A 228,438-nucleotide genomic window follows, 5' to 3' on the forward strand; every position below is an offset into this window, starting at 1 on the left:
TCCCCGACGGCCAGGGGAACGACGTCCAGGACATGGGCAACCTGCTGCTGCACTACGTGACACCGATCATGGCCTTCGCCGACTGGCTGCTCTTCGACCGCGCCCTGCGCCCGGGATGGAGCAGGCCGCTCGTGTGGCTCGCCTACCCGGCCGCCTACCTCGTCTTCGCGCTGACCCGCGGCGCCCTGCTCGCCCCGGGCACCGAGCGGCGCTACCCGTACCCCTTCCTCGACGTGGACCGGCTCGGCTACGACGGCGTCGCGCTCCAGGCGGTCCTCCTCACGGCCGGCTTCGCCGTCCTGGGCTACCTCCTCGTCGCCCTGCACCGCCTGGTCTCCCGTACGGCGACGCCCCGGCCCGCCGAGGAGAGCCGGGCCCTGCCGTGACACCGCCGACCGGCCGTCTCAGATCCCTACGACACGCAGGCGCTTCCGGCTTATGGCCGTGATGGCGTCGACGTCGGAGGTCAGCACGGTCGCCGGTCCGGGCTCAGCGGAAGCGGCGCAGGCGGAGGCTGTTGCTGACCACGAAGACCGAGGAGAACGCCATCGCGGCGCCGGCGATCATCGGGGTGAGCAGGCCGAGCGCGGCCAGCGGCAGGGCGGCCACGTTGTAGGCGAAGGCCCAGAACAGGTTGCCCTTGATGGTGGACAGCGTCCGGCGCGACAGCCGGATCGCGTCGGCGGCCACCCGCAGGTCGCCGCGGACCAGCGTCAGGTCGGAGGCCTCGATCGCCACGTCGGTGCCGGTGCCCATCGCCATGCCCAGGTCGGCCTGGGCCAGCGCCGCGGCGTCGTTGACGCCGTCGCCGACCATGGCGACCGTACGGCCCTCGGCCTGGAGCCGCTTGACCACGTCCACCTTGTCGGCGGGCAGCACGTCGGCGATCACCTCGTCGATGCCGACCTCGGCGGCGACCCGGCGGGCCGCCACCTCGTGGTCGCCGGTGAGCAGGACCGGGCGCAGGCCCAGCCCGCGCAGGGCGGCGACCGCCTCGGCCGAGGTGGGCTTGACCGCGTCGGCGACGGTGAGCACCGCGCGGGCCCGCCCGTCCCAGCCGACCGCGACCGCGGTCTCGCCCCGGCCCTGCGCCTCCTCCAGCGCCCGCTCCAGGTCGGCGGGCAGGTGCTGGGACCACTCGGCCAGCAGCTGCGGGCGGCCGACGAGCACGGCGTGGCCGTCCACGACGCCCTGCACGCCCAGACCCTCGACGTTGGCGAAGTCCTCGACCGCCGCGGTGGACTCCGCGGCACGGGCGACCGCCTGGGCGATCGGGTGCTCGGAGGCGGCCTCCAGGGCCCCGGCCAGCCGCAGGACCTCCTCGCGGCTCTCCCCCTCCGCGGTGAGGACGCCGGAGAGGGTCATCTTCCCGGTGGTCACGGTGCCGGTCTTGTCCAGCACGACGGTGTCGATGCGCCGGGTCGACTCCAGCACCTCGGGGCCCTTGATCAGGATGCCGAGCTGGGCCCCCCGGCCGGTGCCGACCATCAGCGCGGTCGGCGTGGCCAGGCCCAGCGCGCAGGGGCAGGCGATGATGAGCACCGCGACCGCGGCGGTGAAGGCGGCGGCCGTACCGGAACCGGTGCCGAGCCAGAAGCCCAGGGTGGCCAGCGACAGGGCGATCACGACCGGCACGAACACCCCGGAGATCCGGTCGGCCAGCCGCTGCACCTGCGCCTTGCCGTTCTGCGCCTCTTCCACCAGCCGCGCCATCCGGGCGAGCTGGGTCTCGGCCCCGACCCGGGTGGCCCGGACCACGAGCCGCCCGCCGGCGTTCACGGTCGCGCCGACCACGGCATCGCCGGGGCGGACCTCCACCGGCACCGGCTCGCCGGTCAGCATCGAGGCGTCCACCGCCGAGGAGCCCTCCTCGACCACGCCATCGGTGGCGATCTTCTCACCGGGCCGCACCAGGAAGAGGTCGCCGACCGCCAGCCGCTCGGCCGGGACGCGTTCGCCGGAGGCGAGCGTGACCTCCTTGGCGCCCATCTCCAGCAGCGCGTGGAGCGCGGCGCCCGCCCGCCGCTTGGCGCGGGCCTCGAAGTAGCGTCCGGCCAGGATGAAGGCGATCACCCCGGCGGCGGCCTCGAAGTAGACGTTGCCCGACCCGTCGCCCCGGGTCAGGGTGAACTCGAAGCCGTGCCGCATGCCGGGCATCCCCGCCGTGCCGAAGAACAGGGCCCAGAGCGACCAGCCGAAGGCGGCGAGCGTGCCGAGCGAGACGAGGGTGTCCATGGTCGCCGCGCCGTGGCGCAGGTTGGTCCAGGCCGCCCGGTGGAACGGCCAGCCGCCGTAGAGCACGACGGGTCCGGCCAGCGCCAGCGAGAGCCACTGCCAGTTGTCGAACTGCAGCGCCGGGACCATCGCCATCGCGACGACCGGGACGGAGAGCGCGGCCGAGGTCACCAGCCGCTGACGGAGCGGCGCGAGCTCGTCGCGCTCCCCCTCCCGCGCCTCCTCCCGTACGGCGGGCAGCTCGGCGGTGTAGCCGGCCTTCTCCACCTCGGCGACCAGGTCCGCGGGGCTGACGCTCCCGGGGTAGACGACCTTCGCCTTCTCGGTGGCGTAGTTGACGGTGGCGCTCACGCCGTCCAGCTTGTTGAGCTTGCGCTCGATCCGGTTCGCGCAGGAGGCGCACGTCATACCGCCGATGGCGAGCTCGATCTCGCCGCCGCCGGCGGGCGGCCTGGTGGTGGTCGTGGACATGGCCTCTCCTCGTGCTCGTCGATCCATCGTGCGCGGCCCGGAGCCGCAGGCGGTAATCGGGGTGTCCGCCGTTCCTCCCACTCCGGAGAACGTCCGACCCCCCGGGGGTATTTCGCGGTCAGTGGCCGTGTCCGTCGGCGCCGTGCGACGCCTCGGGCGACGGGGTCGCATCCCGGGTCTCGCCCTTGTCCTCGGCCTTGTCCTCGGATCCGTCACCGGACCGGTCGCCGGCGCCGTCTCCGGTCACCGCGGGCGCGCCCGCGGTGACCGCGGTGAACTCCGCGGTCCGGACCTTCCCGGCGTGCCGGAAGTCCAGGAAGAGGCGGTAGGCCCCCACGCTGGGCACCTCGGCGTGGAAGGTGATGCCGGGCCCGGCGGCGGTCTTCCCGTCACCGGGCTCGCCACCGGGGTGGACGTGCAGGTAGGCCAGGTCGCCGTCGCGCAGCGCGACGAGGTGGCCGTAGGCGCCGAGGTAGGGCTCCAGGTCGGTGACCGGCTCGCCGTCCCTGCTCACCGAGAGCGTCAGCGCGCTCGACCGGCCGGGGACCAGGTCGCCGGCCAGGGTGACCGTGTAACCGTCCACGGTCGCGGTGCGCTCGGGCGCACCGAGGGGGGCGGGCCGGTGGTCGCCGGGGGCCGACAGGTCCATGCCGAGCGTCATGCCCTCCGCGCCCGCGGGGGCGAAGTCGGCGAACGCGCGGTACTCCCCGGGCTCGGGGAGGGTCAGCGGGACCGACCAGGTGCCGTCGGCCCCCCGGACCGGGTGGAGGTGCTGGAAGCGGGTCAGGTCCCGGCGGACCACGATGAAGTGCAGTTCCTTCTCGTGCTCCACGGCGAACCGGGTCACCGGGCGCCCGTCGGGGCCGACGACCGAGAAGCGGAAGTCCGTCTTCTCCCCCGGCTCCACCACGTCCGTCCTCGGCACCAGCGTGTATCCGCCCGCCGACACCTGGAGCCCGCCGGGCAGCACGGCCGGCCCGGTGGATCCGGCGGCCTCGCCCGACGTCCCCGGCCCGGCGTGCGCGTCGCCCGCGTGGCCCGCGCCACCGGGGGTTCCGGCCGCCACGCGCCCGGTCTCCCCGACCGGCCCGGCGAGCCTTCCGGCGCCGAACGCGCCGCCGAAGACGACGGCCAGCCCGAGCACGTACGCCCCCACCTTGGTCGCGCCGTTCATCTCTCCTCCTCCCCATATACCCCTATAGGGTATCTAGGCGCCTCAGCATGCCACAGCGGATCACGAGGAGCAACCCCGGGGGGGTATGAACGGCATCGAGACGTCAGTGAACGAACGGCGTCAGCAGACCGGGGACCGACTCCTCGGCGAAGGCCAGGCCCTCCGCGACGGAGACGTCCCTGACCTTGTACGACCCCGAGCCCGCCGCCGTCGTCGCCGCCAGGGTGACCAGGCCCGACCGGCGCTGGAAGGGCGACCGGCTGACCGTCCAGCCGATGATCGCGGTACGGCGCAGCGCCACGGTCCTGCGCCGGGCGGTGCCGTACCGCGTGACGAGGTAGGGCCCGTGCAGGCCGTGGCCCAGGTTCCGGTAGGCGTCCAGGGCCAGGAGCAGCGCGGCCGGAAGCAGGGCGGGACCGGCCAGCCACAGGAGGCCGGGGACCCAACTCAGCCAGACGGCGAGGCCGCCCAGGACCGCGGAGACGACCGCCGACGGCCAGAGCGCCCGGACGATCCTGCGGCGGAGCGCGGCACGGGGATGCGCGGCCAGCGGAGCCAGGGTAGGCGACGCCTCCGCGGACGGCCCGACGGACGGCCCCGCGGACGGCCCGACGGACGGCCCCGCGGACGGCCCGACGGACGGCCCCGCGGACGGCCCGACGGCGAGCACGGCCGCGGCGACCCGGTGCGCCTCGGCGCGCGGGGCGGGCGGCAGCAGGACGACCGACTCGTCCTCCTTGAGACCGGTGGCCACGGCCTTCAGCCTGGCCCCGCCGCCCCAGCGCAGCGGCAGCGGCTCGGCCAGCTCGACCCCGTACAGCCGGCGCTCCTCCAGCGCCATGGACCGCGTGGTCAGCAGGCCGCGCCGTACCGAGAACGCGCGGTCGGGCTCGCGGGTCAGGCGGAAGTCCCACCACGACTCCACGTACAGCAGCAGGGCGCCCGCCAGACCGATGGAGAGCACGATCCCGACCGCGACGGCCGCGACCACGACCGGGTCGGCCGCGGTGACGCGGCTCCAGAGGTCGCCGAGGAAGCCGACCTCGGCCGGGTCGATCCCGACGATGTCCAGCACCCGGAAGAACACCCCGAACGGGGCCAGACCGATCAGCAGCGACCAGCTGCTCAGCAGGGCGTAGCCGATCCAGGCGGGACGCAGTTCCGCGACGACCGCGTCCGCCGGAGCCGTACGGCCCAGCAGCTCCACCCGGAGCAGCCGGGCGCCGGCGCGGGAGACCCCGTCGAGGACGAGGCCCTTCTCGTCGTCGGTCCGGCCCGTGCCGATGACGACCGTGGCCAGACCGAAGAACCGCTGGAGCGGGTCGGCGGTGAGGTCGACGCTGCGCACCCGGTCGCGCGCGATCGAGCGGCGCCGCCGGAAGACGAGCCCGGAGCGGAGCTCCACCCGCTCGGCGGTGACCCGGTACCGGGTGGTCGCGTAGCGGACGAGGCCGGCCACCGCGATCACGGCGAAGACCACGAGGATCACACCGAGCGTGACGGCCGCCTGGAGGCCGAGCCCGTCACGGGCGAACGGCAGCGTCACCGCGACGGGCACCGCCGGCCCGAGCGACCGGGTCATGGTGAACCGGAGCAGCCGCGGGTCGAGCCGCGACCACCGCGCCCCGGCCCCGTCGTCCCCCGCGGCGGCGTTCCCGGCGTTCCCGGCGTCTTCGGCGTTCCCTGCGCCGACGACGGTCCCGGAGCCTCCGGCGCTTACGGTGCTTTCGGCCGCCCCGGCGCTTACGGTGCTTTCGGCCGCCCCGGCGCTTACGGCGCTTTCGGCCGCCCCGGCGCTTACGGCGCTTTCGGCCGCCCCGGCGCTTACGGCGCTTTCGGCCGCCCCGGCGCTTACGGCGCCGGCGGTGATCCCGGTGTCTCCGTCGTACTCGTCCCGTCTCATGCGGCGTCCTCCGGAACGGCCTGGGCGCGGGCGGTGAGACGCTCGACGAGGTCGGCGGCGAGAGCCCGGTCGATCCCGTTGATCCTGACGGCTCCGGCGGCCGAGGCGGTGGTCACGGTCACCCCGGCCAGGCCGAAGATCTGCTGGATCGGACCCCTGAGCGTGTCCACGGTCTGGATCCGGGACATCGGAGCGACCCGCCACTTGTGCCAGATCCACCCGGAGGCGGTGTAGACGGCGTCGTCCGTGACCTCCCAGCGGTGCACGCGATAGCGCACCCGGGGCATCACCAGCGTGTAGACCAGGCCGGGCACGGCGATGACCAGGGCCGGGAGCAGGAGCCAGAACCGGGCCGGCGGGATCAGCAGGCCGAGCAGGACCAGGACCAGCACGGGCGGGGCGACCAGCACCAGCGCCTGGCCCGTCCACCAACCGACGGCACGGGTGTCCACCGGGTTGCGCGGAGGCCGGAGACCGGACGGCCGCTCCACGCCCGCGGGCGGGCCCGGCGGGGAGCCGGGCGGGACGGGGAGCCGGGAACCGGGCTCGGGCGGGGAGCCGAGCGGGACGGGGAGCCGGGAACCGGGCTCGGGCGGGGAGTCGGGCGGGGAGGGAAGCCGGGGGCCGGGCTCGGGGGACATCATCGTTCCTTCCGGGTCGCGACGTCGAAGGTCGTGACGAGTTCGCGCGCGTAGGCGTCGAAGTCGAGATCGGGATGGGCCGCCAACTGGATGAACACGCCGTCGACCGCCTGCTTGACCGTGACGGCCATCACCCGGGGGGAGAACTCGCGGAACTCGCCCGCGAGCTGCCCGAACCGCAGGATCTCCTCGACGGAGGACACCTCCGGCTCGTTGGCGGTCAGGTCGAGCCTCGGCCTGCCGTCGGCGTGCCGGAAGGCCGACCAGATGTCCGACAGGGCGATCATGTGGGCCCGATGGGTCCGGTAGAACTCGACGGTCGACTCGATGTAGGCGGCGAGCATGGCCGCGGCGGTGGTCTGGGCCTCGACCCGCGGGCGCGTGAAGGCGTCGCCCAGGGCGAACGCCTCGTCGACCACCTGCTGGATCAGCTCGTCCTTGCCCTTGAAGTGGTAGGAGATCACCCCCTTGCTGATCCCGGCCCGCCTGGCGATCAGCGCCAGCGACGCCTGCGCGTAGCCCACTTCGGCGATCACCTCGATCGCGCAGGCGACGATCTGCGCCCGCCGGGCCGTCTCGATGAAGGATCGCCCCTCTTGGCCGACCGGATCATTTTTTGACCGCATGGCCAGAAAATAACACATACGGCCAGACGCCTGCCCCTCGGGAACCCGGTTCCGGTCCGGGCGCCGAGCCGCCCGGGCGCCGAGCCGCCCGGGTGCCGAGCCGCTCAGGGGACGGAACCCCGCCGACCGGCGAGCCGCCACGAGGAGCCTGCGACGTATGACCCGAGGGAACCCGCGGCGTACGACCCGGGGGAACCCGCGGCGTACGACCCGGGGAGGCGGCCCTCGCCGCCGGGTCAGCCCGGCGGCCTCCTGACCCGCTCGGAGGCCGGATCGTAGAGCGGCTCGGCGACCACGGTGGCGTCCACCCAGGTCCCGGTGACCCCCACCTGGACCCGCTCCCCCGGGGCCGGGCGGTCGGGCAGGTAGGCGTAGGCGATCGAGCGGTCCACCCGGTGGCCGTATCCGCCGCTCGTCACCCGGGAGGCCGGCTCGCCGCCGACCCGGACCGGCTCCCCGCCCAGGCAGACCTGCCGCGGGTCGTCGAGGACCAGGCAGCGCAGCCGCCGCGCGGGTTCGGCGTCCCGCGACAGGGCCGCGCGGCCGAGGAAGTCCTTGTCCCACGCGACCGCGAAGCCCAGTCCCGCCTCCAGTGGGGTGGTCTCCGGGGTGATGTCCAGACCCCAGACCCGGTAGCCCTTCTCCAGGCGCATCGAGTCGATCGCCCGGTACCCGCCCGGGCGCAGGCCGTACGGCGCACCGGCCCGCAGGAGCGCGTCCCAGAGCGTCAGGCCGTACTCCGACGGGCAGTACAGCTCCCAGCCGAACTCGCCGACGAACGTGACCCGCTGGGCCAGCACCGGCACGCTCCCCACGCTGATCTCCCGGGCCCGCAGGTGGCCGAAGGCCAGGTCGTCGGGGGAGAGCGCGCCGAGGACGGCCGGCGCGCGCGGGCCCCACAGGCAGTAGCAGGCGTAGGCGGAGGTGACGTCGCGCACGTCCAGGCCGTGCCCGCGCAGCCAGGCGGCGTCGCGCACGCCGAAGGCGGTCCCGGTGACCAGCCGGAAGCGGTCGGCGGCCAGGCGGGTGACGGTCAGGTCGGCCTCGATGCCGCCGCGGGCGTTGAGCACCTGGGTGTAGACGACCGAACCGACGGGCCGGTCCAGTTCCCCGGCGCAGGCCCGCTGGAGCCGTTCCAGCGCGTCGGGGCCGGAGACCTCCAGCTTGGCGAACGAGGTCTGGTCGAACAGTCCGGCCGCGTCCCGCGTGGCCAGGCACTCGGCGCGTACGGCCGGCGACCAGATCCGCCCGGCCCACCCCTCCGGCCGGACCCCCCTCCCCCGCGCCCCGCGGGCCTCCCCGGCACCGCCCGCGACCGCGCCCTCCGCACCCGCGCCGCCCGGCCCGGCACCACCCGCACCGTCCCGCCCCGCGCCGCCCGGCCCGGCACCACCCGCACCGCGCAGCTCCGCGCCGTCCTCCGGCGGAGCGTCCCCGGTGTTCGACTCGAACCAGTCGACCCGCTCCCAGCCCGCCTTCTCGCCGAACGCGGCGCCCAGCTCCGCGTGCCGCATCCAGGCGGGGGAACGGCGCAGCGGCCGGGCGGCGGTGCGGTCCTCTCCCGGGTAGACGATGTCGTAGTACGTCGCGTAGGCGTCCAGGGCCCTGGCCCGCGCCCAGGCGGCCGACCGGGCGTGGCCGCCGAAGCGGCGCAGGTCCATGCCGAACAGGTCGTACTCGGGCGTGCCGTCCGTGATCCACTCGGCCATGACCTTGCCCACGCCGCCCGCCGCGGCCAGCCCGTGCACGCAGAACCCGGCCGCCGCCCACAGGCCGCGCACCGGGGTCGGGCCGAGCAGGAACTCGCCGTCCGGGGTGAACGCCTCGGGGCCGTGCACGACCCTCACGATCTCCGTACGGCCCAGCGCCGGGACCCGCCGGACCGCCGACTCCCACGACTCCCGGAATCCCGGCAGGTCGGCGGGGAACAGCGTCCGGGGCTCCGCCAGGGGCGCGGGCGTGTCCCAGACCCCGGGGCTGCGGCTGTACCCCCCGACGAGGATCCCCCCGCCCTCCTGGCGGAAGTACACGATGTTGTCCGGGTCCCGGACCGTGGGAACCGCGGAGGGGACCCCGAACGGCGCGGTGACGACGTACTGGTGCTTGATCGGCACGACCGGGATGTCCACCCCGGCCAGCCGTCCCAGCCGCCCGCCGGCCGCCCCCGCGGCGATGACGACCGTCCCGGTCCGGACGGACCACTCCTCGGACTCGGTCCTGAACCCCGTCCCGGACCCGGACCCGGACCCGGGAGCCGCCCCCGCGCCCGTCGCCGTGCCCGTGCCGAGCTCCCCGCCCGCCCCCGCGCCCGTGCCCGGCCGCACGGTCCGGGACAGCCGCACCCCGGTGACCTCGCCGTCCTCGATGTCGAACCCGGTCACCTCCACCCCGGTGAGGATCCGCGCACCCAGTTTCTCCGCCCCGGCGGCCAGCGCCCGGGCCAGCAGCGCCGGGTCGAGCCAGCCGTCACCCGGCAGCCAGAGCGCGGCCCGCACGTCGGCCGTCTCCAGCAGCGGCAGCCGCTCCCCGGCCTCCGCCCCGGAGAGCACCGCGACGTCCAGCCCGTAGGTCTCCGCCGCCCCGGCCAGGCGCAGCGACTCCTCCACCCGCTCCGGCGTGGTCGCCAGCCGCAGTCCGCCCACCCCGCGCCAGCCGGGGTCCAGCCCGGTGAGCTCGGCCAGCTCGGGATAGAGGCCGGCCGAATACATGATCATCTTCGTCTGGGCGACGGTGGAGCGGAGCTGCCCCACGAACCCGGCCGAGTGCCAGGTGGTCCCCTCGGTGAGCCCGTGCCGCTCGACCAGGAGCACCTCGGTCCAGCCGAGCCTCGCCAGGTGGTAGGCCACGCTGCAACCGGCCACGCCGCCGCCGATCACGACGGCCCTCGCGGAGTCGGGGTGTCCCACGTCCGGCCCCCTCTGTAACGACTCGTCCACGGAATCGGATCAATGGTCTGAAGGTAGGCCAAAGGAGTGCGGCATGCCAGACGCTCTCACGCACGTCCGCGAGTGGGCGGGGCAACCCGTCACCGAGACGCCCCTGCCGGGCGGTCTCAGCCACCGGATCGCCCGCGTGGACGCCGCCGACGGGCGGCGCTGGCTGCTGCGGGTCCTCGACCCCCGCGTCTCCGCCGCGGGCCTCGGCATCCCGCTCGACGACGAGATCGCCAACACCCTCCGGGCCGCCGAGGCCGGGGTCGGCCCGCGGGTCCTGCACCGCATGCCCGGCGCCCTGCTGCTGGAGTACCTCGACGGCGTCACGCTGGACGCCCCGGCCGTGCGGGCCCTGCCCGGCCCGATCGCCGCCGCCTGCCGCCGCCTGCACGCCGGGCCCCCGTTCGTCGGCGGTTTCTCGGTCTTCCGCAAGCTGGAGGAGTTCCTCGCCCTGTGCCGCAGGCACGGCCTGCGCACGCCCGGCGGCTACGAGGACGTGCTCCCGGCCGTCGCCGAGATCGAGCGCGCGCTCGCCGTACGCCCGCTGCCGGCCGTGCCCTGCCACAACGACCTGCTCCCGGCGAACCTCATCCGCTGCGGCGAGCAGGTGCGGATCGTCGACTACCAGCTCTCCGGGAACGGCGACCCGGCCTTCGAACTGGGCGACATCGCCGCCGAGGCGGAGTACGACCCGGACCTCACCCGCCGGCTGGCCCGGGAGTACTTCGGCGAGGACAGCCCGCGGCTCGCCGCCCGGGTCCGGCTCAACCTGATCATGTCGAACGTCACCTGGACCCTCTGGTTCTCCGTGCACCGCGGGCTGCTGCGCGAGCAGGCCGCCGCCGCCGGTTTCGACTACGGGGCCGAGGCGGCGGTGAAGTTCGCGCGGGCCGTACGGGACCTCGGCGATCCGGGGTTCGGACGGCTGATCGACGACGTCCGGGGCGCGCGCCCCGGATCCCCCCACCCCCCGCACGACGCAAGGAGGCTTGCATGACCGAGCCGGCCCCGGTGGACGAGGACGCGAGGCGACTCGCCGAACTCGGCTACAAGCAGGAGCTCTCCCGGACCTGGAGCGGCTTCTCCAACTTCGCCATCTCCTTCTCGATCATCTCCATCCTCGCCGGCTGCTTCACCACCTTCGGCCAGGCCTGGAACAACGGCGGCCCGGTCGCCATCTCCTGGGGCTGGCCGCTGATCTCGGTCTTCATCCTGATCATCGGCCTGTGCATGTCCGAGCTGGTCTCGGCCTACCCGACCGCCGGCGGCATCTACTGGTGGGCCGCGAAGATGGGCCGGCCGGTGCACGGCTGGTTCACCGGGTGGTTCAACCTCATCGGCCTGATCGCGGTCACCGCCTCGGTCGACTACGGCTGCGCGACGTTCATGAACATCACGGTCAACCGGTTCGCGCCGGGGTTCGAGGTCTCGCTCGGCAACACCTTCCTCCTGTTCGCGGCCGTCCTGGTGCTGCACGCGCTGATCAACGTCTACAGCCACCGGCTGATCTCGGTGCTGCAGAACGTCTCGGTGTGGTGGCACGTGTTCGGCGCCGCCGCCGTCGTGCTGATCCTGGTCTTCGGGCCGGACTCGCACCAGTCGATGGCGTTCGTCTTCACCGAGACGATCAACAACTCCGGCTTCTCCGACACCTCCTACTGGTTCTACGTGCTCCCGCTCGGCTTCCTGCTGACCCAGTACACGATCACCGGCTTCGACGCGTGCGCGCACGTGTCGGAGGAGACCCAGGGCGCGGCCACGGCCGCCGCCCGGGGCCTGTGGCAGTCGATCTTCTACTCGGCGATCGGCGGCTGGATCGTGCTGCTGGCCTTCCTGTTCGCGGCCACCGACGTGCCGGCGGTCAACGCGGCGGGCGGCTTCGTGGGGGCGATCTTCGACTCGGCGCTCCCCGGCAACCTGGCCACCGCGGTCTTCGCGATCTCCACCGTCGGCCAGTTCTTCTGCGGCATGAGCTGCGTGACCTCGATGTCCCGGATGACCTACGCGTTCTCCCGGGACGGCGCGATCCCCGGCTGGCGGCTCTGGTCGAGGGTCGACGCCAACCGGACGCCGGTCAACGCGATCGTCTTCGGCTGCGTACTGGCCCTGCTCCTGACCCTGCCCGCGCTCTACGAGGCGCCGAACGGCCTGCCGCTCGCGTTCTACGCGGTCGTCTCGGTCGCGGTCATCGGGCTCTACCTGGCGTTCCTGATCCCGATCTGGCTCCGGCTGCGGATGGGCGACCGGTTCGAGCCGGGCCCGTGGACGCTGGGGCGCAGGTACAAGGCGCTGTGCTGGATCGCGATCGTCGAGATCGCGGTCGTCTCGGTCTACTTCGTCATGCCGCTGGTCCCGCAGGCGGTGCCGTTCAGCGCGGACTTCACCTGGACCGCGGTGAACTACGCGCCCATCGTGGTGGGCGTCATGGTCCTGTGCGTGGGCCTGTGGTGGGCGCTGTCGGCCCGGCACTGGTTCACCGGGCCGCGCCGTACGGTCGACGACGTCACCACCGACGAGCCCGAGCCCGTCGCCTGATCCGGCCGGGGCGCTCCGGGCCCGCCGGGTCCCTCCCCCGGCCCGCCGGACCCGGAGCGCCCGGGCCCCCCGCCGTGCTCCCACCGGACCCCCGTCGCGCCTCGAAGGCCCACGGAAGGCCCGCCGGAGGTCAGCGCGCCTCGAAGGCCGCCGCCACCTCGGTGCGCACGCCGTCCATCGCGGTCGCCACGCCCTCGTTGGCCAGCGAGGTCATCTCCACCTCGGGCATGCCGCAGGGCACCGCCCAGTTCCACGGGGTCAGGTCGCCGTCGACGTTGAGGGCGAACCCGTGGCTGGTGACGCCCCGGCTCTGGCGCATGCCGATCGAGACGATCTTCCGCCCGGTCGTGCGCGTCCAGACCCCGGTGAGCAGTTCGGAGCCGGGCGGGGTGTCCCGCCGCTCCGCCGGGACCCCCAGGGCCTCCAGCGCGCGGACGAGCCGGAGCTCGACCTCGCGCACGTAGTCGACGATCCCCTCGCCCTCGCCGAGCTTGACGACGAGGTAGCCGACCAGCTGGCCGGGGCCGTGGTAGGTGAGCTGGCCGCCGCGCCCCGTGCTCACCACGGGGATGCCCCGGGACGGGTCGGGCAGGTGCTGCTCCGGCGTGCGCCTGCCGATGGTGTAGACGGGATGGTGGCTGAGCAGCCAGAGCGTGTCCGGCCGCTCGTCGCGCTGCCGTTCGCCGACCAGCTCGGCCATCCGGTCCATGGCCTTCTCGTAGTCGACCAGGTCGTCCTGGATCAGTGACAGGGGGCGTTGCCTCATGCCCCGAGTCTATTTACCGCCCGTAGACGGTCTCCGGCGCCTTCGGCATGAAAATCCACAGGGCCACGTAGGCGATCCAGAGCGGCCCCGGGATGAGCGAGAGCAGCAGCCAGAGCACCCGGACGAGCGTGGGCGGCAGGCCGAGGCTGTCCGCGATCCCACCGCAGACGCCAGCGATGATCTTGTGGTTCCTCGAACGGTGCATGGTGTCTCTCCCCGGTTCGTCGGTCTTCATCTCTCAGAACGAGCGACGGAGAGACCCCCGTTCCCCGGACATCCCTGAGAAAACCCTGACAGGGTCGAGCACCGGACACCCAACCCGGAAAGAGACATGACACCCAAGCCCCATATCAACCGAATTCTGTAACTATTCGCGCAACTCCGCGTCAGCTCCTCTAGGCGTTGGCGATTGATCACGGTACGTTCCGCTCTAGTACGGAGTGGGACCCCCCACGCACACTCCCGAGGAGCGTTATGCGCCTGACATTCCGACGCGGGACGGCCCGAGGACTCACGGTGGCCACCCTGGCCACGGCCCTCGCCCTTCCCCTCGCCCTCACCACCCCGGCGAGCGCGTCCGCGGTCGACGTCCCCGACGTCCTCGCCACCGCCCTGACCTACCAGGTCAAGGGCAAGAACGTGCACAAGCACCTGGAGAGGTTCCAGGAGATCGCCACCGCCAACGGCGGCAACCGCGCCGCGGGCACCCCCGGCTACGACGCCTCCCTCGCCTACGTGCAGGACAAGCTGCGCCGCGCCGGATACAGGACCTCGACCACCGACGTCGAGTTCCCGGTCAAGTGGGAGGAGTTCTCCCCCTCGGTCCTGCAGCAGACCGCGCCCGAGGCCACGACCTACGCCAACGGCACCGACTTCGTGACCGTGCACTCCTCCGCCGGCGGGGACGTCACCGCGGAGATCCAGGTGGTCGACGCGGTCATCCCGACCCCGCCGACCCCCAACACCTCCACCGCCGGCTGCGAGGACGCCGACTTCGCGGGCTTCGTGCCCGGCCGGATCGCGCTGATCCAGCGCGGCACCTGCCCGTTCGTCGACAAGGCCACCAACGCCAAGGAGGCGGGCGCGGCCGGTGTGATCTTCTTCAACGAGGGCCAGCCGGGCCGCACCGACCCGCTGGAGTTCGACATCGTCGAGTGGCGCTTCGGCTTCCCGATCGTGATGGCGAGCACCGCCGTCGGCCTCGACCTGGCCGACAGCCCCGGCACCACCGTGCGCCTGAAGGTCGACGCCGCCACCACGGTCGGCACGACCAAGAACCTCATCGCCGACTCGCGGTGGGGCAAGCGGGGCGAGATCGTGATGGTCGGCGCCCACCTGGACGGAGTGCCCGAGGGCGCCGGCATCAACGACAACGGCTCCGGCAGCGCCGCCATCCTGGAGACCGCGCTGAAGCTGGCCAAGGTGCCCACCAAGCACCGGCTCCGCTTCGCCTTCTGGGGCGCCGAGGAGCTCGGCCTGCTCGGCTCCGAGCAGTACGTCGCGGGCCTGTCGGCGGCGGAGAAGGACAAGATCCGGCTCTACCTGAACTTCGACATGGTCGCCTCCCCGAACGACGTCACCTTCCTCTACGACGGCGACGACTCCGACGCCGAGGGCGCGGGCGCGGGCCCGGCGGGCTCCGCCGAGATCGAGAAGCTCTTCGAGAAGTACTACGCCAAGCGCGGTCTGGGCTTCGAGGGCACCGACTTCGACGGCCGCTCCGACTACGGCCCGTTCATCGCCAACGGCATCCCCTCCGGCGGCGTCTTCACCGGCGCCGAGGGCGTCAAGACCGAGGAGCAGGCGGCGAAGTTCGGCGGCACCGCCGGCGCGCCGTACGACCCCTGCTACCACGCGGCCTGCGACGGCATCACCAACATCAACGCCGCCGCGCTGGAGCGCAACTCCAAGGCCGTCGCCTACGCGACCGCCTTCTACGCCTACGACCTGTCCACCATCCCCGACCGGGACGCCGCCGCGTCGGCGAAGTCCGCCGCCGCCCCCGCCGCGCACGCGCACGCGCACGGCAAGGACGGCAAGCACGTCGAGCCCGCCAAGTGACCCTCCCGGGGCGGTCCGCGGCCGGGCCGCGCACCGCCCCGGGCGACCGGCCGGGGCCGCGCACCGCCCCGGATGACCCGCCGGGGCCGCGCACCGCCCCGGATGACCGGCCGGGACGGTTCACGGGCCTGGCCGGGGCAGGGCGTCCGCGCCCCGCCGCGCGCACCACCATGCTGTACGGCGCGCACCCCCACCCCGGGGTGCGCGCCGCTCGGGGACCCCTTCCACCTCCGACCCGAGGAGCACGATGCGCACCCTGCGAACCATCGGCCGGGCCATCGGGATGGCGGCGATCCTGGCCGTCCCGCCGGCACTCACCCCCCTGGCCTCCACCGCGTCGGCGGCGGCCCCGCCCGACATCCCCCTCGCGGCCGTGAAGGCCCACCTGTCCCAGCTCCAGTCCATCGCGACCGCCAACGGCGGCAACCGCGCCCACGGCCGCCCCGGCTACCGGGCCTCGGCCGACTACGTCAAGGGCCTGCTGGACGCCGCCGGGTTCACCACCACCCTGCAGCCGTTCACCTACAGCGGCGCGACCGGCTACAACGTCATCGCCGACTGGCCGGGCGGCGACCCGAACGACGTCCTCATGGTCGGCGCGCACCTCGACAGCGTGACCTCCGGCCCCGGCATCAACGACAACGGCTCCGGCAGCGCCGCCATCCTGGAGACCGCCCTGGAGGTCGCCCGCCAGGGTCTCACCCCGGCCAAGCACCTGCGCTTCGCCTGGTGGGGCGCCGAGGAGCTGGGCCTGCGCGGCTCGCAGTACTACGTGAACAACCTCCCGGCCACCGAGCGCGCGAAGATCAAGGGCTACCTGAACTTCGACATGGTCGGCTCGCCCAACGCCGGTTACTTCGTCTACGACGGCGACAACTCCGACGGCACCGGCTCGGGCCCCGGCCCGGCGGGCTCCGCCCAGCTGGAGCGGACGCTCCAGGACTACTTCACCTCGATCGGCGTGCCGACCCGGGGCACCGACTTCGACGGCCGCTCCGACTACGGCCCGTTCATCGCCGTCGGCATCCCCGCCGGAGGCACGTTCACCGGCGCCGAGGGCGTCAAGACCAGCGCCCAGGCCTCCCTGTGGGGCGGTACGGCGGGCCGCGCCTTCGACCCCTGCTACCACCGGTCCTGCGACACGCTCACCAACATCGACGACACCGCGCTGGACCGCAACGCCGACGCGATCGCCCACGCCGTGTGGACGATCGCCACGGCCGTCCCGCCGCAGGCCGTCTGGCAGGACACCTTCGAGACGGCGACCGGCTGGACCGTGAACCCGTCCGGCACCGACACCGCCACCTCGGGCCAGTGGGAACGCGGCGACCCGGAGGCCACCTCCTCCAGCGGGACCAAGCAGCCCGGCACCGCGGTCAGCGGCGTCAACGACCTGGTCACCGGCCGCCTGGCGGGCTCCTCGGCCGGCGCCTACGACATCGACGGCGGCGTCACGAGCATCCGGTCACCGGAGATCGCCCTGCCGGCGGGCGGAGCGCTCAGGCTCCGCTTCTCCTGGTACCTGGCGCACGGCTCCAACTCCTCCAGCGCCGACCACCTGCGGGTGAAGGTCGTCGGCCCGTCCGGGACGACCCAGGTGTTCCAGCAGCTCGGCGCGGCGGCCGACCGCGACGGCGCGTGGAGCTCCGCGGAGGCCGACGTCTCCGCCTTCGCCGGGCAGACCGTCCGGATCCTGATCGAGGCGGCCGACGCCTCGGGCGCCTCCCTGGTGGAGGCCGGGGTCGACGACGTCGCGGTCGTCCGGCCGTAGGGGATCCCGCCGGTGCGCGACACGGTCGCCGGGCGGCGGGTGGAGATCTCCGCCGCCCGGCGACCGCCGCACACCGGCGGGCAGCACATCTCTTCCATGCCCTGACAGGTCTTTTTAATCTCAAAGAGGGCATATATCCCGATTCGTCCCCTCATCTCGCGGGCACCCTCCAGACGGAACGGACCCTTTCATGTGGAACAGGGAATCCGGCAACGCGAGCAGAGGAGGACCCCATGAGCAAGACGGTGGCCGATGTGATGACGGCCGATCCGGCGACCCTCGACGCGAGCCGGCCCGTATCCGCCGCGGCTCAGCTGATGGTCAGCGAGGACACCGGCGCGGTGATCCTCACCGATGACGGCCATGTCAGCGGGATCGTGACCGACCGCGACATCACCGTCCGCGTCGTGGCCCAGGGCAAGGGTCCCGACACCCCGGTCCGGGAGGCGTGCAGCGAGGAGCTCACGACGGTCGGGCCCGACACCGGCATCGAGCAGGTCGTGCAGCTGATGCGCGACAAGGCGATCCGGCGGGTGCCGGTGGTCGAGAACGACCACGCCGTCGGCATCGTGAGCATCGGAGACCTGGCGATCGACCGCGACTCCGACTCGGCTCTGGCCGACATCTCCGCGGCGAAGGGCAACCGCTGACGCCGCCGGCGGCCTCCGGCCGGGACCGCCCGTCCGCGGCCCCGGCCGTTGCGGTCCCCGTACCGGATGATCGATATCACCCCATCTCATCCCCATGGCCGAGTCACAGCCGTACCATGCCTCCGCTAACCTCGCCTAGGTCACGCAGGCGCGGCACGGAAGGCATCAACGTTGATCGGCTGGTTCGAAGCGGTGGTCCTCGGACTGCTCCAGGGACTGACGGAGTTCCTGCCCATCTCCTCCAGCGCCCACATCCGGGTCGTCTCCGCGTTCCTCGGCTGGGAGGATCCGGGCGCCGCCTTCACCGCGGTGATCCAGCTCGGCACCGAGGCCGCGGTGCTCATCTACTTCCGCAAGGACATCTGGGAGATCATCTCCACCTGGACCCGGGCCCTGTGGACACCCGCGCTGCGCACGCACCACGCCGCCCGGATGGGCTGGTACGTGATCGTCGGCACGCTCCCGATCCTCGTCCTGGGCCTCCTCTTCGAGGAGAAGATCGACACGATCTTCCGGGACCTGCGCCTGATCGGCACCACGCTGATCGTCTTCGGCCTGGTCCTCTGGCTCGCCGACCGCAAGGCCCGCGACAAGCTCACCCTGGAGCGGCACCTCAGCTTCACCCACTCCATCGTCTACGGCCTCGCCCAGTCCCTCGCGCTGATCCCGGGCGTCTCCCGCTCCGGCGGCACGATCACCGCGGGCCTGCTGCTCGACTACCGCCGCGAGGAGGCCGCGAAGTACTCCTTCCTGCTGGCCATCCCCGCCGTCCTGGGCGCGGGCGTGCTGAAGCTGTTCGACATCGGCGGGGAGCAGGCCCCCGCCTGGGGGCCGACCATCCTGGCGACCGTGATCTCGTTCGCGGTCGGCTACGCGGCGGTCTCCTGGTTCCTGAAGTACATCAGCACCCACCGCTTCACCGGCTTCGTGATCTACCGGGTGGTCCTCGGCGTGGCGATCATCGCCCTGGTGAGCCTCGGCGTCCTGGACCCCTCCGCCGGTCAGTGACCGTCCGCCCGGCTCCGGCTCGCCGGACCGCGCGGGCGAACGGGCGAACGGGCGCCTGGAACCGCCGGGTGGAACGAGCGGTCGGATGAGCGGGTTGAATGGGGGACGTGACGGGGAAGGCCGATCGGGCGCGCGCGGGAGAGCCCCCGTCCCGGCGGCCGGACGGCTCCGGCGGGCTCCGCGCCGCGTGGTCCGCCCTGCCGGTCCGGCACGCCCTGCCCGAACTGCGCGCGGCCCTGGACGCCCACGGCGCCGCCGTGCTCGTCGCGCCTCCCGGCACCGGCAAGACCACCCTCGTCCCGCTCGCCCTCGCCGGGCTCCTCGACGGCTCGGCCCCGAAACGGGTGGTCGTGGCCGAACCGCGCCGGATGGCGGTGCGGGCGGCGGCCCGGCGCATGGCCTGGCTGCTGGGCTCGGAGGTCGGCGCCGAGGTGGGCTTCTCGGTCCGGGGTGAGCGCCGGACGGGCCCGGGCACCGTCGTCGAGGTCGTCACCACCGGCGTCCTCCTCCAGCGCCTCCAGCGCGATCCCGAGCTGGACGGCGTGCAGACGGTCCTGCTCGACGAGTGCCACGAACGCCACCTGGACGCCGACACCGCCCTGGCCTTCCTCCTCGACGTGCGCGCGGCCCTCCGTCCCGACCTTCGGATCCTCGCCGCCTCCGCCACCGCCGACGCCGGCCCCTGGGCCCGCCTGCTCGCCACCGGGACCGCCGCCCTCTCCGCGGCACCGGTCGTCCGCGCCTCCGGGACCGCGCACCCCGTCACCCCGGTCTGGGCCCCGCCCACCCGGCCGGTCGCCCCGCCGCACGGCCTGCGCGTCGACCCCGCCTTCCTGGCCCACGTCGCCGACGTCGTCCGGCGGGCGCTCGCCGAGCACGACGGGGACGTGCTGTGCTTCCTGCCGGGGGTCGGCGAGATCGGCCGCGTCGCCGGGATGCTCGCCGACCTCGACCGTCCCGGCGGCCCGGCGGAAACCGACCTCGACCGTCCCGGCGGCTCGGCGGAGACCGGCCGCCCCGATCCCGGCGGCCCGGCGGAGACCGGCGGCCCGGACCGTCCCGGCGGCCTGCGGATCCTCCAGGTCCACGGCCAGGCTCCGGCCCGCGTCCAGGACGAGGTCCTCTCCCCCGCCCCCGGCGGCGCCCGGCGCGTGGTCCTGGCGACCTCCGTCGCCGAGTCGAGCCTCACCGTGCCCGGCGTCCGGATCGTGGTCGACTCCGGGCTGGCCCGCGAGCCCCGCACCGACCACGCCCGCGGCCTCGGCTCGCTCACCACCGTCCGCGTCTCCCGGGCCTCCGCCGAGCAGCGGGCCGGGCGGGCGGGGCGGGAGGCCCCCGGCGTCGTCTACCGGTGCTGGTCCTCCGCCGAGCACGACCGCCTCCCCGAGCACGCCCGGCCCGAGATCGCCCTCGCCGACCTGACCGGCTTCGCCCTGCACGCCGCCTGCTGGGGCGACCCGTCGGCGGAGGGCCTGGCCCTGCTCGACCCGCCGCCGCCCGCCGCACTGGAGGCCGCGCACCGCACCCTGCGCGCCCTCGGCGCCCTGGTGACGCCGGACGCCCCGAACGCCTCCGGCGCCCTGAACACCCTGAGCACCGGAAGCGCCCCGAACACGCCGAGCACCACGGACACCCCCGGCACCGCAGCCGACACGAGAACGACGGGCCTCCCCGTCCTCTCCGGGGCCCGCGTCACCGACCGGGGCCGGCGGATGGCCGCGGCCGGCGTCCACCCGCGGCTCGCCAGAGCCCTCCTCGACGGCGGCGACCGGGCCGCCGAGGTCGTCGCGCTGCTGTCCGAGCAGCTCCCCCGCGACGCGGGCGACGACCTGGTGGCGGTCTGGCGCGCGGCCCGCCGGGGCGGCGACGGGTTCTCCGCCCGCTGGCGCCGGGAGGCCGGGCGCCTGGCCCGCGCCGTACCGGGAGAGAGCCGCGCCGGGGGCGGGGCGGGAGGCCCGGGCACGCCCCCGGAGCGGACGCGACGGAGCGGGGCGGGAGGCACGGCCCCGGAGCGGACGCGACGGAGCGGGGCGGGAGGCACGGCCCCGGAGCGGACGCGACGGAGCGGGGCGGACCCCGGAAGGCCGCCCGGCGGCCGGACCGGGGAGCGCACCGACGACGAGACCGCCGGGCGGGTGGTGGCGCTGGCCTACCCCGAGCGGGTGGCCCGACGGCGGGGCGGGGCCTACCTGATGGCCTCCGGGACCGCCGCGGAGCTGCCCGCGGGCTCCCGGCTCGGCAGCGCGGAGTGGCTCGCGGTCGCGGTCGCGGACCGGCCGGCGGGCTCGGCGGCGGCCCGGATCCGGCAGGCCGTCGTGATCGACGAGGAGACCGCCCGATCCGCCGCCGCGCCCCTGTACTCCGTCGCGGACGAGGTCGCCTGGCGGGTCCCGCCGGGAGAGCGGAAGGGGGACGTCACGGCCCGCCGCGTCGAGCGCCTCGGCGCCGTCGAGCTCTCCTCGATCCCCCTGCGCGACGCCGACGTCCGGCCCGCCCTCCTGGACGGCCTGCGCACCGAGGGCCCGTCGCTCCTGCGCTGGACGCCCGAGGCCGTCGCCCTGCGCGAACGCCTGGCCTTCTGCCGGCGCGCGCTCGGCGACCCCTGGCCCGCCGTGGACGACGCCGCGCTGGTCGAGGCCGCCGGCCTCTGGCTGGAGCCCGAGCTGTCCCGCGCCCGCCGCCGCGCCGACCTGGAGCGCCTCGACACGGCCGCGGCCCTGCACCGGCTGGTCCCGTGGAGCGCCCGCCTGGACGCGACGGCCCCCGAGCGGATCGAGGTGCCGAGCGGGTCGCGGGTCAGGATCGACTACTCCGGCGAACGGCCGGTCCTCGCCGCCAAGCTGCAGGAGCTGTTCGGCTGGGACGACGCCCCGCGGATCGCCGGGGTCCCCCTGGTGGTGCACCTGCTCTCCCCGGCGGGCCGCCCGGCGGCGGTCACCTCGGACCTGGCGTCGTTCTGGCGCGAGGGCTACCGCGCGGTCCGCGCCGAGCTGCGGGGCCGCTACCCCCGGCACCCCTGGCCCGAGGATCCGCTGTCCGCCGCCGCCACCCGCCGCACCAACCCGCGCCGCTGACCCCCGGCGACGACCCCGTGCCGCCGGCCCGTCAGGCGGCCCGTCAGGCGGCCCGTCAGGCGGCCCGTCAGGCGGGCAGGCGGTCCCGGGTGGGGACGATGTCCTCGAACCGGGTGACGGGCATGTCCCTGGAGCGGATGGTGCCGCCGAGGGCCGCGGCGAGGGCCACGGCGGCCTGGTAGAGGCGTTCCAGCTCCGGGTCGTCCGGGCCGTCGGGGCGCAGCTCCAGGTCGACCAGATGGTCGGTGTCGTCCGTCCAGTCCGGCTCGGGACGGCTGTAGTGCACCTGGAGGCGGTCGCCTTCGCCGCCGACCCGGCACAGGCCCAGGTCGTGGTCGTGGTCGACGGCCCGCGCACCGAGGACCGGGCGCACCAGGTGGGCCACCTCCTCGCAGTCGAGCGCGGCCCGCCCGCCCAGGTTCACCTCGACGTCCACATGGTCGTCGTGCTCCTCCGGCGGGTGCAGCGCCCCGCCCAGACGGCTGGCCAGGCCGTTCAGCAGGAAGGTCCCCGCGGTCCGGTGCCCGCCGCCGCAGGCGATGATCGCCCCGCGCCGGTCGGCGGGCACGCGCGCCCTGGCGGCGAGGTCCTCGGTGAGCTCGGCCCAGCGGACCCTGGTCCCGCGCACGACGAACCAGTCCCCCGACGACGTCAGGCCGGGGTCGTACTGGCGGAGCAGGCGCTCCAGCCGGGCCGGCTCCGGGGGCCGGTGGGTGAGCAGGGCGGGATGACGTCGTAGCTGGCGTGCCGTGCGATCGAGGAACCACATGCCGCCCAGTGTGCCGGGGCGCACTTGGGACTCACTTGCAGGCCCGCGCCCGACCCGCGAGGCCGCCCGCCGTACGGCCCGCGCACCACAGCCCGCCGTACGGCTTGCGCGCACCACCGCCCGATGGGCTATCGTGGTGATATCACTTCGATAGACCCCCGATAGCAGAGGTGGGATTCATGGAACGACGCGCATTCCGGATCAACGGCTTCCTCGTCCTGGTCGGCCTGCTGGTGCTGGGCGCGGCCCTGGCGGCGGTCGTGGTCGCGGCCGGCTGGACCGACTCGGTCGTGGCGCTGCTGGGCACCGCAGGCCCGTGGGGCCTGGCCGCGCTCGTCCTGCTCAGCGGGTTCACCGTGGTCAACCCCAACGAGGCGAAGGTCGTGCAGTTCCTCGGCCGCTACGTCGGCACGGTGAAGGACACGGGCTTCCAGTGGGTCCTGCCGTTCACCACCAAGCAGCACGTCACCCTGAGGGTGCGCAACTTCGAGACGGCCAAGCTCAAGGTCAACGACGCCGACGGCAACCCGGTCGAGATCGCCGCGGTCGTCGTCTACAAGGTCACCGACACCGCCAAGGCGGCCTTCTCCGTCGACGACTACGAGGAGTACGTCGCGATCCAGTCCGAGGCGGCCGTCCGCCACCTGGCCACCAGCCACCCCTACGACGCCCACGAGGAGGGCCGGACCAGTCTGCGCGACGGCGCCGAGGTCGCCGGGGAGCTCACCACCGAGCTGCGCGAGCGCACCGAGCTCGCCGGTGTCGAGGTCCTGGAGGCGCGGATCACCCATCTCGCCTATGCTCCGGAGATCGCCCAGGCGATGCTGGTCCGCCAGCAGGCCGCCCAGGTGGTCGCGGCCCGCACGCACATCGTGTCCGGCGCCGTGGGCATGGTCCGGCTCGCGCTGGACAAGCTGGCCGAAGAGGGCGTGGTGGATCTGGACGAGGAGCGCAAGGCGCAGATGGTCTCCAACCTCCTGGTCGTCCTGTGCGGCGACCGGGCGACCCAGCCGGTGGTCAACGCCGGCAGCCTCTACTCCTGAGCATGCCCGAGCGCAAGAAGCTCTTGCTCCGACTCGATCCGGCCGTCTACGAGGCGATCGCCCGATGGGCGGCCGACGACCTGCGCAGCATCAACGCCCAGATCGAGTACGCCCTGCGCCGGGCGCTCAAGGAGGCGGGCCGCGAGCCGCGCAGGGAGCCGGAGGCCGACAAGTCACCCGATTGAGACATAGGGCGCTTCCCTCGGAGTGCCCGCAGGACCACACTCGGTGTATGTCGTGGGTGGGGAGATCCGCAGCGGAGATCGCGGAGGCCGTGCGGCAGGGGAAGGCCACGGCCCCGCGGGTCGTCGGGGAGCACCTCGACGCCATCGCCGAACGCGACGGGCGCATCGGGGCGTTCCGCACGGTCCGGGCCGAGGCCGCGCTCGCCGAGGCGCACGCCGTCCAGGAGCGCGGGGACCTGGCGGAGCTGCCGCTGGCCGGGGTGCCCGTGGCGGTCAAGGACAACGTCGCGGTCCGCGGCGAGACGCTCCGCAACGGCTCGGCCGCCACCTCCGGCGCCCCCGCGCGCGAGGACCATCCCGTGGTGGCCCGGCTCCGCGCGGCGGGCGCGGTGGTCGTCGGGATCACCAACGTGCCGGAGCTCTGCCTGGCCGGGTTCTCCGACAGCGTGTACGGCACGGCGCGCAACCCCTGGGACCCCGCCCGCACCCCCGGCGGCTCGTCGGGCGGGAGCGCCGCGGCCGTGGCGGCGGGGATGGTCCCGCTGGCCCACGGCAACGACGGGCTCGGCTCGCTGCGCATCCCGGCGGCCTGCTGCGGCCTCGTCACGATCAAGCCCGGCCACGGACTGGTCCCGCCGCCGGAGCACGACTGGCACGCCCTGTCGGAGAACGGCCCGCTCGCCACGACGGTGGCCGACCTCGCCCTCGCCCTCGCCGTGATGGCCGGCGACATGTCCCTGGCCACGCCCGACCGGACCGAGTCCCTGCGGGTGGGGGAGACGATCGACGACTATCCGGGCGGCCTGCTCCCGTCCGAGCCGGTGCGGCTCCGGGTCGCCGTCGCGCCGCGGCCGCTTCCGCCGGGGTTCGCGGTGGACGAGGAGTTCCAGCGGGCGGTGACCGACGCCGCCCGCACCCTCGGCGCGGCCGGGCACACGGTCGTGGAGCACGGCGCCCGGCTGCCCGTCTGGCTCGGCTCCGCGGCGGTGGCCACCTGGTTCGCGTGCGCCCGCGAGGACACCGCCGGCCTCGACCGCCGCCGGCTGGAACGGCGCACGAGGGCCCTGGCCCGCGCCGGCAGGCTCCTCGGCCGGTTCGGCCTGGACGGAGCCGCGGGACGCGACCGCTGGCGGGCCCACGGCGCCGACCAGTGGTTCGGCAACGCCGACGTGCTCGTCACCCCGGCACTCGCCGCGGTCCCGCCGCCCGCCGCCCGCTGGGGCGAACGCGGCCTGCTGGCCAACGCCCGCGCCAACCTGACCTACGCCCCCGCCACCGCCGCCTGGAACCTGGCCGGCTGGCCCGCCATGACCGTCCCGTACGACAGGCACTCCACCGGCCTGCCCATCGGCGTGCAGCTCGTCGCCGCCCCCGGAGGCGAGGCCCAGCTGCTCACCCTGGCCGCCCAGATCGAGGCCGCCCACCCATGGCCCCGCCACGCCGTACCTGGCAGCGCCCTGGATCCGAACAAGCGCCAATGATTCAAACCGATCCGCGTTCACTGATCACTCAGTGTCGATCTCAGCGTTTCCCATGGATACGGGAGGAACGACAGCCCCCATGGATTCGATGAAGATCCGTTCTCGTCGGGCCAGCTCGGCCGCCCGAAGCCCGATGAAGGCCTCGTCGTCCCCGTCCGCCAGCCGCGCGAATGCCTCATCGGAGATGCCGAGATCACTTCCGCCGTCCGAGGACGAAGTGCGCGCGTCGAGCAGATATGACCGTGCGGTGACGCCAGAACTGGTTTCCAGTATCACGCGGTTGGCAGGGTTCGATCCGTTGACCAGGCCGACCTTGTTCGAAACCCTTCGGAAGGCCGCCGTATCAAGGTTCCGGATAGCGTCGATCGCCTCATAGGGACGGCCTTTTGAGGTGTATCGGACGGGGAACTCTCTGAGCTCCCACAGCAGATAGGCACGGACGCGTGCGCTGCGGAGGTCGAACCTGTCCGGGTAGGGGCGAGCCCGCTGGTCGGAGAAGTCGAACATGCCCTGCCCGCCCTCGAAATGAGAGAGGTTCTTCTCCCCGGTGGCGAACGCTCGCATGTCCTGGATGGACTGCCTGCTCGTGGTCGAGTTCACACTGGCGAACTGCCCTGCCCACGAGGTGATCCAGAACCACCGGATCAATACATCGATCTGCTCATTGGAGGGATGCGGGCACAGATGGAAGAACAACGTGAGCAGCATGAGCTGATTATTATAGGGGATCAGGCGCGCAAGCGGAACTCCGACCCGGTGACGAAGAAATCCGACCGCCGAGGAAAGGGCGACGTCCATATCCTGAACCGCCTGGGAGACCTTGCCCTCCACCCGTCTGGCCAGCACGTCCCAGTGCGCACCTGTCACTTCCTCTTCTCCGGCGACGGCCAGCACCGCACGGAACCCCGTCGTCGAATTGATCTCCCCAAACCCCTCACCGGCGATCCGTTCCAGGATCGCGGCGATACTGTTGGCGAGACTTTCCTCACCCTGCCCCTTGTAGGTCAGTGCGGAGACCATCTGATCGGGGCTCATGGACTGCCCCTTGCTGTTCACCCGCGAGAATACTTCGACAGCCTGCTTCAGGCTCCCTCCGAGGAGGGTGACCACGGAGACCTTGTACGACTTGATCCGCTGGGCGACCTGCTCGCCTTCTTCGATCAGCTCGTCGTAGTGGGGGCTGTTGGCCATGTTCTTTGCCAGGCTTCGGGCGTAGGCGAGAAAATCAAGGGTCCGGAGCACCGATCGCACCGGCAGGTAGTTCGCAGGCGGTGGTCCCGGTTTCCGCCAATGGACATAGCGATTGGCACGGGAATCGCCTTCGCCGAGGACTCGGTAGACACGCCAGATCCAAGCGGCGGGATCGTCCATCAGATCGGCGTCAGGCCGATAGAGGCATGCGTACAGGGTCGACAAGCGCTGATGGCCATCAAGGATGTATGTGATGCTCTTTCCGGGCGTCGCATCAGGTATACGCAGGCCGCCGACATGCCCGAGGCTTTCGAGGCCCGCAGGCGTGTCCCACAGAAGCATGCTGCCGATCGGGTAACCGCGCTCGATGCTGTCGAACAGGTCCAGCATCTGATCAGGCCGCCAGACGAAAGGCCGCTGGAATTTCGGAACGCGTAGATGCCCCTTCTGCACATCGTCAAGAAAAGTCTCCAGAAGGTTGACGTCAGGCCGTACGCCGATTTCCCCCCCGGTTGCCGCATACTCTTCGGGACCATCCAGTCCACGCTCGTCCTGCCTGTCGGGCATACCTTTTCCCTAAATAATTTCTCGTATCAGTGCGAGCAGTTCTCGTAACTCCTGGCATACGGCCGGACCGAGGGCGGAGAAATCAGACTCGTCGATGTTACCCGCTTTCGCCTCCCGCTCGAGGAGCAGGGTGAGACCTTCACCGAATCCGTTTCGCAAACCGATCTTCATCTGCTCCGAAAGCTGACCGTAAAGCTCTCTCTGAACGTCGGGAATGCTCACGCATTTATTCCTCCGATCAGAGAAACCGTTCTTGAAATCAAAGTGAGCACGCTGATCCGGATTGAGCGACTTCAAGCAATCGATCCTCGAAGCGAGTTCGCCTCTGCGCCCGGCCGCTGCGGCCAAGACTCGGTTCGGCACATAGTTTTCCGCCTCTCGAAAACGTAATACATGTCCAGCGAGGCCAGACTCGGACAGTTTCTCCACTGCGGAGTCGTGTTTCGACGGTGCGCCGGGCGTCAGACGATCGCTGTCGAGCAGAAAAGCCACGCGCTTCACCCTGCGGAAGGAGGACCCCTCGTTCTTCACGACTTTGGGGACCTCGCCGCTACCGCCGCCTTGAACGAACTCCAGCCATCCCTTCGCGCACGCTTCCACGATCCCGTCCGCATCGAAGACATGGGCGAGAGCAAGAACGAAGGCCCTGTCGCCCTCCTGGTTCTCCACGACGAACCGCGCCGACTTACCGAGATCCCACACGTGATCGGCCAAGCTCTCACCAGTGATCGTGACCGTACGCGGCCTGGACCCCGCGGTACCCGTCCAGGCCTGGCTTACCAGACCCTTCCGGGCCAGCAGCCCATAGGTCTGGGACCTCTTCGGCGCATGATCTCGGAAGTAGCCGTCCACCAGATCAAGCTGACCTGGATCGACCACCCAGATGTGACGGCTCTCAACGAAATGCTGCATCAGCGTGACGATCAGGCCGAACCCGTCTTCGGTGAAGGCGTCACCTCCGATCTCAACCCTCATGGCACTCTCGGGCGAACTGCGCCTCGGCCAGTTTCTTCGTCTCTTCGAAATCCTCCGAGAAGACTCCGCTGGGCCAGTAGTCGAGATTCCCGAGACGGTCTATTCCGATACGCCGCACCCATGACGAGCCCGCGTCGTGGTCCACGAAGTAGACAGCCACGTCGTCTGGTGGAATCCGCCCTTCTGCGATACGGCGGCGGATCCTGAGCAACATGGTCTCACTATGGGTCTCGATCAGGAAGCGGCCCGTCTGCTGCTGCGCTCCAGCGATGAACAGATCCGCCAGCAACGCATGGAATGCTGGATGCAGGTGCAGTTCGGGCTCCTCGATCACATGCAGTGTGCCTTGCCGGAGAGCCTTCCTGTTGACCGTGTCGTACGCCCGCTGCACAAGCAGGGGCAAAACCTGTGCGACTCCGGTGCCCGAATCGAGGAGGTTCACGCTGAGTTCCGGATTGGTAAGCGACCGGAGGTTGACCGCGTACATCGGTCCCTGCTGCTCGATCTCAAGCCGCCAGCCTGCCAGGCTGTCCCCGAGAAGCCGGTTCACCTGATCCAGGAGAACACGTTCGCCCCGAACATGGTCGTTCACCAGCATGCCCGCCGCGTTCTCACCCACCGACCCGACGTCCGCTGCGATGCGGGACGGCAACCGGATGAGGCGAGAAGGCCGCTGCCGGTAGGCGCTCAGATACTGGATCTCCCCGAAGCACCGCCGCACATCGTATTCAAGGCCAGCGAGCCAGTCGATGTGGTCGGGATCCGTTCCCGATCTATCCGTTACCACGGGGATCAGACCGCGAAAACGAATTTTCATCTCAACGGGCGGTCGGCTTCTCAAGGTCATCGAATAGGAGCGTCCGGCGTCTTCCGCAAGCCACTCCAGCCGCAGAGAACGCCCGCCGTCGGCCACTCTCAGCTCCCTGACGAACTGTATCTGCCGCTCGGCGATATTCTGGATGGTCGCTTTGATCTCGATCGCCCTGCCCGGCCCGCCAACCACGAACTCGAATCTGAGCGCTCGATGCACATTCCGGCCGTAGACGAGGTCCAGATAATCAGGAGGATCGTCGCCCAGGGCCTCCAAATCGAGAGGAAGAGTGGAGTCTGTGCGAACTCCGGTTTCAAGGAGAAGAGGAAGTCGGGTCAGCGCGCTTTTCCCGGAGTTGTTCTTGCCGAGGATGATCGTGATGGGACGGAGCTCGATCTCCTGTCGCTCTTTGAAGCAGCGATAGTTCTCAACCGCCATACGCAGCAGACCCATGAGGTAACTCTAGCCTGATCAAAGTGATCGGCATCGACCTTGCGACAATTGCTCAAAGCCCGCCTCGGCGAAGGACGGTCTCCGTCGGCCCCGGTGTCTTGCCGTGGAGCTTCGGGAGGGCATGAGCACGCAAGCCGGTCCGGTGAGGGCTCCGCGCTTCTCTTCGATGACCTCGACCGGCGATCGAAGACGGACGTTGCCCGGAGGCCCTCACCGCAGGCCGACAACGTGGCCACGCGTCGCGCCGATCTGTTGGGGCCAGAAGCCCGGTCAAGGGATACATGGATCTCTTGACCGGGATCCGGCTCTGCGGGAAGGGGCTCGACTCCGCGCGGTCAGACGCCCGTCGGGTGCCAGACCGTCTTGGTCTCCAGGAAGGCCGTCATCCGGCGGACGCCGGGGTCGGCCGACCAGTCCGGGACGGACGGGCGGAGCACCCGCTTGAGGTTCTCCGCGGCGGCCCGCTCGCACTCCGCCGCCAGGTCAGCGTCGGCCACGCCGGTGAGGTCGACGGCGTTGACGTCCATGTGCGCGGCCAGCCAGGGGGCGAGCTCCTTCACCGAGCCGGTGAGGACGTTCACCACGCCGCCGGGCAGGTCCGAGGTGGCGAGCACCTCGGCCAGCGTGATCGACGGCAGCGGCGCCCGCTCACTGGCGACCACCACGCACGTGTTGCCGGTCACGATCACCGGGGCGATCACCGAGACCAGTCCCAGCAGCGGCTCGTCCGGCGCGACCACCGCGACCACGCCGGTCGGCTCCGGCGAGGAGAGGTTGAGGTACGGCCCGGCGACCGGGTTGGCCGCCCCCGCCACCGAGGCGATCTTGTCCGACCACCCGGCGTACCAGACCAGCCGGTCGACCGCCGCGTCCACGACCTCGCCGGGCCGTTCGGCGCCGGTGTCGGCCAGCTCCGCGGCGAACTGCGCCCGGCGGCTCTCCAGCATCTCGGCGATCCGGTAGAGGATCTGCCCCCGGTTGTAGGCCGTCGCGCCCGACCAGCCGCCGAAGGCCTTGCGGGCCGCGACGACCGCGTCCCGGGCGTCCTTGCGGGAGGCCTTGGAGGCGTTGGCCAGGAACTCGCCCTCAGAGGAGGCCACGGCGTAGGACCTTCCGCTCTCCGACCGCGGGAACGCCCCGCCGATGTACAGCTTGTACGTCTTGCGCACGGCCAGCCGCGCGGCCAGCCGCGCGGACTCCTGCGAGCGCCCGCCGGGCCCCGCCTTCCCTGCGTCCTCGATCCTGCGCTTCCCGGCCCCGGGCTTCTCCGCCCGGCCCTGCGCGCTGGACCGGCGCCCGCTCGGCGCCTCGTCCGCCCGTGCCGTGCCCGGCTGCTCCGCGTCAGTCATTTCCGCGCCCTCTCCACGTGCTCTGCTGCTGTGCCAGCCGTACCGGCACGAAGACCTGTCCGCAGCGGCTGACCCCGCACCGGTGGGCGAACCAGCCCCGCAGCGCCGGACGGCCCGCGCGGGCGAACCCGTGGCCTCGGGTGCTCTGGGAGCGGCGGGCCCTGGGGCCGCCGCGTCCCGACCTCCGGTACTCACACATCGAGGTACGCCTCCAGCCCGTGCCGCCCGCCCTCCCGGCCGTAGCCGGACTCCTTGTAGCCGCCGAACGGCGAGGCGGGGTCGAACTTGTTGAAGGTGTTGGCCCACACCACGCCCGCGCGGAGCCGCTCGGCCATCCACAGGATGCGCGAGCCCTTCTCCGTCCACACGCCGGCCGACAGGCCGTACGGGGTGTTGTTGGCCTTCTCCACGGCCTCGGCCGGGGTGCGGAAGGTCAGCATGGCCAGAACGGGGCCGAAGACCTCGTCCCGGGCGATCCGGTGCGACTGGGCGACATTGGTGAAGATCGTCGGCGGGAACCAGAAACCCCGGTCCGGGAGCTCGCAGGCCGGGGACCAGCGCTCGGCGCCCTCGGCCTCGCCGACGGCGGACAGCTCGCGGACCCGGGCGAGCTGCTCGGCGGAGTTGATCGCGCCGATGTCGGTGTTCTTGTCCAGCGGGTCGCCGATCCGGAGCCTGCTCAGGCGGCGCTTGAGCGCCTCCAGCAGCTCGTCGGCGATCGACTCCTGCACCAGCAGCCGGGAGCCCGCGCAGCAGACGTGGCCCTGGTTGAAGAAGATGCCGTCGACGACGCCCTCGACGGCCTGGTCGATCGCGGCGTCGTCGAAGATGATGTTGGCGGCCTTGCCGCCCAGCTCCAGGGTGACCTTCTTGCCCGACCCCGCGACGCCCCGCGCGATGAGGCGGCCGACCTCGGTGGAGCCGGTGAAGGCGACCTTGTCCACGTCCGGGTGGTTCACCACGGCCGCGCCGGTCTCACCGGCGCCGGTGACGATGTTCACCACACCGGGCGGCAGCTCGGCCTGCCGGCAGATCTCCGCGAAGAGCAGGGCGGTCAGCGGCGTCGTCTCGGCGGGCTTGAGCACCACCGTGTTGCCGCAGGCCAGCGCCGGAGCGATCTTCCAGGAGAGCATGAGCAGCGGGAAGTTCCACGGGATGACCTGGCCGGCCACGCCCAGCGGCCGGGGGTCCGGTCCGTAACCGGCGTGGTCGAGCTTGTCGGCCCAGCCGGCGTGGTAGAAGAAGTGCGCGGCGACCAGCGGCAGGTCCACGTCGCGCGCCTCGCGGATCGGCTTGCCGTTGTCCAGCGTCTCCAGCACCGCCAGCTCGCGCGAGCGCTCCTGGATGATGCGGGCGATCCGGAACAGGTACTTGGCCCGCTCGGAGCCGGGCATCGCCGACCAGGTGCCGAACGCCCTGCGCGCGGCCCGGACGGCGCGGTCCACGTCGGCCTCGGAGGCCGTGGCCACCTCGGCCAGGGTCTCCTCGGTCGCCGGGTTGATCGTCTTGAACGGGGCGCCCGACCCGTCGGTGAACTCGCCGTCGATGAACAGGCCGTAGGACGGCTGGAGGTCGACGACGTCGCGGGACTCGGGTGCCGGTGCGTATTCGAACATCGCCTCAGTCCAGGGTGAAGTAGTCGGGGCCCGCGTACCGGCCGGTCGCCATCTTCTGGCGCTGCATCAGCAGGTCGTTGAGCAGGGTGGAGGCGCCCAGGCGGAACCAGTCGGGGTCCAGCCAGCCCTCGCCGACGGTCTCGTTGACCAGGACGAGCATCTTGATCGCGTCCTTGGTGGTCCGGATGCCGCCCGCGGGCTTCACGCCCACCTTGCGGCCGGTCGCCGCCAGGAAGTCCCGGACCGCCTCCAGCATGATCAGCGTGACCGGGGGCGTCGCGGCGGGCTGGACCTTGCCCGTGGAGGTCTTGATGAAGTCGGCGCCGGCCAGCATCGCCAGCCAGGACGCCCGCCGTACATTGTCGTAGGTCGCGAGCTCGCCGGTCTCCAGGATCACCTTGAGGTGCGCGTCGTGCCCGTCCCCGGGACGGGCGCAGGCGGCCTTGATCGCGGCGATCTCCTCGAAGACCTTCGCGTAGTCGCCCGACAGGAACGCGCCCCGGTCGATGACCATGTCGATCTCGTCGGCGCCGGCGGCCACCGCGAGCGCGGTGTCGGCGACCTTGACGTCCAGCGACGAACGCCCGCTCGGGAACGCGGTGGCGACGCTGGCCACCTTCACGCCGGAGCCCGCGAGCGCGTCCACCGCCAGGGCGACCAGGTCGGGGTAGACGCAGACCGCGGCCACCTTGGGCACGGACGGGTCGCTCGGATCGGGGTGGACGGCCTTGGCGCACATCGCGCGGACCTTGCCGGGCGTGTCCGCGCCCTCCAGGGTCGTCAGGTCCACCATGCGGATGGCCAGGTCGACGGCCTCCGCCTTGGCGGTCGCCTTGACCGACCGGGTACCGAGCATCGCGGCTCGCTGGTCCGCGCCCACCCGGTCGACACCGGGCAGGCCGTGCAGGAAGGCTCGCAGCGTGGCGTCGGACGAGGCCACGTCAGCGAGCGGAGTAGTCATGGTTGACACCACACCAGCATGCCGACTCGTGTGTTCAGTTCCAAACTGGACATGGCCGAGACCGGTAACGGGTTTTCGTGAACATTCGCCGAGTTCGGCGAAGGAACGGGTCGGACACGGTCACGGCACGCCCGGGATCCCCGGGAGGCGGCTCGATCCCTCCCGGGGACTCCTGTCCTCGCCGTCCTCACCGTCCTCGCCGTTCTCGCCGTCCTCGCCGTTCTCGCCGTCCTCGCCGTTCTCGCCGTCCTCACCGTTCTCGCCGTCCTCGCCAGGCCCGCCGTCCTCGCCGGACCCGCGGCCCGTCCTAGGTGCCCCGGGGGTGTCCTAGGCCGCAGGACCGGGTGATCTCCGCCTCGGGATAAGGCATCCGCCCGATGCGGCGCCAGGGGCCTTAGGGCGAATCTTGAGTGTGTAAGGACATCGCACCGCTTCAAGGAGGAGCCCGACATGGGTCCCGAGATTCACTTCCAGGTAATGATCAGCCGCAACGCCGAGCTCCGCGAGGAGGCGGCGGCGCACCGCCGGGCGCGCGAGGTCGAGGCCGCCCGCAAGGCGCGCTCCGCGGGCGAGCGCCGCAGGGGGCTGCGCTTCTTCGGCAAGCCCAGCGCCGCATGAGGTCCGTACGAGAGCCCGGCCGCACGCCTCCGCCCGGCCGGGCATCTCTGCCTCCGTAGAAGCCTCCGCAGAGGCCTCCGCAGGGGCCTCCGTACTCCGTAGAGGCCTCCGCAGGGGCCTCCGTACTCCGTAGAGGCCTCCGTAGAAGGCCTCCGTACTCCGTAGAGGCCTCCGTACTCCGCAGGGGCCCCTGGAGGGGATTTCCCGCTCCGCCTCCGTATGGGCTCTCCCGCGCGGGCCCCCACCTGCGGGGACCTCGCGCCGGCGGGGAGCGGACGGGCCTCCCGCGGATGGATCTCCGGTTTAACCGGAGGAATCACGACAGAAGACATGACATGCTGGAAAACATGATGGGTCGGGCGGTGAGCCCCGTCTTCGTGGGGCGGGAAGCGGAGCTCGCGAATCTGGCCGAGGCCTTCGAGCAGGCGCGCAGGAAGAACGCCGCCGCGGTGCTGCTCGGCGGCGAGGCGGGGGTCGGCAAGAGCCGCCTGGTCACGTGCTTCGCCGAACGGGCCGCGCTCGACGGCGCGCGGGTGCTGGTCGGCGGCTGCGTGGAGCTGTCCGCCGAAGGCCTGGCCTACGCGCCCTTCACCGCCGTGATCCGCCAGCTGGTCCGCGAGCGGGGGGCCGACGAGGTGGCGGCGCTGCTGCCGGAGGGCGCGGGCCGCGACCTGGCCCGGCTGCTGCCCGAGTTCGGCGAGCCCAGCGGCGCCGTGGAGGGCGAGACCGCGCGGGCCCGGCTCTTCGAGCAGATCCTGACCCTGCTGGAGCGCCTGGCCGAGCAGCGCCCGGTCGTCCTCGTCGTCGAGGACATCCACTGGGCCGACCGGTCCAGCCGCGACCTGATCGCCTTCCTCAGCCGCAACCTGCGCACCGCGCCGGTCCTGATGGTCCTCACCTACCGCTCCGACGACCTGCACCGCCAGCACCCGCTCCGGCCGGTGCTCGCCGAGCTCGGCCGGGTGGACGGCGTCCTGCGGATGGACCTGCCCCGGCTCACCCAGGACGAGGTGGCCGCGCAGATGGCCGGCATCCTCGGCACGGTCCCGGAGTTCACCCGGGTCGGCGAGGTCTACCGGCGCAGCGAGGGCATCCCGCTGTTCGTCGAGGCGCTGACGGAGTGCGGCGACGGCGGCTCCTTCCCCGACTCCCTGCACGGCCTGATCATCGGCTCGGTCGAGCGCCTGCCGGACGAGACCCAGCGCGTGCTGCGCGTCGCCGCCGCGGGAGGCATCCGCGTCGGCCACGACCTGCTCGCCGCCGTCAGCGGCCTGTCCGACGTGGAGCTGGAGGACGCGATCCGGCCCGCCGTCGCGGCCAACGTGATCCAGGTCGCCGACGGCCGCGCGTACGCCTTCCGGCACGCGCTGATCCGCGAGGCCGTGCACGACGAGCTGCTGCCCGGCGAGCACGTACGGCTGCACGCCCGCTTCGCCGAGGAGATCGAGCGGGACCGCGCGCTGGTCCCGCCGGGCCGCGCCGCCATCGAGATCGCCCACCACTGGTACTCCGCCCGCGACGACCTGTGGGCCCTCGTCTCGGCCTGGGAGGCCGCGCAGAAGGCCGCCCGGACCTTCGCCTACAACGAGAAGGTGCAGCTGCTGGAGCGGGTGCTCGCACTGTGGAGCAAGGTCCCCGACGTCTCTGCGCGGATCGGCGCGGACCACACCACGGTGCTGGAGCAGGCGTCGGAGGCCGCCTACGCCTGCGGGGAGCTCGACCGCGGCATGAAGTTCGTCAAGGCCGCCCTCGCCGAACTGGACGAGGAGACCGAACCCGAGCGGGTGGCCGAGCTGGTCGTACGGCTCTCGCAGCTCAAGCTGGCCAAGCGGCGGCCCGGGGCGCTCGACGACCTCCGCTACGCCGAACGGCTGGTGCCCGACCCCCGCCCGGCCCGCGCCCAGGTGCTGGCCAGGCTCGGCTCCTACCTGATGTTCCGCAGCGAGGTGGACGAGGGGACCGCGCTCACCGAGGAGGCGCTGGCCATCGCCCGCGCCCACGGCGACGAGTGCCTGGAGGCCGACCTGATGCTCAACCTGGGGGTGGGCCACTCGATCGCGGGCCGGCTCCATCCCCTGGTCGAGGCCAACGAGACCGCTCTGGAGATCGGCAGGCGCCTGGGCTCCGGCCGGATCGTGCTGCGCGCCCTGGCCAACAACGTGGACGCGCTCAACAACCTGGGCCGCTCGGTCGAGGCCGTCGAACTCGCGCTGGAGGGCGAGAAGCTGGCCAGGAAGTACGGCCGCTACCGCGCCCAGGGGACCTTCATCGCCAACAACCGGGCCGAGGCGCTGGAGACGCTGGGCCGCTTCGACGAGGCGGCCGAGATGGTCGGCCGGGAACTGGCCAGGGATCCCTCCACCCGCGACCGGCACCACCTGAAGCGGACCCGCGCGACGGTGGCCGCCGCCCGCGGCGAGACCGAGGTGCTCCGGGCCGTCCTGACCGAGCTGGCGCCCACCACCGAGCAGGAGGGGTTCGCCCAGGAGACGGTGGTCACCGCCTGCCTGGCGATGCGGCTGCACCTGCTGGAGGGCGATCCCGCGGCCGCCCTCGGCGTGGCCGAGCGGGTCACGCTGGAGGCGCGCATCCCGAACAAGCCCGAACTGGGCTGGCGGCTGGCCGCCCAGGTCGCCGCCGTGTGCGACGCCGCCGGGCCGATCGCCCCCGAGCGGGCCGCGGCGCTGCGCGGCCGGATCGAGGCGACCGCCGCCGCGATGACCGCGGAGGGCCCGGTCGCCGAGGCCTACCGGTTCTGCCTCACCGGTGACCACGACGCCGCGGCCTCCGCCTGGGAGCGGCTGGACCGGCCGTTCCAGCGTGCCTCGTCGCTGCTCCAGGCGGCCCGCGCCGCCGCGGCGGCGGGCGACCGCGAGGGCGCGGCCGTACGGCTCCGCGCGGCCCGCCCCGTCGCGGAGGCGCTGTCGGCCCGGCCGCTGGTCGCCGAGATCGAGTCCCTGGCCCGCCGGGTCGGCGCCGTGCTCGCACCGGAGGCGCGGGACGCGGCGGAGGGGACCGCGGACGCCGTCTCGCTCACCCCGCGCGAGCAGGAGGTGCTCCGGCTCGTCGCGCAGGGCCGGTCCAACCGGGACATCGCCGCGGAGCTGTTCATCTCGGCCAAGACGGCGAGCGTGCACGTCTCCAACATCCTGGGCAAGCTCGGCGTCTCGACCCGCGGCGAGGCCGCCGCGGCCGCCCACCGCCTGGCCCTGATCGGCTGAGGCGCCGGACCGGGGCGGACCGCCGACCGGGTCGGACCGGACCAGGCGGGTGGACGGCCGCTCCGAGCCCCCGGGCGGGCCCGATCGGGGAGCCGCTCGGACCCGGGACGGCCCGACGGGAAGCCGCTCGGACCCGGGACGGCCCGACGGGAAGCCGCTCGGACCCGGCGTCAGGTGAGCGCGGGCTCGACCAGCAGGAGCACGCCGAAGACCGCGAACGCGGCGGCGGCGCCGTACCGGATGACCTTCTCCGGCAGGTTCCTGCCGAGCAGGCGGCCGACCCCGATGGCCAGCGCGTCGGCGGCCACCATGCCGACCGTCGAGCCGATCCAGGTGCCGAGCCAGCCGTGCTGGGTGGCCAGGGTGATGGTGGCGAGCATGGTCTTGTCGCCGAGCTCGGCCAGGAAGAACGCCACGGTCACCGCGATGATCGCCGACCGGGTGGTGCGCTTGGCCTTGCCCTCCTCCTCCTCGGTCAGCTCGTCACCGCGGAGCGTCCACAGGGCGAAGCCGAGGAAGGCGATGCCCGCCACGATCGTGATGGCGGTGGTGGGCAGGAAGTCGCCGACGAGCCCGCCGAGGCCGACGCTGACGAGGTGGACCACCGCGGTGGCCAGGGTGATGCCGGCCAGGACCGGCCACGGCTTGAACCGGGTGGCGAAGGTCATCGCCATGAGCTGGCTCTTGTCGCCGAGCTCGGCGACGAAGATCACAGCGAGACTGATCCAGAACGCTTCCAACGGGGTCGCCCTTCACGCGCATGCGACCGGGCCGGAAGGGGCACCCGGGGAGTCTCGGGCGCGCTTCGGCCCGGCGGCATCGATTTCGGTATGCCTGCCAGGCCGAAGGTCTCGTCCGCCTGCGGATGCCAGGCCCGCGCGACCGGGCGCCCTGGGACGCCAGCATGTCGATCACGCGATTGGGACTACTCCCCTTCGGGTGTTTCCACTCGACCTTAACACCCGGCGCCCGGGACTCATTCCGCCACCGGAGGGCGGGAGCCGGTGAGACCGGAAGCCGCAGAGGTGCCGCATGACGCGGCACGGGCGGAATCCCCGGCCCTCAGGCCGGGGAGCGCGTCAAAGCCGTGTGCCCGTCATCACCGGCTCGTTGACCAGCGTGACCCCGAACTTCTCGCGCACGCCGTCCCGGACCTCCCTGGCGAGGTCGAGCAGGTCCTCGGTGGTCGCCGCCAACTCCGGGTTGGTCAGGGCGAGGGTGTGCTTGGTGGAGATCGCGGCCGGACCGCGCCGGTAGCCCTTGGGGAAGCCGGCGTTCTCGATCAGCCAGGCCGCGGGGACCTTGACCGCGCCGCCGGGCATGTCCCAGCGGGGGAAGCCGGGGGCGCGCAGCTCCAGTTCGGCCGCCTCCTCGGCGGTCAGCACCGGGTTGGTGAAGAACGAGCCCGCGCTCCGGGTGTCCGGGTCGGCGGGGTCGAGGACCATGCCCTTGCCCGCGCGCAGCGCCAGGACCGCCCGCCGTACCTCCGCCAGCGGCGCCCGGTCGCCGAGGCCGACGCCCAGCCGGGCGGCGAGCTCCTTGTAGGCGATCGGGGCGGACAGGCCGCCGTCGCCGGCGGCCCGTGGGAGCGCGTAGGTGACCGCGAGCACGAGATGCCGCCCGGGCTCCTGCTTGAAGGCGCTGTGCCGGTAGGCGAACCCGCACTCGTCCGCGGTCAGGTCCCGCACCTCGCCCGCCACCCGGTCGTAGACCCGGACCGCGGTGATCGTCTGCGAGACGTCCTGCCCGTAGGCGCCGACGTTCTGGATCGGGGTGGAACCCACCAGCCCGGGGATGCCCGACAGGCACTCGATCCCCGGCCGCCCCTCCATCACGGCCCGCGCGACCAGCGCGTCCCATTCCTCGCCGGCCTGCGCCGTGATCCTGTCCTCGCCGGGACCACCGCCGCCCCCGCTCAAGCCACCACCGCCGGAACCCGCGCCCCGTCCGCCGATGCCGGAGCCCGCTCCACCGGAACCCGCGCCCCGTCCGCCGATGCCGGAGCCCGCTCCACCGGAACCGACGGCACCGGAGTCCCCTCCGGTCACGTCGACGCCCCGCGATGCGACGCGCACGACCAGGCCGTCGAACCCCTCATCGGCCACGACCAGGTTGCTGCCCCCGCCGAGCACGAGCACCGGCTCACCCGCCCGGTCCGCCTCCGCGACCAGCCCGATGAGCTCCTCCGCCGACCTCGCCTCCACGAACGCCCGCGCCGGTCCGCCCAGCCCCAACGTCGTGTACGGCGCCAGCCGTACCCCTGCAACCCGCTCAGCCATGCCCATCCCCAGCAGACCCGACAAAATGCGCGACCAGCCTATGTGGCCCCGAACACGCCGGAACACTCCCTCCCGGAAGGGCTCGGGACGGTCAGGTGGCCGCGCCGTCACGCCGGGACGGCCCCGGTGAACCCGCGGGGTCCTCGTCCTGACCCTGCGGCATGGTCTCGTCCAGCCGTGACACCGACAGGCTCCCGTCCCAGAGACGCTGGGAGGAGACCGCGCGTTCGGGGTCTCCCTCCAGTTCGTTGCCGCCTTCCCGGCCGACGAGCTCGGATCCCTCGGGCGCCTGCTCCGGCGCCGCCTCCTCGTCGGCGAGCAGCTTGGCGCCGGGCGGGTCGACCCTCTCGGGGGAGCCGCCCCGCCGAGCGGTTTCGGCGGCCTCCTCCACGGGCCGGTCGTGGACCTCCTCGCCGGCCCGCTCCTCGGCCCGTTCACTGACATGGCGTGGTGTTTCGCTCATGCCCAGACGCTACCCACGGACCGAGGGAAGATTCTCGCCTCGATCCACGCCCGGACCGCCCGGCCCGCCCGGCCCGCAGCGGTGCCGCGAGAGCGCCGGGCGCCCGTCAGGAGAACCGGACCCGCCGGGACCGTCAGGAGAACCGGACCCGCCGGAACCGCCGGAGAGGCGGGACCCGCCGGTAAGGACCGAGGTCCGCCGGAGCCCCGTAGCGGACCGGTCTCCGGCGGTCCATCAGGAGAGCTGGACCACCGCGCGGGCCTTGGAGAGCACCCGCGAGCCGTCGCACCTGGCGGTCAGGCCGACCACCACGCGCTTGTCCTCGAGCTTCTCCTCGATCACGCCGCTCACCGTGATGACGGCGCCCTTCTCGTCGTCCGGGACGACCACCATGGAGGAGAACCGCACACCGTAGTCGACGACCGCGGCCGGATCCCCGACCCAGTCGGTGACGAAGCGTCCCCCCTGGGCCATGGTGAACATGCCGTGCGCGATGACGTCGGGCAGCCCGACGGTCTTGGCGAAGCGCTCGTTCCAGTGGATGGGGTTGAAGTCGCCCGAGGCTCCGGCGTACATCACCAGGCTCGCGCGGCGGACCGGGTAGTCGGCGGCCGGGATCTCCTGGCCCACCTCGATGTCGTCGTACTTGACCGTCGCGGCCATCAGCCCGCTCCTCCACGCTCGACGATGGTGTTGTAGGTGGTGCAGACGGGCTCGCCCCCGACGGTCGTCACGTCACTGCGCACGGTGATGAACTCGTTGCGGCCGACGCTGCGGATGTCGGTCACGGTCGAGACGCTGACCAACTCGTCACCGGCGTAGATGGGCCGCTGGTACTGGAAGCGCTGCTCGCCGTGGACGACCATCGCGAAGTTCAGGCCGAGCTCGGGATCGGCCAGGATCGCCCCTCCGGCCAGGCTGAACACGATGGGGAAGGTCGGCGGGGCCACGACGTCCGGATGACCGGCGGCCCGCGCGGCCTCCCTGTCCCGGTAGATCGGGTTGTTGTCCCCGATCGCCGCCGCGAACTCTTTGATCTTCACGCGACTGACCTCGTAGGGCGAGGAGGGCGCGGACGCCCGCCCGACGAAATCACGGTTCAGAGCCATCGTGCTCCTTTACGGAATCCGAGCCGGTGAGGCCGACATTAACAGAACAACGTTCGAGAGAGCAGTCTCCCGACGGCCACCAGGAAACCGTAGCCCGGCCGAAGGCCCGGCCGGGTGTGGAGCACGGTCAACACCGCCGGCGGAAAGCTGTCCGGAAACGACAAACCGGCGCCCTCGACAAGGACGCCGGTCGTCGAATGAATATGTGGATGCCGCAGAACTGTAGATCTGCAGAAGCGCTCATCCTCCAGCGGGGTGGAGGGCCGCGCGGAGACTAGCGGGTCTCGCGGTGCGCCTGGTGCGTCTTGCAGTTCGGGCAGTACTTCTTGAGCTCAAGCCGGTCCGGGTCGTTACGCCGGTTCTTCCGCGTGATGTAGTTGCGGTGCTTGCACTCCTGGCAGGCCAGCGTGATCTTGGGCCTAACGTCGGTGGCAGCCACGTGGGAGTGCCTTTCTACGTTCGGGACTGGGACAACCCACGCCAGGGCTCCTTCTAGGGAAGGGAGCCCGGGAGGGTAGTAGCGGAGGCCGGACTTGAACCGGCGACACAACGATTATGAGCCGTTTGCTCTGCCTGACTGAGCTACTCCGCCTTGAGGCCGACGAAATCGACCGGCCTCCGCAAGGATACCCGACTCGCGGAGCGACCGCGTACCTGTGCAGGTCGGAGCCGCTATCAGGGGTTTGCCCTGATATGCCCGCCCACGTGCCGGGAACCTTGAGCATTTCCGGGTGGCTACACCGAGCGCACCCAAGCCAAAAGCCCCAACCATAGGGCCAGGGCGTTCAGGCTGTGGAGCCCCCAAACGGAATCGAACCGTTGACCTTCTCCTTACCATGGAGACGCTCTGCCGACTGAGCTATAGGGGCCTGTCCGTCGTCGCTCTCGCGCTGCGGACAGGTGTAACCATACACGCCCGGCGCGCGCGATGTGAAATCAGATCGCGGCCCCCCGCCGACCGGCCGGGGCCCGGACGTCCCCCTCCCTTCCGCCGGATCCGGATGCCCTGGACGACGCCCCCGCGGGCGTTCCGGCCGATGGAGAATGAGCGGTGCAGGATCGGCGCGGAACCCACCCGCACCGGCCCGCGCACGGACGCACGGACGCACGGACGCACGGACGAACCTGCATACGCACGGACGAACCTGCACGCGCACGGACGCACGGATCTGCACGTCACCGGCCGCATCCGGAAGAAGAGGAGCACATGACGCACATCGAGTTCGGAACTCCGCCGACGCTGCCGACGCCCAACGGCTACAGCCACGTCGCGAGCGTTCCCCCGGGCAGCCGGCTCATCTGGACCTCGGGCCAGGTCCCGATCACCGCGGACGGCACTCCCGCCGTCGGCTGGGAGGCTCAGACCCGTCTGGTCATGCAGAACGTCGGCGCCGCCCTCGACGCGGCCGGAGCGGCCTGGGAGCACGTGTTCAAGCTGACCATCTTCGTCGTCGACACCTCGGCGCTGCCCGTCGTGCGAGCCGTACGCGACGAGTTCATCGATCTGGAGCGGCCGCCCACGAGCTCGCTCGTCCAGGTCGCGGGCCTGTTCCGGCCCGACCTGCTGATCGAGGTCGAGGCGGTCGCCGCGGTGCCCGCCTGACGTCCGGGCCGACGGCCTCCTCCTCCATGATGAGGAGGCGGACTCCGCGCCGAGGTCCGCCGTCCGCCCGCCTCCCGATCGGCGGAGGACCGATGCAGGTGAACGGAGGACCGGTGCAGGAGCAGCGCAGGCAGGCGATCCGGGCGCTCGACGAGAGCGGCCGTCCCCACCTCTACTGGCACGGGGTCGACGCCGCCGGCCACGTGTGGCTGTTCGAGACGGTCATCGACGACGGCGGCGAGTACTGGCCGGTCAAGCACGCCGAACTCGGCGCCGACGGCCTCGCCCGGCAGTACTCGTGGAGCCGCATGGAGGACGAGCACGGTTTCCTGGCCGAAGGCCCGCTCTACCCGGACGACTTCGGCCTGAGCCCGCTGACCGCCGAGGAGTTCGCCACCCTGTGGGCCGCGCTCACCCGGTGACGGGCGTCGCATCCGCCCGCCTCGGCCGCGGCGGCGCTCACCCGCCGCGTGCTCCCCGGTGGTGAAGGACATGACGTCCGCGCACCGATCTCGGTCCCGGCGACCTCGCGCCCCAGACCGGGACCCGAGCGGCAGACGGCGCACCGCCGTCGGATGCCTACGAGAACGATCCGGCGGCGCAGCCGGCCCGTTCCTCGTCGTAGCGTGGAGCAAGCGCACCGTGACGCTGAACGTGGGGCAAGCGCAGTGAGTTCGACGGCACTTACGGCAGTCCGCGCGTCACCGCCGAGCTGCGTGGCCAGGGCATGAGGATCAACCACAAGCGCGTCGAGCGCATCATGCGCCGGTTCGGCATCGTCGGGCTGCACTTGCGCAAGAAGATCCGCACCACCGTCACCGAGCCGTCCGCGTCCAAGGCGCCCGATCTGATCAGCCGGGACTTCACCGCGCCCGCGCCGAACCAGCGCTATGTGGGTGACATCACCTACCTGCCCCTGGCCGACGGCGCGTTCCTGTACCTGGCGACCGTGCTCGACCTGCATTCACGCCGCCTGGCGGGTTGGTCGATCGCTGATCACATGCGTACTGATCTGGTCGTTGATGCGCTGCGGGCCGCCGCTGCGACCCGGGACGGCCTGGACGGAGCGATCTTCCATTCCGATCATGGCAGTCAGTACACCTCGCACCGGTTCGCCGAGGTCTGCGCCGAGCTGGGGGTGCATCAGTCGATGGGAGCGGTTGGCAGCAGCGCCGACAACAGCGCTGCCGAGGCGTTCAACGCCTCGCTCAAGCGCGAGACCCTGCAGGGCGCCCGGTCATGGCCCTCGGCCTGTCAGGCCCGTCTGGAGGTCTTCCGGTGGATCACTCGATACAACACCCGAAGGAGACATTCCGCTCTCGGTCAGCTCAGCCCGATCGACTACGAGCAGACGTCCGATAAGGTGCTGCTCGCCGCATGACAGCCGGTGTCCACACTTCGGGGGGAACCCCCAAGCGGTGTACGCGTTCTTCCTGCGCTGGTCCGGGCGGGGCCTGCCCGAGCGACTCGCCGGACGGTTGCGTGGCCGGCTGCGGATCCGGGCCGGGCGCGGCGAGCTGCCGACGGCCGGGTGCATCGATTCGCAGACCGTCAAGGCGGCCGAGACCGTCGGGGCCGCGGTGTGCGGCTATGACGGAGGAAAGAAGACGAAGGGGCAGAAGCGGCATATTGCGGTCGACACGCTCGGGCTGCTGCTGTGCGTGATGGTCACCGCCGCGTCCGTGCAGGACCGTGATGGCGCGCACCCGCTGCTGGCCCGGTTGCGGGAGAGGTGCTCCACCATCGCGCTGGTGTGGGCCGACGGCGGCTACGCCGGACGCCTGGTCTGCTGGGCGCGTGACGTCCTCGGTCTGGCCGTGGCGATCGTCAAGCGCTCCGACGACGTCCGCGGCTTCGTCGTACTGCCCCGCCGGTGGGTGGTCGAGAGGACGTTCGCCTGGCTGAGCCGCTACCGCCGGCTGGTGCGCGTCTACGAGCGCAGGCCCGACCATCACGAAGCCCTGATCTGGTGGGCCACCGTGCATCAGATGGCCCGCCGCCTGGCCCGCGAGCTGTCCGGTGGGCCGCCCCACGGCCGCTGGAGCGACCCACCGCCGCTTCCGGCTCTGTCCAGCCCCGACCGGCGCGGCAAGGTCCTCGAGCTGCTGGCCGCCCAGCCCTGGCGGGCCTGGAGAGGGGCGGAGCTGGCCGCGATCCTCGGTATCGAGAACGTCAACAGCTTCCGTGTCCAGCTGTCCCAATGGTCCCATCAGGGCCACATCAACAAGATCGGGCCGGCCCTCTACGGTCCCGTGCCCGCGAACGCTTAAGTCTTTGTCAGCAGGCTCTGAGGGATCCCGGAAACCACCAGGGACCCTTCGCCGCCTCCTGGAACCGATCTTCCCCTTGCCGGTCCGTAAAGCCCGCTCGACCGGGGGAACAGCGTCAAGATCATTGCTTGCATATCGGCGGACCGACGGCACGGTCGGTGTTCGGCTGCGCTGGACTGCGTGCCCGAGAAAAGCAGAAGAGGCCCCGGAGGGCCTCTGATCTGCCAGTTCGGCTGGTGGCAGGTGCAGGACTTGAACCTGCGTAGGCTGAGCCGACGGTTTTACAGACCGCTCCCTTTGACCACTCGGGCAACCTGCCGCATCATCCGCGCGAGGCGGCGACATGAAGAAGAATAGCGGACTTCCGGACGCGACGTGACATCGGCGGCACCTCTCGCCGTCGGCCTGTCGCACCGGCGCCTCCGGGCCGCGACCACGGCCCGGCCTCGGCGTCCGGGGCACCGGACAGGAGCAGGTGAACCCGTTCCGAGCCGCCCGCCCTGCCGGCGCCGACCTCCCGACGCCGTCCCTTCATCTGGACCGGTTCAGGCTCCCGTGCCCTCATCGGAACCGGAACCATCATGATGTCTCGACGATCACCTTCATCATGGGTTGACAGGCAAAGCGCTAGGGTCGTCGTGAGAGCTAGAGAGGACAGTCGACGCATGGCCGACAGCAGTTTCGACATCGTCAGCAAGATCGACCATCAGGAGGCCGACAACGCGCTGAACCAGACGGTCAAGGAGATCGGGCACCGGTTCGACTTCAAGGGCACCGGCGCGAGCATCGCGTGGTCCGGCGGTCAGAAGGCCGTCGAGATCAAGGCCAACAGCGAGGAGCGCGCCAACGCCGTCCTTGACGTGTTCAAGGAGAAGCTGATCAAGCGGGGCCTGTCCCTCAAGATCCTTGACCCGGGCGAGCCCAAGCTGTCCGGCAAGGACTACCGCCTCGTGGTCACCCTCAAGGAGGGCATCGACCAGGAGAGCGCCAAGAAGATCTCGAAGATCATCCGAGACGAGGGCCCCAAGGGGGTCAAGGCGCAGATCCAGGGCGACGAACTGCGGGTGAGCTCCAAGAAGAGGGACGAACTCCAGGAAGTCATCGCCCTCCTCAAGGGCAAGGACCTCGACCTCGCCCTCCAGTTCACGAACTACCGTTAACCAGGCGGGTCATCAGCCCTTTGACCTGGGGTTCCGTGATCCCCGTCCTTGATCAGGGCACATCCAGGGCACACGGCCGGGGCCGGAGACCTCCCAAGCCCCGGCCGCTTCCCCGCTCGAAGCAGCACGGCTGCCCGATGCCACGAGATCCGGGGGACATCAGAGCCATCGAGGCCGGAGCGGTTCGCCGCGGTGCTCGGAATCACCGGTCCGGGGGTCGGCACCGCAGAAAGACCTCGGCCTCGTACCCCTGCTCATCCTGCGAAGCCGCGCCCGGACCCGGCGGACGACGCCTACGCGGCCAGGCCGGCGAAGATGACGGCGAGGGTCCGTTCCTGCAGTTCCACGTCCCAGCCGCCCTGCAGGGCGCCTTGGCAGACGCACACCAGCAACGCCATCACCTCGGGCCGGCGGACGTCACCGCGCACCGTGCCCGCGGCCTGCGCCTGGCGCAGCAGCTCGCCCACCGCCTCGTCCAGCCCACCCACCGCCGCCGGGACGCTGACGCCGGCCAGGTCGACCACCGTGCGCTTGGCCGCCGACTGCGCGACCAGCCGACGGAAGAAGACGTGCAGGCCGTCCGCCCCGCCGAGCGTGGCCGCGTCCTCCGCCAGCCGCGCCAGCAGGCGCTTCAGGATCGCCGCCAGCAGGTCGTCCTTGGTCGGGAAGTGCCGGAAGACCGTGCCGATCGCCACGCCGGCCAGCCGGGCCACCTCCTCGGTGGACGCCGACGTGCCGTGGTGCGCGAACACCTCCTCGGCCGCGTCGAGGATGCGCTCCCGATTGCGCCGCGCGTCCGCCCGCATTCCCCGCCCTCTCTTGGAAAATGAGTCGCGACTCATTATCGTAAGTCGAGTCACCGCTCATTTTACCCCGGAGGCAGGCATGACCCCACGCGAGGTCTTCGACCGCATGCGCGAGCGCTGGATCGCCAACGAGACCGTCTTCGACGACGACTCGCTCACCGAGGACGTCATCGTGGAGATGCCGTTCGCCGCCCCCGGACGGCCCAGCCGGGTCGAAGGCCGGGCCGCGGTCCTGGCCTTCATCCGCGCCGGGCACGCCGACCTGCCCTTCCGCTTCGACGACTGCCGCGCGCTGGCCGTACACGACACCGCCGACCCCCGCACGATCGTCGTCGAGTACGAGCTGGCCGCGACGATGACCGCGACGGGGGTCTCCGCCGCGGCCCCGTTCGTCGGCGTGCTGACCGTCCGCGGGGGACGGATCGCCCGCTGGCGGGAGTATCAGAATCCGCTCGCGGTCGCCTCCGCGCTGCAGACCGCGGCGTCCTGACCGCGCTCTCCCCCGGCTCGCCCCACCGCGCTCGCTCGGTCCGGTGGAGCGAGCCGTACCAGCAGGTCCTTGGTGGCGTCGTCGAGATCGGACCGGAGGCGATCGTTGTTCACCGGGCCTGCAGCCCGGCAGGACGGTCACCCCGGCCGTCAGCCGGTGGCGAGCGAGTCCAGCACGTCCTGGGGCGCGGCGCCGAGCCGCTCCCGCTGGGGGAAGCGCCCCACCGGGATGCGGGCGACCTCCTCGGCGGTGGCGTAGTCGATCACGGAGACGACGTCCTGGTTGCTGAGGGAGACGAAGCAGTGCCGGCCGTCCACGCTGGTGGCGGTCCAGTACGGCAGGCTGTCGGCGGTGTAGTGGCGGTACCCGGCGACGGACAGCGAGGGCCGTTCGACGATCGCCACGTAGTCGTCGATCGTCCCCGCCATGCAGAGCTTCCGCTCGTCCCCGGAGAGCGCCATGCCGTGGTGGGCGGAGTTCTGCGGGTAGGCGTCCGGGGACATGGACCGGGCCCTGTCGCTGAACGGCATGGTGACCGTGCGGACGGTCCTGCCGGTGGTCAGGTCGTACTCGATGAACCCGTTGAGGTAGGACAACTGGGCGTACATGTACCTGTTGTCGGCGGTGAACACCGAGGGCCGCACGCCGTAGGCGAACCGGTGGGTCCGCAGGACCTGATGCGTCCGGGCGTCGACCACCGTCACCCGCTTGTCGCCCTTGAGCAGGTTCATCGCCCTGGGCAGCGAGGTGACGCCGATGCTCTGGTTGTACAGCAGCGTCCCGTCCGGGGAGTAGTCGTTGCCGTGCGGATAGGTTCCGGTCGGGAAGGAGGCGACGGGTCGCCCGTCGGCGGTGTCCAGTACCACCGCCTTGGCGGCGGTCAGCGCGGAGACGACGAACTCCGTGCCATCCGGGGAGAGCGCGGCGTGGTCGGCCTTGAATCCCTCGATCTTGTGGCGCCACAGGATCCTGCGGGCCTTGACGTCGAAGGCGACGACGTCGGCGAGGTTGCCGCGGGAGACGTAGAGCGTCCGGCCGTCCGGGGAGAGCGCCATGTCGTCGACGAACTTCCGGTAGCCCTGCGCGGCGTTGACCGCCTCGTACCCGGCTCTCTCCACCGGGTTCATCGCCGCGAGCCGCTCCTCCAGGTCGGGGATCGCGTCGAGCGTGCCCAGGTTCCGGAAGGTGCGGCCGTCGATGAAGCTGACCGTGCCCGCCTGGGCGTTGCCGACCAGCAGCACGTCGCGCAGCGGCTCGGTGCGCGTCGCACCCCAGGCCGCGTTCGTGCCGGCGAGGGTCACGGCGGCGGCGCCCACCGATACGGCCAGCCGACGCAGACGCCTGCGGAGAGCGGTGCGGGTGACAGCCATCTCCGATCCTTTCGACGGCCCCCGACACCAGACATGATCGCTGATTCTGTGTGACCGACATCACAACGCCTAGACGCTCCGGAGCCAAACTCCGGCCACCGGACTGTCATCCGGCGACAAGTCCGACCTCCGCCGCCCTCGTCCCCTCCGCCGCCCCGGCGCCCCTCCAGCGGACCGACGCCCTCCGGCGGACTGGGAGGCCCCCATCGCGGCGACGCCCTCCGGCGGGCCGGGAGGACCCCGCCACGGCGACGCCCTCCTCGGCCGGGAAACACCGGCCCGTGGCCGATTCGTGACCCAACCTTTCGTGTCCCGGCCCCATCTATCCGGATGACGAAAGGATTCCCCGATGGGCCACCTGATCTCCCCCTCACGCGCGCTCGCCGCGCTCGTCCTCGCCGCCGCGGCGGCCACGACCACGATCGCCACCCCGGCGCAGGCGAACACGGGAGCCGCCTCTGCCACCCGCCCCTCGCTCGCCTCGGCGGCCTCCGCCCCGGCCGACGCCGTACGGTACGCCTGGCTGAAGAACTGCACGAAGAAGGAGGACGAGGTCCCCTGCGGCGCCTGGACGTTGAGCCTGCGCAGTGGAAAGACCGTCGAACTGCCCGACGCCCGGGTCCACCCGGTGTCCGCCGGCGGCAAGCCCGACAAGAGCGTCGGCGCCCCTTTCGCGGTCAGCGGTGACGGCCGTGTCGTGAACTACTTCAAGGGCCGCCGGCTCGTCGTCCGGGACGTGGCGAGCGGGAAGGTCCGTCCGCTGCCGGGCAGGGCCGCCGCACTGCCCAAGGGGCTGGGCATGCACGAGGTGGACGTCGCGCTCTCCGCCGACGGCTCGATCGCCGCCGTCGACTACCTGGACACCGCCGCGAAACTGCCCACCCTGGTCGCCGACCTGAAGACCGGCGGAGTCGCCAAGCTGCCCGCGGGCGACACCGTGCTGGGGTTCAGCCCGGACGGCCGACACCTGCTCACCAGCCGGTTCACCGACGACAACACCACCGAGTTCGTGGTCTTCGACACCGCCGGGCGCAGGACCGCCAACCAGGTCGTCCCGCAGGTCGTCTCCAACAACGCGCCGATCGCCCTGGCCGACGACGGCACCACGGTGGCGCTGATCGTCACCGGCGCTTCGGGCGTCTCCCGGCTGCGCACCTACGACCTGGCCTCCGACACCGTCTCCGACGCGGTCCCGCTCGGCATCCCCAAGGGGGAGACCACGCAGCGGCTCTTCTGGGACCCGGCCGGGACGCTGACGCTCTGGACCTCGCGGGAGGACGCGAACGGCACCATCACCTCCGTCGTGCAGCGGACGGTCGCCACGGCGACCGGAACCACCCGCAGACTCGACTCCTTCAAGATCAAGTCCGGCCTCTGGACGTGGTGGTTGCCGGGCGAGTGAGCTCGGCTATCTTCCCTTCCATGGGGAAAATTCATGACAGGATCGACGACCGGCTGCGCGCGTTCATCGGGGCGCAGCCGGTCTACTTCGTTGCGACCGCCCCCGAGCGGGGCGGCCACGTCAACGTCTCCCCCAAGGGATACTCCGACACCTTCACCGTCATCGACGACACCACGGTCGCCTACCTCGATCTCGACGGAAGCGGTGTGGAGACCATCGCCCACCTCCGCCAGAACGGGCGCATCACGATCATGTTCTGCGCCTTCTCCGGCCCGCCCAACATCGTGCGCCTGTACGGCACGGGCCGCGTCGTCGTACCGGAGGACCCCGGCTTTCCCGAACTGCTCGCCAGGTTCGGCCCGCATCCGGGCGTGAGATCGGTCATCATCGTCGACTGCGACCGCATCGCCGACTCCTGCGGCTTCTCCGTCCCCTTCATGTCCTACGACCAGGACCGCACCTTGCTGGACGAATGGGCCCAGCGCAAGGACTCCAAGGCCAAGCGCGCCTACCGCGCCAAGAACAACCGCGAGAGCATCGACGGCATCCCCGGCCTCTCGCCGGGCGAGACCGACCCCGCCGCCCTGCACTCGTAGATCCGGCCCCGGCCGCACCCGACCCGCGTTCCGACCGGCCACCGCCCGCACATCCGACGGGCCGACCGGAACAACCCGCCGCACCCGACACCCCGCCCATCCGGCGGGCCGACCGGAACGCCTCACGCGCACCCGACACCCCGCCCATCCGGCGGGCCGACCGGAACGCCTCACGCTCACCCGACACCCCGCCCATCCGGCGGGCCGACCGGAACGCCTCACGCTCACCCGACACCCCGCCCATCCGGCGGTCCCGTACCCGCCGGACGCGACACCTCACCCGGCGGGTACGGGACCGCCGCCCTCCGCCGTACGGCGGGCCACCCGGGCGGCGGGTTCCCGGGACGACGGGTTCCCGGGCGGGGTTCAGCGGCGGTAGCCGGCCATGCGCTCCAGGCGGGCGACCCGCTCGGCGGTGGGCGGGTGGGTGGAGAACATCCGGCCGATCCCCGAACCCTGGAAGGGGTTGGCGATCATGAGGTGCGAGGCCGAGGCGAGACGGCCGTTCTCCGGGAGCGGAAGCCCTCTGGTCCCCATCTCGATCTTCCGTAGCGCCGAGGCGAGAGCCAGCGGGTCACCGGTCAGCCGGGCCCCCGACTCGTCCGCCTGGTACTCCCGGGAGCGGGAGATCGACATCTGGATCATGCCGGCCGCGACCGGGCCGAGCACCATCATCAGCAGCGCGCCGAGGAAGCCCGGCCCCTCGTCGTCGTCCCCGCCGCCGAAGAACACGCCGACGTAACCGAGGTACGTGATCATCGTGGCGAGCGCCCCGGCCACCGAGGAGGTCAGGATGTCCCGGTTGTAGACGTGTGACAGCTCGTGGCCGATGACCCCGCGCAGTTCCCGTTCGTCGAGGAGCCGGGTGATCCCGTAGGTGACGCAGATCGCGGCGTTGCGCGGGTTGCGTCCGGTGGCGAAGGCGTTGGGCTGCATGGTCGGGGAGAGGTAGAGCCTCGGCATGGGCCGGCGGGCATCGGTGGAGAGCTCGCGCACGATCCGGTAGAGGATCGGCTGCTCGACCTCGCCCACCGGCCGGGCGCGCATCGCGGACAGGGCGATGCGGTCGGAGAGGAAATAGGCGGAGCCGTTGCCCAGCAGGGCGATCACGACTGCGATCCGCACGCCGACGCCGCCCCCCAGCCACGCCCCCACCATGATGATCACCGCGGACAGCGCACCCAGGAGGACCGCGGTGCGCAGACCGTTGTGCCGCACGGCATCTCCTGTCCGGATCGATGCTGCTTCTGCAGTGACGTTGACGGTGGTTCTCCAGTGACGGTGGTTCTCCAGTGACGGTGGTTCTCCAGTGACAACGTCTCCGGCCCGGCCGAGCGTTCCCCGGAGCGCTAGCGGAAGGCGAGCAGGAACCCCGGCACCAGGTCGAGCACCACCTGCGGAGCCACCGAGAAGGCCACGGCGGCGAGGCCGGACAGGATGATCGCCACCCCCACGGGCAGCCATCCGGCACGCGATCCGGGCTCTGCGCGGGTCGTGCCGGGCACCTCCCGAGTCGTGTCCGGCGGCCCCGCGCCGGGACCGGGAGCCCCGGGAGCCCCGATCACGCCGGATGCGCCGGCAGCCGTTCCGGACGCTCCGGCGGTCATTCCGATGGTCGTCCCGGTCTCTTCGATGGTCGTCCCGGTCTCTCCGACGATCGGGACGTGCGCCGGGACCGGGGTGAGGATCCGCGCGGCCCAGGTGACGTAGTAGTAGAGACCGATCACGGTGTTGACCGCCATCACGGCGGCCGGCCACGCCCCGCCGCCGTCGACGATCTCCCGGAACACCACGATCTTGGCGAACAGCCCGGCCAGACCCGGCGGCAGTCCGGCCAGGCAGATCAGGAAGAACACCAGCGACAGGCCCGCCACGGGACGGCGGAAGGCCAGCCCTCGGTAGCCGTCGATCTCCTCCTGCCCGTCCCGCCTCGACACGAGCATGACCACGGCGAACGCCCCCAGGTTCATCGCGGCGTAGAACACCAGGTAGGCGATCGAGGCGTTCGCCGCCTCGCGGGTCGGGACGCCGAGGGGGGCGAGGATGTAACCGGACTGGGCCACCGACGACCAGGCGAGCAGGCGGACCGCGTGGCGCTGCCGGAGGGCCAGGAGGTTTCCGGCGGTCATGGTCAGCGCCGCGACGATCGCGATGATCGGAGCCCAGAGCGCCGCCTGGGCGGGCAGGGCGGCCACCAGGATGAGGATCAGACCCGCGAACCCGGCGGCCTTGGAGATCACCGAGAGCAGCGCGGCGACCGGAACCGGCGCCCCCTGGTAGACGTCCGCGGCCCAGGCGTGGAACGGCACCGCCGCGACCTTGAAGGCGAACCCTGCCAGGACCAGCACCATGGCCACGGTGAGCACCGGTGGCAGGTCGTGGGAGATCTGCAGTGAGGAGGCGTAGGCCTGCCCGCTCTCCTGCACCGGACCGAGATCCGCGCCGGACCACGGCGCGTACTCCCGCAGGGCCCGCGCCAGCCGGTCGAGGTGGACGCTCCCGGTCACGCCGTAGAGCAGGGAGACCCCGAAGAGCATCACCGCCGTGGAGACCACCGAGACCAGGAAGAGCTTGACCGCCGCCTCCGAGGCGCGGCCGTCGTAGCGCCTCAGCGCGGTGAGCGCGAAGACCGGCAGGGACACCAGTTCCAGAGCGACCACCAGCATGACCAGGTCACGGGCCGCGGGCAGGGCCACCGCTCCGGTCAGCACGCAGAGCAGCAGGAAGTGCCACTCTCCGGCGGGGACGTCCTCACCGGAGGCGATCTCCGCCATCGACAGCAGCGCCACCACGATCCCCGCCGCCAGCGCGAGCCCCGCGAAGACGAGCGTGAAACCGTCCACCACGAACGAGCAGGAGGGGCCCGCCGCGATGGCGGGCATGTCCCCCGCCGGGAGGATGTCCCCCGCCGGGAGGCCGCCGCCCACCGGACCGGACGGGATGAGGCCGGTTCGCGAGGGACCGGCCAGGCCCTCGGGCACGCAGAAGGTCCGCAGGGGGGCGCCGGTGCGCAGGGCCTGCGCCACGACCACGCCCAACGCCCCGAGCAGCCCGGCCAGCGTCACCCCGCCCAGCAGCGGCCGGGAGTACGGTCTGCGGGGCAGGAAGGCGTCCAGGAGCAGGACGAGACCCGCGACCAGCGCGAGGATCAGCGGCGGCGCGATCGCGTAGTAGTCGATCGACTGGATCACGGGGCCCCCACGAAGGTCCGGACCACCGGGTCGGTGATGAGCAGCAGCGCCTTCGGCCAGAGGCCGAACAGCAGGATCAGCCCGATCAGGGGAGCCCAGGCGACCGCCTCGTAGGCCCTGACGTCCCGGATCCCTCCTCCGCCGCCTCCGGATCCCGTCTCTTCGGCACCTCCACCTTCGGCACCTCCAGGTCCCGTCCCTCTGATGGCCGCGCTCGCCGTGCCGGCGTTCACGGTGCCTTCCGTCACGGTGCCTTCCGTCACGGCGCCGCCGGGGCCGGTTCCCACACCGGCACCGGCGAGCACCGGGGCGTGGACGGTCTCGGTGGGGCGGCCGTGCGTGACGCGGGAGAGCATGACCAGGAAGTAGGCGGCGGTCAGCACGGTGCCGAGGCCGCCGACGGCCATGAAGGTCAGGAAGAGCGGGCGGGACAGGCCGGGGGCGGGATCGAAGGCGCCGAGGAGGGCGAGCATCTCCCCCCAGAAACCGGCCAGGCCGGGCAGTCCGAGGGAGGCGATGCAGGCGAAGGTCAGCACGGATCCGAGATGCGGCAGCCGGACCAGCAGGCCTCCGCCGAGCGTGGGCATGTCGGCGGTGCCGTACCGCTCCTTGACGGCCCCGGCGACGAAGAACAGCAGGCCGGTGATCAGGCCGTGCGCGATGTTGCCGAACAGCGCGGCGTTCACCCCGACCGGGGTGAGCGTGGCGAAGCCGAGCAGCACGAAGCCCATGTGGCCGATCGAAGAGTAGGCGATCATCCGTTTGAGGTCGCGCTGGGCCAGGCACGCGAGCGCGCCGTAGACGATGCCGACCACCGCGAGGGCACCGAGCCAGGGGGCGACGGCGGCGGCGCCGTCGGGCAGGACCGGGATCGCGATGCGGGCGAAACCGTAGGTGCCCATCTTGAGCAGCACGCCGGCGAGCAGCACGGAACCGACCGTGGGCGCCTCGGTGTGGGCGTCCGGCAGCCAGGTGTGCAGCGGCCACATCGGGGTCTTGACCGCCAGCCCGAGGCCGATCGCCAGGAAGGCGGTGATCTGCACCGCCCGGGACATCCCGGTGCCCTGCGCCCCGGCGAGGGCGACCAGGTCCAGCGTGCCGGTCTGCGTCCAGACGAGCAGCACGCCGATGAGGAGCACGACCGAGCCGAGCAGCGTGTAGAGGATGAACTTGGTCGCCGCCGCGCGCCGGGCCCGGCCGCCCCAGACGGCGATCACGAAGTACATCGGGATGAGGACGATCTCGAAGAAGACGAAGAAGAGCAGCAGGTCGAGTGCGAGGAACGTGCCGATCATGCCGACTTCGAGGACCAGCAGGGTGAACACCAGGGCCCGGGGGCGGTTGCCGCCCGGCCGGGGCCGCAGCAGCTGCCCGGGGCCGTCGGACCGGCCCCAGCACAGGTAGACGAAACAGAGGAAGGTCAGCAGTGCGGTCAGCACGACCAGCGGGAGCGAGATCCCGTCCACGCCCAGGTGGAAGCGGAGGTCCAGGCCGGGGATCCAGACGAGGTCCGTCGTGAACTGCACGCGGGCGGGATCCGCGTGGTCGAACCCGGCCGCCAGCACCACGGCGAGCAGGAACGTGATCCCGGAGACCGCCAGTCCGTGCAGTCGCAGCAGCCGCCCCCTGGCCGCCGCGTCCGTCCGGAGCGGCGCCAGCAGCGCGGCGGCACCGGCGAGCGGCACCGCGAGAAGTGCGATCGGCACCCAGTTCATCGGCGCACCACCGCCCGGTGGACCCGGGGCGACCCCGCCGCGCCCGGCTCCCGTGGTAGGAGAGAGCCCACCCGTGGCAGGAAGGAGGGGCTCACCCATGGCAGGAGAGAATTCACCCGAACACCACCGCCCCGACCGCGATGAGCAGGACGCCCGCGAGCAGGCCCGTCAGGTAGAGCTGGAGGTTGCCGTTCTGCGCCGGCCGCAGCAGGCCGGACAGCCCCAGGGCCGCCCGGCCGGAACCGCGCACCGCGCCGTCCACCGCGCGGTCGTCGGTGCGGACGACCAGGCCGGCGAGGGCGAGGAACGGGCCGACGAACAGCGCCCGGTAGGCGGAGTCGACGGAGAAGGCCCGCTCGCAGGCGCCCCGGAAGGGACCGAGCATGCGGGCGGGATCGCTCTGCGGATCGCTCCGCCACACGGCGTAGACCGCACCGGCGCCCAGCAGCGTCACCGCGACGCTCAGCGCGGCGGTGCCCCAGTGCACCCCGGCCGCACCGGCGAAGCCCAGCAGCAGGGCGGGCACCGCGAGCACCAGGATCGGCCGGCGCATGGTGGCCGGAGCCTCGTGGACGTCGATCACATGGGCCGTGCCGGGAGCGGGCTCGGGAAGGGCGACCGCGGGACGCTCCCCGAAGAAGGTGCGCAGCCAGGCGCGGGTGGCGTAGGCGCCGGTCACCGCGACCGTGGCCAGGGCGCTGCCGTACAGCAGCAGGGCTGCGGCGTCGCTGAGCGGCCCCTGGGAGACGGCCCGCTCGACGGCGACCAGGACCTCGTCCTTGCTGAAGAACCCACTGGTCGGGGGGAGTCCCATCAGGGCGGCGAAGCCGACCGTCATCGCGGCGAAGGTGACGGGCAGTTCCCGGCGCAGGCCGCCCATCGCACTCATCAGGTTGGAGCCGACCGCGTGGATCACCGCTCCGGCGCAGAGGAAGAGCAGGGCCTTGAAGGCGCCGTGGGTGATCAGGTGGAAGACCGCGGCGCCGTCGGAGCCCGCGGCCAGCGCCGCCGCCATGTAGGCGAGCTGGCTGATCGTGGAGTAGGCCAGGACCCGTTTGAGGTCGTCCTGGGCGAGGGCCGCGAGGGCGGCGCCGAGCATGCCGAGGGCGGCCAGGACGGCGAGGACGTTCAGGGTGAGGTCCGCGAGGATGAAGAGCGTGTGGAGCCGGACGACGACGAAGATCCCGGCGGCGACCATGGTGGCCGCGTGGATGAGCGCGCTGATGGGGGTGGGACCGGCCATCGCGTCGGGAAGCCAGGTGTGCAGCGGGGCTTGGGCGCTCTTGCCCGCCACCCCGGCGAGGATCAGCAGCGTCGCGGCGGTCAGCGTGCTGACGGGCATCGCCGTGCCCGTGGCTCCCGCATCGACGGGCGAGATGTTCATGGCCGCGGCGAGGATGTCGTCGATCCTGAAACTGCCGGCGGCCGTGCCGAGGACGAAGACGCCGAACAGGAAGCCGACGTCGCCTATGCGGGTGACCAGGAACGCCTTGACCGCCGCCCGGGAGTTGGCGCGGTCCTCCCACCAGTGGCCGATCAGCAGGTAGGAGCAGAGGCCCATGACCTCCCAGCCCACGTAGAGGACGAGGAGGTCGGCGGCATAGACGACCAGCAGCATCGCGGCGGTGAACAGGCTGATGAACGCGCTGTAGGACGGGTAGCGGCGGTCGCCGCGCAGATAGCCGATCGAGTAGACCTGCACGCAGAGCGCGACGACGGTGACCAGGACCGCGATGGCCGTGGACAGGCCGTCCAGCTGGAGGCCGAGGGAGATCGGCACCGAGCCCGTGTCCACGACGGTGAGCGTCCCGGTGACGGAGGGGACGTCGGATGCGTCCGCGAAGGGGAACGGCGCTCCCCCGTCGTCGCCGAACCGCGTCCAGTGGGTGGAGGCCAGCCAGGCCGCGAGAACGGTGGAGCCGGCGGTGGGGACGACGGCGATCCAGGCGGCCCGGCGGTTCGCGGCCGTGTCGGCGGGTCCGCCCCGGGCGTGCCCCGGCCAGCGCGATCCCAGCAGCGCCACGGCCGCGGACAGGAACGGCAGTGCGACGGCGAGCGCGGCGAGGGTGATCACGGCGTCACCGTCCCGGGAGTCGTGCCGTCGCGGCCCGGTGCGCCGGCATCGGCGCCGGGGACGGTGACGGGAGAGGTGTGGGAGGCGAGGGGCTCGGGGCGGGGCGCCCCGGCCGAGGAGGCGTCGGGCGCGGGACCGTCCCCGGAGTCGTCGTCCGGGCCGGAGGCATCGCCCGGGGCGGAGGCGCCGGGTTCGGCCAGGGCGCGCAGGCGGTCGAGGTCGACGGTCCGGCGGTTGCGGTAGAGGGTGAGGATGATCGCCAGGCCGAGGCCGACCTCGGCGGCGGCGATCACGATGACGAAGAGGGTGAGGACCTGGCCGCCGTGGAGCCGGTCGCGCAGCCAGACGTCGAAGGCGACCAGGTTGAGGTTGACCGCGTTGAGCATCAGCTCGACGGACATCAGGACGAGGATGGTGTTGCGGCGGGCGAGCACGCCGTACACCCCGATGGAGAACAGCAGCGCCGAGACGACCGCCGGATAGACGATGTGCACGTCACTCCCTCCCGCGGATGTCGGTGCGGGAGATGACGATGGCGCCGATCAGGGCGGCCAGCAGCAGGACCGAGAGCGCCTCGAAGGGGAGCACCCAGGTGCGGAAGATGCTGGAGCCGAGCTCGCCCGCCGAACCGCGCCCCGGCTCCAGGGGGGTATAGGCCGTATGGAAGCCGTCGACGACCACGGTGACCAGGACGGCCGCGGTCGCCAGGGCGACGACCGCGGCGGCGATCCTGTTGCCGCTGTCGAGATCGGCCGCCCTCCCGATCGGGGCGCGGGTGAGCATGATGCCGAACAGGAGCAGGACGACGACGGCCCCGACGTAGATCAGCACCTGGACCCACGCCACGAACTCGGCCGTCAGGACCAGGTAGCACCCGGCGAGCGCGCCGAAGCAGACGACCAGCCAGAGCGCCGCGTGGACGAGCTGCCGGGTGGTCACGACCAGCAGCGCCGAGCCGACGGCCAGCACCCCCAAGAGGAGGAAGACGATCTCCTGCCCGGTCGGCGACAGGTAGGACGGCACCGCTTCCGTCATGGCTCCTCCTCGCCGCCGCTCGGATCCGTGGGAGAAGCATCCCCCGGTCCGTCCTTCGCCGGAGGTCCGCCGTCCCGGCCTGTGGACGGACCGCCACCGGACGAGCCCCCTGTGGACGGACCGCCTGTGGACGGACCGCCACCGGACGAGCCCTCTGCGGACGACCCCCCGCCGGACGAGCCGCCCGACGGCTGCTCCTTCCCGGGTGGACCTCCCGGCGGCTGCTCCTTCCCGGGGGGATCGTCCTTCTTCGGCAGCGCTCCCGGCGGTCTGATCGCCCGGACGCTGGCGTGCCCGGCCGACGTCCTGCGGCGCGGCCGTCCCGCCCTCTCCTCCGCCTCCCCCGCGCCCTTCTCCTCTGCGCCGGGGACCGATCCCGCAGCGGGCTCGGACTCCGCGGCGGCCCCGGGCCGGGCGGCCTCGGACCCTCCGGCGGATTCGGCCCCCGCCGCGGGACCCGGCCGGGCGGACCCGGGCTCCGCCGCGGACCCGGGCTCCGCCGCGGGCTCGGACCCGGCGGCGGGGTCGACCCGCGGCCGGGACCGGGCGGTCGCGGCGGGCCGGGTCGGGGCCGCGGGCCGGGCGGGGCGGGAGGCCGCCGCGAGTTCCTTGGGCGGATCGGCGTTGGGCTCGTGGGCGGGCGGCGGAGGAACGGTCTGCACCCAGGCGGCCAGCCGGTCCCGCTCGTGGACGAGGTTGCGGATGTCGCCGTCGGCGTACTCGAACTCCGGGGACCAGAACAACGCGTCGAAGGGGCAGACCTCGATGCAGATCCCGCAGTACATGCAGAGGGAGAAGTCGATGGCGAAGCGGTCGAGCACGTTGCGGGCGCGCGGGCGTCCGCCCTCGGGGGCGGGCAGGGTCTCCTTGTGGGAGTCGATGTAGATGCACCAGTCGGGACACTCGCGCGCGCAGAGCATGCACACCGTGCAGTTCTCCTCGACGAGCGCGATCACCCCCCGGCTCCGCGCCGGCAGGTCCGGCCTGACCTCGGGGTACTGCTGGGTCACCGACCGGCTCAGCATGTGCCGGAGGGTGACGGACAGCCCCTTCACCAGTCCCACTCCCGGTATTCGCGCCACGTGGACATCATGACGCACCCGGGGTCCCGCGGGAATGCGGCGGTCCGCTCCAAGACGCGGAGGACCGCGCAGGTTCCGTCCACAGATTCCCCGGGTTGTCCACAACCGTTGTCCACAGCCTGTGTGTTCGAGTTCCCGGGTCCTTCGGGAGATCAACCGGGAGAGGGACTGCACGCGCCCTCAGATGTACGTATTGTTCCGGCCATGTCCCAGCAGTACGGCTCCGCCTGGCACCCGTCGCAGAAACCCGCTCCGTCCACCACCGGATGGAGCGTGGTGTGGGCGCTGGTACCCCTGTTCACCTGCGGCCTCGGCACCCCGTTCATCATGGGCTACGCCGCCCGGCGGCTCCGGAGCGTCCCGCTCGTCTTCGCCACCGTCCTCTACGCCCTCGGGATAGGCGTCTTCCTCATCGAGGTGCAGATCTACGGGGACACCGACCTGGTCCCGGCCTGGCTGGACGCCATGACGACGGTCGGCCTGCTCGGCTCCTGGTTCGGCGGCCTCGGTCACGCGCTGATCATCCGCGGCTCGGTCTTCCGGGAGCAGCCCTCCTTCACCGGGGCGCCCTACCACCCGCCGGTCGCCCCTCCGCCGCACCCGCACGCGCACACCGCCGCTCCTGTGGCTCCCACGGCCCCGCCGTACGGCCGGCCCGCCTATCCGCCGCACCCCGCGCCGCCGCACCACAGCCCCGCTCCCGGGCCGTACACGGCGGCCCCGCCGTCCGGCCCGCGGCACACGCCGCACACCCAGCACACGCTGTACAGCCCGCAGTCCTCGAACGCGAACGTGAACCGGACCTTCGCCTCCTCCGACCGGTCCCCCGAGTGGATCGGCCCCTACCGGGTGATCGACACGCTGGGCCAGGGCGGGCAGGGCACGGTCCACCTCGCGCTCAGCCCGCAGGGCCGGAAGGTGGCGATCAAGGTCCTGCACGAGCGGTTCACCGGCAACCAGGCGGCCCGGGACCGGTTCCTGCGGGAGGTGGAGGCGACCCGCCGGGTGGCGACCTTCTCCACCGCACGGGTGCTGGACGTGAACATCAACGACGACCAGGCCTACGTGGTCAGCGAGTACGTGGACGGGATGTCGCTGGAACAGCTCGTCCGCGACCAGGGGCCGCGCGGCGAGGACGGGCTGACCCGGCTCGCCCTGGCCACCGCGGGCGCGCTGGCCGCGATCCACAAGGCGGGCGTGGTGCACCGGGACTTCAAGCCGGCCAACGTGCTGATCGGCTCCGACGGCCCTCGGGTGATCGACTTCGGCATCGCGCGCGCCCTCGACCAGGTCACGGTGACCTCCAGCGTCATGGGCACCCCCGCCTACATGTCCCCCGAGCAGCTCGCCGGCGGGCACGTCGGCCCGGAGACCGACGTCTTCAGCTGGGCGTCCACCATGATCTACGCCGCCTCCGGCCGCACCGCCTTCGGCTCGGACACCATCCCGGCGATCCTCAACCGGGTGATCAACCACCAGCCGGACCTGTCGGTCCTGCCCGCCTCCCTGCGCCCGCTGGCCGCCGCCTGCCTGGAGAAGAACCCCGCCAACCGGCCCTCCGCCGCCGACATCATGCTGCGCATCGTCCAGTGACGCCCCCGCCCGCCGGCCCGGCGGGCGGGGCGCTCACCCGGCCGCGACCCGGACGACCCCGGTGAGCAGGAGCTGGAGCAGCGCCAGCGGCACCAGGCCGGTCCAGGCGAGCTTCTGCAACTGGTCCTCGCGGAACCGGGGGAAGCTCACCCGGACCCAGATCACCACGAACACCAGGGCGAACACCTTCAGCAGCAGCCACACGGGGCCGGGCAGCAGCGGGCCGTGCCAGCCGCCCAGGAAGAGCACGCTCGTGAGCGCCGAGAGCACGATGATCCCGGCGTACTCGGCCAGCATGAACAGGGCGAACCGGATCCCGGTGTACTCCGTCATCGGGCCCATGATGATCTCGGACTCGGCGATCGGCATGTCGAACGGCGGGCGGCGCAACTCGGCGAGTCCCGCCACGAAGAACACCACGCCGCCGACCGCCTGCCAGGGCAGCCACCACCACTGCCAGGCCGCCACGATGCCCGGCAGGGAGAGCGTGCCCGCCGCCATCGCGACACTGGAGGCGGCCAGCACCAGCGGCAGCTCGTAGGACATCAGCTGCGCGGCCGAGCGCATCCCGCCCATCAGGGAGTACTTGTTCCCCGACGACCACCCGGCCATGATCGAACCGAGCACGCCGACCCCCATCACGGCCAGCACGAAGAACAGCCCGGCGTCCAGGTCCGCCCCGACCAGGCCGGGTCCGATCGGGATCACGGCCAGCACCACGAGGTACGGCACCAGCGCCACGGCCGGGGCCAGGGCGAAGACCCGGCGGTCGGCCGCGGCCGGGACGACGTCCTCCTTCTGCAGGAACTTCACCCCGTCGGCGATCAGCTGGGCCCAGCCGTGGAAGCCCCCGGCGTACATCGGCCCGAGCCGGCCCTGCATGTGCGCCATGACCTTGTGCTCCATCTGGCCGGCGACCAGCGGCAGCACGAGGAAGACCGCGACGATCGCGACCAGCCGGACGGCGGCGTCGAGCACCTCGGCGAGCATCACGCCTCCGTCCCGGAACGCCCCTCGGCCCGGCCGCCGGCCCGGCCGTCGCGCGCCCAGTCCGCCGGAACGCCCGGCGGGAGCGTCTTGCGGCGGCTCGGGGAGCCCGCCGAGTCGCGGTCGGACTCGCCCGGGTCCTTGGCCCCCGGCCAGGCCTTGGCGACCCGCGCGGCCAGCACGAAGTCCTTGCGCAGCGGGAAGCCCTCGAAGCCGTCCGGCAGCAGCAGCGGGACGAGGTGGGGGTGTCCCTCGAAGACCACGCCGAACATCTCGAAGGTCTCGCGCTCGTGCCAGTTCGCGCCCCGGAACACGCCGGTCGCGGTGGGCAGCCGGGGGTCCTCGCGCGGCACCCGGGTGCGCAGCAGCAGGCGCGAGCGGGCGTCCGGGTCGTAGACGCAGGCGACGACCGCGAAGCCCTCCGGCGGCTCGTCGACCCCGGTCAGCCAGTCGAGGAACACGTGGCCCCCGTCGCGGGCGGCCTCCAGCAGGCCGGTCCAGTCGCCGGGGTCGACGTCCGCCGTGGTCTCGCCGTACGACTCCGAGACCCGGACGCGGGAGCCGTACCGCTCCTCGATCGCGGAGACGTCCGCCCGCCCGCTCACGCCCGCCCGCCCGGAGCGGCGTAGCGGTCGCCCAGGTGCTCGGCGGCGATCTTCTCCTGGAGCTTCATGATGCCGTGCAGCAGCGCCTCGGGCCGGGGCGGGCAGCCGGGGACGTAGACGTCCACCGGGATGATCTGGTCGACGCCCTTGGTCACGCAGTAGGAGTCCCAGTAGGGGCCGCCGGTGTTGGAGCAGGCGCCGAAGGAGATGACGTACTTGGGCTCGGGCATCTGCTCGTACAGCCGCTTGACGGCCGGGGCCATCTTGTCGGTGACGGTGCCCGAGACGATCATCAGATCGGCCTGCCGGGGGCCGTTGGCGAACGGGATCACCCCGAACCTGATGAAGTCGTGCCGGCTCATCGAGGTGGCGATGAACTCGATCGCGCAGCAGGCGAGACCGAAGTTGAACGCCCAGAGCGAGTAGCGCCGCCCCCAGTTGAGGATGAAGCGCATGGGCGCGGGGGCCAGTCGCGAGACCGGCCCCACCGCCGGGCGCACGGTGGGCATCGGGAGATCCGCCATGGGTCCATTCTCCTCCCCCGGGTCACGTCCAGGCGAGTACCCGCTTGCGCCAGGCGTAGAGGATGCCGAGCGCGATGAAGCCGAGGAAGACGAACATCTCCACCAGCGTGGCCGCGCCGAAGCCGGGCGCGGCGAAGACCGTCGCCCAGGGGAAGAGGAAGACCGCGTCCACCGCGAAGACCACGTACAGGTAGGTGAAGACGTAGTAGCGCACCTGGGACTGGGCCCAGCCCTCGCCCACCGGGTCGACGCCGCACTCGTAGGTGGTCAGCTTCTCGGCCGTCGGCCGGTGCGGGCGGAGCAGCCGGTTGACCAGGAGCCCCCCGCCGAAGATCGCCACGCCGATCGCGAGCAGCGCGAAGACCAGCGCGTAGGAACCGAAGTAGCCGTCCAATCGATCTCCTCTCGGGGACCCGCCGTACGGAGGTCCCGGGCCCCGGCCGCTGACGGATCCGACATGCCTCGTCACCGGATGGAGCGGTCAAACCCGAATTCGCCAAAGCCTGTTCCCCGGTCGTACCAAGAAAAAGTAAACGAGGCCATTCCCCGCCTACGGTGACATCCATGCACAGAATGCGATTCGTCGGCGGGGTGGCGCTACTCACCGTAGCCATGATCGGTTGCGGCGCCACCACCCCCTCGCACGCGGCGGATCAGCTGATCCCTTCTGAGCCCACGCTCGTCGAGTACGCCGATCCCGCCAAGGTCCGGGGCCTGACCACGGCCACCGTCACCGACGGCGACTCCGGTGAGCGCACCGTGCACATCGCCTACCCCGTCCTGGCCGACGCACCCCGCCTCACCGAACGGCTCCGCGCCGTGGTGACCGAGCGGCTCGACCGGTTCACCGCGACCGCCACCCGGCCGCCCGGCCCGGACGGGCGCGCCCGTCCCGAGCTCAACGTGGACTGGCGGCTGCCCGCCGCGGGCGAGCAGGTCGTCGGGGTGCGGCTGGGCGTCGGCGAGCTCACCCAGTCCGGCTGGCGCGAGTCCAGGACCACCGTCTGGTACGACCGGGTGGAGGGACGCGCCGTGGACTCCCCCGGCCTGCTCTCCGGCGGTCCCGCGCTGGCCTCGCTGGCCGGCCTGGTCAGGGCGGAGCTGGCCGGGCGGGGACCCGGCGTGGACGCCGCCGCCGTCCGGGCGGACGCGCGGCTCTTCGACTCCCTCGCCTTCAACCGGCACGGCGGGCTCGTCGTGGAGTTCGACGACTACCAGGTGGCCGCCGGCTCGCTCGGCCGGGTGGCGGTCGCCGTACCGGCGGGCAGGACCGCGGGCCTGCTCTCCCCCACCGGTCTGCGGGCCCAGGCGGCGGCCGTGCGCGCCGGGCGGCCGCCGGGGTCGCCGCCCACCGCCGAGTCCATCAGGGAGACCATCGAGGCCGCGGCCGCCGGCAGGCCCGCGGCGCGGAGCACCCGGGCGGGCTCCGTGGACTGCGCGGCGGTCACGTGCGTCGCGCTGACCTTCGACGACGGGCCGGGACCGGCCACCGGCGAGCTGCTGGACGCCCTGGCCGCCGGCGGCGCCAGGGCCACCTTCTTCGTCACCGGCTCCAACGCGGTCGCCCGCCCCGACCTGCTCGGGCGGATGAGCCGGGAGGGGCACCTGGTGGCCAACCACACCTGGTCCCACCGCGACCTCGCCTCCCTGCCGACGGACAGGGCCGCCCATCAGCTCACCCGGGCCCAGGAGGCGATCGGCCAGGCGACCGGCCAGGCCCCCACCCTGGCGCGCGCGCCGTACGGCTCGGCCGACGCCGGGGTCGCCGAGGCCGCGCGCGGCCTGGGCCTGGCGCTGGTCGGCTGGGACGTCGACGCGCTGGACGCGCGCGACCGCGACCCGCGGGCCGTCGCGCGCCGGGCCGTGGCCGGGACGCGGCCGGGGTCGATCATCCTGATGCACGACGTCCACCGCTCGGCCGTCGAGGCGGTCCCCGAGATCCTGCGGCGGCTGTCGGCGCAGGGCTACGCCTTCGTCACCGTGCCCGAGCTGTTCGGCCCGGCGGGGACGCGCGCGGGCGAGACGTACCGCTCCGGCCCGGCGGGGACGCGCGCGGGCGAGACGTACCGCTCCGGCCCGGCGGGGACGCGCGCGGGCGAGACGTACCGCTCCGGTCCGACCGCCGCGGCCCGGTCATAGCCGGCGGCTATGACCCCATAGCCGGAAGAGATGGGGGCCCTTCCCGGGGAGGACATATAGTTGGCGATCGTGACCCCTACCGTCCTCTTCGGCCGCCTGCACGTTGACCTGTGCCGGCTCGCCGCCGGGCTGTGTCGGGGCGACCGTCCGCGATCGTGATCCGCGCGGCCGCCCCGCGCCGCGGGCGCGACGCCCGAGCCCCCCACGCTCCACCACCGCGGCACGCCGGGGACTGCGACATGCGTCACACTCCCACGCCGTGCGGAACGCGAAAGACCACGTGTGGCCCCCGAGGGATCTAGCATGGAAGTAAACATGGTGGCAACAGCAACGGCGCCCTTCGCGTCGAGGAGGACTGAGCTGTGACCAAGCAGGTTCAGCAACTCGACCGCGTGATCATCCGCTTCGCCGGCGACTCCGGCGACGGCATGCAGCTGACGGGTGATCGCTTCACCGCGGGCACGGCGGAGTTCGGCAACGACCTGTCGACCCTCCCCAACTTCCCCGCCGAGATCCGCGCCCCCGCAGGGACCCTGCCCGGCGTGTCGAGTTTCCAGCTGCACTTCGCCGATCACGACATCCTCACCCCCGGTGACGCGCCGAACGTCCTGGTCGCGATGAACCCGGCGGCGCTGAAGGCCAACCTCGGCGACCTGCCGCGCGGGGCCGACATCATCGCCAACACCGACGAGTTCACCAAGCGCAACCTGCAGAAGGTGGGCTACGCCGCCAGCCCGCTGGAGGACGACTCGCTCACCGAGTGGCGCGTCCACCCGGTGCCGCTGACCTCGCTGACGGTCAAGGCCCTGGAGGGCTTCGACCTGTCGAAGAAGGACGCCGAGCGCTCCAAGAACATGTTCGCCCTCGGCCTGCTCAGCTGGCTCTACCACCGGCCGACCGAGGCGACGATCTCGTTCCTGGAGAACAAGTTCGCCAAGAAGCCCGAGATCGCCAAGGCCAACATCGCGGCCTTCCAGGCGGGCTGGAACTACGGCGAGACCACCGAGTCCTTCTCGGTCTCCTACGAGGTCAAGCCGGCCCCGCTGGCGCCGGGCGTCTACCGCAACATCTCCGGCAATCAGGCGCTCGCCTACGGCCTCATCGCCGCCTCCGTGCGCTCGGGTCTCCCGCTGTTCCTCGGGTCCTACCCGATCACCCCGGCCAGCGACATCCTGCACGAGCTCTCCCGGCACAAGCACTTCGGCATCCGCACCTTCCAGGCCGAGGACGAGATCGCGGGCGTCGGCGCGGCGCTCGGCGCGGCCTTCGGCGGCGCGCTGGGCGTGACCACGACCTCCGGTCCGGGCGTGGCGCTGAAGGCCGAGACGGTCGGCCTGGCCGTCATGACCGAGCTGCCGCTGATCGTGGTGGACGTGCAGCGCTCGGGCCCGTCGACCGGCATGCCGACCAAGACCGAGCAGACCGACCTGCTGATGGCGATGTACGGCCGCAACGGCGAGTCTCCGCTGCCGGTCGTCGCGCCGATGTCGCCGAGCGACTGCTTCGACGCCGCCGTCGAGGCCGCCCGCATCGCGGTGAAGTACCGCACGCCGGTCATGCTGCTGTCGGACGGCTACCTCGCCAACGGCTCGGAGCCGTGGCGGGTGCCGGCCGCCGCCGACCTGCCGGACATCTCCACCGCGTTCGCCTCCGCGCCGGCCGAGGGCGAGGAGTTCCTGCCCTACCTGCGCGACCCCGAGACCCTCGCCCGGCCGTGGGCCGTCCCGGGCACCCCGGGCCTGGAGCACCGGATCGGCGGCATCGAGAAGGCCGACCGCACCGGCAACATCTCCTACGACCCCGGCAACCACGACCGCATGGTCCGGATCCGGCAGGCGAAGATCGACGGGATCGCCGAGGACATCCCGCCGCTGGAGGTGGACGACCCCGACGGTCCCGACGGCGGGACCCGGGTGCTGGTGCTGGGCTGGGGCTCCACCTACGGCCCGATCGCCGCGGCCGTACGGCGGATCCGCAAGTCCGGGGGGAAGGTCGCGCAGGCGCACCTGCGGCACCTCAGCCCGCTGCCCGCCAACACCGGCGAGGTGCTGACGTCCTACGACAAGGTGCTGCTCCCGGAGATCAACCTCGGCCAGCTCGCGATGCTGCTCCGCGCCCGCTTCCTGGTCGACATCATCAGCTACAACCGCGTACGGGGGCTCCCGTTCAAGGCCGAGGAGCTGGCCGACGTGATCCAGGATGTGATCGACAGTGAGTGAGCTTCTCAGCGGCCCCGGCCTCAACGGCAGGGGACTGGCGCTGGTCCCCAAGTCCGACGCCAAGCAGTCCATGAAGGAGTACAAGTCGGACCAGGAGGTCCGGTGGTGCCCGGGCTGCGGCGACTACGCCATCCTGGCCGCGGTCCAGTCGTTCGTCCCGGAGCTCGGCCTCAAGCGCGAGAACATGGTGTTCGTCTCGGGCATCGGCTGCTCCTCCCGGTTCCCGTACTACATGAACACCTACGGGTTCCACTCGATCCACGGCCGCGCGCCCGCGATCGCCACCGGCCTGGCCGCCTCCCGGCCCGACCTGAGCGTCTGGGTGATCACCGGCGACGGCGACTCGCTCTCCATCGGCGGCAACCACCTGATCCACGCGCTGCGCCGCAACGTCAACCTCAACATCCTGCTGTTCAACAACAGGATCTACGGTCTGACCAAGGGCCAGTACTCCCCGACCTCCGAGATCGGCAAGGTCACGAAGTCCACCCCGATGGGCTCGCTGGACAAGCCGTTCAACCCGATCTCGCTGGCGATCGGCGCCGAGGCCTCCTTCGTGGCCCGGACCATCGACTCCGACCGCAAGCACCTGCAGTCGGTGCTGCGCGAGGCCGCCGAGCACAAGGGCACCTCGCTGGTGGAGATCTACCAGAACTGCAACATCTTCAACGACGGCGCCTTCGACCAGCTGAAGGACCCGGAGCAGCGCGACGACATCACGCTGCGCCTGGAGCACGGGCAGCCCATCGCCAGCGCCTCCAAGGCCGTGCGCCGGGCGGCCGACGGCGGCATCGAGGTCGTCCCCCGGGCGGAGGTGGCCGAGAACGAGATCCTCGTCCACGACGCCCACCGCGCCGACCCCTCGCTGGCCTTCGCGCTCTCCCGGCTGGACGAGCCGGCGTTCGCGCACGTCCCGATCGGCGTCTTCCGCAGCGTCGACCGCCCGTCCTACGACGAGCTGATGTCCGCGCAGCTGGAGGAGGCCGTCGCCCAGCGCGGCCCCGGCAGCCTGGACGACCTGCTCCTGTCGGGGGACACCTGGCGCATCGGGTAGGGCGCCGGACGGGCACCCTGCAGAACCCGCGCCGGACACGGCCGGACACGGCCGGACACGGCCGGACACGGCCGGACACGGCCGGACACGGCCGGACACGGCCGGACACGGCCGGACACGGCCAGAAACGGTGAAAGGCCCTCCGCGGAGTCTCCGCGGAGGGCCTTTCACCGTTCCCTTTCACCGTGTCCGGCCGTACGCGCCCCATCCGGGCGTACGCCGGCGGGGCCGACCGTACGCCCGGCGGGACCGGGCGTAGGGCACGTCACTCGGCGCGTTCCAGCACCAGGCTCCACATCGTGGCCCGCAGGCTCGCCGAGTCGGCCGTGGCCGTGATCCCGCCCCGCGTCCCGGCCGGGGCCTGCGCGCCGCCGTCGGTCAGCAGACTCGTGATCCGGCCGCTGCCCGTACCCGCCTGGGTGGAACGCACCGTCTCCTCAGCCGGAGCCGTCCACGCCGTGGTCGCCGAGGACTTCTCCCCCCAGTACGACACCACCCGGCCACCACCGGCCGGCACCTGCACCTCCGGCGTCGTGTGCTCGGCCCGCGTCACCGTCTCCGACGCACTCGCCTGCACCGCCACCACATCAGGACCCACCCCCCGATAGGCCACCAGCGTCAGATCCGCCTTCGCCTGCGCCGACAACGTCACCGACAGCACGTCCCCGCCGTCGTCCGGAGCCGCCGCCTTCTTCCACACCTTCGTCACCACCCCGCCGTTGTCCCGGGTGCCCACCAGCGCCCACCCGGTCACCCCCGCCGGATCCGGCACCGTCACCGACGAGGAGTTGACCGTCATGAACAGCAGCAGCCCGTCACCACCGGCCACCTGCGCCGGCACCGTCACCGAATGCGCGGCCGCGTTGGCGTTGGACCCCGCCGACCCGACGAACTCGATTTTCGCCGACTGCGGGGCGACCGTGAACTGCTTGGTCACGTTGTGCCTGCCGCCGCGGTCGTCCGTGACGGTCAGCGTGACGGGGTAGGTGCCCGCCGCCGCGTACGTGTGCGACGCGGTCACCCCGGCGGCGGTGGCGCCGTCGCCGAACGCCCACGCGTACGCGGTGATCGACCCGTCCTCGTCACCGGACGGGTTGGCGTCGAAGGTGCACTCCAGCTCCGCGCAGCTCGCCGCGAAGTCCGCCACCGGCGGCTGGTTGGCCCCCTCCACCGTCACCTGCGCCGTCGCCGACCCCGTCGCCCCCCGGTCGTCGGTCACCGTGACCGTCACCGGATAGGTCCCGCTGCGCGGGAAGGCGTGCGTCACCGTCGCGCCGGAGGCGTTCCCTCCTCCGCCGAACGACCACGCGGTGGAGACGAGCACCCCGTCCGGGTCGTACGAGCCGGTGTTGCGGAAGGTGCAGGTCAGCTCCTCGCACGCCGACACCAGCTTCGCGACGGGCTTGGCGTTGGACGTCTGGGAACCCTCGGCGGAGTAGAGGAACAGGGCGCGCTGGCGCCAGTCGCGGCCGTCGGCGCCGGTGCCGCTCAGGGTCTCCGCGGTACCCGCCACGGGCTTGCCATCGACGAAGTCGATCCGCTTGAGCTGGTTGCCGGTCCGGTCGGTGAAGTAGAGCTTGTCCCCGGACAGGAACATCCCGCCCACCCGGCTGAAGTCGATGCCGGACACGTTCCCGGACACCGTCGTGCGCAGGGCTCCGACGATCTCGCTCTCGGGGTTGAACCCGCGCGAGTAGAGCGCGGACTGGCCGCTGCGGGTGAAGTAGAGCCGGCCTCCGGCGTAGAACACGCCGGTCATGTTCTGCATGTCGGCGGCGAAGTCGGTCAGGCCGTTCAGGGCGACCTCGGCGGGCGCGCCGAACGTGGTCCCGTCGAAGGTGCGGCGGTAGAGCCGCCCGTCCGACCAGGGGGTGTAGAGCCGCCCGCTGAGCATGAAGGCGCCCCGCGCGCCCGACCAGGAGACCCCGCCCGCCGCGACGGACTCGTCCGTACCGAGGGCGGTCCCGTCGTAGGAGCGGCGCTGCACCAGGTTGTTGGCGATCAGGCCGTATCCGAGCCGGTAGACGTCCGCGGGCAGGCTGCCCGCCGAGACGGGGGCCGGCGCGCCCGCTCCCGCGACGGGGAGCATGGCCAGACGTCCGTGGTACTCCGAGTTGCCGAGGCGGTCGGTGTCGCTGCCGACCCACAGGCCCTGCGCGGTCGCGGTCAGGTCGAACACGCCGACCCCGAGCGTCCGGGTCGGGTTCCAGGAGAAGGGCACACCGCTGAGCGGGTCCAGGGCGGCCAGCCCCGGCCGCGAGACCGCGCCCTGGCCCGCCTTGTCCGCGGCGTAGGGGTTGTTGGCCCAGCGGAAGTGCCCGCCGACGTAGACCGCGTGCGAGGTGACGCCGACCGCGTAGGTCGTGTCGCCACCGGTGTAGTTGACCCAGGTGGGGTCGAGGTCGGAACCGCTCGCCGCGGTCTCCCAGCGGGCCTGGGTGTCGCAGAGCTTGGGCGGGCCGCCCGCGTAGGCGCCCGTCGTCGTCACCACGAAGAACCGGCCGTCGGGCGAGTAGTCCACGTCCCGCATGTAGCTGTCGAAGGAGCTGGAGCAGACCGCCTCGTAGCGGGCGGTGCGCCAGTCGGCCGGCTCGGCGCTCGCCCCGGTCAGGTCGAGCTGGACGATCTGCCGGCGGCTCTCGCCGTCCACGGTGGCGAAGTTGCCCACCGCCACCAGGCGCGACCCGTCCGGCGTGACGTCCATCTTCAGCACGGCCGTGGTGCCGCCGTTCTGCGTGCCGGCGAAGGCCAGGTCCACGAACGGGTCGCGCGCGCCGGTGTCCGGGTCGAGGGTCGCCAGCGCGGCCTGCGGGGTGCCGCTCACCGTGGCGAAGGCGCCGCCGACGTACAGCCGACCCCCCGCCAGCCGCAGGTCGTTGACCCGGGCGTCCACCGACGGGGTGAAGCCCGGCAGCGCCTGCCCGTCGGTCACGTCGAGCCGGGTCAGCCTCCGGTTGGTGACCCCGTTGACCTGGCCGAAGGCGCCGCCGACGTAGACCGACCGGCCGTCGGGGGCCGCCAGCAGGGCCTTCACCTCGCCTTCGACCTGCGGGGTGAACGCGGTGTCGACGGCGCCGGTGGTGGCGTTGAAGGCGAACAGGCTCTTACGCGGCAGGACGGTCGCGGAGTCGTCCTCCCGAACCTGGGTGAACTCGCCTCCGACGTAGATCTTGCCGCCGATCTGCACGACGGCGTTGACCTTGCCGTCCAGGACGTGAGGCGTCCAGTTGACGGGATCGTCGGAGACGACGCGGTCCTGCGGATGTTGCACAGCGGATGCCGGCCCGCTCCAGAGCAGGGCGAGCGCTGTCGCCAGCACTCCCCCCAGAACGGAGAACTTCCTGCGTCCCCCCATGGTGACCCCTTTCAAGGGTGATGGAAAAAGACCCCCGGGCCATCGGGTGATGGCGCATCACACGCATCAGACGCCACAGGGATAGAACGGGTTCACACGGCTTGCATCACGAAAAAGCCATGGGAGCCGGGCACGGCCGGCCGCCGGTCGGCCGTGCCCGGGTCGATCTCATCCGGCGGGTGCGAGCACCAGGCTCCACATCGTGGCCCGCAGGCTCGCCGCATCCGCGGTCGCGGTCACCCCGGGACGCGTCCCGGCCGGGGCCTGCGCGCCGCCGTCGGTCAGCAGACTCGTGATCCGGCCGCTGCCCGTACCCGCCTGGGTGGAACGCACCGTCTCCTCAGCCGGAGCCGTCCACGCCGTGGTCGCCGAGGACTTCTCCCCCCAGTACGACACCACCCGGCCACCACCCGCCGGCACCTGCACCTCCGGCGTCGTGTGCTCGGCCCGCGTCACCGTCTCCGACGCACTCGCCTGCACCGCCACCACATCAGGACCCACCCCCCGGTACGCCACCAGCGTCAGATCCGCCTTCGCCTGCGCCGACAACGTCACCGACAGCACGTCCCCGCCGTCGTCCGGAGCCGCCGCCTTCTTCCACACCTTCGTCACCACCCCGCCGTTGTCCCGGGTGCCCACCAGCGCCCACCCGGTCACCCCCGCCGGATCCGGCACCGTCACCGACGAGGAGTTGACCGTCATGAACAGCAGCAGCCCGTCACCACCGGCCACCTGCGCCGGCACCGTCACCGAATGCGCGGTCACGTTGGCGTTGGACCCCGCCGACCCGACGAACTCCACTCCGGTGGAGGGCCGCACGACCGCGATGTCCTTGGTCGCCGAGACGGTGACCCCGTGGTCGTCGGTCACCGAGAGCGTGACGGGGTAGGTGCCCGCCGCCGCGTACGTGTGCGACGCGGTCACCCCGGCGGCGGTGGCGCCGTCGCCGAACGCCCACGCGTACGCGGTGATCGACCCGTCGGGGTCGCTCGACGGGTTGGCGTCGAAGGTGCACTCCAGCTCCGCGCAGCTCGCCGCGAAGTCCGCCACCGGCGGCTGGTCGGCCCCCTCCACCGTCACCTGCGCCGTCGCCGACCCCGTCGCCCCCCGGTCGTCGGTCACCGTGACCGTCACCGGATAGGTCCCGCTGCCCGGGAAGGCGTGCGTCACCGTCGCGCCGGAGGCGTTCCCTCCTCCGCCGAACGACCACGCGGTGGAGACCACCGTGCCGTCGGAGTCACGCGAACCCGTGTTGCGGAAGGTGCAGGTCAGCTCCTCGCACGCCGACACCAGCTCCGCCACCGGAGCGGCGTTCGGCGCCGCGGTCCCGGCCCCGGCGAACAGGAACAGGCCGCGCTGGCGCCAGTCGACCCCGTCCACGGCCGGACCGCCGAGGACGACGGCCGTACCGGCCACCGGCGCGCCGTTCACGAAGTCGGCGCGGAGCAGGCGGCCGTCGATCCGGTCCGTGAAGTAGAGCTTGTCCCCGGACAGGAACATCCCGCCCACCCGGCTGAAGTCGACGCCGGACACGTTGCCGCTCGCGGTGAGGCGCTGGGCCCCGACGATCTCGCTCTCCGCCGTGAAACCCCGGTAGTAGAGCGCGGACTGGCCGCTGCGGGTGAAGTAGAGCCGGCCTCCGGCGTAGAACACGCCGCTCATGTTCTGCATGTCGGCGGCGAAGTCGGTCAGGCCGTTCAGGGCGACCTCGGCGGGCGCGCCGAACGTGGTCCCGTCGAAGGTGCGGCGGTAGAGCCGCCCGTCCGACCAGGGGGTGTAGAGCCGCCCGCTGAGCATGAAGGCGCCCCGCGCGCCCGACCAGGAGACCCCGCCCGCCGCGACGTCCTGCACGGCGCCGAACCCGGTGCCGTCGTAGGAGCGGCGCCGGACGGTGTCGGTCGGAGTGGCGCCCGCGCCGAGCTGGTAGACGTCCGCCGGCAGCGCGCCGGCGAACGGCGGCTGCACGGCCGCACCGCCCGACAGCGGGAACATGGCCAGCCGGGCGTGGTACTCCCAGTTGCCGATGCGGTCGGTGTCGCTGCCGACCCACAGGCCCTGCGCGGTCGCGGTCAGGTCGAACACGCCGACCCCGAGCGTCCGGGTCGGGTTCCAGGTCAGCGGGATGCCGTTGACCGGGTCGAGGGCCACGAGACCCTGCCGGGCGACGGCCCCGGGGCCCGCGGCGTCCCCTCGGAACGGGTTGTTCGCCCAGCGGAAGTGCCCGCCGACGTAGACCGCCTGCGGCGTCACGGACACCGCGTAGCTGGTGTCACCTCCGGTGTAGTTGACCCAGGTGGGGTCGAGGTCCGAGCCGGTGGCGTAGGTCTCCCACCTCGCGTGGGTGTCGCAGAGCTTGGGCGGGCCGCCCGCGTAGGCGCCCGTCGTCGTCACCACGAAGAACCGGCCGTCGGGCGAGTAGTCCACGTCCCGCATGTAGGTGTTGAAGGAGCTGGAGCAGGCCGCCTCGTAGCGGGCGGTGCGCCAGTCGGCCGGCTCGGCGCTCGCCCCGGTCAGGTCGAGCTGGACGATCTGCCGGCGGCTCTTGCCGTCCACGGTGGCGAAGTTGCCCACCGCCACCAGGCGCGACCCGTCCGGCGTGACGTCCAGCTTGAGGATCTGCGTGGTGCCGCCGTTCTGCGTCCCGGCGAAGACCAGGTCCACGAACGGGTCGCGCGCGCCGGTGTCCGGGTCGAGGGTCGCCAGCGCGGCCTGCGGGGTGCCGCTCACCGTGGCGAAGGCGCCCCCGGCGTACAGCCGGCCCCCCGCCAGCCGCAGGTCGAGCACCCGCGCGTTGAGCGACGGGGCGAAGCCCGGCAGCGCCTGCCCGTCGGCCACGTCGAGCCGGGTCAGCCTCCGGTTGGTGACCCCGTTGACCTGGCCGAAGGCGCCGCCGACGTAGACCGACCGGCCGTCGGGGGCCGCCAGCAGCGTCTCGACCTCACCGTTCACGTCGGGCGCGAACGCCGCGTCGAGGCGGCCCGTCGAGGCGTTGAAGGAGAAGAGCCTGTTGCGGGTCTGCACGGTCTGGGCGTCCCACTCGCGCACCTGCGTGAAGCTGCCGCCCACGAAGATCCGGTTGCCGATCTGCACGACGGCGTTGACCCTGCCGTCGAGGGCGTGCGGCGTGAAGTTCGCCGGGTCCGCGGAGACGACCCGGTCCTGCGGGTGCTGCACCGCGAGCGCTGGACCGCTCCAGGCGAGAAGTACCATCGCTGACAGCACGACCCATACAGCGGAGGCGTGTCGACGTCCCCTCATTGCCCCTCCAGGGTAAAGAACACATAAACCCCCGACCGTCGGCAGATTATGACATGTCCCATGCTTCTCCATACCGCCTGACCCGCACTGATCTCCCAGGTCAGCGGTGACCAGGCGGCTGGCAAGAAAGCCGCGTATCGGCTTCAATATGGACACGTTCCCGTGAACGGGTTCACCGCGGCGCCCGGAAGGATCTGGTCACACATGTCAGGCACGGCCGGGCCCCCGCCGCCCTCCCGGGCTCCCGCCGCTCCGCCGCCCCTCTCCCCGCTGACGGTGGAGGGCCGTCAGGCGCGCGGACTGCGGCCGGGCTGGCCGCTCAGCGTGATCTTCCTCGGCTTCCCCCTGTGGTGGGCGACCGGTTTCAGCGCGTTCATCTTCCTGATCATGAGCGTGCCGATGGTCCTGGAGCTGTGGCGCCGCGGCGCCGTCCGGGTCCCGCGCGGTTTCGCGATGTGGCTGCTCTTCCTGGTGTGGATGCTGCTCGGCGTCCTCATGCTCTTCGTCGACGCGCCCTACGGCGTCCCCGGCAGCGAACCGAACCGGATCCTGGTCTTCGCCTACCGCGCCGCCTGGTACTTCGCGATCACGGTCGTCCTGCTCTACGTCGGCAACCTCACGGAGAAGGAGCTGCCGACCGAGCGCGTCGTCCGGCTGCTGAGCTTCATGTTCGTGGTGACGGTGGGCGGCGGCCTGCTCGGGGTCGTCCTGCCCCACCTCGAATTCCCCTCCCTGCTGGAGCTGGCGCTCCCCAAGTCGCTCTCGCGCAACGACCTGGTGGCCAGCCTCATCCATCCGAAGGCCGCGACCAGCACCACGTTCCTCGGGTACGAGGAGTCCCGCCCCATCGCGCCGTTCGCCTACGCCAACTCCTGGGGGGCCAACCTCGCGCTCTTCCTGCCCTTCTTCCTCCTGGCCCACAGCCGCGGGAGCCGCCGGCGCCGCCTCCTCCTGCCGGTCGTCCTGCTCCTGTGCCTCTGGCCCGTGATCTACTCGCTCAACCGGGGCCTGTGGGGCGTGCTGGGGCTGGGCACCGCGTACATGACCTTCCGCTTCGCCCGGAAGGGCAACAAGTGGGCGCTGCGCCTGGCCGTGGGCGGCGCGGTGGCCCTCCTGCTCGTGTTCGCCGGCTCACCGCTCAGGACGCTGTTCGAGCAGCGGCTGGACACCCCGCACAGCAACGAGCGGCGCGGCCAGCTCTACGAGGTGACCGTGGCCAGCACCCTGATCGGATCGCCGGTCGTGGGCTTCGGCTCCACCCGCGACCTGCAGGGCAGTTTCGCCTCCGTGGGCGGCGGGGAACGGCCCGGCTGCAAGGGCTGCGGCGTCCCGCCCCTCGGCACCCAGGGCAGCCTCTGGTTCCTGATCTTCTCCCACGGGACGGTCGGCGCGGGACTGTTCCTGGGCTTCATGGTCCGCCGTTTCGCGGCGCACTGGCGCGATCCCGACCGCGTCGCCATCGCGGGATGCTGCGTGCTGCTCAGTTTCGCGGTCTTCCTGCTCATCTACGATCTCCTCGACGTCCCGCTGTACACCGTCATGATCGCCCTTGCTCTGATGTGGCGACGCGAGCGAATGGAGGTGGCGGAGAGGTGAGCGAATCCGCCTGGCTGGAAGCGGTCTCCAGGCTCTGGCCCGAGGCCGAGGTCAGCCGCTCGCCGCGCGGCCGGCGGCCGGGCCCGGCCGCCGGCGACGGGGTCCAGGAGTTCGTCTACCTCCCCGACGCCCGGCGGGCGCGCCTGCTCCTCCCCCTCGGCGCGCCCCGCGCCGCCGGTACGGCCCTGCGCCGCTACAGCCACGACCTGGGCGTCAAGGCCCGTCTCGGGCGCGGCCTGCTCTCCGCGGCCGTCCGGACCGGGCTGCCGCAGCGGTTCCTCCCCGACCGCGTGCACGTCCGCGCGCCCGGCGGGGAATCGGTCCAGCACCGGTTGTCGGAGATCCTCGGGCGGCGCGTGGTGGTCAGCGTCAGCATCGGGAACGCGCGCGCCAACCGCAAACCCGTCCTCCAGGCGATCACTCCGGCCGGCGAGTCCCTCGCGTTCGTGAAGGTGGGTGACACGGATGTGGCCCGCGACCTGATCCGCGCCGAGACGGCTGCGCTGGAGGAGCTCTCCGTCCTGCGGCCGCCCGGGATCCGCGTGCCGCGGGTGATCCACCACGAGGACTGGCGCGGTCTGGAACTGCTCGTGATGTCGGCGCTGCCCACGGGGGTGCGCCGCTGGCGACCGTCCGGCGCCGTGCCCGTCGCCGCGATGTCAGGGCTCTCCGCCGTCGCCGCCGAGGTCCGCCCGCTCGCCGGGAGCCCCTTCCTGGACCGCCTCCGGCGCGTGCCGGCGCAGGTCGGCGATCCCGCCGCCGCCGTACGGCTGGACGGCCTGCTCGACCACCTGGCGGAGCGGTACGGCGACCTCGACCTGCGCTTCGGCGCCTGGCACGGCGACTGGACGCCGTGGAACATGGCCTGGCGGCGCGACCTGGTCAACCTGTGGGACTGGGAGCGCTTCGCCCGGGACGCGCCCGCCGGTTTCGACCTGCTGCACTACACCCTCCAGCAGGTCCGGCCCACCACCTCGTGGACGGCGGACCTGGTCTGGTCCGACGGCGTGCTGGCGGCCCTGGAGCCGTTCGGCGTCGGCGGGAGGGCGGCCCGGGCCACCCTCGCCCTCTATCTGACCGAGCTGTACGCCCGATACGTCATCGCCGGCCAGGGGAGCATCGGCGAGCCGCTGCGGCCCCAGGCCGACGCCCTGCTCGACCTCCTCGACCGCAGCCGCTCCCGGATGTAAGGAAGGACGCCATGCTCTCACGCCAGTCCGCGCCCCCCGTCGTCAAGCAGGCCGGGCGAGCGGTGACCCGCCAGGTGGGACGGCTCACCAGCGGGATGCGCATGCTGCCCGACTTCCTGCTCGTGGGCACGCAGCGCGGCGGCACCACGTCCCTGTGGCGGGCCCTGATCGCGCACCCCTGCGTCGTGCCGCCGCTGTTCCACAAGGGCGTGCACTACTTCGACGTCGCCTACCCGCGGGGGATGAACTGGTACCGCGGGCACTTCCCGATCCGCTCGCTGGCGCACCGCCAGGCCGCGGGCGCGCCCGTCGTCACGGGCGAGTCCGCGGGCTACTACATGCACCACCCGCTCTCCGCCGGGCGGATCGCCGCCGACCTGCCCGGCGTCAAGCTGCTCGCCGTACTGCGGGACCCGGTGGAGCGCGCCTACTCCGCGCACCGGCACGAGCTCTCGCGCGGCTTCGAGACGGAGCCGTTCGAGCGCGCGATCGAACTGGAGGAGAGCCGGCTGGAGGGCGAGGTGGCGCGGATCACGGCGGACCCCGCCTACGTGAGCCACAGCCACCGCCACCACTCCTACGTCGACAGGGGGCGGTACGCCGGCCAGCTCGACCGCCTGTTCGGGCTGTTCGGCAGGGAGCGCGTCCACGTCCTGTTCGCCGAGGACTTCTTCGCCGACCCGGCGGTCGAGTACGCCCGCATACTGGACTTCCTCGGCCTGCCCCGGTGGTCTCCGGAGGCGTTCGAGCGGCACAACGCCCGGCCGCGCTCTCCGATGCCCGAATCGCTCCGCACCGAACTGACCGACCGTTTCGCCCCCCACGACGAACGCCTCGCCGGGCTGCTCGGAGTCACCCCGCCATGGCGGAGATGAGCGGCCGTCCGGATCCGCTCCTGTCGGACTACGTCGGGTTCGCGCGCCGCAACCTCCTCGTCATAGGGATCATGACCATGCTGGGGCTGGCCGCCGGTGTGGTGCAGGCCCTGCTCGCGCCCGACACCTACACCGCCTCGGCCCAGGTGTTCGCCCCCGCGACGCCGGTGCATCCGGGACTCGAGCGCGAACCGGGCCAGCGCCTCCCCCGCGAGGTGACGGTGGACACCGAGACGCAGATCCTGCGCTCCAGCGCCGTGATCGGACGGGTCGCCACCGCCCTCGGCGTCAGCCCGGAGACCGCCGCGGAGCGACTGGTCGTCACCGTGCCGCCGAACACCCGCGTGCTGACCGTCTCGGTGAGCGGCGCCACCCCCGAGAAGGCGCTCAACGGCGTCGGCGTGGCCACGGACGCCTACCTGGTCCTGCGCGCGCAGATCGTCGCGGGCGTCCGGCAACGGCACCTGGAGGCGCTGCAGTCGCGCATCGGCGTGCTGGAGTCCAGGCTGGCCTCCATGACGCAGGGTACGGTGGTCCGCAACACCAGGGCGCGCACCCACCGGCAGTCCCTCGTCCGTCAGATCAACGAGATGGAGCGGCAGGTCTCCGGGCTGCAGAAGCAGGAGACCAGCAGCGGCGAGATCGTCCGGGCGGCCGTCCGCCCCCGGCGGCCCGACCGGAACAACAACGAGGTCCCGCCGGTCTCCTACGCGGCGATCGGCCTGCTCGCCGGCATCGGCCTCGGTGTCCGCAGGGACGGCAGGGCGGGGCGCACCCGGCACGATGCGACACCACCCCAGCCGAGACCCAGGAGAACCGCGGCATGACCGACATCCCCTCCCCAGCGCCGCCGACCGTCTCCGTCGTCGTCGCCACCCGCGACCGCCCTGTGCTGCTCGCCAAGGCGGTCGAGTCCATCATGGGCCAGGACTACGGGGGCGACATCGAATGCGTGATCGTCTACGACCGGGTCCCGCCGGACGCCTCGATGGAGCGCTCCGATCCGCACCGTTCGGTCGTGGTGGTCGGCAACGACCGCTCTCCGGGACTGGCGGGCGCGCGCAACAGCGGCGCGCTGCGCAGCCGCGGCGCGCTGCTGGCCTTCTGCGACGACGACGACGAGTGGCTGCCCGGCAAGCTCTCCGCCCAGGTCGCCCTCCTGGAGTCCCGCCGCGCCGACGTCGCGGTCTCGGGCATCTACGTGCTCTTCGACGGCAGATCCACCGCCCGGGTCGCGGACGAGTCCTCGCTCACCGTCCTCGAACTCGCCCGCCGCCGGGTGATGGAGGCGCACCCGTCCACGGTGCTGGTCCGCCGGGAGGCGTTCTTCGACCGGATCGGACTGGTCGACGAGCGGATTCCGGGAGGCTACGGCGAGGACTACGACTGGATGCTCCGCGCCGCCGCGGCCGGTCCGATCGCCGCGGTGCAGGAGCCCCTGGTCCGCGTCCTGTGGGGTGCGCAGTCGTTCTTCCAGCGCGACTGGCGCATGGTCGTCGACGGGCTGGAGTACCTCGCCGGCAAGCACGAGATCCTGCGCGCGGACCCGCGTGCCTCGGCCAAGCTCACCGGACGCCAGGCGTTCGCGCTCGCCGCGCTCGGCGAGCGCAGGCAGGCCCGCAGGCTGGCCTGGAGGACCTTCCGCAGCAACTGGCGGCAGCCCCGCTCATATCTGGTGCTGCTGATGACGGCGGGCCTGCTCCGGCCGGATTTCCTGCTCCGTACGGCCCACTCGCGGGGGCGGGGCATCTAGCCGGGGAAGGAGGACTCCGGCCCTCGGGAGGGCCGGAGCCGGGCAGGGCCGGAGCCGGGAAGGCCTGGTCCGGGGACCGGAGTCCGGGAAGGCCTGGTCCGGGGACCGGAGCTCAGGAGGGCCGGGTCCGGCCGGGCCTGGCCGTCAGCAGCTCGTCGACCAGGGCGCCGAACCGGCGGACGGTCGCGGCGATCGAGTCGGTCGCCGCCTCGGCGCGGAACGCCTCCGGGTCGTCCAGCGCCCGGTCGATCCGGTCGCGCAGCCCGGTCTCGTCCTGGGCGAGCGCGATGAGCCCGGAGGCGGACAGCCGGGCGCAGAACCGCTCCTGATGGTCGTCCACGTGTTCCCCCAGACCGGGTGAGCGCGGGACGACGACGGGGAGCAGACCGCGGCGGCGGCTCTCCGCGATGGTCGTCGGCCCCCCGTGACAGACGACCACCGAGGCCTGGGCCATGAGGGAGGTGAGTTCGTCGTGGCCGAGGTAGGCGTGGCCTTCCGCGACGCGGGGAGCGGGCGAGTTGCCGTACTGCACGACGCACCTGACGTCGCGTCCGCGGGCGTCCGCCGCCCAGGCGTCCGCCCACGCGACCAGTCGGGCGAAGGGGTGGTGGTCGGTCCCCACCGAGACGAAGACGAGCCGGCCGGTCACAGCAGCCCTCCGATGACCGTGGCCCCGGGGTAGAAGCGACGCTGCTCCTCCCACTGCACGAGGAAGAGGGTCGTGAAGGGGACACAGAGCCGGCCGGTCAACGTCGGGCTGTCGAGCCGGTCGTACACCTCGATATAAACCGTGGGGATACGTAAAATTTTGGCAAGAACGAAAAAGGGGAATGCAAGTGCGGCACCGGTTGAAACGATCAAATCCGGACGCTTCCGCCGGAGCATCCGCCACGCGAGGACGAAGTTCCTCAGCAGGTTCGGCACGTTGCGGGTCGTGGGATGATGTCCCCAGACGATCTGTTCACCGCTGAGCCGCGAAGACGCGTCGTCGGTCCGGAAGGTGACCCAGGTCCGGTCCCACTCGCGCCACCACGGTTCGAGCGCGTCCAACTGGGCCAGGTGGCCCCCGCTGGACGCCACCAGCAGGACACTTCTCGCTGCCGTCACCTTGGCCCGTTCCACACCGTGAGGTTGATGTTCGTTCAGGTAAGAGTAGAACATCAGCCATATTCCGGTAAACTTCGGGCGAGTTGGTGGCGTGAAGGTTCATCTGGGGTCGAAGCAGCGTGCGGGGCTCACCCAGCCGGCACAGATCGATTAGGGGGACCCGCGTGGCGGGAGGTCAGGCCACTTCGTTCCGTTCCCAGCTTCTCGCGCAGACACTCCGTTACCGCAAGGCGCTGATCATCGTCTGCGCCCTCCTCGGCGCCCTCCTCGGCGCGGGGGCGGCCCAGCTGATGCCGCAGAGCTACAAGGCCTCCACGACCGTGCTCATCATCCCGCTCAGCGGCAACCCCTACTCCCCCGAGGGCCGGGGCGACGACCTGATCAATCTCGCGAGCGAGACCCAGCTGGTCACCGCCGACACGGTCATGAACCGGGTGGCCGGCGCCCTCGGCGACGCCGTCGACCGGGCCGCCATCCCCGACCAGGTGACGGTCGAGGTCCCCGCCAACACCCAGACCCTCCTGATCACCTTCACCGCGAGCGATCCGGTCACCGCGAGCAAAGGCGCGGCCGCGTTCGCCAACAGCTACCTCACGTATCGCAGGAGCCGCTCAGAGTCGATCATCGACGGCAAGATCAAACAGGTGGAGGAGCAGTCGGCCAAGGTCGACGCCAGCCTTCGCAAGGCCACGAACGACCTGTCCTCCGACAAGCTCTCATCGGCCCGGCGCACCTATCTGACGCAGCGGGTGACGCAGTTCACCAACCAGCTCGCCGTCCTGGAGGAACAGGCCAACGACCTCGCCAGCACCCCGATCTTCCCCGGGCAGATCATCTCCTCCGCTCCCGCCTCCAGCGGATCGAGCCTGCTCGGCACACCCGAGCTCGGGGTCGCCGGTCTGCTGGCGGGCCTGCTCGCCGGGCTGGGGCTGGGCATGCTGCGCGAGCACGGCGACGACCGCCTGCGCGACGCCGAGTCGGTGGAGCGGTACGGCGTGCCGGTCCTGGCCGTCAGGAGCATGCCCGCGCAGCCCTACGAGCCGCTGACGGACCCGCAGGACGACGAGGATCTCCGCAAGCTCCGGGTGGCGGTGCTGACCAGGATCACCGACATGCCCGCCTCGATGCTCATCGCCGGCGCCTCCGGAGGCGACCACGCCGCGCGGCTGAGCGCCGACCTGGCCCTCGCCCTGGGCGCGGCCGGAACCGAGACGATCCTCATCGACGCCGACCACACCGCGACGCCCAGCGCGTCCGCGCTGTTCGGGTCGACCGTCCAGCGAGGACTGACCGACGTCCTGCTCGATCACGACGATCCCCAGTCCCTGCTGCGCCAGACCGGCCCGCAGACCCACCTGCTGCCGCAGGGCACGGACCTCAAGAACGCCTCCAGCCACTTCCTCGGCCGCGGGCTCTTCCACACGGTGAACGTGTTCCGGCACAGCGCCGACCTCGTCATCGTCACCGGTCCTTCGCTCGACAACCCCGACGGCCAGGCCCTGAACATGGTCTCCTACGCCACCCTGCTCGTGATCACCGCCGGCGTCACGCGGCGGCGGGACGTGCGAGCCGCCTACGCCCAGGCCGAGCACGCCGAAGCGAAGATCATCGGTGCGGTCGTGCTGACCCCGCCGAGCCGGCGCCGGCTGCGCGCGGCGGCCGGCCGCGAGGTCCCGCGGACCGTCGCGGAGCCGATCATGGTGGACTCCTCATGGGCCGCCGCGGAGCCGATCATGGTGGAGTCCTCGGTCATGTCCGCGATCACCGCGGCGGAGCCCCGGGACCGGGACGACGAGGCCGAGGTCGTCGTAGAGGACCCGGAGGTCGCCGAGGACGCCGAGGACGCCGTGGAGGAGACCGCGATCGTGGTGCTCGACCTGCCCGGTTCCGGCCCCGAACCCAAGCCGGTGACCGACGAGGCCCCGACGATGGCCTTCCCCCGGATCAGCACCGACACGTCCGCCAAAACCGGCCGCTCGAAATGAGCCAGCCCGGCAACCTGGCCTCGATGGCCAGAGGCGGCTCCGTCAACCTCATCGGCGCCGCGGTGACGGGAACGTCCCAGTTCGCCCTCGTCCTCCTGGTCGCCACCCTGCACTCCGCGGAGCTCAGCGGCGCGTTCTTCGCCGCCACCTCGGTCTTCCTCATCCTGGGCGCGCTGTGCGAACTGGGCTGCGACGTGGGCCTGCTGCGCTGGGTGCCCCGCCATCTCGCGCTCGGCCGCACCCGCGACGCGGCCCGCTGCGTGGACGCGGCGCTCGTCCCGGTGGCCGCCGTCTCGGTTCTCGTCGCGGCGGCGCTGTTCGCCTTCGCCCCCTTCCTGGCCGCCGTGCTCGACGGCGCCCGGACCGGCCAGACGGCGGCCATGCTGCGGGCGCTGGCGGTCTTCCTGCCCGTCATGGCGGCGGCCAACGTGCTGCTGGCGGCCACCCGCGCCCACGGGAAGATGCGGCCCACCGTGCTGATCGACCGGATCGGCCGGCCGGTGGCGCAGATCGGCGGCGTCGCGCTGACCCTGGTCCTCGGCGACGGGGCGGCGCTGCTCACCGCCATGTGGGCCCTGCCGTACCTGCCCGCGCTCGCGGCCGCCGCGTGGTGGTACCGCGGCCTGCGCCGGGCGGTCCCGCCCCAGGAGGAGCCCCCGGCGGCGGTCCGGGCGCTGGCCGCCGAGTACTGGCGCTTCACCGCGCTGCGGGCGCTGGCCAGGGTCTGCCAGACCGCGCTCCAGCGGGCCGACATCGTGATGGTCGCCGCTCTCAGCTCGCCCCGTGACGCGGCGGTCTACACGGTCGCCAGCCGCTTCGTGGTCTTCGGCCAGCTCGGCACCCAGGCCGTGCAGCAGATCATGCAGCCCGTCGTGAGCCGCCAGCTGGCGCTGGACGACCGGGCGGGAGCCCACCAGACGTTCTCCGTGGCCACGGTGTGGACCGTTCTCCTGACCTGGCCGGTCTACGTGACCACCGCCGCCGCCGCGTCCCTGTACCTGTCGCTCTTCGCCGAGGAGTACCACGCGGCGGGGGTCCTGCCCGTGCTGGTCCTCTCCCTGGCGATGATGTTCGCCACGGCCGCGGGCCCCGTCGACACGATGCTGCTGATGAGCGGCCGGAGCGGCCTGAGCCTGCTGAACACCGCCGCCGCGCTCGCGATCGACGTGGTCCTCGGGCTGGTGCTCATCCCGAGGTTCGGCGTCCTCGGCGCCGCCGTCAACTGGGCGATCTCCATCGTGCTCCGCAACGTGCTCTCGTTCGCCCAGGTCAAGGCGGCGACGGGGATGACGCCGCTGAGCCGCGGCCTCGCCTGGGCGACCGGCGCGACGGTCCTCTCCTTCGGAGGACCGCTGCTCCTCCTGCGCTTCCTCGATGCTTCGACACCTGCGCTCTGCGCCGGCTTGGTCGCGTGCGCCACGATTTATGTCATCCTGCTGTGGAAAATCCGTGAACGTGTCTCCCTCACCGCGCTGTCCGCCCTGCTTCGGCGGCGCACCCGCGGGGTCGCCGCGTCTCCGGTGATCGAGGAGGTCTGATGTCGGCTCTGGCCAACCTTCGTGCGGTACGGCGGCGCTCACGTGTCGCACTCCGCCGGCTGACGGGGCCGTCGCCGTCGCGCACGCTCGTGTCGGCGGCGAAGTCCCTGCCGATCCCGGCGAAGGTGCGGGTCCAGCTGTCCACCGCCTTCCTGCGCCGGCGCGGGTCGGTCACCGTCCCCGTCGACCGGTTGCTGCTCGGCGCGCAGAACGGGTGGACCGCCACCGAGTTCAGCGCCCGGACCGGGGACATGCTCTGGTGCTCCACCCCGGTGTCCGAAGGTCCCCACGTCGCGCTGCTGCGCCTGGCCGACGGCCGCGAACCGACCGACGCGGAGATCCTCGACAGCCCGTACGGCGCCCTGGCCCGCCGTGCCGTCGCCACCGGCGGCCGGTACTTCTGGGCGACGGACGACGCGGGCATCGTGGAGACGGCGCGGGCCTTCCTCGACCGGCACCGCGGAGGCGCGCCGCAGGCGTCCCGGACCTACCAGAGCGGGCCGGACGACCCCATCCTCGTCGCACCGGTCAAGTGGTCCGGTTACTACCAGGTCCTGGACGGCCACCACCGGCTGGCCAGCGCCGTGCACCGGGGCGAGCGCAGCGCCGAGGTGACCGTCAAGCGGTTCCCGGTGACGACCCCGCTCCAGGACCACCTGCTGCGGATGAGCTGGCTCGACGGCACCCGGGAGCTGTACCAGCCGATCGACGCCCCCGAGCTCGCCGAGAGCTGGCCGACCGTGCGCAAGTGCACCGACCGGCGCGACAAGATGCGCGAGTTCCTGGGGGATCCCGCGGGGCTGAGCTACCTGGACGTGGCGAGCTGCTACGGCTGGTTCGTCTCCGAGATGGGCGGACTCGGCATGGACGCCCACGGGATCGAGCGCGACCCGCTGGCCGTACCCCTCGGACAGGCCGTCTACGGCCTGCCCGCAGGGGCGATCGAGACCGGTGACTGCGTGGAGGTCCTGGGCGCGGCCGACCGGACCTGGGACGTGGTCTCCTGCTTCAGCCTCCTGCACCACTTCGTGCTCGGCCGCGCCTCGGTCGGCCCGGAGGAACTGCTCAGGCTGCTCGACCGGGTCACCGGCCGGGTGCTGTTCCTCGACACCGGCCAGGAGAACGAGGCCTGGTTCCGGACCTCGCTCGCGGGCTGGAACCCCGCCATGATCGCCGACTTCCTCCGGCGCACCACCACCTTCTCGAAGATCGTCGATCTGGGCCCGGACGACGACGCCGTGCCCCCGTACGCCGACAACTACCGGCGCCACCTGTTCGCCTGCGTCCGGGAGGACCGATGACGTCCCGCCATATCCTGCTCGGCGGAGCCGCGGCCCTCCTGCTGCTGCTGTCGGCCTCCTGCGCCGCCTCCGAGACCGCGCGCCCCGCGGCCTCGGAGGATTCCGGGACCCCGTCGTCCGCGGTGACCGGCGGCGTCTGGGCCACCGGATGGAACGCCGACGGGCAGCTCGGCCACCCCACCGAGGAGATCTCGACCGCTCTGGGGCAGGTCCGGGGCCTCGACGGCGGGCCCGCGCTCGACCGGATCACCGCGGTGGCCGCCGGCGGCCGGCACTCCCTCGCGCTCCTCGACGACGGCTCCGTGGTCGCCTGGGGGGCCAACGACTTCGGCCAGCTCGGCGACGGCACCACCACCGGCCGGTCGGCGCCGGTGGCCGTACGCGCCCCGGACGGGCGGGACGGCGAGCTGAGGAAGGTCGTCGCGCTCTCCGCCAACAGCGACTTCTCCATGGCGCTGCTCGCCGACGGGAAGGTCGTCACCTGGGGCAAGGGCGACGCGGGACAGCGCGGCATCGGCAGCGAGACCGCACCGCTGACGCCCACCACGGTCCTCGCCCCGGACGGTTCGGGCCCGCTGACCGGGGTCACCGCGATCGCCGCGGACGGACGGACCGAGCTGGTGCTGCTCGAGGACGGCTCGCTGCTGTCCTGGGGCGCGAACAAGTACGGCATGGTCGGGGACGGCACCACCGAGAACCGCTCGCTCCCCGTCCCCGTGCGCGGCCTGGACGGCGCCGAGCGGCTGACCGGGGCGACGGCCGTCGCCATGGGCGGGCAGCACGGACTGGCGCTCCTGCAGGACGGCTCGGTCGCCGCCTGGGGGTACAACGACATGGGCCAGCTCGGCACCGGTGACCACAGGACCCGCATGACCCCGGTGCTGGTCTCCGGTCCCGGCGGTCGCGCCCCGCTGAGGGGGGTCATCGCGATCTCCTCCGCCGAGAAGCACAACTTCGCCATCCTGAGGGACCACACCGTCGTCTCGTGGGGCAACAACACCGCGGGTCAGCTCGGTGACAACACCGTGGAACGCCGCACGACGCCCGTTCAGGTCGTCGGCGCCAACGGGGAGGTGCTCCGCGCGGTCCGCAGCGTCTTCGCCGGTGAGGCGTACGGCGTGGCGCTCCTCGACGACGACACCATCCGGACCTGGGGGGCGAACGGCAAGGGCCAGCTCGGTTCCGGGGACCGCAATCCCCGCAGCCGCTCGGGCCCGATCGTCCTGGCCGGCGGCGAGCAGCCGGGCCGGGCCGTCACCGCCGCCGCGGGCGAGCGCCATCTGCTCCTGGTGCTGCAGCAGGCCTACTGACAGGAGGGGCTGAGAATGAGACGTACCGGGTTCGTCGCACTGGCCACGATGGCCGCGATCACGTTCTCCGCCCTCCCCTCCGCCGCGGAGTCCGCCCGGACCGGGGACGGCCTCCCCGCCGGCCGGGAGGCCGTCCCCGAAGTCGCGGAGCCCGCCCCGGCGTGGGGCCCCGATCCGGCATGGGAGCCCGATCCGGCATGGGAGCCCGGGACCGCGGAACCGGGAGTCACGGAACCCGGGAGCACGGAACCCGGGAGCACGGAACCCGGAGTCACGGAACCCGGGAGCACGGAGCCCACCGTGGATTCCGCTCCGGAACCGGGGCCCTTACCCGAGCCCGTACCGGAGCGGTTCCGCATCCGGGAGCGGAGACTCATGTTCGGCGCGGTCGGACAGTACCGGGAGGAGATCCTCGACCGGGAACGGGAGCTGGGGCAGCCGCTGGAGGCGGTCCGCGTCTTCAAACGCTGGGACGAGCCCGTCTTCAACGAGCACCAGGTCTGGGCGCGCGACACCGGCCACACGATCTTCGTCTCCGTCAAGTCGCGCCGCAAGGACGGCAGCGACATCCGCTGGCGCGACATCGCCGACGCGCGACCCGGCAGCGAACTGCACGCGGACATCGTGCGCCAGGCGCAGGAGCTGCGGGACTTCGGCGCGGTGGTCTACTTCACCTTCAACCACGAGCCGGAGGCGAAGGGCTCCCGCGCCATGGGCGAAGGGGCGGACTTCGTCGACGCCTGGCGGAAGATCGTCGACGTCCACTGGGCGCACGGCGTCCGCCTGGCCCGCTACGTCTGGACGGTCACCCCGGTCGCCTTCGACCGCACCGATCACACCTCCGCCGAGCTGTTCTACCCGGGCGACGACTACGTCGACCACATCGCCGCGGACGCCTACAACTTCTACAACTGCAGCAATCCCGAGGGGAAGTGGCTCGGCTTCGCCGAGGTCGTCGAGGGCCACCGGAGATTCGGCCTGCGCCACCCCGACAAAGGCCTCATGCTTCTGGAGTGGGGCTCCGTGGAGGACCCGGCGCAGCCGGGCCGGCGGGCCGCGTGGCTCGCCGACGCGGCCCGGACCCTGCTGAGCCCCGGCTACGAGCAGTACCGCGCGGTCCTGGCCTGGGACGCGCGCAACCTGGACGAGGAGTGGGCCTGCGACTTCGACTACGCCTCGACCGCCGACGCTCTGGCGGCATGGCGGGCGATGGGGAACCACGCGGCCTTCGGCGCCGGGGAGCCGTGCGAGATCGGCGACTGCGTGCGCCTGACGGACTTCTTCGCCCCGTCCCGCCAGGCCGTGCGGAGCCGTCCCGCGCGCCGCGGGAGACGGCGGGCGCGCTGAGCGCCCGCCTCCGCGGCGGGACGTCCGGTCAGTAGGCCCCGACCCCCCGGATGACCGCGGACCAGGTCTTCCACAGGATCTGCAGGTCGAGCACGAGGGACCAGTTCTCGACGTATCTGAGGTCCAGCCTCACCGACTCCTCCCAGGTCAGATCGGAGCGGCCGCTCACCTGCCACAGACCGGTCATGCCGGGGTTGACGAGCAGGCGCCGGCGCACGTCGTCACCGTACTGGGCCACCTCCTCGGGAAGCGGCGGGCGCGGTCCGACCAGGGACATGTCACCCCGCAGCACGTTCACCAGCTGCGGCAGCTCGTCGAGCGAGTACCGGCGCAGCCAGGCGCCGACGGGGGTGATCCTTGGATCGTTCCTAATCTTGAAAAGCACCCCCTCCCCCTCGTTGAGGCCGACCAGCCGGGCCTTGACCTGCTCGGCCTCCGGGATCATGGTGCGGAACTTCAGCACCGTGAACTCCTGGCCGCCCTTGCCGACCCTGGCCTGCCGGAACAGGACCGGGCCGCGGCTGGACACCTTGATGAGGACCGCCACGACGAGGAGGAGGGGCAGCAGCACCAGCAGCGCCAGCACCGCGCTGACCCTGTCGAAGGCCCCCTTGACCAGCTGGCGGACGCCGTCGAGATCGGGGTGGGCGACGTGCAGCAGCGGGAGCCCCGCGACGGGGCGGATGTTGATGCGCGGTCCGGCGACCTCCATGAGCGCCGAGGCGACGTAGAGCTCGGTGTCGTCCTCCTCCAGCCGCCACGCCAGCCGCCGGAGGGCGATTCCGTCGAACTCGGGGCAGGAGAGCACCGCGACCGTGTCCGCCCGGACCTCCCGGACGGTCTCGGGCACGGTGGAGAAGTCTCCGAGGACGGGGAAACCGTCGAACTGCTGCGGCCGGTCGGAGTCCTTCGAGGGCACGCACGCGGCGACGATCTTCATGCCGTGGTGCGGTTTGCGGCTCAGCTGCGCGTGGAGTTCGAGGACCGACGTCCAGTGCCCGACCACCACGACCCGGCGCATACAGGCTCCCTCGTAACGGCGGCGGTGCAGTCGCTGGCGCAGGCCGTACCGGATGAGGACGTTCAGGAAGCCCGCGAGCGGGATTCCGACCACCACATAGCCTCGGGCGATCGGCGTCTGCGTCGCGTAGGCGATGATGGCCACCGCCGAGGCGACGCCCAGCGCGGCCCGCAGCACCTTGTGGTACTCCTCGGGTCCCTCGCCGAGGTAACGCTCGTCGTAGACCCCCACGGCGGCCATGACCAGCGGCCAGACGGCCACCAGCAGGACGGCCAGGGCGACCTCCAGGTAGGTGAGGTAGCCCAGGAACCACCGCGCCGTGACGACGCCGCTCAAGGAGACGACCGCGCAGGCGACGTCGGCGAAGACCGCTGTCAGGACGTACGACCGCACCCATTCGGCGGGACCCGTGCTCGGCCACGAGGCATCGACTTTTTCACCAGCAACAACGCTCATACACCCTCGCCGCGCACTTGATCCACACCATGCACAACAGACGCCGCTGCAGGTGCCGTGGTGCACACCTTACTCAGCCTTGACACTCATATGCTTCATGATAGGAAACGTAAGTTTTAAGGTGAACTCCACCTACTTGTCCACATCTGGTCACTCTGCTGTGGACATCTCCTGTAGACGGAGAGCGGCGGATGATCGGAAAAGGACGCGCCGCCTTCCAGCGCTCGGCGTGATTTCCCGTGAAACACGGGGATGCGGTTCCGAGGTGCGGGTCTTCCCCGGAGGAAGGACAGGGCGCCCTTGGTGACTCTTGCCGTTGACCATCCGCTCCGGAGCCGCTCCACGGGGTCACGTCCGCGTCCGCCCTCCGGCCCGGCCGCAGGCGCGCGCCTCAGTCGTACTCCAGGTCCGGGAGGGCCGACGGCGGCTCGGGACTGCGCCAGACGACGACCGCGGAGTCGTCCGCGGAGTCCACCGCCGCGCTGAGCCGGTCGACGTCGAAGTCCGGGAGGTAGCGGAGCCGCGCGAGGAACGTGGCGTCCGTCGCCGACCGGGGCACGACGCACCCCTGACCGTCCCGGTCGAGCAGGATGTACAGGATCTCCGCGTCGTTCTCGCCCGCGATCCGCACCTCGACGACGTCCTCCCATGCGAGGGCGTCGACGCTGCCGTCCGCGTGGTGACGGGTCACGCCTTCTTCGGTGACGTAGACGTAGGTATCCGGCACTGAGTCGCCGTGCATGGCCGCGATTGTGACGACTCCGGGGCTTCCCACGCAATAGAGCCGCGCGAGCCGGACGGTCGCGGCCGGTTCGGATCACGCCCCGGGGATCGCGCCCCAGCCGTGGTCGAGGTGCGCGACGACCGCCCGGCGGGCGGCCTCCTCCGGTCCCGCGCCGATCGCGTCGAGCAGATCGCGGTGCTCGGCCACCAGCACGTCCCGGTCGGAATAGGAGTCGCGCAGCCGGACCAGACCCAGCCGGGTCTCGGCCGCCAGCGCGGTGTAGAGCCGCTCCAGCCGGGGACTGCCCACGGCGACGATCAGGGCCTGGTGCAGCGCCATGTGCTCGGCCACCACATCGGACCAGGGAGCGTCGCCCGGCAGCGCGGCCATCCGCTCCAGCGCCCCGTCCGCCTCGGCCACCCGCCGCCCGGCCAGCGAGACGGCCGCCAGTTCCTCCAGCGGGCGCCGGACGAACATCAGGTCGGCCAGGTCCTCACCGGTCACCTCGGCGACCTGGGCGCTGCGATGCCGCTCCCGGCGGAGCAGGCCCTCGTGGACCAGGGCGGCCAACGCCTCCCGGACGGTCGGGCGGGCCACCCCGTAGGCGGCCGAGAGCTCCTGTTCGGGCAGGGCCGTACCCGGCGGGATCTCCCCGGAGAGCACCCGGCGGCGCAGCTCCTCGATGAGCGCGGTGACGGCGGAGACGGGACGCAGGGGGACGGTCACACCGGGAGCCTATTGCCAGGGCTCCGGCCCGGCGGCCCGGACGCCGCCGGCGCGCACGCCGTCGGGGAGGGCCGCGGCGACCAGGCCGGCCCCGAGCAGCAGCAGCCCGGCGGCCGAGACCGGGGTCAGCCGCTCGCCGAGGACGGCGACGCCGAGCAGGGCGGCGACGGCGGGCTCGGCCAGGGCCAGGGTGGCCGCGGTCGCCACCGGGGTGGTGCGCAGGCCCCTGCCGTACAGGACGTAGGCCAGGGCGGTGGTGGCGCAGCCGAGGTAGAGCGCGGCGAGCAGGCCGCGCGGCTCGGCGAGCCAGCCGGCGCCCGTCCAGAGCAGGACCGGGAGCATGACCAGCCCCGCACCGCCGAAGAGCACGCCCATGACCGCGTCCGAGGAGGCGCCCGCCCCGATCACCCGGGCCGCCGCCACCGCGTAGAACGCGTAGAGCAGCCCGCCCAGGAGCGCGAGCAGGACCCCGTCCGCCCGGACCTGCCCTCCCCCGCCGGTGAGCACCGCGCAGCCCGCGACCGCCGCCGCGGTCGCCCCGGCCCAGCGCCGGGTGGGGGGCACCCGGTCCAGCGCCCAGGAGAGCAGGCCGGTGAAGACCGGTCCGCTGCCGATGGCGACCACCGTGCCGACGGCCACACCGGTCCGGCTGATCGCGGCGAAATAGCAGAGCTGGTAGGCGGCCACCCCCAGCGCGGCGGCCGGGAGCAGACCGCGGCGGGGCAGCGCCCGTACGGCGGAGCGGCCCCCCGCGACGGCGGCGATGGCGGTCAGCACCAGGCCGCCCACCACCAGCCGGGCGGCCGCCACGGAGACCGGGTCCACCCCGGAGACGAGCAGTCCGGCGGTTCCCGCGGTGCCCCAGAGCACGGCGGCGCCGAGAACGGCGAGCTTCATGGCGATATTGTCAGACAACCAGACAACTAAAGTCCAATCGTCCGCGGTCCGGCCGAAGGCGGTCGGCCTCCCCCCGTTTCCGCCGAATGCGAGGGGGTAGCTTCACCCGCGTGGGACTCCGGGCCACGGGCGCCGGAGACCACGGCGCTCCCACCGGCGACCTCGTCACCGGTCCTTCGTCATCGACACCCGCGGAGGTGGCCCCGTTGTCCAGGGGAACGTTCGAAGAAGGCGCCGAAGCCGTCTTCCGGCAGAAGATCGGCACCGCCACGCCGCACCGGCTGGACGGCTCGGAGATCACCACCTCGGCCGAGGCCATGACCGCCATCGCCGAGGCGCTGTCGTTCCCCGACACCTTCGGCAACAACCTCGACGCGCTGTACGACTGCCTGACCGACCTGTCCTGGCTGCCGCCCGGCGAGCACGCGCTCGTCTGGGCGAAGACCGCGGTCCTGCGGGACGCCGACCGCCCCGCCTACGACGCGATCCGGACCGCGCTCTCGGAGGCCGTGACCGACGACACCCCGGAGAAGGCCTTCCTCTCCGTCTTCCTGCTGACCGACTGAGCGGTCGCCGCGCAGTGGGCGCAGAAGGCGCCCTCCCGGCCCGCACGACAGGTGCAGGACCACCGCAGGACCCCGTCGGCCGACTGGAAGTCCACACACGCGGCGTCGTCGTCCACCTCGGCGGTCACCCGCAGCGGACCGAACCTGACCAGCTGCACCGCTCCCGACCGTTCGAGTTCGTCGCCCCTGGCCAGTACGGCCTGCGCCGCCCGGGCCAGCTGCGCCGCGGCCAGTTCCGCCATCCCCGTCATGGGCGCCTCCCCTGATCCTCAGGAAAGACGTGCCCGCGATGCCGGGGGTTCCGCATTACCGCGAGGACACAGAACTTTTCTTCTCCCGGTCTTCTCCCGGTCCCCCCCCTGGCCTTCTCCCGGCCCCTCCCTGGCCTTCTCCCGGCCCCTCCCTGGCCTTCTCCCGGTCTTCTCCCGGTCTTCCCGCGCGGCCGGAGAAGCGGGTCGTGCGTCCCTGGCCGCGCGTGCTTCACATTGCTACAGTTTCGCCACCGTTAACCGCGCATATCCACAATGCGAGGTATTGTGACCCGCCGCACCTACTCGATCAAGACGAAGATCTTCACTCTGCTCCTCGTCCCCCTCGTCTCCCTCGTGACGATCTGGGGTTTTGCGGCGGCGATCACCCTGCGGAGCGGCCAGGAGCTCCTCATCGTCCGCACGATCCACGAACACGTGACGCTTCCCACCCGCGCGTTCAGCACCGCCCTCCAGCACGAGCGGTTGCTGTCCCTGACCTTCCTGGGCGACCCGACCGCCTCCCGTTCCGCCCTGGACGCCCAGCGGGCCAAGACCGACGCGGCGCGGGAGGAGCTCGACCGGATGTCCGCGGAGGGCGGAGCGGACGTCCCCGGTCCCCTCCAGGAGCGGGTGGTCCGGCTGCTGAGCGCGGCGGACCGGCTCACCGAGGTCCGCAGCGGCGTCGACACCCGCTCCGCCGGCCGGCTGCGGACCCTCGACGCCTACAGCGAGGTCGTCCAGCTGGCCTTCGACGTCTACGAGAAGCTCCGGATCTCCGCCGACATCGACCTGGTCGACCAGGTGCGGGCCGCCACCGTGGTCGGGCGGAGCCGCGAGATGCTGAGCCGGCAGGCCGCGATCATCTCCGGGGTCGTCTCCGCCCGGGCCATCGACGCGCAGGAACGCGCGCGGTTCACCGAGCTGACCACCGGCCGCAGGCTGCTCTACTCCATCGGCGTCGAGCAGCTCGACGGGGAGTTCCAGACGTCCTACGCGCGGCTGGCGGCCTCCCCCGCCTCCTCCGCCTTCGAGCGCGTCGAGAACGCCTTCGGGACCGCGGTCCGGCCCGAAGCCTCCTGGGCGACGGCCGCCGTCGCCCTCTCCGAGACCCTCGACCGGTTGGCCGGCGACGTCAGCCAGCGCATCACCGACCGCGCCGAGCCGCTGGCCGTCGGGATCCTCGTCCGGATCGGCGTCGCCGGAGGGCTCGGCCTGGTCGCGGTCGCCGCCTCGATCTTCGTCTCGGTGCGCTTCGGCCGCCGGATCGGCTCCGAGCTCGTCGGCCTCCAGCAGGCGGCCCTCGACCTGGCGGACCGGCGCCTGCCCGACGTGGTCGCACGGCTGCGCAAGGGCGAGGACGTCTGCCCGGTCTCCGAGTCCCCCGCGCCGCACCACGGCACCACCACCGAGATCGTGAGCGTCGGCGAGGCGTTCTCCTCGGTGCAGCGCACGGCCGTCGAGGCCGCCGTCGGCCAGGCCGAGATGCGCAAGGGCGTCGGCAAGGTCTTCGTCAACCTGGCCAGGCGCAGCCAGTCGCTCCTGCACCGGCAGCTCGCCATGCTGGAGACGATGGAGCGGCGGGCCACCGACCCGGAGACCCTGGAGGACCTGTTCGCCCTCGACCACCTGACCACCCGCATGCGGCGGCACTCCGAAGGACTGATCATCCTGTCCGGCTCGGTGCCCGGCCGCGGCTGGCGGACGCCGGTCGCGATCTACGACGTGGTCCGCGCCGCCGTCGAGGAGGTCGAGGACTACCGTCGCGTCACGGTCGAGGTGCCGCACGGTCCTGCGCTCGCCGGCACGGTCGTCACCGACGTCGTCCACCTGATCGCCGAACTGGTGGAGAACGCCACGATCTTCTCGCCGCCGAACACCCCGGTGCTCGTGCAGGGCGAGCCGGCCGCCCGGGGATACGCGATCGAGGTCGAGGACCGCGGCCTCGGCATGACCTCGGAGGAGATGGCCCAGCTCAACGAGCGCCTGGCGCACCCACCGGAGTTCGACCTGGCCGACAGCGACCGGCTCGGCCTGTTCGTCGTCGGCAGACTCGCCGCCCGCCACGGCATCCGCGTCTCCCTGCGCCCGTCGCCGTTCGGCGGCACCACCGCGATCGTGCTCGTCCCGGATGAGCTGGTCGCCGAGATGCCGGAGTCGCCCGCCGACCGGCCGCTCCAGGCGGTCGCCCAGCCGGTCGCCCCGCCGGTCCAGGCCGAGCGGATGGAACGAGACGAACGGGATGAACGGGCCGGGCGGGCCGAACCGGTTCAGGCCGGTCAGGCCGGTCAGGCCGGTCAGGCCGGTCAGGCCGGTCAGGCCGGTCAAGGCACCGTCACGGAGAAGGGGCTGCCCAAACGCGTCCGGCGCACCGCGCCCGGGCGGATCCCCCCGCGGCAGGCCGCACCCGACGGCGCGCCGCAGCGGCCACGGCACCCGGAGGGCGACGGACCACCGGCCGCGCCGAGCCGTGTCCTGACGTCGTTCCGCGAAGGATGGCGCCGCGCCGAGCAGGAGGACGAGGGGAAATGACGGAGCGCTGGCTCGACCAGGACGCCGGACCGATCATCCGCCCCTACACGGTGACCAGGGGACGGACCCGCCCGACCGGAGCCCGGTTCGACCTGATCGCCACGGTCTCGGCGACCGGCTCCGCGACCCCCGGCCTCTCGCCGGAGCACCGCAGGGTCCTGGCCGCCTGCCGGCGACCGGTCTCGGTGGCCGAGCTGGCCTCCGGCACCGGCCTGGCCGTCGGCGTCGTCGGCGTCCTCCTCGGGGACCTGCGCGACGCCGGGCTGGTGACCGTACGGACCTCGTCGGGCGGGGCGACGCCGCGGGCGGACCTCCTCCGCGACGTCCTGGCCGGGCTGAGGGCCCTCTGAGCCGCCCCCGCGCCGGGAGGCGGCCGACGCTCAGTCCGTGGCCAGCCGGGCGTGCCGCTCCACGTCATGGCGCTCGTCCCCGTACCTGAGCTTGGCCCGCTCGATCCCCTCCACCGCGAACCCCGCCCGCACGGCCACCGCGCAGGAGGCGGGGTTGTCCAGCCGGTGCCCCAGTTCGAGGCGGAACAGCCCGCGCTCCGTGAACGCCCACGCGGCCAGCGCCGCCGCCGCCGCGGCGGCGACGCCCCGGCCCCGGGCGTGCGGCGCGGTCCAGTAGGAGAGCCACCCCGTGTCGTGGGCGTCGATGCCGCTCACCGCGACGTTCCCGACGACCTCGCCGTCCACCGTGACGGCGAAGGCCTGCGCGTCGTCCCGGAAACCCCAGAACCCCATCCACTCCAGCGCCGCCCGGGGTGTGTCGATCGGCCGGGCCGCCTCCCGGGCCATGTCCGGCGCGGCGAAGGCCGCGAGCACGACGGGCACGTCATCGGGGTGCCAGCCCCTCAATCTCACCTCGACCACGGGGACCGTCCGATCGGCGACAGAGCAGAATGATGTTCGAGCCGATCTTCTCACATCCCGTCCTTCTCGCACCCCGCCCCATCTTGTGAGAGCGCTCCCACGCGTCGCATCATGGACTCCATGACGACTGTCCGGCCGTACCGGCCCGATGACCGTACCGCCCTCTACGACATCTGCGTGCGCACCGCCCACGAGGGCGGCGACTCACGGCACATCTACCCCGACCTGGACCTGATGCCGAGCATCTTCGCAGCTCCTTACGCCGAACTGGAGCCCGACCTGACCTTCGTCCTCGACGACGGACAGCGCGCGGTCGGCTACGTCCTGGGCACCGCCGACACCCCCGCCTTCGTCGACGCCTACCGGTCCTCCTGGCTGCCCCGACTGAGAGAGCGCTTCCCCGCCCTGGACGGGCCGCCGTCCACGCCGAGCGAGGTGATGATCGACCTGATGTACCGCCCGGAGCGGATGATCGTGCCCGAACTGGCCGGGCACCCGGCGCACCTGCACATCGACCTGCTCCCGGACCATCAGCGCAAGGGCCACGGGCGCGCGCTCATGAACGCCTTCCTCGACGCGCTGCACCGCAAGGGCGTCGGGTACGTCCACCTCGGCATGGTCACCGCCAACACCGCGGCCCGCGCCTTCTACGACCGGCTCGGCTTCTACGAGATCCCGGTCGCCGACGCCGGACCGCTCACCTACCTCGGCCGGCGGACGGACCGGAACCGGGGGGTCAGCGGACCGCCAGCCTCGCCAGGCCCGGGTAGTCGGTGACGATGCCGTCCGCGTCGCAGACGAGGTCGGCGCTGAAGCCCTCGCTCTCGTAGCGCACCGCGTCCGGTCCGAGGTGCGTGTAGCTCTGCGGGTGGTGGACCACGTGCAGGTGGGGGACCCGGACCAGGGCCATCACGAAGCCCATCCGGCCCTGGCTCCGCAGCAGGCCGTGGCGGAGCACGGGCATCGTGTTGGTCAGCGGGGACAGGGCCAGATCGCAGTCGAGCGCGTCGTTCAGGCCCGTCACGTCCCCGCCCGGTTCGGGCCCGTCGAGCTCGCCCTCGCACTTGGTCTCGCACGACCAGATCCCGTCGGTGCCGCGCCGCAGGTCGAGCGCGCGCGCCCAGCCCGCGCCGTGCGCCCGCACGGTCAGCAGCTCGGTCACGTAATCGGCCGAGGTGCGAAGGGAGTACTCCAGGCGGTAGGGCACCGGATCCGTCCCGATCGCCACCCCCACCGCCGTCAGCCCCGACGAGAGGTCCACCTCGGCGTACTCGGCCCCCTCGTCCTTCATCCACACGAGCCCGCGCATCGCGCTCTCCTTCCCGCAGAGCCCCCAGCTCCTCCGTGCCCCGCAGAACCGGGGCGAACCACGCGCCGGTACGGCTCCGGCCGGGATCACCGCGGAGGCGGGGCGAACCACGCGCCGGTACGGCCCGCGGCCGGGATCACCGCGGAGGCGGGCCGGATCACACCGCGGAACCGACCAGCGGTCGCTCCTCGGTCGCCTCCGCGGCGGCCGGGACGGCCGCAGCCGCGGGCCTCGCCCGCCAGGCGAGGGGCGCGCGGCGGTGCCGGCGGCGCAGGGTGAGCACGGCGGCCGCCGTCAGGACCGCGATCAGGCAGACCAGGTTCACGGAGTAGAGGCCCTCGCCGGGGGTGATCAGCCGCTCGTTGAGCATGTCGTATCCGGCGTGGAAGCCGACCGCGAGCCAGAGCTCCCCTGTGGTGATCCGGCAGGCGACGAGCACGAGCCCGAACGCCGCCGCCTGCACCACGTAGAGCAGTTTCTCCGGCAGGGAACCGGCTCCGCTCTGGGAGATGATGTGCAGGGCGCCGAAGAGACCGGCGGTGACCGCGACCGTCGCCCACAGCGGCAGCGACGCGCTGAGGTGCCGGAACAGGTAGCCCCGGAACCACAGCTCCTCCGGCACGGCCTGCACCAGCAGGGCCGCCGGCACGATGACCGTCAGCCAGGCCGGAACGCTCGCCAGGGAGGCGTCCGGGTCCCACTCGGCGGCGCCGAGCGCGACGCAGGCGGCGTTCGCCGCGCAGACCGCGGCGGCTCCCGCCGCCACCCCGAGCAGCGCCCTGGTGATCGACCGGTGGGAGACGGACAGTCCGAGCTCGGTCCAGGAGCGGCCCTCGACGACCCGCTGCACGCACCAGGTCAGGCCGATCGCGCAGGCGGTCACCCCGGCCCCGGCCGCCAGGTAGAACGCGTCCGCCGACATGCCGGGGATCAGCGAGACGAACAGGACGGTGAAGATGGACGCGAAGAGGCCCGCCACGGTCAGAGCGGACCGCCAGACGGGTTCGAAACGATGGGAGCGCATGCGCCAAAGCTAGGAACGGCGGCCGTCCGGACGCATGAGGCGTGGGCATTCCGCACCGTGGCTTGGACCAGGTCTGGCCTCGCCCATACCGTCCCGTGGCCCGCCTTGGCGATCCCCTGACGCACGGGCCGGGCCGGGTCGTCAGCCGCTCATCCGCACGTAGTCCACGGTCATGGTGCTGTCGAGGTCCACCGCCGGACGGCCCGCCTGCGAACCGACCGCGATGTTCAGGATGACCTCGGCGGACGAGCCGGACGGCACACGGTACGCGAGGACCCGCATGAGCCTGCCGTCGATGCGGAACCACGCCCGGCCGGACGGGCCCGTGGTCCACCTGACCTCGTACACGTGCCAGCGGGTGGCGTCGACGCCGTACGCCCCTCCGGCGCCGGAACCGGGGCCGGAGGTGTGGACGTGGTACTCCGGGTCCCAGGCGGCCCCGTTGAGGCCGTTCTCCATCAGGTCGATCTCGCCGTAGTGCGGCGTCTTCGCCTCCGGCGTGCCGAGCAGCCAGATCGCCGGCCACGCGCCGGCCTGGCGGCGTGACAGCTTCGCCCGGACCCGCAGGGTCCCGCCCGCCCTGCCGACCCTGGAGACGAGCCGCGCCGAGGTGTACCGCCGCGACACCCCGTCCGCGCCGACGTACTTCTCGCGCCGGGCGTTGATCACGAGGTGGCCGGCGCCGTCGAGCCGCGCGTTGCGGCCGCCGGCGGTGTAGCACTGCTTCTCGGCCCCGTGCCCCCACCTGCACCCCGTGAGCTGCCTCCACTTCGACGCCGAGGGCGCGCTCCCGGCGCGGCCGGTGAACTCGTCCCGGAAGGAGCGGGTCCCGGCGGCCGGAACGCCTCCGGCCGCCGGGTCCGCTCCGCCCTCCCCCGCGGGCCCGTTCCCTGCGGACCCGCCGCCGGCCGTCTGCGGCCAGAGCGGCTCGCCGGTCTCCCCTCCGGACGTCCCCGGCCAGGGGACCGCGCCTGTTCCCGTCCCGGGCGCCTGGCCCGTCGCACCACCGAACGCGCCTGTCCCGGGCAGCCCGCCCACCGCGTCCCCCGGCGTCCCCGTCCCGGGCAGCCCGCCCACCGCGTCCCCCGGCGTCCCCGTCCCGGGCAGCCCGCCCACCGCGTCCCCCGGCGTCCCCGTCGCGGGCACCTGGCCCGTCGCACCACCGAACGCGCCCGTCCCGGGCAGCCCGCCCGGCAGGGGCACCGCACCCGCTCCGCCTCCGGGCGGCCCCGGCCACGGGGGATCGTCCACCCCCGCTCCGGCCTCCACGGGCGCCCCCGCCCCCAGGAGCAGTACGGCCGCCGCGGTGACCGCGGACCGCCTCCCGGCTCCCCTCAGCCCGTCGGCCACCGTCATCGGACGCGCTCCCGGCGGGGCACTCCGGGCCGCCGACAGCCGGGCAGCGCCTCGGGCCGCCCCCGCAACGGGCGGTGCGGACGACGCCGCGTGTTCTTCCCCGGTTTCCGTTCCCCGTCCACGACGTCCCCATCTGCAGCAATGTCACCGACAGCAGCAGTTATGTCACAAAGAGTCACTGCACAAACGCCGAGGGTGCCCAAGTCCGGAAATTCAGGGAGAAGAGATAGATCACCCGAAGGGCGGACGTCCCAGGAACGCCGGAGAACGGCCCGGCGGCCCGGTCCTACAGCTCGTAGTCCCAGCCGAGCCGGCCCTCGCGGAGGTCGGCGACGAGCCCCCGGACGTAGTCCAACTCGGCCGCGGTCACGACCTGCCGGTACTCGGACTCCACCAGGAAGAGCCGGGGCAGGAAGGCCGCCCCCTCGGCCAGATCGGCGTCCAGCGCCGCCGACCGCTCCTCCAGGGAGGCCAGCCGCTCCTCCAGCGCCGCCCGGACCTCGTCGGGCCGGAGCACCGGCAGGAAGGCGAGCGCCGCGGGGAACTCGGGGAACTCGCGGGCGGGAGCGGAGAGCATCGTCCGCAACCAGCGCCGCAGCGCCTCCCGGCCCGCCGCCGTGAGCTCGTAGACGGTCCGCTCCGGGCGGCCCTCCTCGCGCAGGGTCTCCCGGACCGCGATCAGCCCGTCACGGAGCAGCCGGTCGATGGTCTGGTAGACGCTGTTGCGCTGCGCGACGTTGACCACGTCGTCCTTGCGCCGCTCCTTGATCATCTGCTGCATCCGGTAGGCGTGCATGGGCTCCTCGGCGACCAGGGAGAGCAGGGCCATCGCCAGGGGAGACCGTCGTGAGGACATGGCGCCATCGTAGAACCGGCCACATTCTAATCATTTTATGTATATTCATCTTATGACTAATAGAGCAATGATCATCGGCGGCGGGATCGCCGGCCCGGTGACGGCGATGGCCCTGCGGCGCGCCGGAATCGACAGCGACGTCTACGAGGCGTACGGCCGCGGCGCCGACGGCGTCGGCGCCTTCCTCACCCTGGCGGTCAACGGACTGGAGGCCCTGCGCCCGCTCGGCCTGTACGACCTCGTCTGCGACCTGGGCATGGACACGCCGCGGATGGAGATGAGCAACGGCAGCGGCAGGCTCCTGGCCTCCGTCCGGCAGCCCGGCCGGACGTTGAAGCGCGCCGACCTCTACCGGGTCCTGCGCGACGAGGCCGTACGGCGCGGCGTACGCGTCCACTACGGCAAGCGCCTCACCGACGCCGAGGCCACCGCGGACGGGGTGCGGGCGGTCTTCGCCGACGGGAGCGCCGCCGAGGGCGACCTGCTCGTCGGCGCCGACGGGCTGCGCTCGCGCACCCGCACGATCATCGATCCCGGGGCCCCGCGCGCCCGGCACGTCGGCCTGCTGAACACCGGTGGTCTCGCCCGCGGCGTCACGGTCCCGGGCACGCCGGGGACGAACCACTTCATCTTCGGCCGGAGGTGCTTCTTCGGTTACCTGATCGCCCCCGGCGGCGAGGTGTGGTGGTTCGCCAACCCGCCGAGCCCCCGGGAGCCGACCCCGGAGGAACTGGCCGCGATCACCCCGGAGCGGTGGCGCGCCCGTCTGGAGGAGCTGTTCCGGGACGACACCGGGCCGATGCTCGACATCATCGGCGCGACCGAGCACATCCTGCCCGGCTGGAACACCTACGACTTCCCGACCGTGCCGAAGTGGTCCGACGGACGCATGGTGATCATCGGTGATGCCGCGCACGCGACCTCGCCCTCCTCCGGCCAGGGCGCGTCCATGGCGATCGAGGACGCGGTGGTGCTGGCCACGTGCCTGCGCGACGTCCCCGGCACCCGCGACGCGTTCGCGGTCTTCGAGCGGCTGCGGAGGGAGCGGGTGGAGCGGGTCGTGGCCCAGGGCAGGCGCAACGGGAGCGGCAAGGCCCCCGGCGCCGTCAGGGCCTTCCTCCGCGACCTCACCCTGCCCATGATCATGCGGCAGGTGGACAAGAGGAACAGCCTGGCCTGGATGCACGACCACCGGATCTCCTGGGACGACCGGGTGACCACGGCCGCCGGCTGAACCGGCCGGAGCGGCGGCCCCGCGCACAGGGCCGCCGCTCCGGCCGGGCACCGTCAGGACCGGCACCGCCAGGACCGGCACCGCCAGAGCGGGCACCGTCAGGACCGGAACCGTCAGAGCGGGTGCCGTCTCACCAGTGGGCGGGCCGGGAGAGCGACGGCGGGATCCTCGTGGCGGCGTCGCCCCTCGCCGCGTCGAGCTGCGCCTGGAGGAGGAAGATGCTCCCGGTGAGGTCGGCGCCCCGCAGGTCGGCGTCCCGCAGGTCGGCCCCGATGAGGTCGGCCGTCCGCAGATCGGCGCCGCGCAGGTCGGCCCCGATCAGATAGGCCCCCCTCAGGCTGACGCCCCGCAGATCCGCGCCCTTGAGCTTCGCTCCGATGAGGTCCGCGCCCCGGCGGTCCTTCCTCCGCCCCGCGACCCCCGCCCGCACGAGTTCGCTCGCGCGCAGCAGCAGGTCGTTGACCCGCCGCCACTGCGCCGCCGTGTCCAGCGTCCGGAAGGAGTCCGGGTCGCCCTGGGTGAGGCGTCCGATCTCGTCGAACGCGGCGCGGAGCTCGGCGTGCAGCGGGCGGGCCGGTTCCAGCGTCAACGCCTCGTCCAGGTAGCGGAGCAGTTCGTGCAGGTGCCGCATGACCGGGAAGACCTCGAACATCCGCTTCGCGGTCCCCGGATCCCGCCGCCAGTCCCGCCCGCCGAAGGTGACCTGGGAGACCTTCTGCCCCGCGCCGAAGCAGTCGTAGACGGTGCAGCCCGTGAAACCCTCCGGCCTCAGCCGGTCGTGGATGCCGCAGCGGAAGTCCTGCCGCAGGTTCGGGCAGGCCCGCCCGGCGGGCTTGTCGATGGCGAAATCCGCCGAGGCCGCGAAGGCGGGCACGACGCAGCACAGCCCGAAGCAGCTCCCGCAGTCGGCCCGCAACGCGGAACCGCCCCCGCCCGCGGGACGCTTCGAGGGGTCGCGTGTCTCGGATGCCGCGGACATCCCGGACGTCTCAGAGGACACCGTGCGTGCTCTCCTGTCGTGTCGTGCATCGCCGCCCGCCGGGGGACGGGTCTCCCGGCCGGTCGGCCCTGCGCAGCCGACCGGCCGCGCGCCTCGGTGAAAGGTACCGCCTCCGCGCCCGTCCCCGCGTCCGGGTCCGGGCCCGCGCCCGCACGGCACCGGGGTTCCGCACGTCCCCGCCCGCACGGCGCCGGGATTCCGCGCGTCCCCGCCCCCACGGGATCGAGCACCCGTGCACGGCCCCGGATCCCGGCCCGATCACCGGAGAGACCGGCGGAGCATCCGATTCAGCGTCGAGTCAAAGAGAGCCCCGAAAGCATTCATATGTGAAGTATGAGGCGTATGTGCCGTTTTCGCCCTACAAATCCGGAAATAAGGGACATGTCGCAATGTCAACGTACCGAGGAGCGACGAATGGTATTCAAGCGACTCGCCGGCACGTTCGCGGCGGCCGCCATCGCCAGTGGCGGCCTCGTGGCACTCAGCACCGCCGCCGCGACCCCGGCCCAGGCCGAGAAGGTGTGCGCCTACAAGGTGCGCAACGTCCCCAGCGGCAGTTACCTCAACGTCCACCGCAAGCCGTCGAAGAGCTCCAAGGTGGTCGACCGGATCGACCCGCGCTACGCGGTCGTCGGCCAGTGCAAACTCGCCACCACGAACTGGCGCCTGGTTCAGGGGCACAAGACCATAACGACGGGCTACGTGCACAAGTCCTACCTGAAGAAGGTCCTGAAGGTCACGGTTCCCTAGCGCTCCCCGTCGACAGGTGGTCACGTGTCGTGGGGCCGGTCCGGCCCCACGACACGACGGCCCCCGGAGCAGCACGGCCCGCTTCCCCCGCGAACGCCTCCGTTCCCCCGCGGAGAGCCCGTTCCCCCGCGGAGAGCCCGTTCTCCCGCCGGAATCCGGAGCGGCATTCTCTTTCGCGTCCGCCGATGCATTCCCCCGTCCGGCCGGACGCCATTCCCGCGTTTCCGGTGGTCACCGTACGGACATCGCAGTGGTCACCGTACGGACATCGCACCGGAAGGTTCCTCGGCCCGTCCGCCCGGACCTCCGGCGCGATTCACCGCACGAATCGCCGCACGAATCGCCGTGCGGATCGCCGTGCGATTCACGGGCCGGTGAACCGGTACGGACATCGCGGTCGCCGCGCCTCCGCGAGCGCCTCCGGTGAGTGCGCGGTCGCGCCGGGCGACACGCGTCCCGTCCTTCAGGCCCCTCCGGAGCGGCACGGGCTCTCTCGTACGATGGCGGGGTGCTCGCCGCTCCTCGCTCCCTGTGGGACGAGCCCCGTCCCCCCGCCCCTCCCCCACGGGTGTGGCGTGACCGGGTGCTCGTCGGGGTGCTCGTCCCGGTCGCGGTGCTCGAAGGACTCCTGCGGCCGGACCTGCCGTGGCGGGCCGTCTCGGTGGCCGTCGCCGCCGGGCTGGTGCCCACCCTGCTGTGGCGCCGGACCAGACCGCTGCTCATGGTCGTGATCTGCTTCCTCGTCACGGGCCTGGCCTCGCTGTCGATCGGCGGCGCCCCCGGAGAGATGTACACGATGATGTACCAGCTGATCCTGCCGTACGCGTTGTTCCGGTGGGGATCGGGCCGCGAGGCCGTGATCGGATTAGCGATCATGACCGTCTCGGCCTCCCTCTCGCTGGTCACCGGCCGCACCGCCGGCGCCGACGCGATCGGCGCGTTCACCGCCCTGTCCGCGACCGTCGCCCTGGGCGGCGCGTTCCGCTACCGGGCCCGCGCGAGATCGCGCGAGCTCGACCAGGTCAAGCTGCTCGAACGCGAACAGCTGGCCCGCGACCTGCACGACACCGTCGCCCACCACGTCTCGGCGATGGCGGTGCGCGCCCAGGCGGGCCTCGCCACCGCGGAGTCACGACCGGACGCCGCGACCGAGGCGCTCCGTGTGATCGAGGCGGAGGCGGCGCGCGCCCTCGACGAGATGCACGCCCTGGTCCGCGTCCTGCGCCGGGACCGGCCGGACGAGCCGGTGGACCTGTCCCCCGGCCGCCGCATCGCCGACATCGAACGGCTCGCGGGCCGGAGCCGCTCCGGCCCGTCCGTCGACGTGGAGATCTCCGGCGACCTCGACGGCCTCCCCCCGTCGGTCGAGGCCGCGGTCTACCGCCTCGCCCAGGAGTCGATCACCAACGCCGTACGGCACGCCCGCCACGCCACGCGCGTCGAGGTCCGCGTCACCGCCGACGACGCCTCGGTGCGCCTGCGCGTGAGCGACGACGGCGACGGCGACGGCGGTCTCATCCGCCCGGCCGCGTCGCCGGGATACGGGATCATCGGCATGATCGAGCGCGCCCACCTGCTCCGCGGCACCTGCGTGGCCGGGCCGGGCCCCGACCGGGGCTGGACCGTGAGCGCCGTGCTGCCCCGGACCGGGGCGGCGACGTGAGCATCCGGGTGCTCGTCGCCGACGACCAGGAGATCGTCCGCACCGGGCTCACGATGATCCTCGACGCCCAGCCGGGCATCGAGGTCGTCGGCGAGGCCGCCGACGGGCGCCGGGCCGTCGAACTGGCCCGGCGGCTCCGTCCCGACGTGTGCCTGTTCGACATCCGCATGCCCGGCCTCGACGGCATCGCGGCCACCCGCGCCCTCGCCGGGCCCGGGGTCGCCGACCCCCTCGCCGTCGTCGTCATCACCACGTTCGACCTCGACGAGTACGTCTACGCCGCACTGCGGGCCGGCGCCCGGGGCTTCCTGCTCAAGAACGCCGGCGCGGCCCTGCTCTCCCAGGCCGTGCACGCCGCGGCCGGCGGTGAGGCGCTCATCGCGCCGAGCGTCACCGCGCGCCTGCTCGGCGCCTTCGCCCGCACCGGGTCCGGGTCGGCTCCGGTGCGGCCCATCGAGGCGCTCACCGGCCGGGAGGAGGAGGTCCTCGCCGCCGTGGCGCGCGGGCGGACCAACAACGAGATCGCCGACGAGCTCTCCGTCTCCCTCAGCACCGTCAAGACCCACATCGCCAGCCTGATGGCCAAGCTCGGCGCCCGCAACCGCGTCGAGATCGCCATCTGGGCCTACGAGACCGGCCGCGTCAGGAACTGAACCGGGCGCGGCGACCGCGACCGGCCACACGGCGACCGTTCGCGCGGCGATGCACGGTGACCGCTCATCGCCGGAACGGCCCGGCCCGGCCTGGCCGATCGTCCGCCGATCAGGCGTACTTCCGGCCGATGAGCCCTCTGTCCAGGACTTCTACGCTGGCCTCCTCGGCTCGGGTCGTCCCCGCCGCCATGCGGTGCCCGAGCCCACCGTGGAAGAGGAGAATCCGTTGAAGGCGTTCGTCCTGCGCTCGTACGGCTCACCCGACGCCCTGGAGCTCACCGAGATCGACCGGCCCGTGCCCGCCGCCGACGAGGTGCTGGTCCGGGTGCGCGCCACCTCCGTCCAGCCCTACGACTGGCACCTCATGCGCGGGGAGCCGTACATCGCCCGTCTGATGGGCGGCGGCCCCGGGCTGCGCAGACCGAAGATCCGCATCCTGGGCGCGGACATCGCCGGGCGGGTCGAGGCGGTCGGCCGGGACGTGACGGAGTTCCGTCCCGGCGACGAGGTGTACGGCATGCCCAAGCAGGGCGGCTTCGCCGAGTACGCCTGCGTCCGTGCCGGAGACCTGGCGCCGAAGCCGGAGAGCCTGTCGTTCGTGCAGGCGGCGGCGGTCCCGCTGGCCGCCTGCACCGCCCTGCTGGGCCTGCGCGACGACGGACGGCTCCAGCCGGGGCAGCACGTCCTCGTCAACGGGGCCTCGGGAGGCGTGGGCACGTTCGCCGTGCAGATCGCCAAGGCGTTCGGCGCACGGGTCACCGGCGTCTGCGGCACCCGGAACGTGGAACTGGTCCGATCGCTCGGCGCGGACGAGGTCGTCGACTACACCGCGGAGAACTTCACCCGGCACGGGCGGCGCTACGACCTGCTGCTGGACTGCGCGGGAAGCCGCCCGGCCTCGGCCTGCCGCCGGGCGCTCACTCCCCAGGGGGCCCACGTCATCGTCGGAGGGCCCGGCGGCCGGTGGCTGCAGCCCATGGGCCACATCATCTCGGCGCTCGCGGCCTCGCCGTTCACGTCCCGGCGGACGGCCCTGACGGACGTGGTCCGCTGTACGGAGAACAAACGGAACCTGACGACGCTGACCGGGTTCATCGAGGACGGGCGGCTCACCCCGGTGATCGACCGGATCTACCCGTTCGCGGAGATCCCGGCGGCCGTCGCCTACCAGGAGCGGGGGCGCGCCACGGGAAAGGTCGTCGTCACGGTCTGAGGCGCCGGGCCCGCCGCATCCGCGACGGGCCCGGCCGCACGCACGACAAGCCCGGCCGCACGCACGACAAGCCCGGCCGCGTCCCCGCCGGAGGGATCGGCCCGCAGGTGCTCCCTCCCGTCCCCCGGAGATCAGGCTGGGGTGAGCGGAGCCGACCGCCGGCTGAGCCGGAGGACGGCCTCGGCCATCCGGGGGTCGGTGGCGGGGCGGAAGGGCGTGACGGGGCGGGCACCGGGTCCGATGACCAGGCCGGTCCGCCCGTCCAGTGCGGCGTCGGCCGCGGCGGCGATCGACGACCGCGCGGCCGCCGACGCCGAGCCGGACGTCGCGCGCTCGAAGGTGCGGCGGACCAGCGGCCAGAGCAGCCGCAACCCCGGTGAGACGATCCGGGGCGACCGCATGGTGCCGTCGGTCATCTCGGTCGCCGCACCGCCGGGATCGGCCGCGAAGACCGAGACGCCCGTGCCCCGCAGCCGCTGGGCGAGATCCAGCGTGTAGGCGAGGTTCGCGAGCTTCGCCCGGCCGTACCAGTGGAAGCCGTAGTAACCGCCCGGCGGCTCGACGGCGTCGAAGGAGCGCTTGGCGGTCCGGATCGCGCCCGAGGTGACGTTCACGATCCGGCTCGGCCCTCCGGACCGGAGCGGTTCCAGCAGCAGTTCGGTCAGCAGGTACGGGGAGAGGTGGTTGACGGCGAACGACGCCTCGATCCCGTCCACCGTCCGCTGCCGGTCCGCGAACATCGCCCCGACGTTGTTGACCAGGATGTTCAGCGGCCCCTCCCCGGCGAGCCGGGCGGCGAGCCCCCGGACGGCGTCGAGCGAGGCGAGGTCGGCCGCGACGAACCTCGCCTGCGGCCCGGTCGCCACCGCGTCGATCCGCTCGACCGCGCGGACACCCCGCTCGGCGTTCCGGCCGACCACGGTCACCGCGTGACCGCGTGCCGCCAGTCCCATCGCGGTCTCCAGACCGATCCCCCCGGTCCCCGCCGTCACCACAGCCCGTCCGCTCACGGTTCCGCTCCTCACTGGCCGACCATTACCGGATAACCATCCGGTTCACCGCTCGCACCGTAACACAAACGGATGAGTATCCGTTTCATCGAGACGGGCGTGCGGAAAAGAGCAGCCAGGTCGTGGACGCCGGGCTCCGCCTCCGGGTCACAGGTTCCGGGTCCCGGCCAGGGAGAGTCCCGGGAGGTGAGACGCGGGAGATGAGACGCGGGAGGCGAGGCGCGGGAGATGAGACGCGGGAGGCGAGGTGCGGGCCGCCCGTCAGCGCGGGGGGCGCAACCCTTCGAGGAGGACGTCGAGATAAGCGTCGGCGCGGTCACCGCCGGAGCGGACCGCGTGCCCGATGCCGCAGAGCAGTCGGCGGACATCGCCCGCCTCGATGCCCTGCCGGATCGCGCCCGCACGACGGGCGCGGTCGAGCAGCTCCGCGACGGCCCCGTCCAGCTCGGCCTTCATCGCCGAGGTCTGCGCATCGGCATCACTGGCGGATTCGAGCACCGCTGCGAACCCGGCGTCGTCCAGCATGCGCTCCAGAGTGAAACGCAGGAGGCGGCGCAGACCCGCCTGGGCGTCCTCGTCGGCCGCCGCGGCCCGCGCCTCGTCGACGAGCCGCTGGAAACGCTCCGCCATCAGCGCTTCCAGCAGCGCGTGCCGGTTGGGGAAATGCCGGTACACGGTCCCGACGCCCACCCCCGCGAGCCGGGCGATGGTGTTCAGCATGAGCGAGTCGTCACCCGTGGCCAGCTGCTCACGCGCGACCTGCAGCACCCGTGCGCGGTTGCGCGCGGCGTCCACGCGCAACGCCGCCCCCCGCCCCGCACCGGATGTCACGGGCACAGCCTAACGGCCCGCCGGCCGGGCACCGCGAGACGCCGAGTCCACCCGTCCGCGGGCGCGACGCCGACCGGACAGGCGACGTCGGTCCCGCCGAGACCGCTGCGGCCGGAGAGACCATTGCTCGTGGATTACAGCTTCGGCGTCGATGAGGGCTGCACGCGGCGGGCGTCGTCAGCTGAGCCAGAGAACTCGCAGAATGACCACGCGTAACTGATCTTCGATGATGAGGTAGACGGCCAGGCCCTCACGGTGGTCACCGAAAGGATGAGCGCGCATGTTCGCGTCCGGTCGTTTCCTGTTGTAGGAGTCACCGCTCCACGGGTGGATTTCGAGGAGATCGACGAGGGAGCCGAAGGAGAGCGCTCCTTCCTTGGGAAGGGCCGCGATCTCCAGGGACGCGTTCTCCTCGACCTCCACGGTGTACATCTACAGGCCCAGGCGCTCTCTGACCTCGGCCCAGGACCGGGTGGGCACGTCTTCGCCGCGGGTGAGCTCAGCTGCGCGCTCGAGCATCGCCCGATGTCCCGAGGCGTCGGTCGATGACCAGGCGACCCGCCACCACCGCTCAAGGAACGACGTCACCGCCGTCAGGTCGAGTGTCTCGGTCGCCTCGGCCATGACGGCCCGGAACTCCCGGTCGAAGTCACCGACCTCTTCGGGCAACAGGGCGGCCCGGATCGCTCGCGGGGTCTTGTCCGGCGCCGGCAGGAAAGGCGGGGCGTTCGTGGGGCTGTGTGGTTCTGCGGTCATCATGTCGGTCACCTCCACCCGCCAGGCTAGAGGACGCCGCCGACGCTTGGCAGGCAACCTGGTAGGCCGGTCGAGCATCGGATCCAGAACGGCGATTCCCCGCTCCACGAACGGGTCGCTTAGCTTGACGTCGGTCCCGCCGAGACCGCAGCTGCCCGGGCCGATCGGTTCCGGCAGGCTGGTCGGCCGGTTCCGGAGCACACCCTCCGGCTGATGGGCAACGGGCACGAACCGACGATGACAAACAGGCGCAGTCCAGATATGACGGGTGATATAGATTGATCGCCACGTGGAATGATCACAGCTCGCGCCCGCCCGGCCCGCGTTCGCTGCGACCCGGCGACGTCATGTGTCACGTCGGCGGAAGAGAACGGCATGGCCATGGAGTTGGGGACCGACTGACAATGAGCCCGGAAGAGGATTTCAAGCAGGTCGGCGCCGAGCTGGCCGACCTGGGTGTGCGGATCTCCACGATGATGGGGAGACCCGCACTCAAAGATCAGGCCGGGAAGGTGTTCGCGAGCCTGCAGCGTGACGGCGCGATGGTGTTCAGGCTGGTCAGGGACACCCCCGAACACGCAGCCGCACTCCGACTGGCCGGGGCGTCCCTGTTCGACCCCTCGGGGCAGGGCCGGACGGTGAAGGACTGGGTGGTCGTGCCCCACTCCTCGGCCGGGGAATGGACGGATCTGGCCGAGGCCGCCCTCAGCCGCCCACGCTGACCGGCAGGCCGGGTCGACGGTGCCGCGGCGGGTGCCCGATAGGGCGGACCGAGAACGGATGACCGCGCCCTGTGCCAGGGTGGCCGACATGGTCGCGATCACCGTACGGACCGAGGACGGCCGCCGGCATGTCCGGGTGGACGCCGGAAGACTCGCCGAGCTGATCGGCCGGCTGGGCGGCCGGAACGACAGGTTCCTGGTCGTCCAGCGGATTCCCGACCTGCCTGAGGTCTTCGTCCAGGTATGGCACGAGAACGGCGGCGACTATGTACTGGAACACCGTGACGGAGCTCCCGACCGGCACTGTCAGGCGGAGATCTGGTCGGCGGGTGCACCGGACGCCCGCGGCTACGTCTACTTCCACAGCCAGTGCACGGACTCGGCCGCGAGGGGGCACGGGCTGGCGCTCCTGTACGACGGGTTCGACGGCTCATCGGACACCACGGCGTCCATCGGCCGGGAGTTCGGCGGAGGCGACACCCCGTAGAACCCCCCCCGCCTCTCCTGCGGTTCGCCTCCCGCGATGGTGCCGGAGGCCCCACTCGGCCCTCGAACCGTCTCAGACAGGGACCACCTGCACTGCTTTCCCGCACAGTTTGCCCATGTCGTCCTCGTCAGACGTGAGAACGACGGCAGGACGCGCCGAGCACAGGGCGGTGGCCGCGACCACGGCGTCGATGGCGTACTTGTGACCGTGCAGGCCGGCGTCTCGAAGCAGCTCGACGGCTCGCGACGAGATGCCCTCGGTCACCGGCTCGATCTTCAGCCGGGACAGGTGCCATCTGAGGCGATCGCTTCTGACGCGGACGTCCTGCGCCTCGATCGGTGTCATGGCGCTGACCACGACCCGGAAGTCGTTGTCCTGCGCCTCCCTCACGAACGCGGTCACCCGCTGGTCGGCCTCGCACCACTTCACGAGCCCCTCGCGATCGAGAACGACGGTGCCCGCACTCAACCGGCTTCGTGTGCGCGCCATCCGTCCCCCTCCTGGAGTTCGGGCGCGGATCTGACCCGGCGGAACAATTCCGCCGCCTCGTCGCGCAAGGACTGCGGGATCGGCCCGGAAGCGGCCTCGTTCGCCTGCAGGGCCTCCTCCAGGAGGTCCCGTTCGATCTGGCGCTCCACAGCGGCATCAACGTAGGCGGAAAATCCGCGGGCCCCGACTCTCTCTCGGACGGCACGGATGTTGCCCGTTCTCAGAGACACACTGACCTTGGCCGCCGGACCGTCTCCCGGGGCGAAGTCTCGCTCTGGCATGCTCATGAGCTCAGTTTACTACTCGAAGTAGCAAAATACCGGCCCTCGCCCTCGCAAGGACCGGCCGCTACACGTTCTACACGCCACCGGACGTGAGGCCGACCGGACAGGAGACCGGTCCCACCGAAGGCATGTCCAGGTGACCCCGGTGCCGCAGCAACCGGAGAGCTCTGAAACAAGCGCCCATGTGACGGATGATCTCAGCAGATCTAGAGTTTCCGGACGTCTCTCACGTGAGGAGCCTCACCATGTTCCCTTCGACGATCCGCACCGCCACTCCTGACGATGCCGCCCTCACCGCAGAGCTGAACCGTTTCGTTCAGGACATCCATGCAGAGCATCGACCGGACCTCTTCCGTGACCATCCACCGATCGAAGAGCTCACTGCAGGCTTCAGGAGCCAGCTTGAACGCGAAGACGTCACGATCTTCATCGCGGAGCGCCCTGACGGCGGAGCGGTCGGATACGCGATGACGATCACCAATGAGCGAAGCACCAACGCACTCATGCATGCCGACTCGTTCGTCGTCTTGGAGCATTTGGCCGTAGCTCCCGACGTCGCCCGCCATGGAGTTGGAAGGGCGCTGGTGAACGCCGTCCGCGAGGCGGCCAGGGCAGCAGGGTGCAGGCGCCTGGTCACGGAGGTCTGGGACTTCAACTCCAGGGCATCGGCCTTCTTCGAGTCCTCCGGATTCGCTCCGATGCACCGGCGGCTTGAGCAGATGCTGTAGTCGCAGCAGGTACGCCACTGGATCGCCGTTCCAGTCGAGAACGGATGAGATCGCCGTCGTTCTCGTGTCCGTTGGTCGCAAGTCGATCTGCAGGTGTCCCGTTGCTCTGCTCAACCCCTCGACGCTACAGGCCGATCCGTGGCGACGTCGGGGTCGATCTGTTCGATGTGGCCGATCGCGACATGGAAACGGCGGGCCTGCAGGTCGACTTCCTGCAGGAGACCGACCATTCGTCTCATGCGCTCACCGACCTCGGCCAAACGCGCCTGCGGATCGAGACCATCGGCGGTGTCGCACAGGACGTGCCGCTCCGGCAGAGTCACGGTCTCGGCCTCCACTCGGGCGGCCAGCGCGGAGACGCCCTGGACCACCTCGCTCAGCACAGCACCGATTTCATGAAGTTCGGCCAGTTCCAGGGGACGTAGCTCTGCGGTCTGGACGAGCTCACCGAAGCGGGTCAGATTTGAGGTGTCCATCAGCGGGCCTTTCAGGAGGCGGTCGGACGGTGCTCACGATCCTTCGGCATTGAGCAGATGACGGATCTCGACAGTTCGCGACGAGATTCCCCCGGTCACTGACGCACCCGATAGCGCAGGTGGATCACCCGATTGCCCTGGATCACCACATCGGGGTCCTCCAACAGGTGCTGCGCGTCGACCGGCCCGAAGTAGCGCTTGCCGGACCCGAGCACGACGGGCACGACGTCCATGCGCACCTCGTCGACGAGCCTCGCGGCCAGCATCTGGCCGCCGACGTCACCGGCGGCGACCTCGACCGTGCGGTCACCCGCGAGCTCCTGCGCCCTGGCCATGGCCGCCTCGACGCCGTCGACGAAGTGGAACGGCGCCTCGGGGTCCCAGCCCTCGGGCTCCGGCCGGTGCGTCACGACGACCACGTGGTCGATCCCGCCCGGCGGCTTCCCGTCCCAGCCGTCCGTCAGGTCGAAGACGTGGCGGCCGGCGATCGTGACCCCGATCTGGTCCCAGTACGGCCGGGTGTAGTCGTAGGAGGTCTGTGACACCTTCAGCACGCCGCTCTCGTCCAACGGGACGTCACCGCCGGACAACCAGTCGAACAGCGGTCCGGGCCGGTCGTTCTCGTCCGCGATGAAGCCGTCCACCGACACCGAGCCGTACATGACCACCTTGCCCACGGGGCTCTCCTCTGCTTCGGGGTGCCCCAAATTAGCGCGGCGTGCGCTGTCGGTCTTGTAAGAAATCAATCGGTCGGCAGCGGCCAGCCGTCCAGCGCGTGGCCGGGGTGTTCGCGCAGGAACCGCCGCCGGACCTCGACGTACCGCGTCGGCGTGAGCCCGGTGAACGCCCGGAACTCGTGGCTGAAGTGAGCCTGGTCGAAGTAGCCTGCGCCACCGGCGAGGTCGCTCCAGTCGACCGGTCCGGCGGGATCGATCGCGAACACGGTGGCGGCGAAGCGGTGGGTGCGGGCCAGCCGCTTCGGCGTGACGCCGATGAGCTCCTTGAACCGCTGTGCCAGATGAGTGCTGCTGACACCGGCTGCCGCGCTCAGGTCGCCGATCGCCACCGACCCCCCGGTCGCCGCGATGACGTTGCTCGTACGGCGGACCAGCCCCAGGCCGGCGGTCTCGCGCAACCGCCGCATCAGCTCCTGCTCGAGCAGCGTCAGCATCTGGTGCGGTCCGTCCGCCGCGGCCAGCCGGTCGCGCAGCTCGGCGATGGCGGGCCGGCCCCAGACCTGCTCCACCGTCACCGGCCGGTCGCACAGCTCGGCCGCGGGCATCGGCAGGAACGGCGCCGGCCCCCACGGCTTGAAGTGCACGCCGACGGACCGGGTCCCCGGCGGGTAACCGAACTCGAAGGCGCGGGTGGGTGTGGTGACCACGCAGCCGTCGGCGTACTCGGCCGTCTCGATGTCGGTGCCGGCCCGGATGCGGAACGGCGCCCCGAGGTTGACGATGAGCAACGCCGCCGGCATCGGCGGCAGCGTCAGCCGGGCGTACGGCGGCGCGCCCTCCAGGTAGTAGAGGTCGTCGACCAGACCGTCCAGCGGCGGTCGCGGCACTCTGGACACGTACTCCACACGTCACAGCATCACCGATACACAGGCCGACCGCCAGGTCGCCGTAGGCCGTCGGTCGCAGACGATGTCATACGAGAAGGCATGTCCGTCAGGCCTCGCCGGAGGTCAGGCCCACCCGGCACGCGACTCCGGTGCCGCCGATGCCGCAGCGACCGGAGAGCTCTGAGACAAGATCCGGAGTGCTCCTGAAACCTCTCAGGCGGCTGGAGCCTTCGGTGTCAGACGGACCTCGACATCCGCGTCCAGAGCGCGTGCCAGACGCTCCAGAACCGGCAGGGTGGGGATGGTCCCGCCCGCCTCGAAGCGGGCCACCGCGGACTGGGTCATGCCGACCTCCCGGGCCAGGTCGCTCTGGCTCCACCCCCGCCCCTCGCGCATCGTCCTGACCGTCCTGCCCAGCTCGTAGGCGATACGTGCGGCCTCATACGCCTCGGCCGCACCCGGCTCGGCCATCCGGCGATCCCTGAGCTCCCGCCAGCTTCCCTGTTCGCTCATACCGCTTCTTCCTCGTCAACGGTGTGCGCCGACTCGATGCAACGACGCATGGCCCGCCGAGCCCGATCGATCTCCCGATCATCACGTGCCCGCGTCTTGTGGAACACGGTCAGAAGCACGATCCGGCGACCGGGCGCGATCCAGTACGTGATCCGCATCGCGAACTCGTCGAGATGGAACCGGAGTTCGCGCAGCTTGCCGTCCAACTGCTTGGTGTAGGGCTCACCCAACAGAGGCCCCTCTGCCGCAAGAAGGTCGACATAGAAGGCCGCCCTCGCGAACAGCGCTGAAGGCAGGTCCTCAAGCCGCTTGCGAACTTCTGGCTCCAACTCCACGGTACCCCAGGTCATAGCATTGATGCTATAAGGCGCAGTTCTCTCGCACTCTGTTTTCACACGGATGCGTTGGGTGAACGAGTGCGGTCTCCAACTCCCACCACGGCGATACAAGCCGTACCGGAACGCCCTTCAGAGGAAGCGCAGCGGCACCCAGGTAACCCTATTCCTCCGTCACCGTCAGACCCGTCGGGCAGGACCACTCGGAGGGGTCACCCAGCTTGACGTTGGTGCCGCCGATCCCGCAGTAACCCCCAGGGTTCTTGAAAAGGTACTGCTGGTGATATTCCTCCGCGAAGTAGTACTCACCGGACGGAGCGATCTCCGTCGTGATCGGGCCGTGGCCGGCTTCGGTGAGGACCTTCTGGTAGGCGTCGCGCGAGGCGAGGGCCGACTTCTCCTGCTCCGGGGAGTGGACGTAGACCGCCGAGCGGTACTGCGTGCCGACGTCGTTGCCCTGGCGCATGCCCTGAGTCGGGTCGTGGCTCTCCCAGAAGACCCGCAGCAGTTCCTCATATGACACCGCGGCCGGGTCGAAGACGACCCGGACCACCTCGGTGTGGCCGGTGAGCCCGCTGCAGACCTCCTCGTAGGTCGGGTTGGGGGTGTGGCCGCCCGCGTAGCCGACCGAGGTGGACACGACGCCGGGGGTCTGCCAGAACTTGCGCTCGGCCCCCCAGAAGCAGCCGAGGCCGAAGTCGGCGATCTCGACGTCACCGGGGTACGGCGGAGCCAGCGGGGCGTCGAGGACCATGTGCCGCGCGGGCACCGGCATGCGCTCGTCCCGTCCGGGAAGCGCGTTCTCCGGGGACACCATGGACGTCTTCTCCCTGCCGAAGAGCCAGCCCATCGGAACCTCCTCCTGTCGCCTTACTCCGCTCTGCTCAACCGCGCCGGGCCGCCCGGTGTTCCCGCAACCATTGCTTAACAATCATCTCAGGATCGCTAAATTGTATTAAACGAGGTAAGCAGCCAAAATAAGTGACATGCCTGAATCACGCCGCGGGGTCCTGTACGGCATCGCCGCCTACAGCATGTGGGGCCTGTTCCCGCTGTACTGGCCGCTGCTGAAGCCCTCCAGCGCCCTGGAGATCCTGGCCCACCGCATGGCGTGGTCGCTCGTCGCTGTCGCCTCCATCCTCGTGGTGCGGCGGCACTGGTCGTGGATCCGGGAGATCGCGCGCACGCCCCGCAAGATCGGCCTGCTCGCCCTCGCCGCGACGATCGTCACCGTCAACTGGGGCGTCTACATCTACGCGGTGAACACCGGTCACGTCGTGGAGAGCGCCCTCGGCTACTTCATCAACCCGCTGGTCAGCGTGCTCTTCGGTGTCGTCCTGCTCAAGGAGCGGCTGCGTCCGCTGCAGTGGGCGGCGGTCGGGCTCGGCGCCGCGGCCGTCGTCGTCCTCACCGTGGACTACGGCCGGCTGCCGTGGATCGCGATGGTCCTGGCCGTCACCTTCGGCACCTACGGCCTGGTCAAGAAGACCGCCCAGGTCGGCGCGGTGGAGAGCATGGCCGTCGAGACGCTCGTCCTGCTGCCGCCCGCCCTGGCCTACCTGGGCCACCTGGCGTGGCAGGGCACCGGCACCTTCGGGAGCGCGGGCGCGGGACACGCGCTGCTGCTCGCCGGAGCGGGCCTGGTCACCGCCGTCCCGCTCATCTGCTTCTCCGCCGCCGCGGTCCGCGTCCCGCTCACCACGCTCGGCCTCCTGCAGTACATCGCCCCGGTCCTGCAGTTCCTCTGCGGCGTGTTCGTCGCCCGCGAGGTGATGCCGCCGAGCCGCTGGGCCGGGTTCGCCATCGTCTGGCTGGCCCTGTCGGTCTTCACCTACGACAGCCTCCGCACCGCCCGTGCCGCCCACACGGCCCGCCGCGCCGAGCAGCCGGAGCCCGCGACGGCCTGACCCGGCCCGCGGCCCCGTCCGCCCCTGAACCCCGCCCGGCCTCGGTTCCGGCCGCACCGGCCGCCGCACCACGCCGACCGGCGGCCGACCTCCCGGCCCGCCGCGTGCAGTACGGCCCGCCCTAACGCTCCGGTACGGCCCTCAGCCCCCGCACGGCCGCCACCAGCGACCGCAGTTCCGGGTCGGTGTCGGCGCGGTCCAGAGCGCTCTCCAGGGAGCGCTCGTAGGTCGGCGACGCCTCGCCCAGCCGGGCCCGCCCCTCGGCGGTGATCACCGAGTAGACGCCGCGGCGGTCGGCCGCGCACAGGTCGCGGCGGGTCAGCCCCGCCTCCTCCAGCCGGGCGATGAGGCGGGTCACCGAGCTCTGGTTCAGCCCGACGGCCTCGGCGAGCTCCTGCATCCGCAGTTCGCCGTCCGGAGCCACGGCGAGCCGCTTGAGCGCGCGGTACTCCGACAGGCCCAGGCCGTGACCGCGCTGGAGCGCCTTGGCCAGTTCGGTCTCCACCCGCGCGTGCAGCAGAGCGAAACGGTCCCACGTCATTGTGAGCCCTCCTTACCTCCGGGCGCCTGACAGCACCTCCGGGCATCTGACAGCGAGCCTACCTGCCCATGCAACAGATGCACACGCAAGGAAATGTCGCCGGACGGACCAGGCGAGCGGATCAGCCGGAGCGCTCGACGACGTAGTCGCAGAGGGCCAGGTAGGCGGCGCGGGCCGGGATGTCGGGCAGGCCCGCCAGGTCGGCGCGGGCGCGGTCGGCCCAGGCGACCAGCTCGGCGCGGGCCCGGTCCATGGCCGGGTTGGCCCGCAGCAGCGTCAGCGTCTCCTCGACGTCGTCCTCGGCCACCGGACCGGACAGCAGCTCGCGCAGGCGGGCGTCGGCGGGGTCGTCGCCGGACAGGACGTAGAGCACCGGGAGCGTCCGGATGCCCTCGCGCAGGTCGGTGCCGGGCGTCTTGCCGGACTCGGCGGACTCGGCGGCGACGTCCAGCAGGTCGTCGCTGAGCTGCCAGGCGACGCCGATGGCCTCGCAGGCGCTCGCCAGGCGCTCGACCACGTCGGGCGAGGCGCCGCTCAGCAGGCCGCCGAAGCGGCCGGAGGTGGCGATCAGCGAGCCGGTCTTGTCGGCCAGCACCTCGATGTAGTGCCGCACCGGGTCGTCCCCGTCGCGGGGGCCGATGGTCTCGCGGATCTGGCCGCGGACCAGCCGGGAGAAGGTCTGGGCCTGGATGCGGATGATGTCCGCGCCGAGGTCGGCGAGGATCTCCGAGGCCTGGGCGAACAGGTAGTCGCCGGTGAGGATGGCCACGGTGTTGTTCCACCGGGCGTTGGCCGACTCCGAGCCCCGGCGGACCGGGGCCTCGTCCATGACGTCGTCGTGGTAGAGCGTCGCCAGGTGGGTCAGCTCGATGACCACGGCCCCGGGGACGACCCCCGGGGCGGTCGGCGTGCCGAACTGCGCGGCGAGCAGCACGAGCATCGCCCGGAACCGCTTGCCGCCGGCCTCGATGAGGTGCTTGGACGCCTCCGTGACGAAGGCGTCCTCGCTCTCCACCGAGGACCGCAGCGACTCCTCCACCTCGGCCAGGCCCGCGGCCAGGTCCTGCGCCAGCCGCTCGTCGACGAGCGGGAGATCGACAACCGGGGGCGCAGCCATGGGGTCCTACACTTCCTAGCGAACGAGCCGGCGAACGGACTAGCGGACGAACAGGGCCGAAGCCGCCTCGCCGGCCAGGTCGAGGACCGGCTGCGGGAAGACTCCGAGCACTACGGTAGCCGCTGCCGCGAGGGCGACCACCGCCGAGGTGCCGATGGTGGGCGTCGCGATGGTCGGCCCGTCGGCCGCCGGCTCGCTGAAGAACATCAGCACGATCACGCGGACGTAGAAGAACGCCGCGATGGCCGAGGTCACCACGCCGACGACGACCAGGGGCAGCGCGTCGCCCGCGACCGCGGCGGAGAACACCGCGTACTTCCCGAAGAACCCGCTGGTGAGCGGGATGCCGGCGAAGGCCAGCAGGAAGAACGCGAAGACGCCCGCCAGGATCGGGGCCCGCTTGCCGAGGCCGGCCCACCGGGACAGGTGCCCGGCCTCGCCGCCCGCGTCGCGGACCATCGTCACCACGGCGAAGGCGCCGATCGTGGTGAAGCCGTACGCCGCCAGGTAGAACAGGATGGCCGAGAGCGCGGCCTGGTTCTGCTCGAAGGCGCCCGTCGCGATCACGCCGGTCAGGATGAAGCCCGCGTGCGCGATCGACGAGTAGGCCAGCATGCGCTTGATCTCGGTCTGGGTGATGGCCAGGATCGCGCCGACGACCATGGTCAGGATCGCCACGCCCCACATCACCGGGCGCCACTCCCAGTCCAGGTTGCCCAGCGCGACCCAGAAGACCCGCAGCAGCGCGCCGAAGGCCGACACCAGGACGGTGGAGGCCATCAGCGCGGTGATCGCGGTGGGCGCGCCCTGGTAGACGTCGGGCTTCCAGGCCTGGAACGGCGCCGCGCCGAGCTTGAAGAGCAGGCCGACGCCGAGCATCGCGGTGCCGGCCAGCAGCAGCGTGTTCTGGCCGCTGACCGTGCCCAGCGCGGCGCTGATGGCCTTCAGGTCGAGCGAGCCGGCGTAGCCGTACATCAGGGCCATGCCGTACAGGAAGAAGGCCGAGGAGAACGCGCCGAGCAGGAAGTACTTGAGCGAGGCCTCCTGCGAGAGCAGGCGGCGCCGGCGGGCCAGGCCGCAGAGCAGGTACAGCGGCAGGGAGAGCACCTCCAGCGCCACGAACATGATCAGCAGGTCGTTGGAGGCGGGGAAGAGCATCATGCCGCCGACGGAGAACAGCAGCAGCGGGTAGACCTCGGTCTGGGCGTATCCGCTGCGGACCGCCTCCTCCTCGTCGGCGCTGCCCGGTACGGCCGCGGCCTGCGCGACGAACTGGTCCTCGTCGTTGATGAGGAGCGCGCTGACGATCGCCAGGACGAGGATGAGGCCCCAGACGAACAGGGCGGGCCCGTCCACCGCGACCGCGCCCATGGCGGACGGGGTGGTCGGCACGCCCTCCATGACCACCTGCAGGACGGTCATCAGGAAGGCCCCGGCCAGTGCCAGCAGCGTCAGCGGCACGTGGACCGACTTGCGCAGGTAGCGCGGGAAGAACGCCTCGACCAGCACGCCGACGATCGCCGCGCCGAAGACGATCAGCATCGGCGCGAGCAGGGCGTATTCGATCGTCGGCGCCGGAATGGTGGTGCCGTTCACTGGCCGGCCCCCTTCTTCTCAGCGGCGGTGGAGGCCGGCCGCTTGTCCAGCACCTGGGCGCTGTCCAGCGTCTTGTCCACCGCGGGGTTGATCACGTCGAGCACCGGCTTGGGGAAGAAGCCGAGCGCGATGATCGCCGCGATCAGCGGGGCCACCACCCACTTCTCCCGGCCGTTGAGGTCGGTGAAGCCCTTGACCGAGTCGGCCGTGGGCCCGTTCATCATGCGCTGGTACATCCACAGGATGTAGATGGCCGCCAGGATCACGCCGAGCGCGCCGATGATCGCCGGGACCGCGTAGCGCTCGTAGGTGCCGATGAGGACCATGAACTCGCTGACGAACGAGGACAGGCCCGGCAGGGCGAGACCGGACAGGCCGGCGATCAGGAAGGCGCCCGCGAGCAGCGGGGCGACCTTCTGCACACCGCCGTAGTCGGCGATCTGGGCCGAGCCGCGGCGGTGGATCAGGAATCCGGCGATCAGGAACAGCGCACCGGTGGAGAAGCCGTGGTTGACCATGTAGAGCGTGGCGCCGGCCTGCGCGTTCTGCGTCATCGCGAAGACGCCCAGGGCGATGAAGCCGAAGTGCGAGATCGAGGTGTAGGCGATCAGGCGCTTGATGTCGGTCTGCCCGATGGCCACGATGGCGCCGTAGATGATGCCGATCACCGAGAGCACGATCACCGGGATCGTGAAGTACTTCGACGCGTCCGGGAACAGCTCCAGGCAGAAGCGGAGCATGCCGTAGGTGCCGACCTTGTCCAGCACGCCGACCAGCAGCACGGCCGCGCCGGCCGGGGCCTGCGCGGCGGCGTCGGGCAGCCAGGTGTGGAACGGCCACAGCGGCGCCTTGACCGCGAACGCGATGAAGAAGCCGGCGAACAGCCACTTCTGCGTGGTCGGGTCCTGGATGACGCCGATCAGCTCGGGGAACATGAAGGTGTTCTTCTCGGCGATCACGTAGAGCGCGATCACCGCGACCAGCATGAGCAGGCCGCCGAAGAGCGAGTAGAGCAGGAACTTCACTGCCGCGTAGGACCGCTGCACCCCGCCGTACGACCCGATCATGAAGTACATCGGGATCAGCATGGCCTCGAAGAACACGTAGAACAGGAAGATGTCGGTCGCCGCGAAGACGCCGATCATCATCGCCTCCAGCACCAGCAGCAGCGCGAAGTAGGTCTTCGCGGAGCGCTTGGGCGCCGGGGCGTCGTCCCTGCCGTCGGGCGCGGGCCCGTCGGTGTCGTGCCAGGAGGCCAGGATCACGATCGGCACCAGGACCGCCGACAGCGCGATCAGCACCAGGGCGATGCCGTCCACGCCGACGCCGTAGTTCACGCCGAAGGCCGGGATCCAGCTGTGGGTCTCGGTGAACTGGAAGCGCTGCCCGTTCGGGCTGAACTGGACCGCCATCGCGACGGTCAGGCCGAGCACCACCAGCGAGACCAGCAGCGCGAGCTGCTTGGCGGGCTTGTGGCTGCCCTTGGGGAGGCACGCCACCCCGACCGCGCCCAGGACGGGCACGGCCATCAGTATCGAGAGCCAGGGCATCACATGTTCCCTACGTAGAGCAGCGCGCAGGCGACCACTGCGGCACCGAAGAAGATGGACAACGCGTACGAGCGGACGTAACCGGTCTGCACGCGGCGCAGCCGCCCGGAGGTCCCGCCGATGCCCGCGGCCAGGCCGTTGACCAGGCCGTCGATGCCCCGGTTGTCGAAGAACACCGACAGGCGGGTCAGCCACTGGCCGGGCCGCATGAACAGCGACTCGTTGAGGGCGTCGCCGTACAGGTCGCGGCGGGCGAAGGCGGTGAGGAAGGAGCCGCGCGGGGCGACGGCGGGCACCTCGGCGGCGCCGTAGCGCATCCACGCGAAGGCGGCGCCGGCGGCGACCAGGGCGAGCGTGGCCAGGGCCGCGGGGCCGACGCCGAAGACGTGGGTCTCGGGCAGCTCCGCGGGAGCGCCGACGGCCGGGGCGAGGAAGGTCGCGAACCGGTTGCCCAGGACCAGGAACGCGCCCAGGCCGATCGAGCCGATCGACAGGATGATCAGCGGCCAGGTCATCACCGCGGGCGACTCGTGCGGGTGCGCGTCGTCGGCCCAGCGCTTCTTGCCGAAGAAGGTCATGAAGACCATCCGCGACATGTAGAAGCCGGTCAGGCCGGCGCCCAGCACCGCGAGCCAGCCCAGCACCGGGTTGTGGTGCATCGCCGTCTCGATGATGCCCTCCTTGGTGTAGTAACCGGAGAGCAGCGGGAAGCCGATGATGGCCAGGTAGCCGATGACGAACGTGACCGCGGTGATCTTCATGACGGAGAACAGCCCGCCGTAGCGGCGCATGTCGACCTCGTCGTTCATGGCGTGCATGACGGAGCCCGCGCCGAGGAACATGTTGGCCTTGAAGAAGCCGTGCGTGATCAGGTGGCCGATCGCGAAGGCGTAGCCGACCGGGCCGAGGCCCGCGCCGAGCATCATGTAGCCGATCTGCGACATCGTCGAACCGGCCAGGCCCTTCTTGATGTCGTCCTTCGCGCAACCGATGATCGCACCGGCGAGCAGCGTGGCGACGCCGACGATCGTGACGACCAGCTGCGCGGTCGGGGCGGCCTCGAAGAAGGCGCCCGAGCGCACGACGAGGTAGACGCCGGCGGTGACCATGGTCGCGGCGTGGATGAGGGCCGAGACGGGGGTCGGGCCCTCCATCGCGTCCAGCAGCCAGGCCTGCAGCGGCAGCTGGGCGGACTTTCCGCAGGCGCCGACGAGCAGCAGCAGGCCGATCGCGGTCAGCGTGCCCTCGGAGGCCTGGGTGGCCACGTCGGCGCCGAGGTCGCGGAAGGCCAGCGAACCGAAGGTCGTCCAGATCGTGAAGATGCCGATCAGCAGGCCGAAGTCGCCGACCCGGTTGACGATGAAGGCCTTCTTGGCGGCGGTGGCCGCGCTGGGCTTGAACTGCCAGAAGCCGATCAGCAGGTAGGAGGCCAGGCCCACGCCCTCCCAGCCGATGAACAGGCCGAGGTAGTTGTCCGACAGCACCAGCAGGAGCATGGCCGCGACGAACAGGTTCAGGTAGGCGAAGAACCGGCGGCGGTCGTGGTCGTGCGACATGTAGCCGATCGAGTAGATGTGGATCAGCGAGCCCACACCGGTGATCAGCAGCGCGAAGCTGATCGACAGCGGGTCGATCAGCAGTCCCAGGTCCGCCATGCCGGGGATGAACTCGAACAGCCCGATGCCCCGGCGGCGCTCCGCCGGGGACAGGCCGAGCAGCTCCACGAAGGAGGCGACGGCCACCGCGAAGGCGCCCAGCGACATCGCGACGCCCAGGAGGTGACCCCACCGGTCGGTACGGCGGCCGCCCAGCAGCAGGACCGCGGCGCCGAGCAGCGGCAGCGCGATCATCAACCAGGAGGAGCCGACCGCCCCGCCGGCATGCGGGATGATCTCAACAGGAGATTCCACCGGCCACCTCTTAGTACTTCAGCAGGTTGGCGTCGTCCACGGACGCCGACCTGCGGGTTCGGAAGATCATCACAATGATGGCGAGGCCGATCACGACCTCCGCCGCGGCCACCACCATCACGAAGAACGCGATGAGCTGGCCGTCCAGGTTGCCGTGCTGCCGGGCGAAGGTGACGAACGCCAGGTTGCAGGCGTTGAGCATGAGCTCCACGCACATGAACACCACGATCGCGTTGCGCCGCAGCAGCACGCCGACGGCCCCGATCGCGAACAGCAGCGCGGAGAGCACCAGGTAGTGGGTGGTCACTGGCCGTCCTCCTTGATGACCGCGTCCTTGGCCTGGATCGGCTGCTCGGGCTCGACGCCGTGCTCCCGCTCCTCGGCCTCGCCCTTGGCCAGAGCCTCCCTGATCATGGCGGCCTTCTCCGGGTCGGTCGGCGTGAAGTCGTCTTCCAGCTCGTGCCGGGCGAGGACCCGGTTGATCGACTTGGCCGAGACCGAGCCGTCCGGCAGCAGGGCCGGCATGTCGATGGCGTTGTGCAGGGCGTAGGTGCCCGGGCCGGGCAGCGGCGAGGGCTGCGGCCCGGAGAAGCGGGCGCGGGCCAGGTCGCGCTGGGTGGCCTTGGGCCGGACCCGCTCGCGGTGGGCCAGCACCATCGCGCCGAGCGCCGCGGTGATCAGCAGCGCCGAGGTGACCTCGAAGGCGAAGACGTGCCTGGTGAAGATCATCTCTGCCAGGGCGGGGATGTTGCCGCCCTTGGCCTGCGTGACCTGGCCGACGCCCACCGCCGGGGTGAACAGCACGTTGCCGATCCCGAGGGTCAGCAGCGCGGCGAAGCCCAGGCCCGCGACCATCGCCCAGAAGCGCTGGCCCTTGATCGTCTCCACCAGGGAGTCGGAGGAGTCCACGCCGACGAGCATCAGCACGAACAGGAAGAGCATCATGACCGCGCCGGTGTAGACGATGATCTGCACCGCGGCCAGGAAGGGCGCGTCCTGGACGGCGTAGAGCACGGCCAGCGAGAGCATGACCAGGCCCAGCATGAGCGCCGAGTAGACCGCCTTGCGGCTGAAGACGAGCCCGAGCGCGGCGGCCACGGACACGACCGCCAGCACCCAGAACGTGATGGCCTCACCCATTGGTACGTCCCAGCCGGTAGTAGTCCTCTTCGGTCTCGCCGAGGCGCATGGCGTGGGGCGGGGCCTCCATGCCGGGGCCGAGCGGCGCCAGGAGCATCTCCTTGGTGTAGATGAGCCCCTCGCGCGTCGAGTCGGCGAGTTCGTACTCGTTGGTCATCGTCAGGGCGCGCGTCGGGCACGCCTCGATGCACAGACCGCACAGGATGCACCGCAGATAGTTGATCTGGTAGGTGCGCCCGTAGCGCTCCCCCGGGGAGAAGCGCTCGGACTCGGTGTTGTCGGCGCCCTCCACGAAGATCGCGTCGGCCGGGCACGCCCAGGCGCACAGCTCGCAGCCGACGCACTTCTCCAGGCCGTCGGGCCAGCGGTTGAGCTGGTGCCGGCCGTGGAAGCGCGGAGCCGTGGGCCGCTTCTCCTCGGGGTAGTTGACCGTCTCGACCTTCTTGAACATCGTGTGGAAGGTCACGCCGAACCCCTTGATGGGGTTCAGCCAATCAGTTGCTCCCACTGGGAACCTCCGCAGTCTTGTCGGCGCGCGACTCCAGCGCGGCCGCAGCCCCGTGGTAGTGCGGCAGGTCGAGCGGCGGCACGGGGAACCCGCCGGCGTGCGGGTCCTCCTCGAGCCGCCGGAACTCCGCCTCGACCTGGGCCGCCCTGGCCTCCTTGCGCTTCTGCAGGACGTTGTCGAAGCGCAGCCAGATGGCGAAGCCCCCGATGACCACGACCGAGGCGATGATCATGACGATGGTCCGGTCGGCGCCCTGCAGCTGCATGGCGCGGACGGTGGCGACCAGCATGATCCAGCCGAGGTTGATCGGGATGAGGATCTTCCAGCCCAGCGCCATCAGCTGGTCGTAGCGGACCCGCGGCAGCGAGGCGCGGCACCAGATGAAGAAGGCGAACACCAGCACCATCTTCAGGAAGAACCACAGCAGCGGCCACCAGCCGGTGTTGGCCTCCGGCCAGAACGTGCTGATCGGGAACGGCGCCCGCCAGCCGCCCATGAACAGGGTGATCGACACGGCCGAGACCACGAAGACGTTGACGTACTCGGCGAGCATGATGACGGCGAACTTCAGCGAGTTGGAGTACTCGGTCTGGAAGCCGCCGACCAGCTCGCCCTCGCCCTCGGGCAGGTCGAAGGGGACCCGGTTGGTCTCGCCCAGCATGGTGACGATGTAGATCAGGAAGGACGGGATCAGCAGGACCATGTACCACGAGGGCATCGGGATCGACAGCCCGCCCAGCGTGACCGTGTTGCCCTCCGCCTGCGCGGCGACGATCTCCGAGGTGGAGAGCGTGCCCGCGTACAGGAAGACGCCGACGAACGACAGGCCCATCGCGATCTCGTAGGAGACCACCTGGGCGCTGGCCCGCAGGCCGCCCAGCATCGCGTACGGCGAGCGGGAGCCCCACCCGGCGAGCACGATGCCGTAGACGCCGATCGAGGCCATCGCCAGCACCAGCAGCACCGCGACCGGCAGGTCGGTCAGCTGCAGCGGGGTGACCGTGCCGAACATCGAGACCTTCGGGCCCATCGGGATGACCGAGAAGGCGATGAAGGCCGGGGTGGCGAGCACGACCGGGGCGATGAAGTAGATCACCTTGTCCACGGTCCGCGGCATCAGGTCTTCCTTCAGACCCATCTTCAGACCGTCGGCCACCGACTGGAACAGGCCGAACTTGCCGGCCCGGTTGGGGCCGTACCGGTTCTGCATGCGGGAGATGAGCTTGCGCTCGAACCACACGCCGAACAGCACGCCCAGCATCAGGACGGCGAAGATCACGACGCCCTTGAGGATCATGATCCCGATCGGGTCCTTGCCGAAGTCGGCGAGGCCCGGAAGGTTCGGGTCGGCAGCCGGGGCCGCGAGAAGAAGAGATGTGTTCACAGGTCGCTCACCGCTCCTCGTTCGCTACGCGGACCGCTCGTGCCCCGCGGATCGCTCGGCTCACCGCGTCGGGCCGTCTCCCGCTCATGAGGCACTTCCGATCTTGACGATGTCACCGGCCGTGGCGCGCAGGTCGCGGGTCACCGAGCGACCGCCCGAGTTGGCCGGCAGCCACACCACCCGGTCGGGCAGGTCGGCGATCCGCACCGGCAGGCTCAGCGAGCCCTTCCCGGTGGTGACGGTGATCTTGTCTCCGTCGGCGACGCCCGCCTCCGCCGCGGTGGCCGCCGACAGCAGCGCCTCGGCCGCGGGGGCGGTGCCCGCCAGGAACGGCTCGCCCACCTGCAGGCGGCCGTCGTCGAGCAGCTGGTGCCAGGTGGCCAGGACGGCCTCGCCGGCCTGCGGGACGGCGGCCGTGCCCGCGGACACGGCCGGGGCCGCGGCCCGCGCGCCGCGCCACGCGCCGAGCGCGGCGAGCTCGCGCCGGGCGGCGGCCGGGTCCGGCAGGCCCAGGTGCACGTCCATGTGGTCGGCGATCGCGGAGACGACCCGCAGGTCGCTCATCACGCCGGGGACCGGCAGGGCCTCGGCGAAGGTGCGGCCGCGGCCCTCCCAGTCGACGAACGTGCCCGACTTCTCGACCACCGTGGCGACCGGCAGCACCACGTCGGCGCGGTCGGTGACCGCACTGGCGCGCTGCTCCAGGCTCACGATGAACGGGGTGTTCTCCAGGGCCGCCAGGGCGGCCTCCGGGTCGGGCAGGTCGTAGGGGTCGACGCCGGCGACGACGAGGGCGTCGAGCTCCTCGCCGAGCGCCGCCGCCAGCATGGCGGAGGTGTCGCGGCCCGGGGTCTCGGGCAGCGCGGCCACGTCCCAGGCCCTGGCCACCTCGGCGCGGGCCTCGGCGTCGGTGACCGGGCGGCCGATCGGGAGCAGGGACGGCAGCGCCCCGGCCTCCAGCGCGCCGCGCTCACCGGCGCGGCGCGGCACCCAGGCCAGCCGGGCGCCGCTCGCCTCGGCGAGCCGCAGCAGGGCCGTCAGGGCGCCGGGGACGGTCGCCAGCCGCTCACCGGCGAGGACGACCGCACCGGGCCTGCGGACCGCCTCGGCGGCCTCGGCGAGCGCCGGGGCGGACGCGGCCAGGTCGGCGAGGACCTGCGTCTCGGCGCCGGGGACGGCCTCCACGAGCGTGCCGCCCATCTTGGCCAGGCCCGGCGTGGCGAACGGCGCGACCGAGAAGACCTTCAGGCCCTTCTTCCGCCAGGCCTTGCGCAGCCGCAGGAAGACGATCGGCGACTCCTCGTCGGGCTCGAAGCCCACCAGGAGCACCGCCGGAGCGCTCTCCAGGTCGCGGTAGCGGATCTCGATGCCCTTGCCCGCGACGGCGTGCGCGAGGAAGCGCGCCTCCTCCTCGGAGTGCGGCCGGGCCCGGAAGTCGACGTCGTTGGTGCCCAGGGCGACCCGGGCGAACTTCGCGTAGCCGTACGCCTCCTCGACGGTGACGCGTCCGCCGACCAGCACGCCCGCGCGCCCGCGGGCGGCGGCCAGGCCCTTGGCCGCGGCGGCGAACGCCTCGGGCCAGGAGGCCGGGACCAGACGGCCCTCCTCGTCACGGACGAGGGGGGTCCGCAGCCGGTCGGGCTGGTTGGTGTAGGCGAAGGCGAAGCGGCCCTTGTCGCAGTTCCACTCCTCGTTGACCTCCGGGTCGTTGCCGGCCAGGCGCCGGGTGACCTTGCCGCGGCGGTGGTCGGTCCGCAGCGAGCAGCCGCTGGCGCAGTGCTCGCACGCGGTGGGGGTGGAGACCAGGTCGAAGGGGCGCGCCTGGAAGCGGTAGGCGGCGCTGGTCAGCGCGCCGACCGGGCAGATCTGGATGGTGTTGCCCGAGAAGGACGACTGGAACGGCCTGCCGTCGGCCGTGCCCACCTGCTCCTTGGCCCCGCGCTCGAAGAACTCGATCAGCGGGTCGCCGGCGATCTCGTCGGAGAAGCGCAGGCAGCGCGCGCACTGCACGCAGCGCTCGCGGTCCAGCAGCACCTGGGTGGAGAGCGGGACCGGCTTGTCGAACACGCGCTTGTGCTCGTGGAAGCGGGACTCGCCCTGCCCGTTGGACATGGCCTGGTTCTGCAGCGGGCACTCGCCGCCCTTGTCGCAGACCGGGCAGTCCAGCGGGTGGTTCATGAGCAGCAGCTCCATGACGCCGCGCTGCGCCTTCTCCGCGACCGGGGAGGTGAGCTGGGTCTGCACGACCATGTTCGGCGCGACCTCGATGGCGCAGGAGGGCTGCGGCTTGGGGAAGCCGCGGCCGTTGCCCGCGTCCGGGATCTCCACCAGGCACTGGCGGCAGTTGGCCGCCGGGTCCAGCAGCGGGTGGTCGCAGAACCGCGGGATCTGGATGCCGATCAGCTCGGCCGCCCGGATGATCATCGTCCCCTTCGGGACGCTCACCTGGAACCCGTCGATCGTCAGGGTCACCAGCTCCGCCGGCTGCTGCGCCGGGGTGGTGGGTTCGACGCTCATGGTGCCTCCTCCGTCGGCCCCACGACCGAAACGGTGCCACGGCTGCATGCGCTCACTTGGCCCCCCACACCGTGGAGGGGGCGTGGTCGAACGGGCAGCCGCCGATCTCGAAGTGCTTGAGGTACTCGTCGCGGAAGTGCTTCACCGACGAGTGGATGGGGCTGGTCGCGCCGTCGCCCAGGGCGCAGAAGGAGCGGCCCAGGATGTTGTCGGCGATGTCGGTGATCGTGGTCAGGTCCTCCTCGGTGCCCTGACCCTTCTCCAGCCGCTTGAGCACCTGCTTGAGCCAGTAGGTGCCCTCCCGGCAGGGGGTGCACTTGCCGCAGGACTCGTGCGCGTAGAACTCGGTCCACCGCATGACGGCGCGGACCACGCAGGTCGTCTCGTCGAAGATCTGCAGCGCGCGGGTGCCGAGCATGGAGCCCTTGGCGCCGACCGACTCGAAGTCGAGCGGCACGTCCAGGTGCTCCTCGGTGAAGATCGGGGTGCTCGACCCGCCGGGCGTCCAGAACTTCAGCCGGTGCCCCGCGCGGATGCCGCCCGCCATGTCGAGGAGCTCGCGCAGCGTGATGCCGAGCGGCGCCTCGTACTGGCCGGGCCGGGTGACGTGGCCGGACAGCGAGAAGATGCCGAAGCCGGCCGACTTCTCGGTGCCCATGCCGGCGAACCACTCGGCGCCGTTGGCGATGATCGAGGGAACACTCGCGATCGACTCGACGTTGTTGATCACAGTGGGGCAGGCGTACAGGCCCGCCACCGCCGGGAACGGAGGCTTGAGACGGGGTTGGCCGCGGTATCCCTCCAGCGAGTCGAGCAGCGCCGTCTCCTCGCCGCAGATGTAGGCGCCGGCGCCGGAGTGCACGACCAGCTCCAGGTCGTAGCCCGAGCCGAGGATGTCCCTGCCGAGGAAGCCGGCCGCGTAGGCCTCGCGCACGGCCGCGTGCAGTCGGCGGATGACGTGCAGCACCTCGCCGCGCACGTAGATGAAGGCCTGGTTGGCGCGGATGGCGTAGGACGCGATGATCACGCCCTCCACCAGCGCGTGCGGGTTGGCCATCATCGTCGGGATGTCCTTGCACGTGCCGGGCTCGGACTCGTCGGCGTTGACCACCAGGTAGTGCGGCTTGCCGTCGCCCTGCGGGATGAAGCCCCACTTCATGCCGGTGGGGAAGCCCGCGCCGCCGCGGCCGCGCAGGCCGGAGTCCTTGACCGCCTGGATGACGGCGTCGGGCTCCATGCCCAGCGCCTTCCGGGCGGCCTTGTAGTCCCCGCCGTAGCCGGGCAGGGTGAAGGAGTCGGGCCGGTCCCAGTTCGCGGTGAGGACCGGGGTGAGAGTCGTCATGCCTCGGGGGCCTTCCATCCGTTGGCCTTGGCGATCTTCAGGCCCTCCAGGGAGGGACCCGCCGCCGAGGGGCCGTCACCGGCCAGGTCGTCGGGGAGCCCGGACAGCACCCGCGACGCCTCCTTGAAGGTGCAGAGCTTCTTCGGGCCGCGGGTCGGGGAGACGTCCTTGCCGTCCCGCAGGTCGTCGACGAGCTGCTTGGCCGACTCGGGCGTCTGGTTGTCGAAGAACTCCCAGTTGACCATCATCACCGGGGCGAAGTCGCAGGCGGCGTTGCACTCCAGCCGCTCCAGCGAGACCTTCCCGTCCGGGGTCGTCTCGTCGTGGCCGACTCCGACGTGCTCGGAGAGCTCGTCCCAGATCTGGTCGCCGCCCATGACCGCGCAGAGCGTGTTGACGCACACGCCGACGTGGTAGTCGCCCATCGGCTCGCGCTTGTACATCGTGTAGAACGTGGACACGCCCACGACCTCGGCCTTGCTCAGGCCGAGCATCTCGGCGCAGAACTCGTGGCCGGCGTCGGAGACGTAGCCGTCCACCGACTGCACCAGGTGCAGCAGCGGCAGCAGGGCCGACCGCGCCTTGGGATAGCGGCCGATGATCTCCTTGGCGTCCCGTTCCAGACGCTCGCGGACCTCCGGCGCGTATCCGGCGCTCACGGTCGCGCTCCCCTCCTCGCTCGCTCCGCGGACGTCCGCGTCCTTCGGCCGGTCGCTCCGCCCGCTCGTCGGCTCGCCGCTCATCGGTCCACACCCCCCATAACCGGGTCGATCGAGGCCACCGCCGAGATGACGTCGGCGACCATGCCGCCCTCGCACATCGCCGGTACGGCCTGCAGGTTCGTGAACGACGGGTCGCGGAAGTGCACCCGGTGGGGCCGGGTCCCGCCGTCGCTCACCACGTGGGCGCCGATCTCGCCGCGGGGCCCCTCCACGCTCGCGTAGGCCTGGCCCGCCGGGACCCGGAAGCCCTCGGTCACCAGCTTGAAGTGGTGGATCAGGGCCTCCATCGAGCCGCCCATGATGTGCGCGATGTGGTCGGGCGAGTTGCCGTAGCCGTCGGGGCCCAGTGCGAGCTGCGAGGGCCAGCCGATCTTCTTGTCGTCCACCATCACGCGGCCGCCCTTGAGCGGGCCGCCGAGCCGGTCGAGGACCTGCTCAATGATCTTGAGCGACTCCTCCATCTCGGCCATCCGGACGAGGTAGCGGCCGTAGACGTCGGCGGTCTTCTCGGTCGCGACGTCGAACTCGTAGGTCTCGTAGCCGCAGTAGGGCTGCGACTTGCGCAGGTCCCACGGCAGGCCGGCGGAGCGCAGGATCGGCCCGGTGACGCCCAGGGCCATGCAGCCGGTGAGGTCGAGATAGGCGATGTCCCGGGTCCGGGCCAGGTAGACCGGGTTGGCGTCGAGCAGCTTGCGCATGTCCTTGATGCGCTTCGGCATGATCTTGAGCAGCTCGCCGATCTTGTCCACCGCTCCGGCCGGCAGGTCGACGGAGACGCCGCCCGGCCGGATGTAGGCCATGTTCATCCGCAGGCCGGTGATGTACTCCAGCAGGTCGAGCACCATCTCGCGCTCGCGGAAACCGTAGATCATCGGCGTGGTCGCGCCCAGCTCCATGCCGAAGGTCGCGACGGCCACCATGTGCGAGGCGATGCGGGTGAGCTCCATCGTCAGCACCCGCAGCGCCTGCGCCCGCTCCGGGACCTGCTCGGCGATGCCCAGCAGCTTCTCGGTCGCCAGGCAGTACGCCGTCTCGTTGAAGATCGGCGACAGGTAGTCCATCCGGGTGACCAGCGTGACCCCCTGGGTCCACGTCCGGTACTCGCAGGTCTTCTCGATGCCGGTGTGCAGGTAGCCGATGACCGTGCGGGCCTCGGTGACCGTCTCACCGTCGAGGTTGAGGACGAGGCGGAGCACGCCGTGCGTGGACGGGTGCTGGGGGCCCATGTTGATGACGAGCTGCTCGTCCTGCTGGCCGCTGAGCGTGCCGACCAGCTCGGTCCAGTCGTTGCCCGAGACCGTGTAGACCTTGCCCTCGGTCGCCTCCTCGTAGGGGGCACTCACGAGTCCTCCTCCGTCGCACTCGTTCGTGAACTGCCGCGCTTATCGGCTCGCTCGCTCACTTGTAGGACCTCCTCTGGTCCGGCGGCGGGATCTGCGCACCGCGGTAGTCGACCGGGATCCCGCCGAGCGGGTAGTCCTTCCGCTGGGGGTGGCCGTCCCAGTCGTCGGGCATCATGATGCGGGTCAGCGCCGGGTGCCCGTCGAAGACGATCCCGAAGAAGTCCCAGGTCTCCCGCTCGTGCCAGTCGTGCGTCGGGTAGATCGACACGCTGGACGGGATGTGCGGGTCGGCGTCGGGACAGGACACCTCGACGCGCAGGCGCCGGTTGTGCGTGATCGAGCACAGGTGGATGACCGCGTGCAGCTCCTCGCCCTCCAGGTGGGGGTAGTGCACGCCGGAGACGCCCAGCGAGAGCTCGAAGCGGAGCGCGGGGTCGTCGCGCAGGTGCCGCAGGACGTCCAGCAGCCGCTCGCGCCGGACGTGGAAGGTCAGCTCGCCCCGGTCCACGACCACCCGCTCGACCGCGTCGGACAGGTCGCCGCCGAGCGCGCGCTCCAGCTCGTCGGCGATCGCGTCGAAGTAACCGCCGTAGGGGCGGGGGGTCGACAGCCGCGGCGCCCGCCGTACCACCAGGCCGCCGAAGCCGGAGGTGTCACCGGCGTCCCGGGCGCCGAACATGCCCAGGTGGGCGACCGGCTCCTCCGGCACGCCGGGGAGGTTGTCAGTGCTCATCGTCGCTCACCGCTCCTCGTTCGCGGCGCGGGCCGCTCGTACCTCGTGGACCACGCCGCGGACTCCGGGGCGCTCGCTCCGAGTCATTTGCCCGTCCCCTGGTCGATCAGCGGCAACGTCCGCAGCGCCCGCAGTTCGAGCTCGTCGATCTGCTTGGCGCGGTGGGCACCGAACTTCATGTTCTGGATCTTGTCGTGCAGCTTCACGATCGCGTCGATGAGCATCTCCGGGCGCGGCGGACAGCCCGGCAGGTAGATGTCGACGGGAACGACGTGGTCCACGCCCTGCACGATGGCGTAGTTGTTGAACATGCCCCCGCTGGAGGCGCAGACACCCATGGCGATGACCCACTTGGGCTCGGCCATCTGGTCGTAGATCTGGCGCAGGACCGGGGCCATCTTCTGGGACAGCCGGCCCGCGACGATCATCAGGTCGGCCTGGCGGGGAGACGCCGAGGCGCGCTCCATGCCGAAGCGCGCCAGGTCGTGCTTGGAGGCGCCGGTCGCCATCAGCTCGATCGCGCAGCAGGCCAGGCCGAAGGTCGCCGGCCAGACGGAGTTCTTGCGCGCCCAGCCGGCCGCCTGCTCGACCGTGCTCAGCAGGAAGCCACTGGGGAGTTTCTCTTCAAGTCCCATAGTCCTAATCCCAGTCCAGACCCTTGCGGCGCCACACGTACGCGTAGGCGACGAGCACGGTGGCGATGAACAGCAGCATCTCGACCAGTCCGAACAGCCCGAGCTGGTCGAAGGCCACCGCCCACGGGTAGAGGAAGATGATCTCGATGTCGAAGACGATGAACAGCATCGCCGTGATCATGTACTTCAGCGGGAAGCGGCCACCGCCCACCGGCTGGGGAGTGGGCTCGATGCCGCACTCGTAGGCGTCGAGCTTCGCGCGGTTCCAGCGTCTGGGGCCGGTGAAGGGCGCGATCGTCACCGAAAAGATCGCGAAACCCGCTCCCAGAACGGCGAGCACCAGGATGGGTGCGTACAGCTCCATCGCTACGCCTCCTCTCCCATCTCCACGCGCGCCGGCGCGTAGCTCACGTTGTCATGACGCATAAGTCTAGGCGGGGGCATGATTACCATTCGTCCCGGCTTCCGGATGTTTTGTGAGGTCATGCCGGTGGTGCGACCTTCGACAGGGCATTGATGATCCGGTCGGACGCGTCGCCTCGCCGGTCGGTGAGATTAGCAAGGAGTTTGAGCGCGAAGCGCATCAGGCGGGGGTGCGGGAAGGCGTGCCGGGTCGCGAAGTCCATCACGCCGCGCCGGCTGATCAGCTCGACGAAGCCCCTGCCGAGGGTGAAGTAGCCGCCGTAGGCGTCCTTCAGCACCTGCGGATAGGCCCGCAGCACCCGTTCGCGCTGGGCGGCGGTGCCGCGGCCCAGCGCCTGGACGACGGTCTCGGCCGCGATCCGGCCGGTCTCCATCGCGTACGCGATGCCCTCGCCGTTGAACGGGTTGATCATCCCGCCCGCGTCGCCCACCAGCACCAGGCCCCGCGTGTAGTGCGGCTGGCGGTTGAACGCCATCGGCAGCGCGGCGCCCCTGATCGGGGTGGTCATGTTCTCTTCGGTGAAGCCCCACTCCGGGGGCATGTTCTTTGTCCAACGCCGCAGCAGGTCGCGATAATCCATGCCCCGGAAGGATTCGCTGGTGCTCAGCAGCCCCAGGCCCACGTTGGAGGTGCCGTCGCCGACCCCGAAGATCCAGCCGTAGCCGGGCAGCAGCTGGTCGCCGTCCCACAACTCCAGCCACGTCTCCAGGTAGTCGTCGTCGTGGCGGGGGCTGGTGAAGTAGGTCCGCACCGCGACGCCCATCGGGCGGTCCTCGCGCTTGTGCAGCCCCATCGCCAGGGAGATCCGGGTCGAGTTGCCGTCGGCCGCGACCACGAGCCGGGAGCGGTACGCGACCTCCTCCCCGTCCTTCTTCGCGGTCACGCCCACGATGTGGCCGCTGCGGTCGTCGAGGATCGGGGCGGTGACGTTGACGCCCTCCAGCAGGCGGGCCCCGGCGCGCACCGCGGTGGCGGCCAGGATCTCGTCGAAGTCCTGCCGGGTGCGGACCAGGCCGAAGTCGGGGTAGCTGGACAGCTCGGGCCAGTCGAGCTCGAAGCGCAGGCCGCCGCCGACGACGCGCAGCCCCTTGTTCCTGACCCAGCCGGGGGCGTCGATGTCGATCCCCATGGCGATGAGCTGCTTGACGGCGCGGGGCGTCAGCCCGTCGCCGCAGACCTTCTCCCGGGGGAAGGAGGTCTTCTCCAGCAACAGGACGTCCAGTCCGGCCTGCGCGAGATGGAATGCGGTTGTCGAACCGGCGGGCCCGGCGCCGACGACGATGACGTCGGCGTCAGCCTCAGCGACACTCCGCGGTGGGGTGGCTGGCACGGTCACGGGACCTGTCCTGTCCTACACGCTTCGACGGCCTCGGGGTGACGGGCCTCTCGTTCTTTTGTGAAGGTCTTCACAAACTTGTCGGGCGGAAGTCTAACGCTTTCCCCGGGGAGAGCGTCAGGTGGGTACGGCGGACGATTCACCGTTTCCCGGACATGAGCCATGACGGCCCCTCCTCCCCGGGGAACGGCGCCCGAAACCCGCCTCCGGAACGTCTCCGGCGGAGCCGTCCCGCGGGTCAGGCGGCCGGCTTGCGGCCCCGGTGGAGCGCGACGATGCCGAGCGAGAGGTTGCGCCAGGCGACCTTCTCCCAGCCCGCCCGCTGGATGATCCGCGCGAACGCCGCCTGGTCCGGCCAGGCCCTGATCGACTCGGCGAGGTACGCGTAGGACTCGGGGTTGGAGCTGACCGCCCTGGCCGCGATCGGCAGCATCCTCATGAGGTACTGCGTGTAGACCAGGTCGAAGGACCTGGCCGTCGGCCGGGAGAACTCGCAGACCACCAGGCGGGCGCCGGGCCGGGCCACCCGGAGCATCTCGCGCAGCGCCTGCCCGGTGTCGGCGACGTTGCGGATCGCGAAGGAGATCGTCACCGCGTCGAAGCTGTCGTCGGCGAACGGCAGGTTGAGCGCGTCCCCGGCCACGAACGTCACGCCGCGCACCCCGCCGCCGGAGACGCCGGAGCCGCCGCGCCGCGCGACGCCGGTGCGCAGCATGCCGAGGGAGAAGTCGGAGGCGATGGCCCGCGCCCCGAGCGAGGTGAAGGCGTCGGTCGAGGTGCCGGTGCCGGCGCCCAGGTCGAGCACGAGCTCGCCGGGTCCCGCGTCGACCGCCGCCGCGGTGGCCCTGCGCCACAACCGGTCCTGCCCGAGGGAGAGGACGTCGTTCATCAGGTCGTAGCGCCGGGCCGTGCGATCGAACATCGAGGCGACCTCGTGCGGTTGCTTGTCCAGCGAAGCGCGCGTCATGGGAGCAAGCCTAGGGCCGTTCGCACAATCCACGGAAAGTGGCGACATGATTACCGAGAGTCTGTTAGAACTTGACGAATGCTTGCCAGAACCGCCAGAACCGCCAGAACCGCCTCCGCGCTGACGGCCGCCGTGGCCCTGGCCACCGCGGGGGTCGACGGGGGCGTCACCGGGAGGGCCGCCGCAGCGAGCGCCGCCGGGACGAGCACCGCCGCAGCGAGCGCCGCCGGGACGAGCACCGCCGCAGCGAGCGCCGCCGGGACGAGCACCGCCGCAGCGAGCACCGCCGGGACGAGCGCCGCCGCCGGAGCCGTGGAGCACCCCGGGGTCGTCTCCGCCGATCCGGTGGACACCACTCCGCACGTGCTCGACGGGATCGTCAACGCCATCGCCCTGGTGGGCGGCACGGTGGTGGTCGGGGGCTCGTTCAGCGAGGTGCGCGACGCGGGGAGCGCCCGGGTCCTGGAGCGCGCCAACCTCTTCGCCTACGACCTGGCCAGCGGGCGGATCCTGCCGGACTTCGCCCCCGACCCCGACGGCCCGGTCAGCGCCCTGGCCGCCGGGACCTCCGGCACCGTCTACGCCGGAGGCGCGTTCTCCGAGGCCGGCGGCGTCCCGGCCGCCCGGCTGGCCCGGCTCCGGCTCTCCGACGGCGCCCCGGTGGCGTCCTTCCGCGCCCACGCCTCCGGCGGCGCGGTCACCAGCCTCGTACGGCACGGCTCCCGGCTCTACGTCGGCGGCGACTTCACCCGCGTCGGCGGCGTCCGCCGTACGGCCCTGGCCCGGCTGCACGCCGCCACCGGGGCCGTCGACCCCGCCTTCACGATCACACCGGGCGCTCCCCGGGGGCCGAGGGTCAAGGTGTACGCCATGGCCCTGGCCGGGGACCGGCTCGCGGTCGACGGCAGCTTCGGCACCCTCGACGGGCTCTCCCGGCCCCAGCTCGGCCTCATCGACGTCGGGGCCTCCCCCGCGAAGGTCGCCTCCTGGCGGACGGACGTCTACGCCGTCGCGTGCAAGCCGACCTTCCCCAGCTACGTCAGAGGCCTGGACTTCGCCCCCGACGGCAGTTACTTCGTCGTCGTCACGAGCGGGGGTCCGGGCGGGCCCGGCAAGCCGTGCGACAGCACCGCCCGCTTCGAGACCCGCGCGCGCGGCGAGACGGACCCGACCTGGATGAACCACACCGGAGGCGACACGCTCTACTCGGTGGCGGTGACCGGGGCCGCGGTCTACGTGGGCGGCCACCAGCGCTGGCTCGACAACCCCCACGGCCGCGACTCGGCGGGCCCGGGAGCCGTCGCCCGGCCGGGGATCGGGGCGATCCATCCGGTCACGGGCAAGGCGCTGCGCTGGAATCCGACCCGGACCCGCGGAATCGGCGTCAAGGCGTTTCTCGCCCACCGGGGAGGGCTACTCGTCGGTAGTGACACAACCCGACTCGGCCGCGAGTACCATGCCCGGATCGGCATGTTCCCGTTGCCGTGACATTCCCCGTTTTCAGCGATTTTTGGTGATTCGCGCGCTGAGCGCGTCCCGCTGCCCCGACAGCAGGACGTAGCTGGCCACGCCGCTGACGAGGAATGACGCGACCAGCAGCAGGAAAGGGTCGCGAAGCCCGAGCAGGTAGAGCACGCCGGCCGTCACGGCCAGCACTCCGATCCGGGACGCGGTGTAGACGAAAGCGGGATGCACGGCATCGAGGCTACGTCACGCCCGTCGCGCCGGTGCGAGCGGGCACGGGCGACGCGGCAAAGGTCTTCCCGGCCCTGCCGTGGGCACGAAGCGAACGCTCTTCGCATCCGACGCGAGCACTGCTAGTGTTCCCAACAGATCAGTTACGTAAAGAAACACCCACGAGAGCCTCAAAGAGGCTCTATCATATAACAATCGGGCAGTCAGTCGATAACAACCCGTGATCTTTGTACGAAACCACGGATAAATCAGGCTTCGCTCGGCACACTGGTTACCTGTCCGCCCGCTGGCAGGAAGCGGGATGCGAGGGGGAGAGATTGTGGAGAGTAGCAGCGAGCGTCTGCTGACGCCCGGAGAGGTTGCCGCCCTCTTTCGGGTCGACCCAAAGACGGTGACGCGCTGGGCCGCGGCAGGCCGCATCAGCAGCATCCGTACCCCCGGAGGGCACCGGCGGTTCCGCGAGTCGGAAGTGCACGCCCTTCTGCGCGGTGAGGACGTCCTGACGGCCGAACGGCCGGCGGGTGAGTCCCCCCGCGTCTGACGCCGTACGACGTCGCACCATCGGTGATCCTGCGCGCCTTACCCGGAAGCCGCAGGGTCACCGTGGAGTCACTCCGCGGTCACCGGACCGTTCCCCGGCGGGCGTCAGCCGTCCTGCTCGGCCTTGAAGGCCAGGAACTCCTTCTCCAGATCGTCGTTCTCCGCGAGCCACCGCTTCCGCCGCTCCGCCGCCTCCTCCTCCGTGAGCGACTCGGGCAGCCAGCGGTCGTACTCCGGATCCCCCGGTGAGATCTCCACGTACGCGTTGCCGATCAGACGCCCGTCATCGCTGGACAGGCTCTGCGGCACGCGTAGGGTCCCGTCAGCGAGCCGGATGACGTACATCCCAGACCACCTAGATTCCGTAGCGCCGGTTGAAGAACAACATGACATCGAGCGCCATCCGCGTGTCCCCGCCCAGCATGTCCACGAGGGCGGGACGCTGCCGGGAGGCGATGGCGGCGAAGGCGTCCGCGAAGAACTCCCGGCGGCCCAGGGTCCCGGGCTGCAGGTGGAACCTCGAGGCCAGGGCCGGGACGCACCGCTCGTAGAGGGCGGCGAACTCGGGGGAGTCCGACACCCAGTCTCCATGGGGCGCGTCCACGTCGTCCAGGGCGTGCCCGATCTCGTGCATCATCACGTCGGGGGTGGGCGAGGGCCTGTCCCCCACCACCACTTTGCGGTCGCCGTACGCACCGGCGCAGATGTCCCACGTCGCCCGGCCCGACGGCAGCGGCGCGCCCCGCAGGTAGCCCATGTCGTCCAGGTCGGGGACGCCGCCCGCCCCGACGTAGATGCCCTCCAGTCCTTCGGCCAGCTTCGCCTTGAGCCTGTCGGGCAGCCGCGCGAGGCTCTCCACCGCGCCCACGACCTCCGGGGGCGGCGGCCCTTCCCGGACGTCCCACTGCCGGTGCAGCACCCGCTCCAGGGCCCCGCAGTGCCGCAGACCGTCTCCCCGGCCGGGGGCGTCGGGGGTGTTGGGCTGGGCCCGGGGCCGCTCGTCCTCCAGCTCGAAGTCCCGCCAGGTGTACTGCGGGCGGTCGGCGGGGGCCGGTTTCGCGATCCGCGCCTCCGGCGCGCGGGGAACCTCCCGGGGCGCCTCGCGGACGACGGCCTCGCCACTCCGGCGGGACGTCTCACGCTGCCACCACCGCCGCCGATGACGGCCCCTGTCCGCGTTCACCCTGCCCGCCCGCTCGAATGCGCCACCACGCGCTCCTGTCGGAAAACGGCAACAGGTACCACCGTACGGTGTGGATCTTCCCCCGTCATCCCGAAACGGCACCCCGTCCCGCTCCGGTCGCGGGTCGCTACCGCTCCGGCTTCGGCCCCGGGCTCGCCCCGCTCTGTCTCCGGGTCGGCCCCACCTGCCCGCGGGATGGCTTACAGTTCGGGCATGTCCGTGCTTCTCGGTCTGGCGCTGCTCGCCTTCTGGCTCTACTGCCTGTTCGACGTCATCACTACGCCGGACGAGGAGGTCAGGAACCTCCCCAAGATCCTCTGGGTGCTCATCGTGGTGCTGCTGGCCCTGGTCGGCGGCCTGTTCTGGCTGCTGCTCGGCCGCCCCCTCGGTCCCCGCCCCCCGCGGATCCTCCTGCCCCCCGAGAACGCGCCGCGCGAGCCGCGCCCCCAGGCCCCCCGCGGCCCGGACGACGACCCCGACTTCCTGCGCGACCTCGACCGGCGCCTGCGCGACGAGGACTGAACCCGCGGCGGACCCGGCCGCGGCGGCCGGCGGCCGTACGGCGGGCCCCGCCGGTCAGGGGACCTCGGCGTAGGAGTGCAGGCCTCCGATGAAGATGTTCACCCCGATGAGGTTGAAGAGCAGGCAGGCGAAGGCGACCAGCTGCACGATCATCGCCGCCCTGCCCTTCCAGCCGGCGGTCGCCCGGGCGTGCAGGTAGCCGGCGTAGACGATCCAGGTGATGAACGCCCAGATCTCCTTGGGGTCCCAGCCCCAGTAGCGGCCCCAGGCCTTGTCCGCCCAGAGCGCGCCGGCGACGACGGCGAAGGTCCAGATCGGGAAGCCGATCACGATGGCCCGGTGCGCGACCCGCTCCAGTTCCCGCCGGGACGGCAGGTGGTCGGCGGCCTCGTGCCGGATCATGAAGATGACGCCGCAGGCCCCGGCCACGATGAACAGGCCGCTGGCGATGATCGCGGCCGAGACGTGGATGGCGATCCAGTAGGAGTTCAGCGCGACCATCGCGGGAGCGGCGTCCACGTGCAGGGAGTGCACGGCGAAGCCCAGACCGAGGGCCGAGGCCGCCGTGACGAAGGCGCCCAGGAAGCGGACCGGGTAGCGCAGTTGCATCAGCAGGAACGCGCCCATCGCCGCCAGGCACATGGCGACCACGAACTCGTACATGTTGCCCCAGGGCCACCGGCCGGCGGCCAGGCCCCGGGTGAGCAGGGCGCCGGCGTTGAGGACGAGGCCGAGCCAGCTCAGCACGACCGCGGCCGGCCCGGCCCGCAGCACCCAGCCGGACGGCGCCCGCTCCGCGCCGTTCCCGCCGGCTTCCCCGTCGCCCCCGGCGGAACCGCGTGCCCCGGCGTCGGCCTCCCCCGCGCTCGCGACGCCTGCGGAAACGGCCTCCCCGGCCTCCCCGGCCTTCCCCGCGTCCGCGGCCTCTGCGGTCTCTACGGCCTCTGCGGCCTCTGAGGGACCGCCGACCGCGACGAGCGGGGGCTCCGCTCCGGCCGGAGCCTCCGCCGGGGTCCGGGCGAAGGCGAGATCCAGCGCATAACCGATCATCGCGACGGCGTAGCACACCACCGCCGCCAGGACGAGCTGGTCGCTCAGCGCGGCGAGACCGGGGTGGACCTCAGCGGGCATCCTTCACTCCAGAGGTAGAGCCGTGATTCAACGCGGCGACGATCCCGGCGAACTCCTCGCCGAAGTCACCGCCTTCGGTGCGGGTGAGGCCGCCCGCCTCGGCGGGCCCGTCCCCGGTCCCGATCCGCACCCACACCCGCCGGCGGCGGACGGTCAGGGAGAACACCAGGGCCGCGGTGGCCAGGGCCGCCGACAGCAGCGCGGGCAGCCGCCCGGGGTCGTGGGTGATCTGGAGGGCGACCCACTCCTTGACGCCGGTGAACTCGATCGTTCCGGCCCCGCCCGGCAGTTCGAGCCTCTCGCCCTTCGCCAGCGGGTCGGCCTTCATGACCAGCGGCTTCATCTTCTTCAGGATCTCCGGCGGGATCTCGTAGACCGACTGCGGGCGGCCGCTCCCCATGCCGAGGTCGCCGGCGAAGGCGCCGTACACCTGCGCGGTCGGGTTCGCCGCGCCGGGGAAGACCGACACCCACTCGCCGCCCTCGGCCGGGACCGTGGTGGGCAGGAAGGCCACCATGACGCCGAGCTGCTCGGGCAGGGCGTCGGGCACCTTGATGACGCACTCGGAGGTGAACGTCGCCGGCTGCACGACCAGGCACGGCACCGCTCCCTCGAAGGCGACCTGCCCCCGGCCATCGGTGATCCTGAAGGTGGGCGCGTAGCCGTGGTCGATCAGGTAGGTCAGGGTGCCGTTCACGTCCAGCGGCTCGTTGACCTTCAGCTCGTGGTCCCGCTCCGGCGCCCCCGGCGCGTCGCTCACCGAGAGCCTCGCCGCGTAGTCCAGCGCCTGGCCCCGCTTGGCGCCCTGGGCGATATAGGTGGCCTGGAAGTCCTCCAGCGTGAACGAGAACGGCTCCAGCGACTCGGCGTTCACCTGCTGGCCGGGCATGTAGCGGTCGTAGGCGGCGACGGTGTTGGCGAACCCGTCACCCTCCACGACCAGCACGTTGCCGCGGTAGCCGTACAGCGCGCCGGCCCCGACCGCGAGCAGCAGGCCGAGCAGCGCGACGTGGAACAGCAGGTTGCCGGTCTCCTTCAGGTAGCCCTTCTCCGCCGCGACCCAGTCGGGCCCGGTGGCCACCCGGAACCGGAGCCCGCGCAGCCGCCGCGCCGCCTCCTGCACGGTCAGGTCGCCATCGAGTACGGCGTGCTGGGGCAGCCGGGCCAGGTTGCGCGGCGCCGCGGGCGGCTTGCGGCGCAGCTCGCGCAGGTGGGCCGCGGTGCGCGGGAGCACGCAGCCGATCAGCGAGACGAACAGCAGCAGGTAGATCGCCGCGAACCACGGGGCCTTGAACACGTCGAACAGCCAGAGCCGGTCCAGCCACTCGGCCAGCGCGGGGCTGTCGTCGTAGTACTGCGCGACCTTGGCGTCCGCGACGCCGCGCTGCGGCCAGATCGACCCCGGGATCGAGGCCAGCGCGAACAGGAACAGCAGGATCAGCGCGGTCCGCATCGAGGTGAGGGTGCGCCAGAACCAGCGCGCCCAGCCCGCCGCGCCCAGCCCCGCGGGGCGGGACGCGGTCTCCTCGTCGGGCCTGCCGTCGGTAAGGGTCATCAGATCACCGGCTGGAATCCGCCGATCCACGTCTGCATCGCCGCGACGAGCTCCCCCCAGAGCCCGGTGACGAGCAGCAGGCCGACGGTGACCAGCATGGCCCCGCCGATCCGTGTGATCAGCTGTGAGTGGCGGCGGACCGCCTTGAACGTGTGCAGCGCCCTGCGGTAGGCCAGTCCGGCCGCCACGAACGGCAGGCCGAGGCCGAGCGCGTAGCCGAAGGCGAGGAGCGCGCCGCGCCCCGCGCTGCCCTCGGTCACCCCGAGGGTGAGCACGACCCCGAGCGTGGGGCCGATGCAGGGGGTCCAGCCGAGGCCGAACACCACGCCGAGCAGCGGCGCGCCGGCCAGCCCGGCGGCCGGGAGCCGGTGGACGCGGACCTCGCGCTGCAGTCCCGGGACCAGCCCCATGAAGGCGAGCCCGAGCACGACCGTCAGCGCGCCGAGCACCCGGGTGACGGCCTCGGCGTTGCCGAACAGCGCCGCGCCCAGGCCGCCGAGGAGCGCGCCCTGGGCCGTGAACACGACGGCGAAGCCGAGCACGAACAGCACGATGCCCAGCGTCATCCGGCCCCGCCGGGGATCGGCGCTCATCCCGGTCACGTACGACAGGTAGCCGGGGACCAGCGGCAGCACGCACGGCGACAGGAAGGAGACCAGCCCCGCGGCGACCGCGATCGGCAGGGCCAGCGCGAGGGAGCCGCTCGCCACCGTGCTCGCCAGGTCGGCGTTCATCGGGGGCGCCCCGGGTCACTTCTCATCGGCGATCCCGGTGACGGCGGCGAGGAGGTCGCTGTACGTGACCGCGCCCAGGGCGCGGGCGGCGATCCGGCCCTGCCGGTCGATGATCAGCGTCGAGGGGATGGCCGCCGGGGGGACCGTGCCCTGGAAGGCGAGCGCGACCCTGCCGGGCTGGTCGAAGATGCTCGGGTAGCCGGGCTGCTCGGTGCGTTCGAAGGCGAGCGCCCTGGCCTTGTCGTCCTTGAAGTCGACGCCGAGGAACTCCACGCCGTCGGCCTTGGTCGTGGCCGCGATGTCCTTGAGCACCGGGGCCTCGGCGCGGCAGGGCGCGCACCAGGAGGCCCAGAAGTTGAGCACCACGACCTTGCCGCGGTGCGCGGCGAGCGAGGCGGGTCCGCCGTCCAGGGTCGCCCCCTCGACCGCGGGGGCCGTCTTGCGGTCGGCCGCCTCGAAGACGGTGACCTTTCCGTCCCCGGCGATGAACCGGGTGTCGCCCGCCTGCGGCTGGGACGCCTGGCTTCCGGCGCATCCGGCCGCCGCGACGGCGAGCAGCAGGGCGGCGGCGAGCGGTCTGGCGCGCATCGAAGGACGGTCTCCCTGTACTACTACAAGCGGTAGAGCAGTCACTCTACCGGCGGGGTCAGGCGCCCGGCACAGTGGGGCGTCTGACCAGCGCGGCCGCCGGCTCGGCGTATCCCACGCCGACCAGCCGGTCGCCCTCGAAGCAGAGGCTGGTGACACTGGCGAGCCCGCACTGCCTGCGACGCGGGTCGTGCGGGAGCGGTCTGCGCTCGGCCGCGAGCCGGATCACCCAGATGGGGAGCTGGTGGCTGACCAGCACCGCCTCGTGGCCGCGCGCCGCCCTGCGGGCGGCCAGGACCGCTCCCCGCATCCGGCCGACCACCGCGCTGTAGCGCTCTCCCCAGGAGGGGCGGAGCGGGTTCCACAGGTGGCGGTAGTAGCGGGGGTTGCGGAAGACCCCGTCCCCGTTGCCGACGGAGACGCCCTCGAAGGCGTTCGCCGCCTCGATCAGCCGCTCGTCGAGGCCGACGTCCAGGCCGAAGGTCTCGGCGAGCGGGGCGGCGGTCTCCTGGGCCCGCTCCATCGGCGAGGAGAACAGGGCGACGACGTCGCGCCCGGCCAGCGACTTGGCCGCCGTCTCGGCCATCAGCCTGCCGTTCTCCGACAGGTGGTAGCCCGGCAGCCGGCCGTACAGGATGTTGGCGGGGTTGTGCACCTCGCCGTGGCGCAGGAGGTGGATAACGGTGGTCTCAGCCATGGTGCCGCCAGCCTACCCACCGGTAAGGACGGATGGGACGGACGGGTCCGGGCGTGCGGTCCCGTGCCGGGTGCGCGGGTCGCATCCCCGTGTTCCCGGCGGGCGCGTGCTTCACACCACCGCGCCCAGGCCTTCGGAGGCGGACCGGAGCGCTTCGACGGCGGCGCGGATGGCCGGGCGGCGGGCCGCGTCGCTCCGCCAGACCGCGTAGATGCGGCGGATGGGACGCGGCCGGATCGGAACGGCCCGCACCCCGGGGGGCAGCAGGTCGCGGCCGAGCCGGGGGACGATCGCGCAGCCCTGCCCGACGGCGGTGAGCGCCAGCTGGGTCGGGTACTCGTCGGCCATGCAGGTGATCTCCGGCTCCAGCTCGGCCGCGCGGAGCGTGTAGACCAGCCAGTCGTGGCAGACCGTCCCGGGCGAGCCGCTGATCCACCGCTCCCCCGACAGCTCGGACAGCTCGATCTCGGCGCGCCCGGCCAGCGGGTGGCCGGCGGGCAGGACCACGTCGGCGATGTCGTCGAAGAGCGCGGCCCGCGACAGCCCGTCGGGTACGGCCAGCGGCCGGTTCGTCCAGTCCTGGATCACCGCCAGGTCGAGCTCTCCCCGGGAGACCTCGCGGAGCATCCGCTCGGGCTCACGCTCGTACAGCCGGAGGGAGAGATCGGGGTGGCGCTCGCGCAGGCGGGCCAGCGCCTGCGGGAGCAGCCCCCGGGCCGCCGTGGGGAAGGCGCCGATGCCCAGCCGCCCCACGACCTCGCCGCGCAGCGCCTCGAAGTCGGCTTCGGCGGTCTCCACCAGGGCGAGGATGCGCTCGGCGTGGTCGGCCAGGAGCCCGGCCGCGTCGGTGAGCCGCACCCCGCGCCCGCTCCGCTCCAGCAGGGTCGCGCCGGTCTCCCGCTCCAGCTTGGCGAGCTGCTGGGAGACCGCCGACGGGGTCACCATGAGCGCCTCGGCCGCCGCGCCCACCGATCCGTACACGGCCACGGCGTGCAGCGCCTTCAGCCGGTTGAGGTCCAACATGTAAGCGACCCTAAACCATCGCCCGCCGCATGTCCCGCTCCTGCTGAACGCCTCGGTGAGCGGAACACCTCGTGTCGGGGAATCCGCCGCGAGTCCTCAGGATGACCGGATCCCGGCCGAAGGGGCGGATGCGCCCGCCGCCGGAGTCGGCACGGTCCGGGCGCCTCGCCGACGGACCTGGAGAACCCCCATGTCAGCCACCGCCCGGGTCATGGGCATGCTCACCGCGGTCACGCTGGTCACCGGTGTCGCCGGCCCTCCCTCCGCCTCCACCTCCGCCTCCGCCTCCGCGGACACCGGATCGGTCGCCGTATCGGCCACCACCGTGCCCGCCGTGCCCGCCGTATCCGCCGTATCCGCCGTATCCGCCGCGACCGTCCCGCCCGGTGATGCCGTCCCCGGCCCCGAGGAGTGGAAGCCGGACGAGCCCGTCGGCCTGACCGGCCCGGTCTCGGAGGTCCTCGCCGACGCGCCCGCGCGCGGGCCGGTCCACGTCGTCACCCTCACCGCCGACGCCGCCGGGCGGCCGGAGATCGGCGTCACCGTCGCCGAGGACCGGACGGAGGCCGCCGACGCGGTGCGGGACGCCCGCGCCGTCCCCGGCGTGCTCGCCGTCGTCGTCGACGCGAAGTCCGCCGCCGCGGAGGCCGCCCCCGGGGACGCTCTCGGGGACGCCCCCGGAGACGCCCCCCGCCCGGTCGCCGCCGGGGACCCGGTGGCCGTCGGGGCCGCCGATCCGGTCTCCGGCGCGGCGGCCCAGGTCAACGACACCCACCGCAAACTGCAATGGGCGCTGAACCGGCTGTTCGGGGAGACCGCGTGGACAGCGGCGACCGGCACCGGCCAGATCGTCGCCGTCGTCGACAGCGGCGTGGACGCGTCCCACCCGGACCTGGCCGGGGTGGTCCTGTCCGGCACCGACCTGGTCACGGACAGCGGCGACGGGCGCTCCGACCCGGACGGGCACGGCACCCACGTCGCCGGCATCATCGCCGCGAAGGCGGGCAACGGCCGCGGGGTCGCCGGTCTCGCGCACGGCGCGAAGATCCTGCCGGTCCGCGTGCTGGGCACCGACGGATACGGCTCGAACTCCGACATCGCCAACGGCATCGTCTACGCCGCCGACCACGGCGCCACCGTCATCAACCTGTCCCTGGGCGGCCCGACGCACGACCCGATGATCCAGGCCGCGGTCGACTACGCCCTCGCCAAGGACATCGCCGTGGTCGCCGCCGCCGGCAACGCCGCCGAGAGCTGCGCGAAGGTGCGCTATCCGGATCCGGGCTGGAACTGCGGCAACCCGGTGAGCTATCCGGCCGCCCTTCCCGGCGTCATCGGGGTCGCGGCCACCGACAGCACCGACGTGCGCGCGGCGTTCTCCCAGTACGGTTCCTACGTCGACGTGGCCGCCCCCGGCGTCTCCATCGCCTCCACCTACCCCGGCGGGGCGTACGTGTACATGAACGGCACCTCGATGGCCTCGCCGTACGCCGCCGCCGCCGTGGCGCTGATCCGGGCGAAGTTCCCCGCGATGTCGGGCCCCCAGGCATCCGCCCGGCTCACCGGCACCGCCTACGACCTCGGCTCGGCCGGCCGGGACTCCCTCTACGGCGCCGGCCTGGTCCAGCCGTACGCCGCGCTCGTCGGCAGCGTGCCGCCTCCGGCGGTGAGCACCGCCACCGGGCTGAGCGTCTCCACCACCTTGACCGCCGGGCAGTCGGCCGTGGCCACCGCGACCGTGCGGACGTCCTACGGCACCAAGGTCACCGGCACCGCCCGGCTGTGCACCCGCAGGGTCACCGTCGGCACCTACACGTGCGCGACCGTGGCCGTCCGCGACGGCGCCGCCGCCAAGACGATCCGGGTCGACGCCGGCACCTACGTCTACGCGCGGTTCACCGGCACGGCGGCCGCGAAGGCGAGCACCAGCCGGACCGTGCGGATCAACGCCCGGCCGAAGGTGACGGTGGCGGGCGGGAGCCGGAAGCTGACCTTCCGGGTCTACCAGCCGCGCAAGCAGCGGGTCTCGGTGCAGCGCTACTCGCGCGGCGCGTGGCGGGCGGTGAAGGTGGTGGTCGCCTCCTCCACCGCCTCCTCCACCGTCGGCGGGCTCTCCTCCGGCACGTACCGGGTCGTGGTGCCCGCCGCCACCGACCTGCTCTCGGCGACCTCGGCGAGTGTCGCCGTACGGTGACCCTCCGGCACGCCCCTTCCCGCAGAATGAGCGGAGAGGGAGTATGAAGAAGGCGACGGAAGCGGTCCGAATGAGCACACACGGTGACGGAGACGATGTTACGGTGACCGACGTGACCAGCGCGCTCGACTACTGGCCGGCTCCGCCTCCGTGGGGATGGACCGCCGACGACCTCGATCGTCTGCCGCCGGAGGGACCGAACGGCGAGCCCGACTTCTTCAAGCACGTCGAACTGATCGATGGAGCCCTCGTCTTCATGTCCCCCCAGAAGCGCTTCCACCAGCGCATGATCCGCAGTCTCACCGAAGCCCTCGGCGACCAGGCTCCCGCGCAGCTGACGGCGGTGGATCAGATGGACGTCAAACTCGGTTACCGGATGCGGCCGTGTCCCGACGTCCTCGTCGTCGACGCGGCGGCCGCCGAGGACGACGAGCGGACGTACTACACCCCCGACGAGGTCCACCTGGTGGTCGAGGTCGTCTCGCCCGAATCGGAGGAGCGCGACCGCAAGACCAAGCCGGCCCGCTACGCCGAGGCCGGGATCCCCCACCTGTGGCGGGTCGAGAACAGCGACGGCAAGCCCGTCGTCTACACCTACGAACTCGACCCGGCCACCCGCACCTACGGCCTCACCGGCATCCACCACGGCCGGCTGACCGTGCCGGTCCCCTTCCCCGTCGACGTCGACCTGGACGAACCGCCTCGCTGAACCCGTGGAGGCGGAGGCCGTAGAGCCGCGCCCACCGCGGTGGGACGGCTCCCCTCCGAGCTCCGTCAGGACGCCTGGGCGGCGGCCTTCGCGGCGGCGGGCAGCGCCTCGGCGATGCGGGTGAGCGCCTCGTCGTCGTGGGCGGCCGACAGGAACCACGCCTCGTAGGCCGACGGCGGCAGGTAGACCCCCTGGTCGAGCATGGCGTGGAAGAAGGCCCGGTAGGCGGCGGTGTCCTGCCGCTGCGCCCCGGCGAAGTCGGTGACCCGCTCGCCGGTGAAGAAGATCGAGAACAGGCTGCCCGCCCGCTGGAGGCGGTGCGGCACCCCGGCGGCGGCCAGCGCGTCGGCGGCGGCGCGGCCGACGACCAGCGCGGCGGCGTCGACCCGGTCGTAGACGTCGTCGTCGCAGGCGCGCAGGGTGGCCAGGCCCGCGGCGCAGGCCAGCGGGTTGCCGGACAGCGTGCCGGCCTGGTAGACCGGCCCCTCCGGGGCGAGGTGGGCCATCACGTCGGCGCGTCCGCCGAACGCGGCCGCGGGCAGGCCGCCGCCCATGACCTTGCCGAAGGTCATCAGGTCGGCGTCCACCGGGTCGAGGCCGTACCACCCGGCCCCCGAGACCCGGAAGCCGGTGAGCACCTCGTCGACGATGAGCAGCGCGCCGTGCGCGGTGCACAGCTCGCGGAGCCGGGCGTTGAACCCGTCCAGCGGCGGGACGACGCCCATGTTCGCCGGGCAGGCCTCGGTGATCACGCAGGCGATCTCGTCGCCGAACGCGGCGAACGCCTCGGCCACCGCCTCGGCGGAGTTGTACGGCAGGACCACGGTGTCGGCGGCCGAGGCGCCGGTCACGCCGGGGGTGTCGGGCAGCCCGAAGGTGACCAGCCCGGATCCGGCCGAGGCGAGCAGGGCGTCCACGTGGCCGTGGTAGCAGCCGGCGAACTTCACGATCTTCGAGCGGCCGGTGAAGCCGCGCGCCAGCCGTACTGCCGACATGGTGGCCTCGGTGCCCGAGCTGACCAGCCGGACCTTCTCCACGGGCGCGATCCGGGCGGTGATCTCCTCGGCGAGCTCGACCTCGCCGGGCGTCGCCGTGCCGAACGAGGTGCCGGCCGCGAGGGCCTCCTGCAGGGCCTCGACCACGGCCGGGTGGCGGTGCCCGAGGATCATCGGCCCCCAGGAGCAGACCAGGTCGACGTAGCGGTTGCCGTCGACGTCGGTGATGTACGGCCCCTGGCCGGAGGCCATGAAGCGGGGCGTGCCGCCGACGGCGCCGAAGGCGCGGACCGGGGAGTTGACGCCTCCCGGGACGATCTCGCGGGCGCGGGCGAACAGGTCCTCGGAGTTCTCAGTACGGCTCACCGTCCCAGCCTAAGGGCCCGCGGAGCCGGGTTCCGAGCCGAGCCGACCGGGTGCCCGCCTCCGGCGGCGCGGTCGGGACGCGGGCGGGGCACGAGCGGCGGGCGGGGCGCGGTGCGGGCGGGAGCGCGGTCGGGACACGGGCGGGGCATGAGCGGCGGGCGGGCGGGGACGCCGCTCGTCCCCGTCGGGAGCGGCTACTCGCAGGCGTCGGCGAGCCGGTCCAGGATGCGGAGCGGGTCGGGCAGCGGGCCGCCGTCCGGAGCGCGCAGCCAGGAGGCGCAGCCGCCGGAGGGCAGGGTGGAGGGCGGGGCGACGACGTAGCTGTCCCGGCAGTGCCAGCGCAGGCCGGGCATCTCCTCGATGGTCGAGGGCCCGTAGTCGAGCGGACAGGACCACCATTCGTCCTCGTCCTCGGAGAGGTTGCGGGTGGCCACGTAGAACAGCACCCGGTCGCCGTTCTCGGCGACCGGGCCCGGTACGGATCCCGCGGCGTCCATCGCGGCGAGGGTCGCCAGGCCCGCCTCGCGCGGCACGTCGAAGACGTCGAAGACGCGCCCCGTGGGCAGGATGATGTTGGCCTCGGGGTCGGTGCTCCACCAGCGGGACAGCAGGGCGGGGTCGGTGGTCGCCTGCATCTGCCAGGCGCGCGAGAGGGGGTGGCTGCCGGGGTCGGGACAGCCGATGCGGTCGCAGGAGCAGGCACGCGCCCCGCCCTGGAGGGGGCGGGCGCCCGTACAGCTCGCCCAGCCCAGTGCGGCGTACTCCAGCACGGATGCGACCATCTGCTGCTTCGGATGGCTCCGCCGCTTGCCGCGCCGCGCCAGTGATACCCCCACCATGGTGTCCTCCGTTGTCCGCGAGCCCCGCGCCATACCCGGATGCGACGATATATCCACATTCTGGTTCACAAGGAAGGCATTCAGCAGGGTCTACGCCACCTGGGACACATCCGCACCGGTTCTCGAACTCTAACGCACGGTTCTCACCGCCCAGCGGCAAACCCCCAGTTCTGGGCATGTGCCGAGGATCTCAGCCCGACGTGCGACGTCGCCGCGGCACACTCCTCAGCGCAGCCGGCGGGCGCACACCCGTCGACGTCGCCGCGGCACACCCCTCAGCGCAGCCGGCGGGCCGCCTCGGTCGCCCAGTAGGTGAGGATCAGGTCGGCCCCGGCCCGGCGGATCGCGACCAGCGACTCCATGATCGCCCGATCCCGGTCGATCCAGCCGTTCGCCGCCGCGGCCTCGATCATGGCGTACTCGCCGCTGACCTGGTAGGCCGCCACCGGGACGTCCACCTCGTCGCGCACCTGGCGCAGGATGTCGAGGTAGAAGAGGGCGGGCTTGACCATCACCGCGTCGGCGCCCTCGGCCAGGTCCAGCCGGACCTCCCGCAGCGCCTCGCCGACCGGGCCCGCAGGGTCCTGCTGGTAGGCGTTGCGGTCGCCGAACCGCGGCGCGCACTCGGCCGCCTCCCGGAACGGGCCGTAGAGCGCCGACGCGTACTTCGCGGAGTAGGCCAGGACCGGGACCTGCTCGAAGCCGTCGGCGTCCAGCGCGGCGCGGATGGCGGCGACCTGGCCGTCCATCATCCCGCTCGGCGCGATGACCTGCGAACCGGCCCGCGCCTGGGCCACCGCGACGGCCGCGTAGCGCTCCAGGGTGGCGTCGTTGTCGACCTCGCCGCCGGCCGTCAGCACGCCGCAGTGCCCGTGGTCGGTGAACTCGTCCAGGCAGGTGTCCGTCATCACGACCATCGCGTCGCCGACCTCGGCGACCAGGTCGGCGACCCCCTGCTGGACGATCCCGTCCGGGTCGTCGCCCGCCGAGCCGCGGGCGTCCTTCACCGCGGGGACGCCGAACAGGATCAGCCCGCCGACCCCCGCCTCGGCCGCCTCGTGGGCGGCCTTGCGCAGCGAGTCGCGGGTGTGCTGGAACACCCCGGGCATCGAGCCGATCGGGTGCGGCTCGTCGATGCCCTCCTTGACGAACATCGGCAGGACCAGCTCGGCCGGGTGCAGCCGGGTCCCGGCCGTCATCCGGCGCATCGGCGACGTACGGCGGAGCCGGCGCGGGCGCGCGGCGGGGAACTGGGCGGTCATGGTCTCTCCCTCCCCCCGGCCACGGGGTGTCATCGGCCGGAGGCCCGTTTCGGGTCTGCTCGCTGTTCGGTTGTCCCGCCGGACCGGCGGTCGCGCCGCGGACGCCACGCCTTCGGCGCCCACACGCGTTCGGCGCCCACGGCGTCCTCTTCAGGCTACGCGGTCCGCCCGTGGTCCGCCCCGGGCTCGTCCGGGGCTCACTTGGGACGCCGCCGGGCTCCCCGCCGGGTCTGGGAGGGCCGGCGGGGGACCTCCCCCGCCGCGAGGGCGGCCTGCCGGAGCTTCGCACCGTACTCCGCCAGCCCCGACGCCAGGGCCGAGGCGGACGCCGTGTCGGCCATGACGTCGACCCGGAGACCGAACTCCTCCGCCGTCTTGGCGGTCTGCGGACCGATCACGGCGATGACCGTGACGGTGTGCGGCTTGCCGGCGATGCCCACCAGGTTGCGCACCGTGCTGGAGGAGGTGAACAGCACCGCGTCGAAGCCGCCGCCCTTGATGGCCTCCCGGATCGGTGCGGGCGGCGGCGCCGCCCGCACCGTCCGGTAGGCGGTGACGTCGTCGCACTCCCAGCCCAGCTCGGTCAGGCCCGCGACCAGCGTCTCGGTGGCGATGTCGGCCCGCGGCAGCAGGACCCGGTTGATCGGGTCGAGCATCGAGTCGTACGGCGGCCACTCGGCGACCAGTCCCTCCGAGGACTGCTCGCCGGTCGGCGTCAGGTCGGGCTTCACCCCGAACTCCACCAGGGCCCGCGCGGTCGCCTCGCCCACCGCGGCGACCTTCAGCCCGGCGAAGGCGCGGGCGTCCAGGCCGTACTCCTCGAACTTCTCGCGCACCGCCTTGACCGCGTTCGCGCTGGTGAACGCCACCCACTCGTAGCGTCCGGTGACCAGGCCCTTGATCGCCCGGTCCATCTGCTGCGGGGTGCGGGGCGGCTCGACGGAGATCGTCGGCACCTCCTCGGGCACCGCGCCGTAGGAACGCAGCTGCTCGACCAGCCCGGCGGACTGCTCCTTGGTCCGCGGGACGAGCACCCGCCAGCCGAACAGCGGCTTGGTCTCGAACCACGAGAGCCGGTCGCGCATGCCGACCGCCTCGCCGACCACCATCAGCGCGGGCTCGGTCATCCCGGCGTGCTTGAGGTCCGGCCCGATCCGCCCGAGGCTGGTCACCACGGTGTACTGCTCGGTGGTGGTGCCCGCGCTGCTGATCGCGACCGGCGTCGAGTCCGGGCGGCCCGCGGCGATCAGGGCCTTGCCGATCACCACGGCCTCGGAGATCCCGTTGTAGATCACCAGCGTGCCGGCGCCCGCCGCGTGCGCGCTCCAGTCGCCGACCATGGTCGCGTCCACGACGCGGAACTCGGGCACCGACACCGCGGCGGGGATGCCCGCGTAGGTGAGCACCGCCGTCGCCGGGGGGACGCCCGGCACGATCTCGAAGTCCACCTCCGCCGCCGCGCAGGCCGCGACCTCGTCGGTGATCGAGGAGAAGAACATCGGGTCGCCCGCGCAGAGCCGGACGACGCCCCGCCCGGCCTTGGCCGCGGCGACGGCCTTGGCGGGAGCACCCTCCTCGGCGGCGTCGACCACCTCGACGCCCTCCCGGCAGTGGCGCAGGAGCGGGCCGTACGCCTCCTGGTCGAGCACGACGGCGTCGGCCCGGGAGAGCAGGTCCGCCCCGCGTAACGTGAGCAGGCCCTCGTCGCCGGGTCCGGCGCCCACGAAGGCGACGAAACCGGCCGGGTGCTCGAAAGTGGTGCTTCCGGAGCTCACTGCGGCTGCTCCCCCATCAACGTGCCGGCCCCTTCGGCGATCATCTCGGCCGCGAGGGCGCGACCGAGATCCATGGCCGTCGAAGAGGAACCGGCGGTGGACTTGCGGACCGCGCGTGCGCCATCGACGGCGATGACGGCCGCGGTCAGGTTCAGATCCTGCCCGGTGACGACCGAATGCGCACCCACCGGAGCCGCGCATCCCGCCTCCAGCGCGTTCAGCACGGCCCGCTCGGCGGTCACGGCGGCGCGGGTGGCGGCGTCGTCGAGCACGCCCAGCAGGTCGGCCAGGTCGGCCCGGTCGGCCCGGATCTCCACGGCCAGCGCGCCCTGCCCGGGGGCGGGGAGCATCTCGTCGACCTCGAAGAACTGCGCGATCTCGGCCTCCCGGCCCAGCCGCCGGAGCCCCGCCGCGGCCAGCACGACGCCCTGCAGCTCGCCGGAGGCGACCTTGCCGATCCGGGTGTCGGCGTTGCCGCGGATCGGGACGTACTCCAGATCGGGGCGGAGCGCCCGGAGCTGGGCGATCCGGCGCGGCGATCCGGTCCCGACCTTCGAGCCCGACGGCAGGTCGGCCAGCTTCGCCCCGGCCACCAGCGCGTCGCGGTGGTCGTCGCGCGGCGGGATCGCGACCAGGGCGATGCGCGGGTCGGGGGCGGTGGGCAGGTCCTTCAGCGAGTGCACCGCGAAGTCGACCGCGCCCTCGATCAGTTTGTCGCGCAGCGCGCTGACGAAGACCCCGGTCCCGCCCATCTGGGCCAGGTCGCCCTTGGTGACGTCGCCGAAGGTGGTGACGCCGACGAGCTCCACGGCCCGGCCGGTCAGCTCGGTCAGCCGCGCCGCCACCAGTCCGGACTGCGTCGTCGCCATGGGGCTCCGACGCGTCCCCAGTCTCAGGGGTCCCGTCATCGGTCCACCTCCATGTCGAGCTCCATGTCGATCGTCTCGACGCGTCTCACCGCGTCGGGCACCTTCGGGTCCAGGTCGAACAGTTCGCGCAGCGCTTCCGCATAATGATCGCCCGCCGGCGACGCCGCGAGCCGTTTGACACGCACGGTGGGTTCGTGGAGCAGCTTGTCGACCACGCGCCTGACCGTCTGTGCGACCTCGTCGCGGACGCGGCCCTCGATCTCCGGCACGCGGGAGGCCAGCCGCCCGAGCTCCGCCTCGACCACGTCGGCGGCCTTGCTCCGCAGCGCGACCACGGTCGGCGTCACGCGCGCGGCCCGCTCGGCGCCCAGGTAGGCCGCGACCTCCTCGGAGACGATCGCGCGCACCGCGGCGACCGCCTCGGCCCGGCCTCCGTCGTCGATGCCGGCGATCTCGCCGTTCTGCATGGACTCCAGATCGACGAGCGTGACGCCGGGCAGGCGCCGTACGGCGGGGTCCACGTCGTGGGGGAGCGCGAGGTCCAGCAGGAACATCCGCCGGGGGGTCACCATGTCCGCGGTGACGACCACGTCGGCGGCGCCGGTGCAGGAGACGACCAGGTCGGCTCCGGCGAGCTCGGCGGCCAGGTCGGCGAACTCCGCGGCCCGGCCGCCGACCGTCTGCGCCAGCCGTACGGCGCGCTCGTGGGTCCGGTTGACCACGACGATGTCGGTGACGCCCGCCCGCCGGAGGGTCGCGGCGGACAGGGCGCTCATCGAGCCGGCGCCGACCACCAGGGCGCGCAGGCCCTGGATCGGGCCGAGCTCGCGTTCGGCGAGACGCAGGCCCACGCCGACCAGGGACGCTCCGGCGCGGTCGATGCCCGTCTCCGCGTGCGAGCGCTTGCCCACCCGCAGCGCCTGCTGGACGAGCTCGTTCAGCGTCGGGCCGAGCGTCCCCTCGTCCTGGGCGAGCCGGAGCGCCTGGCGGACCTGGCCGAGGATCTGCCCCTCGCCGACCACCATCGAGTCCAGGCCCGCGGCGACCGAGAACAGGTGCTCGACGGCCCGGTCCTCGTAGTGCACGTGCAGATGGGCGACGAGCTGCTCCACCGGCACGCCGGAGTGCACGGCCAGCAGCGCGGTGACCTCGCTCACCACCGCGTGGAACCGGTCCACGACGGCGTAGACCTCGACCCGGTTGCAGGTCGAAACGATCATGACTTCCGCGACGCAGTCGTTCCGCTGGACGTCGTGGAGCAGCTTGGCCAGCGCGTCCCCGGAGACGGACACCCGTTCCAGGAGCGCCACGGGCGCCGTCCGGTGGCTCAGGCCGATGACGAGGAGGCTCATGCGCGCCTCCCCCGCGGCGATCGGCGGTCCGCGGGCGCGCCGTGCCGGCCGGCCGGCCTCCGCCCGTGTTCTCTCGTCCTCTGTGAAATCACAGGTCCACCGCCTCGGGCCATTCGTCGGCCATCGCGGGCCCCCCAGTCATCCGATCCGTCTTGCGCTGCTCGTGGAACGCGAGGATCTGCAGTTCGATCGACAGGTCGACCTTACGGATATCGACCCCTTCAGGCACGGAAAGCACGACGGGGGCGAAGTTCAAGATGCTGGTCACTCCTGCGGCGACGACCCTGTCGGCCACCTGCTGGGCCGCCGCGGCCGGCGTCGCGAGCACCACGATCGACACTCCTCGCTGCCCTATCACGGCTTCCAGTTCGTCGATGTGCTCCACATTCAACCCCGCGATGTGGTCGCCCACCACTTCGGGGTCGGCGTCCAGGAGCGCGGCGACCCGGAACCCGCGGGAGACGAACCCCCCGTAGTTGGCGAGCGCCCGGCCGAGGTTGCCGACCCCGACGATGGCCACCGCCCAGTCCTGGGTCAGGCCCAGCTCGCGGGAGATCTGGTAGATGAGGTATTCGACGTCGTAGCCGACCCCGCGCGTGCCGTAGGAGCCCAGGTGCGACAGGTCCTTGCGCAGTTTCGCCGAGTTCACCCCCGCGGCGGCGGCCAGGTCCTCCGAGCTCACCGTCGCCAGCCCCCGCTCGGCCATGCCGTTGAGCGCTCGCAGGTAGAGCGGCAGCCGGGCGACGGTCGCCTCGGGAATGCCACGCTCACGAGGTTGGGACGGACGGCGGATCACGTGCCGGAGCTCCAGGGGGGACAGGCGGCCGGCGCGGCCCGGACGCGACGGATGACGAGGTGAGGCCACTGTCATCCAGGTTAGTCCCTTTGTGAACCCATGCACAAAGTGGGAGCACGGCTGTGTCCAAGCCGACAGCGTCCGAGCCGGCGGCGCTCACGGCGGCACTGACAGCGGCGCTCACGGCGGCGCTCACGGCGGCGCTCACGGCGGCGCTCACGGCGGCGCTGCGGGTCGCGGTTCGGGAGCCGGTGGCCGGGGGATCGGTTAGCGTGGCGGCATGGCACCGCAGGATCACCGCATCACGCTGCTCGGCAAGCCCGGATGTCACCTGTGCGACGACGCGCGAGCCGTCGTCGAGCGGGTCGCCACGGAGCTGGGCGTCCCCTGGGAGGAGCGCGACATCACCGCCTCCGAGGAGGACCACGCGACGTACGGGGAGATGATCCCGGTGACCCTCGTCGACGGCGTCCAGCACGACTTCTGGCGTGTCGACGAGGACCGCCTGCGCGCCGCGCTCAGATCCTGAAGGCGGTCGGGAGCGGGATCACCTTCGCGGCGTTCACGTTGAGCTCGATGACGTTGGTGGCGAGCACCATGCCCTGCCGCTCGGTGACGAACCGCTCCACGTGGGGCCGGCCCTGGTGTTCGCGGTAGGCCACCTCGTCGCGGTAGAGCTCGTAGACGATGCGCTGGAGCGGAGCGGACTTCACCGAGTGGCAGGCGTAGATGAGGGTGTCGGGCTCGCTTCCGCGCACGATCTCCACCGTCTCCTCGGCCAGCCGGTCGAACGCCTCACCGGTGCCGTCGAGCAGGGTGAACACGGTGAGCAGGCCGAAGATGCTCGGTGAGACCCGGACACGGCCGTCCGGGCCGGGGGGCGTCCCGGGAGCCGCGCCGGAGCCGGAGGAGGACGGGGCGCCGAACGCCTCCTCGGCGGACATCGGGCTGCGGGCGCCGAACGCCTCCTCGGCGGGCATCGGGCGCGCGGCCCTGTCCTGCACGCCGGAGGAGGAGCCGCGCCCGCCGAACTCGTTGAGGGGGATGCTGTACTCGCCGGTCGCCGGACCGGCGACCGGAGGCACGCCGAACTCGCCCGTCGTCGGACCGGCGGCCGAGGGCATGCCGAACTGGCCGGTCCTCGGGGGCGGCTGGGTGTAGTCGTGGTCGGCCGCCGGCTGGCCCGCGAGCGGCATGCCGTACTCGCCGGCCATGAAGGTGCCGGTCGCGGGGCCGCCGAACGGGTCGTCGCCGGCCTGGCCGGGCTCGGGCCGGCGCGTCATCCGGGACGCGTAGTCGACGTCCGGTTCTCCCGCGCGGTACTCGGCGACGAGGTCGCCCAGACCGGACCGGCGCGGGGGCTGGTCGGGCACCGCGCCGGGGGCGGCACCGGAGGCGGCACCGGGAGCCGCGCCGAATCCGGCGCCCGGGACGGCACCGGGCACGGTGCCGGGGGACGCGCCGACCGGCCGTTCGGGGACCGTACGGCGGCCCGCGACCTGGACGTCCCGGGGAGGAGCGAGCCTGGGGCGCCGGTCCTCCCAGTCGTCCTCCTCGAAGTCGTCGTCCTCGTCCTCGTAGGGCGCGAGCGGGCGGAGCACGGTGTACCAGACGGCCGCGGCGGCCAGCAGGTGCAGCAGCACGATGAGCGTCCCCGGGGCCCCGAAGGCGCAGGCTCCGACGAGGGCCAGCGCGGTGGGGGCCAGGACGCCGAGCGCGTGCAGGTTGTCGGTGTCGTAGTCGTCGCCGTTGCGCCAGCGCAGGAGGGCGACCACCAGGCCGGCCACCAGGACCACCGCCACGACGGCCTGGACGGCCATGAGCAGGAAGAGCGGCGGCGGGTTCCACTGGTCGGCCGCGACCGGGAGGGTCGTGGCGAACTTCTTCTCCTGCCGGACCGGGTCGACGAGCAGGATCACCAGCCCGACGACGGTGAGGCCGGCCCCCGGCAGCCAGGCGCCGAACCGGACGGCGGGCTTGCGGGCCAGGAGCCGGACGACGCCGACGGCCAGCCACAACGGCGCCAGCAGCGATCCGGTCACCTGGTAGATCCGGAACGTCAGCGCTCCGAACCCCAGGATGTGACCCGCGGCCATCACTCCCAGTGACACGCACAGCGCCGCCGTGGCAACGCTCCAGGCGACCAGCCATCCGGTGGGCTCGGCGCGGAGCCGGTTGACGAGGGCGCCCGTGGCGACGGCGGCGAGCAGGGCTCCGGCGAGCGCGATGACAGCGACGAGGACTTCCATGGTGTCTCCAATGCTGCCGGACATTACCCTTCGACCGGTAGCCGGGCTCGTTCCCGGCCGCCTGACCCGGTCCCGCGGAGAAGAACCGGCCCCACACCGTATCCGGCGACTACCGCCAGTCACGACGATACGAAGTGGATTGTGGAATTTCCTGATGATTCCTAGAGTGGGCGGGCACGCCGCACCCTTCCTCCCCAGGGATACCGGATGCCAGATACGTGGCCATTAGCCGGGCCCCTCCCGACCGTCACCGGGGTGGCCCAGCCTGTCCGCACCAACGATCCCGCTGTGCGCGAGGACGCCTCCGAGGAGCTGAGGAGACTCGTCCTCCGCGCCAAGACAGGAGACACGGAGGCGTTCGGCACGCTCTACGACCGCTATCTCGACCTCGTCTACCGCTATATCTATCTCCGGGTCGGATCCCACCCGCTCGCCGAGGATCTCACGAGCGAGACCTTCCTCCGCGCGCTTCGCCGAATCGCCGACTTCACTTGGCAAGGCCGTGACTTCGGAGCCTGGCTCGTGACCATCGCCAGAAACCTCGTCACCGATCATTTCAAGTCGGGCCGCTACCGGCTCGAGGTCACCACGGCCGACGTGTTCGAGACCCCGCTCGACGGCCCGCACATCCCGGAGAACGCCGTCGTCACCGCGATGGTCAACGACCGGGTGCTCCGCGCCGTCCGCGCGCTCCGGCCCGAACAGCAGGAGTGCGTGGTCCTGCGGTTCCTGCACGGCATGTCCCTGGCCGAGACCGCCCTCATCATGGGCAAGAAGAGCGGTGCCATCAAAGCCCTGCAGTTCCGTGCGATCCGGGCGCTCGCCCGGGCGCTCCCCGCGGACCTCGGCTGAGGGCGCCCATGGCTGCGGACCCGGCGACCGCCGTCCCGGGACACCGCGTAACTCGCCCCGCCCGGCCGTCGTTAGGCAGATGAGCGATGGGTCATCTTCCGGGGGCGGCAGGGAGCATTCATGGGTAAGTGGCTGCCCCGGATCTCACGCAGGTCCCGGGTGCGCGCCCGGCACCGCGTGTCGGGGCTCGGCGCCCGGATGCCGGGCGCCGCCCCCCGGCCGGAGTTCAGGGCCGAGCTCCGCGACCGCCTGGTGCGCGCCGCCCCCGGCCGGGACCCCCTCCCCGAGCCGGTCCCGGTGCGGCGGGCGCGCCGGGCCCGGCGCGCCCGCCGGGTCCGGCTGCTCCCCCAGCTGCTGAGCGGCGCACTGGCCGTGGGCATGGTGGCCACCGGCCTGAGCACCTACGGGTCGGTGCCCGGCGACACGTTCTACCCGCTCAAGCGCGCCGCGGAGAACACCCTCCTGCGGCTGAGCACCGACGACGCCGAGCGGGCCGACCGCGGCCTGCAGTCCGCCTCGACCCGCGCCGACGAGGTCGAGGCCCTGCTCGGCTCCGCCGCCCAGGGCGGGGAGAACCTGGTCGGGCAGACCCTCCAGGCGATGGAGGACACCACCCGCTCGGCGGTCACCTCCCTGACCCGGGTACGGCGCCGCGACACGGAGGGCGCCCAGGAGGTCACCGGGCACCTCGAACGCTTCGTCCGCAAGCAGCGCGACCAGATCGAGGGGATGCTCCCCAAGATGGACGAGGAGGACCAGCGCAGGGCCAGCGGCTACCTGAACTACATCGAAGGCCTGGCGCCGCCCGGGTGACCGCCCGGATGACCGGCCGGGTGACCGGCCGGTGAAACGCCGCTGAAACGCCGCCGTCCGGCTCGGCGTACACCGGCCGCACCGGTGCGCTCCGGTTAAGCTGAGGTGCTATGAAGCGGCTGATACGACGGCGGAGCGCGGCGGAGACGGCCGGAGAGGTGGCGGCCGCGGCGGCCGTCGCCCTGCCGATGGCCGAGCCGGATCCGACCGCCGCCGCCTTCTTCGACGTCGACAACACCATGATGCGCGGCGCCTCGATCTACCACTTCGCCCGGGGCCTGGCCTCGCGCGGGCTGTTCACCACCAAGGACCTGGTGAGGTTCGCACTCGGGCAGGCCGTGTTCCGCGTCCGCGGCGACGAGAACCCCGAGCACATCGCCGAGGCCAGGGAGACCGCGCTGGCGTTCGTGGCGGGCAGCAGGGTGGAGGACATCGTCCGCCTCGGCGAGGAGATCTACGACGAGGCGATGGCCGACCGCATCTGGCCCGGCACCCGCGCCCTGGCGCAGAGCCACCTCGACGCCGGTCAGCGCGTCTGGCTGGTGACCGCCACCCCGATCGAGCTCGCCCGGGTGATCGCCCAGCGCCTCGGCCTCACCGGCGCCCTCGGCACCGTCTCCGAGACCGTGGACGGCGTCTACACCGGCCGGCTGGTCGGCGATCTGCTGCACGGCCCCGCCAAGGCGGAGGCCGTACGGGCCCTGGCCCGCAGGGAGGGTCTCGACCTGAGCCGCTGCTTCGCCTACAGCGACTCGGCCAACGACCTGCCGCTGCTCTCCCTGGTCGGCCACGCCGTCGCGATCAACCCCGACGCCGAGCTCCGTGACCACGCCCGGGAGAACGAGTGGGACGTCAAGGACTTCCGCACCGGGCGCAGGGCCACGATGATCGGTCTGCCCATCGCCGCCGGGGCCGGCGCCGTGGCGGGCGGCGTGGCCGCCGCCATCGCACTGCGCCGCCACTACCGCTCGTCCTGACGTCCTCCCGCGCTCCCGGCGCCCTCCCGCGATCCTCCCCCGCGCCCTACGCTCCCGGCGCCCTCCCGCGATCCTCCCCCGCGCCCTACGCTCCCGGCGCCCTCCCGCGGCCCTCCTCCACGCCCCGCGGCCCGTCCGGCGCGGCCCCCTCCCCGGCCGCTCCCCGCGCCGCCGCACGGCCCAGAGCCCGGTCGAACAGGCCCGACAGGGCCGCGTTCACGGCCTCGGGGCGCTCCAGCCCGATCATGTGGCCGGCGCCGGGGACGACCTGGAGCCGGGCGCCGGGCACGGCCTCGGCGATGCGGTGGCTGTGGACCTTCGGCGTCAGGCGGTCGCGCGCGCCGACCATGACGAGGGTCTCCACCGAGCCGAGCGCGGCCAGGGCCGTGCTCTTGTCGTGGACGAGGAAGTCGTTGAAGAAGCCGACCATGACCTCGGTCGGCGTGGCGGCGGCCATCTCGGTGACGAACCGCACGTGGTCGCGGCGCGCGCCGGGCCCGAAGGCGACATAGCGGGTCACCGGCAGGTTGGTGCGCGTCTTGAGGGCGACGCTGCGGTCGATGAGCTCCGCGCGGGCGCGCAGACGGTCGAACACGATCGGGGTGACGACGGGGGCGAGCCGGCCGACCGGGCCGGGCAGTCCGAACGTGCTCTCCCGAAGCCGCCCCGACGAGGTGCTGAGCAGCGCCGCCCCCACCACGCGCGACGCCAGCAGGCCGGGGTGCCGCTCAGCGAAGGCCATGATCGTCATACCGCCCATGGAGTGCCCGACCAGGACCACCGGCAGCCCCGCGGGGACGGCCTGCTCGATCACCGCGGCCAGGTCGTCGCCGAGCCGGTCGACGGTGCAGGCGTCCGGTGCCCCGGCCGCCGAGCCGCCGTGCCCCCGCTGGTCGTAGAAGACCAGGGTGGCCCGGCCCCGGAAGGCCTCCCGCTGGAAGTGCCAGCAGTGCCGGTTCATGGTCCAGCCGTGCGCGAACACCACGGCGAACTCCGGGGATCCGGCCTCCTCGATGTCGACCGCGAGCTGGACGCCGTCGTCGACGGTGACGGTGACCGGCCGTCCCCGGTGCCCGCCGAGCGCCGCCTGGGAGCGCCCCCGGCTCCGGCGCCGCCCGGCCGCGCCCAGCGCCACCCCCACGGCCAGTCCGGCGAGCGCGGCCCTCGTCGCGGTACGGCGTGCGGCCATGGCCCCTCCCAACGTCCAAGGTTCTCTACCGAGCACACGATATCGGTCGAAAGCGCCCGCTGTTAGACGGCTTGCCCAATAAAAAAACGCCGCCTCGGCCCTCACCGGCGCACAGGCGGGCAGGCGGGCAGGCGGGCAGGCGGGCACGGTATCCCGTCAGCGCTCAAGGCCCCTGACCGCCGACGAGGGCGCGGTCCGACCGCAGGACTCATGGTCCGCAGACCCGGAGTGCCCACTCACCAGCGGCTACCGGGTACCGAGGCTGCCACCGTGGCCTGTCCGAGGTTGACCCGGTTGCTCCATCAGAGGAACGGCGGGAAGGCGTGGCCCCGCTGCAGGCGCAGCTCGTTCAGCTGCTGCTGGATGACCTCGCGCACGTGGTCGGTGAGGTTGAAGACCAGCATCGGGTCGTCGGCCTCTGCGGGGTCGCACTCGTCGGTCCGGATGGGCTCTCCGAAACCGATCAGCCACTTGGACGGGAGCGGGACCAGCCCCAGCGGGCCGAACCAGGGGAACAGCGGCGTGACCGGCAGGTACGGCAGGCCGAGCGCCCGGGCCAGGAAGCGCAGGTCGCCGATCTTCGGGTAGATCTCCTCGGCCCCCACGATCGCGCAGGGCACGATGGGGACCCCGGCCCGGATCGCCGAGGCGACGAACCCGCCCCGGCCGAAGCGCTGCAGTCGGTAGCGCTCGGAGAACGGCTTGCCGACGCCCTTGAACCCCTCGGGGAAGACCCCCACGAGCTCGCCCTTGCGCAGCAGGCGGTCGGCGTCCTCGCGGCAGGCCAGCGTGTGCCCGGTCTTGCGGGACAGGTGGCCGAGCACCGGGAGCCGGTAGACCAGGTCCGCACCGAGCAGGCGGATCGCCCGCCGGTCGGGGTGGTCGTCGTGCAGGGCCACCTGGAGCATGAGCGCGTCGACCGGGACCGTACCCGAGTGGTTGGCCACGACGAGCGCGCCCGAGTCGCCCGGGACGTTCTCCACCCCGACCGTCTCGACGCGGAACCAGTGCCGGTAGAGCGGGCGGATCAGCTCCAGCAGCACCTTGTCGGTCAGCTCGGCGTCGAAGCCGAACTCGTCGACCTCGTACTGCCCGGTGAGGCGGCGCCGCAGGAACGCCAGCAGCTCGGCCAGGCGCCGGTCCCCGTCATCGCCGTCGTTCCCGCCGTCGCCCCACGGATCGTGGCGGTCGCCGGCGGCGTACGGCCCACCCGGCTCCCACCGCGGCCCGTGATCGGAGCGGTCCCGAGACGGCCCGTGATCGGAGCGGCCCCGAGACGGCCCGTGGGCGGAGCGGCCCCGGGAGATGGGGATGACCCGCGCCTCACGCGGTTCACCGTGCCGTCCGCCGTGCGGTTCGCCGGCTCCGCCCGCCGTCTCGCTCATCTCGTCACCATACGGGAGAGCGCGCCCAGCGCGGCGGCGGGGAGCCCTCCGCTCGGACCCCGGGTCCGCAGGAAGTCCTCGAAGGCGGCGCCCGTGGAGAACTTGGGCCGCCACCCGAGCGTCGCGGCCAGCCGCGTGCCGTCCACCGCGCGGCCGTGGCACATGAGCCGGAGCTGTTCGGGGGAGAAGTTCACCAGCCCCGCGCTCCGGGCGAGTTCGCCGAGCAGGCCGAAGGCCGGGGAGGGGACGGGCACCGAGAGCAGCCCGGCCCGCCGCAGGCACTGCGACAGCAGCAGCACGCCGTCCCCGGCCGCGTTGAACGTGCCCGGGTGGTCCTCCGTCGCCATCCGGCGCAGCACCTCGACCGCGTCGTCCTCGTGGACGAACTGCAGCCGCGGGTCGAAGCCGAGCACGGTCGGCAGCACCGGCTGGGAGAAGTAACGGGTGAGCGGCGAGTCGACGCCCGGTCCCATGAAGTTGGCGAACCGGACCATCGACACGGTCACGTCCCGGCGCCGCCTGGCGAAGCCGCGGACGTATCCCTCGACCTCGGCGGCGTCCTTGGCGTACCCGTGGGCGGGGGGCTCGGCCGGCTCGGCGTCCTCGGTGAAGACGGCCGGATCCCGCGGAGACGAGCCGTACACGGCCGTGGTGGAGCGCACGACGACGCGACGGACCGTCGCGGACCGCTGACAGGCACCGAGCAGTTGCATGGTGCCGATGACGTTGTGCTCCTTCATGAGCGCACGGCCGCCGCTCCTCGGGGGAGAGCTCACCAGGCCCACGTGGACGACGGTGTCGATGTCGGCGGCCGCGATCACCTGGGCGATGTCGGGGCTGCGCAGATCGACGCGGACGAACTCCGTCCGGCCGAGAGGTACGCCGCCATCACGTGAGAGCGAGGGCGGCGGCACCGTGTCTACTCCGATGACCCGGCCGATGTCCGGGTCAGCCGCGAGAACGCTCGCCACTCGGGCGCCGATGTGGCGCGAGACCCCGGTGACAAGCACGGTGTGGGTCATCGACGCCTCGCAGGTCCGCGTTGCTACTTCTTGTTACGCCGCTGGATACGGGTCTTCTTCAGAAGCTTGCGGTGCTTCTTCTTCGCCATACGCTTACGGCGCTTCTTGATCACAGAGCCCACGGGACCCCCAGGTAGCTGGTAGCCGAATTGCAAACCGGCGTGCGGGCGCACACCGGGTCAACAGACTACCGGCGATCCGCGGTGGATCGCCCGCAGGCCCGGGGTCCCGGGCATCGGAACCCACGGCGCAGCCCTCGCGCCGCTACGTCACGGGCACGATCGCGGGCTCCGGGGACCGGAGGACCGCGGAGCCGACCGGCCCCGCGGGACCGTTCCCGCGGCGCCCGGTGAGGCGCGGGCCCGCCCCGCCGCCGGGTTCACCCGGGGGGCACGGGCCCACGGTCGCTTCAACCCGCCTCGATGTACGCGTCCCGGAGATAGTCGTGCACCGCCTGCTCCGGCACTCTGAAGGACCGGCCGACCCGGATGGCCGGCAGCTCACCCGAGTGCACGAGCCGGTACACCGTCATCTTGGACACCCTCATGACCGTGGCCACCTCGGCCACCGTCAGGAACTTCACCTCACTGAGAGGTCTTTCGCCTGCACCCATCGGACGCCTCTTCCGCACGTGTTTCCGGGTTATCCCCACTGGTGCCATCGCTCACGCACGTCTACTGCCGTCAGCGTAAGTCGGGACTCCGAACACGCAAACCCCCTATTTTCCCAACGTTCGGAATCACATGTCGGCAGAACGGAGAAACTCGCTGGCCAACAGCCGGACCGGCCCTCGGATCCGATCGTGGAACGGGCCAACCGTCTCCCATAAGAGTCGCCCGCCCTCACCGAAAAGTTGGCACGGGACCGGCGAGCCCCGGGGAATGCAGGCGCGAAAAGCCGGTATAAGGACGGCCGGATCCGGCGTCACCCTCGTCTCAGAGGGCGCTCACGACCCGTGCGACCAGATGCGCGGTCAGCGGAGCGTAGTGCCTCGGCAGCACGTTGTCATCGAGGGGAACGGTGACCGCGATCTTCCCCTCCGCCTCGCCGACGAAGAGCGCCGGGTCGTTGCTGTCGGCGAACCCCACCGTCGGGATCCCCGCCTCCCCCGCCGCGCCGGCCCACCCGTGGTCGGCGATCACCAGGTCGGGACGCTCCTCCCCCAGCTCCGCGATCATCGCCTCCATCGGCGCCGGGTCGTGGGTGTGCACGAAGGCGCCCTTGTCGTCCAGCATCGCGACGTCGTCGAGGTAACGGATCTTGCGCCGGCGCCCGAAGCGGGGGCCGGTGTAGGACCAGTCCTCGGCCGGGGTCAGCAGCGTCGCCCCGCGCTCCCGCGCCAGCCTGGCCAGCGCCAGGTGGACGGTGAGCAGGCCCGTGGGGTGGCCGGTGGCCACCAGGATCCGCGCCCCGGCGTTCCGGAGCACCCCGGCGATCACGTCGCCCATCGCCTCGACGGCGTCGATCGTGCGGTCCGGGTCGATGGTGTCCTGCCCCTCCCGGTGGACCGGATCGGCCACGACCCCGGCGGACTCGGCCATCAGCTCCAGGACGTCCCGGTACGACCAGTCCCCGCCCAGGGTGAGTCCGAACAGGTGGTGCGGGTCCCGGTTGGCCAGGGACCGGTAGTGGTCGAGGTTGTTCTCCCTGCTGGTCGCCACGTCACCGGCGATCCGGGTGCGGACGAGGTGCTCGCGCAGGGCCGCCCGCGCCGCGGAGTTCGGGGTCGCGGCGGAGTCCGATGTCGGGGCGGGGTGCAGGGTCACGGGATCGGGTCCAGTCCGTGGAAGGGGAACACGGCGTTCCTGGTCGCCAGGATCGCCCGGTCGACCGGGTCTGCCGGGTCATAACCGGCGGCCAGCTCCGTGAATTCCGGCTTCCTGCCGTCGGTCATCGACAGCGGCGGCGTCTCGCCGGTCCGCTCCCGCACCAGCTGCCGCCAGCCCTGGGGGGTGGCGGTGGCCGGGTCGAGCGGGTGGCCGGAGACCTCGGCCAGCAGGTGGGTCCACGCCCGGGGCACCACCTGGACCAGTTCGTACCCGCCGCCGCCGGTCACGATCCACCGGCCGCCCGCGGTCTCGTGGGCCAGCTCGTGCAGCGCCGCGTAGGCGGTCCGCTGGCCGTCCAGGCTGAGCATCAGGTGGGCCAGCGGGTCCAGCGCGTGGCTGTCGCAGCCGTGCTGGGTGACCAGGACCTCCGGGGCGAACTCCCGCAGCAGCGGCGGGACCACCGCGTGGAAGGCCCGCAGCCAGCCGCCGTCGCCGCAGCCGGCCGGCAGCGCCACGTTGACCGCGGTGCCCTCGGCCCCGGTCTCGTGCGGGAAGCCCGTGCCCGGGAAGAGGGTCCGGGGACTCTCGTGCAGGCTGACGGTGAGCACCCGGGGGTCGTCGTGGAACATCGCCTGGACGCCGTCCCCGTGGTGCACGTCCACGTCCACGTAGGCGACCCTGGAGGCGCCCTGGGACAGCAGCCAGCCGATGGCCAGCGCCGGGTCGTTGTAGACGCAGAAGCCGCTCGCCGCAGCCGGCATCGCGTGGTGCAGCCCGCCCGCGACGTTCGCCGCGTGCTCGGCCTCGCCCGTCCACACCGCGCGGGCCGCGGCCAGTGTGGCCCCGGCGATGAGCGCGGAGGCCTCATGGACCCCGGCGAAGGCGGGGTTGTCCTCGGTGCCCAGCCCGGCGGCGCGGTCGGGCCGCCCGGTCGCCGAGACCCGCCGGACGGCCTCGATGTAGTCGCGCCGGTGGACCAGGGCCAGCTCGTCGTCGGTGGCGGGCGCGCAGCCGGCCAGCTCGACCGCGTCGAGCACGCCCAGCTCCCGGGCCAGCGCCATGGTCAGCTCGACCCGGACCGGCGCGAGCGGGTGCCCTGGGCCGAAGTCGTAGGCGGTGAGCGCGTCCTCCCAGACGACCCGCACGGACCGGCTCATCCGCATCCTCCTCGGCTGGTTCCCCCGGGCGACATCGGCACCGTCGACGCCGTCGGGCTCCGTCGACGATGGGGGCGACGTTACCGCACGGCCGCCGTCCCGCCGCCCTCGCGGGGCGGGACGGCCCCGGCGCGCTCCCGGCCGCCCCGGCCGCCGGACAGGATCATCCGCCCGTATCCCGACATGCCGTACTGTCGTGCCATGCGTTTGCGGGGTGTGCGCGAGGTCTGGCGGACCCTGGGGCGTTCCCGGGTGTTCGACGGCCTGCTGGCGTCCGGCGTGTGCGCGACCGACGTGACGGCGGCCCTGGCCCTCTTCCCCGCGGGCGACCCCGACCGGATCCCCGCCGTCGCGATCTCCGCCGTCGGCGCCGCCCCCCTCCTCGTACGGCGCCGCCACCCGATCGCGGTCGCCCTCACCACCCTGGCCCTCGACCTGCTCCACACCCTGCTCGGCCTGGGCGACCCCGCCATCCTGCCCAGCACGATCGGCCTCTACGGCCTGGGCCGCTACGCGGCGGGCGGACCGGCCTGGGGCATCTCCGCCGGCACCGTGGTCATGTACGCGCTGCTGTCCCTGGCGACGGCGCCGGGGCCGCTGTACTACTCCGCCGTCCCGGTGCTCCTGCCCCTGGTGTTCACCGGCGCGGGCGCGTTCTTCCGACTCCGCGGCGAGCTGCGCGAGCGCCGCCGGCAACAGGTGGCCGAGTCCGCGGTGCGCGCCGAACGCCGCCGCATCGCCCGGGAGCTGCACGACGTCGTGGCCCACCACATCACCACGATCAACGTGCTGGTCGGCGCCGGCCGTACCACCATGGCCGCCGACCCCGAACGCGCCCAGGAGGTGCTGGTCACGGCCGAGCGCACGGCCCGCGCGGCGATGACGGAGATGCGGCAGCTCCTGCATGTGCTCCGGGCCGAGGACGACGGCGAGCCGGAGGACCACTCGGGGACCGGCGCCGCCGCGCTGCCCGCCCTGGTCGAGCAGGTGCGCGGCACGGGGCTGCCGGTCGGCATGGAGGTGACGGGGCAGACCGCCCCGCTGCCCGCGGCGGTGGACCACGCCGTCTACCGGATCGTGCAGGAGGCCCTCACCAACACGCGCAAGCACGCGCCCGGCGCCCGGGTCAGCGTCCGGCTCGCCTACCTGCCCGGCGCCGTCGAGGTCGAGGTCCTCGACGACGGTCTCGGCCGCCGCCCCGGCGGGCAGCAGGGCGGCGGCTTCGGCCTGGGCGGCATGGCCGAGCGGGTGGCGCTGTGCGGAGGGCGGTTGCAGACCGGCCCCCGCCCCTCGGGGGGCTTCCAGGTCCACGCCCGCATCCCCGTCCCGGAGCCCCGGGAGCCGGCGGTCCGGATCTCCGCGCCCTGGAGCCGGGAAGCCTCGAAGGAGAACCTGTGATCACGATACTGGTGGCCGACGACCACGCCGTGGTGCGCACCGGCTTCCGCATGATCCTCGGCTTCCAGCCCGACATGTCCGTCGTCGGAGAGGCCTCCGACGGGGCGCAGGCCGTACGGCTCAGCCGCGACCTGCGGCCCGAGGTGGTGCTGATGGACGTGCACATGCCCGGGACCGACGGCATCGCGGCCACCAGGGAGATCACGCAAGACCTCCCCGGCACGCGCGTGCTGGGCCTGAGCACGTTCGACCTGGACGAGTACGTGGTGGCGATGCTGCGCGCCGGCGCCTCGGGGTTCCTGCCCAAGGACGTCTCGCCCGAGGAACTGGTCGAGGGCGTGCGGACCGTGCACCGGGGGGAGGCGGCCGTCGCGCCCCGGCTGCTCACCCGCCTGATCGGCACGTTCGTGCGCGCCCCCCGCCCCCGCGCGGCGCCCGCGTCCGGCGCGCTCGCCTCGCTCACCGACCGCGAGCGGGAGGTGCTCGTGCTCATCGCCGGCGGGTACGCCAACGGCGAGATCGCCGAGCGGCTGGCCGTCTCACCGTCCACGGTGAAGAACCACGTCACGAGCCTCTTCGCCAAGATCGGTGCGCGGGACCGCGCCCAGGCGGTGATCGCCGCCTACGAGGCGGGCCTGGTGACCCCCGGAAGGTAGGAGCGGGGTCCTACCCGCGAGGGCCGGTCGTACCGCGCTCCCAGTCCGCGGACCGTCCTCCGGCACGATGATCCGGGGCCGGGCGGGCGGGAGGCTGAAGACATGATCAATGTCAGATCGCTCACCAAGCGGTACGGCTCGACCGTCGCCGTGGACGGGCTCTCGTTCGAGGTACGGCGCGGCCAGGTGACCGGCTTCCTCGGACCCAACGGCGCCGGCAAGTCGACCACCATGCGCATGATCCTCGGCCTGGACCGGCCGAGCGAGGGCACCGCCCTCATCGACGGCACGCCCTACGGCGAGCTGAGGAACCCGCTGCGCAAGGTCGGCGCGCTGCTGGACGCCAAGGCGGTCCACGGCGGACGCCGCGCATGCGACCACCTGCTCTGCCTGGCGCAGAGCAACGGCATCCCGGCCTCCCGGGTGACGGAGGTGCTCGCCCTCACCGGCCTGACCGCGGTGGCGCGCCGCCGCGTCGGCGGCTTCTCGCTGGGCATGTCGCAGCGGCTGGGCATCGCCGCGGCGCTCCTCGGCGACCCGGAGATCCTGATGTTCGACGAGCCGGTCAACGGGCTCGATCCGGAGGGCATCATGTGGATCCGCACCCTGATGCGCGACCTCGCCGCCGAGGGCCGCGCGGTGTTCGTCTCCAGCCACCTGATGAGCGAGATGGCGCAGACGGCCGACCACCTGGTCGTCATCGGCAGGGGCCGCCTCATCGCCGACACGGGCGTGGAGGAGTTCATCGGCCGCAGCTCCCAGGCCTACGTCCGGGTGCGCGCGCCGCGCCTGCCGGAGCTCGCGCGGGTGCTCGGCGGCACCGGAGGAACGGCAGGGCCGGTCGAGGTGGCGCTGCACGGCGACCACCTGCGGGTGACGGGCCTGGGCGCCGAGGCCGTCGGCGAGACCGCTGCGGGGGCCGGGCTCACGCTGCACGAGCTGACCCCGGTCTCGCCGTCCCTGGAGGCGGCGTACATGGAGCTGACCCAGGAGAGCACCGAGTACGCGGGAGCGCGGGCATGACGGGCGTGTTGCGATCGGAATGGACCAAGCTCCGCTCGGTGCGGTCCACCGGGTGGACCCTGCTGACGGCCGTGTCGCTGATGATCGGGTTCGGGGTGCTGCTCACCGCTGTCTCCAAGGACATGGGAGAGGAGGTCGGGCCCGCCGACGCCCTCATGTTCAGCCTCTCGGGCTCCCCGTTCGCCTCACTGGCGGTGGCCTCTCTCGGCGTCCTGGTCATCAGCGGCGAGTACCGCACCGGCATGATCCGCACCACCCTGCTCGCGGTCCCCGGCCGCCTGCGGATGCTGACCGCCAAGGTCGCGGTCTTCACGGCGGTGGCCTTCGCCGTCTCGGTGGTCGCGTCGTTCGCCGCGTTCCTCATCGGGCAGGCCGTGCTCGGCGACGAGGGGATCGCGCTCGGCGACCCGGGCGTGCTGCGGGCCGTCGCCGGCTCCGCGCTGCTCATCACGGCGAGCGGGGTCTTCGGCCTGGCGCTCGGCACGCTGATCCGGCACACCCCCGGCGCGATCGTCGCGGCGATCGCCCTGATCTTCGTCCTGCCGCAGATGACCAACATGCTGCCCGGCGAGTGGGGTGCCACCGTGCGCGACCACTTCACCACCAACGCCGGCGACCAGATCACCCTCGCCGAGGTCGTGGGCGGGCAGCTCGGCCCCTGGGCCGGTTTCGGGGTCTACTGCCTCTGGATCGCGACCGCCCTGGCCGCCGCGGCGGTGCTGCTGCGACGCCGGGACGCCTGAGCCGCGGGCGGTTCCCCGCGCCGGACACCCGGCGCGGGCACCCGCCCGGCTCCGCGGTGCGAGCCGCCCCCGGCGCCCGGCTCCGCGGTGCGAGCCGCGATCGGGTCCCCCATCGGATCGGCCGGAGCCCGGCCGATCGCCCGTCCGGACGGGCCGGACTCCGGCGGCCGGTCAGCCCGCGGCGAGTTCGCGTCCGCGGTCCCGCGCCGCCTCGATGGCGGCGAGGAAGGCGGCCCGGACGCTGTGGCGCTCCAGCTCGGCGATGGCCGCGATGGTGGTCCCGCCCGGGGAGGTGACGGCCTCGCGGAGGATGACGGGGTGCTCGCCCGAGTCGCGGAGCATGATCGCGGCGCCGACGATCGACTGGGTGACCATGTCGAGCGCGGCGGCCCGGGGCATGCCGAGCAGGATGCCGGCGTCGACCATGGCCTCGACCAGGTAGAAGAAGTAGGCGGGACCGCTGCCGGACAGCGCGGTGGCGGCGTCCTGCTGGGACTCGGGGATGCGCAGCACCTTGCCGACCGGCCGGAGCAGGTCCTCGGCCCGCCGCAGGTGCTCCTCGGTGGCATGGGCGCCTCCCGAGATCACGCTCATCGCCTCGTCCACCAGCACCGGCGTGTTGGACATCACCCTGACCACCGGGACCTCCCCGCCGAGCCGGGACTCCACGAAGGCGGTCGTGATGCCCGCCGCCGCCGAGATCACCAGGCGGTCGGCGGGGACGCAGGGCGCGATCTCCGCCAGCAGCGCCCCCATGTCCTGGGGTTTGACCGCCAGGATGAGGGTGTCGGCGTGCTTGGCGGCCTCGGGGTTGGGCAGCACCTGCACGCCGTACCGCTCCCGCAGCGTCTCGGCCCGGTCGGCGCGCCGGGCGGTCGCGATCACGTCGCCCGGCGCGAACCCCGCCCGGAGCAGCCCGGACAGCAGCGCCTCGCCCATCTTGCCGGTCCCGAGAATCGCGATCATGCCAGCGCACCTTGCCTAGGGGGTCAGGGACGACCAGCTTACGAGGTGCGGCCCGGCCGGAGTGCGGCGAGCCCGGCCCGAACGCACCCCGCCGGGCCCCCGCCCGGGGCGGGGAGGTACGGGGAACGCGGCCCGCAACCGCCCCTGCCGGGTCCTCGCCCGGAGGAGGCGCCCCCTGCCGGGTCCCCGCCCGGTGCGGCCGGCGGGGACGCGGAGGGAGGCCGGCAAGGGGCGCGCGGAGGCCGCGCTCAGGAGACCGTGAACGCCCGGGAGACGCCGGTGAACGGGGTGATCACGCCGAGCAGGCTCCGCCGGTCCCCGAAGTGCACGATCCGGTAGGTGCCGGGCGGGGTGTCGGCGGCGACGTCCCAGGTGACGGTGGCCTTAGACGTGCCGGTGACGGCGTTGAGGCGGGTCCAGCGGAACCTCGTGTGCCAGTCCCCGTCGTCCAGGTGGCGCCGCCACGCCCCGTCCACCAGGCGCTGCACCTCCAGGTAGGTCCCGTTGCGGTGCAGGTCGTTCTTCGGATGCCCGGTGACGAACTCGGCCGTCACGGTCTCCCCGCGCCGGTGGGAGGCGGCGGGCTCGGTCAGCGCCTGCCCGAACGAGGTGGACGGCGGCGCGCTGTCGAGGACCACGCCCGTCTGGAGGGTGAACTGCTCGCCGGACAGGTCGGGCGGGGCCGTACCCGGGTCGACCGCGACGCCGTCCCGCAGGGCCGCGGCGAGCCGGGCGAACTCCTGCTGGTGGGCGGGCAGGGTGTGCGGGCCGTACAGCGTCGAGCCGCCCTCGTACTGCTGCAGCGCGTACTCCTCCGGCGTGGTCACGTACTGGCTGTAGGCGTTGGCGTACCCCTGCAGCAGCACGTTCCCGATCGGCACGCCCAGTTCCGCGGCGACCGTCCGCCGGATCCGCAGGCCGGAGACGATCGTGTACTCGGCGGGGCCCGCCACCAGGTACAGCTGCCCGATCCTGAGGATCTGCAGCGGCAGGACGTTCGGCGTCGCCCGCACCGGCTCGGTGATCAGGCCGGTCGGGACCAGGTTCGCCTTGGGCGCCTGGCAGGCCGGCAGCGAGGCCGACGGGGGGACGTCGAGCGAGGCCAGGATCCGGCCGATGGGGCCCGTCATGCCCTCCCGGAAGCCCGGGATCGCCGGGCCGTCCTCGACGCTGCCCGCGAGCGTGGACGCGCCGACCATGGCGGTGCAGGTGCGGCCGGGCCTGCCGTCCGGGGTGTACCTGGCGTCGACGGCGACGTTCTCCATGTCGACGAACCGCATCCGGGAGTCGACGCCGCCGGTGACCGGGGTCGTCGCGCCGTCGTAGATCTGCTTGGCCCTGGCGAACTGGCGCTCGCCGATGATCCGGGTGTTGGCGAACTCGTCCTCGGTCGGCCCCGACCCGGGCCTCAGGTTCAGGTTGGGCGACATGTCGCCGGCGTTGGTGTTGGGGAACGCCGCCACGAAGCCCGGCCCCGGGTCCAGGTAGCGCACCCCGGCGTGGTCGTGCTCCCAGCGGTAGGCCGCGTACCCCTTGTTGTCCGGGCTGACCAGGGTGTTGGCGTTGGTCAGGGAGGTGTTGTGGGTGGCGAACCAGCTGATCGCGCCGACGTCGGCGCCCTCCTGCCGGAAGCGCAGGACGGTCATCGCCGGGTCGATGCCGCCGGGGAACGCGGCCCTGTCCTGCGCGGGGTTGCGATCGAAGGCGGCGCGGGACCGGTTCACGCTTGCGTCGGTGAGCTCCCCCCGGCCCAGGGTGACGGTGCCCGGCCGCAGGTCGTCGTGCGCCTCGGCGATCGACTCGACGATGCCGTCGACGACCGCCCCGAAGGTGCCCTTCTGGAAGCCGAGGCTCGCCAGGTTGTAGGCCAGGTGGTGGGAGAAGCCGCCCGGGCCGGCGTGCGTGTGCGTCGCCGACAGCAGCACGTTCTGCTCGGTGTACAGCGTGCCGTACCGCTGCTTCAGCCGGGCGACCACCTTCTGCCGGACCGCCTCGAAGATCATGGCGAGGTCGGCGTTGACGTAGGCGATCCGCCGGCCGGTGGCCCGGTCGACGACGACGAAGGCGCGGGAACGCTGGCGCTGGTGCAGCCCCGAGGCCTTCTGCTCGAAGCTGGAGTAGCCCATCATGCCGACCTCGGCGATCTCCCCGGTGACGTCGGAGATACCCCGGCCGACCAGGTAACCGGGCGGCCCGGCGGAGGGCGCGACGGCCGGCGCGGCCCCAGCGGCGGTTCCCGCCGGTCCGGTGCCGACAGGTCCGGTGCCGACCGGTCCGGCGCCCCCCGCGACGGGCGGGGCGAGCGGTCCGGTACCCGCCGCGACGGGCGGGGCGAGCGGGACCGCGACGGCGAGCGCCGCGGCCAGCAGCAGGGTCAGGGGTCTGGTTCTCGGGCGCGCGAGCCGCATGCGTTGCCTCCCGGGGGTGGACCGGTCCGCGGGGACCGGTGGGGGTGGGCCGGAACCGTCGTGCGGTGGACCGTCGTCCGCGAAGCGGTACTGCTTCGCAGATAACATGAGTCTCGTTCATGTTGATTCCGGCACAGGAGGCTGTCAAGAGTCCGGCGAGGCCGCTGAACCCCCCGTCCCGCCGGGCCGTCATAGGGATATGCGTAGGATCACGATCCCGCTCGTGGCGGGAACCCTGCTTCTGTCCACGGGGTGCGGCGCCGAGACGGCGACCGGCCCCGCGACGGCTTCCTCCCCCGCCGCCTCCGCGGCTTCCTCCCCCGCGACCGCCGCCGCCCCCTCCCCGCCGGTGGCGGGCACCGTCGCCCCCAAGGTCGAGCCGACCGGAGGGCCCCGGCCGGTCAAGCCGACGGGCGACGCCGACGACCCGCGCAAGGTCCCCTGGCTGAAGGCCCGGCCGTACAAGAACGGCCGGACCCTGCGGGTCGTCTGGTGGTCCGGGGTGGAGCCCTGCACCGTGCTCGACCGGGTGACCGTGAAGGAGACCGCCAAGCGGGTGACCGTCACCCTCTGGGAGGGGCCGAGCAGAACGGCGCAGAACGTCGCGTGCATCGAGATCGCCATCCAGAAGTCGACGACGGTCAAGCTCAGGAAGCCCCTCGGCACGCGCAAGGTCGTCGACGGCGCCCGCGTCCGCTGACCCCCGGAAGGACCCCTCCCGCGGCCCCGGACCCCCGCGGCCCTCCGGCGCCTCCCGTCGCCCGCCGAACCCTCCCGCGGGCCGCACGGCCCTCCGATCCGCAGACCGCAGACCGCAGACCGCAGACCGCAGACCGCAGGACCATCCCACCCGCACCTCGCGGGCCGTACGGCGGACCGCGGGCCGTACGGCGGACCGCCCGGCCGGCCGCAGGAACACCGGCCCGCCTCCGCTCGTCGAAAGGAGGGGAATCACCCGGTTCTTCCCGGGCACTCGGAAATGCCGCCGCGCTCTTGTAGGTTGAGTCACACAGACTCAAGTCGTTTGACAAACGCGATGCGTTGCCCGACTATGAGTCAGACCAACTCAACTTTGACTACAAGGACGTACTCATGGCACGTGCGGTAGGTATCGACCTGGGGACGACCAACTCCGTCGTCTCGATCCTCGAGGGCGGCGAGCCGACCGTCATCGCCAACGCGCAGGGGTCGCGGACCACGCCGTCCGTGGTCGCGTTCGCGAAGAACGGCGAGGTCCTGGTGGGTGAGGTCGCCAAGCGGCAGGCCGTCACCAACGTGGACCGGACGATCCGCTCGGTCAAGCGCGAGATGGGCACCGACTGGTCCCAGGAGATCGACGGCAAGAAGTTCTCCCCGCAGCAGATCAGCGCCTTCGTCCTGCAGAAGCTCAAGCAGGACGCCGAGGCCTACCTGGGCGAGAAGATCACCGACGCGGTGATCACCGTCCCGGCGTACTTCAACGACGCCCAGCGCCAGGCCACCAAGGAGGCCGGCACCATCGCGGGCCTCAACGTCCTGCGCATCATCAACGAGCCGACGGCCGCGGCGCTCGCCTACGGCCTCGACAAGGACAAGGACCAGACGATCCTGGTCTTCGACCTCGGCGGCGGCACCTTCGACGTGTCCCTGCTCGACGTCGGCCAGGAGGACGGCCACGGCTTCGTCGAGGTCAAGGCCACCAGCGGCGACAACCACCTCGGCGGCGACGACTGGGACCAGCGCGTCGTCGACGAGCTCGTCAGCCGGTTCAAGAACGGCCACGGCGTCGACCTGTCCAAGGACAAGATGGCCCTGCAGCGCCTGCGCGAGGCGGCGGAGAAGGCCAAGATCGAGCTGTCCAGCCAGTCCGAGACCACCATCAACCTGCCCTACATCACGGCCTCCGCCGAGGGCCCGCTGCACCTGGACGAGAAGCTCACCCGCGCCGAGTTCCAGCGGCTCACCGCCGACCTGCTCGAGCGCTGCAAGGGCCCGTTCCACCAGGTGATCAAGGACGCCGGCATCAAGGTCTCCGACATCGCGCACGTCGTGCTCGTCGGCGGCTCGACCCGCATGCCCGCCGTCACCGAGCTCGTCAAGGAGCTGACCGGCGGCCAGGAGCCCAACAAGAGCGTGAACCCGGACGAGGTCGTCGCCATCGGCGCCGCCCTGCAGGCCGGCGTGCTCAAGGGCGAGGTCAAGGACGTCCTGCTGCTCGACGTGACCCCGCTCTCGCTGGGCATCGAGACCAAGGGCGGCATCTTCACCAAGATCATCGAGCGCAACACCACGATCCCGACCAAGCGCTCGGAGGTCTTCACCACGGCCGAGGACAACCAGCCGTCGGTGCAGATCCAGGTCTACCAGGGCGAGCGTGAGATCGCGGCCTACAACAAGAAGCTGGCCACCTTCGAGCTGACCGGCATCGCCCCGGCGCCGCGCGGCATCCCGCAGATCGAGGTCACCTTCGACATCGACGCCAACGGCATCGTCAACGTCTCCGCCAAGGACCTGGGCACCGGCAAGGAGCAGACGATGACGATCACCGGCGGCTCCGCGCTGCCGAAGGACGACATCGAGCGCATGATGCGCGAGGCCGAGTCCTACGCCGAGGAGGACAAGCGCCGCCGCGAGGAGGCCGAGACCCGCAACAACGCCGACTCCCTCGTCTACCAGACGGAGAAGTTCCTCAGCGACAACGCCGACAAGGTCCCGGACGACATCAAGACCGAGGTCGGCGAGGCCGTCTCCGAGCTGAAGAAGACGCTGGAGGGCACCGACTCGGCCGCCATCCGCGCCGCCGCGGAGAAGCTCGCCACGGTCAGCCAGAAGATGGGCTCGGCGATCTACGCCCAGGCGCAGGGCTCCGAGGCCCCGGCCGGCGCTCCGGGCGCCGAGGGCGCGGCAGGCGCCGCCGGCGAGCAGAAGGCCGACGACGACGTGGTCGAGGCCGAGATCGTGGACGACGAGCCGAAGCGCGAGAACGACGCCAAGTGACGGCCCGTAAGCCGAGGGGAGCACGACCGTGAACACGCGTGAGAACGGTTCCGGGGAGGAGCCGGTGATCCGCGACAACCGGAAGATCGACCCGGAGACCGGGCAGCCGCGCGAGACGGACGGGGAGCGGTCCGGCAAGGCCGAGCAGGCCGAGCAGACCGCCCCGTCCGGGCAGGCCGGCTCCGGACCCGACCCGGCCTCGGTCGAGCTGGCCGTCCAGCTCGCCGAGCGCACGGCGGACCTCCAGCGACTCCAGGCGGAATACTCCAACTACCGCAAGCGGGTCGAGCGGGACCGGATCGCGGTCAAGGAGCAGGCGGTGGCCGGCGCGCTGACCGAGCTGCTCCCGGTCCTCGACGACATCGGCCGCGCCCGCGACCACGGGGAGCTCACCGGCGGCTTCGCCAAGGTGGCCGAGTCGCTGGAGGCGGCCGTCGGGAAGCTGGGCCTCGGCTCCTTCGGCGCCAAGGGCGAGCCCTTCGACCCGACGGTGCACGAGGCGCTGATGCACAGCTACTCGCCCGACGTCACCGAGCCGACCTGCGTGGAGATCCTGCAGCCCGGTTACCGGATCGGCGAGCGCGTGCTGCGCCCCGCACGCGTCGCGGTCGCCGAGCCCGGCGAGTCCGACGCGACCGAATAACCGATCCACCTCATATTTGGAGAAGGAAGACAGATGAGCACCAAGGACTACCTGGAGAAGGACTACTACGCCGTCCTTGGTGTGCCCAAGTCCGCCACCGCCGAAGAGATCAAGAAGGCGTACCGGAAGCTGGCCAGGCAGTACCACCCGGACACCAACCAGGGCAGCACCGAGACCGAGACGAAGTTCAAGGAGGTCACGGAGGCCTACGACGTCCTGTCCGACGCCAAGCGCCGCAAGGAGTACGACGAGGCGCGCACGCTGTTCGGATCGGGCCTCGGCGGTTACGCGGGGGCGGGCGGGACCACGCGCGGGGGCGGGTTCCCCTTCGACCTGGGCGACCTGTTCGGCGGCACCGCCCAGCAGCCGGGCGCCGGAGAGCGCATCGGCGACATCTTCGGCGGCCTGTTCAACCGGGGCGGCACCACCCGCCCCGGCGGGACGACCGCCAGGGCCCGCCGCGGCCAGGACGTCGAGTCGGAGGTCACGCTCTCCTTCACCGAGGCGGTGGAGGGCACCACGGTCTCGCTCCGGCTCACCAGCTCCTCCTCCTGCACGGCGTGCGCCGGCACCGGCGCCAAGGCCGGGACCACCCCGCGGGTCTGCCCGAGCTGCGAGGGCACCGGCGCGGCCAGCCGCAACCTGGGCAACTTCGCCTTCTCCGAGCCGTGCCGCGACTGCAAGGGCCGCGGCCTGCTGGTCGACGACCCGTGCCCGGTGTGCGAGGGGAGCGGGCGGGGCAAGAGCACCCGCACCATCCAGGCGCGCATCCCGGCCGGGGTCGGCGACGGCCAGCGCATCAAGCTCAAGGGCAAGGGGGCCCCCGGCGAGAACGGCGGCCCCGCCGGCGACCTGTACGTCCAGATCCACGTCAAGCCGCACGCGGTCTTCGGCCGCTCCGGCGAGAACCTGACGATCACCGTGCCGGTCACCTTCACCGAGGCGGCCCTCGGCGCCGAGATCAAGGTGCCGACCCTCAAGGGCATGCCGGTCACCCTGCGCATCCCCCCGGGCACCCCGAACGGCCGCACCTTCCGGGTGCGCGGCCGGGGTGTGACCCGTAAGGACGGCACCAAGGGCGACCTGCTCGCCACGGTCGAGGTCCTGGTGCCGCAGAAGCTGGACGACAAGGCGCGCGGCGTCCTGGAGGAGTTCCGTGACGCCGTCGCCGCAGGCGACCCGCGCGCCGAGCTGATCCAACAGGCCAGAAGCGAGTAGCCCATGGAAGCCAACTACTTCGATCTGTCGGATGACACTCCCGTCTATGTGATCTCGGTCGCCGCCCAGCTGTCCGGGCTGCACCCGCAGACCCTGCGGCAGTACGACCGCCTCGGCCTGGTCAGTCCGGGCCGTACGGCGGGCCGGGGGCGGCTCTACTCCACCCGCGACATCATGATGCTCCGCGAGGTCCAGCGGCTCTCCCAGGAGGAGGGCATCAACCTCGCGGGCATCAAGCGGATCCTCACCCTCGAGAACGAGGCCCTGCGCCTGCGCGACGAGAACCACCGGCTGCGCGCCGAGGTGACGATGATCCGCGCCCTGATCCAGTACCAACTGCCACCCGCCTGACAGCCGCACCACCTGCCCCGGGGGACTTCCCGCGAGGGGCCCCGCCGTCCGGACCGCGGAAGCGCGCGGCCCCGTCGCGCACACGACGGGGAGGACGGCGGTCACCGGTCCTCTCGCCGCCGAACGAAGTGAGGCAATAGACATGGACTACAAGCTCACCCAGAAGAGCCAGGAGGCGGTCTCCTCCGCCATCCGGCGCGCCGCCGCCGAGGGCAACCCCGAGGTCGCCCCGGTCCACCTGTTCACCTCGCTGCTCGCCCAGACCGGCGGCACCGCCGTGCCCCTGCTGGAGGCCGTCGGCGCCGACTGGAAGAGGCTGCGCACCGAGGCCGAGACGCAGCTGGCGGCGCTGCCGAAGGCGCAGGGCTCGACGGTCGGCGCCCCGTCCAGCTCCCGGCAGCTGCTCGCCGTGCTGCACACCGCGGCCGAGCGGGCCCGCCGCCTGGAGGACGAGTACGTCTCGACCGAGCACCTGCTGGTCGGCCTGGCCACCGACGGCGGCCCGGTGGCCGAGCTGCTGCGGTCGAACGGAGCCGCCCCGGACGCGCTGCTGGACGCCTTCGAGAAGGTGCGCGGACACGCCAAGGTGACCAGCGCGACCCCCGAGGACACCTACCAGGCGCTGGAGAAGTACGGCGTCGACCTGACCGAGCGGGCCCGCGCCGGCAAGCTCGACCCGGTGATCGGCCGGGACACCGAGATCCGCCGGGTCGTGCAGGTGCTCAGCCGCCGCACCAAGAACAACCCCGTGCTCATCGGCGAGCCCGGCGTGGGCAAGACCGCCGTCGTGGAGGGCCTGGCCCAGCGGATCGTCGCCGGCGACGTGCCCTCCAGCCTCCGCGACAAGCGCCTGATCGCGCTGGACCTGAGCGCGATGGTCGCGGGCGCCAAGTTCCGCGGCGAGTTCGAGGAGCGGCTCAAGGCCGTGCTCAACGAGATCAAGCAGAGCGAGGGACAGGTCGTCACCTTCATCGACGAGCTGCACACCATGGTCGGCGCGGGCGCCGGCGAGGGCGCCATGGACGCGGGCAACATGCTCAAGCCCATGCTGGCCCGGGGCGAGCTGCGGATGATCGGCGCGACCACGCTCGACGAGTACCGCGAGCGCATCGAGAAGGACCCCGCCCTGGAGCGCCGCTTCCAGCAGGTCTACGTGGGCGAGCCCTCGGTCGAGGACACCATCGCGATCCTGCGCGGGCTCAAGGGCCGCTACGAGGCCCACCACCAGGTGCAGATCTCCGACGGCGCGCTGGTGGCCGCCGCCGCGCTCTCCGACCGCTACATCACCTCCCGGTTCCTGCCGGACAAGGCGATCGACCTCATCGACGAGGCCGCCTCCCGGCTCCGCATGGAGATCGACTCCCGTCCCGTGGAGATCGACCAGCTCCAGCGGAACGTCGACCGGATGATGATGGAGGAGCTCGCGCTGGCCAAGGAGACCGACGAGGGCAGCCGGCAGCGGCTGGAGCGCCTGCGCGCCGAGCTCGCCGACCGCAAGGAGGAGCTCAACGGCCTGGTGGCCCGCTGGGAGCGGGAGAAGGCCGGGCTCAACCGGGTCGGCGACCTGAAGAAGCAGCTCGACGAGGCCCGCGGCGCCGCCGAGCGCGCCCAGCGCGACGGCGACTTCGAGGCCGCCTCCCGGCTGATGTACGGCGAGGTGCCCCGGCTGGAGGCCGAGCTCGCCGAGGCCAGCACCGCCGCCCAGCCGGAGCACGCCATGGTCAAGGAGGAGGTCGGCCCCGACGACATCGCCGAGGTCATCGCCTCGTGGACCGGCATCCCGGCGGGCCGCCTGCTGGAGGGCGAGACCGCCAAGCTGCTGCGCATGGAGGAGGAGATCGGCGCCCGGCTGATCGGCCAGCACGACGCCGTCCGGGCCGTCTCCGACGCCGTCCGGCGCGCCCGCGCGGGCATCGCCGACCCCGACCGGCCGACCGGGAGCTTCCTGTTCCTCGGCCCCACCGGCGTCGGCAAGACCGAGCTGGCCAAGGCGCTGGCGGACTTCCTGTTCGACGACGAGCGGGCCATGGTCCGCATCGACATGAGCGAGTACTCCGAGAAGCACAGCGTCGCCCGCCTGGTCGGGGCCCCGCCCGGCTACGTGGGCTACGAGGAGGGCGGCCAGCTCACCGAGGCCGTGCGGCGCAGGCCGTACACCGTGGTGCTGCTGGACGAGGTCGAGAAGGCCCACCCGGAGGTCTTCGACATCCTGCTCCAGGTCCTCGACGACGGGCGGCTCACCGACGGGCAGGGCCGCACGGTCGACTTCCGCAACACGATCCTGATCCTCACCTCCAACCTCGGCTCGCAGTTCCTGGTCGATCCGACGCTGGAGAACGGCGCCAAGCGCGAGGCCGTGATGAACACGGTCCGCAGCAGGTTCAAGCCGGAGTTCCTGAACCGGCTCGACGACGTGATCCTGTTCGACGCGCTCGGCAGCGAGGAGCTGAGCAGGATCGTCGACCTGCAGGTGACGCACCTCGCCCGGCGGCTGGCCGACCGCCGGCTCACGCTCACCGTGACCCCGGCCGCGCGCGACTGGCTGGCCCTGACCGGCTACGACCCCATGTACGGCGCGCGCCCGCTGCGCCGGCTGGTCCAGTCGGCGATCGGCGACACGCTGGCCCGCAAGGTTCTCTCCGGCGAGGTCCAGGACGGCGACGAGGTCCTCGTGGACCTCGACGCCGACCGCGACTCCCTCACGGTGGGCGCGGGGGTCCGGGAGCCCTCCTGAGCGGGTAAGGGATTGGTCGGCATTCGGTCAAGCCCGCTTCCCTGAAGATCCCCGGTGGGTACGTTCGGCATTCGTCGGACCACGGAGCACCACGGGAACCGCAGGGGGGCGGGCGTGTCGAACACCTCACGGAACGCTCGGGGCATCCTGGCCGCGGTGCTCACGGCCGCCTGCGCGGGATGGACGGCGGCGGCCCCGGCACCGGCCTCCGCCGCGCCCTGCGATGAGCGGCGTGCGACGGGGTCCCCGGAGAGCGCCTGCGGCCGCACCCGGGGGGACGGGCCGGCCCGCCGGACCTGGGAGCCGGCCGAGCGCGCGCGTCCCCGGGACGCGGCCGGTCGTCCGGCGCCGCCCCGCGGATCCGAGCCGCCGCGCCGGCCCTCGGCCCGCACTCCCGCAGCGCCGGGCCGTACGGCGGAGCCCGGCGGCCCCGCACCGCTGCACCCACCCCGGGCCCGCGTCCCGGGTCCGCCCGCGTCCCCCGCTGCGTCCCCCGCTGCGTCCGCCGTCGTGTCCCCCTCAGGACCCCCCGTCCTGTCCTCCATCGGGCCCTCCGCCGTGTTCCCGCCCGCCCCGGAGCTGCTCGCCCGGAACGCCGGTCTGCCCGGGCTCTCCCGCGCCTCCGCGATCCTCAGCGTCGCCGACGCGGGCGGTGTCGCCGCCGGGATCGGGTTCCCCGGCCTTCCCTTCGGGGTGCCGGGGTACCCCGGCCTGGTCTGGGTGGAGTTCCTGTCGCCCACTCCGGACCTGCCCGGCCTGCCGAGCGCACCGTCGGCCGTCGCCGGCCTCCCGCCGGCGGTGCCGTCGGTGCCGTCGTTCGCGAACGCCTCCGGCGTGCTGTCCGGCGGCGCCGCACTGGCCCTGCCGGTGCCGAGGCCGCTGCCCCGCCGGATCGGCGGGAAGATCGTCACAGGGAGGCCGCCCGCCGCGGCCGCGCGGGAGGCCGAGGCCGTACCGGCCGCCCCCCGCGCCGGCGGTGCCCCGCCCCGGACCGGTCCCGGCGCCGGAGCCGGGACCGAGGAGTCCCGCCCGCTGCCGATCCTGGACGGGTTCCTGCCGGGCCTGCCCCTGAGCCGGGGCGAGCACCGCAGCGAGCATCAGAGCGGACGGCGGAGCACGGTTCCCCGGCGTCCGGCGAACCGGTGACGTGCACCGCGTCCGGTGAGCCGGTGACGTGCGCCGAGTGCCGTCCCGGTCCCGCGAACCGGAGCGCGCCCTGAGCCTCGCCGGGTCGCGGCCCGCTCAGTGCGACGCGTCGAGCAGCGCGTCCAGTTCGTCTTCCGGGAGCCCGAGGTCCACCCGGATGCGGTAGCGGACGCGCAGGAGCGCGGCGTACTCCGCCCCGCCCGGAACCGCCTCGCCGAGACCCCGGGTGGCCCAGGCGTGGGCCTGCTGCGGATCTCCGTACGCGGCAAGGGTCTCCGCGACGGTCAGCGCGGTGGCCGGGGAGACGTCGCCGGTCCGGATCTCCTCGATCACCTTCCGTGCCTCGTCGGGCTGTTCGAGCTCGAAGAGGGTGTCGGCGATCCCCGCCCGCGGATCGGCCCCCGCGTCACCGCCTTCGTCCACGGCCCGCTGGAAGCAGTGGAGGGCGCGGACGGGGTTGCCCGCCTGCCGCCACTCCTCTGCGGCGAGCACGAGGATCGCCGCCGGCGATAGGTCGCCGGACACGTACGCCTCCGCCAGCTCTTCGAGCCGGTGGGCGAGGTTTTCGTGATCATCGGCCATAAGTGCCTGCTCAAGCAGCCGATCCAGCTGCCCACGTGTCACATGCGCCACACCGCGAGCGTACCGAGCGCGGCTCTGTTCCGTCCGCCCAATGCCGGGTATGGGTTGCGCAACTCTATGCACACAATTGCTCACGCTGGGCTTTTTTCCCCAGCAAGCGGGCATATGACGGATGCCTCCTGCTCCAGGAGCGGTGCCTTTCGAAGGAGGTCCGATGGGCATGTCCAGGCAGATGACCTTCACCCTGACGTGCGCGGCGCTTCTCGCCGCGGTCGTTCCCGGATGCGCCGGATACCTCTCGGCGAGACTCGACGCCGTCGACGAGGCGCGCCGCAGGCTTGCCTCCGCCGAGGACAGGCTGCGCGAGTCGCGCCTGACCGCCCAGGCGGTGGCGACACCCGCCCGGCTCTGCTCCGCCTCGGACCGCTCCCCGGCCCGGCGACGCGAGGCCTCCGTACCCACCGCGTTCGTCCCCGCGGACGCCCGGGAGAGGCGGAACAGGGCGACGGAGCGCGCGAACCGGCGGGAGCGGGCGAAGTCCGGATCCACCCGGGCGGACCCGCCGCCCGTCCTGTCACGGGGACCGGCGGCCGGTCGGCCCTGGACCTCGCACTCCGGCGGCCAGGAGCGGAACGCACGGGAGGTCTGGCGGCCCGACGAGACGAGGGAGGCGGGTCCCTGGCCTCCGGGCCTCCTTCCGGCCGAGGATCCCTGGCTGCCGCCCGTCCCTCCCGTCGGGAAGGTCCGGCCCTTCGGTGATCAGCCGGGGCTCCCCCGCCACATCCGGGGACCCGGGCACGGCTGACCGCGCCGCACACGACAGCGGCCCGGACACCGCGGCCCGCCGTTCCACCGCCCGTCACCCGCCCACCCGTCACCCGCGCGCCCGCCGCCCGGCGGCGCGCCGCAGGACGGCTCGCGCCGCGGGACGGCTCGCGGAGCGCCGCCGGGCGGTCGGCGGGTGCCGCCTACGGCGCCGAGGCCCGGGCGAACCGGCGGTTCAGGTAGCCCCGGATCAGCCGCTTGGCCTCGGCGATGACCACCGGGTCGCCGTTCGCGTCGCGGCGGAAGGCCATCTTCAGCACCGCGTCACCCGCCTCGACCGCGACCAGGATGGCCAGGTCGAACTCCTCGCTGTCGGCCAGGCCGTACTCCTGCAGGAGCAGCCCGCGCAGCCGCCCGGCGATGACCGTGTTGTTGTCGGCCACCGGGTCGAGCATGTTGAGGTCGACCACGTCGCCGAAGTGCAGGGAGCGGAAGCCCGGAACCGTCCGGTTCATCTCGACGTACTCGTCGATGATCGCGTCGACCGCGTCCCACCAGCCGCCGTAGTCCTCCGACAGGAAGCGCGTCCCGATCCGGGAGACGAAGCCCTCCACGTGGCGGCGGGTCACCGCCTGGGCGATGGCCCGCTTGTCCGGGAAGAACTGGTAGACGGAACCGATGGCGACCCCGGCGCGTTCGGCGATCCGGGTGGTGGACAGCGCCTCGTACCCGATCTCGTCCAGCAGCTCGGCGCACGCGTCGAGCATCCTCTCGACGCGCCGCGCGCTCCGTCGCTGGGTGGGCCGGCGGCGCAGCGGGGTCTCACCGCACTCCTCGGCGGGCAGGATGGACGACATCCCTCCATCTTGCCCGTCAGATCCCGTCAGGTCAGGCGCTATCGGATCAATCGCTGGATTGTCCGGGTCTGGCCGCCAGACCCGTGCACCCGCGCAGCGCCTTCCAGCTCGTGACGGCCTGCCGCCGGGCGGACCCGGTGAGCGGGACCGGCACGCCGCCCTGGATCACGGCCGGGGTCCACTGGTCCTTGAGGACCTTGCGGCCGTCGATCGTCAGCGTGAGCACCCCGGTCCGGCCGGTCTCCGGCCCCCAGTTGTAGAAGACGAAGTTGCCCATGCCGTAGTCGACGTAGGCGTTGCCCAGGTAGCCGCCGCCGAGCAGGATGTGCGCGTGGCCGCCGACCACCACGTCGGCCCCGGCCGCGACGAGCTTGGGGGCCAGGCCCCGCTGCGCCTCGTTCGGGCACTTCTGCAGCTCGGTGCCCCAGTGCAGGTGGACGATGACGGTGTCGGAGTTCCTGCGCGCCCGGCGCACCTCCTGGATGAGCCGCGCCTCGTTCTTGGCGGAGGCGAGCCCGCCCTTGCTCCCCTTCGCCGTCCAGGCGGTGATGAACTCCGAGTCCAGCACCTGGGTCGCGCCGATGATCGCCACCCGGTTGCCGTTGACGGTCGTCCGCCACGCCCGGTACGCCTGCGCCTCGTTCGCGCCCACCCCGACCATCGGGAACCTCGCCCGCCTGACCGCGGCCAGCGAGTCGGCCAGCCCGCTCTCCATGTAGTCCATGCCGTGGTTGTTGGCCATGGACGCCACGTCCACCCCGGCCGCCTTCAGCGCGGTCAGCGCGCTGGCGGGGGCCCGGAAGGTGTACTGCTTGCCCGGGGCGGGGGTGCCTCCGGTGGTGATCGCGGTCTCCAGGTTCACCATGGCCAGGTCCGCCTTGCGGAGCACCGCGGCGATCGGCCCCAGTGCGGTGCGCGGGTTCGCGTTCAGCCGGGTCCGCAGGACCCCCTCGAAGTGCACGTCGCCGCCGAAGGAGATCGTGTACGGCCGGCGTTCGGGGGTCGGCGTGGCCTCGGCCGGGGCGGAGGGCCGGTCGGCGGGCCTGCCGGCGGCCGGGGCGGCGGACTCCGCGGCGGTGCAGGCCGCGGCGAGCAGGGTGGACACGACTGCGGCGGCGGCCACACCGAGGCGGCGGCGGGTATAGGTGTTCATCGCCCTCCGAGCATGCCATCCCGGCCGCGCTGAGCGGAACGACTCGCCCGGCGGGATACGCCTCCCTGACCTTCTCCGTTCGGTCTCACCCACCGGGTACGGCCTGTGCCCTGACCGCGGGGTGCAGGCCGCACCCGTCCGCGCCTACCGGTCGAACTCGCCGTCCTTGACGCCTCCGACGAACGCGTCCCACTCACCCGGAGTGAAGACGAGGACCGGCCCCCGCTGGTTCTTGCTGTCGCGGACGCCGACGCGCCCGCCCGGCAGCTGGGCCACCTCCACGCAGTTGCCGTTGGCCGCGCTGCGGACGCTCTTCCTCCAGGCTGCGCCCGAAAGGTCAGCTTCGTACATGTTGCCTCTATCTCCTTTACGGGAAACGCCCTCGGTTCCCGCTGGGGCAGCCGCTCAGGACCTGAGGAGACTGCCTATCTCCAACGCTCCTCGATGATCTTCTCGATGAGTTCCCGAGAGCCGTCGACTCCATATGCCTCCGACTGCAGGTGGCCGAAGGCGATCTCATAGCCGTACACCATCTCCTCGTCCTCCACGAAGCGTGCGCTGTAGAGCGACTCCAGGTACACGACGTCGTGGAATTCAGGGAACTTGAGATGGAAGAAGGAGCCGGTGTTCACCGGGTGCTCCCCGCTCAGCGGCAGGATCTGCACCCGTACGTTCGGCAGCCGCGAGATCTCGACCAGGTGCTCGAGCTGCCCGCGCATCACCGCCGCCCCGCCGAAGCGGCGCAGCAGCACCGACTCGTCCAGGACCGTCCAGAGCCGGAGCGGGTCGGCGCTCCGGGTGACGAGGTCCTGCCGAGCCATGCGGGCGTTGACCCGGCTGCGGAACTCTCCCGGCGGAATCCGAGTGATCGGCTGCGTGGCGCGAATGACCTCGCGCGCGTAGTCCTCGGTCTGCAGCAGGCCCGGCACCAGCTGGGGTTCCCAGTTCAGCGCCGAGACCGCCTCCGCCTCCAGCCCCAGCAGGGTGGTGAGCTCCTGGGGAAGGGAGTCCGAATAGTTTTCCCACCAGCCCTTCCGGGCCGCGTCCCGATGGAGATCGAGCAGCTCCCGCCGCCGATCTCCATCCACTTCATACAGCTCGGCGAGGGCTTCGACGTCGCTCCGGCGCGGCATGGTCTTGGCGTTCTCGATGCGACTGACCTTCGAGGCCGACCAGGTCAGCCTCGTGGCGACGTCCTCACCGCTCAGACCACAGCCCTCCCGCAACCGGCGGAGCTCCTGGCCGAGCCTGCGCCGGCGAACGGTTGGACTGCCGCGCTCGGGCACCGTCCGACCCCCTCATCGATATGAAGGTGTATCGCTACTCAACCGTTCAAGGCCCCACCGATCAGGACCTCGCGCTCATCGTACACTGCAACTTGCATGCCGCCCTGCGAGGCTTATCTCCATATTCCCGTCAGGAGAACATGCCGGAATCCTTCCTCCGGCGGAGGGTTACCCCGAGGGATTTCCTCGGCTCCGGCGGCGGATGACGATGATCTCCAGAGAACGCGGCCCTCTCCCGCCCCACCGGGCCGTTCTTTCCCCGACGTCCCCGCCGGACGCCGGCCGATCCTTCCAATGAAAGTTGCACGGAACGATGCAGCAAAGATTCCATGAAAGTTTATCGATATTTCTGGCACCAGAGTATTGCAGCATTTGACACCCGGGGGGAGCATCTGCTTAGGGGGAGGATCCGCCCACTCGGGAGAGACCGCCGGCGGCGCCGCCTCGGACACGCCGCAGACGGTTTCCAGGGAGGCGGACGGACCACGGGGACGGGGAGAAGCAGGCGACGGCTCACGGTCGCACGCGCCAGAAGAAGCCCTCGTAAGGGCGAAGACGCATCAGGCCGACGGCCACCGGCCCGGATGCCGTTCACAGGAGCTCCGCAGCACGTCACGAAAGGAGCCGCCCATGCACTTCCACGGTATCCATGGGATCTCCGGAATCACGACCCGGCTCGCCCGGCTGATCGACCGCGCCGACGACGAACTCTGCATGGACCAGGACGAGTGGGCCTACCGCCTCGGCTGGACCGTGCAGCGGAGGGGATTCGGCGCCCGGTGCTACCGCAACCCCCTGTTCGACCTGCAGAAGGCCGAGCGCATCTACGCCGGCGGGGACGTGGGCGAGAACGTCGCCGCGTAACCCCCGCGACGACCGCCACCGCCCGCCGCAGACCGGCGAGCCGCCGGAGCCGCACCGCCCGCCGCAGACCGGCGAGCCGCCGGAGCCGCACCGCCCGCCGCAGACCGGCGAGCCGCCGGAGCCGGGCTGCCCGCCGCAGACCGGCCGAGCGCTCGCAAAGCACCGGAACCCCGGCCCTTGGGGCTTTCCCTCCCGGCGGTGACGGGCAATGATGGGTTCGTTCATCGAACCCAGGAGTGCCGATGCGAACCGCCCACCGGACCTGTCCCCTCTGCGAGGCCGTCTGCGGCCTGCGGCTCACGCTCGACGACGCCGGTCACGTCACCTCCGTGAAGGGCGACCCGGACGACCCGTTCTCCCGGGGGTTCATCTGCCCCAAGGGCGCGAGTCTCGGCCGCCTCGACTCCGACCCCGACCGGTTGCGCACCCCGATGATCCGCACCGGCGGCGCGTGGCGCGAGGCCACCTGGCCGGAGGCCTTCCGCGCGGTCGAGCGGGGCCTGACCGGCGTGGCCGGGGCCCACGGACGCCAGGCCCTGGCCGTCTACCTCGGCAACCCGAACGCCCACACCATGGCCGGAGCCCTGTACGGCGCGCCGCTGATCCGCGCCCTCGGCACCCGCAACGTCTTCTCCGCCAGCACCGCCGACCAGATGCCCAAGCACGTCTCCTGCGGTCTGATGTTCGGCGACCCGATGGCCGTCCCGGTGCCCGACCTGGACCGCACCGACTACCTGCTGATGCTCGGCGCCAACCCGCTGGAGTCCAACGGCTCGCTCTGCACCGCCCCCGACTTCCCCGGCCGGCTGAAGGCGCTGCGCGCGCGGGGCGGCCGGCTCGTGGTCGTCGACCCGCGCCGCACCCGCACCGCCGCCCTCGCCGACGAGCACCTGTTCGTCCGCCCCGGCACCGACGCCCACCTGCTGTTCGGCATCGTCCACACGCTCTTCGCCGAGGACCTCACCTCGGTGGGCGTCGAGACGGCGGGCCTGGCGGAGCTGCGCGCCCTGGCCGAGGACTTCTCCCCCAAGGCCGTGGCGGAGACCTGCGGCGTACCCGCCGACGTCATCGTCCGGCTCACCCGCGAGCTGGCCGCGGCCCCCACCGCCGCCGTCTACGCCCGCATCGGGACCTGCACCGCCGAGTTCGGCACCCTCGCGCAGTGGCTGGTCGACGCCGTCAACGTGCTGACCGGCAACCTCGACCGCCCCGGCGGGGTCATGTTCGCCACGCCCGCCACCGAGACGGGGCGCCGGCGCCGGCCGTACGCCACGGGGCGCTGGCACAGCCGCGTCCGGGGTCTGCCGGAGGCGAACGGCGAGCTGCCGGTGGCCACGCTCGCCGACGAGATCGCGACCCCGGGGGAGGGGCAGGTCAGGGCGCTGGTCGTGGTGGCGGGCAATCCGGTGCTCTCCGCGCCGGACGGACCGCGGCTGGAGGAGGCCCTGCGCGGCCTGGAGTTCATGGTCTGCGTCGACCCCTACCTGAACGAGACCACCCGGCACGCGGACGTCGTCCTCCCGCCGCCGCCGGTGCTGCACTCACCGCACTACGACTTCTCCCTGCTGGCGTTCGCGGTGCGCGACTACGCCCGGTTCTCCCCGCCGGTGCTGCCTCCGGAGCCGGGACGGCCCTCGGAGGCGGAGATCCTCGCGCGGCTCACGCTGATCGCCTCCGGGCAAGGCGCGGAGGCCGACCCGGCCGCGCTCGACGAGCTGATCCTGGACCAGATGCTGCGCCGGGCCGTCGAGACGCCCGGCTCGCCCGTCGAGGGGCGGGACCCGGCCGAGCTGCGCGCCGGGCTGGAGGGCACGAGCGGAGCGGAGCTGCGGCTGGACGCCATGCTCAAGCTCGGCCCGCACGGCCTGTCCCTGGCCGCGCTGCGGGCCGCGCCGCACGGGATCGACCTCGGTCCGCTCCGGCCCCGGCTGGGCGAGGTGCTGCGCACGGCCTCGGGGAAGGTGGAGCTGGCCCCGGCCGCGCTGGTGGCGGACGTCGCACGGCTGCGCGAGCGGGCGTCCGCGCCGCCGCCGGAGATGGTCCTGATCGGGCGGCGGCACCTGCGCTCCAACAACAGCTGGCTGCACAACGTGGAGCCGCTGGTCGGCGGGAGCAACCGCTGCACGCTGCAGATCAACCCGGCCGACGTGCGCAGGCTCGGCCTGGACGGGCACGCCGTGGTGCGCAGCGCCGTCGGGGAGCTGACCGTGCCGCTGGAGCCGACCGACTCGATCATGCCCGGCGTGGTGAGCCTGCCGCACGGCTGGGGCCATCAGGGGACCGCCCAGCGGGTCGCGGCCGAGCACGCCGGGGTCAGCGCGAACGCGCTGACGGACTCCTCCACGCTCGACGTCCTCTCCGGGAACGCCGTGTTCAACGGGGTGCCGGTGACCGTCGGCCGCGCGTGAGCCCGCGGGCGGGCGGGAGAGGACCCCACGCGCGCACTAGGCTTGCGCGCGTGACCACCCCTCCAGCACAGGATCGCCTGCACGCCCAGCTCGCCTTCGCCATGGAGATCGACAAGCTCCGGCGCATCGTCCGCCGCAACACCCTGATGGACGGGTCGCGGCGGGAGAACGACGCCGAGCACTCGTGGTACGTGGGGATGCTGGCCATGGTCATGGCCGAGCACGCGCCTCCGGGGACCGACCTGGACAGGGTCGTCGCGATGCTGCTCGTCCACGACATCGTCGAGATCGACGCCGGGGACACCTTCATCTACGACTCCCCGGCGGTGGAGGCGCAGCTCGGCATCGAGCGCAAGGCCGCCGACCGCATCTTCGGGCTGCTCCCGGAGGACCAGGCGGTACGGCTGCGCGAGCTCTGGGACGAGTTCGAGGAGCGCAGGACCCCCGAGGCCAGGTTCGCCAAGGCCCTGGACCGCATCGCTCCGATCATGGCCAACCACCACAACGAGGGCGGCACCTGGTCGCTCTACAAGGTGACGGCGGAGCAGGTGCTGGAGAAAGTGAAGATCATCGAGGAGGGGTCGCCGACCCTCGGCGCCTACGCCACCGAGATCATCGAGCTCTCCGTCCGCCGGGGGCATCTGGCGCGTGCATAACGCGGTTCCCGGGTAGGTCCCTAATGGTCGAGAGGGGGCGGGAGTGAAGGAATCAGTCCAGGCCGGACGTCGGAGCCTCAAGGACCTGGCGTCGACGATCAACATCGTCGGCCCGATCGAGCGGTCGTCGAGGTTGGACCGGCCGATCCGCGGCCTGGCCAAGGCCGTGCGCCGCAGGATCGGGCCGGGGCGCCTGCGCGACCTGCTCCACGGCGTCCCCACCGGCAAGCCCCTCCACCCGCCGCTGGCCACCTTCGTCGTGGGCGCCTGGGCGGCGACCTCGATGATCGACCTGACCGGGACCGGCCCGCGCGCCGCCCGGACGGTGCTCACCGCGGGACTCGGCGCCGCGCTCCCCACGGTGGCCGCCGGCGTCACGGACTGGTCGGTCATCCACCGCGAGCAGCAGCGGGTCGGGTTCGTGCACGCGGTCACCAACCTGGCCGCCTTCGGCCTGTACGCCGCCTCGCTGGCGCTGCGGGTCGGCGGGCGCGAGCGGGCCGGCCGCGTGGTGGGGTACGCCGGACTGGGCGCGACGGGCCTGGGCGGCTTCCTCGGCGGCCACCTGGCCTACCGGCAGGCCGTCGGGGCCAACCACGCCGACTCCGTCGCCCACCTGGTCCCGCTGGGCTGGTACGACCTGTGCTCCCTCAACGACCTGCCGGACGGCCGGCCGGTCGCCCGGCGGCTGGGCTACATCGACCTGTTCGTGCTGCGGGTCGACGGTGAGGTCACCGTGCTCGCCGACCACTGCTCCCACCTGGCCGGCCCGCTGCACCAGGGGCGGCTGGTCGCCGAGAACGGCGCCGCCTGCGTGGTCTGCCCCTGGCACGGCAGCACGTTCCGGCTCTCGGACGGAGCCGTCGTGCACGGCCCCGGGACCGCGCCCCAGCCGTCGTTCGAGACCCGGATCCGCCGCGACGGCGTCATCCAGGTCCGCCCGGCGCAGACCTGACGGCCGGGCGGCCTCACGGCGGCCTCACAGCGTCCCCACAGCGTCCCCATAGTGTCCCCATAGTGTCCCCATAGCGTCCCCACAGTGTCTCCACCGCGGCCCCGCTGCGGTCTCGGTCGCCGGGGGCCTCAGTCGTCGGGACCGCCGTCGGCCGGATGCTCCACCAGGGCGAGGACCCGGCTGGACATGAACCTGGCGGTGCGCACCGCCGTACCGCTCCGGGTGACCTCGCTCACCTCGACGACGCCGCCGCGACGGTTGGCGATCTCCACCCGGCGGCCCGCCCGCGTCGCGGCGACCTCGTACGTCCGCGACGTGTCCCCGGCATCAATGACGATCTCTACCCTGTCGCCCTTCATGTCTGATTCATACCCATACCGGGTAGGTTTTATCCGTACACCAGTTTGACCATCGCGGCCACGCCGACGCAGACGATGAAGACCCGGAGCACCGGCGCGGGCAGTCTCCGGCCCACCTTCGCGCCCAGGAACCCGCCGATCGCCGCGCCCGCCGCCACCAGCCCCACCGCCCGCCAGTCCACCTCCGCGACCAGCACGAACAGCACCGCGGCGGTCGTGTTGACCAGCAGGGAGAGCACGTTCTTGGCGGCGTTCGCCCGCTGCAGGCCGTCGTCGAGGAAGATGCCGAGCAGCCCGATGAGCAGCACGCCCTGGGCCGCCCCGAAATAGCCGCCGTAGATCCCCGCCGCGAAGACGCCGAACCAGAGCCAGGGACCGCCGTGCGGACGGGTGTGCTCGCGCCGGGCGTTCAGCCACGCGCCGAGCCTCGGCTGGACCATCACCAGCACGCACGCCAGGCCGATCAGGACGGGCACCACCACGTCGAAGGTGCGCGCCGGGAGGTAGAGCAGCAGCACCCCGCCGATGAGCGAGCCCGCGACCGAGCCGGCGCCCAGCCGTACCAGCCGGTCGCGCTGCCCCTTCAGCTCCTGGCGGTAGCCGAGCGCCCCGGTCAGCGACCCGGGCACCAGCCCGATGTTGTTGGACACGTTGGCCACGATCGGCGGCAGGCCCACCGCCACCATCGTGGGGAACGTGATCAGCGAACCGGAGCCGACGACGGCGTTGACGCCCCCGGCCCCGACCCCGGCCGCGAAGATCGCGACCGCCTCCCACGGCGTCATGGACGCCCTCCTCCCTCGTACGGCTCGCGCCCGCGGACGGTGCACGGCGTTCGCCGCATCCTAGGAGGGGTCCCGAGATCATCCGGGAGCCGGGGTGTCCTTCCACGTCCCGCCCGCGCCGGACGCGCTCCCCTCCTCTCCCGGAGCCGCGGCTCCCGGGGATCTCGCCGCGGCCCCCGCCGGACCCGGCCCGGCGGCCCCCGCGGCGCCGGCTCCCGCACCGGAGAGGTTCGCGAACAGGCCGCCCAGTCCTTCCAGCGCCCGGCCCACCTCCGAGGGCACGATCCACACCTTGTTGGCGTCCCCGCGGGCGATCTCCGGAAGCGTCCGCAGGTACTGGTAGGCCAGGAGCGCCTGGTCGGGCCTGCCCTCGTGGATGGCCCTGAACACCATCGCGATCGCGTCGGCCTCGCCCTTGGCCCGCATCGCCTTCGCCTCCGCGTCGGCCTGGGCCCGCAGGACCACCGCCTCCGCCTCGCCCCGCGCCTGGAGGACCGCCGCCTGCTTCTGGCCCTCGGCCGTGAGGATCGCGGCCTGCTTCTGGCCCTCGGCGGAGAGCACGGCGGCGCGTTTGTCGCGGTCGGCGCGCATCTGCTTCTCCATCGAATCCTGGATGGAGGCCGGAGGGTCGATCGCCTTGAGCTCGACCCGGTTGACCCGGATGCCCCACTTCCCGGTGGCCTCGTCGAGGACCCCGCGCAGCTCGCTGTTGATCTCCTCGCGGGAGGTGAGCGTGCGCTCCAGGTCCATGCCGCCGACCACGTTGCGCAGCGTGGTCACGGTGAGCTGCTCGACGCCGATGAGGAAGTCGGCGATCTCGTAGGTCGCCGCCCGGGGATCGACCACCTGGAAGTAGATCACCGTGTCGATGGAGACCACGAGGTTGTCGGAGGTGATGACGGGCTGCGGAGGGAACGAGACGACCTGCTCGCGCAGGTCGATCGTCTCCTTGATCCGGTCGAGGAAGGGGACCACCAGGTTGAGGCCCGGCAGGAGGGTGCGGTGGTACCTGCCGAGCCGCTCCACGATCCCGGCGGTGGCCTGGGGCACGATCCGGACCGTCCGTACCAGTGCGAACCCGGCGACGGCCACCACGACGAGGGCGGCGATGAACGATGGTCCCATCGGCAACTCCGGGCGGTCGAGTCGAGCGGATCTCTCGTCCCCGGCATGGTATTTCGTTTTGCTTTTGATTTGTGGCGCACGTCACATAGGGAATCAGAACTGTTGCGCTCGGGCGTACCAGCGTCCGTCGAGGCCGCGCTCCAGGGTGAGGGGGAGGCCGAAGGTGCGCGAGAGGTTGTCGGCGGTCATCACGTGGTCGATCGGGCCCTCGTCGACCACCGCGCCGTGCCGGAGCAGCAGCGCGTGGGTGAACCCACTGGGGACCTCCTCCACGTGGTGGGTGACCAGGACCATCGTCGGGGCCTTGGGGTCGTGCGCCAGGACCGAGAGCCTGCGGACCAGGTCCTCCCTGCCGCCCAGGTCCAGCCCGGCGGCGGGCTCGTCCAGCAGGAGCAGCTCCGGGTCCGGCATCAGCGCCCGGGCGATCTGCACCCGCTTGCGCTCACCCTCCGACAGCGTGCCGAACCGGCGGCGGATCAGGTGGGCGCAGCCCATCTGATCGATCAGCTCGACCGCCCGGGTGACGTCCGCGGAGTCGTACTCCTCCTTCCAGCGGCCGAGGATCGCGTACGAGCCGGTGAGCACCAGGTCGATGACCTTCTCGTCCGGCGGCACCCGCTCCGCCAGCGCCGCGCTCGCCAGCCCGATGCGCGGGCGCAGGTCGAACACGTCGGTCTGGCCCATCCGCTCGCCCAGGACGTCCACGGACCCCTCGGTCGGGAAGAGCATGGCCCCGGCGGCCTGCAGCAGCGTCGTCTTGCCGGCGCCGTTGGGGCCGATCACGACCCACCGCTCGTCCTCGTGGACGGTCCATTCGATGTTCCGCAACAGGACCGCGCCGTCCCTGCGGACGGTGACGTCCTGCAACCGAAGCACCTGACCGCCCATGCGCCACGCCTCCTCATCAATCGCTCGGATCAAAACCTATTGCAGGACGAGCGCATATCGTGGACCGGTGCACCCTGATTCACCGATCTCGGCCACGCTGGTCTGCTGGGGCAACGCCTGGCTCGCCGGGCGGACGGGGCTGGACCAGGCCGCCGACCGCGTGGAGCGGCAGGCCGGGCCCCAGCTCGTCGCCACCCCGGCCGGCGACGTCCCGCTCCGGAACGTCCTCGCCGACCTGCGGGGCGACGGCCTGGCGGCCCTGCGCCTGGCCCTGCCCGCGGCGGGCGACCCGCTCGGCCTCACCGGTCCGCCCGCCTTCACCTCCGCCGCCGTCGACGCCGGACAGGCGGTCACGGCCGTGCTCTCCGGCAGGTGCCTGGGGCTGGTCCCGGCGCCGGACCTGCGCGGATCGTCGTACTCCGGGGTGCGCTGGAGCGTGTTCGAGGCCTCCACCGCGGTCCCCGACGTGCCCTCCCTGGCCGAGGCCGAGCACGCCCTCACCCGGGCGATGCACGCGGCCACCGACGCCCTGCTCGGCGTGGAGGGCCCCGCCCAGGGCCACCGCCGGACGCAGCCTCCGGACGAGGGCCTGGCTCCCGGCTATCCCGCCCGCGCCCACCGGGTCGCGGCCCTGGCCGCCCGCCTCGCCGCGGCGCTCCGCGTCGCCGACGACCGCGGTCTCACCTCGGGTCAGATCGCCACCCGCGGCCAGGCCCTGCGCGACCTCGACCGCGCCGTACGGCGTGCGCGCGTGGCAGCCCACCACGCCATCACCGAGCTCGTCTGACAGTGAGGACGCGGGTGGGCGTCTCCCGGTGAAGACACCGTGGCCGGTCAGGCCGGGAGCCGGGCTCCGCCGGGGGGCGTCCTCTCCCCTCCTCGCGATCAGGCCAGGCCGTGCCGTACGGCGTAGAGCGCGGCCTGGGTCCGGTCCTGCACGCCCAGTTTCATCAGCACGTTGGAGACATGGGTCTTGACCGTCTTCTCCGCCACCGCCAGCTCCCGGGCGATCTCCCGGTTGGAGCGGCCCGAGGCGATCAGCGCGAGCACCTCGCGCTCCCGGTCGGTCAGCGGGGCCACCGGTCCCGCGGGAGCCGCAGGACCGGGCGCGGCCAGCATCGCCTCGACGGCCTCGGGGGCCAGCAGCACCTGGCCGCCGTGGACCGCGCGGATGGCCTGGACCAGCGCCGCGGGTTCGACGTCCTTGTAGAGGAACCCCGCCGCACCGGCCCGCATGGCCGGGGCGACGTCGCCCCGGTCGGTGACCGAGGTCAGTACCAGTACACGTGGTGTCAGCCCGAGCTCGGCGAGCCGGACCAGCGCGCCGAGGCCGTCCAGGACCGGCATCCTCAGGTCGAGCAGGAGCACGTCCGGCGCGAGCGATCCGGCCAGCGCGACCGCCTCCGCCCCGTCCCGTGCCTCCCCCACCACCTCCAGGTCGTCCTGCAGGTCCAGGAACGTTCGCAGTCCCTGCCGGACCACCGGATGGTCGTCCGCGACCAGCACCCGGATCGTCCCGCCCCGCCCACCGCCGCTCACCCTCGCGCCGCCATCCCGTCGTCCCCGTCCGTCGTCCCCGGCCCGGCCACCGCGCCCCGGCCCGGCCACCGACCGCCGGACCCGTCCCGCCCCGGGTCCGCCGCACGGGCGTTCACGCCGGGAGCTCCAACCGCACCAGCGTGCCACCGCCCGGCTCCGACTCCACCAGCAGGCTCCCGCCCAAGGCCTGCGCCCGATCGCCCATCGACGCGATGCCCAGTCCCCGGCCGGAGGCCGCGGGCACGTCGAATCCGGTCCCGTCGTCGCGTACCTCCAGCACCACCCGGCCGCCCTCACAACCCGCCCGGCCGCCCTCACAGCCCAGCCGTACGACGACCGCCTCCGCCGCGGCGTGCCGGGCGGCGTTGTGCAGGGCCTCCTGGGCGACCCGCAGGACGGCCGCCTCGATCTCCGGCCCCAGCCCGTACAGCGTGTCCCCGCGGCGCGCACCGCCCCTGCCGTCATCGGCGTCCCCGCCGCCTTCGCGGCCTCCGTCGTCCAGCCGGAACGTGAACGACGCCGGGTGGAGCCGGTCCAGCAGGCGGACGTGCTTGCGGAGCGTCTCGGCCAGGCCGTGCCGGTCGAGCTCGGCCGGGCGCAGCTCCACGATCACCGCACGGAGTTCGGCCAGCGCCTCCCCGGCCAGCCGCTCCACCCGCTCCAGCTCCCGCACCGCCCGGCCGGGGTCGCGGATGACCAGCGAGGACGCCGCCTGGGCGGTGAGCCGGAGCGAGAACAGCTTCTGGGTCACCGCGTCGTGCAGTTCGCGGGCCATCCGGGTGCGCTCCTCCACCAGCGCGAGCTCCCGGCCGCGCTCGTAGAGGCGGGCGTTGGTGAGCGCGATCGCGGCATGCGCGGCGAACATCGTCAACAGCCGCTGGTCGTCCTCGGTGAACCCGCCGGGCGCCCGCTTGTTGGACAGGAAGACGATGCCGAGCACCTGTTCGCCGTCGCGGATCGGCACGCCGAGGAAGTCCTTCAGCACCGGGTGCGCGCGCGGCCAGGAGTCGAACCGGGGGTCCCGGCGGATGTCCGGCAACCGGACCGGGGCGCCCTCGCGCAGCATCGCGCCGAGCAGGCCGTGCTGACGGGGGGTCGGGCCGATGGCCGCCCACTCCTCGTCGGAGATGCCCTCGGCGACGAACTCGGCGAACGCCCCCTCCTCGTCGGGCACGCCCAGCGCCGCGTAGCGGGCGTCCAGCAGCCGCTGCGCCGAGCGGACGATCACCTGGAGCACCTCGCGGACCGACAGGTGCCTGGTCACCGCGAGCACGGCGGAGCTCACCGCGTACAGGACGGCGTCCCGATCTCCGTTCACGCGGAGAACTCTAGGCGCACGCCCCGATGGTACGGCCCGACAGCCGTCCGCCCGGCCGGCCGGTGGGCGACAGGAGGATCCCCGGCCGGTCTCCGCACGCGGGCCGCGCACCGGCCGTGCGGGGACGCGCCACCCGGGTCAGGCCGCCGCGGGTGACTCCGGGACGGGGTGGCCCGCGAACACCGGGCGTCCGGATGATGAACCGCTTACCCGGGTGTTTCCCGGGGCAAGTAGCGTAGGCACCGATGAACCAGCGCACGCTCCTGATCACGTTGACCGGCCCCGACCGCCCGGGCGTCACGTCCCGGCTCTTCGCCGTCCTGGCCGGTTTCCCCGTCGCCGTCGCCGACGTCGAGCAGGTCGTCATCCGCGGCCGGCTGACCCTCGGCGTCCTCGTCGCCTACACCGGCGACACCCCGACCGGAACCGGCGGCACCCTCGGCGCGCTGTGGACCGCCGTCGAGCGCACCGCGGAGGACCTGGGCCTGGAGGTGGAGCTGTCCACCGGCTCCGACACCAAGGAGAAGCGCAGGCGCGGCCGGCTGCACGTCACCGTGCTCGGCGCCCCCCTGCATCCCGCCGCGATGGCGGGCATCTCGGGGCGGATCGCCGCCTCCGGGGCCAACATCGACCGGATCGAGCGGCTGTCGAGCTACCCGGTGACCTGCATCGAGCTCGCCGTCTCCGGCGCCGACCCGGACGCGCTCCGAGCCGAGCTGGCCGTCGAGGCGCACGCCCAGCAGGTGGACGTGGCCGTACAGCGGACCGGGCTGTACCGCAGGGCCAAGCGGCTGATCGTGATGGACGTGGACTCCACGCTCATCCAGGCCGAGGTGATCGAGCTGCTGGCCGCGCACGCGGGCTGCCTGGACGAGGTGGCCCGGGTCACCGAGGAGGCGATGCGCGGCGAGCTCGACTTCGCCGAATCGCTCCGCCGCCGGGTGGCGCTGCTCGAAGGCCTCCCGGAGGAGATCTTCGAGAAGGTCCGCAAGGAGATCGTGCTCACCCCCGGCGCCCGCACGCTGGTGCGGACGCTCAAGCGGCTCGACTACCGGTTCGCGATCGTCAGCGGCGGCTTCACCCAGCTGACCGACGGCCTCGTGCGCGACCTCGGGATCGACTACTCCGCCGCCAACACCCTGGAGGTGGTGGACGGCGTGCTCACCGGACGGGTGATCGGCGAGATCGTGGACCGGGCCGGCAAGGCGCGGGCCCTGGAGCGCTTCGCCCGCGAGGCGGGCATCCCGCTCAGTCAGACCGTGGCGATCGGTGACGGCGCCAACGACCTGGACATGATCGCCACCGCGGGCCTGGGCATCGCGTTCAACGCCAAGCCGGTGGTGCGCCAGGCCGCCGACGCCGCGGTCAGCGTGCCGTACCTCGACTCGATCCTCTACCTGCTCGGCATCTCCCGCGCCGAGGTGGAGGCCGCCGACGCCGAGGACGGCCTGCCCACCGCGGACCGCTGAAGCGGAAGGACGGCCTGCCGGGGTCAGCGGTCCTTGGGGCTCCACCGGGTGACCGCGCGTCCGCTCTCCAGTTCCGCCCACTCCGCGGCGGTCTCGATGACGGCGAACGCGCCGGGCGGGAAGCCGGGGTCGCCGTCACGGGTGGTGAGCCCCATGACCAGCTCGTGCACTCCGGGGTTGTGCCCGACCAGCAGCAGCGTGCCCACGTCGGGGCCGGTCCGCCGGAGCAGCGCGAGCAGGTCGTCGGCGTAGGCCTCGTAGACGTCCCACTCGAACTCGACGGGCGCGCCGGGCAGGGCGAGCTCGGCGGTCCGCCGGGTCCGCGCCGCCGGCGAGCAGAGCACCAGGTCCGGCCGGAGCCCCAGCTCGGCGAGGACCTCGCCGATCCTGCGGGCGTCGCGTTCGCCCCTGTCGGTGAGGGGGCGCTCCCGGTCGACGAGGCCCGGGACATGGGCGGCCTTGGCGTGCCGCAGCACGATCAGCGTGCGCGCCGTCACCGTGCCGCCCACATGGCGATCCCGGCGAGCACCGCGAACACCGCGACCATCGCCAGCAGGATCATGACGAGCGTCTTTCCCCCGGAAGGCTGCTGTTCCATCGGGTTCCCGGCACTCCCCTGCCGGGGCGTGCCGTCCCTCCTCTTGAGATGTCGTCGGGTCGTCCCGGCGGCCGGGTCCGGCCGCCTCCGGCCGCCTCGGCGGAGGGAAGACGGGGATCCGCCTCCCCGGGGAGCGGAGGAGCCACCGCTCAGTTTCCCACCCGGACCGCCCGCCCGCGCGGAAGGGGTGCGCGGTTCCCCACGCACCCCTTCGACGGCGGTCCGACCGTACGGAGCCCGGCCCTACGGCCCGACCGTACGGAGCCCGACCCTACGGCCCGGCCGTACGGAGTTCAGGCCTACGGAACTCAGCCGGCGATCGGCTCGGGCTCCGGCTCACGGTCCGGGCTGTTGTTCCCGGCCGACGAGTCGTCGTCCACCGAGCGGCGCTTGGAGACGACCACCGCGGCGATCACCACGACCACGGCGACCGCGGCGATGCCGATCCGCAGCGCCACGTTGTCGGCGTAGACCACCACGGCCGGGGCGATCAGCAGCGCCACCAGGTTCATCACCTTGATGAGCGGGTTGATGGCCGGTCCCGCGGTGTCCTTGAACGGGTCGCCGACCGTGTCGCCGATGACCGTCGCCGCGTGGGCCTCGGAGCCCTTACCGCCGTGGTGCCCGTCCTCGACCAGCTTCTTGGCGTTGTCCCAGGCGCCGCCCGAGTTGGCCAGGAACACCGCCATGAGCGTGCCGCAGGCGATGGCACCGGCCAGGAAGGCGCCGAGCGGCGCGTACCCGAGCGCGAAGCCCACGGCGATCGGCGTCATCACCGCGAGCAGGCCGGGCGTGGCCAGTTCGCGGAGCGAGTCGCGGGTGCAGATGTCCACCACCCGGCCGTACTCCGGCAGCTCGGTGCCGGCCATGATGCCCGGCTTGGTGCGGAACTGCTCGCGCACCTCGAAGACGACGCGCATGGCCGCCCGGCCGACCGCCATGATCGCCAGCCCGGAGAACATGAACACGACCGCGGCGCCGATGATCAGACCGACGAGCACGTTCGGCGCGTCGACGCCGAGACTGAAGGTGGCGAAGGACCCCAGCGCGTCCTTCACCCCCTGGGTGGCCCCGGTCAGCTCGGACTCGACCGCCGTACGGAAGGCGCCGAACAGCGCCGTCGCGGCGAGCACGGCCGTGGCGATCGCGATGCCCTTGGTGATGGCCTTGGTGGTGTTGCCGACGGCGTCCAGCGAGGTGAGCACCGCGGCGCCCTCGCCCTCGACGTCGCCGGACATCTCGGCGATGCCCTGCGCGTTGTCGGAGACCGGGCCGAAGGTGTCCATGGACACGATCACACCCACCGTGGTCAGCAGGCCGGTGCCGGCCAGGGCCACGGCGAACAGGGCGACGGTGACGTTCCCGAAGCCGAGCAGGAACGCGCCGTAGACCGCGCCGCCGATGAGCAGCGCCGAGTAGACCGCCGACTCCAGGCCGACGCTGATGCCGGCCAGGACGACCGTGGCGGGCCCGGTGACTGAGCTCTCCCCGATCTCGCGCACGGGGCGCCGGTCGGTCTCGGTGAAGTAGCCGGTGAGGACCTGGATGGCGCTGGCCAGGACCAGGCCGATCAGCACCGCGCCGATCGCGATGAGCCGGGGGTCGGAGTCGACGGCCGCGATCGCCGGGCTCACCCCGTCCAACTCGGCGAAGCTGCCCGGCAGGTAGAGGAAGGCGGCCGCCGCGACCAGCACCGCGGAGATCGCCGCGGAGATGAAGAAGCCGCGGTTGATGGCGGCCATGCCGTTGCGGTCGCCGCTGCGCGGGGAGGTGACGAAGATGCCGATGATCGCGGTGAGCACACCGACCATCGGCACGATCAGCGGGAACACCAGGCCCTCGGTGCCGAAGGCCACCTTCCCCAGGATGAGGCTGGCGACCAGCATGACCGCGTAGGACTCGAACAGGTCGGCCGCCATGCCCGCGCAGTCGCCGACGTTGTCGCCCACGTTGTCGGCGATGGTGGCGGCGTTGCGCGGGTCGTCCTCGGGGATGCCCTGCTCGACCTTGCCGACCAGGTCGGCGCCGACGTCGGCCGCCTTGGTGAAGATGCCGCCGCCGACCCTCATGAACATCGCGAGCAGGGCGGCGCCGAAGCCGAAGCCCTCCAGCACGGCGGGGGCGTCGCCCTTGTAGACGAACACCACGATGGCGGCGCCGAGCAGGCCCAGGCCGACGGTGAACATGCCCGCCACCCCACCGGTGCGGAAGGCGATGCGCATCGCCACTTTCTCTCCGGCGGAGCGGGCGGCGGCGGCGACGCGGACGTTCCCCCGGACCGCCAGCCACATTCCCATGAAGCCGGTCAGCGCGGAGAAAACGGCACCGATCACGAAAAACACCGACCGCCCGATCCGCACTTCCGTCGAAACCGCCGGGAGCAGATAGAGCAGGAAGGGAATGGCGACGACGAATACGGCGAGCGTGCGGAACTGCCGCCCGAGATATGCGGCGGCTCCTTCCTGCACGGCCCTTGAGATGTTCTGCATGCGCTCGGTGCCCTGGTCGGCGGCGAGCACCTCGCGGACGAGGCCGCCGGCGACGGCGAGCGCGAGCAGGGCTACGGCGGCGACCACGACCACGATGGTCAGGTGGGAACCGCTCAGGGATACCGCTGTCTCATCGACGGCGGCGAGATGGACAGACATCCGACTCTCCTCGGCAAGACGGGAACACGTCCTGCCCGGAGTGCGCTGCGGTGTGAGTGGAACGTGGAGCGTTGGGTCGGCGGCGCACATCCGGGCGATTGGCAGTGCCGCTTCCGGTTGCGTCCACAGACCTTCTTTCGGAGCGGAACCCGACAAGGGTCCCGCCCGAAGGACAAACCTTGGCCGGTGCGGGGAGTCTACGCAGCAAGGACGCGGATATGAAGCCTCTGCACACCGCCAATCGGCGACGTGTTCAACCGTGCCCGCGAAGCCGCCTGCTTATACCACCGTTTACACCGGTGGACGCCGCTTATGTCAGTATTTTCGCGACATTTAGGTCTATGCATTTACCCGGTTAAAGAAGACTGAAAATCGGAGGCCTGATGGCCTGTCGGCCCGCCGAGTTGACGGCCCGCCGGCCTGATGGCCTGTCAGCCCGCCGGTCGGTCGGCCCGCCGATCCGGGACGTCGGAGACGGGCAGGGAAGGAGCAGGGGACGAACAGGGCGGGAGAGGGCGACGGCAGGAGACAGGGGCGGAGCACGGAGGGTGCCGGAAAGCCCGTCCTGCCAGGTCCGGAGGGCGCCGGAAAGCCCGTCCTGCCGGGTCCGGACACGACGACGACCGGGCGTGCCCGTGGAGGCGCGCCCGGTCGTCGGAGAAGTCCTCGCCCGGAGGCCGCAGGGGTTCTGCCCCGGTTCAGACCGGCGACAGGCCGTTCGGCGTGGCGGGCCAGCTCATGCGGATGCGCATGCCCTTCTGACTCGGGAAGACCTCGACGTCATCGGCCAGCCCCGCGATGACCGCGATGCCGAATCCGGACATCAACGTGTCGGGGACCTTCCCGAGGAAGTCCTCGAGAGAGGGCGTGGTGCGCTCCTGCCGCTCCAGTTCGTCACTCGGGGCCGCGTCGGTGACGATCACCTCGAACCGCCCCGAGTCGTCGCACAGCTCGATGCGGATCGGCTCCCCCGGGCAGTGGAGGCGGTGCGCCTCGACCGCCCGGGAGCAGGCCTCACCGACGGCGAGCCGTACCTCGTCCAGCAGGGACTCCTCCACCCCGGTACGGCGTGCGATCGCGGTGGCGACCAGGCGCGCCGTACGCACGTGGGCGGGAAGGGCGCTGAACGTCAGCTCGACGGTGGCCATGGCTACTTGTCTCGGCCGTGGGCTTCCTTGGCCTCCTCGACCGAGGCGTAGATGCCGAAGACCTTGGTCAGGCCCGTGATCCGGAAGATCTTCAGGATGCGCTCCTGGGTGCAGACGAGCTCCAGGGAGCCGTCGTGCGCCCGAACGCGCTTGAGCCCGCCGACCAGGACGCCGAGACCCGTGGAGTCGAGGAAGTCGACCTTCTCCATGTTGACCAGGAGGTGGAAGTTCCCCTTGTTGACCAGGTCGATGAGGAGCTCACGCAATCTGGGCGCGGTGTAGACATCGATCTCACCCTCGACCTCGACGATAGTGAGACGGTCCTCGGAATGGTGGTCCAACTTCAGATCCACAGATCCTCCAGCGCCTTGCCTGCGAAAATACCGATTCAGGCGTGACTTCTGGGACCTGGAGGTCCCTAGACGACAAGCCCCGACGCGCGGCATTCAACCATGCGTACGCTCAGTGTCTATACGAAATCACGATTCCCGGCGACTCTGCCCACAGATGCGAGACTGAAAACCCGTGAGCCCGTCTTCTTCCTCACCGTCGCGAGCAGACCCTCTCCTGGCCCGCCTGCTCGGCGTTCCCGCACGTCGGGAGCGCGTCACCCACGTGGAGCATGTTCCGGCACGTCAGGCCGGTCAGGCCCGATGGCCGGATTGGGTCAGCGAGACGCTGGTTACGCGCTGGGCGAACCAGGGTATTTTCGGTCTTTGGCCACATCAGGCGGAGGCCGCCGGGCTGGCCCGTCACGGCCGAAACGTGATCATCGCCACAGGCACCGCCTCGGGCAAGTCCCTCGCCTACCAGGTCCCGGCGCTCAACTCCGTACTGGACGGGGGCACCGCCCTCTATCTGACGCCCACCAAGGCCTTGGCCGCCGACCAGCTCCGCGCCCTGGAGGCGCTCGACGTGCCCGGCCTGCGCGCCGCGGCCTACGACGGCGACACGCCCTACGAGGAGCGGGCGTGGATCCGCCGACACGCCAACTACGTGCTCACCAACCCCGACATGCTCCACCGCGGCCTGCTGCCGGGCCACGCCCGCTGGTCGGGCTTCTGGCGGCGGCTGCGGACGGTCGTGGTGGACGAGTGCCACGGCTACCGCGGCGTCTTCGGCTCCCACGTGGCGCAGATCCTGCGCCGCCTGCGCCGCGTCTGCACCCGGTACGGCTCGTCCCCGGTGTTCGTCCTCGCCTCCGCCACGGCCGGCGACCCCGGCGCCTTCGCGATGCGGCTGACGGGCCTTGAGACGGCCGAGGTGACCACGGACACCTCTCCCCGGGGGTCGATCACCTTCGCCCTCTGGGAGCCGCCCCTGACCGATCTGCGGGGCGAGGGCGGGGCACCCGTACGGCGGCCCGCGGCGGCGGAGACCGCCGACCTCCTCGCCGACCTCGTCCTCGGCGGGACCCGCACCCTCGCCTTCGTCCGCTCCCGCCGCGCCGCCGAGTCCGTGGCCCTGTCCGCCCGGGCCAGGCTCTCCGACCTGGCCTCGGACGCGGCCTCCCGGCGGCCCCCCGCGTCCGGGACGGTCCCGGCGGCTTCCGTGCCGGGGACGGACCCGGCGGACCCGGTGGACCCGCCCGGCCCGACGTCGGGGACAGACCCGGACGCGGGAGGCCCGACGTCGGGGACGGACCCGGACCCGGTGGACCCGCCCGGCCCGACGCCCCCGGCCCTCACGGACCTGTCCGGCAAGGTCGCCGCCTACCGGGCCGGGTACCTCGCGGAGGAGCGCCGGGGGCTGGAGCGGGCGCTGCGCTCGGGTGATCTCCTCGGGCTGGCCACGACCAACGCCCTGGAACTCGGTGTCGACGTCTCGGGGCTGGACGCCGTCCTCATCGCTGGATGGCCGGGGACCCGGGCCTCCCTGTGGCAGCAGGCCGGTCGGGCGGGCCGCGCCGGCCAGGACGCGCTGGCCGTGCTGGTCGCCAGGGACGATCCGCTCGACACCTACCTGGTCCACCATCCGCAGGCCCTGTTCGGCCGGCCGGTGGAGGCGATCGTGCTCGATCCCGGCAATCCCTACGTCCTGGGCCCGCACCTGTGCGCGGCGGCCGCCGAGATCCCCCTCACCGAGGAGGATCTGGAGATCTTCGGTCCCACCTCGAAGGAGGTGCTCGCCTCCCTGGTCGACGACGGCCTGCTCCGGCACCGACCGACGGGGTGGTTCTGGACCAGGCGGGAGCGGGCGACCGACCTCGCCGACATCCGGGGCTCCGGAGGGTCTCCCGTACAGGTCGTGGAGCTGTCCACCGGCTGCCTCCTGGGGACCGTGGACGAGTCGTCGGCTCACACGATCGTGCACACCGGAGCCGTCTACCTGCATCAGGGAGAGACCTTCCTCGTCACCGAACTCGATCTGGAGGCGGGCGTCGCGCTGGTCGAGGCGGGCACCCCCGACTACACGACCTTCGCCAGGGACGTCACCGAGATCTCCGTCCTGGAGTCGTTCCGCTCGCAGGCGCTCGGCCCGGGGGAGCTGCACTTCGGCGCGGTGGAGGTCACCCGCCAGGTCGTCTCCTACCTCAAGCGCCGCCTGCAGAGCGGCGAGATCCTCGGCGACGAGGCGCTCGACCTGCCGCCGCGAACGCTGCACACCCGGGCGGTCTGGTGGACGCTGCCCGCCTCGGCGGTCTCGCCTCTGGCCGAGGCCGGGCTGGACCTGGGAGGAGCGGCACACGCCGCCGAGCACGCCTCCATCGGCATGCTCCCGCTGTTCGCGACCTGCGACCGGTGGGACATCGGCGGCGTCTCCACCGAGCTCCACGCCGACACCGGCCTGCTCACCGTGTTCGTCTACGACGGCCATGAGGGCGGCGCGGGCTTCGCCGAACGGGGGTTCGCCCGCGCCTTCGAATGGCTCACCGCGACCAGGGAGGCCATCGCCTCCTGCGAGTGCGAGCGCGGCTGCCCTTCCTGCATCCAGTCCCCTAAATGCGGAAACGGCAACGATCCCCTGGACAAGGCCGGAGCCCTGCGCCTCCTGGCCGTCCTGCTCTCGATGGACGGATGACGGAAGCGGCCCACGACGACCGCGGGAATGGATGACAGAGGCGGCCCACGACGACCGCGGGACAGGTCGGACGACCCGGCGGGGACCTGGCGGGGACCCGGCGGATGGGTTCAGGGCCGGGCCCCGGCGCCGTTGCGGAACGGCAGCGGGCGGCGCCGTTCACGGCTGCGCTCCACCACCGGAACGGAGCGGACCGGAGCGGAACCGACCGGAGCGGAACCCGCCGGACACTCCGGGATCACGCTCATCCTCCTCACGGTCCTCCGCCCAGAAGTCCGTCGCACCGGGCTGAGGCCGTTCCCAGAACCCGCTGTCCTCGATCGAGCGGGGCGCGGACGGCAGGTAGCCGTCCCACCGGCCTCCTCCGCTGCGGACCGCCACAGGAGTGACGCTGCCGATCTCCGGAGCCGGCGCCGCCGCGGGCAGGGCGGAGCCGGTCACCGCGGGGTGCGCGGGCGGGACCTCCCCGACCGCGCCGCTCTCCTCCGGACGGTCCGCGTGGCCGGTCCGCCCGGGTTCAGAGGCCGCTTCAGGGGCCACTTCAGGGGCCACCGCGTGTCCGGCCGCCCGCACGACCGACCGCGCCCCGGTGGAACCGGCCTCACCCGGTGACGCCGCACCCGGCGCCTTCCCGTCTCCCCCGGCGAAGGACCGGGGCACGGACCGCACGCCTGCGGGGTCTCCGGCCGGTCGCCGGGAGTACGGCATCCGGACCACCGCGAGGATGACCGCTGGACGGCGGGGCCCTGCCGACGGCGGCTCTCCACCGGCCGACGGATTCCCCTTCGCCCCGGATCCACCGGTCGCGCGCCCCTCGGCCGGGCGGGTCAGCCACCTGCGGCGAACCCACGCACCGCCGTGCGCACCCAGAAGCAGCAGGACCATTCCTCCGGCGACCAGAAGCCCGAGGCCGCTCATCCCACCCGTCGCCGACCCGGGCCGACGGCCGGTCGCCGCGCTCCCGACGGGCGCGGTCTCCGCCGCCTCCGAACCGCTCCCGCTCGTCCCGGTCTCTTCCCCGCCCGTCCCGGAGTCGCCCGTCCCGGAGTCGCCCGTCCTGGAACCGGCCGCCCCAGCGTCCGTGCCCGCACGGCTCCCGGCCGTCTTCTGCGGCCGGGACGCCTCGCCGGGGGCGGTCTCCGGGGAACGGGCCCGGCTCGTCGCCGCGTCCGCCTGCGGCAGCCGGGGAAGGCTCTCGACACCGGACCGCCGTTCCCGCCCCCCGCTGTTCGGTTCGTCTCGCCGGACACCGGCGTCACGCCGGTCCTCGTCGTCCCCCGCGGAGCGTGGGCGCTCCGGCGCCGCGGGAACGGAAACGTTCACCGCCGCCACGGCCGACCGGCCCGAGACGAGGGTGCCGCCTCTGCCGTCACCCCGGATCGCCCGCACCGTGAACCCGATCCGCCGCCCGGCGGCCTTGGCGGGGAGCACCAGGGTCGCCCTGCACGAACCTCCACCGCACGCCCTGCTCACGTCCACGGTGCCGACCCTGCCGGTCCGGCTCGTGAAGATCTCATAGCCTCGGAGGTCAGGCTCGGCCCCCCGGCTCCAGGTGAGCGCGACCCGGTCGCCCCGCAACCGGACGCCCACCCCGCCGGGTACGGCCGGAGGAACGGATTGAACCAGCATCCGGGACGTCTCATCCCATTTCCCGCCCAGCAGCTTGCCTCGTTCGACGAGTCTGACGGTGTACCGGCCGTTCGGGTGCGTGCGGGGGTCCCAGACGTAGGAGACGCGCCGGTCCCCCTTCGCGACCTGCCTGCCGTTGATGTGGAGCACGGCGTCGAAGACCAGATCGACCCGGCCTGAGATGGTCACCTTCCGGTCCGAGGTGACCCGCGACGGCATGTCCAGACTCGCCTTGGCGTGAGCGGGGCCCGCCGTGGCGAGCATCGCGGGGACGGACACGATCGGAGCGATCACCGCCGCGGTGACCAGGCTGCGCACCGTCGTCACGACGTTTCCCTTCGTCGAGGGCCGCAACGCGGCCCTCCTTCGGAGGTGAACGCGAGACGGCATGGACGTGAGGTAAGTAGAACGTTACGTGAGCTCTGCTTCTTTTGGACAATGAGTCCAAGAAATGAGTCCAAGAAGTTGTGATCCGATCACGACCTTGCTCCGCTCGGACCCGGCCTCCGCCGCGTCGGGCCTCACCCCCCGGATCGGCGATGTGGACAGGACCGGCACGTGCCCTGGCCGTGGCCTCGCGACCCCCGATGATCGGAAGTGAGAACCCCACGACCACCCGGACCTCCACCACTCCATCGACGCCGGAGGAGCACCGCAGAAGCCTGGCCCCGTTCGCGGCGGCGAGCGCAGTCGCCTCGGCGCATCCCCTGCCGGGCCCGGTGAAGGCGAGCCGTGCGGCGGCGAGCGCTCCGAGATCGGCGGCCGACTGCGCACGATGACGCGCCGCCCTGGCCGTCCCGGTGAGCACCACCGTCACCGTCAGCATGAAGAGCACCGCCATGACCGCGACAGTCCAGACCGTCGCCGAACCACGCTCCCGCCGACCCTGCATCCGCGGCACGCCCCCCTTACCGCACTCCGCGGCCCCGGCGTCCACGGCCCCGGCGTCCGCGGCACGCCCTCTACCGCACCCCGTCATCCATGAGAGGACTCCTCTCACCACCCCCGCCGCCCCTTTCGTCCGCGGCACGGACTCCCTCACCAGCCACCTTCGATACCGGGGCTCCGGTTTCCGGACGAGGAGGCATCAGGACCGCCCTCCGCAGACGAACCCGACCACCCCGCCGATGGGCCCTGCCCCACGGGCGGGCCCGGCTGCCCCGCCCCCGGCTCGGTGACGGAGACCGCGATCGCGTGGACGGTGACCTCGGGCAGGGAGAGACCCCACCGAGGCCTCACGCCGGCCCGTACTTCCACTCGCACGCGCTCGGCATCACGTGTCACCTCCGCCCGCGCTCCCGCCGGGGCGGCCGCGAGGACACCGCTCCGCACCCGCTCGAGGGTCTCGCCCCTGGACGCGGCCCGCGCCCCCGCCCGGGCCGCGTCCACGCATTCCAGCTGGGCTCCGACCACGGCGATCGCCCACAGCCCCACGGCGAGGACCACCATCAGAGCCGGCAGCACCGCCGCGGTCTCCGCGGTCACCGACCCTCGGGAGGAGAACCGGGCACCTGCACGGACCATCGGGATCACCGGTCGCCCCCGGACCGGGGATCGGGGCCTTCAGACCGGGATCTCCGACCGGTCGCCTCCAGCCGAGGCCTTCGATCACTCGCCTCCGACCGGGGTGATCCGGTCCTCAAGCCTGAGCCCCCTGACCCGTCGTGTTCAGCGCCCGGTCGATGAGGGCTCTGATCATCTCCTGCACCTCCGGACTCGTCACGACCTTGAAGAGAAGGGCGGCGAACGCACAGGCGGCGATGGTGCCGACGGCGTATTCGGCGGTGGACATGCCACGGTCGCGGTCCCGCCCGGTGATCAGCGAGAAGCGGTGCCCCCACCATCTCGCCGACCCGCGCCGGAGACCGCCGGTGCTCGATCCGGTCATCGTTTCCTCCTGGTGATGTGAGGCCGTGCCTTCCGTCTCGGCATCGGCCAGCCCCAGGTTCCGTGATATTCACATCACCCTGTGGACAAGAGCGGGATTCTGTGGAAAACCAATCCGCGAGCACGTCATCCCTGTGGATAACTCACGGGAGCATGACCTCGCCCGCGAGACCCGCGACGACCGGGACGATGCCGAGAAGGACGAACGCCGGCAGGAAGCAGAGGCCCAGCGGCGCGACCACCTGGATCCCCACGCGCCGTGCGGCGGCGGCCGACGCCGCACGGGCCGCGTGCCGGGAGTCGTCGGCGGCCCTCGTCAGCGCGTCGGCCACTGGAGCACCGCTGAGCGCCGCCCGGCTCATGGTGCGGGCGAGGGGGGCGAGCGCGTGATCATCCGCCAGTACGAGCCAGGCCTGCTCCGGCGCGGCTCCCAGCCTCAGCTGACCGCTCACCCGTGCCAGGCGGCCCCCGAGCGGCCCGCCGACCGCCTGGACGGTCACGTCGAGAGCACCGGTGATGGGTTGTCCCGCCCGCAGGCAGGCCACCATGAGATCGGCCGCCAGCGGCAGATCGGCCGTGATCCGATCACGCTCCCGGCGCTGCGCCGGCCCTTCCCGTCTCCGCAGGGTCAGCAGCACGGCCGCGCCGCTCGCGCCTCCCACCACGGCTCCCGCCGCACCTCCCACCGCCAGGAAGACCACCAGCGCCGCGGCGGCCGCGGTCGCGATCCCGCCTCGGCCCTCCGGCCTCCTGCCGGCCCCGTCCTCTCCGGCGCCGCCGGACCCTCCGCTCCGGTGAAGGCGGGTCCCGGCCTCGGGTGCACCCGCCGGAGGCGACGGATGCGGACGTGCCCGCCGGAGCCGGTGGACCGGATCACCGGGTGACGTCCACAGCCAGACCGCGGCGGCGGTGAGCACCGCGGCCAGGGTCTCGACCGGAAGACCGTTCATGAGGAGTCCTTCTCGGCGGGCGGTCGGCGGTGAAGCAGGAAGGCCGACCGGCGACGGTTGGAATCCCCTCCCTTCAGGGAGGGGAGCAGGCCGACGACGTCCACGCGTTCCTCTCCTCCGGCTCGCGCCGGCGGCTCAGGCGCGTTCGGCGCGGGTGACGAGACGGCGGGTCCACCACAAGCCGCAGCAATCGAGGAGGACGCCGGCCAGCAGGCAGGCCGTCCCTCCCGGACCGCCGAACAGGAAGTCGAGGGGGCGCATGCCCAGCCCCGCCGTCATCGCCAGGCCCAGGATCGGGAGCCCGGCGAGCAGCCGGGCCGTCGCACGCGGGCCGGCGAGCTGGGCCGCGACGTCCTGGCGATGGGCTTCGGCCTCCCTCAGGGAGACCGCCACCCGGTCGACCAGGATGACGAGCCCGCCTCCGACGGTCACCCCCGCCCGCCAGCAGGCGGCCAGTCTCCTGAGCCCTTCACCGCCCCGTTCCGGGGCGATGGCCAGCAGGGCCGCCGGAACGTCCCCGCCGTCCCGCGCCGCCGCGATCAGGGAGCGGAGCGCCACCGGATCGGGGAACGGCACGGCCGCCCCCGCCCGGATCAGCGCTTCGTGCGCGGTCCGACCGGCGGCCAGTTCGGCGGCCAGCCCCTGACAGAGCTCCAGGGACGCCGCCCGCCAGGCCACCGCTCTCCGAGACGGCCGGGAGCGGAGAACCGGCCGCCCCAGCAGGGAGCCGGTCCCTGCCGGGCCGTACCGCCGCCGAGCGGGCGGGCATCGCAACCGTCGTAGGCGGGCGGTCGCCGGATCGGGGCCCGTCCACAGCCAGGCGGCCGACCCGGCGAGGAGCAGGGCGGCGGCGGTCAGGAACGCGGTCATCGTGATCACGACCGTGACAGGACGCCGGGGACACGGGCCGCGAGGGCGGGCAGCCCCGGGCCCTGGACCACCTGGCCACCGGGAGTGAAGGCGAGTGCCGGCTCGGCCTGGACCAGGCCCGACGGCCGGCGCGTCATCATGCATATCTCCGCCACCCGGCGACGGCCCCCGGCACGGTCGCGCACCAGATGGACGACGGCGTCCAGCGCCGCGGCGATCTGACTGTGGACCGCCTCCCGGCTGAGACCCGCGGCACAGGCGAGGGCCTCCAGCCGCGAGGGGACATCGGCCGCCGTGTTGGCGTGCAGCGTGCCGCAGCCTCCCTCGTGCCCGGTGTTCAGCGCGGCGAGGAGATCGACGACCTCCGCCCCGCGGACCTCGCCGACGACGAGGCGGTCGGGACGCATCCGCAGCGCCTGGCGGACCAGATCGCGCAGGCCGACGCCTCCGGCACCCTCGATGTTGGCCGGACGCGCCTCCAGCCGCACGACATGGGGGTGCGCGGGTCGCAGCTCCGCGGAGTCCTCGACCAGGAGCAGGCGGTCGCCGTGGTCCGCCAGCGAGAGCAGCGCCGACAGCAGGGTCGTCTTCCCCGTGCCGGTGCCGCCCGAGACCAGGAAGGCGAGCCGGGATTCGACCATCGCGGTGAGCACCGGGACGGCGTCAGGCCCGATCGTTCCCGCCTCGGCGAGGTCGGGGAGGGTGAACGTACGGCGCGGCGGGAGTCTCAGGGACAGGCAGGTGCCGCCGGGGGCCACCGGCGGCAGCACGGCGTGGAGCCGGACTCCGCCCGCCAGCCTGGCGTCCACGTAGGGGCAGGCGTCGTCGAGGCGGCGCCCCGCGGCCGACGCCAGCCGTTGCGCGAGCCTGCGGACCGCCTCCTCGTCGGGGAAGGCGACCGGGGTCCGGCGCAGACCGCCGCCGTCGTCGATCCAGACCTCGCGCGGGCCGTTCACCAGCACGTCGGTCACCTCCGGTTCGGCCAGCAGCGGCTCCAGCGGGCCGGCGCCGATCAGGTCCGCGCACAGGGCCCTGGCCACCGCCAGGATCTCGGCGTCGCCCAGCGTCGCCCGTTCGGCCCGGAGCGCCGCGGTGACGTGCGCGGCGCTGGGTTCTGCTCCGCTCCGTGCCAGTCGGATCCGGACCGCCTCGACCAGTTCGGGCGAAGCGGCGGACGGGACCCGGCTCACGCCCCGGCTCCGGCCGTACGGACCTCGGATGAGGCGTCCAGGGAGTCCAGGAACGTCCGGCAGAACCTGCCGAGGGCGGTCCGTCGGCCGATCGGCGGGCTCTCCCCCCGGTTCAGCGCGGTCATGAGGCGGGGCTGGTCGGGCAGGCTCCCGGCGCACGGCGTGCCGAGGGAGGCGGCGACCACCCCTTCCTCCAGGACTCCGCTCCGGACGACCGTCCGGATCTCCCCGGTGTGCCCGCGGATCCCCGTGAGCACCTGGGCCGCGGCGAGGACGCCGCGCACGTCCGCGCTGACGACCAGCAGCACGGTGACCGCCCGGCTCAGGGCCTCCACCGCGGCGGGGTCGGGGGCGCGTGGGAGGTCGACGACCACGAGGTCGAATCCTCGCTGACCCGCGTCGAGGACCGAGCGCATCGCCTCGGCCGGGATGGGCTCGGCCTCGCCCCGGTGGAAGGAGAGCAGGGTCAGATCGGAGAAGGTGGGCAGGGCGGCCTGGAGGGCGGTGAAGCTGACCCTGCCCTCTCTGGCGACCAGGTCGGACCAGCGGGCGCCCTCCGCCTCCTCCTCGCCGAGCAGCAGGTCGAGCCCACCGCCGAGCGGATCGGCGTCGACGAGGAGGGTCCGCCGGCGGCTGCGGGCCGAGGTCAGGGCGAGGCCGGCGGCGAGCACGCTGGCGCCGGCGCCCCCGCGCCCGCCGACGGCGCAGACGACCCGCCCGTCTCTCGTGGCGGGCTCCGCGACGTCGGCGAACTCGTCGGCCAGTCGCCGCTCGGCCGCGGGGAGTTCCAGCACGGCCTGCGCGCCGACCGCGACGCACTTGCGCCAGGTGTCGGGATCGCCGGGGTCGCGCGTGACCAGCATGACCCGGTGCCGGGGCGGCGGTCCGGTCGCCGCCATGGCGTCGGCCACGTCACTGCCGACGACGACCATCGGAGCGCGGCTCCAGTAGGGCCGGGCGTGCGCGGGCACATGCGCGACGTCGAGCTCCGCTCCGGCCGCCGCGGCGACGCGCAGCAGGTCGTCGAGCAGGTCGTGATCCTCGGTGATGACCAGCGGGCGGTCCACGATGCCTCCCTGGAAGATGGAAGACCCACCTTCCAGGGGAACCCGCCGACGCCGAACCGCCGGACTCCGTTCTGTGGACGACCGTCCGGCGGCCTCCGTCACCTGTGGACGACGCTCGGCCTCCGTCACCTGTGGACGACGCTCGGGAAAGACGGCCGCGGCCGGCGGCCGGAAAAGGGGCGACCCCCGCTGGGGGGGATAGCGGGGGTCGCCGAGCGGTCCGGCTCCGGGGGGGTAGAGCCGGTCCCGTTTCGGAGGAAAGCTTTCAGTAGCGGACCTGCCATGGCAAGGGAAGGGCACGATCGACCATGCGCATGGTCCCGGTCCGAAGGAGGACAACCGTATCGTGCCCCATGTGCTCGGGATCCGTCGAGAAGAAACTTCCGGTTTTCTCCGACCGCCTCCGCGCGGACCTCTCCGGCCATCCCCCGCAAAGCCCCGATAACGGGGCCGAAAACCCGTATACCCTGCCTTTATCGGCCATCCGGTGATCACAAGTAGTGATCATCACGGGAGCGGTGACCGCGTGCGCGCCGGGACTTCGCCCTCGCTGCACGGCCCGCCATGGACATTCGGGATAGTCCATCACGAACGTTACGGAATCTGTAAAGGTCTTGGTTTCAGGGGTTCCCATCAGCCGGAATCCGTCATACAAAGGTTTCACGGACCCAGTGTCCGCGCACGACCACCAGGTACCCACGCGCGACCAGCCGCGGGAGGCGCGCCGATGCGGGCTTGTCCCGTCTCGACGAATACAGGTGCACGCTTGGTAACCAGGTGAGGCGTGCCGGCGACGGCGCCCCGCCAAGGGGCGCCGTCCGCTTTTTCCTTCATTGTCCGTAACTCCGACGGCGGGCCCCTCCATGTCCAGGCCCTCGCGATCAGGCTCCTCCGTGCCCGGGCCTCCCACGGCGGTCCGCCGCACCGGCCCGCCAGGGTCAGCCCACCGCACCGGCCCCTCCACGGCCGCCCGCCGCACCGGCCCGCCAGGGTCAGCCCCGCTGCATGGCCTCACAGATCGCCGTGGCCTCGCGCACGCCGAGCACGACCGCCGCGGCGCAGTGCCGCACCCAGACCGTGATCCCGTCGGGGGTGCCGGTCAGATAGGCCCGCAGTCCCTCTCCGTAGGCGGGACCGAGCTCCAGATGGCCCAGTTCCACCGCGGCCAGCGACTTCGGGTCCAGCCCGAACTCCACCAGCGTCAGCCGCTCCGCCGCCCGCGCGACGATCCCGTCCGCCGTACCGAACGGCCGCAGCACGGCCAGCTCCGCGTGCACGATGGCGGCCAGCACCAGGGCGGGCGCCTTGGAGTCCGCCGTCACCAGGCCGACCAGCCCGTCCACCCGGGCCACCGTCGCCTCGGCCCCCGGTGCGGCGCCCACCCCGAGCGGATCCGGTGCCGCCTCGGCGGCCCGGGGCCGGCCGAGGTCCTCGGTGAGACCGGCCGCGGCCAGGGTGTGCAACCTGGCCAGGACCTGCCGCGGTGCCGTACGCCAGGTGCGGCCGAGCCCACCGAGTTCGGCGGAGACGCGCAGCGCGCCCTGGACGACGGGGTCGGCGGTCTCCGGGATCGCCTCCAGCGGGATGTCCGCCCCCTCCAGCGCGGCGGACGCGCGGGCTCCGCGCAGGGCCGAGCGGGCCGACACCTCCGGGCTCTTGCGCCGCAGCACACGGTGCCCGTAGAGCCGGTCCACGGCCTTGCGCACGTCGGCCACGGCCTCGGACACTCCCGGCAACTCGGCGATGACAGCCAATGGGTCGCTCACGGTTCCCGACCCTACCGGCCGGTCAACAAGCCGCCGACCCCACCCGTCACCCGTCACCCGTCACCCGTCACCCGTCACCCGTCACCCGTCACCCGTCACCCGTCACCCGGAATGGTCCCGCCGTTCCCGGGGAACGGTCCGGACCGTTCACCGAACATATGACGCCATCCGGCGCAGCACCCCGCCGGAGCCCGTGGAACGCCTCCCCTTCCGTTCCTAGTGTCGGGATGAACCGCTTCCCCGGACCCCTTATCCATCCTTGAACCCATACGGAGTTGGCCGTCCCCTATATCCGCTTGGTACGGACCTGTCTAGACCTCTTGTGGCGGACGGCTCCGTCCTGGTGAAGTGAGACCCGTCCGAAGCCGATGAGCAGTACGAGTAAGGAGTGCGTAGTGGCCCCGGAGACCCCTGGTTCCGAACCGCGTGAGCCGCAGGAGACGCTGTCGAACCTGCTGAGCGAGACCCGGCGGTTCGCTCCTCCTGCCGGACTGGCCGCGGCCGCGAACGTGACCGGACAGGCCTACACCGAGGCGGAGGCCGACCGGCTGGCGTTCTGGGAGAAGCAGGCCGAGCGACTGAGCTGGTCCAGGCGCTGGGACACCACGCTGGAGTGGAATCCGCCCTTCGCCAAGTGGTTCGTCGGCGGTGAGCTGAACGTCGCCTACAACTGCGTCGACCGCCACGTCGAGGCGGGACGCGGCGACAAGATCGCCTATCACTGGGAGGGCGAGCCGGAGGGGGACACCCGCACGATCACCTACGCCGACCTCCAGCGCGAGGTCGGCAGGGCGGCGAACGCCCTGACCGAGCTGGGCGTCGGCAAGGGCGACCGGGTCGCGATCTACATGCCGATGATCCCCGAGCTGCCGATCACGATGCTCGCCTGCGCCCGCATCGGCGCGATCCACTCCGTCGTCTTCGGCGGCTTCTCCGCCACCGCGCTCAGCGGCCGGATCAAGGACGCCGACGCCAAGATCGTGGTCACCGCCGACGGCGGATACCGCCGCGGCGCGCCCAGCGCCCTCAAGCCGACCGTGGACGAGGCGGTCAAGGAGTGCCCCGGCATCGAGCACGTGCTCGTGGTCCGCCGGACCGGACAGGAGGTGGACTGGACCGGCAGGGACGTCTGGTGGCACGACCTGGTCGAACGCCAGAGCGCCGAGCACGCCGCGGTCCCGCACGACGCCGAGCACCCGCTCTACATCCTCTACACCAGCGGCACCACCGGTAAGCCCAAGGGCATCCTGCACACCACCGGCGGCTACCTGACCCAGACCGCCTACACCCACCACGCGGTCTTCGACCTCAAGCCCGAGACCGACGTCTACTGGTGCACCGCCGACATCGGCTGGGTGACCGGCCACTCCTACATCGTGTACGGCCCGCTCGCCAACGGCGCGACCAGCGTCATCTACGAGGGCACCCCGGACACCCCGCACCGCGGCCGCTTCTGGGAGATCGTGCAGAAGTACGGGGTCACGATCCTCTACACCGCCCCGACCGCGATCCGCACGTTCATGAAGTGGGGCGACGACATCCCCGCCGCGTACGACATGTCGTCCCTGCGGATCCTGGGCAGCGTGGGCGAGCCGATCAACCCCGAGGCCTACGTCTGGTACCGCGAGCACATCGGCGCGGGCCGCACCCCCGTCGTGGACACCTGGTGGCAGACCGAGACGGGCGCCATCATGATCAGCCCGCTCCCCGGCGTGACCAGCGGCAAGCCCGGCGCCGCCATGCGCCCGCTGCCGGGCATCACCGCCGAGGTGGTCGACGACCAGGGCAACGCCGTCGGCAACGGCGGCGGCGGATACCTCGCCATCCGCGACCCGTGGCCGTCGATGCTCCGCACGATCTGGGGCGACGACCAGCGCTACATCGACACCTACTGGTCCCGTTTCGAGGGCGTGTACTTCGCGGGCGACGGCGCCAAGAAGGACGAGGACGGCGACATCTGGCTGCTGGGCCGCGTCGACGACGTCATGCTCGTCTCGGGTCACAACATCTCCACCACCGAGGTGGAGTCGGCCCTGGTCTCCCACCCGAAGGTCGCCGAGGCGGCCGTGGTCGGCGCGACCGATCCGGTGACCGGCCAGGCCATCGTCTCGTTCGTGATCCTGCGCGGCGGCGCCGAGGAGGGCGAGGACATCGCCGCCGAGCTCCGCGCCCACGTGGCCAGGACCCTCGGCCCGATCGCCAAGCCGCGGCAGATCCTGGTCGTCCCCGAGCTGCCGAAGACCCGTTCGGGCAAGATCATGCGGCGTCTGCTCCGCGACGTGGCGGAGAACCGCAGCGTCGGCGACGTCACCACCCTGGCCGACAGCACGGTGATGAACCTCATCTCCGAGAAGCTGCCCAGCGCCAAGAGCGAGGACTGACCTCCGGGACGGGTCCCCGCCATCGCGGGGACCCGTCCCGCAGCGGCGGGCGCGGCTCTCCGGGATCCCGCCCACCATGCCGTACGGAATTGTCGTAAATATCCGGCTCGCCACCTCCGTATAGGCTGGTGCCAGGAGTACCGGGAAGTCCGGTCGCCCGGAAAGGGACCAGGCCCTCCCCGAACGCGCTTCCCGAAAGACCCATGCACCGCACCCCCGAGAGCCCGCCGTTCCGGCCCGTCGTCCGCCGTGCCCGTCGACCGGCCGGGATCCTCGGAGCCGGACCGCCAGGGGACGGGGCCGCGGACGGCGCGATCCGCGACGTTCACGCGGCCGTCGCCGGGGTAGCACGCCGTCCGATGACCCGCACTGGCGGGACACGACCGCAGTGCCGATACTGGCCGGAATCGGGTTCACCGTGTCGCTGCCCACCGCCGGCCCGGCCTTCGGCGATGATCCGGAGAGGCCGGACACGGCGACCGCGGGCGTGCTCACGGCGGGCCTCGCCGCCTCGCTGCCGGCGGCGGCTCTGCCCGGGGTGCGCGTGCACAGACACCCCAACGCGCAGGATGATGATGGCATCGGCGCTCGATAGGAGATCGTTCATGACGCACAATCCGGCCACGGAGCCGCAGGAGGAGTCCCTGGGCTCGCTGGTCGCCGCGGCCAGCAGCCACATCTCCACCCTGGTCCGAGCCGAGATCGAACTGGCCAAGGCCGAGCTCAGGTTCGACGCCCGGCGCGTCGGCCTGGCGGCGGGGCTGTTCGCCGCCGCGGCGTTCATGGCCCACCTGTGCCTGATCCTCGCCTCCTTCGCCATCGCCTACGCGCTGGTGGGCGTGTTCGACTGGGCGGAGGGCTGGGCCTTCGCGGCCGTCACCCTCTTCTATCTGGTCGTGGCGGGCCTGCTGGTCTTCATCGGCGTCCGGCGGCTCAAGGGACTGACCGGGATGAAGCGGACGCTCCGCTCGCTCAGGACCATCAAGAGCGGTGAGAGCGAGCCCTCCGGCGCGTCCGCCGCCCCCATCTCCCCCTCCCCCTCCCCCTCCGCCGCGAGCCCCGGCGTCCAGCGAGAGTCGGTGAAACCGGACCAGTGAGCCGACCAGACGAGTCCGCGGTCCTCATCGAGGGCCCCTGGACCCACCGCTCCGTGCACGCCCGCGGTACCCGCTTCCACATCGTGGAGGCCGGCGAGGGCCCCCTGGTGCTGCTGCTGCACGGATTCCCCCAGTTCTGGTGGAGCTGGCGCCACCAGCTCGTCTCCCTGCCCGCCGCGGGTTACCGCGCCGTCGCCGTGGACCTGCGCGGTTACGGCGCCACCGACAAGCCACCGCGCGGCTACGACCTGCCCGCGCTGGCCGCCGACGCGACCGGGCTGGTCCGCGCGCTGGGCGAGACCGGTGCGACCGTCGTCGGCCACGACTGGGGCGGCCTGGTCGCCTGGACGATGGCCGCGCTCGACCCGAAGACGGTCCGGCGGCTGGTGGCGGTCTCGGCGCCCCATCCGCTGCGGCTGCGCTCCGCGCTGCGCTCCGACCCCTTCGGCCAGCTGCGGGCGAGCGCCCACGCGTTCGGCTTCCAGCTGCCGTTCCTGCCCGAGCGCCGGTTGACCGCCCACGGCGCCGCCCTGGTGGGCAGGCTGCTGGACGACTGGTCCGGGCCCACCTGGCCGGAGGAGGAGGTGGCGCGGACCTACCGCGAGGCCTTCGGCATCCTCAACGTCGCCCACTGCGCCCTGGAGTACCACCGCTGGTTCGCCCGTTCCCAGCTCCGCCCGGACGGGCTGCGGTACGCCAGAAGCATGCGGACCGGGATCGAGACCCCCACGCTGCACCTGCACGGCGCACTCGACCGGCGGATGCTGCCGCGCACCGCCCAGGGCTCCGGCCGCCACGTGGTCGCTCCCTACCGGTGGCGCCTGATGGAGGGCGCCGGACACTTCCCGCACGAGGAGCGGCCCGGGGAGTTCGACACCGAGCTGATCGACTGGCTGGCCGATCCGGAGCCCGACCGGTGAGCCCCCACGACCGTCCCCACTCCCATGCCCACGACGGCCCAGGACCGGTCGGCCCCCTCGGTCCCGGGCCGGAGACCCCCCGCGACGGCTCCGGACCGGAGACCCCCCGCGACGGCTCCGGGCCGGAGATCCCCCGCGACCGCGACCCCGACGGCCGGGCCCGCAACCAGCGGCCCCGCGACGCGTTCGGCCGCCCGCTGCCGCGCGGAGCCGAGGGCGTGGAGCGCGTCCCCGACGACTACGCGCCGGACGCGGCCGAAGCCCTCGCCGAAGCGCGCCGCCTGCTCGCCGAGAACCGGCCCTTCCACGCCCACGAGGTGCTGGAGGCCCGCTGGAAGACCGGCCCGGCGGACGAGCGCGAGCTCTGGCAGGGGTTGGCGCAGATCTGCGTCGGCCTCACCCACCTCCAGCGGGGCAACCGGCGCGGGGCCTCGGCGCTGCTCGCGCGCGGCGCCGCCCGGATCTCCGGGTACGGCCCGCCGTACCCGGAGATCGCCCGGACCGCCCTGGAGCTGGAGGGGTCGACCGGACCGGACCCGGCGGAGGCGATCGCCAGGATCAGGGCCCTGCTGTGAGGAGTCCGGCGGGATGCGGTGAGGAGCCTCGCGGAGACCAAGAAACCCGGCGGGATGCGGTGAGGAGCTCCGCGGAGACCAAGAAACCCGGCGGGATGCGGTGAGGAGCTCCGCGGAGGCCAAGAAACCCGCCGGGGGTCAGACATCCCTGGAGCTTGGATGTCAAGCGGCGAGGTCGTGGTTGCGGTGTGACCAGGCGGTCGCCCGGTCGTAGAGGGTGTGGTTCTTGAGGCAGCCGTGGAGGATGCCGACGAGGCGGTTGCCGACCTGGCGCAGGGCGGCGTTGTGGCTGACGTCGCGGGCTCTGATCTGGTCGTAGTAGGCGCGGGCGTCCACGTCGTGCAGGAGGGCGCAGGAGGCTTGCAGGTGCAGGGCGTCGACGAGCCGATCGTTGTGGACGAACCGGGCGTGAACGGTCCGCGTCTTACCGGACTGCCGGGTGACCGGCGAGGTACCGGCATAGTTCTTGCGTGCCTTCGCGCTGGCATAACGCCCGGGAGCGTCTCCGAACTCGGCGAGCACCCGGGCGCCGAGAACGACGCCGATGCCGGGCTGACTGAGGATGACCTCAGCGTCCGGGTGCCGGCCAAAATGCGCCTCGACCTCGTCTTCCAGGGTCTTGATCTCCGTGTTGAGGGTGGCGATGACCGCGGCCAGTGCCCGCACGGTCGAGGCGTAGGCAGCGGTGACCAGATCGGCCTGGCCCAGTTGCTCGGACCGCAGCACCTGCTTGATCGTCTCGGCCTTGGCCGGGATATCCCGCCGCCCCTTCAGCGCGGCAGCGATCTGGACGGCGGTGAGCTTCGCCGCTGTCGCCGGAGTGGGGGCCTTGACCAGGAGTTTCAGCGCAGCATCCGAGGTCAGGCCGAGGGGCTTGTAGGCCTCCAGAGCGGCGGGGAAGTAGTCCCGCAACGCCACCCGCAGCCGGAGCATGTGGCGGGTGCGTTCCCACAACAGCGTCTGATGGGCGCGGGTGACGACCTTGACCGCCTCGGCGACCTCGGAGTCGCCGGCGACCTCCCGCAGCTGGTTACGGCGGGTACGGATCATGTCGGCCAGCGCGTGCGCGTCGCCCTTGTCGCTCTTGGCCCCCGACGAGCCGAGGATCTCCCGGTGCCGGGCGGCCTGCTTGGGGTCCACCCCGAACACCCGGTATCCCGCCGCCCGCAGCGCCCGCACCCACGGGCCCCGATCGACCTCGATGCACACCAGCACCTGCGCCGGCTCGCCGTCCTCCGGCACGAACCGGCCCACCAGCTCGTGGAAGCGGGACATCCCGGCCATCCCCTCGGGCAACCGGACCCGCTTCAACACCCGGCCCTGCTCGTCCTGGACCTCCACATCGTGGTGATCCTCAGCCCAGTCATCTCCGACGAACAGCATTCGAACCTCCGTGATCGACACCGGTTTCAGCAGCCCGCAGGAGCCGGTCGGCGACCTAATGGACCAGTGCTCACCCCAACCCGCGGGGGGCACGACATCCCATCAGCGATCAAGACCCCTGACCACCGGCGAGGGCACGATCTGACCCTAGGACTCACGGTCCAGGAGGCGAGAGTGCTCACTCACCAGCGGCTACCAGGCATCGAGTCTGCCAGTGAGGCGGACCCGGTAGTTCCCATTAGGAGGATGGGCGGGACTCCGGCCCCGCGGTGAGGCCCGGCCGGGGGACCGCCGGGACCGGCCCGGCCGCGGGGCCGGCGGTCAGTGGTCGCACTCCTGGGTGTCCACCCGGTTGAGCAGCCGGGAGCCGTCCTCGGCGTCCGGGGCGACCTCGCCTGCGGTCAGGACGTAGCCCGTCTCCTGCTGGTCGAGGGCGGCGGCGAAGACGACGCCGTAGACCCGGCCGTCGGGGGTGAGCAGCGGCCCGCCGGAGTTGCCCTGGCGGACCAGGCCGCGGATCGCGTAGACGTCGCGGAAGACGCTGTGGCGCTCGTAGATGTCGGTGCCCTTGGCCTTGTGCCGCACCCGGATGCGGGCCTCGTTGGGGGTGAAGCCCTGCCCGTGCGGGAAGCCCGCGATGATCGCGTCGTCGCCCGACTCGACCTCGCCGGAGTGGAAGCGCAGGATCGGCAGGTCGAGCCCGGGGACGTGCAGGACCGCGATGTCCCTGTCGGGGTTGTAGAGCACGACCCTGGCCGGCCGCGAGTCCCCGCGGTAGTCGGTGATCTGCAGGTCCTGGTCGACCCCGGCGACCACGTGGGCATTGGTCATGATCTTGTTCTGGGCGTAGACGAACCCGGTGCCCTCGATGTGCTTGCGGCAGCTCGAGGCGACGCCCTGGACCTTGACGATGCTCCTGCGGGCCCGTTCCAGCCGCGGGTTGCCCTTCAGCACGCCCTGGTCGGGCGGCGCCACCTCGACGGAGAGGCCGCCCCCGATGCCGTCGAACACCTTGGGGAAGCCCGACTTGTCGATGAAATCCTTGATCGGGTTCTGGATGTCCTTGGCCGCCTGAGGCATCGCGTCGTCGACGGTGCCCAGCAGCAGCGACTTGTGCACCTGCTCGCTGATCAGCGTGAACTGGGACGAGGCGACCAGGCTGCCGATGAACCAGGTGCCGATCAGCACCGCCAGCGCGCTGGCGAACGTGCCGCCGACCGCGTCGACCACCTTGGCGGGCTCCCAGGTGACGTGGCTGCGGATCACCGCGCCGATCGTCGACGACGCGAACTGGCCGATGATGGCCGTGAGGAAGACGATCACGATGGCGAGCATCGCCTGCTCGGTGTCGCCGTCGACCACG

Annotated in this window: 209 protein-coding genes, 3 tRNA genes and 5 pseudogenes (2 of these 217 cut by a window edge); 82 read left to right on the forward strand and 135 right to left on the reverse strand. The window is 72.3% G+C overall.

The genetic code is table 11. The features are described from left to right. Positions 1–386 carry the 3' portion of a Pr6Pr family membrane protein gene (locus HS045_RS06240; protein ID WP_196450175.1) on the forward strand. 271 nt of this gene lie to the left of the window's left edge, so only the last 386 of its 657 coding nucleotides appear in the window; its start codon lies off the left edge, out of view; its stop codon occupies positions 384–386. Positions 387–489: 103 nt separating this feature from the next. Here HS045_RS06240 and HS045_RS06245 read toward each other — a convergent pair whose 3' ends face one another. The 6 genes from HS045_RS06245 to HS045_RS36040 all read right to left on the reverse strand — a co-directional run bounded on the left by HS045_RS06245 (position 490) and on the right by HS045_RS36040 (position 9,956). Then, complete coding sequence (locus HS045_RS06245; protein ID WP_196450176.1) at positions 490–2,706, reverse strand: cation-translocating P-type ATPase; 2,217 nt, start codon at positions 2,704–2,706, stop codon at positions 490–492. 118 nt (positions 2,707–2,824) lie between these two features. Next, a complete protein-coding gene (locus HS045_RS06250; RefSeq protein WP_196450177.1) occupies positions 2,825–3,880 on the reverse strand; it encodes a hypothetical protein in 1,056 nt (351 codons plus the stop codon). 103 nt (positions 3,881–3,983) lie between these two features. Then, positions 3,984–5,783 carry a PH domain-containing protein gene (locus HS045_RS06255; protein WP_196450178.1) on the reverse strand — a complete coding sequence of 600 codons (1,800 nt, stop codon included), beginning with the start codon at positions 5,781–5,783 and terminating at the stop codon, positions 3,984–3,986. Further along, positions 5,780–6,274, reverse strand: a complete 495-nt coding sequence (locus tag HS045_RS06260) for a PH domain-containing protein (RefSeq protein WP_307827461.1) — start codon at positions 6,272–6,274, stop codon at positions 5,780–5,782. The genes HS045_RS06255 and HS045_RS06260 overlap by 4 nt, the downstream gene beginning before the upstream one ends. A 149-nt stretch (positions 6,275–6,423) precedes the next feature. After that, positions 6,424–7,050 carry a TetR/AcrR family transcriptional regulator gene (locus tag HS045_RS06265; RefSeq protein ID WP_196450180.1) on the reverse strand — a complete coding sequence of 209 codons (627 nt, stop codon included), beginning with the start codon at positions 7,048–7,050 and terminating at the stop codon, positions 6,424–6,426. A 236-nt stretch (positions 7,051–7,286) separates the two neighbouring features. After that, positions 7,287–9,956, reverse strand: a complete 2,670-nt coding sequence (locus HS045_RS36040) for an FAD-dependent oxidoreductase (RefSeq protein ID WP_196450181.1) — start codon at positions 9,954–9,956, stop codon at positions 7,287–7,289. A gap of 73 nt (positions 9,957–10,029) precedes the next feature. On the opposite strand from HS045_RS36040, the gene HS045_RS06275 reads away from it, so the two are divergent. Next, entirely contained in the window at positions 10,030–10,980 is a 951-nt protein-coding gene (locus HS045_RS06275) for a phosphotransferase (protein WP_196450182.1), read from the forward strand. Then, entirely contained in the window at positions 10,977–12,518 is a 1,542-nt protein-coding gene (locus HS045_RS06280; protein ID WP_196450183.1) for an amino acid permease, read from the forward strand. Before HS045_RS06275 ends, HS045_RS06280 begins: the two co-directional genes overlap by 4 nt. Positions 12,519–12,648: 130 nt before the next feature. Here HS045_RS06280 and lipB read toward each other — a convergent pair whose 3' ends face one another. Together lipB and HS045_RS06290 are read right to left on the reverse strand one after the other, a co-directional pair. Continuing rightward, the gene (gene lipB, locus HS045_RS06285) at positions 12,649–13,284 is read right to left on the reverse strand and encodes a lipoyl(octanoyl) transferase LipB (protein ID WP_196450184.1); all 636 of its coding nucleotides are present in this window, start codon (positions 13,282–13,284) and stop codon (positions 12,649–12,651) included. A gap of 13 nt (positions 13,285–13,297) precedes the next feature. Further along, positions 13,298–13,489, reverse strand: a complete 192-nt coding sequence (locus HS045_RS06290; protein ID WP_196450185.1) for a PspC domain-containing protein — start codon at positions 13,487–13,489, stop codon at positions 13,298–13,300. A 311-nt stretch (positions 13,490–13,800) separates the two neighbouring features. Between HS045_RS06290 and HS045_RS35790 the strand changes: the two genes are divergently transcribed. From HS045_RS35790 to HS045_RS06315, 5 genes are all read left to right on the forward strand, one after another. After that, positions 13,801–15,345: a M28 family peptidase gene (locus tag HS045_RS35790; RefSeq protein WP_307827396.1), complete on the forward strand. Its 1,545-nt coding sequence runs from the start codon at positions 13,801–13,803 to the stop codon at positions 15,343–15,345. Positions 15,346–15,592: 247 nt separating this feature from the next. Next, positions 15,593–17,116: a M28 family peptidase gene (locus HS045_RS06300; RefSeq protein WP_196450187.1), complete on the forward strand. Its 1,524-nt coding sequence runs from the start codon at positions 15,593–15,595 to the stop codon at positions 17,114–17,116. A 233-nt stretch (positions 17,117–17,349) separates the two neighbouring features. Further along, on the forward strand, positions 17,350–17,766 hold the full coding sequence (locus HS045_RS06305) for a CBS domain-containing protein (RefSeq protein ID WP_196450188.1): 417 nt from the start codon (positions 17,350–17,352) through the stop codon (positions 17,764–17,766). A 171-nt stretch (positions 17,767–17,937) separates the two neighbouring features. Then, entirely contained in the window at positions 17,938–18,774 is an 837-nt protein-coding gene (locus HS045_RS06310) for an undecaprenyl-diphosphate phosphatase (RefSeq protein WP_196450189.1), read from the forward strand. Between the two features lie 98 nt (positions 18,775–18,872). Beyond that, complete coding sequence (locus HS045_RS06315; protein ID WP_196450190.1) at positions 18,873–21,848, forward strand: ATP-dependent RNA helicase; 2,976 nt, start codon at positions 18,873–18,875, stop codon at positions 21,846–21,848. A 67-nt stretch (positions 21,849–21,915) separates the two neighbouring features. Here HS045_RS06315 and HS045_RS06320 read toward each other — a convergent pair whose 3' ends face one another. Then, a complete protein-coding gene (locus HS045_RS06320; RefSeq protein WP_196450191.1) occupies positions 21,916–22,617 on the reverse strand; it encodes a hypothetical protein in 702 nt (233 codons plus the stop codon). A gap of 179 nt (positions 22,618–22,796) precedes the next feature. Between HS045_RS06320 and HS045_RS06325 the strand changes: the two genes are divergently transcribed. From HS045_RS06325 to HS045_RS06335, 3 genes are read left to right on the forward strand one after another with little or no spacing between them, the layout of a single operon-like run. Beyond that, positions 22,797–23,660 carry an SPFH domain-containing protein gene (locus tag HS045_RS06325; RefSeq protein ID WP_196450192.1) on the forward strand — a complete coding sequence of 288 codons (864 nt, stop codon included), beginning with the start codon at positions 22,797–22,799 and terminating at the stop codon, positions 23,658–23,660. Between the two features lie 2 nt (positions 23,661–23,662). Continuing rightward, positions 23,663–23,845 carry a hypothetical protein gene (locus HS045_RS06330; protein WP_196450193.1) on the forward strand — a complete coding sequence of 61 codons (183 nt, stop codon included), beginning with the start codon at positions 23,663–23,665 and terminating at the stop codon, positions 23,843–23,845. Between the two features lie 47 nt (positions 23,846–23,892). Beyond that, entirely contained in the window at positions 23,893–25,326 is a 1,434-nt protein-coding gene (locus tag HS045_RS06335) for an amidase (protein WP_196450194.1), read from the forward strand. A 24-nt stretch (positions 25,327–25,350) separates the two neighbouring features. On the opposite strand, the gene HS045_RS06340 is transcribed toward HS045_RS06335, so the two are convergent. The 6 genes from HS045_RS06340 to deoC form a co-directional block, all read right to left on the reverse strand. Beyond that, complete coding sequence (locus HS045_RS06340; RefSeq protein WP_196450195.1) at positions 25,351–27,084, reverse strand: DUF262 domain-containing protein; 1,734 nt, start codon at positions 27,082–27,084, stop codon at positions 25,351–25,353. 9 nt (positions 27,085–27,093) lie between these two features. After that, on the reverse strand, positions 27,094–28,059 hold the full coding sequence (locus HS045_RS06345) for a hypothetical protein (protein WP_196450196.1): 966 nt from the start codon (positions 28,057–28,059) through the stop codon (positions 27,094–27,096). After that, positions 28,049–29,323, reverse strand: coding sequence for a DUF3696 domain-containing protein (locus tag HS045_RS06350; RefSeq protein ID WP_196450197.1), 1,275 nt, complete (start codon positions 29,321–29,323; stop codon positions 28,049–28,051). Before HS045_RS06350 ends, HS045_RS06345 begins: the two co-directional genes overlap by 11 nt. 335 nt (positions 29,324–29,658) lie before the next feature. Next, positions 29,659–30,672, reverse strand: a complete 1,014-nt coding sequence (locus HS045_RS06355; protein WP_196450198.1) for an aldehyde dehydrogenase family protein — start codon at positions 30,670–30,672, stop codon at positions 29,659–29,661. Positions 30,673–30,863: 191 nt separating this feature from the next. Continuing rightward, the gene (locus HS045_RS06360) at positions 30,864–32,288 is read right to left on the reverse strand and encodes an aldehyde dehydrogenase family protein (protein ID WP_196450199.1); all 1,425 of its coding nucleotides are present in this window, start codon (positions 32,286–32,288) and stop codon (positions 30,864–30,866) included. A gap of 4 nt (positions 32,289–32,292) precedes the next feature. Then, entirely contained in the window at positions 32,293–33,249 is a 957-nt protein-coding gene (gene deoC / locus HS045_RS06365; protein WP_196450200.1) for a deoxyribose-phosphate aldolase, read from the reverse strand. A gap of 450 nt (positions 33,250–33,699) precedes the next feature. Here deoC and HS045_RS06370 point away from each other — a divergent pair, with 450 nt between their 5' ends. Next, entirely contained in the window at positions 33,700–33,867 is a 168-nt protein-coding gene (locus tag HS045_RS06370) for a hypothetical protein (protein ID WP_196450201.1), read from the forward strand. 335 nt (positions 33,868–34,202) lie between these two features. After that, entirely contained in the window at positions 34,203–37,088 is a 2,886-nt protein-coding gene (locus HS045_RS35795; protein WP_196450202.1) for a helix-turn-helix transcriptional regulator, read from the forward strand. A 170-nt stretch (positions 37,089–37,258) separates the two neighbouring features. Here HS045_RS35795 and HS045_RS06380 read toward each other — a convergent pair whose 3' ends face one another. The 8 genes from HS045_RS06380 to HS045_RS06415 form a co-directional block, all read right to left on the reverse strand. Beyond that, complete coding sequence (locus HS045_RS06380; protein ID WP_196450203.1) at positions 37,259–37,828, reverse strand: TMEM165/GDT1 family protein; 570 nt, start codon at positions 37,826–37,828, stop codon at positions 37,259–37,261. A 339-nt stretch (positions 37,829–38,167) separates the two neighbouring features. Continuing rightward, entirely contained in the window at positions 38,168–39,367 is a 1,200-nt protein-coding gene (locus HS045_RS06385; RefSeq protein ID WP_196450204.1) for a UDP-N-acetylmuramate dehydrogenase, read from the reverse strand. Between the two features lie 91 nt (positions 39,368–39,458). Beyond that, the gene (locus tag HS045_RS06390) at positions 39,459–39,830 is read right to left on the reverse strand and encodes a hypothetical protein (protein WP_196450205.1); all 372 of its coding nucleotides are present in this window, start codon (positions 39,828–39,830) and stop codon (positions 39,459–39,461) included. Between the two features lie 234 nt (positions 39,831–40,064). Next, positions 40,065–40,493: a MaoC family dehydratase gene (locus HS045_RS06395; RefSeq protein WP_196450206.1), complete on the reverse strand. Its 429-nt coding sequence runs from the start codon at positions 40,491–40,493 to the stop codon at positions 40,065–40,067. Then, positions 40,493–40,939, reverse strand: a complete 447-nt coding sequence (locus HS045_RS06400; protein ID WP_196450207.1) for a MaoC family dehydratase N-terminal domain-containing protein — start codon at positions 40,937–40,939, stop codon at positions 40,493–40,495. The genes HS045_RS06395 and HS045_RS06400 overlap by 1 nt, the downstream gene beginning before the upstream one ends. A 274-nt stretch (positions 40,940–41,213) precedes the next feature. Then, entirely contained in the window at positions 41,214–41,378 is a 165-nt protein-coding gene (gene rpmG, locus HS045_RS06405; RefSeq protein ID WP_030921771.1) for a 50S ribosomal protein L33, read from the reverse strand. 79 nt (positions 41,379–41,457) lie between these two features. Further along, positions 41,458–41,531: transfer RNA gene (locus HS045_RS06410), tRNA-Met, on the reverse strand. Between the two features lie 201 nt (positions 41,532–41,732). Continuing rightward, positions 41,733–41,808, reverse strand: a tRNA-Thr gene (locus HS045_RS06415). 338 nt (positions 41,809–42,146) lie between these two features. On the opposite strand from HS045_RS06415, the gene HS045_RS06420 reads away from it, so the two are divergent. The 4 genes and pseudogenes from HS045_RS06420 (at position 42,147) to HS045_RS06435 (ending at position 44,812) form a co-directional block, all read left to right on the forward strand. Next, positions 42,147–42,542, forward strand: a complete 396-nt coding sequence (locus HS045_RS06420; protein WP_196450208.1) for a RidA family protein — start codon at positions 42,147–42,149, stop codon at positions 42,540–42,542. 92 nt (positions 42,543–42,634) lie between these two features. Further along, positions 42,635–42,964: a hypothetical protein gene (locus tag HS045_RS06425; RefSeq protein WP_230883458.1), complete on the forward strand. Its 330-nt coding sequence runs from the start codon at positions 42,635–42,637 to the stop codon at positions 42,962–42,964. Between the two features lie 245 nt (positions 42,965–43,209). Beyond that, positions 43,210–43,923: pseudogene (locus HS045_RS06430) on the forward strand (IS3 family transposase); the annotation flags it as partial. Beyond that, positions 43,901–44,812 carry an IS5 family transposase gene (locus HS045_RS06435; RefSeq protein WP_307827463.1) on the forward strand — a complete coding sequence of 304 codons (912 nt, stop codon included), beginning with the start codon at positions 43,901–43,903 and terminating at the stop codon, positions 44,810–44,812. The pseudogene HS045_RS06430 and the gene HS045_RS06435, both read left to right, overlap by 23 nt. A 234-nt stretch (positions 44,813–45,046) precedes the next feature. On the opposite strand, the gene HS045_RS06440 is transcribed toward HS045_RS06435, so the two are convergent. Beyond that, positions 45,047–45,131: transfer RNA gene (locus HS045_RS06440), tRNA-Tyr, on the reverse strand. A gap of 346 nt (positions 45,132–45,477) precedes the next feature. Between HS045_RS06440 and HS045_RS06445 the strand changes: the two genes are divergently transcribed. Further along, entirely contained in the window at positions 45,478–45,972 is a 495-nt protein-coding gene (locus HS045_RS06445; RefSeq protein WP_189237025.1) for a YajQ family cyclic di-GMP-binding protein, read from the forward strand. A gap of 293 nt (positions 45,973–46,265) precedes the next feature. Here the strand turns inward: HS045_RS06445 and HS045_RS06450 are convergent, their stop codons facing one another. Next, positions 46,266–46,778, reverse strand: a complete 513-nt coding sequence (locus HS045_RS06450) for a helix-turn-helix domain-containing protein (protein ID WP_196450211.1) — start codon at positions 46,776–46,778, stop codon at positions 46,266–46,268. Positions 46,779–46,857: 79 nt separating this feature from the next. Between HS045_RS06450 and HS045_RS06455 the strand changes: the two genes are divergently transcribed. Beyond that, complete coding sequence (locus HS045_RS06455) at positions 46,858–47,268, forward strand: nuclear transport factor 2 family protein (RefSeq protein WP_196450212.1); 411 nt, start codon at positions 46,858–46,860, stop codon at positions 47,266–47,268. Positions 47,269–47,417: 149 nt separating this feature from the next. On the opposite strand, the gene HS045_RS06460 is transcribed toward HS045_RS06455, so the two are convergent. Continuing rightward, positions 47,418–48,638 carry a YncE family protein gene (locus HS045_RS06460; RefSeq protein ID WP_196450213.1) on the reverse strand — a complete coding sequence of 407 codons (1,221 nt, stop codon included), beginning with the start codon at positions 48,636–48,638 and terminating at the stop codon, positions 47,418–47,420. Between the two features lie 349 nt (positions 48,639–48,987). Here HS045_RS06460 and HS045_RS06465 point away from each other — a divergent pair, with 349 nt between their 5' ends. Continuing rightward, a complete protein-coding gene (locus tag HS045_RS06465; RefSeq protein WP_196450214.1) occupies positions 48,988–50,040 on the forward strand; it encodes a hypothetical protein in 1,053 nt (350 codons plus the stop codon). 20 nt (positions 50,041–50,060) lie between these two features. Further along, positions 50,061–50,636 (forward strand): pyridoxamine 5'-phosphate oxidase family protein, encoded by a 576-nt coding sequence (locus tag HS045_RS06470; RefSeq protein WP_196450215.1) that lies wholly within the window; start codon positions 50,061–50,063, stop codon positions 50,634–50,636. A gap of 366 nt (positions 50,637–51,002) precedes the next feature. On the opposite strand, the gene htpX is transcribed toward HS045_RS06470, so the two are convergent. From htpX to HS045_RS35800, 7 genes and pseudogenes are all read right to left on the reverse strand, one after another. Further along, positions 51,003–51,854 carry a zinc metalloprotease HtpX gene (gene htpX / locus HS045_RS06475; protein ID WP_196450216.1) on the reverse strand — a complete coding sequence of 284 codons (852 nt, stop codon included), beginning with the start codon at positions 51,852–51,854 and terminating at the stop codon, positions 51,003–51,005. Positions 51,855–51,985: 131 nt separating this feature from the next. Then, a complete protein-coding gene (locus HS045_RS06480; protein ID WP_196450217.1) occupies positions 51,986–53,827 on the reverse strand; it encodes an NADH-quinone oxidoreductase subunit N in 1,842 nt (613 codons plus the stop codon). Continuing rightward, positions 53,824–55,542, reverse strand: a complete 1,719-nt coding sequence (locus HS045_RS06485) for a NuoM family protein (protein ID WP_196450218.1) — start codon at positions 55,540–55,542, stop codon at positions 53,824–53,826. The genes HS045_RS06480 and HS045_RS06485 overlap by 4 nt, the downstream gene beginning before the upstream one ends. Before the next feature lie 112 nt (positions 55,543–55,654). Further along, positions 55,655–57,616: an NADH-quinone oxidoreductase subunit L gene (locus tag HS045_RS06490; protein ID WP_196450219.1), complete on the reverse strand. Its 1,962-nt coding sequence runs from the start codon at positions 57,614–57,616 to the stop codon at positions 55,655–55,657. 197 nt (positions 57,617–57,813) lie between these two features. Then, positions 57,814–58,110, reverse strand: a pseudogene (nuoK, locus tag HS045_RS06495) (NADH-quinone oxidoreductase subunit NuoK); the annotation flags it as partial. A 1-nt stretch (position 58,111) separates the two neighbouring features. Further along, on the reverse strand, positions 58,112–58,651 hold the full coding sequence (locus HS045_RS06500; protein ID WP_196450220.1) for an NADH-quinone oxidoreductase subunit J: 540 nt from the start codon (positions 58,649–58,651) through the stop codon (positions 58,112–58,114). Next, complete coding sequence (locus HS045_RS35800; RefSeq protein WP_307827397.1) at positions 58,648–59,733, reverse strand: 4Fe-4S binding protein; 1,086 nt, start codon at positions 59,731–59,733, stop codon at positions 58,648–58,650. Before HS045_RS35800 ends, HS045_RS06500 begins: the two co-directional genes overlap by 4 nt. A gap of 204 nt (positions 59,734–59,937) precedes the next feature. Between HS045_RS35800 and HS045_RS06510 the strand changes: the two genes are divergently transcribed. Continuing rightward, complete coding sequence (locus HS045_RS06510) at positions 59,938–61,326, forward strand: serine/threonine-protein kinase (protein ID WP_196450221.1); 1,389 nt, start codon at positions 59,938–59,940, stop codon at positions 61,324–61,326. 33 nt (positions 61,327–61,359) lie between these two features. On the opposite strand, the gene nuoH (HS045_RS06515) is transcribed toward HS045_RS06510, so the two are convergent. The 4 genes from nuoH (HS045_RS06515) to HS045_RS06530 all read right to left on the reverse strand — a co-directional run bounded on the left by nuoH (HS045_RS06515) (position 61,360) and on the right by HS045_RS06530 (position 63,836). Then, entirely contained in the window at positions 61,360–62,316 is a 957-nt protein-coding gene (gene nuoH / locus HS045_RS06515) for an NADH-quinone oxidoreductase subunit NuoH (RefSeq protein WP_196450222.1), read from the reverse strand. Continuing rightward, complete coding sequence (locus tag HS045_RS06520) at positions 62,316–62,918, reverse strand: NADH-quinone oxidoreductase subunit C (RefSeq protein ID WP_196450223.1); 603 nt, start codon at positions 62,916–62,918, stop codon at positions 62,316–62,318. Before HS045_RS06520 ends, nuoH (HS045_RS06515) begins: the two co-directional genes overlap by 1 nt. Then, positions 62,915–63,373 carry an NADH-quinone oxidoreductase subunit B gene (locus HS045_RS06525; protein WP_255531769.1) on the reverse strand — a complete coding sequence of 153 codons (459 nt, stop codon included), beginning with the start codon at positions 63,371–63,373 and terminating at the stop codon, positions 62,915–62,917. The genes HS045_RS06520 and HS045_RS06525 overlap by 4 nt, the downstream gene beginning before the upstream one ends. Before the next feature lie 91 nt (positions 63,374–63,464). Beyond that, on the reverse strand, positions 63,465–63,836 hold the full coding sequence (locus HS045_RS06530; RefSeq protein ID WP_196450225.1) for an NADH-quinone oxidoreductase subunit A: 372 nt from the start codon (positions 63,834–63,836) through the stop codon (positions 63,465–63,467). Between the two features lie 170 nt (positions 63,837–64,006). Here HS045_RS06530 and HS045_RS06535 point away from each other — a divergent pair, with 170 nt between their 5' ends. From HS045_RS06535 to HS045_RS06545, 4 genes are all read left to right on the forward strand, one after another. Continuing rightward, complete coding sequence (locus HS045_RS06535) at positions 64,007–65,581, forward strand: polysaccharide deacetylase family protein (protein ID WP_196450226.1); 1,575 nt, start codon at positions 64,007–64,009, stop codon at positions 65,579–65,581. 69 nt (positions 65,582–65,650) lie between these two features. Next, positions 65,651–65,740, forward strand: coding sequence for a putative leader peptide (locus HS045_RS36390; protein WP_374191360.1), 90 nt, complete (start codon positions 65,651–65,653; stop codon positions 65,738–65,740). 203 nt (positions 65,741–65,943) lie between these two features. Then, on the forward strand, positions 65,944–67,800 hold the full coding sequence (locus HS045_RS06540; RefSeq protein ID WP_196450227.1) for a 2-oxoacid:acceptor oxidoreductase subunit alpha: 1,857 nt from the start codon (positions 65,944–65,946) through the stop codon (positions 67,798–67,800). Beyond that, positions 67,793–68,854, forward strand: a complete 1,062-nt coding sequence (locus HS045_RS06545; protein WP_196450228.1) for a 2-oxoacid:ferredoxin oxidoreductase subunit beta — start codon at positions 67,793–67,795, stop codon at positions 68,852–68,854. Before HS045_RS06540 ends, HS045_RS06545 begins: the two co-directional genes overlap by 8 nt. 265 nt (positions 68,855–69,119) lie before the next feature. Here the strand turns inward: HS045_RS06545 and HS045_RS35310 are convergent, their stop codons facing one another. Together HS045_RS35310 and HS045_RS06555 are read right to left on the reverse strand one after the other, a co-directional pair. Then, entirely contained in the window at positions 69,120–72,209 is a 3,090-nt protein-coding gene (locus tag HS045_RS35310; protein WP_196450229.1) for a PKD domain-containing protein, read from the reverse strand. A 168-nt stretch (positions 72,210–72,377) separates the two neighbouring features. Next, a complete protein-coding gene (locus HS045_RS06555; RefSeq protein WP_196450230.1) occupies positions 72,378–75,419 on the reverse strand; it encodes a PKD domain-containing protein in 3,042 nt (1,013 codons plus the stop codon). Positions 75,420–75,671: 252 nt separating this feature from the next. Here HS045_RS06555 and HS045_RS06560 point away from each other — a divergent pair, with 252 nt between their 5' ends. Genes HS045_RS06560 through HS045_RS06580 form a run of 5 tightly spaced genes read left to right on the forward strand, consistent with a single transcriptional unit; the run spans position 75,672 to position 80,881 of the window. Then, positions 75,672–77,063, forward strand: coding sequence for a hypothetical protein (locus tag HS045_RS06560; RefSeq protein ID WP_230883459.1), 1,392 nt, complete (start codon positions 75,672–75,674; stop codon positions 77,061–77,063). Continuing rightward, complete coding sequence (locus tag HS045_RS06565) at positions 77,060–78,253, forward strand: hypothetical protein (protein ID WP_196450231.1); 1,194 nt, start codon at positions 77,060–77,062, stop codon at positions 78,251–78,253. The genes HS045_RS06560 and HS045_RS06565 overlap by 4 nt, the downstream gene beginning before the upstream one ends. 11 nt (positions 78,254–78,264) lie before the next feature. Continuing rightward, entirely contained in the window at positions 78,265–79,128 is an 864-nt protein-coding gene (locus HS045_RS06570) for a sulfotransferase domain-containing protein (protein ID WP_196450232.1), read from the forward strand. Continuing rightward, a complete protein-coding gene (locus HS045_RS06575) occupies positions 79,125–79,955 on the forward strand; it encodes a Wzz/FepE/Etk N-terminal domain-containing protein (protein ID WP_196450233.1) in 831 nt (276 codons plus the stop codon). Before HS045_RS06570 ends, HS045_RS06575 begins: the two co-directional genes overlap by 4 nt. Next, complete coding sequence (locus tag HS045_RS06580; RefSeq protein ID WP_196450234.1) at positions 79,952–80,881, forward strand: glycosyltransferase family 2 protein; 930 nt, start codon at positions 79,952–79,954, stop codon at positions 80,879–80,881. Before HS045_RS06575 ends, HS045_RS06580 begins: the two co-directional genes overlap by 4 nt. A 112-nt stretch (positions 80,882–80,993) precedes the next feature. Here the strand turns inward: HS045_RS06580 and HS045_RS06585 are convergent, their stop codons facing one another. Then, positions 80,994–81,530, reverse strand: a complete 537-nt coding sequence (locus tag HS045_RS06585; RefSeq protein WP_196450235.1) for a glycosyltransferase — start codon at positions 81,528–81,530, stop codon at positions 80,994–80,996. Next, positions 81,527–82,042 carry a PssD/Cps14F family polysaccharide biosynthesis glycosyltransferase gene (gene pssD / locus HS045_RS06590; protein ID WP_196450236.1) on the reverse strand — a complete coding sequence of 172 codons (516 nt, stop codon included), beginning with the start codon at positions 82,040–82,042 and terminating at the stop codon, positions 81,527–81,529. The genes HS045_RS06585 and pssD overlap by 4 nt, the downstream gene beginning before the upstream one ends. A gap of 110 nt (positions 82,043–82,152) precedes the next feature. On the opposite strand from pssD, the gene HS045_RS06595 reads away from it, so the two are divergent. The 5 genes from HS045_RS06595 to HS045_RS06615 all read left to right on the forward strand — a co-directional run bounded on the left by HS045_RS06595 (position 82,153) and on the right by HS045_RS06615 (position 89,469). Then, positions 82,153–83,973 (forward strand): Wzz/FepE/Etk N-terminal domain-containing protein, encoded by a 1,821-nt coding sequence (locus tag HS045_RS06595; protein ID WP_196450237.1) that lies wholly within the window; start codon positions 82,153–82,155, stop codon positions 83,971–83,973. Further along, positions 83,970–85,511, forward strand: a complete 1,542-nt coding sequence (locus HS045_RS06600; protein ID WP_196450238.1) for a lipopolysaccharide biosynthesis protein — start codon at positions 83,970–83,972, stop codon at positions 85,509–85,511. Before HS045_RS06595 ends, HS045_RS06600 begins: the two co-directional genes overlap by 4 nt. After that, positions 85,511–86,812: a ParB N-terminal domain-containing protein gene (locus HS045_RS06605; RefSeq protein ID WP_196450239.1), complete on the forward strand. Its 1,302-nt coding sequence runs from the start codon at positions 85,511–85,513 to the stop codon at positions 86,810–86,812. Before HS045_RS06600 ends, HS045_RS06605 begins: the two co-directional genes overlap by 1 nt. Next, positions 86,809–88,122 (forward strand): RCC1 domain-containing protein, encoded by a 1,314-nt coding sequence (locus HS045_RS06610; RefSeq protein ID WP_196450240.1) that lies wholly within the window; start codon positions 86,809–86,811, stop codon positions 88,120–88,122. Before HS045_RS06605 ends, HS045_RS06610 begins: the two co-directional genes overlap by 4 nt. Positions 88,123–88,497: 375 nt before the next feature. Next, positions 88,498–89,469 carry a glycosyl hydrolase gene (locus HS045_RS06615; RefSeq protein ID WP_196450241.1) on the forward strand — a complete coding sequence of 324 codons (972 nt, stop codon included), beginning with the start codon at positions 88,498–88,500 and terminating at the stop codon, positions 89,467–89,469. Between the two features lie 28 nt (positions 89,470–89,497). On the opposite strand, the gene HS045_RS06620 is transcribed toward HS045_RS06615, so the two are convergent. The 4 genes from HS045_RS06620 to HS045_RS06635 all read right to left on the reverse strand — a co-directional run bounded on the left by HS045_RS06620 (position 89,498) and on the right by HS045_RS06635 (position 93,293). Continuing rightward, the gene (locus tag HS045_RS06620) at positions 89,498–90,946 is read right to left on the reverse strand and encodes a sugar transferase (protein ID WP_196450242.1); all 1,449 of its coding nucleotides are present in this window, start codon (positions 90,944–90,946) and stop codon (positions 89,498–89,500) included. 391 nt (positions 90,947–91,337) lie between these two features. Beyond that, positions 91,338–91,688 (reverse strand): hypothetical protein, encoded by a 351-nt coding sequence (locus HS045_RS06625; protein WP_196450243.1) that lies wholly within the window; start codon positions 91,686–91,688, stop codon positions 91,338–91,340. Positions 91,689–91,763: 75 nt separating this feature from the next. After that, complete coding sequence (locus tag HS045_RS06630; RefSeq protein WP_196450244.1) at positions 91,764–92,396, reverse strand: GntR family transcriptional regulator; 633 nt, start codon at positions 92,394–92,396, stop codon at positions 91,764–91,766. Between the two features lie 9 nt (positions 92,397–92,405). Further along, positions 92,406–93,293 carry a DMT family transporter gene (locus tag HS045_RS06635; protein WP_196450245.1) on the reverse strand — a complete coding sequence of 296 codons (888 nt, stop codon included), beginning with the start codon at positions 93,291–93,293 and terminating at the stop codon, positions 92,406–92,408. Positions 93,294–93,499: 206 nt separating this feature from the next. On the opposite strand from HS045_RS06635, the gene HS045_RS06640 reads away from it, so the two are divergent. Next, the gene (locus HS045_RS06640) at positions 93,500–93,859 is read left to right on the forward strand and encodes a barstar family protein (RefSeq protein ID WP_230883460.1); all 360 of its coding nucleotides are present in this window, start codon (positions 93,500–93,502) and stop codon (positions 93,857–93,859) included. Here the strand turns inward: HS045_RS06640 and HS045_RS06645 are convergent. Further along, positions 93,769–94,110: a hypothetical protein gene (locus HS045_RS06645; RefSeq protein ID WP_196450247.1), complete on the reverse strand. Its 342-nt coding sequence runs from the start codon at positions 94,108–94,110 to the stop codon at positions 93,769–93,771. The two genes, HS045_RS06640 and HS045_RS06645, sit on opposite strands and share 91 nt — an antisense overlap. A gap of 285 nt (positions 94,111–94,395) precedes the next feature. Between HS045_RS06645 and HS045_RS06650 the strand changes: the two genes are divergently transcribed. Beyond that, complete coding sequence (locus HS045_RS06650) at positions 94,396–96,639, forward strand: ATP-binding protein (protein ID WP_196450248.1); 2,244 nt, start codon at positions 94,396–94,398, stop codon at positions 96,637–96,639. After that, a complete protein-coding gene (locus HS045_RS06655) occupies positions 96,636–96,989 on the forward strand; it encodes a DUF742 domain-containing protein (RefSeq protein ID WP_196450249.1) in 354 nt (117 codons plus the stop codon). The genes HS045_RS06650 and HS045_RS06655 overlap by 4 nt, the downstream gene beginning before the upstream one ends. Positions 96,990–97,019: 30 nt before the next feature. Here HS045_RS06655 and HS045_RS06660 read toward each other — a convergent pair whose 3' ends face one another. Then, the gene (locus HS045_RS06660) at positions 97,020–97,511 is read right to left on the reverse strand and encodes a GNAT family N-acetyltransferase (protein ID WP_196450250.1); all 492 of its coding nucleotides are present in this window, start codon (positions 97,509–97,511) and stop codon (positions 97,020–97,022) included. Between the two features lie 120 nt (positions 97,512–97,631). On the opposite strand from HS045_RS06660, the gene HS045_RS06665 reads away from it, so the two are divergent. Beyond that, entirely contained in the window at positions 97,632–98,288 is a 657-nt protein-coding gene (locus HS045_RS06665; protein WP_196450251.1) for a GNAT family N-acetyltransferase, read from the forward strand. Here HS045_RS06665 and HS045_RS06670 read toward each other — a convergent pair. From HS045_RS06670 to HS045_RS35805, 4 genes are all read right to left on the reverse strand, one after another. Beyond that, positions 98,248–98,820 carry a putative glycolipid-binding domain-containing protein gene (locus HS045_RS06670; RefSeq protein ID WP_196450252.1) on the reverse strand — a complete coding sequence of 191 codons (573 nt, stop codon included), beginning with the start codon at positions 98,818–98,820 and terminating at the stop codon, positions 98,248–98,250. The two genes, HS045_RS06665 and HS045_RS06670, sit on opposite strands and share 41 nt — an antisense overlap. A gap of 157 nt (positions 98,821–98,977) precedes the next feature. Beyond that, the gene (locus HS045_RS06675; protein ID WP_196450253.1) at positions 98,978–99,844 is read right to left on the reverse strand and encodes a CPBP family intramembrane glutamic endopeptidase; all 867 of its coding nucleotides are present in this window, start codon (positions 99,842–99,844) and stop codon (positions 98,978–98,980) included. Between the two features lie 141 nt (positions 99,845–99,985). Beyond that, complete coding sequence (locus HS045_RS06680) at positions 99,986–101,200, reverse strand: glycoside hydrolase family 16 protein (protein WP_196450254.1); 1,215 nt, start codon at positions 101,198–101,200, stop codon at positions 99,986–99,988. 286 nt (positions 101,201–101,486) lie between these two features. After that, complete coding sequence (locus HS045_RS35805) at positions 101,487–102,056, reverse strand: PadR family transcriptional regulator (protein WP_304609585.1); 570 nt, start codon at positions 102,054–102,056, stop codon at positions 101,487–101,489. Positions 102,057–102,108: 52 nt separating this feature from the next. Between HS045_RS35805 and HS045_RS06690 the strand changes: the two genes are divergently transcribed. Continuing rightward, positions 102,109–103,290: an FAD-dependent monooxygenase gene (locus HS045_RS06690; protein WP_196450255.1), complete on the forward strand. Its 1,182-nt coding sequence runs from the start codon at positions 102,109–102,111 to the stop codon at positions 103,288–103,290. A 130-nt stretch (positions 103,291–103,420) separates the two neighbouring features. Here HS045_RS06690 and HS045_RS06695 read toward each other — a convergent pair whose 3' ends face one another. Beyond that, complete coding sequence (locus HS045_RS06695) at positions 103,421–104,269, reverse strand: pentapeptide repeat-containing protein (RefSeq protein ID WP_196450256.1); 849 nt, start codon at positions 104,267–104,269, stop codon at positions 103,421–103,423. Positions 104,270–104,704: 435 nt separating this feature from the next. Between HS045_RS06695 and HS045_RS06700 the strand changes: the two genes are divergently transcribed. The 4 genes from HS045_RS06700 to HS045_RS06715 all read left to right on the forward strand — a co-directional run bounded on the left by HS045_RS06700 (position 104,705) and on the right by HS045_RS06715 (position 108,569). Further along, positions 104,705–105,040: an SH3 domain-containing protein gene (locus HS045_RS06700; RefSeq protein ID WP_196450257.1), complete on the forward strand. Its 336-nt coding sequence runs from the start codon at positions 104,705–104,707 to the stop codon at positions 105,038–105,040. 508 nt (positions 105,041–105,548) lie between these two features. Next, on the forward strand, positions 105,549–106,703 hold the full coding sequence (locus tag HS045_RS06705; RefSeq protein WP_307827398.1) for a histidine kinase: 1,155 nt from the start codon (positions 105,549–105,551) through the stop codon (positions 106,701–106,703). Continuing rightward, a complete protein-coding gene (locus HS045_RS06710; RefSeq protein WP_196450258.1) occupies positions 106,700–107,356 on the forward strand; it encodes a response regulator transcription factor in 657 nt (218 codons plus the stop codon). Before HS045_RS06705 ends, HS045_RS06710 begins: the two co-directional genes overlap by 4 nt. 226 nt (positions 107,357–107,582) lie before the next feature. After that, the gene (locus tag HS045_RS06715; protein ID WP_196450259.1) at positions 107,583–108,569 is read left to right on the forward strand and encodes an NAD(P)-dependent alcohol dehydrogenase; all 987 of its coding nucleotides are present in this window, start codon (positions 107,583–107,585) and stop codon (positions 108,567–108,569) included. Between the two features lie 131 nt (positions 108,570–108,700). Here the strand turns inward: HS045_RS06715 and HS045_RS06720 are convergent, their stop codons facing one another. The 4 genes from HS045_RS06720 to HS045_RS36045 form a co-directional block, all read right to left on the reverse strand. Continuing rightward, a complete protein-coding gene (locus HS045_RS06720; RefSeq protein WP_196450260.1) occupies positions 108,701–109,579 on the reverse strand; it encodes an SDR family NAD(P)-dependent oxidoreductase in 879 nt (292 codons plus the stop codon). Positions 109,580–109,840: 261 nt separating this feature from the next. Next, positions 109,841–110,410 (reverse strand): TetR/AcrR family transcriptional regulator, encoded by a 570-nt coding sequence (locus HS045_RS06725; RefSeq protein WP_196450261.1) that lies wholly within the window; start codon positions 110,408–110,410, stop codon positions 109,841–109,843. 177 nt (positions 110,411–110,587) lie between these two features. Beyond that, positions 110,588–110,833: a hypothetical protein gene (locus HS045_RS06730; RefSeq protein ID WP_196450262.1), complete on the reverse strand. Its 246-nt coding sequence runs from the start codon at positions 110,831–110,833 to the stop codon at positions 110,588–110,590. A 9-nt stretch (positions 110,834–110,842) separates the two neighbouring features. Next, positions 110,843–111,394: a DUF6247 family protein gene (locus HS045_RS36045; RefSeq protein ID WP_307827399.1), complete on the reverse strand. Its 552-nt coding sequence runs from the start codon at positions 111,392–111,394 to the stop codon at positions 110,843–110,845. Between the two features lie 176 nt (positions 111,395–111,570). Here HS045_RS36045 and HS045_RS06740 point away from each other — a divergent pair, with 176 nt between their 5' ends. Continuing rightward, positions 111,571–111,888 (forward strand): hypothetical protein, encoded by a 318-nt coding sequence (locus HS045_RS06740; RefSeq protein WP_196450263.1) that lies wholly within the window; start codon positions 111,571–111,573, stop codon positions 111,886–111,888. A 58-nt stretch (positions 111,889–111,946) separates the two neighbouring features. Continuing rightward, the gene (locus tag HS045_RS06745) at positions 111,947–112,375 is read left to right on the forward strand and encodes a hypothetical protein (protein ID WP_196450264.1); all 429 of its coding nucleotides are present in this window, start codon (positions 111,947–111,949) and stop codon (positions 112,373–112,375) included. A 72-nt stretch (positions 112,376–112,447) separates the two neighbouring features. Here the strand turns inward: HS045_RS06745 and HS045_RS06750 are convergent, their stop codons facing one another. Then, entirely contained in the window at positions 112,448–112,864 is a 417-nt protein-coding gene (locus HS045_RS06750; protein WP_196450265.1) for a PIN domain-containing protein, read from the reverse strand. Then, a complete protein-coding gene (locus HS045_RS06755; protein WP_196450266.1) occupies positions 112,840–113,151 on the reverse strand; it encodes a hypothetical protein in 312 nt (103 codons plus the stop codon). The genes HS045_RS06750 and HS045_RS06755 overlap by 25 nt, the downstream gene beginning before the upstream one ends. 188 nt (positions 113,152–113,339) lie before the next feature. On the opposite strand from HS045_RS06755, the gene HS045_RS06760 reads away from it, so the two are divergent. Beyond that, positions 113,340–113,876, forward strand: coding sequence for a GNAT family N-acetyltransferase (locus HS045_RS06760; RefSeq protein WP_196450267.1), 537 nt, complete (start codon positions 113,340–113,342; stop codon positions 113,874–113,876). A gap of 110 nt (positions 113,877–113,986) precedes the next feature. On the opposite strand, the gene HS045_RS06765 is transcribed toward HS045_RS06760, so the two are convergent. The 6 genes from HS045_RS06765 to msrA form a co-directional block, all read right to left on the reverse strand. Then, the gene (locus HS045_RS06765; RefSeq protein ID WP_196450268.1) at positions 113,987–114,352 is read right to left on the reverse strand and encodes a hypothetical protein; all 366 of its coding nucleotides are present in this window, start codon (positions 114,350–114,352) and stop codon (positions 113,987–113,989) included. A 95-nt stretch (positions 114,353–114,447) separates the two neighbouring features. Next, complete coding sequence (locus tag HS045_RS06770) at positions 114,448–115,029, reverse strand: dihydrofolate reductase family protein (RefSeq protein WP_196450269.1); 582 nt, start codon at positions 115,027–115,029, stop codon at positions 114,448–114,450. A 65-nt stretch (positions 115,030–115,094) separates the two neighbouring features. Beyond that, positions 115,095–115,934 (reverse strand): helix-turn-helix domain-containing protein, encoded by an 840-nt coding sequence (locus HS045_RS36050; protein WP_307827400.1) that lies wholly within the window; start codon positions 115,932–115,934, stop codon positions 115,095–115,097. A 195-nt stretch (positions 115,935–116,129) separates the two neighbouring features. After that, positions 116,130–116,429 carry a helix-turn-helix domain-containing protein gene (locus HS045_RS06780; protein ID WP_196450271.1) on the reverse strand — a complete coding sequence of 100 codons (300 nt, stop codon included), beginning with the start codon at positions 116,427–116,429 and terminating at the stop codon, positions 116,130–116,132. Then, the gene (locus HS045_RS06785) at positions 116,426–116,779 is read right to left on the reverse strand and encodes a type II toxin-antitoxin system RelE/ParE family toxin (RefSeq protein WP_196450272.1); all 354 of its coding nucleotides are present in this window, start codon (positions 116,777–116,779) and stop codon (positions 116,426–116,428) included. The genes HS045_RS06780 and HS045_RS06785 overlap by 4 nt, the downstream gene beginning before the upstream one ends. A 148-nt stretch (positions 116,780–116,927) precedes the next feature. Further along, the gene (msrA, locus tag HS045_RS06790; protein ID WP_196450273.1) at positions 116,928–117,614 is read right to left on the reverse strand and encodes a peptide-methionine (S)-S-oxide reductase MsrA; all 687 of its coding nucleotides are present in this window, start codon (positions 117,612–117,614) and stop codon (positions 116,928–116,930) included. A 136-nt stretch (positions 117,615–117,750) separates the two neighbouring features. Between msrA and rarD the strand changes: the two genes are divergently transcribed. Continuing rightward, positions 117,751–118,671, forward strand: coding sequence for an EamA family transporter RarD (gene rarD / locus HS045_RS06795; RefSeq protein WP_196450274.1), 921 nt, complete (start codon positions 117,751–117,753; stop codon positions 118,669–118,671). Between the two features lie 121 nt (positions 118,672–118,792). Here rarD and HS045_RS06800 read toward each other — a convergent pair whose 3' ends face one another. From HS045_RS06800 to HS045_RS06885, 18 genes are all read right to left on the reverse strand, one after another. Further along, a complete protein-coding gene (locus HS045_RS06800) occupies positions 118,793–119,212 on the reverse strand; it encodes a MarR family winged helix-turn-helix transcriptional regulator (protein WP_196450275.1) in 420 nt (139 codons plus the stop codon). Between the two features lie 121 nt (positions 119,213–119,333). After that, positions 119,334–120,329: a polyprenyl synthetase family protein gene (locus HS045_RS06805; RefSeq protein ID WP_196450276.1), complete on the reverse strand. Its 996-nt coding sequence runs from the start codon at positions 120,327–120,329 to the stop codon at positions 119,334–119,336. Positions 120,330–120,368: 39 nt separating this feature from the next. Beyond that, positions 120,369–121,925, reverse strand: a complete 1,557-nt coding sequence (gene nuoN / locus HS045_RS06810) for an NADH-quinone oxidoreductase subunit NuoN (RefSeq protein ID WP_196450277.1) — start codon at positions 121,923–121,925, stop codon at positions 120,369–120,371. Further along, the gene (locus HS045_RS06815) at positions 121,922–123,475 is read right to left on the reverse strand and encodes an NADH-quinone oxidoreductase subunit M (RefSeq protein WP_196450278.1); all 1,554 of its coding nucleotides are present in this window, start codon (positions 123,473–123,475) and stop codon (positions 121,922–121,924) included. The genes nuoN and HS045_RS06815 overlap by 4 nt, the downstream gene beginning before the upstream one ends. Beyond that, complete coding sequence (gene nuoL / locus HS045_RS06820; RefSeq protein WP_196451085.1) at positions 123,475–125,325, reverse strand: NADH-quinone oxidoreductase subunit L; 1,851 nt, start codon at positions 125,323–125,325, stop codon at positions 123,475–123,477. The genes HS045_RS06815 and nuoL overlap by 1 nt, the downstream gene beginning before the upstream one ends. A 70-nt stretch (positions 125,326–125,395) precedes the next feature. Continuing rightward, on the reverse strand, positions 125,396–125,692 hold the full coding sequence (gene nuoK, locus HS045_RS06825) for an NADH-quinone oxidoreductase subunit NuoK (protein ID WP_068898216.1): 297 nt from the start codon (positions 125,690–125,692) through the stop codon (positions 125,396–125,398). Further along, positions 125,689–126,525 carry an NADH-quinone oxidoreductase subunit J gene (locus tag HS045_RS06830; RefSeq protein WP_196450279.1) on the reverse strand — a complete coding sequence of 279 codons (837 nt, stop codon included), beginning with the start codon at positions 126,523–126,525 and terminating at the stop codon, positions 125,689–125,691. Before HS045_RS06830 ends, nuoK (HS045_RS06825) begins: the two co-directional genes overlap by 4 nt. Continuing rightward, the gene (gene nuoI, locus HS045_RS06835; RefSeq protein WP_084008490.1) at positions 126,518–127,033 is read right to left on the reverse strand and encodes an NADH-quinone oxidoreductase subunit NuoI; all 516 of its coding nucleotides are present in this window, start codon (positions 127,031–127,033) and stop codon (positions 126,518–126,520) included. Before nuoI ends, HS045_RS06830 begins: the two co-directional genes overlap by 8 nt. Beyond that, positions 127,020–128,417: an NADH-quinone oxidoreductase subunit NuoH gene (gene nuoH / locus HS045_RS06840; RefSeq protein WP_196450280.1), complete on the reverse strand. Its 1,398-nt coding sequence runs from the start codon at positions 128,415–128,417 to the stop codon at positions 127,020–127,022. The genes nuoI and nuoH (HS045_RS06840) overlap by 14 nt, the downstream gene beginning before the upstream one ends. A gap of 84 nt (positions 128,418–128,501) precedes the next feature. Further along, positions 128,502–130,934 (reverse strand): NADH-quinone oxidoreductase subunit G, encoded by a 2,433-nt coding sequence (locus tag HS045_RS06845; RefSeq protein WP_196450281.1) that lies wholly within the window; start codon positions 130,932–130,934, stop codon positions 128,502–128,504. Between the two features lie 52 nt (positions 130,935–130,986). Continuing rightward, positions 130,987–132,276: an NADH-quinone oxidoreductase subunit NuoF gene (gene nuoF, locus HS045_RS06850; protein ID WP_196450282.1), complete on the reverse strand. Its 1,290-nt coding sequence runs from the start codon at positions 132,274–132,276 to the stop codon at positions 130,987–130,989. Then, a complete protein-coding gene (gene nuoE / locus HS045_RS06855; protein WP_230883462.1) occupies positions 132,273–133,019 on the reverse strand; it encodes an NADH-quinone oxidoreductase subunit NuoE in 747 nt (248 codons plus the stop codon). Before nuoE ends, nuoF begins: the two co-directional genes overlap by 4 nt. After that, entirely contained in the window at positions 133,016–134,341 is a 1,326-nt protein-coding gene (locus tag HS045_RS06860) for an NADH-quinone oxidoreductase subunit D (RefSeq protein WP_196450283.1), read from the reverse strand. Before HS045_RS06860 ends, nuoE begins: the two co-directional genes overlap by 4 nt. A gap of 55 nt (positions 134,342–134,396) precedes the next feature. After that, positions 134,397–135,074 (reverse strand): NADH-quinone oxidoreductase subunit C, encoded by a 678-nt coding sequence (locus tag HS045_RS06865; protein ID WP_196450284.1) that lies wholly within the window; start codon positions 135,072–135,074, stop codon positions 134,397–134,399. An 83-nt stretch (positions 135,075–135,157) separates the two neighbouring features. Beyond that, complete coding sequence (locus HS045_RS06870) at positions 135,158–135,709, reverse strand: NADH-quinone oxidoreductase subunit B family protein (RefSeq protein WP_196450285.1); 552 nt, start codon at positions 135,707–135,709, stop codon at positions 135,158–135,160. 4 nt (positions 135,710–135,713) lie between these two features. Then, positions 135,714–136,073 (reverse strand): NADH-quinone oxidoreductase subunit A, encoded by a 360-nt coding sequence (locus HS045_RS06875; RefSeq protein ID WP_196450286.1) that lies wholly within the window; start codon positions 136,071–136,073, stop codon positions 135,714–135,716. Positions 136,074–136,191: 118 nt separating this feature from the next. After that, positions 136,192–137,469 carry a geranylgeranyl reductase family protein gene (locus HS045_RS06880; protein WP_196450287.1) on the reverse strand — a complete coding sequence of 426 codons (1,278 nt, stop codon included), beginning with the start codon at positions 137,467–137,469 and terminating at the stop codon, positions 136,192–136,194. A 238-nt stretch (positions 137,470–137,707) separates the two neighbouring features. Then, positions 137,708–138,436, reverse strand: a complete 729-nt coding sequence (locus tag HS045_RS06885) for a demethylmenaquinone methyltransferase (protein ID WP_196450288.1) — start codon at positions 138,434–138,436, stop codon at positions 137,708–137,710. 78 nt (positions 138,437–138,514) lie between these two features. Between HS045_RS06885 and HS045_RS06890 the strand changes: the two genes are divergently transcribed. Next, positions 138,515–139,924, forward strand: coding sequence for a delta-60 repeat domain-containing protein (locus tag HS045_RS06890; RefSeq protein WP_196450289.1), 1,410 nt, complete (start codon positions 138,515–138,517; stop codon positions 139,922–139,924). A gap of 12 nt (positions 139,925–139,936) precedes the next feature. Here the strand turns inward: HS045_RS06890 and HS045_RS06895 are convergent, their stop codons facing one another. Next, positions 139,937–140,131, reverse strand: a complete 195-nt coding sequence (locus tag HS045_RS06895; protein WP_196450290.1) for a DUF4229 domain-containing protein — start codon at positions 140,129–140,131, stop codon at positions 139,937–139,939. A 301-nt stretch (positions 140,132–140,432) separates the two neighbouring features. Between HS045_RS06895 and HS045_RS06900 the strand changes: the two genes are divergently transcribed. Beyond that, positions 140,433–140,672: a BldC family transcriptional regulator gene (locus HS045_RS06900; RefSeq protein ID WP_012887349.1), complete on the forward strand. Its 240-nt coding sequence runs from the start codon at positions 140,433–140,435 to the stop codon at positions 140,670–140,672. A gap of 104 nt (positions 140,673–140,776) precedes the next feature. Here the strand turns inward: HS045_RS06900 and HS045_RS06905 are convergent, their stop codons facing one another. Then, positions 140,777–141,016 carry a hypothetical protein gene (locus HS045_RS06905; RefSeq protein WP_196450291.1) on the reverse strand — a complete coding sequence of 80 codons (240 nt, stop codon included), beginning with the start codon at positions 141,014–141,016 and terminating at the stop codon, positions 140,777–140,779. A gap of 10 nt (positions 141,017–141,026) precedes the next feature. Further along, positions 141,027–141,854 carry a hypothetical protein gene (locus tag HS045_RS06910; RefSeq protein ID WP_196450292.1) on the reverse strand — a complete coding sequence of 276 codons (828 nt, stop codon included), beginning with the start codon at positions 141,852–141,854 and terminating at the stop codon, positions 141,027–141,029. Between the two features lie 213 nt (positions 141,855–142,067). Between HS045_RS06910 and HS045_RS06915 the strand changes: the two genes are divergently transcribed. Then, positions 142,068–142,376: a PLDc N-terminal domain-containing protein gene (locus HS045_RS06915; RefSeq protein WP_230883463.1), complete on the forward strand. Its 309-nt coding sequence runs from the start codon at positions 142,068–142,070 to the stop codon at positions 142,374–142,376. Between the two features lie 54 nt (positions 142,377–142,430). Here the strand turns inward: HS045_RS06915 and ccsB are convergent, their stop codons facing one another. The 6 genes from ccsB to HS045_RS06945 form a co-directional block, all read right to left on the reverse strand. After that, positions 142,431–143,507 carry a c-type cytochrome biogenesis protein CcsB gene (gene ccsB / locus HS045_RS06920; protein ID WP_196450294.1) on the reverse strand — a complete coding sequence of 359 codons (1,077 nt, stop codon included), beginning with the start codon at positions 143,505–143,507 and terminating at the stop codon, positions 142,431–142,433. After that, the gene (locus HS045_RS06925; protein ID WP_196450295.1) at positions 143,497–145,062 is read right to left on the reverse strand and encodes a cytochrome c biogenesis protein ResB; all 1,566 of its coding nucleotides are present in this window, start codon (positions 145,060–145,062) and stop codon (positions 143,497–143,499) included. The genes ccsB and HS045_RS06925 overlap by 11 nt, the downstream gene beginning before the upstream one ends. Further along, positions 145,062–145,796 carry a cytochrome c biogenesis CcdA family protein gene (locus HS045_RS06930; protein ID WP_196450296.1) on the reverse strand — a complete coding sequence of 245 codons (735 nt, stop codon included), beginning with the start codon at positions 145,794–145,796 and terminating at the stop codon, positions 145,062–145,064. Before HS045_RS06930 ends, HS045_RS06925 begins: the two co-directional genes overlap by 1 nt. Positions 145,797–145,811: 15 nt before the next feature. Further along, complete coding sequence (locus tag HS045_RS06935; protein ID WP_196450297.1) at positions 145,812–146,384, reverse strand: TlpA disulfide reductase family protein; 573 nt, start codon at positions 146,382–146,384, stop codon at positions 145,812–145,814. Between the two features lie 58 nt (positions 146,385–146,442). After that, positions 146,443–147,081 (reverse strand): histidine phosphatase family protein, encoded by a 639-nt coding sequence (locus HS045_RS06940; RefSeq protein WP_196450298.1) that lies wholly within the window; start codon positions 147,079–147,081, stop codon positions 146,443–146,445. Between the two features lie 111 nt (positions 147,082–147,192). Beyond that, the gene (locus HS045_RS06945) at positions 147,193–148,104 is read right to left on the reverse strand and encodes a LysR family transcriptional regulator (protein ID WP_196450299.1); all 912 of its coding nucleotides are present in this window, start codon (positions 148,102–148,104) and stop codon (positions 147,193–147,195) included. A 190-nt stretch (positions 148,105–148,294) separates the two neighbouring features. Between HS045_RS06945 and HS045_RS06950 the strand changes: the two genes are divergently transcribed. Together HS045_RS06950 and HS045_RS06955 are read left to right on the forward strand one after the other, a co-directional pair. Continuing rightward, on the forward strand, positions 148,295–150,298 hold the full coding sequence (locus HS045_RS06950) for a S8 family serine peptidase (RefSeq protein ID WP_196450300.1): 2,004 nt from the start codon (positions 148,295–148,297) through the stop codon (positions 150,296–150,298). 103 nt (positions 150,299–150,401) lie between these two features. Further along, positions 150,402–151,007 (forward strand): Uma2 family endonuclease, encoded by a 606-nt coding sequence (locus tag HS045_RS06955; protein WP_307827401.1) that lies wholly within the window; start codon positions 150,402–150,404, stop codon positions 151,005–151,007. Positions 151,008–151,072: 65 nt separating this feature from the next. On the opposite strand, the gene hemL is transcribed toward HS045_RS06955, so the two are convergent. The 7 genes from hemL to HS045_RS06990 all read right to left on the reverse strand — a co-directional run bounded on the left by hemL (position 151,073) and on the right by HS045_RS06990 (position 159,261). After that, complete coding sequence (gene hemL / locus HS045_RS06960) at positions 151,073–152,368, reverse strand: glutamate-1-semialdehyde 2,1-aminomutase (protein WP_196450302.1); 1,296 nt, start codon at positions 152,366–152,368, stop codon at positions 151,073–151,075. 194 nt (positions 152,369–152,562) lie between these two features. Continuing rightward, positions 152,563–153,207 (reverse strand): bifunctional DNA primase/polymerase, encoded by a 645-nt coding sequence (locus tag HS045_RS06965; protein WP_196450303.1) that lies wholly within the window; start codon positions 153,205–153,207, stop codon positions 152,563–152,565. Positions 153,208–153,482: 275 nt separating this feature from the next. Then, positions 153,483–154,469, reverse strand: coding sequence for a porphobilinogen synthase (gene hemB / locus HS045_RS06970; protein ID WP_196450304.1), 987 nt, complete (start codon positions 154,467–154,469; stop codon positions 153,483–153,485). 197 nt (positions 154,470–154,666) lie between these two features. After that, positions 154,667–156,244, reverse strand: a complete 1,578-nt coding sequence (locus tag HS045_RS06975) for a uroporphyrinogen-III synthase (protein ID WP_196450305.1) — start codon at positions 156,242–156,244, stop codon at positions 154,667–154,669. Continuing rightward, positions 156,241–157,152, reverse strand: coding sequence for a hydroxymethylbilane synthase (gene hemC, locus HS045_RS06980; RefSeq protein WP_196450306.1), 912 nt, complete (start codon positions 157,150–157,152; stop codon positions 156,241–156,243). Before hemC ends, HS045_RS06975 begins: the two co-directional genes overlap by 4 nt. Further along, positions 157,149–158,465, reverse strand: a complete 1,317-nt coding sequence (locus HS045_RS06985; RefSeq protein ID WP_196450307.1) for a glutamyl-tRNA reductase — start codon at positions 158,463–158,465, stop codon at positions 157,149–157,151. Before HS045_RS06985 ends, hemC begins: the two co-directional genes overlap by 4 nt. A gap of 88 nt (positions 158,466–158,553) precedes the next feature. Further along, on the reverse strand, positions 158,554–159,261 hold the full coding sequence (locus HS045_RS06990) for a redox-sensing transcriptional repressor Rex (protein WP_196451087.1): 708 nt from the start codon (positions 159,259–159,261) through the stop codon (positions 158,554–158,556). Positions 159,262–159,541: 280 nt separating this feature from the next. On the opposite strand from HS045_RS06990, the gene HS045_RS06995 reads away from it, so the two are divergent. Next, positions 159,542–159,790: a glutaredoxin family protein gene (locus HS045_RS06995; RefSeq protein WP_196450308.1), complete on the forward strand. Its 249-nt coding sequence runs from the start codon at positions 159,542–159,544 to the stop codon at positions 159,788–159,790. On the opposite strand, the gene HS045_RS07000 is transcribed toward HS045_RS06995, so the two are convergent. Next, positions 159,780–161,510: an antibiotic biosynthesis monooxygenase gene (locus tag HS045_RS07000; protein WP_196450309.1), complete on the reverse strand. Its 1,731-nt coding sequence runs from the start codon at positions 161,508–161,510 to the stop codon at positions 159,780–159,782. The genes HS045_RS06995 and HS045_RS07000 overlap by 11 nt on opposite strands. A gap of 255 nt (positions 161,511–161,765) precedes the next feature. Here HS045_RS07000 and HS045_RS07005 point away from each other — a divergent pair, with 255 nt between their 5' ends. From HS045_RS07005 to HS045_RS07015, 3 genes are all read left to right on the forward strand, one after another. Then, positions 161,766–162,362, forward strand: a complete 597-nt coding sequence (locus HS045_RS07005) for a sigma-70 family RNA polymerase sigma factor (protein WP_307827402.1) — start codon at positions 161,766–161,768, stop codon at positions 162,360–162,362. 120 nt (positions 162,363–162,482) lie between these two features. Further along, on the forward strand, positions 162,483–163,175 hold the full coding sequence (locus tag HS045_RS07010; protein ID WP_196450311.1) for a DUF5667 domain-containing protein: 693 nt from the start codon (positions 162,483–162,485) through the stop codon (positions 163,173–163,175). Between the two features lie 110 nt (positions 163,176–163,285). Beyond that, positions 163,286–164,152: an HAD family phosphatase gene (locus HS045_RS07015; protein WP_196450312.1), complete on the forward strand. Its 867-nt coding sequence runs from the start codon at positions 163,286–163,288 to the stop codon at positions 164,150–164,152. Between the two features lie 85 nt (positions 164,153–164,237). Here HS045_RS07015 and HS045_RS07020 read toward each other — a convergent pair whose 3' ends face one another. The 8 genes from HS045_RS07020 to HS045_RS35320 form a co-directional block, all read right to left on the reverse strand. After that, a complete protein-coding gene (locus HS045_RS07020) occupies positions 164,238–165,341 on the reverse strand; it encodes an alpha/beta fold hydrolase (protein ID WP_196450313.1) in 1,104 nt (367 codons plus the stop codon). Between the two features lie 302 nt (positions 165,342–165,643). After that, positions 165,644–166,726: a lysophospholipid acyltransferase family protein gene (locus tag HS045_RS07025; RefSeq protein ID WP_230883464.1), complete on the reverse strand. Its 1,083-nt coding sequence runs from the start codon at positions 166,724–166,726 to the stop codon at positions 165,644–165,646. Further along, entirely contained in the window at positions 166,723–167,748 is a 1,026-nt protein-coding gene (locus HS045_RS07030; protein ID WP_196450314.1) for an NAD-dependent epimerase/dehydratase family protein, read from the reverse strand. The genes HS045_RS07025 and HS045_RS07030 overlap by 4 nt, the downstream gene beginning before the upstream one ends. A 23-nt stretch (positions 167,749–167,771) precedes the next feature. Further along, complete coding sequence (locus HS045_RS07035) at positions 167,772–167,870, reverse strand: 30S ribosomal protein bS22 (RefSeq protein ID WP_018654693.1); 99 nt, start codon at positions 167,868–167,870, stop codon at positions 167,772–167,774. Positions 167,871–168,157: 287 nt separating this feature from the next. Next, on the reverse strand, positions 168,158–168,361 hold the full coding sequence (locus tag HS045_RS07040; protein WP_012887307.1) for a helix-turn-helix domain-containing protein: 204 nt from the start codon (positions 168,359–168,361) through the stop codon (positions 168,158–168,160). Between the two features lie 322 nt (positions 168,362–168,683). Next, the gene (locus HS045_RS07045) at positions 168,684–169,514 is read right to left on the reverse strand and encodes a phosphatase (RefSeq protein WP_374191361.1); all 831 of its coding nucleotides are present in this window, start codon (positions 169,512–169,514) and stop codon (positions 168,684–168,686) included. After that, positions 169,511–170,674, reverse strand: coding sequence for an acetoin utilization protein AcuC (locus tag HS045_RS07050; protein ID WP_196450315.1), 1,164 nt, complete (start codon positions 170,672–170,674; stop codon positions 169,511–169,513). Before HS045_RS07050 ends, HS045_RS07045 begins: the two co-directional genes overlap by 4 nt. 80 nt (positions 170,675–170,754) lie before the next feature. After that, positions 170,755–170,877: a hypothetical protein gene (locus HS045_RS35320; protein WP_255531646.1), complete on the reverse strand. Its 123-nt coding sequence runs from the start codon at positions 170,875–170,877 to the stop codon at positions 170,755–170,757. Here HS045_RS35320 and HS045_RS07055 point away from each other — a divergent pair. From HS045_RS07055 to HS045_RS07070, 4 genes are all read left to right on the forward strand, one after another. Continuing rightward, on the forward strand, positions 170,876–172,072 hold the full coding sequence (locus HS045_RS07055) for a sensor histidine kinase (RefSeq protein WP_196450316.1): 1,197 nt from the start codon (positions 170,876–170,878) through the stop codon (positions 172,070–172,072). The two genes, HS045_RS35320 and HS045_RS07055, sit on opposite strands and share 2 nt — an antisense overlap. Continuing rightward, entirely contained in the window at positions 172,069–172,728 is a 660-nt protein-coding gene (locus tag HS045_RS07060; RefSeq protein WP_196450317.1) for a response regulator transcription factor, read from the forward strand. Before HS045_RS07055 ends, HS045_RS07060 begins: the two co-directional genes overlap by 4 nt. A 102-nt stretch (positions 172,729–172,830) precedes the next feature. Beyond that, complete coding sequence (locus tag HS045_RS07065) at positions 172,831–173,751, forward strand: ABC transporter ATP-binding protein (RefSeq protein ID WP_196450318.1); 921 nt, start codon at positions 172,831–172,833, stop codon at positions 173,749–173,751. Next, complete coding sequence (locus HS045_RS07070; RefSeq protein ID WP_196450319.1) at positions 173,748–174,494, forward strand: ABC transporter permease subunit; 747 nt, start codon at positions 173,748–173,750, stop codon at positions 174,492–174,494. The genes HS045_RS07065 and HS045_RS07070 overlap by 4 nt, the downstream gene beginning before the upstream one ends. Positions 174,495–174,665: 171 nt before the next feature. On the opposite strand, the gene proC is transcribed toward HS045_RS07070, so the two are convergent. Both proC and HS045_RS07080 read right to left on the reverse strand, forming a co-directional pair. After that, complete coding sequence (gene proC / locus HS045_RS07075; protein WP_196450320.1) at positions 174,666–175,460, reverse strand: pyrroline-5-carboxylate reductase; 795 nt, start codon at positions 175,458–175,460, stop codon at positions 174,666–174,668. Positions 175,461–175,708: 248 nt separating this feature from the next. Beyond that, positions 175,709–177,868 (reverse strand): neutral/alkaline ceramidase, encoded by a 2,160-nt coding sequence (locus HS045_RS07080; RefSeq protein WP_196450321.1) that lies wholly within the window; start codon positions 177,866–177,868, stop codon positions 175,709–175,711. Positions 177,869–178,091: 223 nt separating this feature from the next. On the opposite strand from HS045_RS07080, the gene HS045_RS07085 reads away from it, so the two are divergent. From HS045_RS07085 to HS045_RS07115, 7 genes and pseudogenes are all read left to right on the forward strand, one after another. Beyond that, positions 178,092–178,568, forward strand: a complete 477-nt coding sequence (locus HS045_RS07085) for a hypothetical protein (protein WP_307827403.1) — start codon at positions 178,092–178,094, stop codon at positions 178,566–178,568. Between the two features lie 392 nt (positions 178,569–178,960). Continuing rightward, a complete protein-coding gene (gene dnaK, locus HS045_RS07090; protein ID WP_196450323.1) occupies positions 178,961–180,844 on the forward strand; it encodes a molecular chaperone DnaK in 1,884 nt (627 codons plus the stop codon). A 28-nt stretch (positions 180,845–180,872) separates the two neighbouring features. Beyond that, entirely contained in the window at positions 180,873–181,487 is a 615-nt protein-coding gene (gene grpE / locus HS045_RS07095; protein WP_307827404.1) for a nucleotide exchange factor GrpE, read from the forward strand. 33 nt (positions 181,488–181,520) lie between these two features. Beyond that, a complete protein-coding gene (gene dnaJ, locus HS045_RS07100; RefSeq protein ID WP_196450324.1) occupies positions 181,521–182,705 on the forward strand; it encodes a molecular chaperone DnaJ in 1,185 nt (394 codons plus the stop codon). 3 nt (positions 182,706–182,708) lie between these two features. Then, positions 182,709–182,961, forward strand: a pseudogene (locus tag HS045_RS07105) (heat shock protein transcriptional repressor HspR); the annotation flags it as partial. A 237-nt stretch (positions 182,962–183,198) separates the two neighbouring features. Continuing rightward, positions 183,199–185,790 (forward strand): ATP-dependent chaperone ClpB, encoded by a 2,592-nt coding sequence (clpB, locus tag HS045_RS07110; protein WP_196450326.1) that lies wholly within the window; start codon positions 183,199–183,201, stop codon positions 185,788–185,790. Positions 185,791–186,300: 510 nt separating this feature from the next. Then, a complete protein-coding gene (locus tag HS045_RS07115; protein ID WP_196450327.1) occupies positions 186,301–186,936 on the forward strand; it encodes a hypothetical protein in 636 nt (211 codons plus the stop codon). A gap of 96 nt (positions 186,937–187,032) precedes the next feature. On the opposite strand, the gene HS045_RS07120 is transcribed toward HS045_RS07115, so the two are convergent. Then, entirely contained in the window at positions 187,033–187,518 is a 486-nt protein-coding gene (locus HS045_RS07120; protein WP_230883465.1) for a hypothetical protein, read from the reverse strand. Positions 187,519–187,738: 220 nt separating this feature from the next. Here HS045_RS07120 and HS045_RS07125 point away from each other — a divergent pair, with 220 nt between their 5' ends. After that, positions 187,739–188,323 carry a hypothetical protein gene (locus HS045_RS07125; RefSeq protein WP_196450329.1) on the forward strand — a complete coding sequence of 195 codons (585 nt, stop codon included), beginning with the start codon at positions 187,739–187,741 and terminating at the stop codon, positions 188,321–188,323. Positions 188,324–188,486: 163 nt separating this feature from the next. Here HS045_RS07125 and HS045_RS07130 read toward each other — a convergent pair whose 3' ends face one another. From HS045_RS07130 to HS045_RS07145, 4 genes are all read right to left on the reverse strand, one after another. Further along, on the reverse strand, positions 188,487–189,140 hold the full coding sequence (locus tag HS045_RS07130; protein WP_196450330.1) for a TetR family transcriptional regulator: 654 nt from the start codon (positions 189,138–189,140) through the stop codon (positions 188,487–188,489). Between the two features lie 46 nt (positions 189,141–189,186). Then, positions 189,187–190,293, reverse strand: a complete 1,107-nt coding sequence (locus HS045_RS07135) for a CapA family protein (RefSeq protein ID WP_196450331.1) — start codon at positions 190,291–190,293, stop codon at positions 189,187–189,189. A gap of 144 nt (positions 190,294–190,437) precedes the next feature. After that, positions 190,438–190,644, reverse strand: coding sequence for a DUF397 domain-containing protein (locus HS045_RS07140; protein WP_196450332.1), 207 nt, complete (start codon positions 190,642–190,644; stop codon positions 190,438–190,440). A 74-nt stretch (positions 190,645–190,718) separates the two neighbouring features. After that, a complete protein-coding gene (locus HS045_RS07145; protein ID WP_196450333.1) occupies positions 190,719–191,579 on the reverse strand; it encodes a helix-turn-helix transcriptional regulator in 861 nt (286 codons plus the stop codon). A 630-nt stretch (positions 191,580–192,209) separates the two neighbouring features. Between HS045_RS07145 and HS045_RS07150 the strand changes: the two genes are divergently transcribed. The 4 genes from HS045_RS07150 to HS045_RS36055 all read left to right on the forward strand — a co-directional run bounded on the left by HS045_RS07150 (position 192,210) and on the right by HS045_RS36055 (position 196,462). After that, entirely contained in the window at positions 192,210–192,443 is a 234-nt protein-coding gene (locus HS045_RS07150) for a hypothetical protein (protein WP_196450334.1), read from the forward strand. Positions 192,444–192,685: 242 nt separating this feature from the next. Beyond that, positions 192,686–194,851, forward strand: a complete 2,166-nt coding sequence (locus tag HS045_RS07155; RefSeq protein WP_196450335.1) for a molybdopterin-dependent oxidoreductase — start codon at positions 192,686–192,688, stop codon at positions 194,849–194,851. A gap of 101 nt (positions 194,852–194,952) precedes the next feature. Then, a complete protein-coding gene (locus HS045_RS07160) occupies positions 194,953–195,507 on the forward strand; it encodes an HD family hydrolase (RefSeq protein ID WP_230883832.1) in 555 nt (184 codons plus the stop codon). A 43-nt stretch (positions 195,508–195,550) separates the two neighbouring features. Continuing rightward, on the forward strand, positions 195,551–196,462 hold the full coding sequence (locus tag HS045_RS36055) for a Rieske (2Fe-2S) protein (protein ID WP_196450337.1): 912 nt from the start codon (positions 195,551–195,553) through the stop codon (positions 196,460–196,462). Between the two features lie 128 nt (positions 196,463–196,590). Here HS045_RS36055 and HS045_RS07170 read toward each other — a convergent pair whose 3' ends face one another. From HS045_RS07170 to HS045_RS07185, 4 genes are all read right to left on the reverse strand, one after another. Then, entirely contained in the window at positions 196,591–196,821 is a 231-nt protein-coding gene (locus tag HS045_RS07170; RefSeq protein WP_196450338.1) for a hypothetical protein, read from the reverse strand. 29 nt (positions 196,822–196,850) lie between these two features. Continuing rightward, positions 196,851–197,606 (reverse strand): sulfite exporter TauE/SafE family protein, encoded by a 756-nt coding sequence (locus HS045_RS07175; RefSeq protein WP_196450339.1) that lies wholly within the window; start codon positions 197,604–197,606, stop codon positions 196,851–196,853. 78 nt (positions 197,607–197,684) lie between these two features. After that, positions 197,685–198,731 carry an SPFH domain-containing protein gene (locus HS045_RS07180; protein ID WP_196450340.1) on the reverse strand — a complete coding sequence of 349 codons (1,047 nt, stop codon included), beginning with the start codon at positions 198,729–198,731 and terminating at the stop codon, positions 197,685–197,687. 93 nt (positions 198,732–198,824) lie between these two features. After that, positions 198,825–199,619, reverse strand: a complete 795-nt coding sequence (locus tag HS045_RS07185) for an ABC transporter ATP-binding protein (RefSeq protein WP_196450341.1) — start codon at positions 199,617–199,619, stop codon at positions 198,825–198,827. A gap of 67 nt (positions 199,620–199,686) precedes the next feature. Here HS045_RS07185 and HS045_RS07190 point away from each other — a divergent pair, with 67 nt between their 5' ends. Next, complete coding sequence (locus tag HS045_RS07190) at positions 199,687–200,406, forward strand: hypothetical protein (RefSeq protein ID WP_196450342.1); 720 nt, start codon at positions 199,687–199,689, stop codon at positions 200,404–200,406. 98 nt (positions 200,407–200,504) lie between these two features. Here the strand turns inward: HS045_RS07190 and HS045_RS07195 are convergent, their stop codons facing one another. Together HS045_RS07195 and HS045_RS07200 are read right to left on the reverse strand one after the other, a co-directional pair. Then, positions 200,505–201,158 carry a response regulator transcription factor gene (locus HS045_RS07195; protein ID WP_307827405.1) on the reverse strand — a complete coding sequence of 218 codons (654 nt, stop codon included), beginning with the start codon at positions 201,156–201,158 and terminating at the stop codon, positions 200,505–200,507. 112 nt (positions 201,159–201,270) lie between these two features. Continuing rightward, on the reverse strand, positions 201,271–202,476 hold the full coding sequence (locus tag HS045_RS07200) for a GAF domain-containing sensor histidine kinase (protein WP_196450343.1): 1,206 nt from the start codon (positions 202,474–202,476) through the stop codon (positions 201,271–201,273). A 245-nt stretch (positions 202,477–202,721) separates the two neighbouring features. Here HS045_RS07200 and serB point away from each other — a divergent pair, with 245 nt between their 5' ends. Further along, the gene (serB, locus tag HS045_RS07205) at positions 202,722–203,945 is read left to right on the forward strand and encodes a phosphoserine phosphatase SerB (RefSeq protein WP_196450344.1); all 1,224 of its coding nucleotides are present in this window, start codon (positions 202,722–202,724) and stop codon (positions 203,943–203,945) included. A gap of 23 nt (positions 203,946–203,968) precedes the next feature. On the opposite strand, the gene HS045_RS07210 is transcribed toward serB, so the two are convergent. The 4 genes from HS045_RS07210 to HS045_RS07225 form a co-directional block, all read right to left on the reverse strand. Beyond that, the gene (locus HS045_RS07210) at positions 203,969–204,454 is read right to left on the reverse strand and encodes a histidine phosphatase family protein (RefSeq protein ID WP_196450345.1); all 486 of its coding nucleotides are present in this window, start codon (positions 204,452–204,454) and stop codon (positions 203,969–203,971) included. A gap of 397 nt (positions 204,455–204,851) precedes the next feature. Further along, entirely contained in the window at positions 204,852–207,191 is a 2,340-nt protein-coding gene (locus HS045_RS07215) for a sodium-translocating pyrophosphatase (protein ID WP_196450346.1), read from the reverse strand. Positions 207,192–207,889: 698 nt separating this feature from the next. Continuing rightward, positions 207,890–208,339 (reverse strand): ATP-binding protein, encoded by a 450-nt coding sequence (locus tag HS045_RS07220; RefSeq protein WP_196450347.1) that lies wholly within the window; start codon positions 208,337–208,339, stop codon positions 207,890–207,892. A gap of 2 nt (positions 208,340–208,341) precedes the next feature. Further along, a complete protein-coding gene (locus tag HS045_RS07225) occupies positions 208,342–208,692 on the reverse strand; it encodes an STAS domain-containing protein (RefSeq protein WP_012887265.1) in 351 nt (116 codons plus the stop codon). A 352-nt stretch (positions 208,693–209,044) separates the two neighbouring features. On the opposite strand from HS045_RS07225, the gene HS045_RS07230 reads away from it, so the two are divergent. Continuing rightward, positions 209,045–211,360 (forward strand): DEAD/DEAH box helicase, encoded by a 2,316-nt coding sequence (locus tag HS045_RS07230; protein ID WP_196451092.1) that lies wholly within the window; start codon positions 209,045–209,047, stop codon positions 211,358–211,360. Positions 211,361–211,519: 159 nt separating this feature from the next. On the opposite strand, the gene HS045_RS36060 is transcribed toward HS045_RS07230, so the two are convergent. The 9 genes and pseudogenes from HS045_RS36060 to HS045_RS07270 all read right to left on the reverse strand — a co-directional run bounded on the left by HS045_RS36060 (position 211,520) and on the right by HS045_RS07270 (position 220,719). Continuing rightward, a complete protein-coding gene (locus HS045_RS36060; protein WP_307827465.1) occupies positions 211,520–213,316 on the reverse strand; it encodes a hypothetical protein in 1,797 nt (598 codons plus the stop codon). Positions 213,317–213,596: 280 nt separating this feature from the next. Next, positions 213,597–213,968 (reverse strand): annotated as a pseudogene (locus HS045_RS36065) (Rv3654c family TadE-like protein); the annotation flags it as partial. Between the two features lie 59 nt (positions 213,969–214,027). Beyond that, the gene (locus tag HS045_RS07240; protein ID WP_196450349.1) at positions 214,028–214,474 is read right to left on the reverse strand and encodes a TadE family type IV pilus minor pilin; all 447 of its coding nucleotides are present in this window, start codon (positions 214,472–214,474) and stop codon (positions 214,028–214,030) included. Between the two features lie 154 nt (positions 214,475–214,628). Further along, positions 214,629–214,877, reverse strand: coding sequence for a DUF4244 domain-containing protein (locus HS045_RS34255; RefSeq protein WP_196450350.1), 249 nt, complete (start codon positions 214,875–214,877; stop codon positions 214,629–214,631). Positions 214,878–215,019: 142 nt separating this feature from the next. Next, a complete protein-coding gene (locus HS045_RS07250) occupies positions 215,020–215,826 on the reverse strand; it encodes a type II secretion system F family protein (RefSeq protein ID WP_196450351.1) in 807 nt (268 codons plus the stop codon). 135 nt (positions 215,827–215,961) lie between these two features. Next, complete coding sequence (locus tag HS045_RS07255) at positions 215,962–216,696, reverse strand: type II secretion system F family protein (protein ID WP_230883840.1); 735 nt, start codon at positions 216,694–216,696, stop codon at positions 215,962–215,964. 5 nt (positions 216,697–216,701) lie between these two features. Further along, entirely contained in the window at positions 216,702–217,886 is a 1,185-nt protein-coding gene (locus tag HS045_RS07260; protein WP_196450352.1) for a TadA family conjugal transfer-associated ATPase, read from the reverse strand. After that, a complete protein-coding gene (ssd, locus tag HS045_RS07265) occupies positions 217,883–218,953 on the reverse strand; it encodes a septum site-determining protein Ssd (protein ID WP_196450353.1) in 1,071 nt (356 codons plus the stop codon). Before ssd ends, HS045_RS07260 begins: the two co-directional genes overlap by 4 nt. A gap of 992 nt (positions 218,954–219,945) precedes the next feature. Continuing rightward, positions 219,946–220,719: an oxidoreductase gene (locus tag HS045_RS07270; protein WP_196450354.1), complete on the reverse strand. Its 774-nt coding sequence runs from the start codon at positions 220,717–220,719 to the stop codon at positions 219,946–219,948. A 395-nt stretch (positions 220,720–221,114) separates the two neighbouring features. Here HS045_RS07270 and acs point away from each other — a divergent pair, with 395 nt between their 5' ends. From acs to HS045_RS07295, 5 genes and pseudogenes are all read left to right on the forward strand, one after another. After that, complete coding sequence (gene acs / locus HS045_RS07275) at positions 221,115–223,100, forward strand: acetate--CoA ligase (RefSeq protein ID WP_196450355.1); 1,986 nt, start codon at positions 221,115–221,117, stop codon at positions 223,098–223,100. Between the two features lie 373 nt (positions 223,101–223,473). Beyond that, a pseudogene (locus HS045_RS36395) lies at positions 223,474–223,695 on the forward strand (Na+/H+ antiporter NhaA); the annotation flags it as partial. Between the two features lie 10 nt (positions 223,696–223,705). After that, the gene (locus HS045_RS07285; protein ID WP_196450357.1) at positions 223,706–224,197 is read left to right on the forward strand and encodes a phage holin family protein; all 492 of its coding nucleotides are present in this window, start codon (positions 223,706–223,708) and stop codon (positions 224,195–224,197) included. Then, the gene (locus HS045_RS07290) at positions 224,194–225,117 is read left to right on the forward strand and encodes an alpha/beta fold hydrolase (RefSeq protein WP_196450358.1); all 924 of its coding nucleotides are present in this window, start codon (positions 224,194–224,196) and stop codon (positions 225,115–225,117) included. Before HS045_RS07285 ends, HS045_RS07290 begins: the two co-directional genes overlap by 4 nt. Next, on the forward strand, positions 225,114–225,692 hold the full coding sequence (locus HS045_RS07295) for a DUF309 domain-containing protein (protein WP_374191362.1): 579 nt from the start codon (positions 225,114–225,116) through the stop codon (positions 225,690–225,692). The genes HS045_RS07290 and HS045_RS07295 overlap by 4 nt, the downstream gene beginning before the upstream one ends. A gap of 162 nt (positions 225,693–225,854) precedes the next feature. Here HS045_RS07295 and HS045_RS07300 read toward each other — a convergent pair whose 3' ends face one another. Beyond that, positions 225,855–227,075 carry an IS110 family transposase gene (locus HS045_RS07300; RefSeq protein ID WP_196450359.1) on the reverse strand — a complete coding sequence of 407 codons (1,221 nt, stop codon included), beginning with the start codon at positions 227,073–227,075 and terminating at the stop codon, positions 225,855–225,857. 321 nt (positions 227,076–227,396) lie between these two features. Beyond that, positions 227,397–228,438, reverse strand: partial view of a MarP family serine protease gene (locus HS045_RS07305; protein WP_196450360.1) — the 3' portion only. The gene runs 158 nt beyond the window's last position; only the last 1,042 of its 1,200 coding nucleotides appear in the window; the start codon falls outside the window, past its right edge; it ends in the stop codon at positions 227,397–227,399.

Source organism: Planomonospora sp. ID82291 (genome assembly GCF_015711645.1).
In the GTDB taxonomy this organism is placed as follows: domain Bacteria; phylum Actinomycetota; class Actinomycetes; order Streptosporangiales; family Streptosporangiaceae; genus Planomonospora.

Excerpts from the sequence above, each read along its gene's own strand:
- HS045_RS06245 (WP_196450176.1), bottom strand. The coding sequence starts at position 2,706 with ATGTCCACGACCACCACCAGGCCGCCCGCCGGCGGCGGCGAGATCGAG.
- HS045_RS06250 (WP_196450177.1), bottom strand. The coding sequence starts at position 3,880 with ATGAACGGCGCGACCAAGGTGGGGGCGTACGTGCTCGGGCTGGCCGTC.
- HS045_RS06255 (WP_196450178.1), bottom strand. The coding sequence starts at position 5,783 with ATGAGACGGGACGAGTACGACGGAGACACCGGGATCACCGCCGGCGCC.
- HS045_RS06265 (WP_196450180.1), bottom strand. The coding sequence starts at position 7,050 with ATGCGGTCAAAAAATGATCCGGTCGGCCAAGAGGGGCGATCCTTCATC.
- HS045_RS06275 (WP_196450182.1), top strand. The coding sequence starts at position 10,030 with ATGCCAGACGCTCTCACGCACGTCCGCGAGTGGGCGGGGCAACCCGTC.
- HS045_RS06280 (WP_196450183.1), top strand. The coding sequence starts at position 10,977 with ATGACCGAGCCGGCCCCGGTGGACGAGGACGCGAGGCGACTCGCCGAA.
- lipB (WP_196450184.1), bottom strand. The coding sequence starts at position 13,284 with ATGAGGCAACGCCCCCTGTCACTGATCCAGGACGACCTGGTCGACTAC.
- HS045_RS06290 (WP_196450185.1), bottom strand. The coding sequence starts at position 13,489 with ATGCACCGTTCGAGGAACCACAAGATCATCGCTGGCGTCTGCGGTGGG.
- HS045_RS06300 (WP_196450187.1), top strand. The coding sequence starts at position 15,593 with ATGCGCACCCTGCGAACCATCGGCCGGGCCATCGGGATGGCGGCGATC.
- HS045_RS06305 (WP_196450188.1), top strand. The coding sequence starts at position 17,350 with ATGAGCAAGACGGTGGCCGATGTGATGACGGCCGATCCGGCGACCCTC.
- HS045_RS06315 (WP_196450190.1), top strand. The coding sequence starts at position 18,873 with ATGGGGGACGTGACGGGGAAGGCCGATCGGGCGCGCGCGGGAGAGCCC.
- HS045_RS06320 (WP_196450191.1), bottom strand. The coding sequence starts at position 22,617 with ATGTGGTTCCTCGATCGCACGGCACGCCAGCTACGACGTCATCCCGCC.
- HS045_RS06325 (WP_196450192.1), top strand. The coding sequence starts at position 22,797 with ATGGAACGACGCGCATTCCGGATCAACGGCTTCCTCGTCCTGGTCGGC.
- HS045_RS06330 (WP_196450193.1), top strand. The coding sequence starts at position 23,663 with ATGCCCGAGCGCAAGAAGCTCTTGCTCCGACTCGATCCGGCCGTCTAC.
- HS045_RS06335 (WP_196450194.1), top strand. The coding sequence starts at position 23,893 with ATGTCGTGGGTGGGGAGATCCGCAGCGGAGATCGCGGAGGCCGTGCGG.
- HS045_RS06340 (WP_196450195.1), bottom strand. The coding sequence starts at position 27,084 with ATGCCCGACAGGCAGGACGAGCGTGGACTGGATGGTCCCGAAGAGTAT.
- HS045_RS06345 (WP_196450196.1), bottom strand. The coding sequence starts at position 28,059 with ATGAGGGTTGAGATCGGAGGTGACGCCTTCACCGAAGACGGGTTCGGC.
- HS045_RS06350 (WP_196450197.1), bottom strand. The coding sequence starts at position 29,323 with ATGGGTCTGCTGCGTATGGCGGTTGAGAACTATCGCTGCTTCAAAGAG.
- HS045_RS06355 (WP_196450198.1), bottom strand. The coding sequence starts at position 30,672 with ATGACTGACGCGGAGCAGCCGGGCACGGCACGGGCGGACGAGGCGCCG.
- HS045_RS06360 (WP_196450199.1), bottom strand. The coding sequence starts at position 32,288 with ATGTTCGAATACGCACCGGCACCCGAGTCCCGCGACGTCGTCGACCTC.
- deoC (WP_196450200.1), bottom strand. The coding sequence starts at position 33,249 with ATGACTACTCCGCTCGCTGACGTGGCCTCGTCCGACGCCACGCTGCGA.
- HS045_RS06370 (WP_196450201.1), top strand. The coding sequence starts at position 33,700 with ATGGGTCCCGAGATTCACTTCCAGGTAATGATCAGCCGCAACGCCGAG.
- HS045_RS35795 (WP_196450202.1), top strand. The coding sequence starts at position 34,203 with ATGCTGGAAAACATGATGGGTCGGGCGGTGAGCCCCGTCTTCGTGGGG.
- HS045_RS06385 (WP_196450204.1), bottom strand. The coding sequence starts at position 39,367 with ATGGCTGAGCGGGTTGCAGGGGTACGGCTGGCGCCGTACACGACGTTG.
- HS045_RS06390 (WP_196450205.1), bottom strand. The coding sequence starts at position 39,830 with ATGAGCGAAACACCACGCCATGTCAGTGAACGGGCCGAGGAGCGGGCC.
- HS045_RS06395 (WP_196450206.1), bottom strand. The coding sequence starts at position 40,493 with ATGGCCGCGACGGTCAAGTACGACGACATCGAGGTGGGCCAGGAGATC.
- HS045_RS06400 (WP_196450207.1), bottom strand. The coding sequence starts at position 40,939 with ATGGCTCTGAACCGTGATTTCGTCGGGCGGGCGTCCGCGCCCTCCTCG.
- HS045_RS06420 (WP_196450208.1), top strand. The coding sequence starts at position 42,147 with ATGACGCACATCGAGTTCGGAACTCCGCCGACGCTGCCGACGCCCAAC.
- HS045_RS06425 (WP_230883458.1), top strand. The coding sequence starts at position 42,635 with ATGCAGGTGAACGGAGGACCGGTGCAGGAGCAGCGCAGGCAGGCGATC.
- HS045_RS06445 (WP_189237025.1), top strand. The coding sequence starts at position 45,478 with ATGGCCGACAGCAGTTTCGACATCGTCAGCAAGATCGACCATCAGGAG.
- HS045_RS06450 (WP_196450211.1), bottom strand. The coding sequence starts at position 46,778 with ATGCGGGCGGACGCGCGGCGCAATCGGGAGCGCATCCTCGACGCGGCC.
- HS045_RS06455 (WP_196450212.1), top strand. The coding sequence starts at position 46,858 with ATGACCCCACGCGAGGTCTTCGACCGCATGCGCGAGCGCTGGATCGCC.
- HS045_RS06460 (WP_196450213.1), bottom strand. The coding sequence starts at position 48,638 with ATGGCTGTCACCCGCACCGCTCTCCGCAGGCGTCTGCGTCGGCTGGCC.
- HS045_RS06465 (WP_196450214.1), top strand. The coding sequence starts at position 48,988 with ATGGGCCACCTGATCTCCCCCTCACGCGCGCTCGCCGCGCTCGTCCTC.
- HS045_RS06470 (WP_196450215.1), top strand. The coding sequence starts at position 50,061 with ATGGGGAAAATTCATGACAGGATCGACGACCGGCTGCGCGCGTTCATC.
- HS045_RS06485 (WP_196450218.1), bottom strand. The coding sequence starts at position 55,542 with ATGAACTGGGTGCCGATCGCACTTCTCGCGGTGCCGCTCGCCGGTGCC.
- HS045_RS06500 (WP_196450220.1), bottom strand. The coding sequence starts at position 58,651 with ATGACGGAAGCGGTGCCGTCCTACCTGTCGCCGACCGGGCAGGAGATC.
- HS045_RS06510 (WP_196450221.1), top strand. The coding sequence starts at position 59,938 with ATGTCCCAGCAGTACGGCTCCGCCTGGCACCCGTCGCAGAAACCCGCT.
- nuoH (WP_196450222.1), bottom strand. The coding sequence starts at position 62,316 with ATGCTCGCCGAGGTGCTCGACGCCGCCGTCCGGCTGGTCGCGATCGTC.
- HS045_RS06525 (WP_255531769.1), bottom strand. The coding sequence starts at position 63,373 with ATGCGCTTCATCCTCAACTGGGGGCGGCGCTACTCGCTCTGGGCGTTC.
- HS045_RS06535 (WP_196450226.1), top strand. The coding sequence starts at position 64,007 with ATGCACAGAATGCGATTCGTCGGCGGGGTGGCGCTACTCACCGTAGCC.
- HS045_RS35310 (WP_196450229.1), bottom strand. The coding sequence starts at position 72,209 with ATGGGGGGACGCAGGAAGTTCTCCGTTCTGGGGGGAGTGCTGGCGACA.
- HS045_RS06555 (WP_196450230.1), bottom strand. The coding sequence starts at position 75,419 with ATGGTACTTCTCGCCTGGAGCGGTCCAGCGCTCGCGGTGCAGCACCCG.
- HS045_RS06560 (WP_230883459.1), top strand. The coding sequence starts at position 75,672 with ATGTCAGGCACGGCCGGGCCCCCGCCGCCCTCCCGGGCTCCCGCCGCT.
- HS045_RS06570 (WP_196450232.1), top strand. The coding sequence starts at position 78,265 with ATGCTCTCACGCCAGTCCGCGCCCCCCGTCGTCAAGCAGGCCGGGCGA.
- HS045_RS06575 (WP_196450233.1), top strand. The coding sequence starts at position 79,125 with ATGAGCGGCCGTCCGGATCCGCTCCTGTCGGACTACGTCGGGTTCGCG.
- HS045_RS06580 (WP_196450234.1), top strand. The coding sequence starts at position 79,952 with ATGACCGACATCCCCTCCCCAGCGCCGCCGACCGTCTCCGTCGTCGTC.
- pssD (WP_196450236.1), bottom strand. The coding sequence starts at position 82,042 with ATGTTCTACTCTTACCTGAACGAACATCAACCTCACGGTGTGGAACGG.
- HS045_RS06600 (WP_196450238.1), top strand. The coding sequence starts at position 83,970 with ATGAGCCAGCCCGGCAACCTGGCCTCGATGGCCAGAGGCGGCTCCGTC.
- HS045_RS06605 (WP_196450239.1), top strand. The coding sequence starts at position 85,511 with ATGTCGGCTCTGGCCAACCTTCGTGCGGTACGGCGGCGCTCACGTGTC.
- HS045_RS06610 (WP_196450240.1), top strand. The coding sequence starts at position 86,809 with ATGACGTCCCGCCATATCCTGCTCGGCGGAGCCGCGGCCCTCCTGCTG.
- HS045_RS06615 (WP_196450241.1), top strand. The coding sequence starts at position 88,498 with ATGTTCGGCGCGGTCGGACAGTACCGGGAGGAGATCCTCGACCGGGAA.
- HS045_RS06620 (WP_196450242.1), bottom strand. The coding sequence starts at position 90,946 with ATGAGCGTTGTTGCTGGTGAAAAAGTCGATGCCTCGTGGCCGAGCACG.
- HS045_RS06625 (WP_196450243.1), bottom strand. The coding sequence starts at position 91,688 with ATGCACGGCGACTCAGTGCCGGATACCTACGTCTACGTCACCGAAGAA.
- HS045_RS06635 (WP_196450245.1), bottom strand. The coding sequence starts at position 93,293 with ATGAAGCTCGCCGTTCTCGGCGCCGCCGTGCTCTGGGGCACCGCGGGA.
- HS045_RS06645 (WP_196450247.1), bottom strand. The coding sequence starts at position 94,110 with ATGACGGGGATGGCGGAACTGGCCGCGGCGCAGCTGGCCCGGGCGGCG.
- HS045_RS06655 (WP_196450249.1), top strand. The coding sequence starts at position 96,636 with ATGACGGAGCGCTGGCTCGACCAGGACGCCGGACCGATCATCCGCCCC.
- HS045_RS06665 (WP_196450251.1), top strand. The coding sequence starts at position 97,632 with ATGACGACTGTCCGGCCGTACCGGCCCGATGACCGTACCGCCCTCTAC.
- HS045_RS06670 (WP_196450252.1), bottom strand. The coding sequence starts at position 98,820 with ATGCGCGGGCTCGTGTGGATGAAGGACGAGGGGGCCGAGTACGCCGAG.
- HS045_RS06675 (WP_196450253.1), bottom strand. The coding sequence starts at position 99,844 with ATGCGCTCCCATCGTTTCGAACCCGTCTGGCGGTCCGCTCTGACCGTG.
- HS045_RS06680 (WP_196450254.1), bottom strand. The coding sequence starts at position 101,200 with ATGACGGTGGCCGACGGGCTGAGGGGAGCCGGGAGGCGGTCCGCGGTC.
- HS045_RS35805 (WP_304609585.1), bottom strand. The coding sequence starts at position 102,056 with ATGTCCTCACGACGGTCTCCCCTGGCGATGGCCCTGCTCTCCCTGGTC.
- HS045_RS06690 (WP_196450255.1), top strand. The coding sequence starts at position 102,109 with ATGACTAATAGAGCAATGATCATCGGCGGCGGGATCGCCGGCCCGGTG.
- HS045_RS06695 (WP_196450256.1), bottom strand. The coding sequence starts at position 104,269 with ATGTCCGCGGCATCCGAGACACGCGACCCCTCGAAGCGTCCCGCGGGC.
- HS045_RS06700 (WP_196450257.1), top strand. The coding sequence starts at position 104,705 with ATGGTATTCAAGCGACTCGCCGGCACGTTCGCGGCGGCCGCCATCGCC.
- HS045_RS06740 (WP_196450263.1), top strand. The coding sequence starts at position 111,571 with ATGAGCCCGGAAGAGGATTTCAAGCAGGTCGGCGCCGAGCTGGCCGAC.
- HS045_RS06745 (WP_196450264.1), top strand. The coding sequence starts at position 111,947 with ATGACCGCGCCCTGTGCCAGGGTGGCCGACATGGTCGCGATCACCGTA.
- HS045_RS06750 (WP_196450265.1), bottom strand. The coding sequence starts at position 112,864 with ATGGCGCGCACACGAAGCCGGTTGAGTGCGGGCACCGTCGTTCTCGAT.
- HS045_RS06755 (WP_196450266.1), bottom strand. The coding sequence starts at position 113,151 with ATGAGCATGCCAGAGCGAGACTTCGCCCCGGGAGACGGTCCGGCGGCC.
- HS045_RS06760 (WP_196450267.1), top strand. The coding sequence starts at position 113,340 with ATGATCTCAGCAGATCTAGAGTTTCCGGACGTCTCTCACGTGAGGAGC.
- HS045_RS06765 (WP_196450268.1), bottom strand. The coding sequence starts at position 114,352 with ATGGACACCTCAAATCTGACCCGCTTCGGTGAGCTCGTCCAGACCGCA.
- HS045_RS06780 (WP_196450271.1), bottom strand. The coding sequence starts at position 116,429 with ATGAGCGAACAGGGAAGCTGGCGGGAGCTCAGGGATCGCCGGATGGCC.
- HS045_RS06785 (WP_196450272.1), bottom strand. The coding sequence starts at position 116,779 with ATGACCTGGGGTACCGTGGAGTTGGAGCCAGAAGTTCGCAAGCGGCTT.
- msrA (WP_196450273.1), bottom strand. The coding sequence starts at position 117,614 with ATGGGCTGGCTCTTCGGCAGGGAGAAGACGTCCATGGTGTCCCCGGAG.
- rarD (WP_196450274.1), top strand. The coding sequence starts at position 117,751 with ATGCCTGAATCACGCCGCGGGGTCCTGTACGGCATCGCCGCCTACAGC.
- HS045_RS06800 (WP_196450275.1), bottom strand. The coding sequence starts at position 119,212 with ATGACGTGGGACCGTTTCGCTCTGCTGCACGCGCGGGTGGAGACCGAA.
- HS045_RS06805 (WP_196450276.1), bottom strand. The coding sequence starts at position 120,329 with ATGGCTGCGCCCCCGGTTGTCGATCTCCCGCTCGTCGACGAGCGGCTG.
- HS045_RS06815 (WP_196450278.1), bottom strand. The coding sequence starts at position 123,475 with ATGCCCTGGCTCTCGATACTGATGGCCGTGCCCGTCCTGGGCGCGGTC.
- nuoL (WP_196451085.1), bottom strand. The coding sequence starts at position 125,325 with ATGATCGCGCTGCCGCTGCTCGGCGCCGCGGTCCTGCTGCTGGGCGGC.
- HS045_RS06830 (WP_196450279.1), bottom strand. The coding sequence starts at position 126,525 with ATGGGTGAGGCCATCACGTTCTGGGTGCTGGCGGTCGTGTCCGTGGCC.
- HS045_RS06845 (WP_196450281.1), bottom strand. The coding sequence starts at position 130,934 with ATGAGCGTCGAACCCACCACCCCGGCGCAGCAGCCGGCGGAGCTGGTG.
- nuoF (WP_196450282.1), bottom strand. The coding sequence starts at position 132,276 with ATGACGACTCTCACCCCGGTCCTCACCGCGAACTGGGACCGGCCCGAC.
- nuoE (WP_230883462.1), bottom strand. The coding sequence starts at position 133,019 with ATGAGCGGCGAGCCGACGAGCGGGCGGAGCGACCGGCCGAAGGACGCG.
- HS045_RS06865 (WP_196450284.1), bottom strand. The coding sequence starts at position 135,074 with ATGAGCACTGACAACCTCCCCGGCGTGCCGGAGGAGCCGGTCGCCCAC.
- HS045_RS06870 (WP_196450285.1), bottom strand. The coding sequence starts at position 135,709 with ATGGGACTTGAAGAGAAACTCCCCAGTGGCTTCCTGCTGAGCACGGTC.
- HS045_RS06875 (WP_196450286.1), bottom strand. The coding sequence starts at position 136,073 with ATGGAGCTGTACGCACCCATCCTGGTGCTCGCCGTTCTGGGAGCGGGT.
- HS045_RS06885 (WP_196450288.1), bottom strand. The coding sequence starts at position 138,436 with ATGACGCGCGCTTCGCTGGACAAGCAACCGCACGAGGTCGCCTCGATG.
- HS045_RS06890 (WP_196450289.1), top strand. The coding sequence starts at position 138,515 with ATGCTTGCCAGAACCGCCAGAACCGCCAGAACCGCCTCCGCGCTGACG.
- HS045_RS06900 (WP_012887349.1), top strand. The coding sequence starts at position 140,433 with ATGCGAGGGGGAGAGATTGTGGAGAGTAGCAGCGAGCGTCTGCTGACG.
- HS045_RS06905 (WP_196450291.1), bottom strand. The coding sequence starts at position 141,016 with ATGTACGTCATCCGGCTCGCTGACGGGACCCTACGCGTGCCGCAGAGC.
- HS045_RS06915 (WP_230883463.1), top strand. The coding sequence starts at position 142,068 with ATGTCCGTGCTTCTCGGTCTGGCGCTGCTCGCCTTCTGGCTCTACTGC.
- ccsB (WP_196450294.1), bottom strand. The coding sequence starts at position 143,507 with ATGCCCGCTGAGGTCCACCCCGGTCTCGCCGCGCTGAGCGACCAGCTC.
- HS045_RS06925 (WP_196450295.1), bottom strand. The coding sequence starts at position 145,062 with ATGACCCTTACCGACGGCAGGCCCGACGAGGAGACCGCGTCCCGCCCC.
- HS045_RS06930 (WP_196450296.1), bottom strand. The coding sequence starts at position 145,796 with ATGAACGCCGACCTGGCGAGCACGGTGGCGAGCGGCTCCCTCGCGCTG.
- HS045_RS06935 (WP_196450297.1), bottom strand. The coding sequence starts at position 146,384 with ATGCGCGCCAGACCGCTCGCCGCCGCCCTGCTGCTCGCCGTCGCGGCG.
- HS045_RS06940 (WP_196450298.1), bottom strand. The coding sequence starts at position 147,081 with ATGGCTGAGACCACCGTTATCCACCTCCTGCGCCACGGCGAGGTGCAC.
- HS045_RS06945 (WP_196450299.1), bottom strand. The coding sequence starts at position 148,104 with ATGTTGGACCTCAACCGGCTGAAGGCGCTGCACGCCGTGGCCGTGTAC.
- HS045_RS06950 (WP_196450300.1), top strand. The coding sequence starts at position 148,295 with ATGTCAGCCACCGCCCGGGTCATGGGCATGCTCACCGCGGTCACGCTG.
- HS045_RS06965 (WP_196450303.1), bottom strand. The coding sequence starts at position 153,207 with ATGGTGGGGGTATCACTGGCGCGGCGCGGCAAGCGGCGGAGCCATCCG.
- hemB (WP_196450304.1), bottom strand. The coding sequence starts at position 154,469 with ATGACCGCCCAGTTCCCCGCCGCGCGCCCGCGCCGGCTCCGCCGTACG.
- hemC (WP_196450306.1), bottom strand. The coding sequence starts at position 157,152 with ATGACGGGACCCCTGAGACTGGGGACGCGTCGGAGCCCCATGGCGACG.
- HS045_RS06985 (WP_196450307.1), bottom strand. The coding sequence starts at position 158,465 with ATGAGCCTCCTCGTCATCGGCCTGAGCCACCGGACGGCGCCCGTGGCG.
- HS045_RS06995 (WP_196450308.1), top strand. The coding sequence starts at position 159,542 with ATGGCACCGCAGGATCACCGCATCACGCTGCTCGGCAAGCCCGGATGT.
- HS045_RS07000 (WP_196450309.1), bottom strand. The coding sequence starts at position 161,510 with ATGGAAGTCCTCGTCGCTGTCATCGCGCTCGCCGGAGCCCTGCTCGCC.
- HS045_RS07010 (WP_196450311.1), top strand. The coding sequence starts at position 162,483 with ATGGGTAAGTGGCTGCCCCGGATCTCACGCAGGTCCCGGGTGCGCGCC.
- HS045_RS07015 (WP_196450312.1), top strand. The coding sequence starts at position 163,286 with ATGAAGCGGCTGATACGACGGCGGAGCGCGGCGGAGACGGCCGGAGAG.
- HS045_RS07020 (WP_196450313.1), bottom strand. The coding sequence starts at position 165,341 with ATGGCCGCACGCCGTACCGCGACGAGGGCCGCGCTCGCCGGACTGGCC.
- HS045_RS07025 (WP_230883464.1), bottom strand. The coding sequence starts at position 166,726 with ATGAGCGAGACGGCGGGCGGAGCCGGCGAACCGCACGGCGGACGGCAC.
- HS045_RS07030 (WP_196450314.1), bottom strand. The coding sequence starts at position 167,748 with ATGACCCACACCGTGCTTGTCACCGGGGTCTCGCGCCACATCGGCGCC.
- HS045_RS07040 (WP_012887307.1), bottom strand. The coding sequence starts at position 168,361 with ATGGGTGCAGGCGAAAGACCTCTCAGTGAGGTGAAGTTCCTGACGGTG.
- HS045_RS07050 (WP_196450315.1), bottom strand. The coding sequence starts at position 170,674 with ATGAGCCGGTCCGTGCGGGTCGTCTGGGAGGACGCGCTCACCGCCTAC.
- HS045_RS07055 (WP_196450316.1), top strand. The coding sequence starts at position 170,876 with ATGCGTTTGCGGGGTGTGCGCGAGGTCTGGCGGACCCTGGGGCGTTCC.
- HS045_RS35320 (WP_255531646.1), bottom strand. The coding sequence starts at position 170,877 with ATGGCACGACAGTACGGCATGTCGGGATACGGGCGGATGATCCTGTCC.
- HS045_RS07065 (WP_196450318.1), top strand. The coding sequence starts at position 172,831 with ATGATCAATGTCAGATCGCTCACCAAGCGGTACGGCTCGACCGTCGCC.
- HS045_RS07070 (WP_196450319.1), top strand. The coding sequence starts at position 173,748 with ATGACGGGCGTGTTGCGATCGGAATGGACCAAGCTCCGCTCGGTGCGG.
- proC (WP_196450320.1), bottom strand. The coding sequence starts at position 175,460 with ATGATCGCGATTCTCGGGACCGGCAAGATGGGCGAGGCGCTGCTGTCC.
- HS045_RS07080 (WP_196450321.1), bottom strand. The coding sequence starts at position 177,868 with ATGCGGCTCGCGCGCCCGAGAACCAGACCCCTGACCCTGCTGCTGGCC.
- dnaK (WP_196450323.1), top strand. The coding sequence starts at position 178,961 with ATGGCACGTGCGGTAGGTATCGACCTGGGGACGACCAACTCCGTCGTC.
- dnaJ (WP_196450324.1), top strand. The coding sequence starts at position 181,521 with ATGAGCACCAAGGACTACCTGGAGAAGGACTACTACGCCGTCCTTGGT.
- clpB (WP_196450326.1), top strand. The coding sequence starts at position 183,199 with ATGGACTACAAGCTCACCCAGAAGAGCCAGGAGGCGGTCTCCTCCGCC.
- HS045_RS07120 (WP_230883465.1), bottom strand. The coding sequence starts at position 187,518 with ATGGCCGATGATCACGAAAACCTCGCCCACCGGCTCGAAGAGCTGGCG.
- HS045_RS07125 (WP_196450329.1), top strand. The coding sequence starts at position 187,739 with ATGTCCAGGCAGATGACCTTCACCCTGACGTGCGCGGCGCTTCTCGCC.
- HS045_RS07130 (WP_196450330.1), bottom strand. The coding sequence starts at position 189,140 with ATGTCGTCCATCCTGCCCGCCGAGGAGTGCGGTGAGACCCCGCTGCGC.
- HS045_RS07135 (WP_196450331.1), bottom strand. The coding sequence starts at position 190,293 with ATGAACACCTATACCCGCCGCCGCCTCGGTGTGGCCGCCGCCGCAGTC.
- HS045_RS07140 (WP_196450332.1), bottom strand. The coding sequence starts at position 190,644 with ATGTACGAAGCTGACCTTTCGGGCGCAGCCTGGAGGAAGAGCGTCCGC.
- HS045_RS07150 (WP_196450334.1), top strand. The coding sequence starts at position 192,210 with ATGCACTTCCACGGTATCCATGGGATCTCCGGAATCACGACCCGGCTC.
- HS045_RS07155 (WP_196450335.1), top strand. The coding sequence starts at position 192,686 with ATGCGAACCGCCCACCGGACCTGTCCCCTCTGCGAGGCCGTCTGCGGC.
- HS045_RS07160 (WP_230883832.1), top strand. The coding sequence starts at position 194,953 with ATGGAGATCGACAAGCTCCGGCGCATCGTCCGCCGCAACACCCTGATG.
- HS045_RS07170 (WP_196450338.1), bottom strand. The coding sequence starts at position 196,821 with ATGAAGGGCGACAGGGTAGAGATCGTCATTGATGCCGGGGACACGTCG.
- HS045_RS07175 (WP_196450339.1), bottom strand. The coding sequence starts at position 197,606 with ATGACGCCGTGGGAGGCGGTCGCGATCTTCGCGGCCGGGGTCGGGGCC.
- HS045_RS07180 (WP_196450340.1), bottom strand. The coding sequence starts at position 198,731 with ATGGGACCATCGTTCATCGCCGCCCTCGTCGTGGTGGCCGTCGCCGGG.
- HS045_RS07185 (WP_196450341.1), bottom strand. The coding sequence starts at position 199,619 with ATGGGCGGTCAGGTGCTTCGGTTGCAGGACGTCACCGTCCGCAGGGAC.
- serB (WP_196450344.1), top strand. The coding sequence starts at position 202,722 with ATGAACCAGCGCACGCTCCTGATCACGTTGACCGGCCCCGACCGCCCG.
- HS045_RS07215 (WP_196450346.1), bottom strand. The coding sequence starts at position 207,191 with ATGTCTGTCCATCTCGCCGCCGTCGATGAGACAGCGGTATCCCTGAGC.
- HS045_RS07220 (WP_196450347.1), bottom strand. The coding sequence starts at position 208,339 with ATGGCCACCGTCGAGCTGACGTTCAGCGCCCTTCCCGCCCACGTGCGT.
- HS045_RS34255 (WP_196450350.1), bottom strand. The coding sequence starts at position 214,877 with ATGACCGGATCGAGCACCGGCGGTCTCCGGCGCGGGTCGGCGAGATGG.
- HS045_RS07250 (WP_196450351.1), bottom strand. The coding sequence starts at position 215,826 with ATGAACGGTCTTCCGGTCGAGACCCTGGCCGCGGTGCTCACCGCCGCC.
- HS045_RS07255 (WP_230883840.1), bottom strand. The coding sequence starts at position 216,696 with ATGACCGCGTTCCTGACCGCCGCCGCCCTGCTCCTCGCCGGGTCGGCC.
- HS045_RS07285 (WP_196450357.1), top strand. The coding sequence starts at position 223,706 with ATGACGCACAATCCGGCCACGGAGCCGCAGGAGGAGTCCCTGGGCTCG.
- HS045_RS07300 (WP_196450359.1), bottom strand. The coding sequence starts at position 227,075 with ATGCTGTTCGTCGGAGATGACTGGGCTGAGGATCACCACGATGTGGAG.